Genomic DNA, 228,911 nt, shown 5'->3' with positions numbered 1-228,911 from the left:
TCGACGGGCGCGGCGGCGATCCTCCTCGATCAGCTCTTCGAGGAACTCGGCGGCCGGCTCGAAATGCGTCGGCTCGTTGGCCGCCTGGCGGTTCGGATGCAGCCAGCCGCTGCGTCCGGAGCGTGCGGCGGGCACGGCCACGCCGAGCGGATTGGATGCCGATCCGACGATCGTCGGCGTGCCCGACACGAGGGGATGCTGCCCGCCGACGTCGACGATGACGATGGTGACGTTGTCGGGCGCCCCGCCGTCGAGCGCCTGCTTGAGCAGGTTGTCGGCCGTCCGCCCCGGCGCGATCCCCATGCCGAGGGCTTTGGCCGTGTGGGCGTCGTCCACGACCCCCGACAGGCCGTCGGAGCACAGCATCCATCTGTCGCCGTCCTGCGTCGGCATGATGAAGGTGTCGACCTCGGGGTCGGAGGACATGTCGCCGAGCACGCGCATCAGCACCGAGCGCCGCGGGTGGTACCGCGCCTCCTCCTCGGTGATGCGGCCGGACTCCACGAGTCGCTGGACGAAGGTGTGGTCGGTGGTGATCTGCGTGAGCTGGTCGTCGCGGTAGAGGTAGATGCGCGAGTCGCCGATGTGGGCGATCACGGCGTAGCCGTCGACCATCACGAGCGCGCTGACGGTGGTGCCCATGCCGGCCAGTTCCGGGCGCTCGCGCACCATCTCGATCAGGTCGGCAGCGGCATCCGCTATCGCGTGCTGCAGCTCCCGCTCGGCCTCGGCGGTGGATGAGTACGTCCGGTCCAGGCTCTCCAGCCGCGTGACGGCGAGGCTCGACGCGACATCGCCGCCGGCATGGCCGCCCATGCCGTCGGCCACGACGAACAGGTTCGAGCCGGCGTAGCCCGAATCCTGGTTGTTGGAGCGCACCTTCCCGGTGTGGGAGATGGCGGCGCTGGAGCCCTCGAAGACCATGGCTCCTTTACTTCCGCAGCTCGAACGTCGTCGCGCCGACCTTGATCGGCGCGCCGACCAGGATGGGCGTGGGAGTCGAGACGCGCTGACCGTTGTGCCAGGTGCCGTTCGTGGAGTCGAGGTCCTGGATCATCCACTGGTCGCCCCACAGCACGAGCCGGGCGTGGTGACTGGACGTATAGTCGTCGCGGATGACGAGCCCCGATTCGCTCGAGCGCCCGATCGTCAGCGGCTCGGAGCCGATCGGCAGCTCGAGGCCGGCCTTCGGCCCCGAGGTGATGACGATGCGGGAGACGGCGTCTCGCGTCGCCTTGCCACCCGGGCGGGATGTCTGAGCAACGGGTTTCGCGGCGACGGCCGCCGTGGCGGCCTGGGAGGCGGAGGGCGCCCCCCGAGGAGAAGCGGGAGTGGCGGCGGGGGCCGGGGCGGCCGCCGCCGCCTCGGGAAGCTTGCGCACCTTGACGCCGAACAGGTCGGCTCGTAGGGAGTAGACGACCGCGAAGACGAAGAACCAGAGCAGGAGGAGGAAGCCGATGCGCAGGAGCAGAAGGGTCAGTTCGCTCACGGCGCGAGGCCCCCGTCCCGCACGTCGTAGGCACGCGTCGCATCCGCCGGTGGCATGGGCGGACGAGGCGGCGTGCTCTGCGCGACCACGCGGAACACGATCTCCGTGCGCCCGATGCGCACGGTCGATTCGGGAGTGAGGGCGGCTTCATCGACCTTGCGGCCGTCGAGGAACGAGCCGTTGGTCGACCCGAGGTCGCGCACCATGGCGCGCCGGCCGTCCCAGAGGATCTCGACGTGCTTGCGGCTGGTGCCGGGGTCGGCGATCGTGATGTCGGCGTCGCTGCCGCGGCCGATCACCGTGCGCGACTTCGTGAGCGGATGCCGCTTGCCGTCGATATCGACGACCGCCCGCCAGGACACCTGACCGGCCGCCGTGCCGGAGTCCACGCCGATGGTCCCCGTCGGCACGCTGTCGTCGCGTCGGATCGTGATCGAGACGGGACCGGCGAAGCTGTAGCCCTGCGCCTTGGCGTGCTTCTGCACCAGCGTGTCGAGCTCCTCGACGAGCGTGGCGCCGAGCGAGCTCATCTTCTCGTCGTCGGCGGGCGAGAGCCGCACCGTCAGCGAGTTCGGCGCCAGGATGCGGTCGCGGCTCACGACGGCGGCCTTGGTGTCGAGTTCACGGCGCAGAGCGGACGCTATTTCGACCGGTTGGATGCCACTGCGGAAGGTCTTGGCGAACGCGCTGTTCACGGCACGCTCGAGACCCTTCTCGAAGCTGTCAAGTAGTCCCACACGACTCCTCAGGCAGGCAGGCAGGTATCGACATCGTAGTTGCACAGCCTGTGGGGCCGCAGAACGGTGTGCACCACAGTCGTTCGCCGGCGCACGACGGGCTGGCTCCGTACGGCGTGATATCCTCGGGAGGTTGATGCGGGCGAGAAGCCGCCTGCGTCGCGAACTGCGCGAGTGGCGGAATAGGCAGACGCGCTGGCTTCAGGTGCCAGTGTCCGAAAGGACGTGGGGGTTCAACTCCCCCCTCGCGCACAGTTCTGTGAAGGGGTCCCGAAAGGGGCCCCTTCACTCGTTTCCGGATATGCCGGACGCAGGGCCGGCTTGCAGAGACGGTGAAGCGACGACCGAGGGCGACCGCGACACGATGTTTGCGCTCACAGGACCGTTTGGCGGCTCATTCATAACGAACTCGACTGGGCATTGTGAACGCTAACAGTTAGCGCTAACATTTCGAAGCGGCCAGTGTTGACCGCCCGGCACCAAGAGCAGCACTCAACAGCACGCGGCCCCGCCGGACTTGGACAAGGAGGTTCACGAATGAACAAGAAGCTCATTTCCGTTGCGGCGGTCGGTGCCCTGCTGATCGGGCTGGCCGGGTGCGCGAGCGGCGGGGCAGGCGCCGGTGGCGGCGCCGAGACCGACGGCGGCTCGGGCCCCAAGCCCATCGAAGACCTCGTGGTCGGCTTCGCCCAGGTCGGCGCGGAGAGTGGATGGCGCACAGCCAACACCACCGACATCCAGTCGGCGTTCGAAGAGGCGGGCATCGAGCTGAAGTTCTCGGATGCGCAGCAGAAGCAGGAGAACCAGATCAAGGCGATCCGCTCCTACATCCAGCAGCAGGTCGACTACATCGCCTTCTCGCCGGTCGTGGAGAGCGGCTGGGACGCGGTGCTCAACGAGGCCAAGGCCGCCGGCATCCCCGTCATCCTCACCGACCGCGCCGTCGACAGCGCCGACGACTCGCTCTACGAGTCGTTCCTCGGCTCGGACTTCGTCGTCGAGGGCCAGAAGGCCGGCGACTGGGTGGTCGAGGAGTTCGCCGATGCGGACTCCGTCAAGATCATCCAGCTCGAGGGCACCACCGGCTCCGCACCCGCGATCGACCGGGCCGAGGGGTTCGCAGAAGTGATCGGAGAGGATCCGAAGTTCGTGGTCGTCGCGAGCCAGACAGGTGACTTCACCCGCGCAGGCGGCAAGCAGGTCATGGAAGCGCTGCTCAAGTCGAACCCCGACGTCGATCTCGTGTACGCCCACAACGACGACATGGGCCTGGGCGCCATCGAGGCGATCGAGGCGGCCGGCCTGGTACCGGGGCAGGACATCAAGATCGTCACGATCGACGCGGTCAAGGACGGCATGCAGGCCCTCGCCGACGGCAAGATCAACTTCATCGTGGAGTGCTCGCCGCTGCTCGGTGCGCAGCTCGTCGACATCATCAAGACGCTGAACGAAGGCGGCTCCGTCGACAAGCGGATCATCACGGAAGAGACGACCTTCACCCAGGAGCAGGCCGTCGAGGCCCTCCCCGACCGCCAGTACTGAGTGACAGCCCCATACTGAGCGACAGCGCCGCATCCGCGGGCGCGGTGGGTGCGTGCCCGAGGGCGCGCACCCACCCCTACGCTCTCGACACGCCGGGGATGCCACCACATCCGCGCGAACGCCCTGCCCATACCGACGAAGAGGTCACCATGACTGCGCCATCACCCCTCGTGGAGATGACCGGGATCACCATCTCCTTTCCGGGAGTGAAAGCGCTCGAGGGCGTCGACTTCCGGATGTTCCCCGGCGAGGTCCATTCGCTGATGGGCGAGAACGGCGCCGGCAAGTCCACTCTCATCAAGGCCCTGACCGGCGTGTACTCCTGCGATGAGGGCACCATCACCGTGGACGGCACGCAGGTGTCGTTCCACGGCCCTGCTCAAGCTCAGGACGCCGGCATCAGCACCGTGTATCAGGAGGTCAACCTCCTGCCCAACCTCTCGGTCGCCGAGAACATCATGCTCGGCCGCGAGCCGCGCCGATTCGGCTCGATCGACGGACGGGCCATGCGGCTGCGAGCGACCGAGCTGCTGAGCGGCATGGGCCTGGACATCGACCCCGGATCGCTGCTGGGCGATCACTCGCTGGCCATTCAGCAGCTCGTCGCGATCGCCCGGGCCACCAACATCGACGCGCGCGTGCTGATCCTCGATGAGCCGACCTCCAGCCTCGACGCCGAGGAGGTCGCCGAACTGTTCCGCGTCATCCGCTCCCTCAAGGAGAGCGGCGTCGCCATTCTCTTCGTCTCGCACTTCCTCGACCAGGTGTACGAGATCGCCGACCGGCTGACGGTGCTGCGCAACGGGCGCCTCGTCGGCGAGTACCGCACCGAGCAGCTGCTGCGCATCGACCTGGTGCAGAAGATGATCGGCAAGGAGATCGCCACGCTCGAGGATCTCGAGCAGCGCGTGCGGGAATCCAACGCCGACGAGGACGACGCCTCGGTGTACCTGCGGGCGAAGGATGTCGGCCGCAAGGGTGCTGTCGAGCCTTTCGATCTGGTCATCCACGAGGGCGAGGTCGTCGGATTCGCCGGGCTGCTCGGCTCAGGGCGCACCGAGGTGGCCCGCCTGCTGGGCGGCATAGACCGCGCCGACAGCGGCCAGCTGAGCTTCGCCGGCGAGCGCAAGCGCCTGCGCACACCCCGGCAGGCCCTTGCCCGGCGGGTCGCGTTCTCGTCGGAGAACCGCCGCGCCGAAGGTGTGGTCGATGAGCTCACCGTGCGGGACAACATCGTGCTGGCGCTGCAGGCGGATCGCGGGTGGTTCCGGCCCATCCCGAAGCGACGCCAGGAGGAGCTCGCGCAGAGCTACATCCAGGCACTGAACATCAAGCCGGCCAACCCGAACGCGCTGCTGCGCAACCTCTCCGGCGGCAACCAGCAGAAGGTGCTGCTCGCCCGATGGCTGGCGATCGCACCGCGGCTTCTGATCCTCGACGAGCCGACGCGCGGCATCGACATCGGCGCGAAGGCCGAGATCCAGAAGCTCGTCTTCAGCCTCGCCGAGAACGGGATGTCGGTCGTGTACATCTCGGCCGAACTCGAGGAGGTGCTGCGCGTCAGCCACCGCATCGCCGTGATGCGCGATCGCCGCATGGTCGCCGACCTTCCCAACGAGAACCTCACCGTCGACACGCTCCTCGCGCTCATCGCCGAGGGCTCGGACGAGGATGACCTGACGGGAGACGTGGCATGAGCGCCCTCGCCGCACGCATGGTGGCAAGCCGCCTCTTCTGGCCCGTGGTGATGCTGCTGGTGCTGTTCACGATCAACGTGATCGCCTTTCCGGGCTTCTTCACCGTCTCGATCCGCGACGGCAACCTCTACGGCAGCCTCATCGACATCCTCCGCAACGGTGCTCCGACGCTGATCGTCGCCGTGGGCATGACTCTGGTGATCGCCACCCGCGGCATCGACCTGTCGGTCGGCGCGGTGTGCGCGATCTCGGGGGCGGTGGCCTGCAGCATCCTGCTCGGCTCACCCGATCCGAGCAACCCGGCCACGGTGGCCGTCGCGATCGCGACCGCCCTCGTCATCTCGCTCGTGCTCGGGGTGTGGAACGGCCTGCTGATCGCCGTCGTCGGCATCCAGCCGATCATCGCCACGCTGATCCTGATGACGGCCGGTCGTGGCATCGCCATGCTCATCACGGAAGGCCAGATCCTCACCGTCGACAGCCCGCCGTTCAAGGCGCTCGGCTCCGGCTTCTGGGGCGGGATCCCGATCGCCGTGATCATCGCCGCCGTCATCTTCGCCGTCGCGGCCGTTCTCACCCGCCGCACCGCCCTCGGGATGCTGATCGAGTCGGTCGGCATCAACCCGGAGGCGAGCCGGCAGGCGGGCGTGCGTGCCCGCGGCCTGCTCTTCGCCGTGTACACCTTCTCCGCGTTCTGCGCCGGCATCGCGGGGCTCATCCTCACCGCCAACACGACGGCCGCCGACGCCAACAGCACGGGGCTCTTCATCGAGCTCGACGCGATCCTCGCGGTTGTCATCGGCGGCACCTCCCTCGCGGGCGGCCGATACTCGCTCGCCGGCACGCTCATCGGGGCCCTGGTCATCCAGACGCTGGTGACGACCGTCTACACGGTCGGCATCCCGCCGATCGCGACGATGGTCTTCAAGGCCGCGGTGGTGACGGCCGTGTGCCTGCTGCAGTCGCCCACGACGAACGACGCGCTGGCCTCGTTCCGACGAAGGCTCGCGGCACGAGCAGGAAAGGCTCCGGTGACCTCATGATCACGGCGACCCTCGTGAATTCGGTGACCTCATGACCACGACGACATCATCGCCCCAGGCGCCCGCGCCCGTCCGCCCGGTCGCCTCGCCCACGCGCCGCTGGACCACAGCCGTGCGCCGCACGCTGCTGAGTCCCAAGTACGGACCGGTGACGGTCACCGCCGTCCTCTTCACCGCCGTCTTCGTCGCGGGCGGTCTGCGCTACACGGGCTTCTTCTCGGGCCAGGTGCTGCTCAACCTGTTCGTCGACAACGCCTACCTCATCGTGCTCGCCGTCGGCATGACCTTCGTCATCCTGACGGGCGGCATCGACCTCAGCGTGGGGGCGGTGGTCGCCTTGAGCACGATGATCGTCGCGAGCCTGCTGCAGGCCGGCTGGGCGCCGGCCGTCGTCATCCCGCTCATCCTCGTGCTGACCAGCACGCTCGGTCTTCTCGTCGGGCTGATGATCCACGTCTTCAAGGTGCAGCCGTTCATCGCCACGCTCGCGGCGATGTTCCTCGCGCGCGGGCTCTGCTACGTCATCAGCCAGAGCTCGATCTCGATCACCGACCCCGCGTTCATCGCCCTCGCCACGACGCGCATCCCACTCGGTGGAACACTGTCCATCACGGCGAGCGTGATCATCGCGATCCTCGTGGTGGCCGTCGCGGTGTGGGTGCTGCACAAGACCAGGTTCGGCCGCACCGTGTACGCGATCGGCGGCAGCGAGCAGAGCGGAATGCTGATGGGCCTTCCCGTCTCGCGCACCAAGGTGCTGGTCTATGTGATCAGCGGCTTCTGCTCGGGGCTTGCGGGCGTGCTCTTCACCTTCTACACGCTGTCCGGCTACCCGCTCACCGCGATCGGCACGGAACTCGACGCCATCGCCGCCGTGGTGATCGGCGGCACGCTGCTGACCGGCGGCTACGGCTTCGTGCTGGGCTCGGTGCTGGGCGTGCTCGTGCTGGGCCTCATCCAGACGATCATCACCTTCGAGGGCACGCTGTCGTCGTGGTGGACCAAGATCTTCATCGGAGGGCTGCTGCTGGTCTTCATCATCCTGCAGCGCGCGCTGACCGCCAGGCGCAGGTGAGGGGCATGCCACTCGGGATAATGGGGTGACGGTCGCGCAGGGGCGCGCCCTAGGGGGGCCGGCGGACCAGGTGAGCACAGGCGGAGAGCGGGCGCGCGTCGCGACGATCTTCGACGTGGCACGCCTCGCCGGCGTGTCGCACCAGACCGTCTCCCGCGTGCTCAACGACCTGCCGAACGTGCGGCCGGCGACCCGGCAGCGGGTGGAGCAGGCCATCCGGCAGCTGCGCTACGTGCCTTCGCAGGCCGCTCGCGCACTCGTCACGCGGCGCTCGCGGACCATCGGCCTCGTCTCGACGGGCCTCCCGGACTTCGGGCCGTCGAGCGTCGTGCTGCACCTCGGTGAGGCGGCGAGCGACGCAAAGTACGCGGTGATCACGGTCAGTCCCGCCGACCGCGAGGCCGCCAGCCTGCGCTCGGCCGCCGAGATGCTGATCCGCCAGAACGTCGAGGCGATCGTGCTCGTGGCCGCCGAGCGCTCGACGTTCGACGCCTTCGACGGGTGGGAACTGGGCGTTCCGCTGGTCGTCGTCGCCTCCGAGGAGCGGGGACGCGCCCATCGCGTGACCCTCGACCAGTACGAGGGCGCGCGGATCGCGGTCGGCCACCTGCTCGAGCTGGGGCACCGCGACATCCGCCACATCGCCGGCCCGCCGGGTTCGATGGATGCGGAGGAGCGGATGCGGGGCTGGCGCGACCGGCTGACGGAAGAGGGACTGCACGTGCCGGACCCGCGCTTCGGCGACTGGTCGCCGGAATCCGGCTACCAGATCGGCAAGGCGCTCCTGGCCGCCGGGCGCCCGGAGGCGATCTTCGTCTCGAACGATCAGATGGCCCTCGGCCTCTACCACGCGCTCGACGAGGCATCCCTGCGTGTGCCGGACGACGTCAGCGTCGTAGGATTCGACGACATCCCGGAGGCCGGTCACTTCCGACCGCCGTTGACCACGATGCGCCAGGATTTCGAGGCGCTGGGAAGAGACGCCATGAGCGCAGTGCTCGTGATGCTGCAGGATGAAGAGTCGGATGCGCCCGTTCCCTCGCGCGTCCCCGAGCTGATTGTGCGATCCAGCACCAGAAAGGCATGACACCGTGACGATCCCCCTCTCCGGCACCCAGCACACCATCCGCTCCGGCGACTACTCCGCCGTCATCGCGAGCGTCGGCGCCACGCTGCGCAGCCTGCGCCACCACGAGCGCGACCTCGTGGTGCCCTTCGAGGCCGACGAGGTGCGCCCCGCCTCCCGGGGCCTGACGCTCGCACCCTGGCCGAACCGCATCGCCGACGGCCGCTACTCCTTCGGCGGCACGGACTACCAGCTGCCCCTCAGCGAGCCGGCGCGGCACAACGCCATCCACGGTCTGGCCGGCTGGCTCGACTTCGAGGCGATCGACAAGTCGCCGGATGCCGTGACCCTCTCGGCCGTGATCCAGGCCCAGACGGCGTACCCCTTCCCCGTGCGCGTCGACGTGTCGTTCGCGCTCGACGCCAGGGGCCTCACACAGACGGTGACGGCGACCAACGTCGGGAGTGTCCCGGCACCATACGGCACCGGACCCCACCCCTACCTGGTCGCCGGTCCCGGCAAGGTGGATGACTGGCTGCTCGAGCACCCCGCCGACGAGGTGCTCACCGTCACACCCGACCGGCTGCTGCCGGTGGCGGTCGAGCCCGTCGATTCGCACCCCGACTTCGACTTCCGCACACGCGCGCAGATCGGCTCGGTCGAGATCGACCACGCCTTCACGGGGCTGCGGCGCTCGCCGGATGGCCGCGCCACCGTGCGGGTTCTGGCGGCCGACGGTTCCGGCGTCGAGATGTCGTGGGGCGCGGCGTGCACCTGGGTGCAGATCCACACGGCGGATCGCCCGGGAAACCCCGGCAACCGCATCGGCCTCGCCGTCGAGCCGATGACGTGCCCGCCGGATGCCTTCAACTCGGGCACCGACCTCATCGTGCTCGAGCCCGGTGTCGCGCACGCGGCATCCTGGACCATCTCCGCGGTGACCGCGGCGTAGACTCCGGGCCATGTCGTTCGAGGTGGCGGCGACGGCCTACGACCGGTTCATGGGGCGGTTCTCGAGACCGCTCGGCGGTGCTTTCGTGGAGTGGGCGTTCACGGGTGCGGATGCCGCAGTCTCGGCGCTCGACGTGGGCTGTGGTCCCGGTGCGCTGACCGAGGTGCTCGCCGCGCGCCTGGGCGCGGCATCCGTCACGGCCGTCGATCCGTCCCCGCAGTTCGTCGCGGCGGCTCGAGAGCGGATGCCGGGCGTGCGGGTCCTGGAGGCGTCCGCCGAAGCGCTGCCGTTCGAGGACGGCTCCTTCGAGGCGGCCTTCGCCCAGCTCGTCGTCCACTTCATGTCCGATCCCGCGGCGGGGATCGGCGAGATGCGCCGCGTGACACGGCCGGGCGGCGTGGTGGCGGCGAACGTCTGGGACTTCCAGAATCAACGGGCGCCGCAGTCCCTGTTCTTCCGCGCCCTGCGGGACGTGATGCCGGATGTCGACGACGAGGTGACCCGGGCGGGAGCCCGGCGCGGGGATCTCGCCGCCCTGTTGACCGGGGCCGGATGCGCGGGCGTCGAGCAGTCCGAGCTGTCGGTCTCCGTCGAGTTCGCGTCATTCGCGGACTGGTGGGAGCCGTACACGCTCGGAGTGGGCCCGGCGGGCGCGCAGCTCGCTCGCCTCGACGCCCAGACACGGGAGGCGGTGCGCCGCCGCTGCGCGGAGCTGCTGCCGGACGGCCCGTTCCGCATCGACGCGGTCGCGTGGGCGGCGAAGGGCACGGCCTGACGTCTTCACGTCTTCAGGGCTGCTCGCGGCTCACTGGGCGCGTCTGCGCGCCCGGGCGTGCGGGAGCTCGTGCATGTGCCGGTGGTGCGCGTCGGGATAGTGCTCGTGCGTGTGGGTGAGCCGCTCGTGACCGTGTTCGTGGGTGTGCCATGTTCCTGCGGCGACGGGTTCGTCATGCTCGTGCCGATGATGCTCATCGTGCGTGTGCCAGTGCTCGTGCACCTGGGCGTCGTGCGTGTGCGCGTGCCCGTGCCGCTCGGTGAGATGCAGCCAGACTCCGAGCGCCATGAGAAGTCCCGCGGCCACGAGCTGCCAGGTCACCGGCTCACCGAGAAGGATGGCGAGCAGCGCGCCGAAGAACGGCGCGACCGAGAAGTATGCGCCCGCCCGGGCGGTGCCTACATGTCTCATCCCCACGATGAAGAGGGCGAGGCTGACGCCGTACGCGAAGAACCCGACGATCATCGCGGCCGCGAGGCTTCCCGTTCCTGGCAGCGAGGCGCCGAGGGCGAACGCCAGAACCAGGTTCACCGGACCCGCGACCAGCCCCTTGACCGCGGCGAGCCACGTGGCGTCGTTCAGCGCGATCATGCGGGTGAGGTTGTTGTCCAGTCCCCAGCAGAGGCATGCCCCGAGCACCGCCAGCGCCGGCCAAGGGCTGCCGAGCTCGGCGCCTTCGGGGATGCTGATCAGAACCGCTCCGGCGACGATGGCCAGCATGCCCAGGGCGACGCGGCGATCGACGTTCTCGCGGAAGACGAACCATGCCAGCACTGCGGTGAACACGCCCTCCGCATTCAGCAGGAGCGACGCGCCGGAGGCCGGCATGTTCGAGAGTCCGACCATCAGCAGCACCGGGGCGACGACGCCGCCGGTGAGGACGGCACCGGCGAGCGGCAGCAGCTCCCCTCGACCCAGGCGCACGCGCGGCGCGCGGCGGACCAGTCGGAGAAGCCCCAGGCCGACGCCCGAGCCGCAGTAGAGCAGCCCGGCAAGCAGCCAGGGGCTGATGTCGCCGAGCAGGAGCTTCGCGAACGGGGTTCCGGCACCGAAGAGCAGCGCGGATACGAGCGCGGCCTGGACGCCGCGGTTCTTCAGAGCAGCCCCCAGCATCCACTCATTCTCCCACCGCGATCCGCGACCGCGGGAGACGCGGTCCGCCGACCGGGGGCCCGGGCGGGCTACTCCAGCACGGGCACGAGGGTGAAGACGATCTCCTCGATCTCGCGCCCGAGGCTCGGGGCGTACGCCCAGTCCCGCGAAACCTCGGTGAAGCTCAGCCTGCGAAGCACGGCCTGAGCCGCGAGGTTGTGGGCGGCCACCCGGGCGAACAGCGGCCGCACGGCCTCCCGGGAGACGAGCAGCCGCACGGCGCCGGTCGCGACGCCTCGTCCCCACGCGTGCCGTGCGATCCAGAACGTGACCTCGCGGTCGCCATCGACGGTGAAGGTGGCGGCCGTGCCGGCGAACCCGCCGCGCTCGGTGATGGTGAACATCGACACATCCGGTGAGGTCCTGTGCCGCGTCATCCACTCGTCGAAGGCGCCGCGGTCATCCGGATCGTCCGCCGTGAACGCGGCCAGCTCGACCGCCTCGCGGTCGCGCATCATCTCGAAGATCGCGTCGACGTCATCGTCGTCGACGGCTCTCAGTTCGACGTGGCCCACCATCGCCACGATACGCGGTTCAGCGGATCTCGTGCTGGGCGCGGATCACGCGCTCGGCCTCTGCCCCATCGCGCGCCGCGACCGCGTCGCGCAGCTCACAGTACGACGCGGTGCGATCCCGAGGGTCGATGCGCACCGGCCGCCAGGTGTCGAGATTGCGCTGGAACGCCGGCCCGGCCTCGCGCATGATCTTGAGGAAGACCGAGTTGCCGGTCGTCAGGCTGATCTGCTGATAGAAGGCCTGGCTGGCGGTTGCGAGCGATCTGATGTCGCCGGCGGCGGATGCCTCGATCATGCCGTCGACGAGCGCCACGGCCTCGGCGAGTTCGGCGTCGGTGCACCGGGCGAGCGACATCCGCAGGCCGAACCCCATCGCATAGATGAGGTACTCGTAGGTATCGGCGAGCACCCGCTCATCCGGCACGGACACGCGGGTGTAGCGATTCGCGGACACCTCGACGAGACCGATGCGCGCAAGGCGCTGCAGGGCCTCTCGCACCGGGGTGCGCGAGACGCCGAGCGCGGCCGCCAGTTCGACGTCGCGCACGCGCTGGCCGGGGGTGAGCCGCCCGTCACGGATGGCCTGGCCGAGGATCGTGTAGATCTCATCGCCCAGCATCGCTGTGCGCGGTACGCGCGGGGAGAGGAGGTCGTCGGTGCTCATGGCCGAGGAGAGTCTACGGTGGAAGTCCGTGAGTCCACCTGGCGCCCACTCCGGACGCATTCCTGTCCCGCCGGCACTGATATATCGGTAGAGTAGCCCGGTCACGCCTCGCGTGACCTATCCGGGGGGATACGTCGACGCCCGGGCTTCGCAGTGCTCGCACTCGGCCCGGGCGTCGAACGGATATCGGCGTGCAACATTTGTGTCACCATCTTTCACGCGTCCGTTCCGGTGGACTGCGCGCTCCACTACCGTGGAAATCGTCGATGTACCGCGCGTCGCGAAGCTTCGCGCACCCCCAAAGAAGGCATGGAATGACTCAGGGCACTGTCAAGTGGTTCAACGCGGAGAAGGGCTTCGGCTTCATCTCCCCTGACGAGGGTGGAGCCGACGTCTTCGCCCACTACACGGCGATCCAGTCGAGCGGCTACCGCGCGCTCGAGGAGAACCAGCGCGTCGAGTTCGACACGGCTCAAGGCCCGAAGGGCCTGCAGGCCGAGAACATCCGCCCCCTCTAGGCAGCCGCACCCGGTGCCCTGTGCCCCGGGTCGCACGTCTCAGAACACGGCGCAGCCGCCTCACGGCGCAGCGGCTCAGCCGCCCGTCCGGACGATCTCCATCGACCGGGGCACGGGCGGCTTTCGCGCGCCCGCGGCCGGTCTCAGCGACCGCGAAGCAGATCCACCCCCGCCGCCGCGAACTGCCGCAGGGTGGCATCCGGCAGGAAGGCCCTCGTGAGTCCCGCCGCGATGCGGGAGAGGTCGCCCTCGTCGCGGTAGAGCAGGTAGATCGGCTCGTAGCGCGGGTTGAACTTCGTCTTGAACTGGTGGAGGCTCTTGAAGCCGTAGACCGGCTCGAGGGATGACGACAGCTGCTCCAGCAGGGAAGCGATCGCGCCGGCATCGGGCTCGGTCTGATGGGCCAGCGGGGCTCCCGAGAGCGACATGATCTGTGCGCCCTCGTCGCGGAACGTGCGCGCCGACGTGCCGATCAGGAACTCCATGACCGCCGGGAAGCCGCCATCGCGCCGGCGCATGAGGTCGAGCGTCCAGCCCCGCGGCGAACCGCCCGGGCCGAAGACCGGCAGCCAGCTCAGGAACCCGTCCACATCCCCCTGCGGCGAGATGGCGAGAGCGAGCCGCACATCGGGATCCTCCGCCTCTTCGAGGGTGCCGAGCGTGAAGCGCATCTCGGGGAGTCCTTTGTCGCCGACCCACGATTCCGAGATCGCGCGCAGCTGCTGGCGGATGCCCCACGGCTCGGCGGCCAGCGTTGTGACGCGGAAGATCATTCCCTCCCTCTCGGCGCGGCTGAACGCCTGTCGCACCTTCGACCACGCCTTGCCCTGGAAGGTGAGGCCCGGCAGGTCGACGATCGTGTCGTCGGCGACGACGAGGTCGCGCCATCCGTCCGGCACGGCATCGCGCGTCGCGGCGCTCGCGCTGAAGAAGCAGGGAATCAGCCCCTGAGCCTCGGTCGCGGCGATGAACTCGGCGACGGAGTCCCTGATGCCCTCAGCCGGTCCCAGCGGATCGGCGAGCACGATCGCCACGGTGGCGTGCGTCTGGAAGGGGACGATGCCGGTCGAGGTGCGGAGGTATTGCATGCCCTCCCACGTCGACATCCACGACAGGGTGCCGCCGCCCTCGGTCCTGATCAGTGAGCGCACCTCGTCCGCTGTCGGTGGTGCGCCCGGCGCCAGCGGACGACGACGCCGCGCCCCGAAGGCGCGCCGCGTAGCCAGCAGGTAGACGAAGAAGGCGACACTCAGCGACGTGCTTCCCAGAGTCACGTCGATATCTCCGAGCGCGTCCGCGACCCCTGCCGCGTCGGCGACGAGCAGCACGAGGAGAAGCGTGACCGCGAGCACGCTGAGCGCCATCCATAAGAGCGACGCGAGCCACGCCCAGCGTCGGCCGCGCCGAAGGCCGGTCGCGACGAGCAGGATGATGACGGTGTCGATGGCGACGTCGATCCAGGGCCCCGCGAGCGGCTCGGTGGGTCCGAACGGCCCGTCCGTCGGGATGAGCAGGGTGAGGATCTGGATCGCGCCGAGGGCGAGGATGCCGGCGAAGGCGAGCAGTCGCTGCTCACGGATCGTCGTGCGCTGGATGCGGAACGACCTGTCGACGGCCAGCACGAGTAGGATCGCGATGGCGTGCTCGAGGTCGGCGAGGTCACCGAGGAAGAGCAGGCTGATCGCGCCGTAGACGAAGACGAGCACCCAGCCGCGCTGCCGCCACGGGGCCGCGAGCAGCCCCACCGCGGCGGCGATGCACGCCATCGTGCCGCCGGACGGGCCGACATCCAGTGCCTGCGAGAGCTCGATCGCCCACGGCCACGGCAGGAGCCGCCCGACCATCAGGAAGGCGGCGGCCGCGAAGATCGCGAAGAGCTGTCCGATTCCGAAGTAGAGCAGCGCGACGCGGGAACCCCGGCGATGTTCGAGGTACGCCATTCCGGCGAAGCTGAGCAGCGTGGGAATGAAGACCCACGGCTGCACGACGAAGAACGTGCCGGTGACCGGTGTCCACCAGCGGCCGGCCTCGAGAGCCGGCAGGCCGTAGGCCACTGCGTCGAACGCCGGCTGCGCTTCGAAGGGGCGCCAAAGGCCTTGGCTGACCACCCCGACGACCAGAAGCACGGCCACGACGGAGAGCGTCGCGGGGATGCGCCGGACGACCGTGGCGATCGGGCGACTGCGGCCGGCAGAACTCTCGGTCTGGATCGCTGGCGGTGCCGTCATGGCATCAGGTTAGAGGCCGCGGCGTTCCGGCGTCAGGTCAGCGGGCGCTTCTCTTCGCGAAGTCCGCGAGCGCCTGGGCATCCTCGGCATGCCGGATCGCCAGGCGAGCGGAGTCCAGCGCCTGCACCGGATCCCCGCTCTGCCGTGCGGCGGCCAGGGCGTCCTCGGCGGAGGCGAGGCGAACCCGGGCGTCGGCGCTCGCGGTGGCGTGCGAGATGGATGACTCCGCCCGGGCGATCGCTCCGCGGGCGGCGGCGAGCGTTCCGGGCAGGGCCGTCCGGGCTCCGCGAAGCCGCTGCTGCGCCGTCCGCGCATCACCGAGGGCGAGGTCCAGGCGGTCGCGCATGCGAGCGAGGGCCGAGATTGCGGCGGTGGGACGCCTGGCGGCATCCTTCTCGATCTGCGCGAGGGCATCGTCCGCCGCTCGGATGGCGACACCGAGGCGGTCGGCGGCCGACGGCTCGAGCCCGTCGCGCACCGTGACGGCCTGGTGAACGGCGGCCCGCGCCGACGCGAGCTCTTCCGGCACAGCGGCCGCGGCCTGGGTGACGAGGCGGTGAGCCTCCTCGAGCGCATTCGCCTCGAACTGCGCGGTGCGCAACGCACGCTCCGCGGCGGCCAGTTCGGGGAGCGCCGATCGGGTGGGATCCTGGGAGCGCGCGGCGGCCGAGGCGAGCAGGCGCTGCGCTTCGTCCGCGCCGGCGACGGCCGCGCGTGCGGCATCCGCGGCCGGCCGCCACTCGGACTCCTCGAAGCGCGTGGAAAGCTGCTGCACGAGCGCGGCCGGGTCGCCCATCGTCTCGCGAAGCTCCTCGAGCCGAGCCGTGGCCGACGCCACCTGCGCGGGCGCGGAGACGTGGGCGCTCATCCACTGGTCATGTGCGCCGCGTGCCGCCGCGATCGCGGCGAGGGCCTTCTGCGATCGGGTGCGGATGCGCTCGGCCGTGCGCGTGACGACCGGCGGCGGCACGTCGGGCGCCGAGATGTCGCGGTACTCGTGGAACGCCTGGTCGCGCGCGTGCTGCGCGCTCATGCGGGCGCGGCGAAGGGTCGCGGCATCCTCACCGCCGTAGAGGGCGCCCGAGAGGCCCACCTCCAGGTCGAGCTGCGCCACGGCGTCATCGAGTGCGACGAGCGCAGACCCCGCGGTGGCGCGCTCGGCCTCGGCCGCCGCCCGGGCTCGCGGACCGCGGCGAGAGCGGCGCACCGTCCAGGCCACGAGCGCGACCACGGCGGCCGTCGCCCCGAACACGACGACGGACGGGACGAGGGCGACGAGGGCCTCGTTCATTCGGCATTCCCGACGAGCAGCAGCTGGGCCAGCTCATCGACGTTCTCGACCGCCCGCTGCGCGGCATCCGCCTCATGGGGCCAGCTGAAGCCCCACCGCACGAAGATCGTCGGCAGCCCGTTCGCCGCCGCCCCCTCGATGTCGTGGTGGCGATCGCCGATCAGCACGCTGCGGCTGGTGTCGACATCCGCCGCCCGCAGCTGCCGGAGCGCCTCGGCGACGATGTCGCTCTTCGCGCTGAGCGTCTTCTCATCGAGCGTCGCGCCCACGATGGCCGTGAACGAGGGAGTCAGCTCGAAATGGTCGAGCAGCGCCCGCACCTGCACCTCGGGCTTGGAACTCGCCGTCGCCTGCGGAACACCCGCCGCGTGCAGGCGCGCGATGAGATCGCTCACGCCGGGGTAGAGCTTGGCTCCCGTCGTGTAGCCATCGCCGCGGCCGAGCACCCGGTAGAAGGCGACCGCCTCATTGGCCTCGTCGGGAGTCATGCCGCCCTGCGCCTGGAACGACTCGTACATCGGCGGGCCGATCCAGTGCGCGAGCTCGTCGCGGATCGGCGCCCGGCGGCCGAAGTGCTCGAGCGTGATGGTGAGCCGGCGCAGGATGCCGTCGGAGGCATCCACGATCGTGCCGTCGACGTCCCAGAGGACGGCGGACCAGGGTGAGCGCGGCGACATGCGTCTACCCTACGGGCGCGGCGCGTGCGCGAAACTTCGGTGCGGTGCCGCCGGCGCACGGCGATGCCGGGCGATCGAGCCTGCAGGGATCAGAAGAGCCGGGGCACCCCGGAGTCGATCCCTTTCATCTCGTCGTAGTCGAGCGTGACGCATCGGATGCCGCGATCGGCGGCCAGCACGCGGGCCTGGGGTTTGATCTCTTGGGCCGCGAAGACCCCGCGGACAGGAGCGAGGTGCGGGTCGCGGCCGAGCAGCTCGAGGTAGCGCGTGAGTTGCTCGACGCCGTCGATGTCGCCGCGGCGCTTCACCTCCACCGCGATGGCAGCGCCTTCGGCATCCCGCACGAGCAGGTCGACGGGGCCGATCGCGGTCGGGTACTCGCGCCGCACGAGGGTCACGCCGTCGCCGAGCAGGTCGACCTGCTCGGCGAGCAGGCGCTGCAGATCGGCCTCCACCCCGTCCTTCTGCAGGCCGGGGTCGATGCCGAGCTCGTGGTCGGAATCGTGCAGCACCTCGTACAGCCGAACGGTGAGGGCGTCGCCGGTCTTCTGGTGAACGACCCTCCAGACCTCGACGACGCCGGCGCTGACGAGGTCCTCGTCGGGCTGCTCGACCGTCAGGCGGCAGGGCGGGCTCATCCAGTTCAGGGGCTTGTAGCTGCCACCGTCGGAGTGCACGAGCAGGCTGCCGTCGCCCTTGTGCACCAGCAGCCGGGTCGCCAGTGGCAGGTGCGCGTTCAGGCGCCCGGCGTAGTCGACGGAGCAGCGGGCAATGACGAGGCGCACGGCGACGAGCCTACCCGCGCGGCGCCGGCACGCGGACGAGTCGGCGGCTGTCCCGCGGATCGCCCCTCGGTCCCTACCCGGGTTTGGGGCGGATTTCCTCCCTCGGGGCGCGCGGCCGTGCTTCGGGAGGAGATCCCGCCTCGGGAGGAGGATCACCTAAGAATTCGCCCTCCCCAAGCCGGATCTCCTCCCGTAGGCCACGCCTCGCCGCGTGACCGTTGGGACTCGGCCGTTTCACTGGCGGGTTTGGGGCGCGTGGCTTCCCTCGGGGCGCGCGGGATGCGCCCCGGAACGTGGGTTTGCGCCCCGAACCCGAACGGAGGTCGGGGTCGCCCGGTCAGTGCGAGGACGAGTGCTCGCGGGGGTGGCCGGCGCCGACGTTCGAGCCGGGAAGGGGCTTGGCGGCACCCGATGCGAGCCCGGATGCCACGATCAGCGCGACGAGGATGTACAGGGTGTTCAGCAGCCCGATCTGCTCGCTGATGAACCCGAGGATCGGCGGGCCGCAGAGGAACGAGATGTAGCCGATGGTCGCGGCGGCGCTCACGCGCGCGGCGGCCTTGAGCGGGTCGTCCGCGGCGGCCGACATGCCGAGCGGGAACCCGAGCGAGACTCCGGCTCCCCAGAGCGCCGCGCCGACGAAGACGAGCGGGACCGTCGGAGCGAGGATGAACAGCAGCAGGCCGACGGCGGCGGTCGCGGCGAGCACCCGGAGCGTCGCGACGCGGCCGAACCGGTCGACCAGCGGCCCGCCGAGCACGCGGACGACCGTCATGCTCACCGAGAAGACCGTGAGGCCGAGCGCACCGATGGCCTGATCCGAGCCGTGGCCCTCGACCATGCCGAGCGCGAGCCAGTCGTTCGCGCCGCCCTCCGCGAACGCCATGCCCAGCATGATCACGCCCAGCGCGTAGGTGCGGGGCTCCCGCCACGCGGCCAGAGACGTGTGCAGGCGGTCGCGCCAGTGCGGCTTGTCCGCTTCGGCATCGACATCCATCGCGATGTCCCGCGACGGCACGTTCGCGAAGGTGACGAATCCGATCACGACGATGGCGACCGACATCAGGGACGTGTGCAGGAGCACGTTGATGCCCCACGCCGCAGCGAGCGCTCCGAGCCCCGCACCGATCACGGTGCCGAAGCTGAAGAAGGCGTGGAACAGCGGCAGGATCGTCTTTCCGGTCTGCTTCTCGATCGCGGCGCCCTCGACGTTCATCATGACGTCGACCGCGCCGTTGCCGAGCCCGAACATCACCAGGCCGAGCACCACCACCACGAACGACTGGGCGACATCGGTGCCGACGCCGATGACGGCGACGCCGACCGCGAAGACCAGGATCGCGACGAGCATGCCCCGGCGGGCCCCGAACCGGGCCAGCACGAGCGGAGCGAGCGAGAGGCCGACGATGGATGCGATCCCCGCGCCCAGCAGCATGAGGCCGATCTGGATGTTGTCGACGCCGAGGGTGATCTTGATCGCCGGGACGCGTGATGCCCATGTCGCGATGCTCAGGCCGCTCGCGAGGAAGATGGCGAACACGGCGAGGCGCCAGCGGGTGAGCTGCGCGGGGGTGAGAACGACGTCCATGCGACAAGAGTACTGATTCGGCCGTCCGTTATCGAATCGATTCGATCAAATCCCTCGGACCGCGTACGATTCGTTGGAGGGAGGTGCCGATGGGCAGCAGAAGAGCCACGATCGCCGACGTGGCGCGCAGCGCCAACGTGTCTCCGTCGACCGCGTCCGTCGTCTTCAGCGGCAAGACCGCCGTCTCCGAGGCGACGCGAAAGCGGGTGCTGGATGCCGCGGCGGCCCTCGGCTACTCCGGACCCGACCCCAGAGCCGCGTCGCTGCGCACCGGACGCAGCGGCATCGTGGGCGTCGTCTTCGAAGAGCATCTGCGCGCCGCGTTCCTCGATCCGGTGAAGACGGCGCTGATGGACGGGCTGACCGACGCCGTCGCACCGCTCGGGGCCGGCCTGCTGCTTCTGCGGGACGATCAGGGGGTCGGCGCCGAAGGCGGCGGGGCGAGCCTCGGCAGCGCGCCGCTCGATGCCGTCGTGCTCGTGGGCTGCAGCGGGCGCCTCAGGGAGTCCCTCGACATCGTGCAGTCACGCGGCATCCCGGTCGTGGTCATCGAAGGCGACGCCGGCCCCGGCATCCCGCAGATCCACCTGGACAACCGCGAGGCGCAGCGTCAGGCGGCCAGCCACCTGCGGGCGCTTGGTCACGAGGACGTCGGCATCGTCGCCCTGCCGCTCGACGCGCAGCGCGAACGCGGACCGGTGACGGATGACCGGCTGGCGAACGCAACGGTCGCCGTCACGATCGAGCGCCTGGCGGGAGCGCGGGACGTCTATCCGGATGCCCCCGCGGTGTCGGCCGCGGCGAGCTCCATCGACGAGGGGCTGTCGGCGGCGCGTGCGCTGCTGGCGATGCGCCCGCGTCCCACCGCGATCATCGCGCAGAGCGACCTGCTGGCCGCCGGGGTCATCCGCGCCGCCGAGGAGGCGGGGGTGCGGGTTCCCGAGCATCTCAGCGTGACCGGGTTCGACGGAATACAGGTCGACGGGCTGGCTCCCTACGAACTCACCACCCTCGTGCAGCCCGCCGTGGAGAAGGGCCGGGCGGCCGGCGATGCCGTCTCCCGGATGCTGGCGGGCGCGGATGTCGAGACGATCCTGTTCGAGTGCAGCTTCCGTGAGGGCAACACCAGCGGCCCCGTGCCCTGAGCGCTCCCCGGTAGACTGGAATCACAGCCGCCCGCCTGAGCCGTCCCCGGCCGACGAGCCAGAGGAGAAGCCGATGCTGCTCCTGCTTGGTGCGTTCGCGCTGGCGCCGCTGGGCCTTCCGTGGCTCGTGAGCAGGCTCGGCGCCCGGGCGTTCTACCTCGCGGCCGTGCTGCCGATCGCCGCGTTCATCCACACCGCGGCCCAGACGACGGACATCCTCGCCGGAAACATTCCGTTCGAGTCATACGACTGGATCCCGCCGCTCCGCATCGAGCTGTCCATGCGCATGGACACGCTGAGCTGGCTGCTGGCACTCATCGTCACCGGCGTCGGCGCGCTCGTGATGCTCTACTGCCGGTGGTACTTCCGGGACAAGTACGAGGGACTCGGCCAGTTCTCGGCCGTGCTGCTGGCGTTCGCGGGCGCCATGTACGGATTGGTCCTGACCGACGACCTGGTCGTGCTCGTGATGTTCTGGGAGGTCACGAGCGTCCTCTCCTACCTGCTGATCGGGTACTACCACCGCCGCGCGGGCAGTCGCCGCGCCGCGCTGCAGGCCCTGCTCGTGACGACGCTCGGCGGCCTGGTGATGCTGATCGGTGTCGTGCTGATGGTCGTCGCGGCCGGCACCTCGAGCATCTCGACGATCCTCGCCGACCCGCCGACCGGCACGATCGTCGACGCGGCCCTGGTTCTGCTCCTCGTCGGGGCGCTCAGCAAGTCGGCCATCTTCCCGTTCCACTTCTGGCTGCCGGGCGCGATGGCCGCTCCGACTCCGGTGAGCGCGTACCTGCATGCGGCCGCGATGGTGAAGGCGGGGATCTACCTGCTCGCGCGGCTCGCGCCGGCGTTCGCGGATGCCGGTCCGTGGCGGCCGATCGTGATCGGCCTGGGCGTCTTCACGATGCTGCTCGGGGGCATCCAGGCGCTGCGGGAGACCGACCTGAAGCGGGTGCTGGCCTTCGGCACGGTCAGCCAGCTCGGGTTCCTCACGGTGGTCCTCGGATTCGGGACGCGCGATGCCGCGCTGGCCGGTCTGGCTCTGCTCCTGAGCCACGCGCTGTTCAAGTCGGCGCTGTTCCTCGTGGTCGGCGTGATCGACCGTCAGCTCTCGACCCGGGACATCGACGAGCTCAGCGGTGTGGGCCGGCAGGCGCCCGTGATGGCGACCTTCTCCATCATCGCCGTGGCATCGATGGCCGGCATCCCGCCCACCGTCGGCTTCGTCGCGAAGGAGGGCGTCTTCACCGCGCTGATGTACGAGGCCTTCGGGGGTTCGGCCTGGGGCTGGGTCGCCTTCATCGGATCGGCGATCGGGTCCGCGCTGACGATGGCGTACGGCATCCGCTTCGTCTGGGGAGCCTTCGCGACGAAGACGGATGCCGATCGACGGCCGCTCCCGGTCACCGCGTGGCCGGATCCGCCTCTCGGGTTCCTCGGCGCTCCGGTCGTGCTCGCGGGCCTCACGGTCGTCGCAGGAATCGCCGCGCCGTTCCTCGACACGGTCTTCACCCCGTACGCCGACACGGCGCCGGAGTCGACGCCGGAGGTCGCCCCACCCGCCGAGACCTATCACCTGGCCCTCTGGCACGGTATCGAGCCCGCGCTGCTGGTGTCGCTGATCACGCTCGTGCTCGGCGTGGGCATCTTCTGGCTCACGCGGGCGACGGGCTGGGACACCGGGCCCCGGATGCTGCGCTTCACCGCCGCGGACGCCTACAACCTCGCCCTGAAGGGCGTCGACCGCCTCTCCGTGCTGACGACGACCTTCACCCAGCGCGGTTCGCTGCCGGTGTACGTGGGCACGATCTTCGTCGTGCTGGTCGCGGCCGAGGCGACGGCGCTGGTCGCCGGCGGGAACTGGATCGCGAACCTGGAGCCGTGGCAGACCCCCATGCAGCTGGTGGTGGCGCCCCTCATGATCGCCGCGGGGATCTTCGCGGTGCGCGCCACCAAGCGCTACACGGGCGTCGTGCTGGTCTCGGTGACCGGCATCGGCATGGTCCTTCTGTTCGCGACGAGCGGCGCGCCGGATCTGGCGCTGACCCAGGTGCTCGTCGAGACCGTGACCCTCGTGGCGTTCGCTCTCGTGCTGCGCCGCCTTCCCGCTCGGATGGGCGAGCACAACGCGTCGGTATGGCCTATCGCCCGCGCGGTGCTCGGCATCGGCGTCGGCGTCACCATGGCGCTCGTGGCGATCGTCGCCACCGGAGCGAGGGTGGCCGAACCCATTTCGGACCGCTTCCCCCAACTCGCCTACGAGGTGGGGCACGGGCGGAACGTCGTGAACGTGGCGCTCGTCGACCTGCGCGGCTGGGACACCATGGGCGAGCTGTCGGTGCTGATCCTCGCCGCGACCGGCGTCGCCTCGCTCGTGTTCGTGACCCATCGCTCCGGAAGCCTGCCGGCGGCGACTCAGCCGCTGCCCAAGACCAAGAGCCGCACGACCCGTCGGCGCCCGCTGGTGGAGACCACCGACGGCGTGCGCCTTCAGACCTCCGACAACAGCGACAGCCCCCGCGCGTGGCTGCTCGGCGGGCAGCGGATGCGTCCGGAGAACCGCTCGATCCTGCTCGAGGTCATCGTCCGCGTGCTCTTCCACACGATCATCGTGGTGTCGATCTACCTGCTCTTCGCCGGTCACAACCTGCCGGGCGGCGGCTTCGCCGGCGGACTCGTCGCCGGCATGGCACTCGTGATGCGCTACATCGCCGGCGGCCGCTACGAGCTCGGCGTCGCGGCCCCGAGCGACGCGGGCACCCTGCTGGGCGTCGGCATGACGATCGCGGTGGCGTGCGCGATCGTTCCGCTCTTCTTCGGGTCGGCGCCGCTGACCAGCACCTACTTCGAGGCCGACGTGCCCGTGCTCGGTCATGTCGAGTTCGTCACGTCGACGCTGTTCGACATCGGCGTCTATCTGGTGGTCATCGGGCTCGTGCTCGACGTGCTGCGCAGCCTCGGTGCGGAGGTCGATCGCCAGGCCCAGGAACTGCGCTCGAAGGGGGTGAGCATCTGATGAAGACCGCGTCGGAGCCGGCATGACCGTCTCGCTCACACTCATCGTCATCATGGGGGTGCTCTTCGCATGCGGCGTGTACGCGATGCTCGAGCGCAGCCTCACCCGGGTGCTCATCGGCTTCCTGCTGCTGGGCAACGCGGCCAACCTGCTGCTCCTGATCGTGATGGGCCGTCCGGGGATCGCGCCGTTCTTCGGCTCGGGCGATCCGGACGAGATGAGCGACCCGCTGCCACAGGCACTCACCCTGACCGCGATCGTCATCACCTTCGCCGTCTCCGCCTTCCTGCTCGCCCTGATCTACCGCTCATGGCAGCTCGGCCAGCAGGACACCGTGGAGGACGACCTCGCCGACATCGCCATCCGCGATCGCGGAGCCGAGGCCGAGGACGTCATGGAAGACGACGCGGTCACCCCGGCCGACACGGCGACCACCGACTTCGTCGGGGTCGACACAGCGCCGATCGTGGTGCTGCACGCGCGCGACATCCCCTCCATCCGGGATGATGCCCCCACCGATCGGCCGTCGGCCGGCCGTCGCGGGAACAGGGGCTCGGGCTCCGGCGGTGCGGGCTCCGGCGGCTCGGAGGGAGGGGAACGATGAGCGCGCTCGTTCCCCTGCTCGTCACGCTGCCGCTCCTGGGCGCCGCCCTGACCCTGATCTTCGGTCGCCGCCGTCGCTCGCAGGTGACCGTCTCGATCGTCACGCTCACCGTCGTCTTCGTGATCGCGGCGATCCTCCTGGTCACCGTGGACTCCGGCGAGCCGATCGCCGTGTCGGTCGGCGGGTGGCCCGTCCCCTTCGGCATCGTGCTCTACGTGGACCGGCTGGCGGCCCTGCTGGTGGCCGTCTCGAGCGTCGTGCTGCTGGCCGTCCTGCTCTTCTCCGTCGGCCAGGGCGCGGCGGACGGCGATGACGACACGCCGGTCTCGATCTTCCACCCGTCGTACCTCATCCTGTCGGCCGGCATCTTCACCGCGTTCATCGCCGGCGATCTGTTCAACCTCTACGTCGGCTTCGAGATCCTGCTCGTGGCCTCGTACGTGCTGATAACGCTCGGCAGCACCGAGTCCCGCATCCGCACCGGCGTCGTCTACATCGTGGTCTCGCTCGTTTCGTCGATCCTGTTCCTCGCGGCCATCGCCGCGATCTACGGGGCCCTCGGCACGGTCAACATGGCCCAGATCGCCGAGCGGATGAACGAACTGCCGCAGGAGGTTCAGCTCGTTCTGCACCTGCTGCTGCTCGTGGCATTCAGCATCAAGGCCGCCGTCTTCCCCCTCTCCTTCTGGCTTCCAGACTCCTACCCGACCGCTCCCGCGCCGGTGACGGCCGTGTTCGCCGGCCTGCTGACCAAGGTCGGCGTGTACGCGCTGATCCGCACCGAGACCCAGCTCTTCGCGGACTCGAGCGTCAACGTGCTGCTGCTGATCGTCGCCCTCGCCACGATGGTGATCGGCGTGCTCGGGGCGGTGGCGCAGGCGGAGCTGAAGCGCATCCTGTCGTTCACGCTCGTCAGCCACGTCGGCTACATGATCTTCGGACTGGCGATCGCGACGCCGGCGGCGATCGGGGCGACGATCTACTACATGGTGCACCACATCATCGTGCAGACGACGCTGTTCCTCGCGGTCGGCCTCATCGAGCGCCGGGCGGGCAGCACGTCGATCCTGCGGGTGAAGGGACTGATGCGGGCGGCACCGGTGATCGCGGTGCTCTATTTCATCCCGGCCATCAACCTCGGCGGCCTGCCGCCCTTCTCCGGCTTCATCGGCAAGTTCGCGCTCTTCGACGCGGCGGCCGAGGTCGGCACGCCGATCATGATGGTGCTCATCGTGGCCGGCATCCTGACGTCGCTGCTCACGCTCTACGCCCTCATGCGCGCGTGGAACCTCGCGTTCTGGCGAGAAGAGGACGACTCCGCCGAGACTGCGGCCCGCATCTCCTATCTCGGCGATGCGCCCGCCGCCCGCGTGCAGACCAGGCGCCGGGTGATTCCGCTGATCATGACGGCCGCCACCACGGGAATGGTCGCGGTCACCATCGCTCTCACGGTGTTCGCCGGTCCGCTGTACCAGGTGTGCACCCGCATCGGCGATGCGCTGCTCGAGCCGGTCTACATCTCGCAGCTCGACGCCGCCCACCAGAACGCCGCCGATCAGAACGCCGCCGATCAGAACGCGGGGGTGCGGCCGTGAGCCCCGACACCCGCCGCACCGCCCTCCGTCAGCTCTGGAGGCAGCTGCCCTTCTTCGTGTGGCTCATCGCGCTCTGGATGCTGCTCTGGGGCCAGTTCACCGTGCTGGCGTTCGTCACCGGGCTTTTGGTCGCGGTGGTCGTGACACGCGTCTTCCGGCTGCCGCCGGTCGAGCTCTCGGGCCGCGTGAACGTCTGGTACGGGCTGCTCTTCGTGCTGCAGTTCGTCGGGGCGGTGGTGCGCGGCTCGCTGCTGGTCGCCTGGCAGGTGCTCGACTTCCGCGCCCAGCCGGGGACGGCCATCGTGGCGGTGCCCCTCCGCACCGACGACGACCTGATCATGGCGCACACGGCCGTCACGGCCTCGCTCATCCCGGGTTCGCTGGTCGTGGAGGCCGACCGCGATCGGCGCGTGCTCTTCCTGCACGTGATCGGCGTGAGGTCTCTCGAAGACGTCGAGGCCCAGCGCCGCAGCGTGCTGCTCTGGGAGGCGCGGATCGTGCGAGCCGTCGGCTCCACCGCGCAGCTGGCGACGGTGCGCGAGTCGCAGAAGACCGCGGTGGGGAGGAACGTATGAGCGCCCTGATGGTGGTCATCCTGGTCGTCTTCTCGGCTGCTGCCCTGCTCACCGTCATCCGCATCGTCATCGGGCCGTCGATCTTGGACCGCGCGATCGCCTCGGATGTGCTCCTGACTCTGGTGATGTGCGTGCTCGGCGCCGAGATGGTGATCAACCAGCACACCCGCACGCTGCCGGTGCTGCTGATCATCGCCGCCGTGGGTGTCTTCGGGTCGATCGCGGTGGCGCGCTTCGTCGCGAGAAGGGACAACGTGCCGTGATGGATGTCGACGCTCTCCTGGATGCCGCGGCCCTGGTGCTGGTGCTGATCGGCGCTCTGCTGTGCCTGATCGCCGCGATCGGACTGCTGCGGCTTCGCGACGTGCCGACGCGGCTGCACGCCGCCACGAAGCCGCAGGTGCTGGGACTGATGCTCATCTGCACGGCCATCGCGCTCTCGCTGCGATCGTGGGACGTCGTCGCCTTCCTCGTGCCCGTCGTGCTCATCCAGCTGGCGACGGCACCGCTGTCGGCGCACATGGTGGGCCGGCAGGCCTACCGCAACGGCACGATCGACGAGCGGGCGCTGGTCGCCGACGAGCTCCGCGAATCGCGCGAGACCCCACCGGCCGCGGGCGGCTGATCCTCACCCCGCCGGCGTCAGGGTGAGGGTGTTCGCCGCGCTCGAGTCGACGGCATCCGCCGTGTATGCCCACGCCGCCTGGCGGAAGTGCTGCCAGTCCTCGGTCTGGTCGGCGTAGTTGGGATGGAATGCGTGGCCGCTCGCGCCGGTGAGGTGGTTCCAGGTCGACGCGTCGAAGTCGGACAGGTCGACCACCATGCGCATCGAGGGCACCGTCACGACGTCGTAGCCATCGCCGATGTTCCATCCCGTCGCATTCACCACGGACGAGCCGCCGCCGACCGGGAACGGCCCGCGGTTGAACAGGGCCTCGATGGCCGGGACTCCGGAGGTGCCGAAGGTCTCGCTCGCGAGGGTGAGTGTGTGGAGCGAGCCCCACTCCCACCGGTCGGGGTCCTCTCCCTGCAGCTCGACGAGCCGGTCGTATGCCTCGCCGGCCACGTAGGCGAGCATGTCGTCGCGGCCGTCCACGCCGAGGTCTTCGTTGGTCCACCATCCGGAGTCCGGGTTCTCGAGCAGCGTGTCGACGACCGTGAACAGGCGGCCCTGGCCGCTCACCGGCGCGGGTGCCTCCCGCTCGGCGAACAGCGTGTCGAGCAGGGTGTCCCAATAGACGTTGGCGTAGGCGGCGGCCGGGGAATCCGCCTGGTTCTGGGCGTTCCAGGACCGCAGCAGCTCCACGGCGGCCTTCGGACCCGCACCGCGGATGTCGACATCCATGAGCGCCGTCGCCAGCCGCTTGCCGATCCAGAACTCGTTGTCCGCCTGAATCGCACGCATGTCCTCCGCCGTCAACGGCGCCGCCGCGATCTTCCGCTCGAGCAGGTCGACGATGCGGGCGGCCCGGTAGCCGTAGTCCCAGTCGCGGGAGAGGAAGTACGGGTAGCGCTCGTCGACGATGGCGTTGTTGGCCGTGACGATGTAGCCGGAATCCGGGTTGTACGAGGTCGGCAGCTCGTCGAACGGGATGTAGCCCTTCCAGTCGTACGCGCTGTCCCACCCGGGCTGCGGCATCCACCCATCGCCTGCGCCGCGGACCGGCAGCTTGCCCGGCGCCTGATAGCCGATGTTGCCGTCCACGTCGGCGTAGATCAGGTTCTGCGCCGGCACGTCGAAGCGCTGCGCCGCCGCTCGGAACTGCTCGAAATCCTGCGCCACGTTGAGCGCGAAGATGGCCTGCGCCGTCGTGCCGGGCTCGAGCGCGGTCCAGCGCATGCTCAGGGCGTACTCGCCTTCGAGCGGGTCCTCGGCCGCCGCGACCGTGCCGCCGTCGCCCGACAGGTAGGGGTTGCCCGCGATGGCGGTGAATCCCTCGGTCAGACCGGAGACGATCGGGCCGTGCACCGTCGAGCGGATCTCGAGCTGCACGTCCTCGCCGCCGGCGACCTCGATGGTCTCGGTGCGTGTCTCGAGCGGCACGAGTGCGCCGTCGCGCCAGTACGAGCCGCCCTCGAGCTTCTCGATGTAGAGGTCGGTGACATCCGTCGTGAGATTGGTGAACCCCCACGCGATCCGGTCGTTGTGGCCGATGACGACGCCGGGCACCCCGGAGAATCCGAATCCAGCGACGTCGAACGGGCACTTCGGGGTGCGCACCGCGCAGCGCAGCTGGATCTGATGCCACACGCTGGGCAGCGACGCCCCGAGGTGGGGGTCGTTCGCCAGGAGCGGCATGCCCGTCTCGGTCAGCTCTCCCGAGACGACCCACGAGTTGGACCCGATGCCTTCGCCGGCGCCGCCGAGCAGAACGCTCGCTGCCGACACGACGTCGGAGACCTCACGCCATTCGATACCGGCGGGAACGGCCTCCGCCTCGCCCTCGGCTCCCGCCTCCACGCTCACCGGCTCGACGACTACGACCGCCGGCACGATCACGGGATTCCGGTCGAACGGATAGCCGGGGTAGAGCTCCGTCAGCTGGCTGGGGGTGAAACTCTGGGCGAGCATCGCGCGCGTCGTCTCGTCCTCGACGTTGGTGCGCAGGTCCCAGGCCATCGCCTTCAGCCACGCGACGGAGTCCGCCGGCTCCCACGGCTCGGGCTCGTAGTCGGCGTTCTGCAGGCCGAGCACGGCGTACTCGAGCGAGAGTTCGGCGCCCTCGTGCTCCTCGAGGTAGGCGTTGACCCCGTCGGCGTATGCCTCGTAGTACCCGAGCACGGTGGGATCCATGGCCGCGACCTCCTGCTCGGCCGTCACCCGCCATCCGAGCGTGCGGAGGAAGCTGTCGGTGCCGAGCTGCGACTCGCCGAAGAGCTCGGAGACGCGGCCGCTGGTGACGTGCCGGCGGAAGTCCATCTCCCAGAACCGGTCCTGGGCGTGCACGTATCCCTGCGCCGCGAACAGATCGTGGGTGCTGTCGGCCGAGATCGTCGGGATCCCGAGGGCGTCGCGCTGCACCGCCACGGGGCTCTCGACTGCCGAGATCGTGATGCTCCCGGAGAGCGCCGGGAATGACCGCTGGATGGTCCAGACCACGAAGCTCGCGGCGATCACCGCCATCACGAGCACGCCCGCGACGGCCGCGAACAGTGTGCGTCCGAGGATCCTGCCGGCTCTGCCGCGGCGTGGTTCGGGGGGCAGATCGGAGTCCGCCACGATCGTCGGCGCGATGTCCTGCTTCGTCATCGAGAGCTCTTTCGGTGTGCGGCGCGTGAAACTCAGTCTCGTGCACGGTGAATCTCACGCCCACGATTCGGGTGCATGTGCGCCCAGGCATCGTATCCCGGGTGAACCCGAATGGGATCGCTCTCTCCCATAGGGCGAAGGCGATCGCGTCCTCCTCAGTTGCCGAAGGGACGCGATCTGCGTCTTCAGGCGGCGCGAAACCGCCGTTCGCGTCCTTTCGCGATGGTCGGACAGGTCAGAGGTGCAGCCGCGCGATCGTCATGGTCCAGCCTTCGCGGATGCCGAGATCGAGCCACCGCTGCGCGGCGGCCTCGGAGAGGTGGTCGGGCAGTGTCAGGGAGAAGGTCGCGTCGGTGCCGCCCCCGGCATCCACCAGCTCGACCGTGCCCACGGGACCGGCGCCCAGGTCCTCAGGGTCGAGCTCCGGCCATCCGTCCACCGCGCCCCACGCGAAGACGATGCGGCGGTCGCGCTCGAGTTCGAGGTAGATGCCTCCGGTCGTGTACGCGGTCTGGGCATCGATCACCATCGGCACCCGCCAGGCGCCGCCCACGCGGAGGTCGACCTCGATGGGCTGCTCGGGGCGCGGCTGCTCCGGATTCAGGAACCAGCCGAGGTGATCGGGGTCGGTCCACGCACGGAAGACCGCGCTCGGCGGAGCGTCGAAATGCCTGCGGATGCTGATCTCGCGCTGGATCTGCGTCTCGGTCACGATCGTGTCTCCTTCTGATTCATCGGATCTGCAAGTGGTCGGTCGGATGCCGTGAGCCCGGCGAGCTGACGCCCCAGACGGTCGAAGCGCTCCTCGAAGAACGAGCGGTAGCGGCCGATCCAGTCCTCGGCATCCCGCAGTCTGGCGGGCTCGATGCGGCACGAGCGCTGCTGCGCGTGTCGGTGCTTGATCACGAGCCCCGCCTGCTCGAGCACGGTGATGTGCCGCGAGACCGCGGGCAGGCTGAGGTCGAACGGCTCGGCCAGTTCGCCGATCGTCGCCTCACCCCGCGACAGCCGCTCGAGGATCGCGCGCCTTGTCGGGTCGGCGAGGGCCGCGAACGTCGCGCTGAGGTCGTCTGTCATGTCCTCAACGTACGCGTACTTGAGTCATTACGCAAGTACTCAAGTAGCGCCATTTCGTGCACAACGGCGGGGATTGGCGGCGACGCGCCGGAAACAGGCGGGGGCAGACGGCGTGTCGCGGAGGAAACCCGCCGTTGTGCTCGCGACACGATTCCGCATGTACCGAAGGGCGCGGCCCCGTGCCCCCTATGTACCGGGGGGTGCCCGCGCGGAACACAGGTACCGGAAGCGCGCGTGGCGCGTCGAGCGAACTACACGGGTCAGTCGGTGCCGGCGTCGTACATGGCCGAGTCGGATGCCGCTTCGATGGCGTCCTCGAGGGCCTCGGCATCCGCATCCTGCGGGGCACCGGAGCCCAGGATCTCGAGGGCTTCGCCCTCCGTCACGCTGCCGACCAGTGCCGCGGTGGCACCGCCGATGATGCCCTGCGCGGCATACTGCTCGAGTCGCGCACGGGAGTCCGCGATGTCGAGGTTGCGCATGGTGAGCTGGCCGATGCGGTCGGTGGGACCGAAGGCGGCGTCGCCGACGCGCTCCATGGAGAGCTTCTCGGGCGAGTAGGACAGCGACGGTCCGGAGGTGTCGAGGATCGTGTAGTCGTCGCCGCGGCGCAGCCGCACGGTGACCGACCCCGTCACCGATGACCCGACCCACTTGTCGATCGATTCGCGCAGCATGAGCGCCTGCGGGTCCAGCCATCGGCCCTCGTACATCAGGCGTCCGAGCCGCCGGCCCTCGGCGTGGTAGTTCGCGACGGTGTCTTCGTTGTGGATGCCGTTCAGCAGCCGCTCGTACGCGATGTGCAGCAGCGCCATGCCGGGTGCCTCGTAGATGCCCCGGCTCTTCGCCTCGATGATTCGGTTCTCGATCTGGTCGCTCATGCCGAGGCCGTGGCGGCCGCCGATCTCGTTGGCCTTTCGCACCAGGGCGACCGCATCGCCGAACTCGTCGCCGTCGATCGCCACAGGGCGGCCCTCGAAGAAGGTGACGGTGACGTCCTCGGTCGGCACCTCGACGGAGGAATCCCAGAACCGCACGCCCATGATCGGCTCGACGGTCTCGAGCGAGACGTTCAGGTGCTCGAGCGTCTTCGCCTCGTGGGTGGCGCCCCAGATGTTGGCGTCGGTCGAATAGGCCTTCTCGGCGGAGTCCCGATAGGGGAATCCGTGCTCGACGAGCCACTGGCTCATCTCGCTCCGGCCGCCCAGCTGCGTGACGAAGTCGGCGTCGAGCCATGGCTTGTAGATGCGCAGGCGCGGGTTGGCGAGCAGGCCGTAGCGGTAGAACCGCTCGATGTCGTTGCCCTTGTAGGTGGAGCCGTCGCCCCAGATGTCGACGCCGTCCTCCCTCATGGCACGCACGAGAAGCGTGCCGGTGACGGCACGGCCCAGCGGCGTCGTGTTGAAGTAGGTCTTGCCGCCCGAGCGGATGTGGAAGGCGCCGCACGCGAGGGCGACGAGCCCCTCTTCGACGAGCGCCGCCTTGCAGTCCACCAGGCGTGAGAGTTCGGCGCCGTACTCCAGCGCGCGATCGGGCACGGCATCGATGTCGGGCTCGTCGTACTGCCCGAGATCACCGGTGTATGTGCAGGGGACGGCGCCCTTGTCGCGCATCCACGCGACGGCGACCGAGGTGTCGAGACCCCCAGAGAAGGCGATGCCGACGCGTTCGCCGACGGGCAGGGAAGTAAGGACCTTCGACATGCCCCAAGTCTAGTGAGGGGCGGATGCGGCCCCTCACGGGGCTCCGCCGTGAGCGCCGGGCTCCGCGGCGCGCGTCCTGAGGCCTCTGCCCTCCGTCACATCGTGGCGAATTCGGCCTTGACGCGCTCGTGCCGCCAGCGGCCGGCCCAGATGACGAAGAACCCGAAGACGATGATGCCGACGGCGATCGCGATCACGTAGACGACGACGCTTCGGAAGCCGCCAGGACCGTTCGGGTCGAGGAATGGATACGGGTACCACCACGCGTTGCCGGTCGCCGGGGCGATGATGAGGTTCGCCCGCACGAGCGTGTAGAGGACCCACACGATCGGGTAGGCGACGATGATCCAGACCGCGCGCCACGGCAGCGCCCGGCGCTTGGGCGCGAAGAAGAGATCCACGAGCAGCACGAGCGGGATGACGACGTGCAGCACCTCGTTCGACCAGGGCACCGTGACGCCCTGCGGCAATTCGACGTTGCGCAGCAGCGTGTTGTAGACCACGCCGGTCACGAGCATGTAGGTGGTCGTGCAGGCGAGCAGGATGGCGAACCACCGGGGCTCGGTGTCCTCGTCTCGGCCCTTCGTCCACGCCCAGACGGCGCCGATGGCGAGCGTCACGACGGCGAGCACGTTGGACTGGATCGTGAAGAAGCTCAGGAAGTTGGCGATCACGGTCGGCAGGTGGGAGCCGTAGTCCGTGCTGCTCGCCAGCGCGTTCTGCACGCTCCGCGCGAGCTGGGCGATGATCGCCGCAAGGCCGAGGAGGGCGCCGGCGGCGCGGAAGAAGGCATAACCCATGGCGAGACCCTTCGTGGATTACTCGCCAGACTAGCGACAGGGATCGCGTCGACGGCCGGATGCCGCGCCGACGCTCAAGGATACGATGCGTCGCCGCCGCCCGCCGAGCGGATGCCGCGCCGACGCCCGAGGACGGGATGCCGCGCCGGCTTCACTCGGGAAGCAGCACGTCCACTCCGGCCGCGAGGTCCCGCAGCAAGGCGGACGCGTCCCGCTCGCGGACAAGGCTCGCCGCCTGTCCCGCCCACAGCGACAGCAAGTCCGTGCGACCGAGCTCGGCGGCGCGCGCCCGGAACAGCCCCGTGAGCCAGTTCTGCAGCGGGAAGGGCGCCGGACCTGTGATCTCGCGAGTGGCACGGTTCGGGATGCCGCGCGCCAGCCGGCCGCTCATCGCCCGGGTCAGCACGGTCTCCGCGGCCGCGCTCGAGCGCAGCGCGTCGCGGTGGGCCCCCGAGGTGCCGCTCTGCTCCGTCGCGAGGAAGGCGGTGCCGATCATCGCCCCCGACGCACCGAGCACCAGCGCCGCCGCGACTCCGCGGGCGTCGGCGATGCCTCCCGCGGCGATCACCGGCACATCGATCGCGTCGACGACCTGCGGCACGAGGGCGAAGGTGCCCACCAGCGACTCCTCGGCCGGGCGCAGGAACGACACGCGATGGCCGCCCGCCTCCATGCCGCTCGCGACGACGGCATCCACTCCTCCGCGTGCGAGCGCGACGGCTTCGTCGACCGTCGTCGCCGTGCCGATCACGCGGATGCCGCGGGCGTGGCACGCGTCGACCGTCGCGGCGTCGGGCACGCCGAAGACAACGCTCAGCACGGCAGGGCGCGCTTCGAGCACGGCGTCCAGCTGCTCGTCGAACGCGGGCAGATAGGCGGCGGGAGCCTCGGAAGGCGGTGTCATGCCGACCTCGGCGAACAGGGGGGCCAGTCGCTCCGCGGCGGCACCGAACCGGTCCCAAGAGAACGCGGAGCCCGGTTCCTCCTCGCCGGGCCCGCGGTGCGGCAGCCACAGGTTCAGCGCGAACGGCCGGGTGGTGGCATTCCGCAGCTCCGCCGCCGTGCCGAGAATGCGCTCACGACCGTATCCATAGAGGCCGTAGGACCCGAGTCCGCCCCCGTTGCTCACGGCGGCGGTCAGCGCGATGCTCGACGCTCCGCCGAACGCTCCGAGCACGATCGGCAGGTCGATCCCGAGCATCCGGGTCAAGGCCGTTTCGCGCCATCGGGAGGACATGCGTCCCAGTCAAGCACTCGGCCGGCTGATGGGCATCCCCGGCCGCATCGGGGCCGCCCGATAGGATGGGGTGTACCGTCGGATCCTTCCCGAGGAGTGAATATGCCCGCCATCGTCATCGTCGGAGTGCAATGGGGGGACGAGGGCAAGGGCAAGGCCACCGACCTGCTGGGTGACCGCACCGACTGGGTCGTGAAGTTCAACGGCGGCAACAATGCCGGCCACACCGTCGTCATCGGCGACGAGAAGTACGCCCTGCACCTGCTGCCCTCCGGCATCCTCTCCCCCGGTGTGACGCCGGTGATCGGCAACGGCGTCGTCATCGACCTCGAGGTGCTCTTCGCGGAGCTCGAGGCGCTGCACGCCCGCGGCGTGGACACCTCTCGGCTCAAGGTGAGCGCCAACGCGCATCTGATCACGCAGTACCACCGCGTGCTCGACCGGGTGACCGAGCGCTTCCTCGGCAAGCGGCAGATCGGCACCACCGGGCGCGGCATCGGGCCCTCGTACGCCGACAAGATCAACCGCGTCGGCATCCGCGTGCAGGATCTCTTCGACGAGAACATCCTGCGCCAGAAGGTCGACGGCGCCCTCGACCAGAAGAACCACCTGCTCGTCAAGGTGTTCAACCGCCGCGCGATCACCGTCGACGAGGTCGTCGAAGAACTGCTGGCCTATGCCGAGCGCCTGCGGCCCATGGTCGCCGACACCGGCCTGCTGCTCAACGACGCCCTGGACGCGGGCGACGTGGTGGTGTTCGAGGGCGGTCAGGCGACGATGCTGGATGTCGATCACGGCACGTATCCGTTCGTCACCTCGTCCTCGGCTACGAGCGGCGGCGCGGCGACCGGATCCGGCGTCGCCCCGAACCGACTCGATCGCATCGTCGGCATCGTCAAGGCGTACACGACCCGTGTCGGGGCCGGGCCCTTCCCGACGGAGCTGTTCGACGAGCAGGGCGAGTGGCTGCGCTCGCGCGGCTTCGAGTTCGGGACGACGACCGGCCGCCCCCGCCGCGTCGGCTGGTACGACGCACCGATGACCCGCTACGCCACCCGTGTGAACGGCATCACCGATCTCGTGCTGACCAAGCTCGACATCCTCACGGGCCTCGACGAGATCCCGGTCTGCGTCGCCTACGACGTCGACGGCACGCGCTTCGATGAGGTGCCCGTCAACCAGACGGACTTCCACCACGCACGGCCCATCCTCGAGAGCTTCCCCGGCTGGAAGCAGGACATCTCCGGGGCGCGCACCTTCGAGGACCTGCCGCTCGAGGCCCAGGACTATGTGCTCGCGCTCGAGGAGATGAGCGGAACCCGCATCTCCGTCATCGGTGTCGGTGCCTCTCGTGACGCGGTGATCGTGCGCCACGATCTGATCGACTGATGCCCCTCCCCATCCGGTTGGCGACCTTGTCGAACCACCGAGACCGGACCGTTCGACGAGCTCTGGGACCGACACTGCCGGAGCAGGGACGCTGATGCGGTTCTGGACCGGCGGCTACACCGCCGACATGGGAGGCGGCGCGGACGGTGTGGGCGCGCTGCTCGCGGGATCGATGGACGACGCGTCCGCCGGCGGCCCACTGACCTACGAAGGCGCCGCGGCACCCGCGCCTTCGCCGTCGTGGCTGGCCCGGCATCCATCCGCCGACGTCGTCTACGCCGCGCTGGAGGGGATCGGAAAGGTCGCCGCCTTCACGCGCACCGGCGAGGCGACCCTCGCCAGGCTGGGACCTGCCGTCGAGGTCGGCGAGAACGTGTGCCACATCGCCGTCGCACCCGACGGGGGCTCGCTGATCGCGAGCTGCTACGGCGACGGGCGCGTCGTGCGCGTGTCGCTGGATGCCGCGGGCACGCCGTCGAACCCGGTCGCGGGCGCGCCCGCCGCGGATCCGTACGCCCTGCCCGGCGAGGACATGCCGGCGAACTTCGTCCTCGGTGAGGCGTCGGCGCCCGCGGATGACGGGGCCGGGCTTCTGCGTGACTTCCGCGCGTCGCTCGCGGCGGCCGAGGAGGGCCGCTCGGTGGAGGAACCGGCCGCGCCTGCGGCGGCTCCCCAAGGAGCGGGGCGGGTCTCGCACGCCCACTCCGCCGCCTTCCTTCCCGACGGCCGCGTCGCCACGACGGATCTCGGCTTCGATCTGGTGCGCGTCTGGCGGCCCACGGCATCCGGACTGCGCCCCGATCACGAGATCGTGCTGCCGAGCGGAAGCGGGCCACGGCACATGGTGGTGCATCCGAGCGGTCACCTGCACGTTGTGACGGAGTACTCGTGCGAGGTCTTCACGCTCGGTCGCAACCGCGAGGGCCGCTGGGTTCTGCTGGGCGGCGCGTCGCTCGCGGCGATGGCCGGCGACACCGCCGCGGAGCTCGCGTCCTCGCGCGATGGCGACTTCCTCTACGCGGGGCTGAGGGGCAGCAACACGATCGCCACCGTGCGGGTGCGCGGTGCGGGCGAGACCGTGGAGCCGGTCGCCCTCGTCGAATCGGGCGTGGACTGGCCCCGGCATCACATCATCCAGCGCGACACCCTGCTCGTCGCCGGGCAGCGCTCGAACGACGTGACGTCGCTCACCCTCGACCTCCGCACCGGTGTGCCGGGTCGCGTGCGGTACCGTGCCGAGGCGCCCTCGCCGACGATGCTGCTGCCGGTCGGCTGAGCCGATCCCCGCCTCGCGGCTGAGCCGATCCCCGCCTCGCGGCTGTGCCGGTCCCCGTCTCGCGGCTGGGCCGGTCCCCGTCTCGCGGCTGTGCCGATCCCCGTTTCGCTGCTGGGCCGGTCCCCGCGTCGCGGATATGCGCTCGGGGCTAGATCTTGGCGTCCTGCCGCGGCAGGAACACCTGTTTGATGATCAGGAGTATCGACGCGGTCACCGGGATCGCGATCAGGGCGCCGAGCAGGCCGAGCAGGGTGCCGCCGATGAGCGCGCCGATCACGACCAGCGAGCCCGGGATCTCGATGGCCTTGCTCATCACCTTGGGGGTGAGCACGTAAGCCTCGATCTGGATGTAGATCAGGTAGCAGATCGCGAAGATCAGGGCCGAGAGCGGGCTCGTAAACAGAGCGAGGATCGTCGCGGTGATCCAGTAGAGCACCGGCCCGACGAGCGGGATGATCGTGATGCAGAACGCGAGCACGCCCATCAGCAGCGGGAACGGCAGTTGGAGCACGAGGTGCAGCGTGAAGGCGATCACCGAGTTGCAGAACGCCAGGATCACCATGCCCATCAGGTAGCCGCCGACCGACTCGGTGATCTGATCGATCATCGAGCGCGCCTTCGGGCGGTTGCGGGCCGCCGCGAACTGGACGAACGACGCCTTGATCCCCGAGAGCGACAGCACGAAGTAGAGGGTCAGCACCACGACGATGAGCCCGCCGGATATGGCAGTCGCGATGCCCGCCCCGATCTTCAGGGCACCACCTCCGATGGCGGCGATGTTCGCCGGATCGGTGAGGAACTTCTCGGCGTCGGTCACCAGTGACGACAGGCCCGTGCCGAAGATCCCCTCCAGCCAAGCGAAGAAGTCCGAATCCTGGAAGTTCTTCACCGTCTGGGGGAAGTCATCGATGAATGAGGTGATCTGGTCGACCAGCGTGGGGACGACCAGCCACAGCAGGCCGATGACGATGACGGCGAAGACGAAGAAGATGATCAGCACGGCCAGGCCGCGCTTGACGTTGTGCCGCTCGAGGAATTTGATCACGGGGTCAAGCCCCAGCGCGGCGAACATCGCGAACGCGATGTAGATGAAGATCGTCGACAGGTTGATGAAGGCCGCCCCGATCGCCAGCGCCCCGAGCCCACCGAGTGTCAGAAGGAAGCCGACTCCGAACGGACTGTCGAGCCTCGCCCAGAACCGCGAGATCGGCGGTTCGGGATAGGTGGACACGGCGCCCGGTCCGCCTGTCGTGAGGGGCGCCACGGGAGATGCGGGGGCCAGATCGGTGCCGGCGGCCGGCGAGGCTGCGAGTGGAACGGAAGAGGGGGTGCCATCGCTCATGGTCACACTGTAGGCCCGGCGCTCGATCGCGGTCGCCACCCGATCTCCATGAAAGTGAACGCGCCGCGGGGCGATATCGTCGAACGAGGAGGACCGATGAACGATTCCGAGGACCCCACCGCGACTCTGCAGCGGCTGCGCGGCAGCATCGACAACATCGACGCCACGCTGGTCTACCTGCTGGCCGAGCGCTTCAAGTGCACGAAGGAGGTCGGCGAGCTCAAGGCGAAGCACGGGATGCCGGCATCCGACCCCGCGCGGGAGGAGCAGCAGCTCGCGCGGCTGCGTGCCCTCGCCCTGGATGCCGAACTCGACCCGGAGTTCGCCCAGAAGTGGTTCACTTTCGTCGTCGCCGAAGTCATCCGTCACCACGTGGCCGCCGCGGAGACGACCGAGCCCCTCTAGCATTCGAAGATGGCCAACGAACTGCGCATCGGCACCCTCCTCGAATCGGAAGACGCGGCACCATCGCACGTGCTCGCCGCCAAGCTGAACCGGCATACCTTCTGGTGCGGGCAGAGCGGGTCCGGCAAGACCTACGCCCTGGGGGTGCTGCTCGAGCAGGTGCTGCTGCACACTCAGCTCCCGCTCGTCATCCTCGACCCCAACTCGGACTTCGTGCGGCTCGGCGAGATCAGGAAGGATGCGCCCGCGGCCGAAGCGGTGGAGCTGGCCAAGCGAGACATCCGCGTCTTCCGCCCATCGGGAGCGGGCGGGGAGCCGCTGCACGTCCAGTTCCTGAGGATGCCGGTGCGCTCGCGCGCCGCGATCCTCCAGGTCGATCCGCTGAACGACGCCGAGGACTTCAATGCGATGCTGCGCCTCGAAGCGGAGCTGACCGCCCTGCAGCCGTCGGGGCGACTGCCCGAGTCATTCGGCCACGGGCAGCTCGTCGCGTTCCTCAAGGGCTCGGACGACCCGATTCGCCGTCGGCTCGCGATGCGCCTCGAGAACCTCGGCGTCGCCGATTGGGAGCTCTGGGCGTGGGGTCACCGCAACGTCATCGAAGACATCGAGGAGCGGCCGGACGCGACCGTGATCGACCTCGGCGGCTTCCCGACCCAGGCCGAGTCGCGGTCCGCCGCGCTCGCCGTGCTCGATCACCTCTGGGACAACCGTGAGCAGCGCATCGGGCGGCTCATCGTCATCGACGAGGCGCACAATCTGTGCACCCCGGAACCCAGCACGCCCGTGCAGCGGCTGCTCACCGAACGGATCGTGCAGATCGCCGCCGAGGGTCGGAAGTACGGACTATGGCTCCTGCTTTCGACGCAGCGGCCGTCGAAGGTGCACCCGAACGCGCTGTCGCAGTGCGACAACCTCGCCCTGATGCGGATGAGCTCCCCCCGTGACCTCGACGAGCTCGGCGACGTGTTCGGCTACGCTCCCGAGTCGCTCCTCGGGCGCAGCCCGGGCTTCGCCCAGGGTCAGGCGCTCTTCGCGGGGGGCTTCGTCGACCAGGCGAGCCTGGTGCAGATGGGGTCGAGGCTGACGCACGAGGGCGGCAGCGACGTGAAGGTGCCGCTGCGCTGAGCCGTCCGGCCGCCGCGGCATCCCACCCCTCACGTACTTCGGAGAATGCAGCGAACTTCGGAGGATTCCGAGGGAACCCCCCGAAGTCCGTGACATTCTCCGAAGTTGGGGCACCGATAGGGCGGCGGAGCGAGTGAATCAGGGCGACCGATCGCGCCGGAGCAACGGCGGTCAGGGAGTGGTTCGACGCAGCGTGAGGTAGGAGATACCGGCGAGCGCCGCCGTGAGCAGGAGCGCCCACGCCGACAGGCCGAGGGTGCCCTGCTCGCCGAACCACGCGAACACCTGCGCCCAGGCGTCCAGGTTGCCGATGATCCACATGGCGCCGACGAGGAGGGCGCCGATTCCGATCAGGATCGCCGTCAGAACGAAGGTGCCCCACCGCTTGAAGATCGTGGCCGCCCAGAATCCGATCACGAAGAACAGCATCCCGATGACGAACCACGTGAACCAGGCAGCCCACCACCCGTCCGCCCACATGGCCTCGATGTAGAAGTAGTAGCCGTTGAGGCCCCAGCCGTTCGTGGCCTGCTCGAGGAACCCGCCGACGATGAAGAGGGCCGCCAGGATGCCGGAGGCCAGCGCTGCCGTCGCGAGCGTGCCGAGGTAGAACTCGCGCCTCGTCACGCTCATCGCCTGGGAGAACGGGAAGGTGGCGGACATCGCCAGCACACCGAGCGCGAGGAAGTACCAGTAGGTGGACTGCGCCGCCCCGCCGTACTTCGCGCCTTCGTAGGGAATGAAGGAGAAGATGATCAGCGTCAGGGCGAGGGAGCCGCCCAGTATGAGCAGCGGCACCCAGACGAAGGTCTGGCGGTTGATCAGCTGCATGCGGACGACGTTGAGCGTGCGGGTCATCGCAGCGCCTCCTTCGTGTCGGTGCCATCGGATCCGACGGCGGCCGCCGCGGCCTCGCCGCCGACGTGCTGCGTGGTGCGGACGATGAGCTGCTGGAGGGAGACGGGCGCCACATCGAGCCCCGCCTCGGTCAGCCGGGCGCGGTCGGCGCTCGACAGGGCGCCGAGCACCGTCACTGACGAGACCCGTCCCATGCTCTCGCGATGGATGACCTCGCGGCCGGCCACGAAGGCGTCGACCGCCGCCGTGTCGCCCACGATGTTGGCGGCGCGGTCGCGGATGGCGTCGGTCTGCTCGTCGATGATGATGCGCCCGCGGTCGATGACGAGCACGCGCTCGATGAGGTTGGAGACCTCGTCGATCAGGTGCGACGACAGGATGACCGTGCGCGGGTGCTCCGCGTAGTCCGCGAGCAGGCGGTCGTAGAAGATCTGCCGTGCGACCGCGTCGAGCCCGAGGTACGGCTCGTCGAAGAACGTGATCTCGGCGCGCGAGGCGATGCCGATGATGACACCGACCGCGGAGAGCTGCCCGCGGGACAGCTTCTTGATGCGCCGGTTGAGGGGCAGCTGGAAGTCATCGACGAGCCGGTCCGCCAGTGCCTGATCCCAGTGAGGGAAGAACAGGGATGCGGCGCGGAGCGCATGCGACGGCTTGGCGTCGTCGGGGTACTTCTGACTCTCCCGCACGAAGCACATGCGCGAGAGCACGTGTGCGTTCTCGTACGGATTCTGGCCGAAGACGCGCACCTCGCCGCTCGTTGCGAAGTTCTGTGCGGTGAGGATCGACATGACCGTGGTCTTGCCGGCGCCGTTGCGGCCGAGCAGGCCGTAGATCGTGTCCTTCTCGATGGTGAAGCTCACGTCATCCACAGCCGTGGTCTCGCGATAGCGCTTCGTCAATCCGTTCACCTCGATGACGCTCGTCATGATGAGGTCCCTTCTGTGGCGGGGGATTCCGCGGTCAGGGGTTTCCGCGCGCGGATGAGGGTGGCCAGCTCGTCCGCGTCGAGCGCGAGCTTGCGCGCCTCGAGCAGGAGCGGGTCGATGAAACGGGCGGCGAACGCTTCACGGCGCTCCGCGAGGAGGGAGTCGCGGGCGCCTGGGGCGACGAACATGCCGATGCCACGGCGCTTGTAGAGGATGCCTTTGTCGACCAGCATGCCGATGCCTTTCGCTGCCGTCGCCGGGTTGATGCGGTAGAACGCGGCAAGTTCGTTCGTCGACGGGGCCTGCCCGTCTTCGGGGAGCGCCCCGTCGATGATCGAGTCCTCGACCTGCTCCGCGATCTGGAGGAAGAGCGCTCTGCCTTCTTCGATCACGCGCGGGTCTCCGCTCTGTACTGGTTACTTACTGAACCAACTAACCACAGAACCAACGGGACGTCAACTGCCGGATGCCGAGGTTTCCCGTTCGCACGGAACGCGCTCTTTGGGCGTCCCATGGACGACGGGGAGGACGGGCGAGCGGACGGCCTGGGCGAGCCGAGCGGGACGCTCGAGCGGAGCGGCTAGGGAGACGTCGGGGGCTTCGTGCCCCGGCTGGGGACCGGCCAGGGGTTCGCCGGACCCGAACCGCCGGGTCGCGGCGGGGCGGCCCATGGCTTGGGGGGCGGCGCCGGCGCCGCGCGGGGAGCGGGCGTCTGGTCGGCAGACCCCGCGGGGTTCGCCGGGTCGACGGCGCCCGTCGTCAGCTCGAGCGCGACCTTCTTCTCGAGGACCTCGACCGCCTCATCCGAGAGCGAGATCAGCCCATCGAGCTCCTGACGCACCCGGCGGTACGCGAGCTGCCGTTCGGCCGGAGTCGCCGCTTCGTCGATCGCCACGCTGAGGAGCTGCTTCGCCGTGTCGAGGCGCCGGCGCTCCGCCTCGGTGAACGTCGAGTCACGCAGGCGCCGCGCATCCTTCTCCGCGACGTCGAAGGCCACCTCGTAGTCGTTCACCGCCTCGCGGTACTCGGCGAGGGACGCCGCGTCGATCTTCACGCGGGCGGACACGGGCCGCAGCCGATCGGCCACCTTCTTCGCGCGGAGGAACGCGGCGGTGAGGGGCTGCCGGCCATCGCTCATCGCGGGGAAGGCGATGAGCTTGGCGACATCCAGTTCGTACGTCAGCCACCGCTGCGTGACCTCGTCGTGTGCGTCCATGAGCCGCTGCAGCCGTGTGACCTGCGATTCGACCTCCGGCTTGCCTCGGAGCCCGATCGGTCCGGTCGTTGCCCGTGCGGCGGCCTGCGCCGCCTTGTACTCGCTCTTCGCGTGCAGGATCTCAATACGCCGCTTGTGCCGCCGATCAAGGGCCTTCTGCCAGGCGCGCCCGACACCGCCGGCGACCCCCATCAAGGGAAAGATCAGCCACCAGAACCCGCCGATGAACTGCCAGAACGGCTCCACACCCTCATGCTATCCGCGTGGAACCGACCGACGCGCGTCCTGTTCCGCGACTCCGAAGGCCGCCTCCAGGGCGTGGACCGCATCCCGGTAGGTCGCGAACTCCACCGTGGTCACGCGTGCGCGCGCCGAAGCGGGGCGCAGGCGGGATGCCTCCGCGCGGCGCACGAGGAAGGCCGCGGTGCTCGGATGCCGGGCGTCGGTCATCTGCGGGAAGGCGATGAGCTTCGCGACATCCGTCTCGTAGTCGAGCCAGCGTGCCGTCACGGCGTCGTGCCGGGTCATCAGCGCGGCGAGCGGAGCGGCAGAGGGATCCCGCGTCGCGGCGGCCATGCGCGCACGCGCCGCACTCACGGCCATGCGCTTGGCACGAAGGGTCGTCACCGCGGCTCGCTGCGCGCGCCTGGCGGCCTGCAGCTCGCGGTGCGCCTCGGGCGCGGAGAGGAAGCCGGGCAGCCACGTTCCGGTCTCGGCCTGTGCGGTCAGCATCCGGGCGTGCGCGGCACGAGCTTCTGCGCGCGCCACCACGATCGCCGCATGGGCCGCGGTCACCTCCCGCCGTGCTGCGTCGACTTCGAGGCGGCGCTGGCGGCGACGTCCGGCGGTCAAGGCGCTGTAGGAGGCGACACCGAGCCCGACGGTGGCGGGGGCTGCCCACCACCAGGCCTCGAACAGCGCGAAGACCGGCTCCATACCGACATGGTAACCGCGCGCGTTGCGCCGTGCCGGGGTTCGGGCAAGTGCTCAGGAAGTCGCCGACGCGGCCGTCGTCAGCCGAAGAGCAGGGCGAAGACCGTCGCTCCGCCGCCGACGAGCACGAGTGAAGCGATGACCACCCAGGCCACCACCCGGATGCGCTTCTGGCGGGCGTCGGAGTATACGGATTCGTCTTCGTCCATCACCCGTTCAGTCTAGGGTCGGCGACGGCTCGGACACCGTCGGGCCGAAGGCGGCCGGAAGCGTCGCGGTGGACAGTTCGCGCAGCTCGGAGAGCGGCAGGGTGAAAAGTCCCTGCACCTCGAGCACGCTCTCGCCGGACGGCGGGGTGTCCGTCACACCGATGCGCAGCACCGGGTAGCCGCGACCGTCGCAGAGCCCGCGGAACTTCACGTCGTCCTCGCGCGGCACGGTCACGATCACGCGGCCGGTGGACTCGGAGAAGAGCGCGGATGCGGCATCCACCCCGTCGCGCTCCATGATCTCGCGCAGCCACACGCGTGCGCCGACGCCGAAGCGCAGCACGCCCTCGGCAAGTGCCTGGCCGAGACCGCCGTCAGAGAGGTCGTGTGCGCTGGAGATGAGCGACTGCTCCGCTCCCGCGCGCAGCAGCTCCGCGAGCCGCTTCTCGCCGGCGAGGTCGACCTTCGGCGGCCGCCCTCCGAGGTGCCCGTGCACGGTGCCGGCCCAGGCCGAGCCGCTCAGCTCGGTCGAGGTCACGCCGAGCAGGTAGATGTTCTCGCCGGGGTCCTGCCATCCGCTCGGAACGCGCCGGGCCACGTCATCGATGATGCCGAGCACGCCGACGACGGGAGTCGGGAAGATCGGGGTGTCGCCTGTCTGGTTGTAGAACGAGACGTTGCCGCCGGTGACCGGGATCTCGAGCTCGAGGCATCCGTCCGAGAGGCCCTCGACCGCGCGCTGGAACTGCCACATCACGTCGGGGTTCTCGGGGCTGCCGAAGTTCAGGCAGTCCGTCACGGCCGTCGGGATCGCACCGGTCACCGCGACGTTTCGATACGCCTCCGCGAGGGCGAGCTTGGCGCCCTCGTAGGGGTCGAGCTGGCAGAAGCGCCCGTTGCAGTCGGTCGCGATGGCGAAACCCAGCCCGGACTGCTCGTCGACGCGGATCATGCCGGCATCGTCCGGGAAGGAGAGGGCCGTGTTGCCCATGACGTAGTAGTCGTACTGGTTGGTCACCCACGACGTGTCGGCCAGGTTGGGGCTGGAGAGCAGCTGCGCGAACTGCGCGCGCAGGGTGTCGGCGTCATCCGTGCGGGGCAGCGCGCTCGCCGAGTCCTCGCGCAGGGCGTCGATCCAGTCGGGGTAGGCGACCGGGCGCTCGTATACAGGACCGTCGACCGCGACCGTCGACGGATCGACGTTCACGATCTCCTCGCCGTGCCAGTGGATGACCAGGCGTCCGTCGCCGGTGACCTCGCCGAGCACGCTCGTCTCGACATCCCACTTCGCCGTGACGGCGAGGAACGCGTCGAGTTTCTCGGGCGCCACGATCGCCATCATGCGCTCCTGGGACTCCGACATCAGGATCTCTTCGGGCGTCAGGCTGGGGTCGCGCAGCAGCACCTTCTCGAGGTCGACCTTCATGCCCGATCCGCCGTTGGCGGCGAGCTCCGACGTGGCGCACGAGATGCCGGCCGCACCGAGATCCTGGATCGCCTCGACGAGGTCATCGCGGTACAGCTCGAGGCAGCACTCGATGAGCACCTTCTCGGCGAAGGGGTCGCCCACCTGCACGGCGGGGCGCTTGGTGGGACCGCCGTCGGCGAACGTGTCGGACGCGAGGATGGATGCGCCGCCGATCCCGTCGCCGCCGGTGCGGGCACCGAACAGCACGACCTGGTTGCCGGCGCCGCTCGCGTTGGCGAGCTTGATATCCTCGTGGCGCATCACGCCGACGGCCAGGGCGTTGACGAGCGGGTTGCCCTGGTAGACCGCGTCGAACACCGTCTCGCCGCCGATGTTGGGCAGGCCGAGGCAGTTGCCGTAGAACGAGATGCCGCTGACCACGCCATGGACGACGCGGGCGGTGTCCGGGTCATCGATCGCCCCGAAGCGCAGCTGGTCCATGACCGCAACGGGGCGGGCGCCCATCGAGATGATGTCGCGAACGATGCCGCCGACGCCGGTCGCGGCGCCCTGGAACGGCTCGATGTAGCTCGGGTGGTTGTGCGACTCGACCTTGAAGGTCACAGCCCAGCCCTCACCGACATCCACCACGCCCGCGTTCTGGCCAATGCCGACCATGAGCTTCTCGCGCATCTTGGGGCTGACCTTCTCGCCGAACTGACGGAGATAGATCTTGCTCGACTTGTACGAGCAGTGCTCCGACCACATCACGGAGTACATGGCCAGCTCGCCGCTCGTCGGGCGCCGACCCAGGATCTCGCGGATGCTCGCGTACTCGTCGGGCTTGAGGCCCAGCGCCGCATACGGCTGATCCCGTTCGGGGGTCGCCTCGGCGTTCTCGACGGTATCGGCGAGCTTGCGAGCGGATGCCGCGGCGGCGGCGTCAAGCTTGTGGGCGGATGCCGCGGCGGCGGCGGCGTCAAGCTTGTGGGCGGATGCCGCGGCAGCGGCGTTCGGGGTGGAAAGTGTCACGCGGCTGAACTCCAAGATCGCGGGGGGCCGGACCCTCCCATCCTATCCGGGGCCTCCCGGCCGCTCCCCGTGAGCCCCGAGCCCCTCCCCCTTCCATCGCGAAGGGACGCAATCGGCGGCTCAGCATGCCTGGGAGCAGCAGGTTGCGTCCTTTCGGCTCGGGGGCACGGGGGGGACGACGGGCGCGGGGGCTCAGGGGCTCAGGGGCGGGGGACGGGGGGTCAGCGGGTCGAGAGCATCCGGACGCCGTCGAGCACGGCCAGGTGGGTCGCCCGCGCGGCCAGCACAGCGAAGTGCCCGACGGCGGGCACCTGCACGTTGGTGGCTCCCTCCAGCATGCTGCCGTCGGGGATGTGCGGGTCGTAGCCGCCGAACACCGAGACGATTCGGCCGTTGACGGATGAGTCGCGGCCGAGGGTGACGATGGTCTCGTCGTTGGGCAGCATGGCCCGCACGCTCGGATCGACGAGGTAGCGCGCGAGGCGCGATCCCTTGAACGGCGTGCACACCGCCACGAGCCCGAGCAGGCCCAGCGGCCGCGCGTCGGTGGACGCGGCATCCGGAGCGGGTGCGCTCGCCGCCGCCTCTGCGGGGTCGCCGCCCGTGACCGCCTGCGCCGCCGCCGCCGTGGCGGCTCCGGAGGAGATGAGCAGATGCTTGCCGATCAGTCCGCCCTTGCTATGCGCCACGATCACGCGGCCGGCGGGGGCGGGTCGCTTCTTGGCGAGCGCGCGGCCCAGGCGCTCCGACGTCTCGACGACACCTCGGCGGTTGACGCCCAGTCCGTGCACCACGGTGACGCGGTGTCCTGCCTGACTCAGTGCGTCGCCGAGCGGGCGCATGAACGTCCAGTGCTCGTATACGCCCGGGAGCAGGATGATCTCCGGGAGGTCGGGCGAGCCACGACGCCAGCCGCCGGGTTCCGGGCGAGGACGGCCGATCGTCCATGGCGGCGCGAGGATCGACAGCTGCCGCCGCGCCGCGTAGACGTAGTCGGACGCCCACCACCACGCGCGCGCGAGGCGCGACGGCGGTTCGGCATCCGCCTTGCCGTCCGCCGTGGCTCGAGCGTCGGCTTCCGCGACCTCCGCGTGGTCTGCGGCGGCATCCGCCGTGTCATCTTCTCGCGCGGAAGCTGAGGTGCCCGACATGTGCGGCAGTCTACGAGGCCTTGTCGGCCAGCCATTCGCGGGCAGCCACCACGAGGTTCGCCACGCCATTGTCCAGCGTCGGCTGCAGCACCGGGGCGTAGAACGGCGAATGATTCGTCGGGACGTCGCGGTCGACGGTGCCGGCGGCGGTGGCCTTCGCGAATGCCTCCGAGTCGACGCCTCCCCAGAACCAGAACACGAGCGGAACGCCTGCCTCGGTGGCGAACCACGAGACGTCCTCGCTTCCGGTGAACATGCCCGGATCGAGAACCGTGCCCTCGCCGAAGGCCCCGTCGAACGCCGCGGTCAGCCGCGCGGTGGCGTCGGCGTCGTTGATCGTCGGGGGCAGCGAGTGGTCGGTCGTGATCGTGGGGGGCGTCTCCACGCCGGATGCCGCGGCCTCGGCGTTCACGATGCGCTCCACCTTGGCGAGGATGCGGTCGCGTGCCTCATCGTCGGGGTACCGCAGGCTGAGTTCGAGCTTCGCCTCGGCCGGGATGATGTTGTTCTTCAGCCCGGCGTGCATCGAGCCGACGGTGACCACCGCGACGTCGCGAGGATCGACCTCGCGCGAGACGATCGTCTGCAGCCTCATGACCGTGGCCGCGGCGAGCACGATGGGATCGATCGTCGAGTGCGGACGGGAGCCATGCCCGCCGCGCCCGTAGAGCATGACCGTGAGGCCATCCGAGGCGGCCATCTGGGTGCCGGGCCGTACGCCGATCGTGCCGGTGGGCAACGGGGTCACGTGCTGGCCGAGCACGACGTCGGGGCGGGGGACGCGCTCGAGCAGGGCGTCGGCGATCATCGCCTGCGACCCGGCCCCGTATTCCTCGGCCGGCTGGAAGAGCGCGACGACCGTGCCCGTCCACTGGTCCCGGGTCTCCACCAGCCGCTCGATCGCGCCGACCAGGGCGCTCACGTGCATGTCGTGCCCGCACGCGTGCATGACGGGGACCTCGTTGCCGGCCGGATCGCGCCCATGCGCGATGCTCGCGTAGTCCAGACCCGTGCGCTCGGCCACCGGCAGGGCATCCATGTCGGCGCGCAGCCACACGACGGGGCCTTCGCCGTTTGGAAGCACGGCGGCGACTCCGGTGACCCCGAGGCCCTCGATCACTTCGAGCCCGAGGTCGCGCATGTGCTGCGCGGCGATGCCGGCGGTGCGCGTCTCCTGGAAGGAGAGTTCCGGATGCCGGTGCAGGTCGATGTACAGGGCCTCGAGGTCGATGGTCATGCGTCCGAGCCTAATCGCGCTCCCGGTCCGGCCGGCTGGGGGCCCCCGCCACGACCCCTTCGCGCGGTTTGGGGCGTACGAGTCTCTTTGGGGCGCAGCAGTTGCGCCCCAAAGATCGTGAGGCGCCCCGAACCAGGGATGCAAGGGCCCCCGGAGCCCGGGCGCCGAGAGAAGGGAGGCGCCCGCGAAACCCGGGCCCCTGAACCCGGGGTCGGAAGGCCGGGTCAGCCGTCGTGGCGGGCCGTGGTGCCGCGCACCACGAGCTCGTACGGCAGCTCACCCGGGGCGTGCTCCACGGGGGCGGCGTCGCCGCGCTCGAGTTCGTCGAGGATCGCGTCGGCCGCTCGTTCGCCCTGCCCGAGGGGGAACTGGTCCACGGTCGTGAGGCGGAAGAACTCCCCGAGCTCGTGGCCGTCGATGCCGATGATGGAGAGGTCCTCCGGCACCCGGTATCCCAGCTCGCGGGCGGCGAGCAGCGCGCCGATCGCCATCTCGTCCGAAGCCGCGAAGATCGCCGTCGGCCGCGGGCCCGGTCGGCCGAGCAGCTGCTTCGCGGCACGGAATCCGCCCTCGATCGTGAAGTCGGCCGGCTCGTACAGCGCGGGGCGAGCCGGGATGCCGGCATCCGCCATCGCCTGCTCGAAGCCCTGACGGCGGTGGGTCGGGATGTGGAAGTCCAGGTCGAACTGCGGGTTGGCGCCGATGTGCGCGATGTCGCGGTGTCCGAGCGCGAGCAGGTGCTCGGTGGCGAGCCGCGCGACGGCCACGTCGTCGACCGTGAGGGTCGAGAGGCGCGGGTTGGGGCCCCCGATCGCGATCACGGGCAGGTCGAGTTCGCTCAGGCGGGCGGTCTCTTCGGGACCGAGTTCGATCGAGACGGCGATGACGCCGTCGACGCGCTGGCGGCGCAGGAAGGTCTCGAAGATGCTGCGCCGCACGTCGGCATCGGCCGTGAGGTTGTAGAGCGTGATGTCGTACCCCCGGCGCATCAGCGCCGACGCGACGCCGTTCAGCACCGTGCTGAAGAACCACCGGTCGAGGAACGGCACGAGCACGCCGATGTTGCGCGTGCGGCCGGACGCGAGGCTCGACGCCGAGGCCGAGACGACGTAGCCGAGGCTCTCCGTCGCGGCTTCGACGCGCGCGCGGGTGGCCGCGGAGACGTGTCCCCGACCGCTCAGGGCGCGCGAGACCGTGGCGGTGGAGACCCCCGCGAGGCGGGCCACTTCATCGATGCTCACCACGGTGTCGCTGCTTCCTGTCGGGCTCCCCTGCGGGGCCGCGCCGGATCGGGATCAGACCCGCTCGAACCAGACGGTCGTGTCGGTCGGCACGACCGTTCCGGCGAACGGCTCGCTCTGCGCGAGGACCTGCACGTCCTCGCCACCCACGTCGACCGGGTTGTCGCCGAGGTTCGCCACAACATACAGCCCTCCGCGGCGGAAGGCGATGACATCCGGGCCGTAGCCGTCGAGCCATTCCAGTTCGCCGTGCCCGAGGGAGAAGCGCGCGCGCAGTTCGAGCAGACGGGTGTAGAGGTTGAGCGTCGAGTCCGGGTCGGCCTGCTGCACGTCGCGGGCGAAGGCCGCCCACTCGGCGGGCTGCGGCAGCCAGGAGGCGCCGGTGTCACTGAAGCCGTGCCCGACGCCGTCGGCGGTCCAGGGGAGCGGCACCCGGCATCCGTCGCGCCCGTACCGCTCGCCCTGCGTGCGGAACCACGTCGGATCCTGGCGCGCGTCGTCCGGGAGGTCGATGACCTCGGGCAGGCCGAGCTCCTCACCCTGGTAGAGGTAGGCGGAACCCGGCAGCGCGAGCATCAGGCTCGTGGCCGCGCGAGCGCGGCGAAGGCCGACGTCGGCGATCGGCTTGCCCGGAGAGTCGGGGCCGATGCCGTGGCCCTGCGGGTTCTCGGCCGTCAGAGCGAGCCGAGAGGCGTGCCGGACGACATCGTGGTTCGAGAGCACCCAGGTGCTCGGCGCTCCGACCGCCGCGAAGCCGCGGATCGAATCGTCGATCACGGCGCGGAGGGCGTCGGGATCCCACGGCGTCTCGAGGTACGTGAAGTTGAAGGCCTGGTGCATCTCGTCGGGGCGCACCCACCGGGCCGTCTTCTCGATCGTCGGAAGCCACGCCTCGGCGCAGAGCGCCCGGTCGCCGTCGTATTCGGCCATCACCTTGTGCCAGTCGCGGTACACCTCGTGCACGCTGTCCTGACCCCAGTACGGCACGTCCGCCTCGTCGCCGCCCATGGACGCGGCATCCGCCGGCGGGGTGTAGTCGGGGAGTCCATCGGCCTTCATCAGGCCGTGCGCCACGTCGACGCGGAAGCCGTCGACGCCCCGGTCGAGCCAGAAGCGCAGGATGCGGCGGAACTCCTCCCAGACGACCGGATTCGACCAGTCGAAGTCGGGCTGCGTCGTGTCGAAGATGTGCAGGTACCACTGGCCCGGCGTGCCGTCGGGGTTGGTCGTGCGGGTCCACTGGGGTCCGCCGAAGACCGACTCCCAGTTGTTCGGGGGCAGCTCGCCGTTCTCCCCCTTCCCGTCGCGGAAGATGTAGCGGGCGCGCTCCGGACTGCCGGGGCCGGCGGCGAGGGCCTCCTGGAACCAGACGTGCTGGTCGCTCGAGTGGTTGGGAACGAGGTCGACGATGACCCGGATGCCGCGGGCGTGGGCGGCCGCGAGCAGGTCGTCGAAGTCCTCCAGCGTGCCGAAGAGCGGATCCACATCGCAGTAGTCGGCGACGTCGTAGCCGGCATCCTTCTGGGGCGAGGTCATGAACGGGCTCAGCCAGATGGCGTCGACACCGAGACGCTGGAGCGAGTCGAGACGGCTCGTCACTCCGGGAAGGTCGCCGATCCCGTCGCCGTTCGCGTCCGCGAAGGAGCGGGGGTAGATCTGGTAGATGACGGCGGAGCGCCACCACTCCGCGCCGGGGAACGACCCGGTCGTGGAGAGCGCGCGCTCGATCATCGCCTCGTGCATCAAAGTCATGCGACCAGGGTACTGCAAACGCTTGCACTCCCCTTCCACGGTGCCGCGGTGACGCTCCCGGAACCCGCACGCCCTGCGGTGTCTCGCTAGGGTGACCGGCATGGACGAACCCTCCGCGCTGTCCCGAGCGCAGACCCTGATCGCCTCGATCCCGGACTATCCTGAGCCCGGCATCGTGTTCCGCGACCTGACGCCTCTCTTCGCGGATGCCGCGGCTTTCCGCGCCGTCATCGATGCGCTCCTGGCGCCGTTCCACGGGCGGTTCGACGCCGTCGCCGGCATCGAGGCCCGCGGGTTCGTGCTCGCCGGGGCGGCGTCGAGGGCGGCGGATGTCGGGCTGGTGCCGATCCGCAAGGCCGGCAAACTGCCCCGTGAGAGGGTGTCGGCCGAGTACGCCCTCGAGTACGGCACGGCGACCATCGAGGCCCACCGCGGTGACCTGCCCGCCGGTTCGCGGGTGCTGATCCTCGACGACGTGCTGGCGACCGGCGGAACCATCCGGGCCGCCCACGAGATCGGCTCCGCGCTGGGGTGGGAGGTCGTCGGCACGGCCGTGGTGCTCGAGATCGCCGCGCTGGACGGGCGGGCGGCGGTCGGCGCGCCGGTGCGCGCCGTGTTCACGGCCTGACGACGGACGGTCGCTCAGCCCTCACACGGTCGCTGAGCCTGTCGAAGCGTCGACCCCTCGACAGGCTCGGGGACCGATCCTCTCTCGGGGTCGGATCCTCACTCACCTGCCCGTCGCGTCAGGCGACGACCCGGGAGCCGCGGACGAACACCTGGGCCACCGCCTGCTCGCGCATGCCCATCAGCAGGGTGAACAGGTGCGACGCCGGGCCGCGCTCCGCCGCGGCGGCGAGCGCCTCGGAGAGGCCGGGCTGCGCCCCCGCATCCACGACCAGGAAGTCCGCCTCCTTGCCGGCGTCGAGATTGCCGATGGATGATTCCTGATCGAGCGCGCGGGCACCGGCGAGGGTGCCGAGGAACAGCAGCTGCGCGGGATGCAGCGCCTCGGCATCCGTCCCCGTCTCGCTCATGTGCACCTTGTAGCAGTCGTTCAGCACCCGCGGGATCAGCCACTCGTCCCCCGCACCGATGTCGGTGCCGATCGAGATGTTGGTCCCCGACGCGACGGTGCGCCGCCAGGGCATCGTGCCGCTGCCCAGGAAGAGCTGCGATGTCGGGCAGTGCGCGATGGATGAGCCCGTCTCGGCGAGTCGCTCCAGTTCGCGGTCGTGGCAGTGCACGGCATGGGCGAGGATGCTGCGCCGGCCGAGCAGGCTCTCGCCGCCCCGACGTGAGCCGGCCAGGAAGCGCCCGTCGTAGGTGTCGAGGTAGCACTCGACGCCGTAGAGGTCGCGCACCGCCTGGATCTCGCCGTCCCCGCGCCGGTCGTTCTCGTTCAGATGCGAGTGGAAGTAGACGCCGTCGCCGCGCACGTCGGCGTACAGGTCTCCGAGGGCGGACAGGGTCTCGGTCGTGACGGCGAGGCTGAAGCGCGGGACGACGGCGACCTGAGCGAGCGCCGCGCGAGGGTCGGCCGCGAGGCCGGTCGGATCCTGGCCGTGCCAGCGGGCGATCTCGTCGCGGGCGAGCCCGATCGCGGCATCCTCGCTCGTGAGCAGCGGAGCGGCGCTCGCCGGACCCACCGTCTGGATGCCCCGGCCGCTCACCGTGCGGAGGCCGGCCGCGAGGCCGCGGCGGAAGAGGGCGTCCTGCGCGGCGGGGAACGCCGAGCCGAAGACGAGGGCGGATGTCGTGCCGACAGCGATCCGTCGGCGCACGAACTCGGCGGCGACCAGGTCGGCGAAGACCGGATCGGACAGCCGCGACTCGGCGGGGAACACGCAGCGCTCGAGCCACTCGAGCAGCTCCCCGCCCCCGAAGGCATCCGTGGTGAACGTCTGGGGGAAGTGCAGGTGCGTGTCGACGAACCCCGGCAGGAGGCAGCCGCCCGTCAGCACGACATCATCGAGAGCCAGTTCAGCCGGGATCGCGTCCCACGCGCCGGAGTACCGGATGCGCCCCGTCCCGTCGACGGCGAGCGCGCCGTCCGGGATCGAGACGAGGGTCTCGGGAGCCCGGGCGAGGGTCGGGCTGCCGGCCACGTGGATCAGGTGGCCGCGGTAGATCGTCACGGCATCTCCTCGGTGGCGTGGTCACCCGCATCCGGAGCAGCCCGGACTCGAGTCTTCGGCCCGGGCGTTGCGGGCGCGTAACGCGGTCGTAAACAGTGCTGGCATCCCCTGGTCTCACCGCTCGCCGCGAGCTTAGCCTGCAGGCCAGGCAATGGGACGGACGCGGACGGCCGGACCTCGACGGCGGGAGTGGGCGGATGGCGGCATCGGATGTGACGGAGAAGACGGGCGCCGAGCGCAAGGCCGCGAAGGCCGAGCGGCGCAACGGGAACACGGTCGACGGGATCCCTCCGCTTGCTCGTCTCTTCCCCCTCGGTCTTCAGCACGTGCTCGCGATGTACGCCGGCGCGGTGGCGGTACCGCTCATCGTCGGCGGGGCCCTGGGATACTCCTCGGCCGACCTCGCCTTCCTGATCAGCGCCGACCTCTTCGTCGCCGGGATCGCCACGATCATCCAGTCCGTCGGGTTCTGGCGCTTCGGCGTGCGGCTGCCGCTGATGCAGGGTGTCACGTTTGCCGCGGTGGGTCCGATGATCGCGATCGGCCAGAGCGAGGGCATCCAGGCGGTCTTCGGGGCCACGATCGCGTGCGGCCTCTTCATGATCCTCATCGCCCCGTTCTTCTCGCAGCTGCTGCGCTTCTTCCCGCCGATCGTCACGGGCACCGTTATCCTGATCATCGGCCTCACGCTGATGCGCGTTGCGGCCGGCTGGATCGTCGACGGAGCGGAGGAGGGCGCCCCGCCGATCAACGTCGCCTTCGCGTTCGGGACTTTGCTGCTCATCGTGCTCATCGAGCGCTTCGCGCCCCCGGCCCTGAAGCGGGTGTCGGTGCTGCTCGGACTCGTGCTCGGCACGGTGCTCGCTCTGCTGGTGCCGGGGATGGTCGACTGGTCCGGCGTCGCGGAGGCAGAGTGGTTCGCCCTGATCACCCCGTTCCACTTCGGCCTGCCGACGTTCCAGGTGGCGTCGATCGTGTCGATGCTGATCGTCGGAATCGTGATCATGACCGAGACGACCGGCGACATGATCGCGGTCGGCGAGATCGTCGAGAAGCCCGTCGGGCGGCGACAGCTCGCCGACGGCCTCCGGGCCGACGGCCTGGGCACCGTCATCGGAGGGATCTTCAACACCTTCCCGTACACGGCGTTCGCGCAGAACGTCGGACTGGTGTCGCTCACCGGCGTGAAGTCCCGCTGGGTCGCCACGGCGGCCGGCGTCATCCTGGTCGTGCTCGGTCTCATTCCGAAGATCTCGGCGCTGGTGGAGGGCGTGCCCCGGGCGGTGCTCGGCGGCGCCGGCATCGCGCTCTTCGGGATGGTCGCGGCATCCGGCATCCGCACGCTCTCGAAGGTCCGGTTCAACAACAGCAACGTGCTCATCGTCGCGATCTCGGTGGGCGTCGCCCTGCTGCCCACAGTGGCGCCGACGATCTACGACCAGTTCCCGCAGTGGTTCACGCTCATCTTCGACTCGGGGATCAGCGCGGGCGCGATCGCCGCCATCCTGCTGAACCTGCTGCTGAACTCCGAGGAGATGAGGCGCGCTCACGCCGACGATCCGAAGATCGGGGCGCACGACGCGGTGCGGGGACCGGCCGCGGCGGCTCTCGTGCATCCGGATGCCGAGGGCACCGGTCTCATCCCGGCGCAGGTGCTCGGCGAGGAGCTGGCCGCCGAACAGGTCGGCGACGGCGTGCCCGTCGACGTGTCGAGGGTCGATCCCGAGCATCCGGGAGGTGGCAAGTCCTGAGCGCCGGCCACGCTCCCTTCAGGTTCGGTTCATCCGGGTCTCTTAGGATCGGGCGCGATGACAACGACAGGGACTGACCTCATGAGTGCCACGACTGCCACTGCCACCGACGCCTCCACTGCCTTCTCCGCCTCCACTTCTTCCACCGCCTCCGCTTCCACCTCCGCGCACGGCTTCACCGGACTGACCGGGTTCGCCGCCGACGTCCTCACCGCCCTCGGCGACTTCGGCGTCGGCGTGCTCGTCTTCATCGAGGTGCTGATCCCCCCGCTCCCCAGCGAAGTGATCCTCCCGTTCGCGGGGTACCTCAGCCAGAGCGGCGACCTCAACCTCGGGTGGCTCGTGTTCTGGGCCACACTGGCATCCTGGATCGGCGCGCTGCTCATGTACTGGCTGGGCTCGGCGATAGGCATGCAGCGTGCCGTGCAGTGGCTGGCCGCGACGCGCCTCGTCAGTCGATCGGACCTCGAACGAGGAGCCGAGTGGTTCGGCCGCAGCGGCAGCTGGACCGTGCTGGTCGGCAGGCTCGTACCCGGGGTGCGGAGCCTGATCTCGCTGCCGGCCGGGGCCTCGCGGATGAACCTGTTCCGGTTCAGCCTCTACACGATCATCGGCAGCGGCGCGTGGAACGCGCTGCTGATCGGCGTGGGCGCCGCGCTCGGCACCCAGCACGAGCGGCTCGAGGGGTACCTGTCCTACCTCGACTACGTCGTGTACGGGGCCCTCGCGCTGGGAGTCGCGGTGCTCATCATCCGCCGTGTCCGAGAAGCCGCGCCGTCGCGCCGCGGGCGTGGACGCGGAGACACCCCGGCGATCGACGACCTGGCGAACTGACACGCATCTACGCCACTACCGCGCCGGCTGCTCCGCCTGCGGCGACCGGGGTCAGATCGACGTCGGGATGTCGAGCCACGCACGGGCTGCCGGCGCAGCGCCGTCGCGCACCACGGTCCCCTCGATCAGGCCGTACGGGCGGTCCGCAGCGTAGAACACCTCGCCGGGGTTCTCGAGGCCGAACGGCGCGAGGTCGTACACGAAGTGGTGCTTGTTCGGCATCGCGAAGCGCACCTCCGCGAGTTCGGGGCGTGCCTGGATCGCCGCCTTGCCCATCTCCCACAGCGTCTGCTGCAGCGCGAGGGAGTGCACGGTGGCGAACGTCTCGAGCAGCACCTGCTGCACCTCGGCGTACAGCCCGTTGTAATCGATCCGCGCCTCGACCGCCTCCGGCAGGTACCGCCAGCGCGCCGTGACCGAGGTCGCCATCACCCGGTCGTCCGTCTCGACCAGGGTCGTGTAGCGGTCGCGGGGGAAGCCGGCGAATTCGCTGCCGGTGGTCTTCAGCACCACGAGGTCCTTCACGCCGCCCGTGACGTGGGTCGCGGCATCCACCACCTGCACCGTCGCCAGGCGCGTGCCCTGGCCCTTGCGCACGAACGAATGGTCGTGGGGCGAACCGTCGACGACGATCCGCTCCCACTCGTACTGCTCGGCCTGCCAGAGGCCGCCCTCGATCCACTCGAACTCGCGCACGAAGTGCTCCGAGAGCCGCAGCAGGAACTGCTCCGGCGAGGGGATGCCGTGTTCCTTGGCGAACGCGTAGATGGTGTTCTTCTGCGTGTCCGTGGCGACCACCAGCGCATTGTCGCCCTGCAGGTAGGAGTCGGTGAGCGCCGCTCCCCGCAGCTGCGACGTGACGTTCAGATCGGCGATCTCGTGCCGGGCGGTGTCGCGCAGGACCCGTACGACCCTGTTCTCTGCCTTGCCGTACTTGTTGGCGCCGAGGCTGACGGACACATCACTCATGGCTAACTCCCCCTGTAGGTCGAGTAGGCGAACGGGCTGAGCAGCAACGGAACGTGGTAGTGGCGGCTGGAACCGTCGTCCGCGACCTCGACGATGAAGGTCACGGTGATGTAGGGGTAGAACGTCGGCACCTTTCGCGCCGCGAAGTACTCGCCGGTGAGGAACGTCAGCATGTAGTCCCCCGCCGGCAGCCGCTCCGGCCCGAGCGCGAGGCGCCCGTCGGCGTCGGTGCGGCCGTGGGCGAGCACCGAACCGCGCGCTTCGGCGAGCACGGCGGCTGCGGATGCCGCGGCGAGAACGACGTCGATGCCCTCGGCGGGGGCGCCCGTGGCGGCGTCGAGCACGTGGGTGGTGAGGTGGGAGGTCATGAGGCCGCCTTCGTGATCGGGATGTCATCGAGGCTCGAGCGCAGCCGCAGCACCGCGATCTCCGCCAGCTGCCCGAGCGCCTCGCGCTGCTCGGTCGACGGGTCGTTGCGGAGCCGTCGCTCCAGCTCGCCCAGCATCTGCTCGGGCGAACGCCCGGCGGCCCGGATGAGGAACACCCGGCCGAACCGGCGCTCGTAGGCCTCGTTGCCGGCGGCGATGCGGGCCGCGACATCGGAGGCAGCGGCATCCATCGACGACTGCTCACGACGGGATGCTGCGGCTTGGGCGCCGACTCCGCTCGGGCGCTCGCCGATGCGCGGGTGGTGTGCGAGCGCCGTCTCCAGGTCGGCGGCGTTCCAGCGCGCAGCCAGCGCCGCGGCGCGGGCTGCGAGCGTGTCCACGTCGGCATACGGCCGGCCCGACAGGATGGCTCCGATCCACCAGGGGATATCGGCCCAGAGCCGCACCACGACGGCCGCGTCCGCGGCATCCGCTGCGTTGAACTGCTCGAGGTGCATGCCGACCGCCTTCCGTGATGCGACCGTACCCCTCCGGCGTTTCGCCCGTGTGAAAACGCAGTACCGCCGCGGGCTCGAGAGGTCACAAACCCGTTACACGGCCGAAATCGGGGGCCTCCGCACCGGGAATAGCGTGGCCGCAGGACGCCACCGTCGCCGTTCCCCGCTTGATCCAGTCCCATCCCCCGCTGGAGGCATCGCATGGCCACAACCCTTCCCGCCGGGCACGCATTCGACACAGAAGTCGGTGCCGCCCCCCACCCGGGCCTCTACAACGAGGACCTGGCTCCGCTGGTGGAGTCCAAGCGCCGCTGGGGCGCGTTCGAGTTCTTCAACGTGTGGACGAACGACGTGCAGAGCCTCGCCGGCTACACGCTGGCCGCGAGCCTGTTCATCACCGCCGGCATCAACGGGTGGTGGGTGTTCGCGGCGATCATCCTCGCCGGATTCTTCGTCAACTTCCTCGTGAATCTGACGGGCAAGCCGAGCGTCAAGTACGGCATCCCCTACGCCGTCATGGCCCGCTCCAGCATGGGCGTGAAGGGCGCGCAGTTCCCCGCTCTCATCCGAGGAATCGTCGCGATCTTCTGGTACGGCGCGCAGACCTACTTCGCCTCCACCGCCGTCGCCCTCGCCCTCAACGCGATCTTCCTCAGCCCGGAGCTGCCCGAGTTCCTCGGGATGGACGTCATCGACTGGGTGTCCTACGTCTTCGTCGCCGCCCTGCAGGTCGTGCTGTTCCTCAAAGGCATCGCGTGGATCGAGAAGTTCCTCAACTTCGCCGGCCCGGCCGTCTACGTCGTCATGATCGCGCTGCTGGTCGCCATCTGGGTGCAGGCGGGCGACCGGCTGCTGCCGGCGGTGGGGTCCATCTTCAACAACTCGTCGGTCGAGGGCTGGGCCGCCGTCGCCGCGTTCTTCGGGGTCATCGGCACGATGATCGCCTACTTCTCCGCCGTGATCATCAACTTCGGCGACTTCGCGCGGTTCTCCCGCAGCGAGAAGGCGATGCGCCGCGGCAACTTCTACGGCCTTCCGGTCAGCCTGACGTTCTTCACGTTCCTCAGCCTCTTCACCACCGCCGGCGCGTACATCGTGCTGCAGGGCGGCGAGGGCGAGCCGCTGACGAACCCCGCCGACATCGTCGGGCTCGTCGGCAACGTGTTCCTCACGATCATCGCGGCGATCACCTTCGTCGTCGCGACGATCGGCATCAACCTCGTCGCCAACTTCATCCCTCCGGCCTACGACCTGTCGAACCTCTCGCCGCAGCGGATCAGCTTCAAGACCGGCGGCTACCTGACGGCGGCGCTGGGCTTCGTGGTCGGAGCGCTGTGGGTTGCGACGATCAGCCAGATCGGGCTGCCGATGTTCGTCGACACCCTGGGCGCGATCCTCGCACCGCTCTACGGTGTACTCGTGGCCGACTACTACATCGTTCAGCGGCGCTCGGTGAAGGTCGCCGACCTGTTCTCGATGGACGAGGCCGGTCGCTACTTCTACCAGCGCGGCTGGAACGTGCGCGCGCTCCTTGCGATCGGCGTCGCGGCGATCTTCTCGATCGCAGCCGTGTGGGTGCCTGCGCTCAAGGACCTGAGCGGCTTCGCCTGGGTGATCGGGGCGGCGCTCGGTGCACTGCTGTACATCGCGGTGATGTGGTCGTACCGGGCGAAGACGGATGCCGCCGCTACGGCCACTGAGGGCGCCGACGTGTCGATCGGAGCCTGAGTGGGGGACCGCCGCCTCGTCATCCGCGCAGGAAGGACCTTCCTCGACGGCACCCTGCGCCCCGCCGCCGTCGTCGTCGAGGACAGACGCATCGCCGACGTCGTGGGCGGGCGGGATAAGGTCGCCGGCGCACGCCAGGTGCTCGTGCCCGATGACGCCGTGCTGCTGCCCGGGCTCGTCGACTCGCACGTGCACGTCAACGAGCCGGGCCGCACCGAGTGGGAGGGGTTCCGCTCCGCCACCCTCGCCGCCGCGGCGGGCGGGGTGACGACGATCGTCGACATGCCGCTCAACTCCCTGCCGCCGACGACGACGGCGGAGGCGCTCGGCGTCAAGAAGGCCGCCGCCGCCCCTTCCGCCTACATCGACGTCGGGTTCTGGGGTGGAGCGGTGCCCGAGAACCTGGGCAGGCTTGCCCCGCTGCACGTGGCGGGGGTGTACGGGTTCAAGTGCTTCCTCTCACCCTCCGGCGTGGACGAGTTCCCGCACCTCGACCGAGCCCAGCTGCTCGCCGCCATGGAGGAGGTCGCCGCGCTCGGATCGCGGCTGATCGTGCACGCCGAAGACCCGGCGCTGCTCGCCGCGGACGGGGCTCTCGGCCGCGAGTACTCGGCGTTCCTCGCCTCGCGCCCGGCCGAGAGCGAGGCATCCGCCATCGATGCGGTCATCGATGCGGCACGGCGCACGGGCGCCCGCGCCCACATCCTGCACCTGAGCGACGCGCACTCCCTCCCCGCCATCCGTGCGGCCAAGGCCGCGGGCGTGGCGCTGACGGTCGAGACCTGCCCGCACTACCTGACGATCGTGGCGGAGGAGATCCCCGACGGCGCCAGCGAGTTCAAGTGCTGCCCCCCGATCCGGGGATCGGCGAACCGCGACCTGCTGTGGGACGGGATCGTCGACGGCACCATCGACGCGATCGTCAGCGACCACTCGCCCTCCACGGTCGACCTCAAGCGGTCCGGCGAGGGCGACTTCGGGTTGGCGTGGGGCGGCATCGCCGGCCTGCAGGTGGGCCTGTCGGCCGTGTGGACCGAGGCGCGCGACCGCGGCATCCCGCTCGAGCGCATCCTGCCGCTCTTCACGACGGGCCCCGCGGGCGTCGCCGGGCTCGAGGGCGCGGGGGTGATCGCGCCCGGAGCGCCGGCCCACCTCACCGTCTTCGGGGTCGATGACCCCCTCGTGATCGATGCGCGGCGGCTGCTGCACAAGAACCCGATCACCGCCTACGACCACCGCGTGCTGAGCGGCCGCATCCGCCGCACCTGGCTGCACGGCAAGGCGATCTACAACGTCACCGAGGGCGGGCCGGGAGAGGCCCCGGAGTTCCGCGGCAAGCCCCGCGGTCGGCTGCTCTCGGCGCGGGCGACCGCGTCGGCGTGATGGGTCGAGCCCGCGCGCCCGGCACGCGGATGCAGTTGGATGGGGGGATGGTCGGCGTCATGGAGATCCTGCAGCCCGGCGTGGGCGAGATCCCCGCGGCGCACTACCTGCGCGCGACGCCGCACACCGTGCTGTGGGGCAGGCTGCCGTGCGAGACGGATGCCACGGTGCTGAGCATCGCGTCGGGCGAGAGCGTCACGATCGACACCGTCAGCCACGAGGGCGTGCTCGAGGACCAGGGCAAGGACCCCATCGCCTACTTCGGCGGGCACGGCGTGCCCGCGGCATCCGTCCTGGAGGATGCCATCGCGATCGCAGGGAGCCTCGCCCGCGACCCGGAGTCCGACGGCCCGCACGTCGTCACCGGCCCCATCCACGTCGAGGGCGCGCAGCCGGGCGATCTGCTGAAGATCACGGTCGAGCGCCTGCAGCCGCGCGTGCCATACGGGGTCATCTCGAACCGGCACGGCAAGGGCGCGCTCGCCGGGCTGCTGCCCCGTGCCCTGACCACGATGTCGGTGTTCACGCCCGTCGAGCGGCGGCCTGAGGGGCTCGTCGGCGTGCTTCCGGTGACCGATGGAGGCCCGCGGATCGTGGAGTTCCCGCTCGCCCCCTTCCTCGGCACGATGGGCGTGGCGGTGGCCGGCAACGAGCGCCCCCACTCGGTGCCGCCGGGGTCGCACGGCGGAAACATCGACATCAATCTGCTGGTCGAAGGCGCCGTCCTGTACCTGCCGGTGCAGGTGGCCGGCGCGCTCGCCTACGTCGGCGACCCGCACTTCGCGCAGGGCGACGGCGAGGTGGCGCTCACCGCACTCGAGGCATCGCTGCGGGCCACGCTGCGCTTCGACGTCGTGCCGCGCGCCGAGGCGCTGAGCGAGTTCGGCGAGATCACCGGGCCGCTCGTGCGGACGCCCGAGTACCTCGTGCCGACCGGCCTCGATCCGGATCTCAACGAGGCGATGCGCCGCTGCGTGCGGGCCGCGCTCTCGCTTCTGCAGGCGCGGTGGAGCCTCGAGGAGCACCTGGCCTACGCGTATCTCAGCGCCGCCACCGACTTCGACATCTCGCAGGTCGTCGACATCGTCTGCGGGGTGCACGCGCGCATCCGCGAGGCGGACTTCCGGCGTGTCGACCGCGGCCGGGACGGCGGGGGGGGCCGGGACCGGATGACTGAGACGTCCCCTGGTGCCCCCGGCGGCGGCATCCCGGCCGACCTGCGTGACGCCTTCGACGCCTACGAGCGGGCCATCATGGCGAACGACCTCGACGCGCTCGACGCCTCGTTCGCCCCGGGTGACGGCACGCTGCGGGGCGACTCGGCCGGCCTACTCGTGGGCCACGACGCCATCCAGGCCTTCCGCGGCATGCGCGGGGGCGTGCCGTCGCGGGTGATCGAGCGCATCGAGTACCGGCCTCTCGCGCCGGATGTCGCGCTTCTCGTCTCGGTCTCCCGGTTCTCCGGTGGCGGCACCGGGCTGCAGACGCAGGTGTGGCAGCGGATCGACGACAGGTGGCTGATCACGGCCGCACACGTCACACCCCGCGCCCAGCCGTTCGACCGCTCGGTGTGGCGGACCGTCGGCGATCCGCTCTGGCAGGGTGCATGGGACGGGCCGCTCGCGGGGCTCAGCGTCGCGGTGAAGGACCTGTTCGCCATCAAGGGGTACCGGATCGGTGCCGGCAACCCCGCGTTCCTCGACGACGCCCGGCCCGAGACCACGACAGCACCGGCGGTCAGCGACCTGCTCAGGGGCGGTGCGTCGCTGAGGGGCATCGCGCGCACCGACGAGTTCGCGTACAGCATCGCCGGCGACAACGCGCATTACGGGACACCGCCCAACGGTGCGCTCCCCGGCGCCCTGCCGGGTGGGTCATCGAGCGGACCGGCATCCGCGGTCGCCACTGGGCAGGCCGACGTCGGCCTCGCGACCGACACGGCGGGCTCCGTGCGGGTGCCCGCGTCGTACCAGGGGCTGTGGGGACTCCGCACCACGCACGGCCTCGTCCCCCGCCAGGGACTGCTGCCCCTTGCGCAGTCCTTCGACACCGTCGGGTGGCTGACCCGCGACGGTGAGACGCTGCAGCGCGTGGCCGATTGGTGTCTGAGCTACGACGGCTCGCCCTCCACCGACCGCGCCTACGGCGCCTCGGAGTCGGACCTGCCGTGGCGCTTCGCGGTGCCCGCAGAGGTGCGGGCATCGATCGAACCGGAGACGCTCGCGGAGTTCGACCGGGTGCTCGATCGGCTGCGCAATGAGGATGCCGAGGCCGTGGCATCCGTCTCGCTCGGCGATCTCGACGACTACCTCGCGCCCTTCCGCACGGTGCAGGGTGCGGAGGCGTGGCGCAACAACGGCGACTGGCTGCGCGCACATCCCGATGCGGTCGGTGCCGCGGTGGCCGAGCGCTTCCGTGCGGCGTCGGAGGTGACGGCCGAGGACGAGGCATCCGCACGGGCGGCCCTTGCCCCACTGCGCGAGCGGATGCGTTCCCTCGTCGCCGAGACCGTGCTGATCCTGCCGACCGTGCCGGGACCGGCGCCGATGCGCACGTCGGAGAGCGGGCGCATCGACGTCGTGCGTCGCGAAACCCTGCGGATGACGACCCCGGCGGCGATCGCCAGGCTCCCGAGCATCTCCATCCCGCTGCTCACCGTGCCCTCCGCGCTCGGCCCCGCGCCCGTCGGCGTCTGCCTCATCGCGCCGGCGGGCACAGACATCGCCCTCGTGCGTCTCGCGCGCCGGCTTGCCGACACCCTGGAGACCCCGTGAGCGTTGCGTGCGCTGTGCCCGGTGAACGGCATCTCGTCGAGTGCACGAGCTGGTCGCGCGACCACGCCGTACGCTCGGCGCGAGGTCGTGTCCTCGGCGACGTTTTCAGCAAGGAGAACGCATGACCGAGTTGGCGATCCCCGGCCCGATCGACCCGCCGCCCCGGCTGCTGATGGGACCCGGTCCCATCAGCGCCTACCCCAGCGTGCTGCGCGCGATGTCGGCGCCGCTCGTCGGGCAGTACGACCCGTTCATGACGGCCACGATGAACGAGACGCAGGAGCTCTACCGCCGGGTGTGGGGCACTCGGAACGAGGCGACGCTGCTGGTGGACGGCACCTCCCGCGCCGGCATCGAGGCGGCGATGGTGTCGCTCATCCGTCCGGGCGATCGCGTGCTCGTTCCCGTCTTCGGACGCTTCGGGCACCTCCTCGCAGAGATCGCCGAACGCGCGATGGCCGAGGTGCACACGATCGAGGTGCCCTGGGGGCAGGTGTTCCCGGCATCCGTCCTCGACGAGGCGCTCGCCAGGGTGAAGCCGCACCTGCTCGCCCTCGTACAGGGCGACACCTCCACGACGATGAACCAGCCGCTCGACGAGGTCGGCGCCCTGTGCCGAAAGCACGGGGCGCTGTTCTACACCGACGCCACCGCGTCGCTCGGAGGCAACCCGTTCGAGCTCGACGAGTGGGGTGTGGATGCCGCGACCGCCGGCCTGCAGAAGTGCCTCGGCGGGCCATCCGGATCGGCGCCGATCAGCCTGTCCGCGCGCGCGGTCGAGGTGATCCGTTCACGCGCCAAGGTGGAAGCGGGCATCCGGGAGCCGGGCGACGCCGACGCGCCGGACTTCATCCGTTCGAACTACTTCGACCTCGGCATGATCCTCGAGTACTGGGGACCGCGGCGCCTGAACCACCACACCGAGGCCACGTCGATGCTCTACGCCGCCCGCGAGTGCGCCCGGGTGCTGCTGGTCGAGGGGCGCGACACGGTCATCGAGCGGCATCGGCTGCACGGCGCCGCGATGCTCGCCGGCGTCGGCGGGCTGGGCCTCGCGGTGTTCGGTGACGTCGGACACAAGATGAACAACGTCGTCGCCGTGCACATCCCCGACGGTGTGCCGGGCGATGCCGCGCGCGCAGCGATGCTCGAGGACTTCGGCATCGAGATCGGCACGTCCTTCGGCCCGCTGCACGGCAGGGTCTGGCGCATCGGGACGATGGGCTACAACGCGCGCAACGACGCCGTGCTGCAGACGTTGGCGGCGCTGGAGGTCGTGCTGAGCCGGTTCGGGGTCTCACTCCCGACGGGCGGCGGCGTCGAGGCGGCGATGGACGTGTATCGCGACACCGGCGGCGACTGAACCGTGCTCACCCGCCTGCCTTCGCTCGCCCCCGATGTGTTCGAGGGCGCAGCGCGGCGCGTGATGGCGCGGTGCGACGAGCTGGCGCGGGTGTCGGCGACCTCGGGGGCGATCGAGCGCGTGTACCTCTCGCCCGAGCACGCGCGGGTGAACCGGCTGGCGGCCGAGTGGATGCGCGAGCTCGGGATGACGACATGGCAGGATGCCGCCGGCAACCAGGTGGGGCGGCTCGACCCTTCGACAAGCTCAGGGACCGGATGGCCCGCGCTGCTGCTCGGCTCCCACCTCGACACGGTGCCCGACGCGGGGCGGTTCGACGGGATCATCGGCGTGCTGATGGCGCTCGAGGTCGTGCGGCTCCTGAGGGGAGCCGCGGCCTCGTGGCCCTTCGCCCTCGAGGTGATCGCGTTCTCGGACGAAGAGGGCACCCGCTTCGGGAAGGCGCTGCTCGGCTCGTCGGCCGTCGCCGGGCAGTGGGACGACGCCTGGTGGGCGCACACGGATGCCGATGGCACTACGCTCCGCGAGGCCTTCCTCGAGTTCGGGCTCGACCCAGGAAGAATCGGCGAGGCCGCGCGGCGGCCCGACGAGCTCGTCGGATACCTCGAGGCGCACATCGAGCAGGGCCCGGAGCTCGATCGCCGCGGCGAGTCGCTGGCCGTCGTGTCGTCGATCGCGAGCGCGCGGCGCTTCCAGCTCGTGGTCGAGGGCGAGGCGCGCCACGCCGGCGGGACCCCCTACGACATGCGCCGCGATGCGCTCCTCGGTGCGAGCGAGGCGGCGCTCGCCGTCGAGCGCATCTGCCTCGGGGAGCACCACGTGATCGGCACCGTGGGGCAGCTCGAGGCCTTCCCCGGCGCCGTCAACATCGTCCCCGGCGAGGCGCACTTCAGCCTCGACCTGCGGGGAGAGTTCGACGGCTCCCGCGACCGGGTCTGGGATGCCATCTCGCTGGAGCTCGACGGGATCATGCGCCGCCGGGGCCTGCGGTGGCAGGCGCGCGAGATCCACAACGCGGCCGCGGTGATGTGCGCCCCGCTGCTGCGTGACATCGTGCGCGAGGGCATCCTCTCGACCCTGCCGGACGGCGCGGCGGAGCCCGCCACCATCTTCAGCCGGGCCGGCCACGACGCGATGGCCATCGGGGCGATCACCGATGTCGGGATGCTGTTCCTGCGCAACCCCGACGGCATCAGCCATCACCCGGACGAGTCGGTCAGCGCCCCTGATGTCGCCCTGGGCATCCGGGCCCTCGCCGAATCGGTTCTGCATCTCGCCGCTGAACCGCGCTGAGAGCCCCCGCGGGAGACCGCGCTGACGCGTCCCTGCGCGGACCGCGGGAACACACGGGAGGAGATCCGGGCTGCGGAGGACCGATCGCGGGGCTTCTCTCCCTCCGCAACCCGGATCTCCTCCCGTAACGCCGCCCCGTCGACCGACCCGCCGTCGGATTCGCCGATCGGCCCACCGACCGACCCGCCGGCCGGCCCACCGACGGACCCGCGGACCGAATCGCCGGCCCGCGCCGCGCCTCAGCGCTGGGCGGTGGACATTCCCATCCGCGCGAGCACCGCGGTCTCGGCCACCTGTACGAGGTTGTAGAGCACGAGCGTGATGAGGGTGATGAGCGCCACCGATGCCCAGAGATCGTCGAACCGGGCCGACGCGCTGAACTTCTGGATCATCCCGCCGATGCCCTGACCGGTCGAGAGCCACTCGGCGAGCAGGGCGCCCGTCACCGCACCAGGGACGGAGACGCGGGCGGCCGCGAAGAGCGACGGCGTCGCCCCGGGGATGCTGACCTTGCGCAGCCCCGTCAACCGGCCGCCGCCGTAGACGTGCACGAGGTCGAGGCTCTCCTGGCTCGCGCGGCTCAGGCCGAACAGGATCGCCGCGAGGGCGGGGAACAGCACCACGATGCTGACGATCACGGCGACGGAGGCCGTCGTTCCGCGACCGGTGATCAGGATGATGACGGGTGCGATCGCGACGAGCGGCACGCTGCGCAGCAGCAGGGCGAGTGGCATCACCCCGGCCTCGATGGCCCGGGACAGGGAGAAGAGCACGGCCATCACGATGGCCAGCAGCATCCCGACGACGAAACCCAGCGCGGCATCCTGCAGCGTCTGCACCACGAGCGGCGACAGCTCGGCGCGGTTCGCGGCCGCAGTGCCCGGCTCGTCGCCGTCGACGAAGAGGAACTGCCAGACCTCCAGCGGACCCTTGGCCACGTAGGGCGAAACGCTCGTGAAGCTGATCACCGCCTGCCAGAGTGCGACGACGATCACGAGGGTCAGCACGGCATTGAGCACGGCGCGGCCGACGGCCTTTCCTGTGGCGTTCACGACTGAGTCTTTCCCGAGACCCACGGCGTGACGAGCCGCGAGAGCAGCCCGAACGCTCCGTAGCCGATCAGGGCGACGACCGCGCAGAGCAGGAACACCGCCCACACCCGTGCGGAGTCCAGGTCGCCCTGCAGCTTGATCAGCGTGATGCCGACCCCGCGGTCGATGGCGCCCATGTACTCGCCGAGCACGGCGCCGAGGAACGCGCTGGGCACGGCGATCTGCAGGGCGTTGAGGATCGACGGCAGCGCCGCGATCAGGCGAACCTTGCGCAGCTGCGTGAACCGTGTGCCCCCGTAGACCCGCACGACGTCGAGGCTCGCCTTGTCGGCGGCCCGGAAGCCGAGCAGCGCTCCGACGACCGTGGTGAAGAACACCGCGAGGGCCGCGAGGAAGATCGCGGTAGAGCTGGGATCGCCCGGCCGCTTCGCGCCACCCAGGATGACGATGGCGAGGCCGCCCACGGCCACCACCGGCAGGCAGTAGCTGACCACGGCGACCTGCGTCACCACGGTCTCGATGCGGGGAAAGAGAAGAACGGTGGATGCCAGCAGCAGGGCGAGCGCGTTGCCCCAGACGAACCCGATCGCCGCCTCGGTGATGGTCACCTGGAACACCGTCCAGTACGGCGCGAGGCCGTCCTGGACGAGCGTCTGCAGCACCGTCCACGGGGTCGGCACCGGCGTGAAGGTCGTCCCCTCCGGCGGCACGAACACCGTCACGGCGAACAGCCACCACGCGGCGATGAGCGCTACGGCCCCGATCACGCCGGCGAGCCATCCCGGCATGCCTTTCGCGGCCTTCATCAGGCCTCCGCGGCGGCTTTGCCCGACGAGCCGAAAAGCAGTTCGGATGCCTCGTCCACGAGCGCGTGGAACTCCGGCGTGCGCTGCATCTCGGGCGTGCGGGGCCTCGGCAGATCGACGTCGATGATCTCCTTGATCCGCCCCGGACGGGGCGACATGACCGCCACCTGGTCGGAGAGGAAGATCGCCTCGGAGATGCCGTGCGTCACGAGCAGGGTGGTTGCGGGCTTCTCGGTCCAGATGCGCAGCAGCTCGAGGTTCAGGTTCTGCCGGGTCATGTCATCGAGGGCGCCGAACGGCTCGTCGAGCAGCAGCACGGATGGCTTCAGCGCCAGCGCGCGCGCGATCGAGACGCGCTGCCGCATCCCGCCGCTCAGCGTCGCCGGCTTCGCCTTCTCGAAGCCGGTCAGCCCGACGAGGGCGATCAGCTCGTCGATGTAGCCCTGATCGGGCCTGCGCCCGGCCACCTCGAACGGCAGTCGGATGTTCGCTGCGACGCTGCGCCACGGCAGCAGGGCGTGGTCCTGGAACGCGATGCCCAGTTCGCTGGCGGCGCGCAGCTCGTGCGGCGTCTTTCCGTCGACCCTTATCTCGCCGGATGTCGGCGCCTCGAGGTCGGCGAGGATGCGGAGGATCGTCGACTTGCCGCAGCCCGAAGGGCCGAGCAGGGCGAGGAAGGAACCCTTGTCGGTGTGCAGGTGCGTGTCCTGCAGGGCGGTGACGCTCTTGCCGCGGCCGGTGGCGAACGTCTTGCTGAGACCGTCGATCCGGATGCCGGTGCCCGCGAGGGCCCCGGCATCCGGAACGGCAGAGGTGGTGATGTCGACCATGAGACCTATCGCGGGTCGGGACCCCTGCTCAGGGCAGGTAGTCCTTGAGCTCGGGCGACTCGGCGTAGATCTCGTCGATGATGCTCGTGTCGAACAGGTCGTCGACCGAGACCTCCCACCCGGCGGCGGCGAGGGAGTCGACGGTCTGCTGCTTGAGGTCGTCCGAGATGGTGAAGAGTCCGTTCGCCTCGGTCTCGTCGGTGGAGATCAGCAGCTTCTCCGCCTCGAGTCCGAGTGCGGTCTTCTCGGGGTCGAGAGCACCGAAGACCGACTCGAGTCCCTCTTCGGACTCATCGGCCGCCTGGTTGTAGTACTTCTCGATCAGCGCGACCACGTCGTCGGTCGACCCGGTGAACACGTCGGTCCAGCCCTTGATCTCGGCGGTCAGGAAGGCCTTCAGCAGGTCTTCGTTCTCGGCGAGGTACTGGTCGGTGACGGTGAACGTCTCGGCCACGTACGGCACCCCGTTCTCGGCGTAGGAGAGGTTCGCCACCTCGTACCCGGCCAGCTCGACCGTCAGCGCCTCGTTGGTGAGGTAGGCCATGAAGCCGTCGACATCGCCGTTCATCAGCGGGGTCGGGTCGAAGTCGACCGGCACGACATTGACGTCGGCCGGGTCGATGCCGTTGGCGTTCAGCAGCGCGGCGAACACGCTCGCGTTGGAGTCCTGAACGCCGATCGTCTTGCCGACGAGGTCCTCGGGAGTGAGGATGTTGCCCCCGTCCGCGAGCGACAGGATCGTGAAGGGGTTCTTCTGGAAGGTCGCGCCGATGATCTTCAGCGGGGCGTCCTGCTCGGCGATCGCCGCGCCGACGGATGCCGCGTCGCTGAGCGCCACCTGCACCGTGCCGGAGAGCAGCTTCGCGACACCGGTGTCGGGGCCGGAGATGCCGATGACCTCGTCGAAGCCTGCCTCCTCGTAGTAGCCGTTCTCGTACGCGTGGAACTCACCGGCGAACTCCTCGTTCTTGATCCACGAGTACTGCACGCTGATCTCGCCGTAGCCCGCTTCCGCGTCCGAGGACGACTCGCCCGCTGCGGCGCCGTTGCCCGCGCAGCCGGCGAGCAGAAGCGCGGTCGCCGAGGCCGCTGCGACGAATGCGGCGAGGCGGGCGCGCCTCGAGAAGGTGCGGTGTGATGACATTCGGGTGTCCTCCAAGAAGTGTGGTCGCCCTGAACGTAGACCGGCGAGGTTTCGGTTGCACCGCCGCCGTGTTTCCGCGGTGTGAAGGCCGTGCTCCGACGGCGGCGGATGCTGGACGCGGCGGGCAAGCGTGCCCAGAATGGGCAGGGTGGCCGACGTAGACGACAAGCTGCGCGCGGAGCTGAAAGAACAGCTCCGCCACAGACTGCGGCCCTTGGGGGGGCATGGCCCGTCAGAGCGCGACCGCGCGACCACACCGCTCGAACTCCTCTACGACCTCACCTACGTCGTCGCGTTCGCCGCGGCCGCCGACCAGCTCGCTCACGGCGTCGTGGCCGGCGAAGTGGTCCCTGCTCTGGGGGCGTACATCTTCGCCGTGTTCGCGGTCAGCTGGGCATGGATGAACTTCACGTGGTTCTCCTCTGCCTACGGCAATGACGATGCGCTGTTCCGCGTCGCGACCATCGTTCAGATGGTCGGTGTCATCGTGCTCACCTTCGGATTGCCGGTGAGCTTCTCCGCCGCCGCGCACGGTGAGAGCCCGAACAATGCGCTCATGGTCATCGGCTACGTCATCATGCGCGTTCCGCTCATCGGACTCTGGCTCCGCGCCGCCCGCGAGGATGAGGCGCACCGAAGAATCGACGTGGCATATGCGATCATGATTGCCGTCGCACAGGTCGGCTGGATACTCACCGCGGTACTTCCTCTTCCCGTCGACGCCACCATCGTCGCGCTCGTCGTGCTCGCCGTTGCAGAGATGGCCGCGCCCGTGATTGCGGAACGACAGCTGGGGTTCGCGCCGTGGAATGCCGGACACGTCGCCGAGCGCTTCGCCCTCCTCACGATCATCACGATCGGTGAGATGATCGCCGCCACGACCGCGGCCGTGGGTGCGCTGACCGCGAAAGAAGGCTGGTCGGTGGGAGCCGTCACTGTCATCACGGCCGGACTCGTCCTTGCCGCCGCGCTCTGGTGGGCATACTTCTTGATTCCCTCCCGTACCATCCTCGAGCGCTGGCCGGAGCGGATCTTCGCATGGCGATACGCGCACCTGCCGATGTTCGGTTCGATGGCGGCGGTCGGAGCTGGCCTGCACATCGCAGCCGAAGCGGTGGAAGACGACGAGACGACGGTCCTGGTGGTCGCGCTCGCGCTCGCGATCCCGGTGGCCGCGGTCATCGTCACGGTCTTCCTGACGTGGAGCGTCCTCATGAAGACGTACGACCTCACCCACGTTCCTCTCTTCGTCGCCGCGCTGGTGCCGCTGGTCGCCGCCGTCGTCGTCGCCGCGTCCACCGCGGGGTCCGTCGAGCAAGCGACGGTCTCATCGAACATCAGCACCCTCGTCGTGGTGATCGCCCTCATCGCCGCCAGCGCGGTCATCGAAGTGGTCGGGCACGAGCTCGTCGGGTACCGGCACACCATTCGAGCCCTACGCGTGAGCAGCGATCGCGTGGACTGAGGGCGGCGGCGACCTCTCCCGTCAGAGTCCCTGCGCGAGGCGCCAGACGCGGTCTCGGGAGAACGGCTGCTCGAACGGCCTGGCGCCGAGCGCCCGGGCGATCGCGTTGCCGATCGCGGGCGCGACCGGGTTGTAGGGGGATTCGCTCATCGACTTCGCGCCGAAGGGACCCAGGTCATCGCTCGTGTCGGCGAAGTAGACCTCCGTGACGGGGATGTCGGCCATCTGCGGCACCCGGTACAGGCGGAACACCGGGTTCAGCACCGATCCCTCGTCGTCGATCATGACCTCTTCGTAGAGCGCACTGCCGATGCCCTGCGCCGCCCCGCCCTCGACCTGGCCGCGGCACTGCTGCGGGTTCATCACGAAGCCCGCATCCGCCGCCTGCAGCGACTGCAGGATGCGCACGGTTCCGGTCTCCACATCGACCGCCACCCGCACGGCGTGCACGTTGAACGCCAGCGACCGGTGCTCGCCGTACTCGCTGCCGTCGGCGACCAGCCCCTCCGGCGAGAGCCACTCCGCGGGTGCGGCGGCGATCAGCTCGGCGAAGGGCAGCAGCCGGCTTCCGACGCGCACGCCGTCCACCTCGAGCGAGCCGCCTGGGCCGGCGAGTCGTGCGGCGATGCCGAGCAGGCGGTCGCGCAGGGCGAGGGATGCCGCGTGCAGCGCCTTGCCGGCGACCGTGATGCCGGCGGATGCGAAGGCGCCGGTGTCATAGCGGGCGTTCTCCGTATCCGAATTGCGCAGCACCACCCGGTCCGATGTCGTCGAAAGATCCGTCGAGACGATCTGCGTGTGCACGGTCGTCGTGCCGTTGCCGAACTCGACGGTTCCCACCGCGGCCAGGTACCGACCGTCGGGCGTGACTGTGACCGATGTCTCCGAGATGTGCCCGAACGGGGCCATGGTGGCGATCATCGCGACGGCCATCCCCTCGCCCACTCGCCACTGCGGTCCTTCGGGTGGCTGCACGCCGTTGCCGCGGGCGAGCGCCTGCTGGGCGAGGTCCAGGCACTGATCGAGGCCGTACGAACCCCAGATCACATCGCTCTCGGCCTCTTCGTGGGTGCCCAGCGGGTCGCCCTCGCGGACGGCGTTGATACGGCGCAGCTCGAACGGGTCGATGCCGAGCCGAAGGGCGAGCTCGTCCATCGCCGACTCGACCCCGAGGATGACCTGTCCCAGGCCGTACCCGCGGAACGCCCCCGATGGCACGTTGTTCGTATAGACGGCCTCCGCGTCGATGCGTTTGACGGGCGCGCGATAGACGCTCACGGACTCGGCGCATCCGTGGAACAGCACGCCGCGGGAATGGTTGCCGTAGGCGCCGGCGTCGCTCAGCACATCGAGCTTCATCGCCGTCAGCACGCCCTCGGCCGAGGCGCCGAGCTCGAGGCGCACGCGCATCGGATGCCGCACGGCGGTGCGCCAGTATTCGTCGGTGCGGCTCATCTCGTACGCGACCGGACGGCCTGTTCGCAGCACGGCCAGGGCCACAAGGTCCTCGGTGAACATCTCCTGCTTGCCGCCGAAGCCACCCCCGACGCGCGCGGTGAAGACGCGGACGCGGTCCTGGGGCAGGTCGAACAGCGCGCAGAGCGCGTCGCGGGTCAGGAAGGGCACCTGCGTGCTGGTGCGCACGACGAGTCTCCCCTGTTCGTCGAGCCAGCCGATCGAGCCGTGGGTCTCGAGCTGCGCGTGGCTGACGCGAGAGGTGCGCCACTCACCGCTCACGGTCACCGCGCTGGCCGCCAGCGCGGCATCCGCGTCGCCGTAGTCCTCGTGGATCGCCGCGACGACGTTGCGGGCGGCGTCATCGACGCGGTCTCCCGGGGTGCGGTCGGGGTGCAGAACCGGGGATCCGGGCGCGCGCGCCGTCTCGGGATCGAAGACCGCCGGCAGCACCTCGTACGAAACGCGGATGCGACGGCACGCCTCCTCCGCCGCGGCGGCGGTCTCGGCGACCACGGCCGCGACCCGCTGGCCGCGGTGCCGCACGACGTCATCGAGCAGGCGGGTGTCCGCCGGATCGTCTCCCGGATGCTCGTGCCGCGCGCTCGAGTACAGCTTCGGCGGTGCATCGCGGTGGGTGAAGACTGCCACAACCCCCTCGACTGCCTCGGCGTCGGCGGTGTCGATCGCCGTGATGCGCGCGTGCGCGTGCGGGCTCGACAGCACCCGCAGAGTGAGGGCGCCGGGCACGACGGTGTCGAAGGTGAACGGCTCGAGGCCCTGCACCACCCGGCGGGCGGCAGGCGGGTGGGCGCTCTGCCCGACGCGGGATCCTCCGCCGGTCGCCGGCGAGCGGGTGGTGGCCGTCGCCGAGCCCGTCGAGGCGTGGCTGGTCCCGGTCGCCGAGCCCGTCGAGTCGTGGCTGGTCGCGGTCGCCGAGCCCGTCGAGGCGTGGCTGGTCGCGGTCGCCGAGCCGGTCGAGGCGTCGTCCCGTCGGTACGCGGACCCGGTCCCGCGCACCGCGCCCTCGATCGATTCCCGCACGGCTCGGTAGCCAGTGCATCGGCAGAGGTTGCCCTTCATCAGCCGGTCCAGATCCGGCAGGTCCTGCTCGGTGAGCACCGAGGCGCTGACCGTCATCCCGGGTGTGCAGAACCCGCACTGGAAGCCGAAGTGCTCGATGAAGGACTCCTGCACGGGATGCAGCTCGTCCCCCGGCCCGAGGCCGGAGGCGGTCGTGACCCGCCGGCCGTCGGCACGGGGCGCGGGAAAGATGCAGGAGTGCACGGGGGTTCCATCCACGAGCACCGAGCACGCGCCGCAGTCACCGGCGTCGCAGCCCTTCTTGACGTCGTGGCCGCCGTGCTCACGCACGAGCGTGCGCAGGCACTGACCGGGTCGAGGCTCCGCTTCGATCGGTTCGCCGTTCAGCGTGAACCTCATGCGCCGGCACCTCCGGCTTTCCGAGCCGCGCCGCCGGCCAGCTCCGCGCGCACCTGCTCGAGGAACACCAAAGAGACCCCGCGCCGCCACCGGGCCTCGCCGAGCGGGTCGGTGTACCAGCCGCCGCCTCCGAAGGGCACGTCCGCGAACGCGTCGGCGATGCCCGCGGCATCCGGGATCTCCGCGAACCGGCGCACCGTCGGCACCTCCGTCGCCGCCGTCACGACGAAGGTCGCGGCGCCGTCGTCGTCCACCCGGGCGGTGACCACAGCACCGGATCGGCCGAGCTCCGCGAGCGCGATCTTGCGATAGGCGGTGCGGGCGCGCAACGCATATTCCGGGAGGAGTATGGAGCGCAGCAGATCACCGCGGGCCAGGCGGTTCGTGCCGTTGCCGGTCATCAGCTCGGCGACGGGGGCCACGGAGGTCGTGCCGTCCGCGGCCCAGATCTCGGCGGTTCCGTCGAGCGTCGCGGCGAGCGAGACCATCGCGCCCGCCGAGAACGACCGGCAGACGTTGCCACCCACCGTCGCCGCGTTCCACACCTTGTGCGACGCGAGCAGCGCGGTGGCGCAGTGGAAGAAGAGGCGCTGAGCCGTCCAGCCGGGCTGCGGGGGAAGCGCGACGAGTTCCGCGATGGTGCAGGTCGCGGCGATGCGCAGGCCGCCGGCCTCGATGGTCAACGAGGGCCACCCCAGTGCGGTGACGTCGACGAAGCCGGTCACCCCCGGTTGCGGCTCGGAGTACAGCCAGGTTCCGCCGGCCAGGTAGGTCTCACCCGGCCGCAGAACGGCCTCCTCCCGCGAGCCGGGACGACGGAATTCCGCGATCGTGTTGATGTCCACGGATCAGCGCCGCCCGGCGAGCTCGCGCGACGCGGCGGCGACCTCTTCGGCGAGCACCGCCTCTTCGGCGGTGGTGAGCCGACCGTCCTCGACCACCGTGCGGCCGCCGACGAAGAGCCGCGAGATCGGGGGCAGTGCGCCAAGACCGAGCGCGGCTACCGGATCGAGGATTCCGGCGTGCTCGACGCCGTCGATGCGCCACACGGCGACATCCGCCAGCTTCCCGATGTCCAGCGACCCGAGTTCCGCCTCCCGGCCGAGCACGCGTGCGCCGCCCACCGTCGCGATGCGCAGCGCGGCCCGCACGCTCATCGAGTCGGCGCCGGTGCGCAGCCGATTCATCAGCACGGCCTCGCGGATCTCCGTGCCGAGCTGGCCGGACTCGTTCGACGCCGCCCCGTCCACGCCGAGGCCGACGGGCACCCCGGCGGCCAGGAGATCGCGCACCGGGGCGATGCCGGCGGCCAGCCGGGCGTTCGAGGAGGGGCAGTGCGCCACACCCGTTCCGGTTTCGGCATATCTCGCGATCGCCGATTCGTCCAGGTGCACACCGTGCGCCATCCACACGTCTGACCCGAGCCAGCCGAGCGAATCGAGATAGTCCGTCGGAGACATCCCGAGGCGTTCGAGGCAGTAGGCGTCCTCCTCGACCGTCTCGGAGGCGTGCGTGTGCAGCCGCACGTTCAGCGAGCGCGCGAGCACCGCCGATTCGCGCAGCAGATCGGCCGTCACCGAGAACGGCGAGCACGGCGCGATCGCCACGCGCACCATCGAGGCGAACGACGGGTCGTGGTAGCGCTCGACCGCCTGGGCGGATGCCGCCAGCGCGGCGTCGGTCGTCTCCACCGCGAAGTCCGGGGGCAGGCCACCATCCGACGCGCCGAGATCCATCGACCCGCGGGTCGCATGCAGCCGCACGCCGATCCGGCCGGCCGCTTCGACGATCGCACCCACGATGTCGCCCGACCCCCGCGGAAAGATGTAGTGGTGATCGCCCACGGTCGTGCACCCCGAGCGGGCGAGCACCGCCATCGCGCCTGCGGCGCCGACCCCCGTCAGACGGGCGTCGATCCTCGACCACAGCGGGTAGAGCGACGTCAGCCAGTCGAAGAGTATGTCGTCCTGGGCATATCCCCGGGTCAGCCATTGGTAGAGGTGGTGATGCGTGTTGATGAGCCCCGGCGTGACCAGGCACCCGGAGGCGTCGAGAACGTCCGCGTCCTCGCGCCACTCGGCCGGTGCGGGCCCGGCGCCGACCGCCGCGATCAGCCCCCGCTCGAACACGATGTGGCCCGCGAGATGCTCGGTGCCCGCCGCGTCGACGGTCGCGATGTGCGCACCCTCGATCACGGTGCGGCGGGAGCCGTCAGCGTCCTGGGCGCTCATCGAGCGGGCTCCGCGATGCCGCATGCCGACCCGGCGGCGGTTCCGGATGCCGCGCCGCGGCGCTCGCTCCGCTGCTCGTCGCGGAGCTTGTCCGGGTGGTTGCCGCGGCGCTCGTTCCGGTGGATCGGCGTCGGGCTGTCGCGCAGCGGCGTTCCCGGCCCGCCGCGGCGGGCGGCGACCACCTCGGCCAGGATGGAGATCGCGGTCTCCTCCGGAGTGGTCGCCCCGAGGTCCAGCCCGAGCGGGGAGTGCAGGCGCTCGAGTTCGAGGTGGTTGAGGCCCCGTCGGAGCAGCAGATCGGCGCGGCGGGCGACGGTGCGGCGGGCTCCCAGAGCCCCGACGAAGGCGACGGGGAGCCGGAGCGCCACCTCCAGCGCCGGCACGTCGAGTCGCTCGTCGTGCGTCAGCACGCACACGACCGAGCGGGAGTCGAGCCTCCCGGCAGCGGCCTCCGCCACGAGGTAGTCCGCAGGGATCGCTGCGACCAGGTCCGCTGCATCCGGAAATCGCGCGCGCGTGACGAGCAGCTCCCACGCGTCGCAGACCGTCACGGCGTAGCCGGCGGTGGAGGCCGTCCGGCAGAGGGCGGCGGCGTAGTCGCCCGCTCCCAGCACGAGCAGGCGAGGTCGCGGGGCGTGCGAGAGCGTCAGCAGCGCGTCGTCGCGGGGGTCGGCATCCGACGCCGCCCGGAATGTTCCCGCATCAGGCCCGCGCACGACGAGCGACACCGTGACCTGCTCATCGTTCAGCGCACCGTCGAGTGCGGCCATGGCGATCGCATCGCCGGAGTCCAGGGGATAGGCGACGACCTCGATCTCGCCGCCGCACGCCAATCCGGCGGCGTGGGCGGTGGCATCGGAGAAGCCGAACCGGGCGGTGCGTCCGGCTCCGGAGAGGCGCGCCTCGTGTGCCAGGGCCACGGCATCCGTCTCGACGCACCCGCCGGAGATCGAGCCGATCACGTCGCCGGCGCCGGTCACCGCCATCGAGGCGCCGGTCCCTCGAGGAGCGCTGCGCGCCACGGCGGTCACCGTGACGACGGCCAGCCGCTCCCCCGCGCGGAGGCGCGGCACCAGGTCGGCGGCCAGCTCGAGCATGAACCCACGCTACCCGCCGTGTGTTACCGCGGGGCTACGCTGTCGTGACCATGGATGCCCGCATCTGCGGCCTCGTGCTGGCGGCCGGGGCAGGCACCCGCTACGGCGGCCCGAAGGCGCTCGCACGCACGGCCGCGGGTGATCTTTGGGTGACGAGGGCCGTGCGGATGCTGGTCGCGGGAGGATGCGCCGACGTGCTCGTCGCGGTGGGAGCGGACGCGGATGCCGCCCGGATGCTGGTGCCGGTGGGCGCCCGTGTCGTCGTGGTCGAGGAGTGGGCCGATGGCGTCTCGGCCACCCTTCGGGCCGCCCTCGCCGCGGCATCCGGCTTCGATGCCGTGCTGATCACGCCGGTCGACACCCCTGACGCCCCGGCAGAAGCAGCTCGGCGGGTCCTGGAGGTGGGCCTCGCCGCGGCATCCGCCCCGGACGCGCTCGCCCGTGCGGTGTACCGAGGCCACCCCGGGCACCCGGTGCTGGTGGGCAGCGCCCACTGGAGCGCACTGGCCGGCGATCTGAGCGGCGATCGGGGAGCCGCAGGCTACCTCGAGACCCACGGTGCGGTGGCCGTCGAGTGCGGCGATCTGTGGTCGGGCGCCGACATCGACGTCCGCGAACCGGGCTGACTCAGCCCCCGAACACCACGTTCAGCGGTTCCTCGCCGCGCTGCATCCGGAGGATCTGACGCGCGATCAGCCGGGCCATGCGCGGCCGCATCGCGCTCGTCGCCCCACCGACGTGGGGCGCGATCAGCACCCCGGGCATGCTCCAGAGCGGGTGGTCCTCGGGGAGCGGCTCGGGGTCGGTGACATCGAGGGCGGCCCGGATGCGTCCGCCTTCGGCGACGAAGGCGTCGGTGTCGATCAGCGGGCCGCGGCCGACGTTGACCAGCAGGGCGCCATCGGGAAGCGCACGCAGCGCCTCGGCATCGAGAACGTGCCGGGTGTCATCGCCGCCGGGCAGCGAGAGCATCACGATCTCGGCGTGGGGCAGCAGGTCGTGCAGCTCGTCGATGCCGTGCACGGGGATGCCGTCCTCGGTGCGGGCGCGGCGTGCAACCGCCGTGATGTCCACCTCGAACGGGGCGAGCCGGGCCGCGATCGCCTTGCCGATGCCGCCGTAGCCCAGCAGCAGCACCCGCCGGTCGGCGAGACTGTTGGCGAAGACCGGCGCCCAGCGACCGGCATCCTGGGCGCGCACGAAGTCGGCGAAGTGCCGCTGCGCGGCGATCGCGAGCCCCACGGCCAGCTCCGCCGTGGACGTCTCGTGCACCGACGACGCGTTGGCGAACGTCGTGCCCGGCGGCAGCTTCTCGTCGATGCCCTCATAGCCGATGGACTGACCCTGCACGAGCCGCGTCTCGACGTCGGCGAGCAGCGCGAGCCCGCGTCCCTGACTCATGTACGGCGGCACGACGATGTCGATCGTCGCCCTCGGCGCGGGCCCGTCCATCTCCCAGACGATCAGCTCGACCCCCTCCGGGCGACCGATGGCACGGGCGACGTCGTCGGCGAGCTCCTGGCTCGGCACGGATGCGGTCACGTTTCGGATGTCGGTGGTCACGGTTCCACGCTACCCACCTCGTGCGGGGCTCTGCCCGTTGTTGCCAGCACGCGGTCACACGGCCCCGCTTCCGGCGCGCTTCGCACGCGAGGCCGGCGGACGGCGATAACCTCGGCGCGAGCCGGCAGGCTCATCCGAAGGAGGCTGTCATGGTTCCCGAGATCAACTACTGGGCGGTGCTGATCGCGACCGCATCGAGCATGGTCGTCGGCACGATCTGGTACACGCCGAAAGTGTTCGGAACTCGCTGGGCGAAGCTCGCGAACGTCGACATGGATCGGCCGGGCGCATCCGCCGTGCTGCCCATCGTGGTCACCGTGTTCGTCAGCTTCGTGACGGCGTGGGTGCTCGCCGGCGCGACGGCGATCGCATGGCACTTCTACGGCGGCGGATACCTGTGGACCGCCATCGCCACGGCGGTGGCGCTGTGGGCGGGATTCACTGCGGCCCGCTTCATCACCCACGACGCGTTCGAGGGCCGCCCGTCATCGCTGACGGTCCTCAACATCGCCCACGAGCTCGTCACGGTGCTTCTCATGGCGGTGATCATCGGCGTCTGGCCGCCGGCCGGAACGGTCTAGCGCCGCACCCGGCGGTTCTGCGGGTCAGGCCGCGGCGCCGACGACCGCGGCGACGGCCGACGTGAAGAAACCGATGCCGTCGGTTCCCGAGCGCATCGCCTCGCGGGTGTTCGGGCCGAAGCCCTCCTCCACGGCGTGCTCAGGGTGGGGCATGAGCCCCACGACGTTGCCCCGTTCGTTGGAGAGGCCGGCGATGTCGCGCAGCGATCCGTTCGGGTTGACTCCGAGGTAGCGGAAGGCGACGAGCCCCTCGCCCTCGAGGCGGTCGAGCTCCGACTCCGCGGCGATATACCCGCCATCGGCGTTCTTCAACGGGATGACGATCTCCTGGCCGTCCGCGAAGTCCGATGTCCACGCGGTCGAGGAGTTCTCGACGCGCAGGCGCTGGTCACGTCGGATGAACTGCTGGTGCGCGTTGCGGATGAGACCGCCCGGCAGCAGGTGCGCCTCGACGAGCATCTGGAAGCCGTTGCAGATCCCGAGGATCGGCATGCCCTTCGCCGCGGCATCCGACACCTCGCTCATGATCGGCGCGTGCGCGGCGATCGCACCCGCCCGCAGGTAGTCGCCGTAGCTGAAGCCACCGGGCAGCACGAGCGCGTCGACGCCCTCGAGGTCGTGCGAGCCGTGCCACAGCGCGACCGGCTCGGCCCCGGCGACGCGGATCGCGCGCCGCGCGTCGCGGTCATCGAGCGACCCGGGAAAGGTGATGACGCCGATGCGCGCGCTCACTCGACCACCTCGATGTTCACCACGTCCTCGATCACGGAGTTCGACAAGATGTCATCGGCGATCCGGCGTGCTTGCGCGAGCACTTCTTCTCCGACCTCCCCCTCGACGGTGAGTTCGAAGCGCTTGCCGATGCGCACCCCCGAGAAGGTGTCGACTCCGAGCCGGGTCAGCGCGCCGGAGACGGCTTTCCCCTGGGGGTCGAGCAGTTCGGCCTTGGGCATGACGTCGACGACGATGGTGGGCATGGAGGGCTCCGGATGTCGCGGGCGGGCGTTCCTCCCAGTCTATCCGCCGCACTCCGGGCGCCGCGGCGCCCCGGTCATCTCCCTCGCTCCGGCAGCAGGTCAACCGCTGTGACATAACCGTGACGATGCGGATGGGAGCGCTCCCTTGACTTTCGTGGGAGCGGTCCCATAGAGTCCCCACAAGGTCGTGAGAGCGCTCCCACGGAAGAAGTTCGGGGAGTGGATCGCGCCGGGCAGTCCGTCGTCATCGGCAGCACCGCCACATGCACCACTGCGCAAAAAACACCCTGACACCACAAAGGAGTGACAGTGAATTCACCCGCACTGCGGAGGGCCGGCATCGTTCTGGCCGCCGCATCCACCACCGCCCTCGTCCTCGCCGGCTGCGCCGGCGGAAGCGGCGGCGGGGGCCAGGCATCCGCCGATCCCGACGAGGAGATCACCCTCACGATCGCGACGTTCAACAACTTCGGCTACACCGAAGAGTTCCTCCAGAAGTACATGGACGAGCACCCGAACGTGACCATCGTCCACAACAAGGCGGCCGAATCCAGCGACGCCCGCAAGAACTTCTTCCAGAAGCTCGGCAAGGAGGGCCTCGCCGACATCGAGGCCGTCGAGGTCGACTGGCTCGCCGAGGCTATGCAGTACTCCGACCTGCTGGCTCCCGTGCCCGACGAGCTGAAGGGCCGCTGGCTGGACTGGAAGGAGGCCGCGGCGACCGACCCCGACGGCAACCTGATCGGCTACGGCACCGACATCGGTCCTCAGGCGATCTGCTACCGCGCGGATCTGTTCGAGGCCGCCGGTCTGCCGAGCGCCCCCGCAGACGTGGAGGCGCTGTTCACCGGCGACTGGAACAACTACTTCGACGTCGCCGACCAGTACAAGGCCGCAACCGGCAAGGCGATGATCGACGCGGCGAACTCCGTGCTGCAGGGCATCGTCAACCAGATGGAGTACACCTACGACGAGCCCGACGGCAAGGTCATCGCGACGACCAACCCGGAGATCGAGGAGGCGTACAACACCGTCATCGAACGCGCCGTGCCGAACTCGAAGTACTCGAAGCAGTGGGGCGACGACTGGAACGCTTCCATGGCCAACGGCGAGTTCGCCACGCTCCTCTGCCCCGCGTGGATGCAGGGGATCATCTCCGGCACCGCCCCCGAGGTGGAGGGCTGGAACATCGCCAACGTCTTCCCCAACGGCGGTGGCAACTGGGGTGGGTCGTACCTGACCGTCCCGGCCAACGGAAAGAACGTGGCCGCTGCGCAGGAGCTCGCTGACTGGCTCTCCGCTCCGGAGACGCAGGTCGAGGCCTTCCTGAACGTCGGAACCTTCCCGAGCCAGGTCGACGCGTACGAGAACCCGAAGCTCACGGACTACACCAACCCGTACTTCCAGGACGCGCCCACCGGTGCCATCGGTGCCGACCGCGCCGAGGCCGTGACGGTTCTGCCGTACAAGAGCGCGAACTACTACAAGTACCACGACGCTCTCCAGAACGCGGTGAACCGGGTGTTCGACGGCACCGAGGACCAGCAGACCTCGTGGGACACCTACGTCGCCGAGGTCGAGGCCTTCTAGCGATCCGAACCTTGCGGGCCGCGCCACGCGGCGCGGCCCGCATCGTTCTCACCCGCCCATCCCCGATGCTTTCGCCCCAGAGACCCGACGATACGGAGACTCACGTGACCGCGACCGAAACCCGCGCGAGGACGACACCGAAGCCGCGCACCCTTCCGGACAAGCAGCCGAAGAGCGGCCTGTCGTTCGGAAACAAGCTGAGCAGGTGGGACTTCAAGTACTCCCCCTACGTCTACATCGCCCCCTTCTTTGTCCTCTTCGCGATCATCGGGCTCTTCCCGATCGTGTTCACCGCCGTCATCTCGTTCCAGGAATGGGACCTCGTGCGCAATTCGGGCACGTTCGTCGGCTTCGAGCAGTACATCTGGATCCTGAACGACCCCAAGTTCTGGACCGCCCTGCGCAACACCTTCAGCATCTTCCTGCTCTCGACCATCCCGCAGCTGGTGCTCGCGGTCTTCATCGCCGCGATGCTCGATCGCAACATCCGCGCCAAGACGTTCTGGCGCATGAGCGTTCTCCTGCCGTACGTGATGGCCCCGGTCGCCGTCTCCCTCATCTTCAGCAACATGTTCGGCGACAACCACGGTCTCGTGAACAACGTCCTGACCGACATCGGGTTGTCCCCCATCCCCTGGCACACGGACCCGTTCTGGAGCCACATCGCGATCGCGACGATGGTCAACTTCCGCTGGACGGGGTACAACGCCCTCATCCTCCTCGCCGCGATGCAGGCCGTGCCGCGCGAGTACTACGAGGCGGCGACGGTGGATGGCGCGAACGCCTTCCGCCAGTTCGTGAGCATCACGCTCCCCTCGCTGCGCCCCACCTTGATCTTCGTGGTCATCACCGCGACGATCGGCGGCCTGCAGATCTTCGACGAGCCCCGCATGTTCGACAACACCGGTGAAGGGGGGGCCGCCCAGCAGTGGCTCACGATCACGCTGTACCTCTACAACATCGGCTGGGGCCAGTTCAACTTCGGCCGAGCAGCCGCGCTCGCGTGGATCCTGTTCATCATCATCCTGGTCATCGGCTTGATCAATCTGCTCATCACTCGGCGCATGGTGCGTGATGACGGCGGCCGCGGCGTCGTCCGCAACCGCCGCCGTCGGAAGGGAGTCCAGTCATGAGTGCCGTCAGCACGCCCCCTCTCGCGATCATCGAAGAGAACCTGCCGAACGACGGTCGTCGCCGTCGCGCGGAGCGCACGACCAGGATCCGCGGCATCCGCGCGGGCACCTGGGTCTACATCGGCCTCGGCGTCGTCGCGGTATCCGCCATCTTCCCCTACTACTGGTCGTTCCTGATCGGCTCGGGCACCGCCTCGACGATCAACGATCCGAACATGTCCTGGATCCCCGGCGGCAACTTCATCGCCAACGCCCTGTCGGTCGTCAACGATTCGGCGGTCAACTTCTGGGTCGCCCTGTGGAACTCCATCTTCAGCTCGACGCTCATCGCAGCATCCGTCGTCGTCTTCTCCACACTCGCCGGATGGGCCTTCGCGAAGCTGCACTTCAAGGGCGGCAAGTGGCTGCTCGCGTTCGTGGTGGCGACCATGGCCGTGCCCATGCAGCTCGGCGTCGTGCCCCTCTACATCCTGTTCTCCGACCTCGGCTGGACGGGTCAGATCGGTGCCATCATCGTGCCCGCCCTCACCAGCGCGTTCGGAGTGTTCTGGATGACGCAGTACCTCAGCCAGACCGTCCCGGACGAGCTCATCGAGGCCGCACGCGTCGACGGCGCCTCGATGCTCCGCACGTTCTGGACGGTCGGCGTGGTCGCCGCCCGCCCGGCAGCGGCCATGCTGTTCCTGTTCACCTTCGTCGGGGCGTGGAACCAGTTCTTCTGGCCCTTCATCGTGCTCGACCGTCAGAGCCCCACGCTTCCGGTGGCTCTGTCGCTGCTGCAGGGCAACTACTTCATCGACTACTCCATCGTGCTCGCCGGAGTGCTGCTCGCAACGATCCCGCTCCTCATCCTGTTCGCCTTCGCCGGCAAGCAGCTCGTGAGCGGCATCATGGCCGGCGCGGTGAAGGGCTGACGCATGACGATCCTGACGAGAGAGGACCTCGCGCGCATGCCCGAGACCCCCACCCGCCCATTCCCCGAGAACTTCCTGTTCGGAGCCGCCACGGCGGCGTACCAGATCGAAGGCGCCGCGTTCGAGGACGGCCGCACCGCATCGATCTGGGACGCCTTCTCCCGGGTTCCCGGTGCGGTCATCAACGCCGACAACGGCGATGTGGCCTGCGACCACTACCACCGGTACCGCGACGATGTCGCCCTGATGAAGAGCATGGGACTGCAGACGTACCGCTTCTCGACTTCCTGGTCGCGCGTGCGTCCCGACGCCGGAGCCGTCAACCCGAAGGGTGTGGACTTCTACAAGCGCCTGGTCGACGAGCTGCTCGACGCCGACATCATGCCGTGGCTCACGCTGTATCACTGGGACATGCCGCAGGCGCTCGAGGAGCGAGGCGGCTGGGCCGTGCGCGAGTCGGCCGAGCTGTTCACGGAGTACGCGCTCACGATGCACGACGCGCTCGGCGATCGCGTCAACGTCTGGACGACGCTCAATGAGCCGTGGTGCTCGTCGTTCCTGAGCTACACCGCCGGGCTGCATGCGCCGGGACGGTACAGCGTCAGCGACGGGCTCCGGGCATCGCATCACCTGCTGCTCGGGCACGGGATGACGGTGAGCGAGCTGCGCAAGCGCGACGCGTCGCTCGACCTCGGCATCACGCTGAACCTCACGGTGGCCGAGCCGGCGGACCCGGCCGACCCGGCGGATGTGAACGCCGCGCGCCTGATCGACGGTCAGTTCAACCGCTGGTTCCTCGACCCGATCTTCCGGGGCGCCTATCCCGCCGACATCTACGACGAGGTGGCGGATGACGCGCTCCGCGCCGCCATCCGTCCTGGCGACCTCGACACCATCTCGACGCCCATCGACAGCCTCGGCGTGAACTACTACCACGGCGACTTCGTCAGCGGGCACGCGCCGCAGAACCCGCCGGTGCGCGGGGACGCGCCCACTGACCGGCCGGGTGCGTCGCCGTACCCGATCGTGGCTGACATCCACCCGCACGAGCGAGGACTCGCACGCACCAGCATGGGCTGGGAGGTGCAGCCCGCGGGCCTCACCCAACTGCTCCTGCGCGTGCAGGAAGAGTACTCGGGCCCTGCCGGGGTGAAGCTCTTCGTCACCGAGAACGGCGCGGCCTACGACGACGAGCTCGTCCGGGAGGGCGGCGAGCTCCGCGTGCACGATCGCGAGCGCACCGAGTTCGTGCGGGTGCACGTGGCAGCCATCCTCGACGCCATCGAACAGGGCGTCGACGTGCGCGGCTACTTCTACTGGTCGCTCCTCGACAATTTCGAGTGGGCGTGGGGCTACGAGAAGCGGTTCGGCATCGTGCGCGTCGACTACGCGACGCAGGAGCGCACCCTCAAGGACAGCGGCCTGGAGTATCGTCGCATCATCGCGGAGCGGGCGATCGACATCCAGAGCGCTGTATCGTCGCCGTCTCCCGCGAACGTCTGACGCGCGGGGGGACCGTATGAAAACCGAGGCACGACATGGGCCGGCGACGATCGAAGAGGTCGCCGCCGCCGCCGGTGTGTCGCGTTCGACGGTCTCCCGCGTCGTCAACGGCTCCACGGCCGTCAGCCCCTCTGCGGTGGCGGCGGTGAAGGCCGCGATCGGCGCGCTGAATTACGTGCCGAACCGCGCCGCGCGCTCGCTCGCAAGCAGGCAGACGCACACGATCGCGCTGGTGGTGCCCGAGGACACCACGCGGTTCTTCGGCGACCCGTTCTTCGCGTCGATCGTCACCGGCATCAGCTCGCGCCTCAGCCGGTCCGACTACATCCTCAGCCTGTTCATCGCCTCGGACGACCCGGGCGACAAGACGACGAGCTACCTGCTCGGGGGGAACGCCGACGGTGCGGTGGTCGTCTCCCACCACACGAGCGACACGTTCATCGAGCGCATCGCAGCGGCCGTGCCGGTGGTCTACGGCGGCCGCCCCGTGCACGAGCGGCCAGGCGACTACTACGTCGATGTCGACAATGTGAGGGGCGGCCGCGACGCGACCGACTACCTCATCCGCAAGGGCCACCGCCGCATCGCGACCATCACCGGTCCGCACGACATGCCGGCGGGCATCGACCGTCACCAGGGGTGGCGCGACGCGCTCGCCGCGGCGGGGCTCGAAGAGGGGCAGGCGGTCGACGGCAACTTCACCGCCGACGGAGGCGCAGAAGCCATGCGCCGCATCCTGCAGCAGGGCGAGCTTCCGGATGCGATCTTCGTGGCGAGCGACCTGATGGCACGCGGTGCCATCGCGGCGCTCGCGGCCGAGGGGATGCATGTGCCCGACGACGTGGCGATCATCGGGTTCGACGATTCCCCTGTCGCCACCACTCTGACGCCGCGGCTCACGACGATGCGCCAGCCGTCCCTGTCGCAGGGAGCGGTCATGACCGACGTGCTGCTGAGCCTGCTCGGCGGCGGCAACCCGCCGCACGTCACGATCATGGACACGGAGCTGGTCGTCCGCGACAGCGCCTGAGCATCGGCGCTGGCTAGAGTGGGCCCCTGATCCACTGACCTGTGGATCCGTCCCCTGAGGAGAGCCGATGCCGAACATCACCGTCGAACTGCTGACCGGCCGCACCCTCGACCAGCGTCGCGCCTTCGCCCAAGAGGTGACGCGCAACGCCGTCGACCTGCTGGGCGCCCGGGCTCAGGACGTGCGGATCGTGTTCACAGAGATCGAGGCAGACCATGTCGCGAACGGGGGCGTGTTCTCCAGCGAGGACCCGTCGCGCGCCGAGGTCGTGGGCAGGTTCGGGCGCATCTGAGACCAGCAGCGCGCGAGAAAGGACGGCAGCCTGGAGTATGGTCGCAGCATCGCGCAACGCTCCATCGATGTGCCGTTGCCTTCGGTGATGTCGATATGAGCGCGCTCGATCTCGCACACGGGGGGTGACGATGAAGACCGAGGCGGTCCACGCCGCCGCGACGATCGAGGACGTCGCCGTCGCCGCCGGTGTGTCGCGCTCCACGGTATCGCGTGTCGTGAACGGCTCGACCGCCGTGAGCCCGTCCGCGGCTGCCGCCGTGAAGGCGGCGATCCGCGAACTCGGCTTCGTCCCCAACCGGGCCGCGCGCTCGCTGGCCGGCAGGCAGACCTACACGATCGCGCTGGTTGTAGCCGAGGACACCACACGCTTCTTCAGCGATCCGTACTTCGCGTCGATCGTGGCCGGGGTCAGCTCGCGGCTCGAGGAGTCCGACTACATCTTCACCCTCTTCATCGCGTCGGATGACCCGGGCGCCAAGATGACCGGCTATCTGCTGGGCGGCAACGTCGACGGGGCCATCGTGGTGTCGCACCACACGAGCGACACGTTCATCGACAGCATCGCGACGGCCATGCCGGTCGTCTACGGCGGACGGCCCCTGCGAGAGCACGCGGGGGACTACTACGTGGACATCGACAACGTGCAGGGCGCTCGGGACGCAACGGAGTATCTCATCGGCAAGGGGCATCGGCGCATCGCGACGATCACCGGACCCCTCGACATGCCCCCGGGAATCGACCGGCTCCGCGGCTGGCGGGAGGCGCTCCGGGCCGTCGGCGTAGCCGAGGGCCCCGTCGAGGACGGCGACTTCACCGCCGAAGGGGGTCTGGCCGCGATGAGGCGCATCCTCGCCACCGGCCGCGTGCCCGACGCGATCTTCGTGGCGAGCGACCTGATGGCTCGCGGTGCCATGAGCGCCCTCGCCGTCGAGGGACTGCGCGTGCCGGACGACGTGGCGATCATCGGCTTCGATGACTCCCCCGTCGCGACGACCGTGGCGCCGCGGCTCACGACGATGCGCCAGCCGACGCTGTCGCAGGGCGCCAGAATGACGGACGTGCTGCTGTCTCTGCTCGGCGGCGGCGACCCGCCTCGGGTCACGATGATGGGCGCCGAACTGGTCGTTCGCGACAGCGCCTGACTCCGGTCCCCGAGCTCCGGTCCCCGAGCTTGTCGAAGGGTCGCGTCCGCCGCGATCGACGCTTCGACGGGCTCAGCGACCTTCCCTCATCCTGCTGCGGCGACCTTCCCTCATCCTGCTGCGGAGGGTCTCAAGCGACCGTTGCGTGCAGCGCGTTGTTCCAGGGGTCGTCGAAGCTGAGGGTGTGGCCGTCGTCGCGAATGGGTGTGCCGTAGTGTGCGAGGCGCTCTCCGAGTGCGCCCAGGGAATCGGCATCCGGAAGCACCAGGTCGACCCGCCCGAGGCCGAGGGCCGGCATCCGTGGACCGGCGCCGCGGGAGTTCCAGACGTTCATCGCCATGTGGTGGTGGTATCCGCCCGCGCTGACGAACAGCGCCTGCCCGCCGTAGTCCAGCGTCTTGTCGAATCCCAGCCGGTCGACGTAGAACTCGTATGCCGTCTTCACGTCGCCGACCGAGAGGTGCACGTGACCGATGGATGCCGCATCCGCCGCCGTCGAGCCGTTCGCCGCCGCCTCGCCGAGGTGCTCACCGAGGAAGATGCTCGGGTCGAGGTAGAGGGTCGCCATCTCGACCTGCCCGTGCGTCCACGACCAGGCGGTGCGTTCGCGATCCCAGTACAGCTCGATGCCGTTGCCCTCGGGGTCGGTGAAATAGAACGCCTGGCTGACGAGATGGTCGGCGCTGCCGGTGAAAGTCTGCGGCGCGTGCCGCGCGACGGAGTACAGGGCCGCGGCCAGCGCCTGTTGCGTCTGGAAGAGGATCGCCGTGTGGAAGAGCCCGGCGCTCCCCGCGGGCGCGTGCCGGAGCGAGGGCTCGTGCCGGAGGATGACGAGCGGGCGACCTGCACGGCCGAGGGTTACGGCGTCCGGTCCCTCATCGAGCACCCGCAGCGTCACGACGTCGCGGTAAAAGCGCGTCATGCCGTCGAGGTCGGCGACGAGCAGCGTCACCGCACCCATGGCGGTGGCGTCGGCAAGACGCTCAGCATGCGCGTCGGAGTTCTCATGCATATGCATAGGTAACGTCGGGGATGCTGAGCGAATTCCTCCGGTCGCCTAGTGCGACCCGCCGGTCAGGCGCTCGAGCAGCTCGCGATAGCGGTCCGCTGTGCGCTCGATGATCTCCGCAGGCAGGTCGGGCGGGGTCCCGTGCTTGTCCCAGTGGGCGACCAGCCAATCGCGCACGATCTGCTTGTCGAAGCTCGCCATGCGGGCCTTGGGTGTCTCGCCTCCCGCCCAGGCGGCGGCATCCCAATACCGGGAGGAGTCGCTCGTGAGCACCTCGTCGGCGAGGGTCAGCGTGCCGTCGGCATCCGTCCCGAACTCGAACTTCGTGTCGGCGAGGATCAGGCCGTGCGCCTCGGCGGTCGTGGCCGCCCGTGCGTAGATCTCGAGGGACCGATCGCGCAGGGCGGCGGCGGCATCTTCGCCGACCAGCTCGACGGTGCGCTCATACGAGATGTTCTCGTCGTGCTCACCCATCGGCGCTTTGAACGCCGGGGTGTAGAGGGGCTCGGGAAGCCGATCGCCGTCCTCGAGCCCGCCGGGCAGCGGGATGCCGCAGACCGTGCCGCTCTCGCGGTACTCGGCCCACCCGCTGCCGGTCAGGTAGCCGCGCACGACGCACTCGATCGGGAGCATGTCGAGGCTGCGCACCACCATCGCCCGCCCCGATACCTCGTCCGGGATCAGGCTGTGCGGCTCGTCGTCGGCGCCCAGGGTGTGGTCGGCGACGAGGTGGTTCGGGATGCGGCGACCGCCGTCCCCGCCGGCCAGACGGTCGAACCACCACAGGCTCAGGGTCGTGAGCAGCTCGCCCTTGCCCCGGATGCCGGGCGAGAGCACGTGGTCGAACGCGCTGACGCGATCGCTCGCCACGACGAGCATCCGGTCCTCGGGAATCTGCGTGCCGCCGGCGGCACCGGTTCCTGAGCCCGTCGAAAGGTCGACCGGCCTGTAGAGATCGCGGACCTTGCCGGAGTAGACGTGCCGCCAGCCGGACAGATTCAGGGGGGAGCTCACCCCACCATTATCCCGGCGCGTCCGGGCGCCTCACGGCGTGATGGAGTCGAGGTAGGCGAACGCCTCGCCCATGAGCGCTGCCCATCGCTCTTCCCCGGCGTCCGGAGACAGGCTGACCCACTCCCGCATCTCCCGTTCGCGCATGACCATGCGGACGGCTGCGCCGTCGGTCACTAGCTCCGACGCCCGCGCCTCGGGCACCTTGACGGTGAGCCCCCCGTCCGAGTTGACGAACGCGAAGATCTTGCCCCGCACCCGCAGGCCGTCGGTGCCGAACATGCGGCCGATGTCGACGCCGGGCTCTGCGAGGAACGACTCGGCGAGCGGATCGAAGACCTCGCGCCCGCGGGCCCTTTCATCGGCGGTCATGTCCTCACGGTAGGGCGGTGGCGGGGTGCGGGTCCAGTGACGGATCCCGCCCGGCTCCGACACCCGCGTGGTATATTCCATCTGGACTAATCCAGCGGGACTGGCCGGCGAGCATCCGAAGAACGAGAGGGCGTGAAGCATGTCGAAGAGAGCGCGATCCCTCACGCCGCTCGCGGTGACCGCGCTGGCGCTCCTCGAGGAGCGGCCGATGCATCCGTACGAGATGCTTCAGCTGCTGCGACTCCGCGGCAAGGACGCCGTGCTCACGATCAAGCCGGGCTCGTTCTATCACACGGTCGCGAGGCTCGCGGAGCTCGGGCTCGCGGAAGTCCACTCCACGGGGCGGGACGGCAACCGCCCGGAGCGAACGCTCTACGCACTGACCCAGGAGGGCCACGAGGCGATCGTCCGCTGGGTTCGGACGCATCTCGCGGCGCCCTCCACGCCGCAGGAGTTCGCGATCGCCCTCGCCGAGGCGCACAACCTCGCCTTCGATGAGGCCGTCGACATCCTGCGGGCCCGACTGGCGCGGCTCCGCGCCGATGAGAGCGAGCTGCGCGCCCTGCTCGACCGCGCCCATGCCAAGGGGATCCCCTTCGCATTCCACCTCGAGGTCGATCGCCGCGCCGACCTCACCCGCGCCGACGCCTCCTGGACGGCGTCCGCCCTCGAACACCTCACCGCCGATTCGGCGGCCTGGCCAGACATCCATCCCGACCCCTCAGCGGTCGGCATCCACAGCTCCTGGGAGCACACCAAGTGACCGAACAGAATTCAGCACCGGCGGCATCCGCCACCTCCGCCCGCAGCCCGTGGCCCGCTCTCTGGGCCCTCGTCATCGGGTTCTTCATGATCCTCGTCGACACGACGATCGTCTCGGTGGCGAACCCGGCCATCAAGGCGGCCCTCGACCCGGAGACGAACAATCTCGACAACGTCGTGTGGGTGACGAGCGCGTATCTGCTCGCCTACGCCGTGCCGCTGCTCATCACGGGTCGCCTCGGCGACCGCTTCGGGCCCAAGCGGATCTACCTGATCGGCCTGACGGTCTTCACGCTCGCGTCGCTGTGGTGCGGACTCTCCGGCTCGCTCGAGATGCTGATCGCCGCCCGCGCGGTGCAGGGCCTCGGCGCCGCCCTGATGACCCCGCAGACCATGGCGGTCATCACGCGCACCTTCCCCCCGAACCGCCGCGGTGCGGCCATGGGCCTCTGGGGAGCCACCGCCGGCGTCGCGACGCTGGTAGGCCCGCTCGCAGGTGGCCTGCTGGTCGACGGCTTCGGATGGGCGTGGATCTTCTTCATCAACATCCCGGTCGGCGTGATCGCCTTCGTTCTGGCATGGATGCTGGTGCCCGACCTTCCCACCAGCCCGCATCGGTTCGACATCGTGGGCGTCTTCCTCAGCGCGATCGGCCTGTTCCTCATCGTCTTCGGTCTGCAGGAGGGCGAGCACTACGACTGGGGAGTGATCTGGGGACCGATCACGGTCTGGGGAGTGATCATCGCCGGGGTCATCGTGATGGGCATCTTCATCTGGACGCAGGCGCGCACCAAGAACGAGCCGCTCGTCCCGCTCCCGCTCTTCAAGGACCGCAACTTCGGGGTGGCCAACATCGCGATCGCCGCCGTCGGCTTCACGGTCACCAGCATGTCGCTGCCGCTCATGTTCTACATCCAGCTCGCGCGGGGGCTGACGCCGACCCAGTCGGCTCTGCTGCTGATCCCCATGGCCCTGCTCTCAGGAGTGCTCGCGCCCTTCGCGGGGAAGCTGCTCGACCGCACCGATCCGCGGTTCCTGCTGGTGCCTGGTCTGCTGTTCGTCGCGGGTTCGCTCTTCTGGTACTCGAGCCTGATGGCCACCGACGCACCGATCTGGATGTTCCTTCTGCCCTCCGCGATGATGGGCATCGGCAACGCGGGCATGTGGGGTCCGCTCGCCACGACCGCGACGCGCAACCTTCCGATGCACCAGGCCGGTGCGGGTGCGGGCATCTACAACACGACGCGCACGGTCGGCTCGGTGATCGGCTCGGCGGCGATCGCGGCGTTCATGCAGAGCCGCCTCGAGGCGAACCTGCCTGGTGCGGGATCCTCGGGCGGGGACTTCGGGACGGGGGGACAGCTGCCGGCGTTCGTGGTCGAGGGGTTCTCGACCGCGATGGCGCAGGCGATCCTGCTTCCGGCATCCGCGCTGCTCGTCGGCCTGGTGGCCGTGCTGTTCATTCAGCGGCCGAACACCTCGACCGCGACGGCCGATTGGCATGCCGCCGAGGCGGAGGCCGAAGCGGCGAGGTAGCCCGCGCTATTCCGCGACGCCCGCGGCGATGTCGGTGCGGTAGTGCGAACCCTCGAGCTCGACCTGCGCGATCGCGCGGTAGGCGCGCGCGCGGGACTCGGCGAACGTGGTGCCGAGGCCGACGACGCTCAGCACGCGTCCGCCGGTGGCGATCAGCTCGTCGCCGGATGCTGCGGTCGCGGCGTGTGCGATGTGCACACCCTCGACCGCGGCCGCGGCGTCCAGTCCGCGGATCGGGCGCCCGGTGACAGGCGCCTCAGGGTAGCCCTCGCTCGCGAGCACCACGGTCACGGCGGTGGCCTCGGCGAAGCCGGGCTGGGGGACGTCTTCGAGGTGGCCGGATGCCGCGGCTGCCAGCAGCTCCGAGAGCGGCGAGACGAGCCGCGGGAGCACGACCTGGGTCTCTGGATCGCCGAAGCGCGCATTGAACTCGATGACCTTGATACCGGCGTCGGTCAGGATGAGTCCTGCGTAGAGCAGGCCGATGAACGGCGTTCCCTCGGCATCCATCTGCCGCACGACCGGCAGGGCGACCTCGTTCGTGACGAGCTCGACGAAGGCGTCCTCGCCCCCGAACCGCTCGGTCAGCCACGGGAGTGGTGAGTACGCGCCCATGCCGCCCGTGTTGGGGCCCTGGTCGCCGTCGAGCGCCCGCTTGAAGTCCTGCGCGGGGGAGAGCGCGCGCACGGTGTCGCCGTCGCTGACGAAGAAGAGGGAGACCTCCGGCCCCTCGAGGAACTCCTCGATCAGCACCGGACCGGTGGACAGGTAGCCCTCGGCGTGTGCCAGGGCCGCGGCGCGCTCGCTCGTGACGATCACGCCCTTGCCGGCCGCGAGGCCGTCGGCCTTCACGACGTGCGGGGCCCCGAGGTCATCGAGCGCGGCCTCCACCTGCTGGCGGGTGTACGCGTGTGCGGCGCGGCCGGTGGGGACGCGGGCGGCATCCATGATCCGCTTCGCGAAGGCCTTCGAGCCCTCCAGCTGGGCGGCCGCCCGGCCCGGACCGAAGACCGGGATGCCTCGCTCTCGCAGCGCGTCGGCGACGCCGGCGACGAGCGGGGCCTCCGGTCCGATCACGACGAGGTCGATGCTGGCGTCATTGGCGTAGTTCGTGACGGCGACGGGGTCGAGCGGATCGAGGGCGACGATCTCGGCGTCGCCCGCGATGCCCGCGTTGCCTGGTGCCGCGTAGATCTCGTGCGGCGCGTCCTCGCCGCGAAGGGCCAGGATGATGGCGTGCTCGCGGGCACCGGAACCGAGGACCAGGATTCTCACCCCGCCAGCCTACCGGCGGCGCTCCTGGCGCCCTGGGGTGCGCACCCGTGGTCCGCACGGCGGCGACACCGTGCGCGTAGCGTGGAGGAGTGCCGAAGAAGATCGACGTCGACGAGGGGCGCGCCGCGCTCGCCGCCGTCGAGGCCGCCATCGCCGCGGACGCGAAGCCGGGCCGCACCGAGCTGGCGACGGCGGTGCGCTACCTGCTGCAGCTGCTCGTGGAGAAGGCGCCTGGCAACAGCGTCGAGGTGCGCGTGCCGCCCTTCGGCGCGGTGCAGGTCGTGCAGGGTCCCCGGCACACGCGGGGCACCCCGCCGAACGTCGTCGAGACCGACGCTGCGACGTGGATCGCCCTCGCGACGGGGCGGGAGAGGTGGGTGGATGCCGCGGCTGCCGGCCGCATCGTGGCATCCGGTGTGCGAGCCGACGTGTCGGAGCTCCTGCCGCTGCGCCCCTGAACGCAGCGGCCCGCGCCCCCGGAAACCCGCTGTCCACGACGCAGAACCCGCCGGTCCGGTGGCCCCGGGCGGTGGGAGAATGGAGCCATGTCCAACCCAGACCAGCGCCCGACCACAAGCGATGAGATCATCGGCGGTCGCGTGCGCCGAAGCCCGCGCTACGGGGCGTTCCTGGTGCTCGGAGCGCTCGTGGGGGTGCTGGTCGCGCTGATCCTCACGTTCGCGTACGACGGCACGTCCTCGCCGAGCGACCTCACTAACGTCGTCTTCTCCGAGGGCCAGGTGTTCGGCTTCCTCGCCCTCATCCTGGGCAGCATCGGCGCGCTGCTCGGCGGGATCGTCGCTCTGGTGCTCGACCGCAGCCTGCGCCGGCGCACCCGCTCCGTGGTGGTCGACCACGAGACCGTGCAGTACGAGGACCAGCCCGAACCGGAGCCGATGGTGCTCAACCAGGTCGACCAGCCCGCGCCGCTGGGCGGGCGCGACGACGGCGCGCCCAGCGCGGCGCCGTCCACGACGCCCCCGGACGCGCCGGGTCGCTGAAACCCCCGGACGCGCCGGGTCGCTGAATCCCCGAGCTACGCCCAGCGCGAGAGCCGCACGGCCGCCAAGAACCCTTCGGCGTCAGCTACCGGTCGTCGGCGCCCGCTACGCGAGCTCGGCGATGATCGGATGGATCGCGGCGTCGAACGCGACCACATCCCCCCGCAGTCCGTCTGTGACGGCGATCGTGAGCGATCCGATCCACCACACTCCCCGCTGAGTGAGCGGAAGCACCTGCACGTTCAGCTCGAACGAGTGCGCCCGCCGGCCGACCTGTCGCTCGTGCACGGCGATCGCGCTGGCGTAGGCGCGGTACGAGACACCCGGCTTGGCCGCGGCATCCTTCGTGTAACGTGCGTTCACCGACTGGGCGTATGCCAGCCCCTCCGGCGCGTGCGGGATGATGGCCTCGCGCAGCACCTCGGAGCCGGTCTGGGGAAGGGCGATGAGCGTGTCGAAGCCCTCCACCAGCTCCAGCGGCACGGATGACGGATGCGCCTGCGGCTCGACCGTCATGGCCCAGTACTCCCGCCATTGGCGCTCGAGCAGGGCCTGTGCCTCATCGGTCCGGTCGTTGACGCGCGAGGGGATGCCGCGCAGGTGCGGGAGCTCGTCGGGCGAGCGGATGCCGAGCACCTGCCGCAGGTAGAGGGCCAGCAGAACGGGCTGGCTCGCGTCCTCGCGAATCAGCCACTCCGGCGCGCCGCCCGTCATGCCTCGATTCTACGACTGCGCGCCCCCATCCAGCGCGGGTCGGTGCCCACGAGCGACGGGTAGGCTGGGCGCGTGGCACCTGACTCCCACGCATCCTCCTTCTCCACGCCGGCCGAATCTTCGGTCGCCCTCTCGTCGACGGCGGCGAACCCGCACCGTTCCACGTATTCCGAGGCCGGAGTCGACACCGCGGCGGGGGATCTCGCCGTCGAGCTGATGAAGTCGGCGGTCCGTTCGACGCACGGTCCCGAGGTGCAGGGCGGGGTCGGCGGATTCGCGGGCATGTTCGACGCCAGTGCGCTGCGCGCCTACCGTCGCCCGTTGCTGGCGACCTCCACCGACGGGGTCGGCACCAAGGTCGCGATCGCCCAGGCGATCGACAAGCACGACACCGTGGGTCAGGACCTGGTCGGCATGGTGGTCGATGACATCGTGGTGGTGGGCGCCCGGCCCCTGTTCATGACCGACTACATCGCATGCGGCAAGGTGGTGCCCGAGCGGATCGCCGACATCGTGCGCGGCATCGCCGACGCCTGCCGCGAGACCGGCACGGCGCTGATCGGCGGCGAGACGGCGGAGCACCCGGGTCTGCTCGGCCCGAACGACTACGACATGGCCGGCGCCGCGACGGGCGTCGTGGAGGCCGACGCCCTGCTCGGCTCGCATCGTGTCGAGTCCGGCGACGCAATCCTCGCCCTCGCATCGAGCGGCCTGCACTCGAACGGCTACTCGCTCGTGCGGCACATCGTGACCCGCGCACGCATCCAGTACGGCGACTTCGCCGCGGACTTCGGCACGACGTGGGGCGAGGCGCTCCTCGAGCCGACCAGGCTCTACACCGCGCCGCTGCTGCGTCTCCTCTCCGATCCCGGCGCGGGCGACGGCGTGCACGCGCTCAGTCATGTCACGGGCGGCGGCATCGCCGCCAACCTCGCCCGCGTGCTGCCCAAGGACACCTGGGCCGAGGTCGATCGGTCCACCTGGTCGCCGAGCCCCGTCTTCCGTGTGCTGTCGGATGTCGGCGGCACCTCGCTCGAGTCGAGCGAGGGCACCTGGAATCTGGGCATCGGATTCCTCGCGGTCGTCGCCGCCGACCGCGCAGAGGCCGCGGCATCCGCGCTCGCGCAGGAGGGCATCGCGGCCTGGCAGGTCGGCATCGTGCGCAGCGGCCCCCGTCCGCAGGGAGAGTTCGAGCAGGGCGCCAAGGGTGTCGACGGCGGCGCGGTGCGCCTGGTGGGCACGTATCGAGACGACACAGATCACAACGGAGCGAACTAGACACCCATGTGCGGCATCGTCGGAATGGTCGGACACGGCCCGGTCAACCAGGAGATCTACGACTCCCTCCTACTCCTTCAGCACCGCGGGCAGGACTCGACCGGCATCGCCACGGCCGAGCGGCACGGCATCTTCCACCTGGCTAAGGCCCGGGGCATGGTGCGCGAGGCATTCCGCACCCGCGACATGCGGGCGCTGCTCGGCAACATCGGGCTCGGTCACGTGCGATACGCGACGCAGGGCACGGCAGGCAACGAGGAAGAGGCGCAGCCCTTCTATGTGAACGCCCCGTACGGCATTGTGCTGGTGCACAACGGCAACCTCACGAACACGCGGGAGCTCACCGACGAGCTCTTCCACAAGGACCGCCGGCACCTCAACACCAGCTCCGACACCGAGCTGCTCGTGAACGTCCTGGCCAATGAGCTGCAGGCCTCGATCTCCGGCCTCGACCTCGAACCCGAGACGGTGTTCGAGGCGGTCACCCGCGTGCACGAGCGCGTCGAAGGCTCTTATGCCGCCATCGCCCTGATCTCGGGCTACGGCCTGCTCGCCTTCCGCGACCCCTTCGGCATCCGCCCCCTGATCCTGGGCACCCGCAAGAACGAGGCCGGCGGCTACGACTGGATGGTGGCCTCCGAGTCGCTCGTGCTCGAGAACGGCGATTACGACGTCGTCCGCGACGTGATGCCCGGGGAGGCCGTCTTCATCACGGTCGACGGCGCCCTGCACACGCGCCAGTGCGCCGCGAACCCGCAGCTGTCGCCGTGCTCCTTCGAGTACGTTTACCTGGCCCGGCCGGACTCGGAGATGAACGGCATCTCGGTCTACGAGGCGCGGCTGCGCCTGGGGGAGCGCCTCGCCGACACGATCGAGAAGTACACCCCTCCCGGTGCGATCGATGTCGTCATGCCGATCCCCGACTCATCCCGCCCCGCCGCCATGCAGGTCGCCCGCAAGCTGGGGCTCGAGTACCGGGAGGGCTTCTACAAGAACCGCTACGTCGGACGCACCTTCATCATGCCGGGGCAGGCGGTGCGCAAGGCGAGCGTTCGGCAGAAGCTGAACGCGATGTCGAGCGAGTTCAAGGGCAAGAACGTCCTGCTGATCGACGACTCGATCGTGCGCGGCACCACGAGCCAGCAGATCATCCAGATGGCGAGGGATGCCGGGGCCAAGAGCGTCACGTTCGCCTCGGCCGCGCCGCCGGTGCGCTTTCCGCACGTCTACGGCATCAACATGCCCTCCCGGCACGAGCTGGTCGCACACAACCGCACGATCCCCGAGATCGCCGAGGCGCTCGGAGCCGACTACCTGGTGTACCAGGAGGTCGACGACCTCCGCGACGCGATCCTCGAGGGCTCCGACATCACCGACCTCGACATGAGCTGTTTCGACGGCCGCTATGTCACGGGCACCGTGTCGGAGGAGTACCTCGCCTGGGTCGAGGGCAACCAGCAGTCGTGACGGCGGCACTGTGACTCCGGTGCCGCGGTGACGGTTCCCGATACGCGGCGCCCGCTCTGGCGCGGCCGCGCCCTGGCGCTCACCGGCATCCTGCTCGTCGCGCTCAACCTGCGGAGCGCGGTCGCCTCGCTGTCGCCTCTCGTCGAGCGCATCCAGGTCGACATCCCCATCTCCCCGGTGGCGCTCGGCCTGCTCGGCAGCGCGCCTCCGGTGTGCTTCGCGATCTTCGGCGTGCTGACGCCGCTGCTGGCGCGACGGGTCGGGCTCGAGCGGCTGCTCGTGATCGCGATCATCGTGCTCTCGCTCTCTCTGTGCCTGCGGGGAACGGCGACGACGGCCGGTCTGCTGCTCACTGCCACGGTCGCGATCTTCGCCGGCGTGGCCGTGGGCAATGTGGTGCTTCCTCCGCTGGTGAAGAAGTACTTCCCGGATCGCATCGGGCTCGTCACCACGATGTACATGACCGCGATGGCCTTCAGCACCTTCATCCCCCCGCTGGTGGCGGTGCCCGTGGCCGACGCCGTGGGCTGGCGCTGGGCCCTCGCCCAGTGGGGCGTCGTGGCGGCCGTGGCCGTCGTGCCATGGGTGGCCCTGCTGCTGCGGGCGCGTGCCGGCCGCGCGGACGAGGTTCACACCGCAGCGGCCGGGCCGGCGGTGCGGCGACTGTGGGCCTCGCCGATGGCGTGGGCGATCGCCGTGCTCTTCACCACGTCGAGCATCACGGCGTACACGATGTTCGCCTGGGCCCCGACGATGCTGGTGCAGGTGGCGGGCGTGCCGGCGCGCGAGGCGGGGGCGCGGCTGTCGCTGTTCGCGATCGTCGGGCTTCCGCTGTCGCTCTTCGTGCCGCTGCTGACCGCCCGCCTCGGCATCGTCAAGACGATCGTCGGCGTCGCCACGGGAGGCCTCGCCGCCGGCTACCTCGGACTCATCTTCGTGCCGGATGCCGCCCCATGGCTCTGGATCCTGCTCATCGCCCTGAGCCAGGCTCTGTTCCCGCTGGCGCTGGTGCTCGTCAATCTGCGCACGCGCTCGCACGAGGCATCCGTCGCCCTCAGCGGTTTCGTGCAGAGCGTGGGGTATGCCATCGCCGCCGCGTTCCCGATCGGCATCGGTGCGGTGGTGCAGGCGACAGGCGGCTGGACGGCGCCCCTGTGGATGCTGCTGTGCACGGCACCGATCGCCGCGCTGGCCGGCCTGGTCGCCGCCCGTCCGCGCGCGATCGAGCAGGACCTGCGCCGGTGAACCATTCGGCGGACTCCCAGTCCAATCGCGATATATCGTGTTAGCGTGTCGCCATGACGAACGACGACCGGATCGCCTTGCTCGAGCGCACCATCCGCGAGGAGATCGTGCAGGGGGAGCGCCGCGACCAGCCGATCCGGCGTGGCCTGCGCTCCCTGCGGGTCTGGATGTCGAGGCACCCGTTCCTCGAGAAGACCTATCGCGTCGCGGTCGGCGTGCTGGGAGGGGGCCTTTCCATCATCGGCCTGCTGCTCGTTCCGCTGCCGGGCCCGGGGTGGCTCGTCGTGTTCCTCGGCCTCGCGATCCTCGGCACGGAGTTCCACTGGGCCAAGCGGGTCGCCGCGTGGCTGAAGCGCACACTCGACCGGTTCTGGACCTGGTTCACGGCGCGCAGGGCCCAGCGTCGGGCGCAGGCCGAGTGGGAGCGCGCCGCGAACGCGCACGCCCGTCAGGCGGAGACGCCGTAAGCGCGACGAGACGACCCCTCCAGGAGGGGCGTCGTCGGAGCGATCGAGGCGCTACGCCTTCTCGTCCTCGTACTCTCCGGAGTAGTCGTCGGCCCACTTGTCGACGTACAGGTCCTCACCCTCCGGGTGCAGCTCCTTCTCGAGCGCCGAGTAGTTCACGCTCGGGCTGTACGACTTGAGCTCACGCGCGATCTTGGTGTGCTTCGCCTTCTGACGGCCACGCCCCATGCGAGACCCCCCTCACGAGTTGAGCTGCGGGCATTTGGCGAGCCCGACGCATTCACGAAACCGGCTCGGGGCCGGAAAGAGTAGCATTCAGAATAGCACGCGGGGTATGCGGCTCAGCGCTCTGCGCGCCCGTGCGGAGTGGTTTCGCGCGCCGCGAAAGGGGTCTTCTGGCATGTCGAACGTTTCTCCGGGATCGCCGTCGAATGACGAGGCACAGCCCACCCCGACGGCCGGTGAAGAGGTCGATGACGCCGCGCTGCGGGGCGCCGTCATCGCCGGCGTCGTCCCCGGACAGTCCCTCCGGGTGCTGAAGGAGGGGGCGCGCTACGCGCGGCTGCACGGGACCTACCTCATCGTCACGTATGTCGACGTGACGCGCTTCGTCACGTACGAGGATCCCGACGGGTATGTGCACTCGGCGCCCATCGACATGAACATCGACCCCGGCGTGGGCGACTTCACGGCCGTCACGAAGATGGCGACCGAGACACTGACCGGCACCGACGTGCGGTGGACGGCTCGGCAGCTCGTCGGCGACCCCGCTCTGGCCATCAAGCAGCTCGCCGACCGGGTGGAGGCGCGCCTGATCGTGGTGGGCACGCGCAAGCGCGGCATCGGGGAATCGATCCGCGAGTTCTTCACCGGGTCGGTGGCCGCTCGGCTGGCCCACCGGCAGCGCCACAACATCCTCGTGGTGCCACTCGGTGAGCCGGTGCCGGACGATCAGGAGCTCATCTGGGAGGAGTAGTCCCCGTCTGAGCGCCCTGCAGGCTGCCGCGGAGCGCGGCGGCGGCCGACTCCAGAGCGGTGGCCAGGGTGTCGACGAGGGATGCCTCGAGCGATCCGCCGCGTGCAATGTGCGAGCGAAGGTCGCTGCGCACACCGGCGCGGAACTCGTTGATGGCAGCATCCGCCCGGTGCAGCTGCTCGCGGCTGAACACCCGCGGGTCATCCTGTGACGTACCCGTCGGAGCCGAGTAGGGAGCCTCTGCTCGCTCCTCCCTGCTGGCGGCGGCCAGGTCCGCTCGCAGACTCTTCATCGCCTCACGCACGCTGCCGCGCACCTCGTCGGCGATCAGTCGCACAGAGTCGGCGAGGCCGGCTTCGATGCCCTCGAGGTCGCCGGCCCGGGACGCGACCTCGGCGCGCCCCGCATCCGTGATCTCATAGACCGTCTTGCGTCCATCGACCGTCTTGGTCACCAGGCCCTCCTCCTCGAGCTTGGCGAGGCGGGGGTAGATCGTGCCGGCACTGGCGGTATAGGTGCCGCCGGTGCGATCGGACAGCGCCTGCATGATGTCATAGCCGTGGCGCGGGCCCTCATCGAGCAGGCTGAGCAGGTAGAGGCGCAGGTCGCCGTGTGAGAAGACCGGGGTCATGACTGCGATTCCCTTCCGAGATCCTGGCCGAAGCCGTCGCCGAAGCCGGTGCCGATTCTGCCGCTCTGGTCGCCGCTCAGGGCATCCTGTGCCGTATCGGTCGACGAGGTCAGGGCGGCGCGGCGAAGCACGGTCAGGTCGCCGGAGACGGCGTTGGCCCGCACATCGACGAACGACCCGCTCAGCTCGCCGACGGAACCCTGGTAGTTGGTGGGCCGACCGCTCGAGCGGACGACGCCATCGACCTGCACCCGACCGCTCACCGTGCGCACGGCGAAGTTCGCCGGGTGTCCGTCATCCAGACGGATCGTGCCGTTGCCGCTCACCGAGTTGATGCTGATGGCGCTGATCCCGCCTACGGAGTCGACGACGATGTTCCCCGAGACGGTGTCGACGGTCGCCTTGCGCACGGTGCCCGTCACGGCGACGTCGCCGGAGACGCTGTTGGCGCTCAGCGCGCCCTCCAGCTGCCGCACCTGCACGTCGCCGGACACGGCGTTGACGGTGAGGTCGCCCTTGAGTCCGTCGACGATGATGTCGCCGGAGACGGTGTTCAGGCGGGCGTCCTGCTCGAGGCCGGCGACGAGGGCGCTCGCGCTGACCACGCCGAGGGTGAGGGCGACGCTGCGCGGGACAGCCACGCTGATCTCGGCCTTGGGACCGCTGCTGCCGAAGTTGCGGAACACCTCGAGGAAGTTGTCCCAGCGCAGCTGCGGGTGGTCGATCTCGACGACGTCGCCGGTGACCTCGATGCGAAGGTCCTTGATCGTGACGCCGTGCACCTCGATGCGCGCGCCGGGTTCGTCGTGCGCGATGACGTCGATCTGGCCGCCGATGAGGCCGACCTTGAGCTTGCGGACGGCCTCGATGTCGATGACGCGCGTCTCGCCCGGGTGGATGATCCACTTCTCGAGTGACATTGTTGCTCCTGATTTGTTGGGATCGCGATATATCGCGTTGAAGCAGACTAACACGATATATCGCGAGTTGCGAGGCTGGATGCTGGGAGTGCGCCCAACGGCGTTTGACATTGACGCAGCGTCAACCCATAGCGTGTTGATCGGTGCGCTGACCAAGAGCCGAGGCACTCACGCAGAAGGGAACAGTCATGGAGTGGTCGATCCAGCAGATCGCCAAGCTCGCCGGAACGACCAGTCGCACGTTGCGCCACTACGGCGATATCGGCTTGCTGCCGGCGTCGTCGGTCGGGCCGAACGGCTACCGGCACTACGACGAAGCGGCGCTCGTGCGGCTGCAGCGGATCCTGCTGCTGCGGGAGCTCGGGCTCGGCCTGCCGCAGATCGGGGAGGTGCTCGATCGCGAGTACACCCAGGAAGACGCCCTGACCGGCCACCTCGCGTGGCTGCGTCAGGAACAGGACCGGCTGACGCGCCAGATCGCGTCGGTCGAATCGACCATCCACGCATTGAGAGGGGGTGAACAACTGATGGCAGAGAACGTGTTCGACGGCTTCGATCACACGCAGTACAAGGACGAAGTCGAACAGCGATGGGGCGCGCAGGCCTACGCCGACAGCGACCGATGGTGGCGAGGCATGACCGCCGAAGAGAAGGCGGGCTGGAAGCAGCGCGCCGCCGACCTGGGCACCGACTGGATCGCCGCCGCCGCAAGCGGCATCGCGCCCGAGAGCGCCGAGGCCCAGGCGCTGGCCGGGCGTCACGTCGAATGGCTGACCGGCATCCCCGGAACCCCTGCGACCGACCCGGACAACGTCAAGGCGTATGTGATCGGGCTCGGGGAGATGTATGTCGCCGACCCGCGCTTCGGCGCCAACTACGGCGGCGAAGAGGGAGCGACGTTCGTGCGCGACGCGCTCCGCGTCTACGCGGAGGCGAACCTCTAGGGCGAACCCTCGAGGGAAAGAGAACGACGGATGCCGCGGGCCCCCCGGACCGTGGCATCCGTCGGCATCCCCGTGAAGGAGAGACCCGCGCTCAGGCGGCGCCTCTCAGGGGGATCTGCCTATACCCGGTTGCGCCCGCTGAGGGCTCGAACGAGGAATAGGACGACTGCGATCGCCGCCAGGATCAACCCGATCCACAGCAGGAATTGAAGGGACTGGACGAAGCCTCCGGTGATGAGGAGGACGACCGCGACGACGATGATGACAAGGGCGAGGATGTTCATGAAGGGGTTCTCCTTCTGCAATGCTGTCTCGCTCGGGCGTCGCGAGGCGGTGCCGGTGGGCACAACCCCAACGCTAGGCGCGTCGAAGTGGATCGCTCAGGGGGTTGACGACACCCCGGCGCGGTGATAGCTCTCTCGCCTGCGAGGGCACCAGGGCCTTGTCAAGCCCCCTGACCGCGCCTGTGGCGTCTCATAGCGTCAGAGGACCGCAGCGAGCGGCGAAGGCCTTCGCCAAGCATCCATGAAGGAGAAAGCGTGTCCCACGACGCCCTCACCGACCCGACGACCAAGTACCCCCAGCCCCAGCCCCCCGCCCAGGACCAGGGCCAGCCGGGCACCACGGGTGACACCATGCCCACGCCCGACCACGGCGAGCAGACGTACCGCGGCTCGTCTCGGCTGAGCGGGCGCCGCGCACTGATCACGGGCGGCGACTCCGGGATCGGCAGGGCCGTCGCCATCGCCTTCGCCCGCGAGGGGGCGGATGTCGCGATCAGCTACCTCCCGGAGGAGCAGGAGGATGCCGAGGATACGGCCAAGCGGATCGCCGAGGCCGGTGTCAAGGCGCTGAATCTGCCGGGCGACCTCCGCGAGGAGGCCTACTGCGCGGAGATCGTCGAGAAGACCGTGCAGGAGTTCGGCGGACTCGACCTGCTCGTCCTGAACGCGGCCTATCAGCGGGATCGCAAGGGCATCGAGAACCTCGAGACGGAGGAGTTCGACCGGGTCTTCCGGACGAACCTGTACGCGCAGATCTTCACGGCGCGAGCGGCGGTTCCCCACCTCGCTCCCGGCGCCTCCATCATCGTCACGTCTTCGATCCAGGCCTCGGACCCATCGAATTCCCTGATCGACTACGCGATGACCAAGGCCGCGCAGGTCGCGTTCGTCAAGGCGCTGGCCGAGGAACTGGGACCCCGCGGCATCCGCGTCAATGCCGTTGCGCCCGGTCCGATCTGGACGCCGCTCATCCCCGCGACGGGGTGGGAGGACGAGAAGCTCGCGTCGTTCGGATCCGACACGCCGCTCGGCCGCCCCGGCCAGCCGGCCGAGCTGGCGGGCGCCTACGTATACCTTGCGAGTGAGGCGGCTTCGTACGTATCGGGCGCCGTGCTGCCGGTTACGGGCGGCAAGGGTCTCTGACCAGCCGCCGACCCGGCGGATCCCGCAGCGGAAGGAAGGGCGCGATGCCCCAAGGACGAGGATCGAACAGCGTGAAGGACAGGGAGCTCTATGCGGAGCTTCGCGACGAGGGCGCCTCGAAGGAGAAGGCCGCGCGCATCGCGAACGCCGCTTCGCGGGACGGTCGCTCGGCGGTCGGCAACCGCGGCGGCAGGTCGGACGACTATGACGACTGGACGGTGGACCGGCTGCGCAAGCGCGCGAAGGAGCTCGGCATCTCGGGCTACTCCGGCAAGCGCAAGGGCGAACTGATCTCCATGCTGCGCAGCCACTGACGTGGCGAAGCTCGTCAGGGTCACGCCGTTCGAGGATCCAGGGTTCCGCCGGGTGCGCTCCGGCGCCGGCTTCCGGTACATCACCGCGAAAGGCAAGCCGGTCAAGAGGCAGGATGTCGCGCGCGCCCGTGCGCTGGTCATCCCGCCTGCGTGGGAGCAGGTCTGGATCTCCGAGCGTCCCGATGGTCACATCCAGGCGATCGGCACCGACCAGAAGGGCCGCAAGCAGTACATCTACCATCCGGACTGGGCGGCGCGGCGCGATAAGGGCAAGTACGCGCGGGTGCTGCTGCTCGCTGACGCCCTGCCCCGCGCCCGAGCCCGGGTGACGGCCGACTTGAGAAGCGAGGGCCTCACACGCAGCCGCGTGCTGGCCGCGGCCTTCCGGCTGCTCGACCAGGCGGCTCCTCGTGTCGGGTCTCCCCGCTACCTGCAGGCGAACGGCAGCCGGGGCCTCACCACGCTCCGCCGAGGCGACGCCACCGTCGAGGACTCGGTGGTGACCCTCACCTTTCCGGCGAAGAGCGGCAAGCGCGCGCTGCTCACCGTCGATGATGCGGACCTGGCGGCGGCGATCGCAGAACTGGCTGTCGGCAAGCCCCGTGCGCCCCTGCTGTCGTACCGCCGCGGACGGCGCCGCGTCCCTGTGAGCACCGGCGAGGTGAACGACCACGTGCGTGCCCTCACGGGCGGCCTCTTCACCGCGAAGGACTTCCGCACCCTGCGCGGCACTGTATTGGCGGCCGAGGCGCTCGCGAAGATCGGTCCGGTGTCGAGCGGGCGAGAGCGGGCGGAGGCGGAGCGACTGGCCGTGCAGGCGACCGCCGACGCGCTCGGCAACACGGTGGCGGTCGCGCGGCGCAGCTACATCCACCCGGGGGTCTTCGCGAAGTACGAGCGGGGCGAGACGATGGACCTGAAGGGGTCGCCGGAGGCCGCGCTCAGGCGTCTGCTCTCCTGACGTGCGCGCGAACCCCGCGCGTCACTCGAGCAGACTGGCGGCGCCCGATCCGGCGGATTTCGGGTCGGGCAGCCGGCGCATCCGGAGCGCATTGATGGCTCCGAGCATCGCCACGACGATGGGGATCAAGAGGGCGATCTGAAGGGCGAGCGGGCGCGCCTCGGTGTTGATCCGGATGATCTCCGCCTGGATGTCCTCCGGCTGATCGACGAGGAGTTCGGCCAGCGCCGCGTTGCTCATGAACTCGGCATCCTCCTCCAGCACCGTCGCGACCTGCTGCTTCTCGTCGTCGGGAAGGACCGTGCTGGATGCCGCCATCGTGGTGAAGATCAGCGCGAGGGATGCCAGCATGATGGCACCGGCGAAGGCGAGACCGAACGACAGTCCGAACGATCCGGCCGCCGAGTTGACCCCGGCCGCCTCGCTTACCCGCTCGTCCGTGATCGGCGAGAGGGTGTAGTTGTTCAGCTGGGATACCAGGAGCCCCAGACCGCTGCCGGCGATCAGCAGCGGACCCAGCAGCAGCCATCCCGATTCCGCGCGCGGAACGATGGGGATCAGGATGAGCAGCCCGGCCATCAGAAGCAGGAAGCCCCACAGGATGAGTGTGGCCGGCCGAGGGCCGGCCTTCATTTTTCCGACGAACATCGCGACGGCGAACATGCTGAGCGACAGCGGCGCGATGGACAGGCCCGCCTGCAGCGCGTTGTAGCCGAGCACCATCTGCAGGTAGATCGGCAGCACGATCATCGTGCCGCCGAGGGCGATCTGCTGGAACATCTGCTGTGTCACCCCGAGGCGGAAGGGCTTGGAGCGGAAGAGGTCCGGGTCGAGCAGCGTCGCCTTCTCGCGGCGCTTGCGGCGCAGCAGCCAGAAGGCGAGGCTGACCAGGCCGATCAGGCCGACCGAGATGATGAGCAGGACGGGACCCTCCCCCTCCTGCCAGACGAGGATCCCGATGACTACGCCGCCCATTCCGACGACGGAGAGGATGGAGCCCACGGCGTCGATCTCACGGCTGCCGGTGTAGGGCACATCGTGCACGAGCTTGATGCCCAGCAGCACGATGCCGATCACCACCGCCTCCAGCAGGAAGGCGATCCTCCAGGAGAGGAACGTGGTGATGAATCCACCGATCAAGGGCCCCACCGCGGCGGCGATGGCGGCCGAGCCGCCCACCAGCGCGTAGACACGCTTCTGGTTCGCGCCCTCGAAGTTGCCGTGGATGAGGGACTGCATGGAGGGAAGAAGCAGTGAAGCGCCCAGCCCCCCGATCACCGCCCAGAAGATGATGATGGGCACGATGGACTGCGTCAGCGTCATCGCGATGGCACCGACCGCATAGCAGAGCAGGCCGATGACATAGGCGCGCTTGCGACCGATCAGATCGCCGACCTTGCTGCCGATCAGGATGAATGCGGCCGAGACCAGGGCCTCGAGTGCGATCGCCGACTGGATGTCGCTGACACTTGCGCCGATGTCGTGCACAACGGCGGAGATCGACACGTTCATGATCGATGTGTCGACGACGAGCACGAACATCGCCATCGCCAGCAGCAGAGCAAGCCTGCCGTTGAACGTCTCGGTCGGTGTCTGCGCCGTCATGGGTGCGCCCTCTCTCGGCCGACGGTGTTCCGCGGCGACCCCTCCCATCTTCGTGAGCGCGCCGCCGGCATGCATCACCCCGTCCGGGTGATGTGCAACGGGCGGACGGCTTCCCGTCGGGCGGCCGCTTGGACCGCCGCGCTACCGTGGAGAGATGAACCGGGCGACTCCGCTCCGCTGGCGCCATGTGGGACTGGTAGCGGTCGGTGGCGCTGTCGGAACCGCGGCACGCGAGGGTGCCATCCTCTTGTGGCCCGCGGCCGATGGGGTCCCCTATGCGGTGTTCTCTGTCAATGCGCTCGGCGCGCTGCTGCTCGGAGTGCTCTACGCCGTGCTGGCTCGGAGGCCGGACAGTGACGACCTCCGCGCCGTGCGGGCTGTGCTCGGGGCCGGCGTGCTGGGTGGATTCACGACGTACAGTGCGCTCGCCGGCGACACCGCCGTGCTGTGGCAGAGCCAGCCGGTGCTCGCAGCGGTCTACGCCGGCGGGAGCGTCGTCGCCGGGATCGCGGCGGCCGCCGTCGGGCTGCGCCTGGGAGCACGCGGCGCGGCCAGGCGGGCCGGCTCTTGAGCCCCCTGCTCTTCATCGGCGTCGCGGTCGCCGGCGGGTTCGGCGCCGCGCTCCGCTTCCTGCTCGATCGGGCGGTTCTCGCCCGCACGAGCGGCTCCTACCCGTGGGGAATCACCACCGTGAACCTCACGGGCTCATTCCTTCTCGGCGCGCTCACCGGGGCGACGCAGTCTCTGACCGTCTCCCCGCCGTGGGTCGCGATTCTCGGCGTCGGGCTGCTCGGGGGGTACACGACATTCAGCGCCGTCGCCGTCGAGGCGGCTCTCGCCCTCGAGCGCCGGGACTATCGCGGCGCGGCGCTTCGCGGCGGCGCGCAACTGGTCGTCGCCGTCATCCTGGCAGCGCTCGGCCTGGCCGTCGGCGCGGTTCTCACCACGGCGTTCTGACGGAGGCCGGCGGCATCCGCACAGCTTGGGCCATGCCAGCCGTGGAATACTGAGAACGACTGGATACAGCACCGTATCGACGGTGCGCCTCGCTGCCGTCGCCTCACATCTTCATCGAGAGTCCCCCGTGTCGAAACTTGCCGTTCTGAGCCTGAGGAACAGGGCGCTCATCGCCCTCATCACGATCGCCGCGGCGGTGTTCGGGGGGCTGGCGCTCACCAGCCTCAAGCAGGAGCTCATTCCCTCCATCGAATTCCCACAGCTCGCGATCGTGTCGGCGTACCCCGGCGCTTCGCCGGAGGTCGTCAACAACGACGTGTCCACGCCGATCGAGTCGGCCATCCAAGGCGTGCCTGGGCTGGAGTCGACCACCGCGACCAGCACGACCAACGCCTCGATCATCCAGGTGTCCTTCACCTACGGCACGGACCTCGCGACCGCCGAGCAGAAGCTCAACCAGGCCATCAACCGCATCTCCGGCGAGCTTCCCGAGAGTGTGGATCCGCAAGTGTTCTCGGCCTCCATCGACGACTTCCCGGTCATCCAGCTCGCCGTCACCGGCTACGACGACCAGCAGACGATCCAGGCGCAGCTCGAGCGCTCCGTCATCCCCGAGCTCGAGGACGTCGAGGGGGTCAACGCCGCCGCGATCGTCGGCGGCATCGGGCAGCGCGTCACGATCACCCCCGACCAGGCGGCGCTCGCCGCCGCGGGCTTCACGCAGCAGGCGATCCGCGACGCGCTCGACCAGAACGGCGTGCTGTTCCCCGGCGGCGAGATCACCGAGGACGGCAGCACGCTCACCGTGCAGACGGGCGAGAAGATCGAGTCGGTCGAGGCCATCGCGGCGCTGCCGCTCGTGCCGTCCGATGCGGAGCAGGCCGAATCGGGACTCGTCACCATCGCCGACGTCGCGGCGGTCGCTGAGGAAGCCGACCCGATCACCACCATCTCTCGGGTGAACGGCGAGCCGGCGGTCACCGTAGCGGTCACCAAGCTGCCATCGGCCAACACCGTCGAGGTCTCCACCGGGGTGCTGGCCGTGCTGCCGGAGCTCGAGGACTCTCTCGACGGCGCGGCGTTCACGATCGTCTTCGATCAGGCGCCCTACATCCAGGAGTCGATCAACGCCCTGGCGGTCGAGGGCATGCTCGGCCTGGTCTTCGCCGTGCTGGTCATCCTGATCTTCCTCATGTCGGTGCGCGCGACGCTCGTCACGGCGATCTCGATCCCGACCAGCGTGCTGATCACCTTCATCGGCATCCAGGCCTTCGGCTACTCGCTCAACATCCTCACCCTCGGCGCGCTCACGATCGCCATCGGACGCGTCGTCGATGACTCGATCGTCGTCATCGAGAACATCAAGCGGCACTACGTCGGCGAGGCCGACAAGCTGCAGTCGATCCTGCTCTCGGTCAAAGAGGTGGCCACCGCCGTTTCGGCCTCCACGGTCACGACCGTCGCCGTCTTCCTGCCCATCGCGTTCGTGGGCGACGTGACCGGCGAGCTGTTCCGACCCTTCGCCCTGACCGTCACGATCGCCATGGTGGCATCCCTGTTCGTCTCGCTCACGATCGTTCCGGTGCTCGCGTACTGGTTCCTCCGCCCCGGGAAGCCGGTTCTGGATGCCGCCGGCGCGGCGATCGATCCGCAGGATCCGGCAGCCCCGCCCTCGCGCCTGCAGAGGTCGTACCTGCCGATCCTCCGCTGGACGCTCAGGCACTCCGTGGTGACTCTCGTGCTCGCCGGCCTCGTCCTCGTGGCGACGTTCGCCCTCGCGCCGCTCATGAAGACGAACTTCCTCGGCGACTCGGGGCAGAACACCTTCACCATGACTCAGAACCTTGACCCCGGGGCGAGCCTGGAGGCCGAGGAGGCCGCCGCGACCGAGGTGGAGGCGGTGCTTCAGGACGTCGAGGGCATCCAGACCGTGCAGCTCTCCATCGGATCCAGCGGCTCGGCGCTGCGCGACGCCTTCACCGGCGGCGGCAGCGGGATCACCTATTCCATCTCCACCTCCGAAGACGCCGACCAGGTCGCACTGCGCGCAGAGGTGCAGGAGGCGGTCTCCGAACTGGAGGACGCCGGGACCTTCACGGTCGCCGGCGGCGGCGGCTTCGCCGGCTCATCGGATGTCGAGATCAACGTGTCGGCGACGGACCGGGAAAGCCTCGAAGTCGCCACGCAGGACGTCGTGGACTCGCTCGACGGGGGGGACGGTGTGGGCCAGGTGTCCAGCAACCTGAGCGACGCCCTGCCGTACATCGCGGTCACCGTCGACAGCGACGCCGCTTCGCAGCTCGGCCTGAGTGAGGTTGCGGTCGGCGCGATCGTCTCCAGTTCGATGCAGCCCCAGTCGATCGGAACCGTCGAGATCGACGAGACGTCCCTCACCGTGTACCTGGCGGCATCTCAGGTTCCCGCGTCGCTCGACGAGCTGCGCCGGCTGCCGATCCCCTCGCCCACGGGACCGATCCCGCTCGAGCAGGTCGCCTCGGTCGAAGAGACCGTGGGTCCGACATCCGTCACCACCCAGCGCGGTCAGCGGGTGTCGACGGTCACCGTCACGCCCTCGACCGACAACCTGACAGCGGCGTCGGCGACGGTGACGGCGGCGCTCGAGTCCGTCGATCTGCCGACCGGAGCGAGCGCCGAGGTGGGGGGTGTGCTGACAGAGCAGCAGGATGCGTTCACGCAGCTCGGGCTGGCGCTGCTCGCCGCCATCCTGATCGTGTACATCGTCATGGTCGCGACGTTCAAGTCGCTTCGTCAGCCGCTGCTGCTGCTGATCTCGGTGCCGTTCGCGGCGACGGGCGCCATCCTGCTGCAGATCATCACCGGAGTGCCGCTCGGCGTGTCGTCGCTGATCGGTGTGCTGCTGCTGATCGGCATCGTCGTCACGAACGCCATCGTGCTCGTGGACCTCGTCAATCAGTACCGCGAGAACGGGCTGCTCGTGCGCGAGGCGGTGGAGGCCGGCTCGGCCCGGCGCCTGCGTCCGATCCTGATGACGGCGCTGGCGACGATCCTGGCGCTCACCCCCATGGCGATCGGGATCACAGGCAGTGGCGGCTTCATCTCTCAGCCGCTCGCGATCGTGGTGATCGGCGGACTGATCTCATCGACCGTGTTGACCCTCGTGGTGCTGCCGACCCTCTACAACCTGGTGGAGGGAGCACGCCAGCGTCGTGATGGGCGGCGCGCCGCCGACGGTCCGGACGCGCAGCCGGCCGCCACGACGGGTGAAGGCGTGAGCGCCCTTCCGTCGGCAGCGCCCGTGCAGCAGACACGACGTGCGCGTCGGTCCAGTTCGGAGTGATCTCCGCGCGCGTCGGAGCCTCGTCCTGCCCTGGCGGTCCGATGGTCGGATCGGGCGCATCGGAGGGCACCCCCAGCTGGCGGGTGAGGACGACGAGCCACGCGAACATGAGGCTGAAGACGATGAACTCGAAAGCGGCCAGATTGATGACGCCGAAGCCGAAGAAGACGCCCCAGAACACAAGCGAGACACCGACCCGTCGCGTGGCGATGGCCACCCGCCGGTGCATGCCGCGCAGCATCCATCGGCTGGAGACGAGCAGGCTCGCGAAGGACAGGACGGCACCGCTGGAGCCGCGCTCGTGAATGAAGAGGTTGACGTTGAGGGGGGCGAAACCGACCAGCGAGAGGTGGATGCCGATCAGTGCCACGAGGGCGGGCACCACATGCGCGGCGCGCCGGCTGGTCAGCAACGGGGAGCCGGCGTGCCGCTGCATCTCGATGCGGAGTCGCACGGCGAACAGCACGAGCATCGCGCTGGCCGCGACGATCGTCGCGTTGAAGGAGTAGCCGGAGAACTCCCGGAAGGTGCCGAGCCGGCTGAAGTGCAAGTGCCACCAGTGCTCGTCGGGGGTGGTGAAGATGGCCAGCAGAGTGCCGGCGACCAGTACGCCGGCGGCGGCGAGGACGGCTTGTGTGGGAGTCGTCAGGCGGACGACGGTCGCGAGCGGGGCGTCTCGGGAGGGGGCAAAGGGCGGCGCTACGGCGATTAGTGCCACAATCAGGAGTCTTTCGTGAGTCGGTTGATCATCGCTCTCGCCCCTGAAGTCCCCAGGCTACGGCCGCCCACCCCCAGATGGAGAGCGCTGATCCGGTCCGTGTTCCCCAACAGCAGCGCGCATCTCTGCCTCGAATGTACCGTCGATTCCTGACAAACGGGAATCAGGCCGGGTCTTCTTGCCCGGTCACGCCCAGGAAACGGATGAAGACGGCGATCCAGCCGAAGATCAACGCGAACACGATGATCTCGAAGGCCGTCAGGCCGAAGTAGCCGACGACGAAGAGGATGACGGACGCCACGGTGGCGCCGAGGAACGCCCACGAGGAGACGAAGTAGGTGCGCGGCATCCCGGCGAGCAGTTTCGGTCCCCCGATCAGCAGCGTCAGGAACATGATCGCCATCCCCGTCGCGGCGAGGTTGTGGATGAGCAGGTTGACATCGACCGGCACGATGCCGACGAACGCGAGCATGATGCCCATTACGACGAAGAGGCTCGACACGATGCGCGACGAGCGCGGATTGGTCAGTCGCCCGGACGCCATGAGCGCATCCATATCCACCGCGATGTAGACGGCGAAGGAGGTGACCAGCAGCCCGCCCGCGATGAGGGTGCCGTTGAACACCCAGCTCGAGAGGTCGTCGAACGTGCCGAGCTGGCTGAAGTGGACAGCCCACCACTCCTTGTCGGGCGTTGTCACCATCGCCGTCAGCGTGCCGAGCACCACGAACGTCATGAGCAGCGTCGACATGCGCTGCGTCGTCATGCGCGACGCGGAGAGGAAGACCAGGTACGCCGTCATCCCGAGCGTCACGGCCATGAGCACGACCGCCCAGAATGTGATGACGGGCAGCCCGATGAAGCCGAGGCTCAGCACGCGGTAGGTCGCGTATGTCGCCAGGAAGGCCAGCGCCGTATGGGCGATGACGACCGAGATGGTGTTGACCGTGTACTTCCAGGCCGGCAGCGACAGGCGCCACTCCTGACCGGGACGCAGCCGTGCGCGCCAGTATCCGACCGCTGAGACTGCGGCGGCCACGACTGCGGCCCCGATCGCGGCAAGCATGCCGAACGACCACACGCCGTCGAAGAGAGGCTCACCGGCGGCGACGAGCGCGACGATCAGGCCGTACACCGCCCCGACCGCGCCGCTGAGGAACGCGATGTAGATGGCGGCCGACTCCACCCGCAGTGTCGGCACGCGCCCCTCGTCGGGGATCAGGGGGGAGGTGTCGCGGCGCGGGCGATCGTCGGTCATGGCGCCAGTGTAGGCGCATGGCGGCGCCCGGCGATCGCGGCGCTCATGGACGCTTCTGCAGCCATGGCCGCAGCCGCCGGGTGACCCACGGGAGCACCACATAGGTCATGACGGGTGTCAGCAGGATCGTCGTGGACAGCACGCGGACGACGAGCGGCAGCTCGGCGAAACCGGGGATGAAGCCGAGCAGCCACAGTGCCAGCAGGTTGGTCGGGAAGAAGCCGAGCCAGATGGTGACGGCCTGCTTCCACCGAGGCGGTGCCGCAGGAATCGGGCGCCGGATGGGCCCGGTCGCCGGCAAGGGGGCGAGTGCGCTCTCCGGTGTCGCCTCTCGCGGCGCGTCCCCCGCGGCTTCGGTCGACGCATCCTCGCCCGTTCCGCCCGGGGCATCCGCATCCGTTCCGGCCGGGGCATCCGCATCCGTTCCGGCCGGGGCATGCTCGCCCGTTCCGGCCGAGGCGTCCTCGTCTGCGCGTTCCGCGTCCTCTGCCCCCGGCATCCGCGTCTCGATGTGCGTCGCGAGCGGTGCGTCGAACCATCCCTCGATCCCGGTGCGGCGCTCGACCCGGCCCTCCTTCGCGAAACCCCTGCCCGACTCGAGCCACCACGTGCGCTCGCCGGAGTCCTCCCACGCCTCGAGGGTCGGGATGTCGCGGAAGCGGTAGAGCATGAACCACAGGTCGCTCTTCTCTCCCGCGCGCACCCAGCCCGACCCGAGGAACCCCTCGAAGGTCGTGGCGAGATCCGTGCCGGCCTGCATCCACGCCGTCGCCTCTGCGGTGCGCGCCGGGTCGATCCGCCGTTCGATCGCCACGGTGATGGGGTGTGCCTCGCTTTCTGCCATTCAGCCATCATCGCGTTCAGCGACCCTTCGGGTACACACTCGCTCACGCGATGTTGCCGCCGGGCGGTGGGACATCTCGCGGACGACGCCGACGGTGCCACCTTCTCGACCGGGATAGCGCGCATCCCGCGGAACCCTGAGCACCATGGTGGCCGAACGCGCAGCGGGTGGGTTGCGGGCAGTCCACTCGCCGGGCGTCCTCACAGGGTCAGCTGCGGGGCATCCGCTAGAATGAAGGGTCGGCTCTGGACACCGCACACGCTGTGCGGATGGGTTTGTGAGTCCAAGGGGCCGATGGTGGGGGCGAATCCGCCCCGGCGACCATCACGTTGAATGGCCCCCGGCCGACGATAGTCCGGGCAACTCCGTGCCGCATGTGCGGCGTCGGCGCAGCAGTGCTGCGCGCGATCAGTGGAGTGCTGTTCTCAGTTGAGACAACCCAGAAGGACACTCCCATGCCCAAGAACAAGAAGCCCGCCGGCGGACGTCCGGCAAAGAACTTCGAGCCGCGCTACGGCGAGAACAAGACCTCGTTCCACGACCGCAACCGGGGTGCCGGTGCACCCGCAGCGACCAAGCCGGGCAGCCGCAGTGCCGGTCACCGCGGCTTCCGCGCCGCCACCGAGGAGTCCTCCGCCTCCGGTGCACCGAAGGCCCGGTGGACCTCGGCGCAGCGCGCTGGTCGCGACGAGTCGCGCTCGATCCGCACGCACGCCCACGGCGACCGCCCCGCGCGCTCCTACGACGAGCGTCCCGCTCGTTCCTACGACAACCGCCCGCCGCGCTCGAACGACGACCGCCCCGCGCGCTCGTACGACGATCGACCGAAGCGCGACTACGGCTCGGACCGTCCGGCTCGCTCGTTCGACAACAACCGTCCGGCGCGTTCGAACGATGACCGTCCGGCTCGTCGCGAGTACAGCAACGACCGTCCGGCCCGTTCGTACGACGACAACCGGCCGGCGCGCTCGAACGATGACCGTCCGGCTCGTCGCCAGTACAGCAGCGAACGTCCCGCTCGCTCCTACGACGACCGCCCGAAGCGCGAGTACACCTCCGATCGGCCCGCACGGTCTTACGACGACAACCGCCCGGCCCGTTCTAACGATGACCGCCCTGCCCGTCGTGAGTACACGAACGACCGCCCGGCCCGCCGTGAATACGGCAACGACCGCCCGGCTCGCCGTGAGTACACCAACGACCGCCCGGCTCGTCGTGAGTACACCAACGACCGCCCGGCCCGTGCGTACGATGACCGCCCCAAGCGGGAATACAGCGACCGTCCCCGTCGCGACGCCCGTCCGGCGACGGCCGGCCGCTCCGACTGGAACGCCACACCTGCTCGCAGCCACGCCCACGAGCAGCACGTCGATGTCGTGCACGAGCGCCTCCAGGGCGAGGCGGTTCAGGCAACGGACGTCGAAGGCGTGAGCTTCGGCGACCTCGGCCTCGGGGACAACATCGTTCGCACGCTGGCGGACCTCGGCGCTGCGGCGCCGTTCGCGATCCAGGCCGCGACGATCCCCGAGATCATCGCCGGTCGCGATGTGCTGGCCCGCGGCCGCACCGGCTCCGGCAAGACCATCGCCTTCGGCGCGCCGCTCGTCGAGAATGTGCTGCGCGGACAGGCAGGCGTGCGCCGTGAGTTCGGCCGCAACCCGAAGGCGCTCATCCTCGCGCCGACGCGTGAGCTGGCGCTGCAGATCGACCGCACCATCCAGCCGATCGCGCGGAGCGTCGGCCTCTTCACCACGCAGATCTACGGTGGCGTGCCGCAGGCCCGCCAGGTCGGGGCGCTGAAGAAGGGCGTCGACATCATCATCGGCACTCCCGGACGCATCGAGGACCTCATCAACCAGGGCAAGCTCGACCTGTCCGACATCAGCGTCGTCGTCATCGACGAGGCAGACCACATGTGCGAGCTCGGCTTCCTCGAGCCTGTGCAGCGGATCCTGCGCGAGACCGCTGAGGGCTCCCAGAAGCTGCTCTTCTCGGCGACGCTCGACCGCGAGGTCTCTGCGCTCGTCGACGAGTTCCTGGTCGAACCCGCCGTGCACGAGGTCGCCGGCGAAGACCAGGCCTCCAGCACCATCGAGCATCGCGTGCTCGTGATCGAGCACCGCGACAAGGCCGAGATCCTGGACCAGCTCGTGGACCGCGAGGGGAAGACCCTCGTGTTCGCCCGCACGCGCGCCTATGCCGAGATGCTTGCGGAGCAGTTCGACGACGCGGGCATCGCCGCGGTCGCCCTGCACGGCGACCTCAACCAGCAGAAGCGCACGCGCAACCTCGAGCGCCTCACCTCGGGCCGCGTCAACGTGCTCGTCGCCACCGATGTCGCCGCCCGCGGCATCCACGTCGATGACATCGATCTGGTCATCCAGGCTGATGCTCCCGACGAGTACAAGACCTACCTGCACCGCTCCGGCCGCACGGGCCGCGCGGGCAAGGCGGGTCGTGTGGTCACGCTGATCACGCGCCAGCGTCGCCGTCGCATGGACGAGATGCTCGATCGCGCCGAGATCGAGGCTCCGTTCACCGACGTGCGCCCCGGTGATGACACGATCAGTGAGCTCGCCGGTCGTTTGATGACGAACGCGGACCTCACGGCGTAGGTCCCGCGCGCGACGATCAGAAGCACCGCGAAAGACCCGGAAACGTGTTGCTCGCGGTGTTTCTGCGTGGGCGGATCAGGGTAGCAGCGTCTCGATCAGTTCGACCGCGCGCGGTGCGCCACCGGCCGCCGCGAGCTCGGCCGCGACGCGCCGCGCCGAGGCTCGGAAGGACGCATCCGTCCTCACTCGGTCGAACGCCGCCGCGATGGCCTTGGGCTTCGGTGTGCCGGTGCGCAGATTGATGCCGGCGCCGGCGCCGGCGACCCGGGCCGCCACCTCCGGTTTGTCGAGGTCGCCGCCCCCGATGACCAGCGGAATGCCGCGTGCGAGCACGGCCAGAACTCCGCCCCAGCCCCCGTTGGAGATCACGGTGTCCACCCGCGGGAGAAGCTCGGCGTAGGGAAGGAAGCCCGCCACACGGGTGTTCGCCGGCACCGGAAAGGGAAGCCTGTCGCGGCCGTGTACTCCGGTCGTGACGACGACCAGCACGTCGTCTCGGTCGGCGAGCGCTTCGGTCGTGGGGCGGATCAGGTCCTCTGGATCGATGTTCTGCGTGCCTTGGGTCACGTGGACGATCACCCGGCCGTGGAGCTCGGCCCACCATGGCGGGAGTTCGGCGAGGGGCTGCACCTTGGCAGCCGATGTCAGCTCGCCGACGTAGTGCACCCATGCCGGACGGTCGGTCCGGTGGTGATCGAGCGCCGGGATGCCGCTGGCGATGATGAGCTGGCGTGAGAAGACGGCCTCGTCGTACGCGGGTGTCGCCTTCGGCAGATCCAACGCCACCCGTGCGCGCTCGGTGGGTGCTCGCAGAGGACGGGAACCCAGCGGAACCGCGGCGCGCAGGAGGGCATCCCGCGCTTTCGTGAGCGGATTGCGTCCCGGCTGCAGCCCAATCCCGGTGGGCGGTCCCTGCGCGCTGCGCAGGTTCAGGGGGAGCACCGCGACGTTCGCCCATGGGCATCCGGTGCGCTCCGCGAAGAGGGCCGGGGCGATCGACGCTTCATCGGAGACCATCACGTCCCACGGCTGACGCGCCCACTCCACATCGAGATCCTCATTCTGCTTCGGGGCGGTGTTGATGAAGAGGTCCTCCATGTTGATGAGCAGCTGGGAGAGGCCCTTCTTTCCGACGAGCCGGGGAAAGGTCGCGGACACATTGTTCTCGTCGAATTCCGGCGCCGCGCGCCAGGGCACCAGGGTCCCGCCCACTGCTTCGATCCGCCCGCGGAACGCCGACCCCGTATAGACGCGCACGTCGTGACCGCGTCTCACCAGCTCGGCCGCGACGGCGCTGAGCGGCGCGACGTGGCCCGTGAACGGCATCACCGAGATCAGGAACCGTGCCATCGGAGCCTCCCGGGACAACCTTGGCACTGGATGCGGCGGCGGTGCACCCCTCGACCCGTCCGCGCCGTCAGAACAGCGTCGCCGGCTCCTGTGTCACAGCGGCGGCGGCCGCGCCCCGACTGGTCGTGATCACTCGAGATCGGGCGGCGAGCCCGGAGACCGGCACCCCCCGCGGCGTCTCCTCCTCGGTGCGCCCGTCGAGCCCGTGCACCCGCAGCAGCGGACGCACCCGTTTCGTCAGCCAGGAGCGGTAGGCCTTGGGAGCCTCGACCGCGGCGCCCGGGTAGAGGCCAAGGTAGGAGGACACCAGGTCCGGGTGCTCGCGACGGAGCCACTGCATGAACCACGGTTTCACTCCCGGGCGCAAGTGCAGCGCGCCGAAGACCACCCGCGTGGCGCCGGCCGCCTTGATGCGCCGGAGCGCGTCGTCGAGAGCGGCTATCGAGTCGGAGAGGTGCGGGAGGATCGGCATGAGGAACACCGTCACCCGGAACCCCGCCTCGGTGGCGGCGCGAACCGTGTCGAGCCGCGCTTGGGTCGACGGTGTTCCCGGCTCGATGGCCTTCTGCAGCTGCTCGTCGAAGACCGCGATCGACATCGCGAGCGTCACGTGCACCTCACGCGCGGCATCCGTGAGCTGAGGAAGGTCGCGGCGCAGCAGCGTGCCCTTGGTGAGGATCGAGAACGGCGTGCCGGAGTCCGTCAACGCGGTGATGATGTCGGGCATCAGCTTGTAGCGCCCCTCGGCGCGCTGGTAGGGGTCCGTGTTCGTCCCGAGCATCACGGGCTGCTTCGTCCAGGAACCGCGGTGCAGTTCCCGCGTCAGCACCTCGGCGACGTTGACCTTCACGATCACCTGCGTGTCGAAGTCCCGCCCGCCGTCGAGGTCGAGGTACTCATGGGTGCCGCGAGCGAAGCAGTAGACACAGGCATGACTGCAGCCTCTGTAAGGGTTGACCGTCCAGTCGAACGGCATCTTCGAGGCGCCGGGCACGTGGTTCAGGGCCGACTTGGCCATCACCTCGTGGAAGGTGACGCCGGCGAACTCGGGCGTGGTGACTGAGCGCACCAGGCCGTCGATGTGCTCGAGCCCCGGCAGGGCGGCGGCATCCGCCACACCCAGCTGCTGCCCCTGCCAACGCATGCTTCATTGGAACATAGATACGAATCTGGGTCAAGCGATGGGGCGCACACAATTCCGAATCGTCGATCAGCCCTGCGCGGGGGAGAATGGGCCAGTGACGGTCCCGGGTTCACAGCACGCTGCGCGAGCGCGCCCGACGGCGCTGCTCTGGGTCGCCGCCGCGCTCGGGGGCGTGCTCATCGGCGGCTCGGCGACCGCCGCGAGCCTCGCCATGACGACGCCGGAGCGCCCCGAGGCGACCCAGGTGGTTCAACCCCCGCCGCCGGCCACGGTGGGCTCGCTGCCGCGCCCGATGGTGTCGGCGGTACCTGCCGCGGAGTCGCTCTGCGCCCTGCCGGCGGTGCAGGCGGCGCTGGCGGCCGGGGATGACGCCGCGGTGATCGCCGCCAGCGGGGGCGCCATGCGCTACCGGTCGGCGATCGCGGGCGGCGCCGCGCCGTGCATCTCGCTCGCCGACCCCGGCCGCATCTGGGTGGTGATCAACAAGCAGCGCCCGTGCGATCCGATCGACTTCCAGCCGTCCGGGATAGCGGTGCCCGCGTCGACGCGCACCCTTGGCGATACCGCGCTGCGCGGGGATGCCGCTGCCGCGCTGGCCGCGATGATCTCCGCCGCGGCGGCTGCGGGCGCCGGTGAGGTCGCCCTCGACAGCGGGTTCCGCTCGTTCGCCACGCAGCGCACGACCTACGCGACGCAGGTGGGTGCGCGCGGCAGGGCCGGCGCCGAGCTCATCAGCGCGCGCCCCGGATTCAGCGAGCACCAGACGGGCCTCGCCGCAGACGTCGTGGCGTGCGCGAACGGGGGCTGCGGATCGATCGAGCAGTTCGCAGCGACTCCGCAGGGCGCCTGGGTCGCCGAGCACGCGTGGGAGCACGGCTGGGTCGTGCGCTACCACGACGGCCAGACGCCCATCACCGGCTACCAGCCCGAGCCGTGGCACCTGCGCTACCTCGGCCCGGACCTCGCCCGGGCCTACCACGACGGCGGGTTCCGCACCCTCGAGGAGTTCTTCGCCCTGCCGGCGGCGCCGGACTACGCCGGTTAGCGGCATCCGACAACGGCGGTACTGAGTTTCACGATCGCGGGATGCGATCCCACAGCGCTCCGCTGGGAGCCGGCCGCTCGCGGGTAGGATCTATGCGGCGACGGCGCCTCGACAGGCCCGTCCGAGATCCCCCAGGGGCACACAGGAGGCACCGGCATGGACCGCGACATCTACGACGAAGACCACGAGGCATTCCGCGACATGGTCAAGGACTTCGTGAAGCGCTACGTCACGAATGAGGCCCGTGAGAGGTGGGATGCCGCCGGCGAGGTCGACCGTGACACCCTGCTCGCAGCGGGGCAGGCCGGCATCCTCGGTCTCGCGGTGCCCGAGGAGTTCGGCGGCGCCGGCATGCTGCAGGACTACCGCTTCCGCGCGATCGTGAACGAAGAGGTCATCCGCGCCGGTGCCGGCTCGCTGGCCGGAGCCCTCGGCATCCAGGATGACCTGGCCATCCCCTACCTGGTCCACATGGGAACGCAGGAGCAGAAGGAGAAATGGCTTCCCGGCATGGCGACCGGTGAGATCATCGGCGCCCTCGCCATGAGCGAACCTGGCGCGGGGAGCGACCTGCGCGGCGCCAAGACCACCGCCAAGAGGGTCGAGGGCGGGTACGTCGTCAACGGCGCGAAGACGTTCATCTCCAGCGGCAAGACCGCGGACGTCATCGTCACCTTCGTCAAGACGGGCGAGGGGAACAAGGCCGACGCCTTCAGCCTCATCCTGATCGAGAACGGGATGGACGGCTTCGACCACGGCAAGAAGCTCCACAAGATGGGCTTTCAGGGACACGACACCGCAGAGCTGTCGTTCAGCGACGTCTTCGTGCCCGAGGAGAACCTCATCGGCGGCGAGGCCGGCCACGGCTTCGTGCAGCTCATGAAGAACCTGCCGCTCGAGCGCCTGTCGATCGGCGTCGCTGCCGCCGCCGCCGCACAGGCCGGATTCGAGTGGACGCTCGCCTACACCAAGGACCGCGAGAGCTTCGGCCAGCGGATCGTCGACTTCCAGAACACCCGGTTCCGCCTCGCCGAGGTCGCCGCCACCGTCGACGCCCTGTGGGCGTACATCGACCGGGCGATGCTGCTCTACAAGGACGGCGATCTGACGCCGGAAGAGGCGGCCAAGGTCAAGTTCTGGACGACCGAGCGCGAGTGGGAGGTGCTCGACACCTGCGTGCAGCTGCACGGGGGCTACGGTTACATCACCGAGTACCCGATCGCCCGCGCGTTCCTCGACGCCCGCGTGCATCGCATCTACGGCGGCACGAACGAGATCATGCGCGAGATCGTCGGCCGCCAGCTCGCCGGCAAGCGCTAGGTCGCTCGAGGCGGGCGGCCGCCTCACGCCGCCGGCTGCACCCCCGGTCGTGCGGCCCGCTCCATCACCCTCGGCCGCGCCCGCCGCGAGCGGGTAGATGCCGGGACGTCAGCCGGGCTGCCAGGGGAACAGGTACCAGAGCACGGCGCCCGAGGCCGCCCAGAAGAGCACGATGAACACGGCGTCGCGGGGACGGAACGGCACGAGGTACCGCTCGGTGCGGGTCGGATGGGCGCCGAAGGCGCGGGCATCCATCGCCAGGGCCACGCGCTCGGCGTGCCGGATCGCCCCCGCCAGCAGTGGCACGACGTAGCCCCACGCCCGCGCGACACGCGATAGCGGTCCGCGGCCGCCGTGGTGCCCCCGTACGCGGTGCGCGGCGCGGATCACCTCGAGTTCGTGCCCGAACCGGGGCACGAACCGATACGCGGCAAGGGCGGTGTAGCCGATGCGATAGGGCAGCCGCAGCTGCTGCACGCTGGCCCGGACGAGGTCAGGACCTGTGGTGGTCAGCCCTCCGACGAGCGCGAGCGACACGATCGCGGACAGCCGCAGCGCCGTCGCGAATCCGACCTCGAGTGCCCCCGCGTAGAGCACCCAGTCGCCGATGCGCAGCACTTCGGCCGTTTGTTCGACCTGGGTCGCATCGACCCACACGGCGAACCCGCAGCCGACCAGCACGACGCCGGCGGGGATCACCAGGAAGAGCAGCGCGGCGAGGCGACCCGAGAACCGGGCGCCGATCAGCAGCAGAGCGTACGACAGTGCGAGGAAGGCCAGAGGCGTCGCGAGGTCACGAACGAAAAGGAGGGCGAGCATCGCGGGCGCCGGACCGGCGAGCTTCGAGAGGGGGTTGAGGCCGTACAGGAAGCGGGATGTCGGTGCCACTGGCGCGTACGGGTCGAACACCGCCGCGGTCACGCCGTCACCCCCGCGGGCAGATCGGAGAGGCGGATGGTGCCATCCAGCCCCGGGAGCCCGCGAAGCGCCCGAGCGAGCGGCGGGGGCCGGAGGCCCGCGCCCTCGATGTCCGAGTGGCGGGCGAAGACATCCGCCGTCGTTCCGGCGGCACGCACCCGCCCGTCCGCGAGCAGCACCGTGTGGGTGGCGTACTCGGCGACGAGCTGCATGTCGTGCGTCACGACGAGCACGGTCGTCCCCTGCGCATTGAGGGAGCGGAGAAGGCCGAGCAGCTCGTCCGCCCGGGCTCGGTCCTGCCCGAACGTCGGCTCGTCGAGGGCGAGGAGCGGCGCACCGGCGATGAGCGCGGTGCCGACCGAGAGCCGGCGCTTCTGGCCGCCCGAGAGCAGGAAGGGATGCGTTTCCGCCTTGTCGGCGAGCCCGAAGCGGTCGAGCATGTCGCCGACCCGCGCGGTCACCTCGTCGTCCGGCGTGTGCAGGAGCCGCAGCCCGTGCGCGAGTTCGTCGAACACCGTGTGGGCGAGGAACTGGTGCTCCGGATTCTGGAACACGAAGCCGATGCGCGACGAGAGCTCCCGGGCGGACGCGGAGCCGGGGTCGAGGTCCGCGACGCGGATGCGACCCCGCGGCGGTGGAACGACCCCGGCGATGGCCTGGACGAGGGTGGTCTTGCCCGCGCCGTTGGACCCGATGACGGCGACGAAGGAGCCTTCCGCGATGTCGAGATCGATGTCGTGGAGGAGTGCCCTCCGGCGCCGCATGACGGTGAGGCGGCGGACCGAGATCAGGGGGGTGGGGACGGATGCCCGCGGCGCGGGTGCCGGATCAGGAGATGTGCGCGAACTCAGGACGGATGCCGCCGGAGCGGCCTGACCTGGGGCACTTCCCGTGATCTCCCGCACGCCGCCCGCGCCGGTGCGCCGGCCCGTGCCGGGGGGCGCGGCCGCACCGGCCGGCTGCGCCTCGCCGAAGGGCGAAGCCTCCAGTGCCGCCCGCAGTTCGGCCGGAGTCAGGGGCAGGGGCTCGAGCGGATGGCCGGCATCCCTCAGCCGCAGAGCCGCCAGCGTCGCCGTGGGGAGCCACACGCCCATGGCGACGAGCGCGTCGGCGTTCTCGCGCAGCACGTCGTGGGCCGGCCCGTCGAATACCAGGCGGCCCGACTGATCGAGCGCGACGACCCTGTCGACGAGCCCGATGGCCGCATCCAGGTTGTGCTCGATGAGCACGATGGCCCGGTCGCCCTGCGCGACGACGTGGGCCAGGGCGGCGTACACCTCGTCGATCCCCACCGGATCGAGGTTCGCCGTCGGCTCGTCGAGCACGAGCAGCGGCGAGCCCATGGCCAGCGCACACGCGATCGCGAGCCGTTGGCGCCCACCGCCCGAAAGGCGGTCCGGGTTCTCTGCACGCCGGTCCCAGAGACCGACGCGGCGGAGCGCCGCCTCGGAGCGCGCCATCACCTCGGCCACCGGCATCCGCAGATTCTCCGGCCCGAAGGCGACCTCGTCGAGCACGGATCCCGTGAACAGCTGGGCATCGGGGTCCTGGAAGACCATCGCGACGCGCGTGCTCAGCACGGCGACGGGCGTCTCGGATGCCGGCATCCCGGCCACCACGATCGTGCCCCGGACCTCGGCGGGCAGCGCATGGGGGATGAGGCCGTTCAGGCTCAGCGCGAGTGTTGACTTGCCCGAGCCGCTCGGACCCAGCACGAGCACGACCTCGCCGGCGCGAACCTCGAACGAGACATCGGACGGCGTCGTGGCCGGGGCGTCCTCGTGGCGGATGGCGACCCCTCGCAGCCGGAGAAGCGGGTCGCCCTCCGGGGAGCCCGCCACGGGCAGGTCGGCGCGGTCGGGCGGGGTCACGGCGGTTCTTCCGGAGTCAGCGGTCGGTTCGACCAACTTAGCCGAGCCTTACCTCACTTCTCCACTGGGCTTGAGCCACCGCGCAGACGCGGCCCCACTCTCTGCTTCCCGCGCGTAGGGCGGGCGGCTCAGCTCAGAGGCAGCGGGAGGATCAGCGCGGTGTGCGCGTCCGGGCCACACCCGCCCGTCGCAGCGCGGCCCCGATGGCGAGTCCCACGAGCGTCCACGCGACGGGGGACACCAGGAAGAATCCGACGTAGACGAGCTGCGCCCACGGCTCGAACCGGCCGACGTCTGCGGCGAGCCCGATGGTCGCCGCCAGCACCGCCCCGATGAGGAGCGCCGAGACGACGAAGCGCCATGGTTCCCATCGGCGATAGCGGGTGATGGCGGCGACGCCCTCCTGGATGCCCCCGATGAGGATGGCGGCGCCGAGGAAGCGCCCGGTCCACTGGGGTGCGAGGGCACTCGACACCAGCGCGCCCATCAGGTGCGTCATCAGGGCGACCCACGGCAGGCGCAGCAGTGCCTGCGCGATCACGCCCGGAAGCACCTGCGCTCCGAGGATGAGTCCGTAGAGAACCGGAATCGCGGCCGAGATGGGCACGCTCAGATATCCGGCGGTTGCGGAGAGGATGCCCGTGGCCACGCCGATCGCCGCGCACGTGAGCAGGACGCGCGTCGAGAGAGCGGAGGACGTTGGCACCAGCACAGCGTACTTGCCGTCGACGACGGGCCGGCCGCCCGTCAGGCCCGGCGGCGGCGAGGCGTCAGGCGCACTGCGGGCAGCGGCGGCGCCGGGATGCGCTCGTCGCCGTGGTCGATCACCTGTCCGAAGCGCTCCGACGAGCCTTCCCACTCTTCGCGCGCCTCGACGATCTCGTCGTGGTCGCGGCCCACGAAGTTCCACCACATGACGATCTCGTCGGGGAACGGCTCGCCGCCGAGCACGAAGACCGTTGCGCCGGATGCGCTCGTGACGTCGATGTGGTCCCGGGAGATGCCGAGGTAGAGCAGGTCGCCGATCTGCCACGAGAGAGCGGATGCCGCGGCATCCGCATCGGCCGAGATGTCGCCGTCCACGGCCAGCAGCGCGTACTCCCACTCCGGCTTCAGCGGCAGGCGCACCCGGGTGCCCGGCGACACGCGCACCTCCGCCCCGACGATCGGGGTGTACGCGCTGGCGGGGGAGACGACACCGGCGAACTCGCCCATCACCACGACCGCGTGCGCGGCGAAGTCCTCACTCGAGCCACGGTCCTCGCTCGCACCGATCACCTCGGCCGTCCTGGTCGCCGCGATGTGCAGTTGAGGCAGCTGCGCGTGCTGCTCGAACGCAGGTCCGCCGTGGCGGCGGCTCTCCGGGAGCGCGACCCACAGCTGCAGGGCATCGAGCTTCACCTCGTCCTCGCCGATGGAGTACTCCGAGTGCGAGATCCCGCGACCGCTCGTCATCAGATTCAACGCGCCACGCCGCACGAAGACGTCGCTGCCGACGCTGTCGCGGTGACGCACATCCCCGGTGAACGGCCAGGTCACGGTCTGCAGCCCGATGTGCGGGTGCGGCTCCACCCGCATGCGGGCCCGCTGCGGTCCGAAGCGGTCGAGGAAGCACCAGGCTCCCACCATCGGCAGGTCGCGCTGCGGAAGCGCCCGGTGCACCGCCATCCCGCGGACGCCGCCGAGCGGCACCTCGCGCGACTCGAGCACGAGCGCGCGCGGGCCGTCGCAGAGCGCCGGCGCATCCTCGAACGCCCCTGTGCTGAGCCCCGTCGAAGCATCCGGACCCGAGTCGAGCCTGGTCACTCCGGCGGCTCTCCGGGGCTGGCCGAGTTCTGGGCGTCCCCGCGGCGCGGCCAGTCGATGACGGCGCCCGGCACGTCGTTCTCGCGCAGGTACTTGCGCACGAACGAGCACAGCGGAACGATCGTCTCGCCCCGGCGGGCGGCATCCGACAGCGCTTCCCGCACCAGGATTGCCCCGAGCCCCAGCCCCTTGTACGCCGGGTCGATCTCGGTGTGCGGGAAGACGACGCGTCCGCTGCCGTCGGGCTCGATCTCGGCGAAACCGGCGATCGCGCCCTCGACGCGGATCTCGTAGCGGCCGGACTCCTCGTTGCGCGTCACCGTCTTCTGCGCGTCGGCGGTGGCGGGCGCATCGGTGTCTGGAGTCGCTGTCTGGTCGGTCATGAACGTCCCTTCGTCTCCCTCTATCAACGTACGTGGGGCGCTCGCATTCCGCCAGGTCGCTCCGCACGCCGACCCTCTGGTGAGGGACCCGCGGCAGGTCTAGCATCAGCCTCAATCCGAGGTGCCCGAAACGCCTCGTACTGATTCAAGGGGGAATCATGAAGCGACGTTTGTCGTCCATTCTCGCGACCTTGGCTCTGAGCGTCAGCGCGCTCGCCATCGCCGCTCCGTCCGCCGCGATCGCCGACGAGCCGCCCGGCGTGGCGTATGTGGCGCTCGGCGATTCCGTCGCGTCAGGGAATGGAAACCTCCCGTACCTCGATGAAGCGTGCCTCCGGTCTGATCGGTCCTATCCCCTGCTGCTGGCGCGGGAACTCGGGCTGGCCGTCGTCTCGACGGCATGCACCGAGGCGTCCACCGCCGACGTGCTCGAACAGCTGGGGGATCTCGTGGTGGCGGGGGCCATCGGGCCCGAGACTGAGCTGGTGACCCTCACGGTCGGCGTGAACGACGTCCAGCTGGACGCGGATCCTGCTCCGGACTGGGGCGACGTTCTGGGCGCGTGCAGCAACAAGAGCCCCCTTCCGCCCGAGATGTGCGGGGTCCTGCTCACTGCCTCACTGCAGTTGCTGGCCACACTGCCCCAGAAGATCGAGGCGCTGATCGACGCCATCCGCGCCGAGGCGCCATCCGCGCAGATCATCGTCACGGGATATCCGCTTCTCTTCGGTGACTTCACCGGCACGTGCAGTGTCGGAGGTGGCGTCACATTCGGCGAAGAAGAGGCGCGACTCATCAACGCCGCCGTGTTGCAGGCGAACGATCTGATCGCGCAGGGCGTGGCTGCCGCAGGAGACGCGAACGTCATGTACGTCGATGTCGTCGCGGGCTTCGATGGGCACGGGCTCTGCGACACCGGGGACCGCTGGATCAGCGGCCTCATCGCTCCTCAGGCAAGGACGACGGATCGCGGCTTCCACCCGAACGCGGCGGGGCAACGGGCGCTCGCCGACATTCTGGAGGCGGCGATCGCGGGCTAGGACCTTCTCTGCCAGGCCGGCCAGCGTCGCCCGGCCTGGCAGACTCGACACGTGTCGACATCCCTTCTCGAGCACGTTCCGCGCGGCGCCGACGCCGACGCGATCTACGAGGGATTCCTCGCATGGGCGACCGACCAGGGTCTCAGCCTCTATACGGCGCAGGATGAAGCGGCGATCGAGCTGGTCTCGGGTGCGAACGTCATCCTTTCGACGCCGACCGGAACAGGCAAGTCGCTCGTCGCCGTCGCCGCCCACGCTGCCTGCCTGGCGCGCGGCGGCCGCACGTACTACACCGCTCCGATCAAGGCGCTCGTGAGTGAGAAGTTCTTCTCGTTGGTCGACATCTTCGGCGCGGCGAATGTGGGGATGGTGACCGGCGACTCATCCGTGAATCCGGATGCGCCGATCATCTGCTGCACCGCGGAGATCCTGGCGAACCTCGCACTGCGGCAGGGAGCGGACCTCCGGGTCGACCAGGTGGTCATGGACGAGTTCCACTACTACGGCGATCCGGACCGCGGATGGGCGTGGCAGGTGCCGCTGCTGCTGCTGTCCCGCGCGCAGTTCGTGCTCATGTCCGCCACGCTCGGGGATGTCACGGCCATCGCGGATGACCTGTCCCGCCGCACCGGGCGGCCGACAGCGCGCATCACCGGCGTCGAGCGGCCCGTTCCCCTGCACTTCTCATACGCCCGCACGCCGGTGCACGAGACCGTCGAGGAGCTGCTCGAGACAGGGCAGGCTCCCGTGTACATCGTGCACTTCTCGCAGGCAGCGGCGATGGAGCGCGCTCAGGCGCTGTCGAGTGTGCGCATCGTCTCACGCGAGCAGCGCGATGCGATCGCCGAGGCCATCGGAGGATTCCGGTTCACCACCGCCTTCGGGCGCACGCTCTCACGGTACGTGCGGGCCGGCATCGGGGTGCACCACGCAGGGATGCTGCCGCGTTACAGGCGCCTCGTCGAGACGCTCGCGCAGCGGGGGCTGCTGCGCGTCATCTGCGGAACGGACACGCTCGGCGTCGGCATCAACGTCCCGATCCGGACGGTGATGATCACGGCGCTCGCGAAGTTCGACGGGCAGCGGATGCGGCAGCTCAGCGCCCGCGAGTTCCACCAGGTCGCGGGGCGCGCGGGGCGCGCCGGTTTCGACACGGCGGGGACCGTCGTGGTGATGGCCCCCGAGCACGAGATCGAGAACGCGAGTGCGGTCGCCAAGGCAGGCGATGACCCGAAGAAGCAGCGCAAGATCGTGCGCAAGAAGGCCCCGCAGGGTTTCGTCAACTGGGGCGAGGCGAGCTTCGAGAGGCTGGTGGATGCCGAGCCCGAGCCGCTGGAGGCCCACCTGCAGCTGACCGCGGCGATGCTCATCAACGTCATCGCGCGAGGTGGCGACGTGTTCGCCAACGTGCGTTCGCTGGTGTTCGACAACCACGAACCACGGCCGCGCAGGTTCGAGCTCGCTCGCCGGGCGCTCGGGATCTTCCGCACGCTCGTGGCGGCGGGTGTCGTCGTGGTGGACCGGTCCATCACCGCGGCCCCCGTCATCCGCCTCACCGTCGATCTGCAGCCGAACTTCGCGCTCAACCAGCCGCTCTCGCCCTTCGCGCTCGCCGCGATCGAGCTGCTCGACCCGGATGACGCCCCGGACGCCGCCGGCACCGGGCACTACGCCCTCGATGTCGTCAGTGTGATCGAGTCGACCCTCGATGATCCGCGCCCCGTGCTCTCGCAGCAGCAGTTCCTCGCACGAGGTGATGCCGTGGCGGCCATGAAACGGGAGGGCCTGGACTACGACCAGCGCATGGATGCCCTCGAGGAGGTGACGTACCCCAAGCCGCTCGAGGAGCTGCTGCTGCAGTCGTACGAGGTCTTCGCGACCAGCCAGCCGTGGGTGCGCGACTTCGAGCTGTCGCCGAAGTCGGTCGTGCGCGACATGTTCGAGCGGGCACTGTCGTTCGCCGAGCACATCTCGTACTACCAGCTCGCGCGCAGCGAGGGGCTCGTGCTGCGCTACCTGAGCGACGCCTACCGGGCGATCCGTCAGACGGTGCCATCGGAGGCGCAGACCTCCGAGCTGCTGGATCTCATCGCATGGCTCGGCGAGCTCGTCCGGCAGGTCGACTCCTCGCTGGTCGATGAGTGGGAGAGCCTTGTGAACCCGGTCAGCGACCCGAACGCGCCGGTCGTGCCCCCAGCGCCCCCGTCGGTGCTGACGAACCGGCGCGCGTTCCTCGTGCTGGTGCGCAACGAGCTGTTCCGTCGGGTGCAGCTCGCGGCTCTGCAGAAGGACGACGACCTGGCGGCGCTCGATCCGGATGTCGACTGGTCCGCCGCCCTGGACGCCTACTTCGACGAGCACGACGAGATGCTGACCGGCGGCCCCGCGCGGTCGCCCCGGCTCGTGACGGTCGACGAATCGGATGCCGCGGCATCCGGTGTGTGGAGCGTCGAGCAGACGATCGACGACCCGGCGGGGGACCACGACTGGCGGATCCGCGGCGAGGTAGACCTGGCCGCGTCGGAGGAGGCGGGCGCCGCCATCGTCCGGATCACCGAGGTGCTGCGGCTGTAGTGCGGTCCACGGTTCCGATCGAGGGCGATGGTGCGGTTGGACGGACTTCGGAAAATGTCGCGGAGTTCGGAGGATTTCCGGGTCAGTTTCCGATTGAGGCGCCATTCTCCGAAGTCCGTGACGGTGGATGCCGCCGTCCGGCGCGTCGCTTCGCTGCGCTCGCCCAGCGACCGGCTGGCGGTCGTTGGGCGCTTCTCCACAGTCGGCGCCGGCAGCGGTGCGCTTGCACGCATCAAGGGCACGGCACCAGGCCGTGTCGCCGCCGCTGGTTACACTCGACGGGTGACATTCCTCCCGGCAGATGACGCTCCGCCGCTCGAGGACTACGCCCCGTGGGATCCCGACGAGTTGCCCCCGCCCGACGACGATTGGGCGCCGCCCGCCGACGGAGACTGGGCACCGCCGCCCGAGAACGACTGGGCGACGCTCGGCCCCACCGCATCCGCCCGCACCGCACCCCGCGCAGCCGCGGAGCCGCGCGCCACACCCTCCCGCTACGCGACGCCGCTGGAGGCGCTGCACACGGTCTTCGGGTACGAGTCGTTCCGAGGCAATCAGGCCGAGGCGATCGACCAGTTGGTCGCCGGAGGTGACGCCGTCGTGCTCATGCCCACGGGTGGCGGCAAGAGCCTGGTCTACCAGATCCCGGCGCTCGTGCGTCCCGGCACCGGGCTCGTCGTGAGTCCGCTGATCGCCCTGATGCACGACCAGGTCGACGCCCTGGTCGCCAACGGCGTGCGCGCCGCGTACCTGAACTCGACCCAGGCGCCGCAGCAGCGTGCGGCCGTCGAGCGGGCCTACCTCTCGGGCGAGCTCGACCTGATCTACGTCGCCCCTGAGCGCCTCTCGAACGCGGCGACGCGTGCACTGCTGCAGCGCGGCAGCCTGTCGGTCATCGCGATCGACGAGGCGCACTGCGTGTCGCAGTGGGGCCACGACTTCCGCCCCGACTACCTGACGCTCGGCGAGCTCGGCCAGCAGTTCCCCGGGGTCCCTCGCGTGGCTCTCACGGCGACCGCGACCGAGGCCACGCACAAGGAGATCACCGAGCGCCTGCGCCTTCCCGACGCCCGGCACTTCGTCGCGAGCTTCGACCGGCCGAACATCCAGTACCGCATCGTGCCCAAGGCCGAGGCGCGCCAGCAGCTGATCGCGTTCATCAATTCCCTTCGACAGGCTCAGGGACCGGGCGGACAAGCTCGGGGACCGGGCGGACAGGCTCAGGGACCGGGGGGACAGGCTCAGGGACCGGGGGGACAGGCTCAGGGACCGGGCGGACAGGCTCAGGGACCGGGGGGACCGACGCCGGGACACGGTGAGCCGGCACCCGCGGGCATCGTCTACTGCCTCAGCCGCAAGACCGTGGAGCAGACGGCGGAGTTCCTGCGGACGAAGGGCATCGACGCACTCCCCTACCACGCGGGGCTCGATGCCGCGACGCGCAGCGCGAACCAGTCGAGGTTCCTCCGCGAGGACGGTGTCGTGATGGTCGCGACCATCGCGTTCGGTATGGGCATCGACAAGCCGGATGTGCGCTTCGTCGCCCACGTCGATCTGCCGAAGTCGGTGGAGGGGTACTACCAGGAGACCGGGCGCGCGGGCCGCGACGGCGAGCCGTCGATCGCGTGGATGGCGTACGGCCTGGGCGACGTGGTGCAGCAGCGGCGGCTCATCGACCAGGGCGCAGGCGATGCGGCCCACCGGCGCAGGATGGGGCAGCACCTCGACGCCATGCTGGCACTCTGCGAGACGACCGGATGCCGGCGCATCGACCTGCTCGGATACTTCGGCGAGCAGTCGGGCCCGTGCGGCAACTGCGACACGTGCCTGGAGCCTCCGGAGGCATGGGACGGGACGATCGCTGCGCAGAAGCTTCTGTCGACGATCGTGCGCCTGCAGCGCGAGCGCGGTCAGGCGTTCGGCGCCGGCCACCTGGTCGACATCCTGCGCGGCGCGCGCACCGACCGGGTCGCCCAGCAGGGGCACGACAAGCTCGCGACCTTCGGCATCGGCTCAGACATCTCCGACCAGGACTGGCGCAGCGTCGTCCGCCAGCTTCTCGCGCAGCGCCTCCTCGTGGCCAAGGGCGAGTACGGCACGCTCGCCCTCGGCGACGCGGCCGCAGAGGTGCTGGGCGGTCGCCGAACCGTGTCGCTCCGGCGCGATGTGATCGGACGAACGGGAGCCGGCTCCCGCCGAACCCGCGCGGGCGCGGGCGCCGAACTGACCGATGCCGGCGACCGGAGCCTCTTCGAGGCGCTTCGCGCGTGGCGGGCCGGCGCCGCGAAGGAACAGGGCGTTCCCGCCTACATCGTGTTCGGTGACGCCACGCTCCGGGCGCTTGCGGAGGCGCGGCCGTCGTCCGTCCGGGACCTCGACGGCATCTCGGGCATCGGCGCCAAGAAGCGCGAAGCGTACGGCGAGGCCGTGATCGCGGTGATCGCGGCGGCCTGAGCGACCCCCGCCGGTCGGTCCGGTTCCGGATGCCGGTCGCTGAGCGCGTCAAATCGTCCAAGCCGCTGCCCGTGACCCCTCGACGGGCTGGGTGACGAGCGCCGCGTCAGGCCTTGACCAGGCTCCGCGCGTACTCGTCCAGCAGACGCGGCAGGTCGACCGCGTCCGGCTCGTAGAGCCACTGATATTGCAGCCCGTCCCACAGGGCGACGAGCCATGTCCCGTCCCGTTCGGGGTCGACCCCTTCGGCGAGCTGTCCTTCGGCGCCGAGGCGCTCGAGCAGATTGGTGAAGAACGCCCGCGTCCGGACGAAGCGTTGCGCGAAATAGCCGTGCGCGGGGTGGTCGGCGCTCGCCGCCTCGCACGAGAGCACGGCATAGACCTCGATCAGGCCGGGTGCCTCCCGGGCGCTGCGGGCTGCCCCCTCGGCGATTCCGGTCAGCTCGTCCCCCGGGCTGAGCGGCGGGCGGTCGGCGCGCACGAGCAGGCGATCGCGGCGGACGAGCACTGCCGTGAGCAGGTCCTCCTTGGTGCCGAAGTGGTGCATGAGCGTGGCCTTCGGGATGCCGACGGCTGCGGCGATCTCTTTGAGGCTGGTGCGGTGGTAGCCGTCCCGCGCGAACAGCAGCGAGGCGTCCGCGACGATCCGCGCCCGCCGCTCGCGACCCTTCGCATACCCGGTCGCCTCCGGCTCGAGCGCCGTGTACACCGGGATCGGATCCGGCGCCGGGGGAAGGAGGACCTTCGACCTCTCCCCGCGCATCCACGCGAGCCGCTCCTCGAGGTGTCGCGGGATGTCGATGCCGTCGTTCGCGTACAGCGACATCAGCTGCAGCCCGTCCCACCCCGCTGCCACGGCCGTGGCGTCGTCGAGCGGATTCCCGGTTGCGCCCATGGCGACAAGATCGCGGCGCGTGTACTCCCGCACTTCGCGGTACCGCTCCCGCATGCGCTCATGGGCGGGATGGCGGATGCTGGTCGCCTCGCCGGCGAGCATCGCGAAGAGCTGCACGTACCCGGGCGCCTCCGCGTTGCGGCGAGCCAGCCCCGGGATGGAGAGCGGGCTGTCGGACCCCTGTGTGTGCATCCACTCGCGATTGCGCCGTTCGAGCCGCTCCACGACGGCGGCCAGGATCTCGTCCTTGCCCGTGAAGTGCCGCAGCAGACCCGGATGCGAGATGCCGGCTCGTGCGGCGATGTCGCGCAGCGATGTGGCGCCGAAGCCCGGCGAGACGAACAGGTCGGCCGCGGCATCCACGATCTGCTCGCGTCTGCGCACGCCGTTGACGTACTGGCGTCGCGTCGTCGTCGTGCTCATCTGGTCTCCTCCACTCCGAGGCTGCTCACGGCTAAAGGTTACCAAGCGGTCGGCATCAATGTGTACGATCGTCCCTGCGCCGCGGCGCACTCCCGGGAGAGGAACCCGACATGACAGATCTGACCGCAACACGCACCGACGCACCAGCCGCCGACCGTCCATGGCTCGATGCCGGCCTGCCCGTCGACGAGCGGGTGGAGCTGCTTCTCGCCGAGATGACGCTCGAAGAGAAGGCCGGACTCTTCTTCCACACCATGATCGCGGTCGGGGACCTGGCCGAGTCGAACCCCGCCTTCGGCACGCCGTCGGCGGTCGACTTCGTGGAGTCGCGGCACATGACGCACTTCAACCTGCTGGGAACTGCGCCGAGCGCCGGCGAGATCGCCGAGTGGCACAACGCGCTGCAGCGCCTCGCCGCATCCACTCGTCTCGGCATTCCGGTCTCGCTCTCGAGCGATCCCCGGCACTCCTTCAGCGACAACCCGGGCGCCGCGATCATGGCGGGTCCGTTCTCGCAGTGGCCGGAGACGATGGGTCTCGCTGCGATCGGCGACGAAGAGCTCGTCGAGCGCTTCGCCGACATCGCCCGGCAGGAGTACACGGCGGTCGGGCTGCGCGTCGCGCTGCACCCCCAGGTCGACCTGGCCACCGAGCCCCGCTGGTCTCGTGCGGTGGCCACGTTCGGCGAAGACGCCGATCTGTCGGCGCGACTCGGCGCCGCCTACATCCGCGGATTCCAGGGCGCGTCCTTCGGCGCCGGCTCGGTGTCCACGATGACCAAGCACTTTCCGGGTGGCGGTCCCCAGAAGGACGGCGAGGACCCGCACTTCGCCTACGGCCGCGAGCAGGTCTACCCCGGCGAGTCGTTCGAGCTGCACCTCACGCCTTTCGAGGCCGCGTTCGACGCCGGCACCCGCCAGGTGATGCCGTACTACGGGATGCCCGTCGGCACGCAGTACGAGGAGGTGGGCTTCGGCTTCAACAAGTCCGTGATCACGGGCCTTCTGCGCGAGCGCTACGGCTTCGACGGCGTCGTCTGCACCGACTGGGGCCTTCTCACCGACGCCGAGATCTTCGGCGACCGGCACCCCGCTCGCGCGTGGGGCGCGGAGCACCTCTCGCCGCGCGAACGCATGAAGAAGGTGCTGGATGCCGGTGCCGACCAGTTCGGCGGCGAGGCCTGCCCCGAGCTGCTGGTCGAGTTGGTGGTCGACGGCGACATCGCCGAAGAGCGGATGGATGCCTCCGCGAGGCGCCTGCTGCGCGAGAAGTTCGTCCTCGGCCTCTTCGACGCCCCGTACGTCGACGCCGAGGCGGCAGGGGCCATCGTGGGATCGCCTGAGTTCCGCGCCGCGGGCGCCGAGGCACAGCGCGCCTCGATCACCGTCCTCACGAACGAGCTGATCGGGAGCGTGCAGCCGACTCTCCCGCTGGCTCGCGGTCTGCGCATCTACGCCGAGGGCATCCCGGCCGAGATCGTCGCCGAGTACGGGGTCCTCGCGCAGGGACCGAAGGACGCCGACGTCGCGATCCTGCGCCTGAAGGCCCCGTTCGAGACCCGAGCGACGACGTTCGAGAACTTCTTCCACGCCGGTTCGCTCGACTTCGATGCGGAGACGATCGCGCATGTCCTCGAGGTCGCCCGTGCGGTGCCGACCGTCGTCGACGTGTTCCTCGATCGGCCGGCGATCCTGACCCCTCTCGTGGGAGCGGCATCCGCCGTCGTGGCGAACTGGGGTGTCAGCGCGCACGCTCTGCTGGACGTGCTGACCGGTGCGGCGCATCCGAAGGGCCGTCTCCCGTTCGACCTTCCGCGCAGCACGGCAGCCGTCGAGGCGAACCGGCCGGACGTGCCGTTCGACACGGAGGACCCGCTGTTCCGCTTCGGGCACGGCCTTCCGCTCTAGCGTCGCTACTTTCTCTCGACGACGACTCCGCTGGGGACGGGGGGGACGGGCGCGCCCTTGAACGCGCGGTCGAACCAGGCGCCGAGCAGCCCGCGGGTGATCGAAAGCTGCGCCGACCGCGATATCGAGCCCCGGTCGCAGCCGACGCCGAGGAAGGCGGTCGACTCGATGAAACCGCAGTGGTAGCCGCCGGTGATCGTCGCGAACGTCGCAGGAGAGGGCTTGGCGTTGTAGATGCCGCGCGTCGTGGCCGGCGCCACCACCGTGTCGGCCGAACCGACGACGAAGAGGGCACCCACCGCGATGCCGGCCGCCGCGGCCGTGGCCGACGGCGTGGTCTGGGCGGCCGCCAGAGTTGCGATGCTGTCGATGTCCGGGTATCGATCGGCGGCGACCACCGCGGCGCCGCCGCCCATGGAGTGACCCGCCACAGCGTCGAGGGTCAGGCTCGCGTTGGGCTGAGTGGACCGCACCCACCGCAGCGACCGCCAGAGGTCGTCGGCGAAGCGCGCGTGGTCGGGTGCGAAGCCGCCTTCGCTGTTCGGAGCGATCACCACGTAGCCGCGGGAGGCGATCGAGTTGAGCGTGCCTGCGTATTGTGCGGTGGACTGCAGGAAGCCGTGTCCGAAGGCGATCACGGGGTACGTCCTGGGAGCGCTTCCGCTCGGCTGGACGAGCCGGGCCGAGAAGGAGCGACCGTCGATCTTCACCGTCACGGTGGTGGTTGTGACCGGGAGAGCCGCCGCGGCCGCGACCAGAGCCGTGGGGGCCGCGGTCGCCGCAGCGACGGGGGCCGCGGAAGGTCCGAGAGTCGACCCGAGGGCCACGGCGAGGGCGGCCACGATGCCGGCGAGGGTGCGTTTCATGCGTTGACCATAGTCCCGCGGAGCGCTCCGGCCACCATGGTCACGTCCGGCGATCCGCTCCGCCTGACCGCTGAAGGGGCCCTCTAGGCTGGGCGAGCGGTCAGCGGCGACCGCGGGAGGATTCACGATGAGCCCGAGCAATATCGAGATCGCCCAGGCGGCGACTCTGCGTCCGATCGGCCAGATCGCCGAGAGCCTCGGCATCCCGGATCATGCCCTGGAACCGTACGGGCGCTACAAGGCGAAGGTCTCACTGCCCTTTCTGCAGGGCATCGAGGGTCGCCCGCAGGGCAAACTCGTGCTGGTGACCGCGCTCTCGCCGACACCGGCGGGTGAAGGCAAGACCACCACGACGGTCGGGCTCGGCGACGCGCTCACGCGCATCGGCGAACGGGCGATGATCTGCCTGCGCGAACCCGCGCTCGGGCCGGTGTTCGGCATGAAGGGCGGGGCGGCCGGCGGGGGCCGCGCCCAGGTCGTGCCGATGGAGGACATCAACCTGCACTTCACCGGAGACTTCTCGGCCATCGCTCTGGCCACGAACCTGCTCGCGTCGCTCATCGACAATCACGTGCACCACGGCAACGCGCTGGGCATCGACGTGCGGCGCATCACCTGGCGTCGGGTGCTCGATGTGAACGACCGTGCCCTGCGGGATGTGGTCGTGGGGCTCGGTGGGGCGGGCAACGGCTACCCTCGGGAGTCCGGCTTCGACATCGTCGTGGCGTCCGAGGTCATGGCGATCTTCTGCCTGGCCACGAGCCTCGCCGACCTGAGGCACCGCCTGGGCCGCATCGTCGTGGCGTACACCCGCGACAGGACACCCGTGCTCGCGAGCGACCTCGCCGCGCACGGCGCGATGACGGCGATCTTGCGCGATGCGCTGGCGCCCAATCTCGTGCAGACGCTGGAGCACACCCCGGCCTTCATCCACGGCGGGCCGTTCGCCAACATCGCCCACGGCTGCAACTCCGCGATCGCCACCGGCGCGGCCCTGCGTCTCGCCGACTACGTCGTCACCGAGGCCGGCTTCGGCGCCGATCTCGGGGCCGAGAAGTTCGTCGACATCCTCTGCCGCACCTCCGGTCTGCGCCCTTCCGCCGCCGTGATCGTCGCCACGGTGCGGGCGCTGAAGTACCACGGCGGAGTCGAGGTAGCGGGTCTGCCTGCCGAGAACGTCGGGGCCCTGGAGCACGGTCTGGTGAACCTCGAGCGTCACATCGCCACCGTGCGGGAGGTGTTCGGCCTGCCGTGCGTCGTCGCCATCAATTCCCGGGCCGAGGACACGGATGCCGAGGTGGCGGCGCTGATCGCCGGTGTCGAACGCCTCGGCGCGAAAGCGGTCCTCGCCACGCACTTCGCCGAGGGCGGCGCCGGGGCCGAAGACCTCGCGCGCGAGGTCGTGCGACTGTGCGACGAGCCGAGCGAGCTGCGGTTCGTCTATCCCGCCGAGGCGACGCTGTGGGAGAAGATGCGCACCATCGCCCGGCGCATCTACGGGGCCCACGACATCACGGCCTCGACGGCGGTCCGCACCCAGATCCGCCGCCTGCAGGACGCCGGCTACGGGCACTACCCCGTCTGCGTCGCCAAGACCCAGTACTCGTTCTCCACCGATTCGAAGCTGCGCGGAGCACCGACCGGGCACTCGGTCGACATCCGGGAGGTGCGCCTGGCCGCCGGTGCCGAGTTCGTGGTCATGGTGTGCGGCGATGTCATGACGATGCCCGGCCTGCCGGAGCACCCTGCCGCGATGGAGATCGATGTGACCGAGGACGGCCGCATCGTCGGCCTGTTCTGACCCGCGACGGCGCCCGTGTGTGGGGGCTGTACAACGCCCGTGGGTGACGTCGGTCGATTCCCTTGTCGGATAACTCCATGCGTGTTGGGAAAGGGTTGTCGAACTTCTACCATCGAGGCAGATCCCCTTTCCCCCCTGCGATGTGAGGACCCCCATGACCGACACCGTTGTGCGACCCGAGAAGCCATCCAGAAGCAAGCGAACCCCCGCGGGAGGCGCACCGGCCGCCCCGGCGACGCCGGAGGAGGCATCCGACGCCCGCATCGACGTCGACCGCGTGAACGAGCTGCTGCTCGGCACCTGGGCCGACACCCGCCGCGAGGCCCGCGAGATGCTGAAGGACCCGGCCTTCCACCGGGTGGACGGGCTCAGCATGGACGAGCACCGCGAACGCGTGCTGACTCAGCTGCACCTGCTCGTCGAGCACGGCGGCGTCCTCCGCGCCTTCCCGAAGGAGTACGGCGGCGAGGGGAACAACGGCGCCAACATCGCCGGCTTCCAGGAGCTCGTCGTCGCCGACCCGAGCCTGCAGATCAAATCCGGCGTGCAGTGGGGCCTCTTCGGCTCGGCGGTGCTTCAGCTCGGCACCAAGGAGCACCACGACAAGTGGCTCCCCGGCATCATGAACCTCGAGATCCCCGGCGCGTTCGCGATGACCGAGACGGGCCACGGCTCGGATGTCGCGGCGATCGGCACGACGGCCACCTACGACCCTGACACCGAGGAGTTCGTGCTCCACACGCCCTTCCGCGGCGCCTGGAAGGACTACCTCGGCAACGCCGCCCTGCACGGCATCGCCGCGACCGTGTTCGCGCAGCTCATCACCAACGGCGTCAACCACGGCGTGCACTGCTTCTACGTGCCTCTCCGCGACGAGAACGGCGCATTCCTGCCGGGCATCGGCGGGGAGGACGACGGCCTCAAGGGCGGACTGAACGGCATCGACAACGGCCGCCTGCACTTCGACCACGTGCGCGTTCCCCGCACGAACCTGCTCAATCGCTACGGCGACGTGGCCCCGGACGGCACCTACTCGAGCGAGATCAAGAGCGCCGGCCGACGGTTCTTCACGATGCTCGGCACCCTGGTGCAGGGCAGGGTGTCGCTCGACGGCGCCGCGTCGTGGGCGTCGGCGCTCGCCCTCTACATCGCCATCACGTACGCCACCCAGCGCCGGCAGTTCGACTCCGGAGCAGGCACCAGCGAGGTCGTGCTGCTCGACTACGGCAAGCACCAGCGCCGCCTGCTGACGCGGCTCGCGAGCACCTACGCGCACATCTTCTCGCACGACGTGTTCCTGCAGAAGTTCGACTCGGTCTTCAGCGGGGACGCAGCCTCGGATGCCGACCGTGAGGACCTCGAGACCCTGGCTGCGGCCCTCAAGCCGCTGTCGACGTGGCACGCGCTCGACACCCTGCAGGAGGCGCGCGAGGCCTGCGGCGGCGCGGGTTTCCTCTTCGAGAACCGGCTCGTCGGGCTGCGGGCCGACCTCGACATCTACGCCACGTTCGAGGGCGACAACAACGTGCTGCTGCAGCTCGTCGGCAAGCGCCTGCTGAGCGACTACGCGAAGCAGTTCAAGGGCGTGGATGCCAAGAAGCTCGTGGCCTACGCGGCCGGCCAGACCGCGGGGCACGTGTTCCACGGCTCCGGACTGCGCCAGCTTGGCCAGGCCGTCAGCGACTTCGGCTCGACCGCTCGGTCGGTCGAGCGGGGTCTCCGCGCCGAGCAGCAGCACGAGCTGCTGACCGAACGCGTGCAGCAGATGGTCGCCGACATCGCGGCCCGCCTGCGCCCGGCCGCCAGGCTCTCGAAGGAAGAGGCGGCGGCGATCTTCAACGCCAGTCAGTCCGAACTCATCGAGGCGGCCCGTGCGCACGGCGAGCTGCTGCAGTGGGAGGCGTTCACGGATGCCGTCGACGCGATCGAGGATGCCGGCACCAAGCAGGTGCTCACCTGGATGCGTGACCTGTTCGGCCTCGGGCTGATCGAGAAGCACCTCGCGTGGCACCTGATCAACGGGCGCCTCTCGACCCAGCGCGCCGCGGCGGTGTCGAGCTACATCGACCGCCTGTGCCTGCGACTTCGTCCCCACGCCCTCGACCTCGTCGACGCCTTCGGCTACGCGCCGGAGCACGTCCGGGCCCCGATCGCATCGGGTGCCGAGCAGGAGCGCCAGGACGAGGCGCGCGCCCACTACGACGCGCTGCGCGAGGCGGGCGTGCTGCCGACGCCGGAGAAGCACATCAAGAACTAACCGGGACACCGCCTCGCGGGCTGACCCATGCCGAAGGGACCCGATCTGCTGCTCGAACACGCCAGAAGCAGCAGATCGGGTCCCTTCGCGCTCCGGAGGATGCGGACACCATCTGTCCGTGATGCACGGCAGTGTGTTCACTAGTCTGAACAGTCGGAGGAACACGATGTCCGTTGCCACGCAGAACGCCGCCACCAGCCCTCACGTCGCCGATTCCCATGAACTGATCCGGGTCGTCGGGGCGCGCGAGAACAACCTCAAGAACATCAGCGTCGAGATCCCGAAGCGCCGGCTGACGGTGTTCACCGGGGTGAGTGGGTCGGGCAAGTCGTCGCTGGTGTTCGGGACGATCGCCGCCGAGTCGCAGCGCCTCATCAACGAGACCTACTCCACGTTCGTGCAGCAGTTCATGGGCACCCTCGGCCGTCCCGAGGTCGACGCGCTCGAGAACCTCAGTCCGGCGATCCTGGTCGACCAGGAGCGCATGGGGGCGAATGCCCGCTCGACGGTCGGCACGGCGACCGACGTGCACGCCATGCTGCGCATCCTCTTCAGCCGGCTCGGGCAGCCGCACGTCGGCTCGCCGCAGGCGTTCTCGTTCAACATCCCTTCCGTGAGCGGCAGCGGGGCGATCACCGTGCAGCGCGGCGAGGGCAAGCCGCAGCGCGAGCACCGCACCTTCGAGCTCACGGGTGGCATGTGCCCCCGCTGCGAGGGTCTCGGCGAGGTCAGCGACGTCGACCTCGACGAGCTGTTCGACAGCAGCAAGTCGCTCGCCGACGGCGCCATCACGATCCCCGGCTACAACGTCGACGGCTGGATGGTGAAGGGCTTCACGGAATCGGGCTTCCTCGATCCCAACAAGCCGATCAGGGAGTTCACGGAGAGGGAGCGCCAGGACTTCCTCTACAAGGAGCCGACAAAGGTCAAGCTGCGCGACTTCAACATGACGTACGAGGGGCTCATCCCGAAGATCACCAAGAGCTTCCTGCAGAAGGACCGCGACGGCCTCCAGCCGCACATCCGCGCGTTCGTCGAGCGGGCCGTCAAGTTCACGGCGTGCCCCGCCTGCGGCGGCACGCGTCTCAACGACGGAGCGCGGTCGTCGAAGATCCAGGGTGTCAACATCGCGGATGCCGCGGCGATGCAGATCACCGATCTGGCGGCGTGGCTGCGCACTGTCGAGGACCCGGAGGTCGCACCGCTCATGGCCGGGCTGCGCGACACCGTCGACTCCTTCGTCGACATCGGCCTCGGCTACCTCTCCCTCGATCGCGCGTCGGGCACGCTCTCGGGCGGCGAGGCGCAGCGCACGAAGATGATCCGCCACCTCGGGTCGAGCCTCACCGACATCACCTACGTCTTCGACGAGCCGACCGCGGGCCTGCACCCTCATGACATCCAGCGCATGAACGAGCTGCTCCGGCTCCTCCGCGACAAGGGCAACACGGTGCTCGTCGTCGAGCACAAGCCCGAGGTCATCGCGATCGCCGACCACGTCGTGGACCTCGGCCCGGGGGCGGGGCGGAACGGCGGCGAGATCATGTTCACGGGGGATGTCGAAGGGCTCCGCGCCTCGGGCACCCTGACGGGCCGGCACTTCGATCACCGAGCGCAGCTCAAATCGTCGCTGCGCGCGCCGAAGGGACACCTCGAGATCCGCGGCGCGACCCAGCACAACCTGAAGAGCGTCGACGTCGACATCCCGCTGGGCATCCTGACCGTCGTCACCGGCGTCGCCGGCTCGGGCAAGTCGTCGCTGATCCACGGCAACGTCCCCGCGTTCGATGATGTCGTCGTCGTCGACCAGTCGGCGATCAAGGGGTCTCGGCGCAGCAGCCCGGCGACCTACACGGGCCTTCTCGATGGCATCCGGGCCGCGTTCGCCAAGGAGAACGGTGTGAAGCCCGCGTTCTTCAGCGCCAACTCGGACGGCGCCTGCCCCGCGTGCAGGGGGCTCGGGGTCATCATCACGGAGCTGGGGTTCGCCTCCACCGTCGAGACCCTCTGCGAGGTGTGCGGCGGCACGGGCTTCTCCGACGAGGCGCTCGGCTACCTGCTGGACGGCAAGAACATCGCCGAAGTGCTCGGGATGTCGGTGGCCGAGGCGACCGAGTTCTTCGCGGCATCCTCGGCGAAGGGCCCCGCGCAGACGATGCTCGCGCGCCTGAGCGACGTGGGCCTCGGCTACATCACGCTCGGGCAGGCGCTGAACACGCTGTCCGGCGGTGAGCGCCAGCGACTGAAGCTCGCCATCAGCATGGCCAAGAAGGGCGCGATCTACGTGCTCGACGAGCCCACGACCGGCCTGCATCTGGCCGACGTCGACAACCTGCTCGCGATGCTCGACAGGCTGGTCGACGCCGGCAACAGTGTCATCGTGATCGAGCACCACCAGGCCGTGATGGCCCACGCCGACTGGATCATCGACCTCGGACCCGGTGCGGGCCATGACGGCGGCACGGTCGTGTTCGAGGGATCGCCGGCCGACCTCGTGGCGAAGGGCGAGACCCTCACCGCCACGCACCTGCGGCACTACGTCGGGGCATAGGGCAGGGGGTCCGGGCCCTTTTCCTCTAGCGCCCGGTGTCGTAGAGGTGCGGGCCGCCGTGGCCGAGCACCTTCACCACGATGCCGCGGCGGTGCAGTTCGGCGACGGTGCGCGTCTCCTCGTCGATGTCGCGTCCCAGCGCGTGCACGCTCGTGACGACGAGAACGTCCCCGGAGCGGACCGTGCCGAAGAAGCGGCTCAGTCGGTCCTCCCACGTCTCCAGGATGTCGGGCGCCGGATGCCGGAACCCCTCGATCGGGACGCCGAAGCGCGTGAGGTCGTCGCGCTGCTCCACGACCGGCGGCATGCCGTCCCGAGCCACGACGAGGCCCACGAGACGGGACCCGGCGGGACGGGCCTGCCACCAGTCGCGGTCGCGCTGCAGCTCGACGAAGCACTTGGGGCAGTCGGCCGCCGTGTGCGGCAGGTGCAGCGGGCTCGTCTGCAGCCCGGGTTCGGAGGAGTGATCGTGCGGGGCGTGCCGCGTGGCGGCATCCGTCACGCCTGCTGTCTCGCTCATCCGCGCTCCTTCGTCCCCTCTATTGTGCCTGGCGTGGCGACACTCTGTAACCGAGCCGGGGCGGGGAGACCGCTGCGAGCGGGACGACCACTCAGAGGACGCCGAGTTCGCGCACCGCGTCGCGCTCGGCCGCGAGTTCTGCCACCGATGCGTCGATGAGCCGTCGCGCCCGGTCGTCGATCTCGAGCCCCTCGACGATCTGCCAGCCGGTTCCGTCGCTGCGGACGGGGAACGACGAGACGAGGCCCTCCGGCACGTCGTACTCGCCGCGGGAAATCAGACCGGCGGATGTCCATCCCTCGCCCGTGCCGTGCACCCAGTCCCGCACGTGGTCAATCGTCGCGTTCGCGGCCGAGGCGACGGACGAGGAGCCACGAACCTCGATGATCTCGGCACCTCGTTTCGCCACGCGCGGCAGGAAGGTGTCGTCGAGCCAGGCGGCGACATCCACGTCGAGCCGCTCCGCGAGCGCGTCCGTCACCGCTCTGCCGCCGACCGTGGCGTGCGCGACGTCGGCGAACTGCGTGGCGGAGTGGTTGCCCCAGATGGTGACGTTCCGGATGTCGCCGACCGGCGCGCCGAGCGCTTGGGCGAGCTGGCCCTTGGCGCGGTTCTCGTCCAGCCGAATCAGGGCCGTGAACCTGCTCGGATCGATGTCGGGGGCAGAGGCAGCGGCGATCAGTGCGTTCGTGTTCGCCGGGTTGCCCACCACGACCACGCGCACATCGTCCGCCGCGTGCGCGCCGAGCGCGGCACCCTGCGGCCCGAAGATCCCGGCGTTCGCGGCCAGCAGGTCGGCACGCTCCATGCCCGGACCACGCGGCCGCGCGCCGACGAGGAGCGCGAGGTTGCACCCGTCGAAGGCAACGGCGGGGTCGTCGGTGATCTCGACGTCGGCGAGCAGCGAAAAGGCGCAGTCCTGCAGCTCGAGCGCCGCACCCTCTGCCGAGCGGAGTCCCTGCGGGACCTCGAGCAGGCGCAGCCGCACCGGCACGTCAGGCCCGAGCATGTCTCCCGCGGCTATGCGGAACAGCAGGGCGTAGCCGATCTGCCCGCCGGCTCCGGTGATGGTCACGGTGGTCGGTATCGACCGTGTGGTCGGGGTGGTCCCCGCGGTCGGAGGAGTCGCTGCCATGCCCCGAGCCTAGGCGCGTGTGCAGAGTATAGACATCCGCGGCCCGTCGCGGAGCCGCCTGACGATCACAGCCGGCGTCAACTACCGTGGGGCCATGACGTTCAATGAGAACGCCAATGTCGGGGGAAACAAAGCGCGGCGCCGTGGGCGCGGTGCTGCGGTCGCCGGCGGCGGCGTGGGAATCGTGGGGATCGCCGTCCTGCTGATCAGCATGTTCACGGGTGTGGACCTCACAGGCTTGGTCGGTGGTGGCGGAGCACCCCAGCAGGAGCAGACCGGCGGTTCCGAGATCGCGAACTGCGAGACGGGCGCCGACGCCAACGCCAACGACGCTTGCCGGCTGGCGGCGGCATCCCTCGCCATCGACCAGTTCTGGGCCGAGAACGTCGAGGGATATCGCGAGCCGGAGCTGATCATCGTCGACGTCGAGACGGGCACCCAGTGCGGCACGGCATCCAACGCCACCGGCCCGTTCTACTGCCCCCCGGAGGAGAACGTCTACGTCGACCCGACGTTCTTCGCCCTCCTGCGCGATCGCTTCGACGCCACCGCCGGCCCGCTCGCCCAGCTGTATGTGCTCGCCCACGAGTACGGGCACCACGTGCAGAACATCACCGGCATCATGCAGCAGCACCCGGACAACGGCACGGGGCCGGACAGCAACGGCGTGCGCACCGAGCTGCAGGCCGACTGCTTCGCCGGCGCCTGGGTCGGGGCGATGACCGAGCAGGAGGACGAGGCCGGCGTGCGCTTCCTCGAGCCGCCGACCCGTCAGCAGATCGCCGATGCGCTCAACGCCGCCGCGAGCGTCGGCGACGACCACATACAGGCGGAGACCAGCGGCGCCGTCAACCCGGAGGGCTGGACGCACGGGTCGAGCGAAATGCGTCAGCGCTGGTTCGACGAGGGCTACGACAACGGCATCCAGGCGTGCGACACCTTCGCCGTTCAGGGAAGCAGCCTATGACCGAGGCGGATGCGCTGTACCCCCCGATCGAGCCCTACGACAGCGGCATGCTGCTGGTCGGCGACGGTCACCGGGTCTACTGGGAGTGCAGCGGGAATCCGCACGGCAAGCCCGTCGTGTTCCTGCACGGGGGACCCGGTGCGGCGACCTCGCCCTCGCACCGCCGGCTGTTCGACCCGGCGAAGTACCGCATCGTCCTGTTCGACCAGCGCGGATGCGGACGCAGCACGCCGCATGCGGCGGGGCCGGATGCCGACCTCCGGTACAACACGACGTGGCACCTGGTGGCCGACATCGAGCTGCTCCGCAAGAACCTCGGCATCGCGCGCTGGCAGGTCTTCGGCGGCTCGTGGGGCAGCGCACTGGCACTCGCCTACGCGCAGGCGCACCCCGAGAACGTGACCGAGCTCGTGCTGCGGGGCATCTTCACCCTGCGGCGCCACGAGCTGGAGTGGTTCTACGAGGGCGGCGCCGAGGCGATCTTCCCGGACCTCTGGCAGGACTTCGTCGCTCCGATCCCGGTATTGGAGCGGTCCCGCCTGATCGAGGCGTACCACCGGCGGCTGAGCGATCCCGACCCGGCGGTGCACGTGCCGGCGGCCGTCGCCTGGAGCACGTGGGAAGCCTCCACATTGACCCTGCGGCCGGATCCCGACCTGGTGTCGAAGATGGCCCAGCCGCACGCCGCGACGGCGTTCGCGCGCATCGAGAACCACTACTTCATGCACGGCGGCTGGTTCCGCGAGGGCCAGCTGATCGCGGATGCAGGGAGGCTGAGGCACATCCCGGCCGTGATCGTGCAGGGACGTTACGACATCTGCACGCCGATCATGACCGCGTGGGACCTGCATCGTGCCTGGCCGGAAGCGGAACTGGTCGTGGTGGATGACGCGGGCCACTCCGTCACGGAACCGGGCATCGCCGCTGCGCTGGTGGCGGCCACGGACCGCTTCGCCTCCGCCTGACCCGCCGCGCGCTTTTGGCTCGGCGGCTCGGTGTTAGCTGCCCGGTGCTCGGAGTGAGGTAGGAGGTGGTGCTATTCGTGCACGCCCCGGATCAGGTCGGCGGCGGCCTCTCCGATGACGATTGCGGGCGCGTTCGTGTGGCCCCGGATGACGGTCGGCATGACCGACGCGTCCGCCACGCGCAGTCCTTCCACGCCGCGAACGCGCAGCTCGGGGTCCACCACGGAGGCGTCGTCCAAGCCCATTCGCGCCGTGCCGACGGGGTGGTAGAGAGTGTGCGAGTACCGCCGGATCGAGAGTTCGGCCCGCTGCTCGGGCGTGAGCTCGTGTCCGTCGGTGGGCAGCACCCAGCGGCCCGTGGTGAGAGCGCCCAGCGCGTCAGTGGCGATGATGCGCTCGCAGATCGCGAGGCCGGCGAGCAGCGTTTCGGCGTCGACGCCGTCGGGATCGCTGAGGTAGCGCGGGTCGATGAGCGGCTTCGCCACCGGATCCTTCGAAGCCAGCCGGATGGTGCCCCGGCTGCGGGGTTGCAGCAGGATCGCCGCCACCGTCAGCCCGTGCTCGGGTGCGGGCACGAGGCCTTCTCCGACGTAGGGGACGGGGGCGAAGAGGATCTCGATGTCGGGGAGGTCCGCCGGCATCCCCGTGCGGTCCGCCATCTCGGTGCGCACGAAGCCGATCGCCTCCGCCACGTTGGATGTCAGCATCCCGCGACGGGACGCGAGGTACCGCGCGAGTTCGGTCGGGCGGCCGGCGTCGAAGAGCGTGCCGCCCTTCGCCTGCGGCGCGAGTCCTGCGACGAGGTGGTCCTGCAGGTTCTCGCCGACCTCGGGGCTGTCGACGATGACCGGGATGCCGTGTTCGGCGAGGTGCTGGGCCGGTCCGATGCCGCTCAACATCAGCAGCTGCGGGGTGTTGATGGTTCCACCGCACAGGATCACCTCGCGCCGTGCGACGGCGTGCCTGCGGACCCCGCCGACCTCGACGTAGACGCCGGTGGCGCGGGGGCTGTGCGTATCGGGCGAGGCGCCCTTCGTCTCGGTCGCTTCGCTCCCTCGCTCAGGGACCGCTCCACGGGACGACGTGCCTGCACGCCCCTCGAACGTCACGCGTCGCACGTGCGCGCCGGTGAGCACGCGCAGGTTCGGCCGGCGGCGCGCCGGACGAAGGTACGCATCGGCGGTGGATGCCCGGCCGCCACGCCTTTGCGACACCATCGTCTGCGAGAAGCCCTGACCCTCGGGCAGGTTCGCGGGCGTGACGGGAAAGCCCGCCTCCCGCGCCGCGTCGAGGAAGGTCGCCGTGGCCGGCCGTGGGTCGCGTTGGTGCTCCACCGACTGAGGACCGTCTGTGCCCTGTGTCGGATCCGTCGGGCCCTGGGTGCGCTCGACTCGCTGGAAATACGGGATCAGCGACTTCCATGACCACCGCTCTCCCGCGGTGTGCGCCCATCCGTCGTAATCGGCCGCGAATCCGCGCACCCACATCATGGCGTTCAGCGACGACGAGCCCCCGAGTGTCTTGCCCCGCGGCCAGTAGACGGTGCGGCCTTCGAGCTGCGACTGGGGGACGGTGTCGTACCCCCAGTCGTAGATGCCTCGGAAGAGCTTCGAGAACGCGGCCGGCACGTGCAGCTCGAGCTTCGTGTCCGGACCTCCGGCCTCCAACAGCAGCACGGAGACGGTCGGATCCTCGGTGAGGCGCGCGGCCACGGCGGCGCCCGCAGACCCTGCGCCGACGACGATGTAGTCGGCGGTCAGCCCGTCGCGTCCGAACGGCCGGGCAGCGGCATCCCGTCTCGTCGTGCGGGCCGCGAGCGGATTGGTGAGCCGCCGCGAGCGGCTCACGCGCGGAACGCCTTGGCGAGTGTCCCCGCAAGCCGCACGAGGCTGCCGTCCATGCGGTAGCGCGCGAAGCCCTCACTGACCTCGGAGCCGGTGCGCGAGGTCACGAACCACGGTGGCTTGGGCAGCAGGCCGCCCTTCGACACGCTCCGCGTCCGGATCATCGTCGGCAGGGAACGCGGGAACGGACGGAAGGGACCGCGAGCCACCGACCGCTCCACTCCGGCGAGGAGGAGAGCGTTGTGCACGACTCCGATGCCGCTGCCGACATCGTGCAGGGTGCCGCCGGGGAATCCACCCCATGTCAGCACCGGAGTCAGGTAGTTGAAGGCGGTCCAGGTGTTGATCGCGATACCGCCGTACCGAAGGTCGGCGATGGCGCGCTCGAACCCGTCACCCAGCGCCTTCTGCGTCGCGGGGTCGATGAGGACGTTGGCGCCGAGGCTGCCGGTGAGCTTATCGTTGGCGTGCGCCACCGCCGCGTCGACGAACTCCTGTCCGAGTCCCGGCAGTTCCATCACTCCGAGCACAGGGGAGAAGTACTCCGTCCCCTCGAGTGCCGAGGCGTCGGCGCCGCCCTCGAGGTGGACGAGCGCACGGGTGCGATCCGAGAACCATTCGGCGTCCGGGTAGGCGGATGCCGCGGCCTGGAGCTTCTCGTCGGCCCGGGGATACCAGACCGGGCGTGCCGGCGCAGCCGCGTACGCCTCACGGAGCGCCCCCAGGAAGGCCTCGCGCTGCGGCCACTCCGACGAGAGGAGGACGACCTGGGCGGCGACGCAGTTGTGGCCGCTGTTCTGCAGCCGCATCGTCACCACGTGCTCCGCCTGGAAGCGCAGGTCGGCGTCCGTCCAGACGCCGGGAACCACGATGATCGGCGACACCCCGCCGAGCTCGCTGGTGATCGGGGTGCTCAGCTGGGGGCTGTCCTCGGCGCGGCGCCTCTCCGCCTCCTCACCCGTGCCCCACACGATGGCATCGAAGGTCGTCGCCGAGCCGGTGATGTGCACGTGATCGATGCCGGGGTGGGCGGTGAGGTACTCGCCGACGTCCGGCCCGCCGGAGACGATGCGCACGAGACCGGGCTCGATCAGCGGAGCGAGGGCACGCTCGAACACCGGGATCAGGGGGTCCATCGTGGGGTTGAGCTTGAGGAGCGCGACGCGGTTGTTCGCGAGCAGCTCGTAGAGCACGTCGAGCACGGGGATGGAGGTGACGTTGCCGGCGCCGAGTACGAGGCCGACGCCGCCCGACGCTGTGGGGTGGCGCTGTCCGAGCCCCGCCGTCGCGCGGACCTCGTCGAGCGTGAGGCCTGGCGCCATCCAGATCTCGCCGGAGAAGCCGGACAGCAGAAGCGAGTCCATCGGCTTCGCGGGGAAGACATGCGCTCGGATGCCACCGGTCGGCGCTTCATCCACGCGCAGGCCGTCGAGCGGATTCCCGCCCTTCTGCAGAGTCTTCAGCGTCTGCTCATAGGCGCGCAGCGAAACGAGGACCGCGTACGGTCCGCCGAGCCACTCCTCGCCGCGCAGGGGGTGACCGGCCGGCACGCCCTTGAGGTCGGATGCGGCATCCGCCCATTCTTCTGCGACAGCCGACACCGTCGCGTGCAGTCGCTCGAGGAGCCGCCCCCGCTGCCCGAGGGTCAGGTGGCTCCAGATGCGCGCGCCCTCGCCGAGGGCGGCGAGGGCGGCATCGACCTCGGGGTGGGCGCCGGACGGGTTCCCGCCGGATGCGACGACCCCCGGGTCGGATGCTTCGGATGCGTGCGGGGCGGACGCGGAAGCGTGCGGGGCGGAGGCCTTCGCGGCGGGGGTCATGGGCGCTCTCCTTCGGGCGGTTGCACCAGCATACGTCCGGCTCGGGAGCGTCTCGTTCGCCCTGGATGCGGCTCCGGCGCTCCGTCGGATCCCTCATCGCGGCGGGTGGGCGTACGCCGGATCAGGTGACGGGGGCGGCCTCAGGACGTTCGGCGAGGAATGGGCCTGATCTCGAGCACATCGCCTGAACCGGCGTACGCGCGGGGCCCGGCTCCCTATTCCAACGCGCCGCGGACGGCCCGCATGCCCTCCAACGTCTCGGTGAAGCTCGTGGAGAGTGGCGAGAGGCCGATGCGCAGACCGCCGGGGTCGCGGTAGTCGGGGATCACGTCCTGCTCCCACAGCCGCGCCGTCACCTCCCGCATCCGCGGGTGGGACAGGGTGATGTGGCCTCCGCGCTCGCCCGCACCCCGCGGAGACGCGAGCGTCACTCCGAGCGGCGCGAGGAGCGCATCGGCGAGGCGCACCGCGAACTCTGTGAGCGCCACCGACTTCTTCCGGAGTGCCTCGATCCCGACCGTCTCGATCAGCCGAAGCGTGTCCTGCAGGGCGAGCATCCCGACGATGGGCGGCGTGCCGGAGAGGAACCGGCGCATGCCTTCGCCCGGTGCATACGAGGGTCCCATCGCGAAGACGTCCGCCGCACCCATCCACCCGTGGATCGGCTGGGCGAGCGCCGACTGGTGCCGCTGCGCGACATACGCGAACGCGGGCGAGCCGGGGCCGCCGTTGAGGTACTTGTAGGTGCAGCCGACGGCGAGGTCGAAGCCCCACGCGTCTGCCTCGATGGGCACCGAGCCGGCCGAGTGGCAGAGGTCCCAGAGCACGAGTGCCCCTGCGTCGTGGGCGATCCGGGTCAACGCGGCCGCGTCCGCGAGGAACCCCGACCGGTAGGCGACGTGGCTCAGCAGCACCACGGCGGTCTGGGGACCGACGGCCTCCCGCAGGAGTTCGGGGGACACCCCGGCTGCGCGATCGACCTCGACCCACCGCACGCGTCCGCCCCGTTCCGCGGCGATGCCCTCGGCGAGGAACCGATCCGTGGGGAAGTTGTCCCGGTCGATGACGATCTCGACCCGCCGGGGATCCTCCGCGGCGCAGGAGTCGAAGGCCGCCCGCAGCAGCTTGTAGAGCAGCACGGTGGTCGAGTCGCCGATCACGGTCTGCCCGGGGGCCGCGCCGAGCGCGGTCCTCCCGATCGCGTCGCCGATCAGGAACGGCAGCTGCATCCACGACTCGTCCCAGCCGCGGATCAGGCGGCCGCCCCACTCTTCGCGCACGAACGTCTCCAGTCGCGCGGCGGCGCTGCGCGGCGGACGGCCCAGCGAGTTGCCGTCGAAGTAGACGAGTGACGTCTCGGAGCCCACGAATTCGTCGCGGAGGGAGCGGAGGGGGTCGGCCGCATCGAGCGCCGATGCCTCGGCCGCGAGCTCGGAGGCGGATGGGATCTGGCCCGCTGTGGTCAGGTCATCTGTGGTCAGGTCATCTGCAGTCAGGTCGCCGGTGGTCAGGTCGTCAGTGGTCATCGTGCACCAGCTCCTCGGCGGGAAGGACCGTCGCACCGGCGAGCCAGCCGGGGACGGAGTCGAGATCGGTGGGCGGATGGCCCGGAACGAAGGTGGCGACGGCGTTCGAGCGCTCGGGAAAGGGCCAAGGGTCGCTCAGCGCGGCGATCAGGGCGGCGCCGCGCACGCCCGCCGCGTGCAGCCCGTCGAGCTCTCGCACGTTGACACCCACCGGCTGCGCGCCGTTGCCGAGGTCGGTGCCGTAGAGCAGCCGGCCGCCGTCGGAGACGAATCGGGCGACGTTGTCGACGGCATCGGCCGCGGCATCCCCGTCATGGATGCTCAGCGTCGAGATCCAGCGCTGCGACGACGCGGCGCGGCGCACGAGCGACTCGTCGAGCCGCTCGCTGAAGGGAGCGTGCGCCAGCACGTCGACGCCGGCCTCGACGGCGCGCTCCGTCATCCCTTCGCCTTCGACGTGCGCGACGACGGGAAGCCCGTGGCTGCGCGCGGCGGCGACGATCGCCCGCAGCAGGGCCGGTTCCGGCACCGGACCGGTCGAGGCGTTCAGCGTGACCTTGACGACCGATGCCCCGAACGAGGCCTGCTCGTCGACCGCCGTTCCCGCCCCTCCGGCGACACCGGGAACAAGCGACGGGTCGGACACCTCGCGCACGATGGCATCCGGCGCCCACGAGCGTCCGACGGGGTATCCGCCCACGGCGGTGAGGAACGCGCCCGCGTACGCCGCGCGGGGCATGTGGTTCTTGGGGCGACGTGCGAGCTCCACGGGGTCTCCGCCGAGGTCGAGCACCGCGGCGATCCCGTGCGAGAGCAGCGTGCGCTCGTCGATCAGATGCAGGTGGACATGGTGGTCGACGAACGGCGGAAGCACCACGCCGTGGTCTCCGCTGATCGCCCGACGGCAGAGGTCGGCGTGGGGTCCGAGAAGCTCGCGAAGGGCGAACGCATCGAGCCGCCGCATGGGTCAACCGGGAATCTCGGTGCGGACGGCGAACAGCTCGGGGAAGAAGGTGAGTTCGAGCGCTTTCTGCAGGAACGGCACCCCGCTCGATCCGCCGGTCCCCGTCTTGAACCCGATGATCCGCTCGACGGTCTTCAGGTGCCTGAACCGCCAGAGCTGGAAGTTGTCCTCCAGGTCGACGAGCTCCTCGCACGTCTCGTACGCGGCCCAGTGCTTTTGGGGATCTGCGTAGATGCCGGCGAAGACCGACACGAGCTCCGGCACATATGTCCAGGCGAGGGTGACATCCCTCTCCAGCACTTCGTCGGGGATGGCGTAGCCCTCGCGCGCCAGCAGGCGCAGGAACTCGTCGTACAGGCTCGGCGCCTCGAGGCTCGACCGCACGAGCTCGCGGGCGGCGGGTTCGGCGGAGAACACCCTCAGCATGCCGACGTTCTTGTTGCCCAGCGTGAACTCCACCGCACGGTACTGCGCCGACTGGAATCCGCTCGCGTTGCCCAGCACTCCGCGGAATTGGCCGTACTCGGCAGGCGTCAGCGTCGCGAGCACCGACCACTGCTCGGTGAGCGTTCGCTGGATGTGCTTGACCCGGGCGATGCACTTCAGCGCCGGTGCGAGCTGATCCTCGCGCAGGTAGCGGCACGCGCCCGACAGCTCGTGCAGCACGAGCTTGAGCCACAGCTCGGTCGTCTGATGCTGGATGATGAACAGCAGCTCATCGTGGTGCTCGGGCGAGCTCAGGGGATGCTGGGAGGCCAGCAGCGTCTCGAGATCGAGATAGCCGCTGTAGCTCATGCGGTCGGAGAACTCGGTGACGACCGATTCCTCGATCGTCCGCGTATTGCGTTCGACGCCCTCGCTCACCACGTCAGCCTAGTGAGTGCGGCGAGGCGTTACAGCACGGCCAGCTCGCGCAGCTTCGACTCCACGTCGGCGTTGCTCGGCTCCACGTGGTGCGAAGCGTCGGGGTAGACGACGACGGGGATGCGGGTGCGCCCGGAGATCTCGCGGGCCACGTCGGCCGCCGCGGGGTCCGTCTCGAGGTCGATGTAGGTGTAGTCGACACCGAGTCCATCGAGCTGCTTCTTGGTCCGGCGGCAGTCGCCGCACCACTCGGCGCCGAACATCGTGATCGTCTCGGGGGTGGGAGAAGTCATCCCTCAAGCCTAGGCGCGTGTTGCTGAGCGGTCGCCGAGTCCTCCGCAAGTCGGTACTCGATCGGCACCTCTTCGTCCGTGTCGACGTGCTTACTGGGGGCGTAGACCACGAGCGCATGGAACACGAATCGCACCGCGAACGCGAGAACGAGGGTCACCGCCGCCGCCAGCACGCTGGGAACGTGCGCGGCCTCGACCAGCACGTAGATGAACGGGATGCGGATGAGTGCCTCGGCGTTGTTGAACGCGAAGGACTTGAGGAACCTATGCCGCATGCGACCGCTCGATGAGCGGAGGTCGTGGAAGACGAGGTACTCGAGCAGCAGGAAGTTGCCGATGATGGTGAACTCGCTCGCGACGACCGCAGCCCAGATGTACTCGACGCCCAGCTGAACGAGGAACCACATGATCGCCAGGTTCGCCACGGCGCCGAACCCGCCGACGAGCGCGAAGGCCGACATCCGCCCGAAGCGCAGCACCGTGAGCTGTGTCAGGAACCGCAGTCCCTGCGCCACGGAGGCCTTGGACGCTCCCGCGTACCGCGCCCCGAAGTCGAACGGCACCTCGGCGATGCGCAGCTGGCGACGGGCGAGGATCTCGAGCAGGATCTTGAACCCGCGCGGTTCGAGTTCCTCGACGTCGACCGCATCGCGGTCGAGGAGGAAGAATCCGGTCATCGGGTCGCTGCAGTCATGCAGCTTGCGGGGGAACATGGCCCGCGTGACCATCCTGGTGAGGCGCGAGACGGCCGTGCGCAGCCAGCCGGCCAGCCCGAGCGATGTGCCTCCGCTGGCATACCGCGAGGCCACGACGATGTCGACGTCGCCCTGGCCGGCGCGCGCGGCGAGTTCGCCGATCTTCTCCGGTGGATGCTGCAGGTCGCCGTCCATGACGAGGCACCAGCGGTAGCGCGCGACCAGCACGCCGTCGATGACGGCGCCGCCGAGCCCGCCGGTGGGCACGTCGCGATGAATGAGCCGCACGGGCAGAGTGGATGCCGCTGCCGCCGTCGCGATGATGTCCGGGGTGTCGTCGGTGGAGTCGTCGACGAAGATCACGTCGAGCGTGTGGTTCCCGGTACTCGCCTCGAGCCTGCGCAGCAACTCCGTGACGTTCGGACCCTCGTTAAGGGTCGGGATGATGACGGAGATTTCCAGGACCGTGCTCCGGATGTCGGCGGTGGCGGTGTGGCGCTGAAGCCGGAGCGCGCGCCACATTGCCGGGCTCTCAGCGTATCGTGCGGCCTCGGGCGCCAGCCGAGCGCCGGCTATGAGATGCCCAGGAGACCGCCGTGGTCTCCGGTGTGAGACGGCCCCACCCCGACCGGGGTGATGACACCCGCCTGCACCGGGGGAGTGCAGAGGGCGATCGCGGGGTGGGGCCGTTGAAGCGGAAGCTCGTCGCCCCAGACGGCGAGCTTCCGCCGGCTTCCGCCGGAGGCGGAAGATCAGTGCCGAACGGCGAGGGCGCCGTCGGCGAGGTCCTTGCTGCGGTCGAGGTTCGACATGACATCGAGCGCCCGCCGCAGCGCGGTGCTCGAGGTGTGCACCGTGTACGGGAAGTAGACGATCTCGACCCCGACGGCGGAGAACTCCCGTTCCAGGCGGTCGCCCTTCGCGGTCCCACGCCAGTCGTCACCCTTGAAGAAGTGGGTGAAGCCGACCTCTTTCCAGACGTCGAGCTTGTCGGGGACCGTCTCGATGTGGACGTCGTCGACGTAGCGGATATGCCGCACGATCTCGGCCCGCTCCGCTGTGGGGATCACGGGCTCGACGCCCTTCACCGCCCGCAGCATCTCATCGCTGACGACACCCGCGATCAGGAAGTCGCAGTTCTCCTTCGCGTGACGAAGGATGTTGAGGTGCCCGACGTGGAAAAGGTCGAAAGCACCCGCGGCATAGCCAATGCGCTGAGCCATTGTTTGTGAGCCCCCAGAACTCGTGAAGCGATCCCCATCGCTGATTCCCCAGTGGCGCCCCGTGACAGATCAACGGGACGCATTCCGCACTATACCGCCTCAACCCTGGCGCAGCATCCCAGATTCGGAACCGACGCAATCCCGGTTTCAGGGCACCGCGTTGACCACGATGTCCTCGACGCTCACCGTCACCGGGCCGTTGGTCGTGGACGAGCTGACATACGCCCCCAGTCCGAGTGCACCGGTCCCCTGCAGGGCGCTCGTGCTGTCCGTCGCGACAGCCTGCCAGGCGGCAGGCTCCGGCGATCCGTCGAGCCACACCTTCGCCCGCAGTGTCGTCGGCGAAGTGGCCGTCGCCTGCGTCCTGATGTGGAGTTTCGCCTGTTGCGCCGGAACCGTGAGCCCTGCGAGGGCGCCACCCGCCAGAGCCGTTCCGTCTCTCATGAGCTGCAGCACGGCGGAGCCGTTGGCGTTCAGGCGCACCCTGGCGCCGTAGACAGCAGAGCCGATGACTCGTGTGTTGACCAGGAAGTTCAGGTACTGGTTGGGGAGCTTGTCGAACGACACCACGGCCTGCACGTCGACGTCGGATGACGCGACCTGCGCGAGGGTGGCGGTCAGCGTGGATCCCGCCGTCGCAGAGAATCTCCCGGCTCCGGAGGACACGGAAGTCTTCGCAGCGGAATTCACCGTCCACGGACCCCCCGCATCCGCCGTGCCCCAGCCGGTCGCGACGGTGCGCGAGAAGGCATCGGCGGCGATCGCGGATGTCGGCGGCGCGGACACCGTGACGGTCTGCGTCGACGATGCCGACGCCCCGTCGTCGTCCGTCACCGTGAGCGTGACCGGATACTGTCCCGCTGTGCCGAAGGTGTGAGAAGCGGTCTGCCCGGCCTTCACCACGCCGCCGAAGCTCCAGGAGCGGGACACGATCACGCCGTCGGAATCGGTCGAGCCCCCGGAGTCCGTCGACACGGTCAGTCCGGATGTCGTCGCGGTGAAGGCTGCGACGGGCGGTACGTTCGCCGGCGGCGGAGTGGAGCCCACCCCGACCGCCGAGAGGTTGTCGTACCCGACATTCACCGGGCCGTTCGTGGCCGTTGCCCAGAGATACGTGCTGAGCCGCACCGACCCGGCGGACTGGAGGGCGGGTGTCGCGTCGGTCACGGTGTAGTTCCACGACGTCGGCTCCGGGGCGCCCGCGGGCCACACGCGCACGCGGAGAGTGGTCGGAGAGGTGCCGAGGGTGTCGACGCGGACGGAGATCGGCGATGACGGACCGATGGAGCCCGCGACGGAGCCTCCGCCGAGCACGGTGGCGTCGCGCATGAGCTGAACGGCGACGGTCCCGTTCGAGTTCAGCCGGAGCCGGGCTCCGTACGAAGCGGTGCCGACCACTCGCCCCATGACGGTGCTCGTGAGCACCTGGTCGGCGAGCTTGTCCACCGACACGGTCGCGGCGACCGACGTGTCCGTCGACGAGATCGCGCCCAGCGTGGCGTTGAGCGTGGAGCCGGCGGTCGCCATGACGCGGCCCATCCCTCCCGAGACCGAGAACTTCGTGGTCGAGTTCACGGTCCACGCCCCGCCCATCTCGGCGGTCCCCCAGCCCGACGCCGTCGTGCGCGTGAACGTGTCCTGGGCAAGCACCGGCGGGGCACTCGAGCCGGCGGTGAACGACCAGGTCGGTCCGCGCGTCACGGATGTGCCGTCGTCCACGGTCGCGTACCAGTCGAACACGGTACCCGCGGAGAGCGTTGGGGCGGCGAGCCGCGCGGTGCCACCGCTCGGGACGGTCACGGTGCCCAGAAGCGGCGATTCGACCGGCGGTGCGGTCATGTCATAGCTCCAGGCGAACGCGCTGTCGGCATCCGTCTCGCGCGTACCCAGCCACGGCGAGTAGGTCGTCGCGGTGACCTCGTCGCGTGCGGGGCTGAAGGTGTAGTAACGGAGCCAGCCGTCTCCGCCGTTGGGGCGGCCCTGATAGTCCGACAACGCGGACTGCACCTGGCGGCCGCAGGCGTTCGCGTCGCTCCGGTTCGCCTCGCCGTCCAAGCCGTCGGTGAAGTGACCGTTCACGACGAGGAAGATCTGGCAGTTCGGGTACACCAGCTTCTGCCAGAGCGCCGCGCCGCTATTGCCAGGAACGTCCGTCCGCACGACCTGCGTGCTGAACGCACCCGCCACATTCACGAAGCTGTGGGTGGCCAGGATCGCCCGGCGATCGGGGTGGGCCGAGAGGACGCGCTGGGCCCACGCCACCACATCGTCGGGCGCGTTCAGTTCGAGGCTGAGCAGCAGGAAGTCCATCCCGCCCGCGGTGAAGAGTGAGTAGCTGTTCATGTTCCGCCGGTCGACCGGGTCGGGCCCGAACTGGCTCTGCCCGTAGTACCCGCCGTATCTGGCGGTCGGCGAGTTCCATGAGGCCGCGCTGTAGCGCGAGACCGGGAAGTTCGCGTCGTATCCCGCGAAGGCGCCCGTTGCCAGGTCGAAGTCGTGGTTGCCGGGGACGACGGCACTGGGAACCCCGCCGTCGTCGAGGATCTTGTACGCGTTGTTCGCCCGCGACCACTGAGCGGCCGACGTCTGGTTGTCGACGATGTCGCCGACGCCTGCGACGTACGCCAACGACAGACGGTCGCGCTCCGCCACGATCCACTGCAGCTGACTGTTCAGCACGGGCATGTTCGCCGTGGTCAGGATGTAGTTCTGCGTGTCCGGCAGCACCATGAGGGTGAAGTCGGAGCCTGAGGGGCTGCCCGGGCCACGTGGCGCGCCGTGGAACGAGACCTCGACCTGCGCGTCATCCGGGTCGGTGGCGGTCACCGATAACGACGTGCCGGGCGCCGCCGTACTCCCGTTCGCGGGTCCCACCAACGTCGGCGGAGGAGGTGGCGCCCCCGCCGCGCTCGCCGGAGCGGGAACGGACATCGCAAGCGCGACGATGAGAAAAAGGCCGAGATATCGAGCACGCGACGTCGGGTGCGAGCGCATCGATCCACCTCCCCAGGAGATCGAATGAATGCCTCAACGTAACACCGCGAGGGCCGGTGGCATAGGGAAACCCGCGTCCGCCGTTTGTGTCGACGGTGTGTCAGGGGGATGAGATTGCTCTCAGGCAATAGATTCCGGGTCACGATTTGGTTACTCTTACCACATCCCCCTCGCCCGTGCGCGGCCTGCAACCAGGCACCCCCCTTTACGCGTACCGATCCCCCAATGGTGGCTTGTGCATACTCGATCGTCCCTACCCAGAACCAACACAAAACCGATTCGCCGAAAGCGGATCTCGGCAGCAGTCGCGATCCTCTCCCTGGCGCTCGCGGGCGCGGTCGCGGCTCCGACCGCGGCGACCGCCGCGGAGTCCCAGACCCTCTCGCTGAAGCCCGGATCGACCAGTGTGGTCGCCATCGGTGGAAGCGGCACGGTCGGCTCAGCGACGCTGAGCTTCAACGTTCCGCAGCTGCCGAAATCCGGTGGCGGCCTCTACACCAGCGTTCGCGTTCGCTCGAACAGCGCCGGCGCGTACGTGCTGCAGTCCCGAGTGTTCCCGGACGGCACCGTCAATCTCTCTATCAAGAAGTCCACGCGCAGCGGTGGCGCCGAAACGCTCACCCCGATCGGCAACGCACAGGTCCTGCGGAAGAAGGCGACGCCCGGCGCGACGATCGACCTCCGTCTGATCGCGGACGGCAGCGCGACGACTGTTCTCACGGGCTACGCCAGGCTTGCAGGAAAGATCGTCAAGGTGAGCGCGATCGATTCGAAGGCTCCTCTCACCGCAGCCGGCCGTGCCGACTCGACCTTCTACGTCTCCTCGTCGACGCCCGCCATGTCGGCAGTGGTCAGCTACAAGGCCCAAACACTGTCCAACCCGGCGGCACCGGCGCCCGCTCCGGCACCGGCCCCCGCTCCTGCACCGGCTCCCGCTCCTGCACCGGCCCCCGCTCCTGCACCGGCCCCCGCTCCTGCACCGGCCCCCTCTCCTGCGCCGGCACCGGCGCCGCCCTCTCAGCGGCCGAACGGCTCGACCACGGGCGTACCGCGCGGCGTGGGCCTGCAGGTGTACAACGGCGATATCACGATCAACGAGCCGAACACGGTGATCGAGGGGCTCGAGGTGCGAGGGATCATCACCGTCAACGCGCCCGGCGCCGTGATCAAGAATTCGAAGATCGTCGGCACCTCCACCCCGCGCTCAGTGGGGCTTGTGAACAACATCGTCTCGGGCGCGTCGTTCACGGTCATCGATTCCGAGATCGCCGCCGCCGTTGAAGACCCGCTCTGGAACGGCATCTATGGCAGCAACTTCACCGCGATCCGGGTGAACGTTCACCGTGTCGTGGATCCGATCCGCATCTATGGCAGCAACGTCACCGTGAAGGACTCCTGGCTCCACGACTCCACCTACACCGAGAAAGACCCGTACCGTGACGGGACCCCGACTCACGACGACTCGGTTCAGATCCAGGCGGGTGACAGCATCCTCCTCGAGGGCAACCGCATGGAGGACGCCCACAACGCGGCGATCATGATCGGTCAGGACAGGAATCGCACTCGGATGAGCAACATCGTGATCCGCGACAATTACCTGCAGGGTGGCGCGTGCACGGTCAACATCGACCAGACGCCGGCCGTGGTCAAGCCGTCGTTGGTGGACAACGTGTTCGGTCCCAAGCGCAAGAGCGCGCCGTGTGCGGTGATCGCCCCGCACGCGAACGCCCCGGTCTTCTCCGGAAACATCTGGGAGGCGACGGGAAAGCCGATGAACACGTACATCGTCGCGCCGTAACGCTCCGAGCAGAGAACGACGGGCCGGATCCTCCTCTGAGGGATCCGGCCCGTCGTCATGTGAGCGAGCGCCATCATGACCGCGGATGAGGGCGGCGAGGTCTCCCGAAAAGACTGATCGATCGGTCGATTATGAGCCGAGCCCTGGTCGAAAATTAGACTTCTATCAGCAATTTTGTTGACGATCACGATTTGATTACGCTTGCAACAATCCCCCTCGTCCCTGCGCGGCTTGCCAACGCAAACACCCGCCCGCGCACCGAAACCCCCATTGGTGGCTTGTGCATACTCGATCGTCCATTCCCGAAATCAAACAGAAACCCCTCGGCAGAAAGCGGTTCGCCGCGATGATCGCGGCTCTCTCGCTCGCGGTGGCCGGCGCAGTCGGCGTCCCCTCAACCGCCACTGCGGCCGAGCTCCAGGTGCTCTCGCTCGAGCCCGGCTCCACCGACTCGGTGGCGATCGGCGGAAGCGGCATTGTCGGCTCCGCGACTCTCACGTTCAACGTGCCACAGCTGCCGGCGTCGGGCAGCGGGCTCTACACGAGCGTTCGCCTGCGATCGAACAGCGCCGGCGCATACCTTCTCCAGTCGCGTATCAGTCCTGATGGCACCGTGAAAGTGGCTCTCAAGAAGTCGACGCGCAACGGCGGTGTGGAGACGCTCCAGACGATCAGCGATGACCAGTTCCTTCCCTCCAAGGCCACTGCCGGTGCGGCGATCGACCTCCGTCTGGTCGCCGAAGGCACCACGACGACAACCCTCACCGGCTACGCGCGGGTGGCGGGACAGGTCGCAGAAGTGAAGGCGACCGATTCGAGCGCGCCCCTCACCGCTGCCGGCACCGCCGACTCGACGTTCTACGTCTCGACCTCGACTCCGGCGATGTCAGCGGTGGTCAGCTACACGGCTCAGACGCTGTCTTCGACCGCCGCCCCCGCGCCTGCACCGGCGCCGGCTCCAGCGCCTGCGCCCGCTCCACCGTCGGATTCCCTGGCCGGCCCTTCGAACACAGGCGTGCCCACCGGCGTCACCCTCACTGTTCACCAGGGCGACATCGTGGTGAAGCAGGCGAACGCGGTGATCGAGGGCCTCGAGGTCCGCGGTGTCATCGTGATCGAGGCCCCGGGCGTCGTGATCCGCAACACCCGTGTCGTCGGCGGTGCTGTTCCGGGCCGAGCAGGCCTCGTGAACAACGTCGCGTCGGGTCAGCCCTTCACGATCGTGGACTCCGAACTCGTCCCGACCGTCACGTCGCCCTATTGGAACGGCATCATGGGCAGCAACTTCACCGCGGCGCGCGTCGACATCCACCGCGTCGTCGACCCTGTCCGAGTGCTGGGCAGCAACGTCACGGTGCGCGATTCCTGGCTGCACGACAACTCCCACTATGTCAACGACCCGCTCTGGAATGGTGGTCCTTCCCACACCGACTCGATCCAGATCCAGGCCGGCACCAACATCGTGATCGAGGGCAACCGCATCGAGGGCGCGCACAACGCGGCCGTCCAGATCACCCAGGACACCTCGCGGACCCGATTGGGCACGATCAGGATCGCTGACAACTACCTGCAGGGCGGAGCGTGCACGGTGAACATCGCGCGCACACCCGCTTTCGTGCAGACATCCATCCTCAGCAACGTGTTCGGGCCCGAGCGAGAGTACGGGCACTGCGCGGTGATCGCGCCGACCTCCAACGCCCCGTCGCTGTCGGGCAACGTCTGGGAGGCGACCGGCCAGCCGATGAACGCCTACACGGTGCTCCCGTAGCCTTTTCTCGAAGAACGGCCCCTTCCTCGCATGAGGAGGGGGCCGTTCTCATTCCGGCCGGCGTCGCCGGCGGCCGTACTCGTCGTGCGCGTAACCGATGGATGCGGCGATCATCCCCGCCCCGCGATAGGCGGTGCGGAGGCCCCGCGCGCGGTGCTGCAGCGATCGCGTGAGGACGCCCCACACGCAACGGCCCGATCCGCCCACTACCCGGGCCGCTCCTCGGACGCTCGTCTTGACTCGTTCTCCGGCGCGGGCGCCAACCGACCCCGCGAGCGCGAGATCGACGCGGGCGGCGGTGTTTCCGAACCGGAACGCGCGCATGAGTACCCACGCACGGGTGAAACGCGCCGCTTCCTCCTGCTCGAGGACGACCGCATCCTCCGCCCACCGGATCGTCCCGCCCCGCGCGGTCAGGGCGCGGGTGAACATGCTGTCGCTCCCTCCCGTGAGGCCGAAGCGCTCGTCGAACCGGAGCGCGAGCGGGCGGATGCGGGTGAGATCGAGGAGCAGGTTGTTCGTGGCGGCCTCGCGCATCGACTGACCGTGTTCGCGCACCGGCCGGATGAACGCGCCGCTTGCCGCCACCCAGGGTTCGACGTCGTCCGGGAAGCGGGTGATCACGCGCCCGGCGACCGCGTGCGCGTTCGTCGCTCTGTGCATTTCGACGAGGTTGCGCAGCCAGTCGGGCTCCGGCAGCTCATCGTCATCCAGAAACACGACCGCGTCCGCGTCAGTGGAATCGTCCAGCGCACGGTTGCGGACCGCGGCTATCCCGGGCGTGCGCTCGATCACGTACGACACCCCGAAGCGGGCCGCCGCCTCCCGCCCGGACCCCGCCGCATCGTTGTCCACCACCAGCACCCTGTACCGGTCATCGCCCGCGGCGTTCAACTGGTCGACCTGCTGCGACACGATGGCCAGCGCGCCCTCGAGGGCCGCAGGACGTTTGAAGGTCGGGACGGCGACGACGATCACGATGCCGGTCGCCGATCGGCGGTGCGGCCGCGGCCGCGGGCGGCGAGGGCAGCCCGGTAGGCGGCGGCATGAGCGGCACCCGCGTCATCCCAATCGCGTCGCGACAGATCCGGGCGCCCCTGGCGAGGTTCCGCGGTTCGCGCGGCGGCCTCGAGCAGCACCTCCGCGGTGATTTCGCCGTCGAAGAAGTGCACCCAGCCCTCACCGACCTCTTTCGCGAGCGACCGCGTCGTGTCATTGTCGGGCACGAGGACCGGCCGGTCCAGCGACAGCGCCGCCAGCGCCGCACTGGAGTTGTGCATGTGCCGGTAGGGCAGCACGACGAGAGACGACGAGGTCACCGTTTCGACCAGCTCCTCCTCGGAGATGTAACGCAGTTCCACGCGCAGGGCCGGCACCCGCTGGGCCGCGCTTCGGGCCAGGCGCGCGATGGCGGGATCACTCGGCTTGCCGGCGACCGTGAGTCGCAGTTCCGGAGCGGTCGCCGCGCACTCCTCGAACGCAGCGATCAGCTCCTCCACTCCCTTGTACGGCTTGATGAGGCCGACATACGCGAGGTGGTGCGGCTCGACATCGGCCTTGGGTATGAGCGCGAACCAATCCCGGTAATGCCCGAGCGGGACGAGCGCGGACGGGATGCCGGACACCTCGGGCGTCGTCTCCGACAGCCGCACCCGCAGCGTGGTGCGGCGGTCGAGCGCCCGGAGGAGAAGTGCGTCAGCGCCTCGGTCTTCCCGCGGCGACACGTTGTGCACGGTCTGTACGACGGCGGTGCGCGCGAGTTTGAGCCGCACGACGAGCGCGAGCAGCGCGACGCGCTTGCCTCCGCGCGTGTACCATCGGCGACCCGCCAGGAGCGTGTCTCCCCAGTGCACATGGAACACGTCGTATGACCCCAGGAGCGCGGTGCGCCATGAGAAGGGCACGTGCTCCAGCTCGGGGGTGCGCTGCAGCGCGTTCTTCAGCATCACGATGTAGGGGTTGGTCGTGGCACGGGGGGCGCCGAAAGACTGCATCACCCTGATCCGACGCATCCCGCACCCCCCCAACAAACTGTAATGGTGCGCCGGACCGTCGGTGGACCGGCATACTTGCACGAAAGCACCGGTCATCTTGGGAGGGTCCGGGTGGAAACCATCTCGGAGACGTACGGGCGGCTGCGCGCGGCGCAGAAGGGTCGCGCGCGCGGCGCGCCGGCATATTCGGTCTTCGTGAACCGTCCCGTCGGGAGACTGCTCGCCGCGATCGCCTACCGTGTGGGGCTGACACCCAATCAAGTGACGGTGATCAGCGCGGCATTCACATTCGCGGGCATCGGCCTGCTCGCCGTCCTTCCCCCGACGCCTGCGCTCGGGATCATCGTGTGGTTACTCCTCGCACTCGGCTACGCGTGCGATTCCGCGGACGGACAGGTCGCCCGCCTTCGGGGCGGTGGGTCCCTCGCGGGCGAGTGGCTCGATCACTTCGTCGACGCGATGAAGATCTCCTCGCTGCACCTGGCGGTGCTCATCGGGCTCAGTCGCGTCGTCGGCGTCGGATCGGCGTGGCTGCTCGTGCCGATCGCCTTCACGGTCGTGGCCAGCACCACCTTCTTCGCGATGATCCTGAACGACCTGCTCAAGGGGAAGCGGGGGCTCGCATCGGCTCACACCGAGGGGGGCGCGAGCACGCTCCGCTCGCTCCTGCTGCTGCCCACCGACTATGGGGTCGTCATGCTCGCCTTCCTCGCCTGGGGATGGCCGCCCGCGTTCCTGGTGCTTTACACGCTGCTCCTGACCGCTGCTACGCTCTTCCTTCTGCTGGCAGCCGTCAAGTGGTTCCGCGAGATGGTCCGCATCGACCGCGAGACCGCAGTGAGATGACGGCCGGTGTGCCGGCGGTCCTCGTCGTGAGCTACGGCTCGCACCAGCTGGTCGCCGAGAACCTCGCGCGCACCGTCCTTCCGGGCGGCGCGCTGATCGCGGTCGTCGACAACTACACGACCGACCAAGAGCGCGCGGCGATGGTCGAGCTGGCGGATCGGGAGGGCTGGCACCTCGTCGGCCCCGACCGCAATCTCGGCTTCGGGTCCGGGATGAACGCCGCGGCTGCGCGCGCGGCCGAGCTCGGTGCAACCTCCTACATCCTGCTCAATCCCGACGCGTACGTCGTCGGAGACGGCGTCGCGACGCTGGCGGATCGGGTCGCCGCCGACCCGTCGGCCGTCATCTCGCCCCTGGTCGTGCGTCCCGACGGCACCCATTTCGCCTCCGCGATGGAATTGGATCTCGACACCGGGGCGGTCCGGCGCGTGCGCAAGGGGCGCCGGTTCGACCGCTCGGCGCTCTGGCTCAGCGGTGCGTGCCTGGCGGTCAGCCGGGAGATGTGGGAGCGGATCGGCGGATTCGACGAGGACTACTTCCTCTACTGGGAGGACATCGACCTCTCGGTGCGTGCGGTTGCCGCAGGGGCCCGGCTGGAGGTCGCGACCGACGTGAAAGCGGTGCACAGCGCGGGCGGCACCCAATCGGTCGCGGAAGGCGGGAAGTCCTCGGTGTACTACTTCTACAACGTGCGCAATCGGCTGGTCTTCGCCGCCCAGCACCTGGAGCCCGACGCACAGCGACGGTGGCGGCGCGGCTCCATCCCCGCGGCCTGGGCGATCCTCCTGCGAGGTGGACGCCGCCAGCTGCTGCACCCCCGGCGCACGATCGTGCCGGCGTGGCGGGGCACGGCATCCGGACTCGCGTACATGCGACGGCGCGCTCGGTCGGCGAGCGGGGTGATCTCGTGAGCAACGGCCGCGTGATCGCGTTCACCGGCAAGTACCACGGCCTCGGCAACCGGCTGCGGGTGACCCTCGGGGCCCGCTCGCTCGCCCGGTGGGCGGGCCGCGACTTCGCCTACACGTGGCCGACCGGCCGAAGGTTCGGCGCGCGGTTCGACGAGCTGTGGAAGTTCGGCGAGCGCCGCATCTCGCCGACATGGTCCCGGATGCTCTCACTGCGGCACCCTTATCGAAAGGCCGACCTCGATTGGCTCGACGACGCGGGATCCGATCGCACGTGGCAGATCCGCACCGCGCACGCCCTTCACCTGCCCGACGGCGCAACGCCGTGGGGCGAGGAGCTGCAGTCCCTCGAGCCGGTGGACGTCATCGCGGACCGCGTGCGCGCGTTCCGCGACCGGCACCTGGCGGGGGAGCCGTACATCGGGGTGATGGTGCGGGCTCACCCCGTGTCGAACGTGCAGACGCTCGAGCACTCACCGCTGCACTGGTACATCGACCGGATGCGCGAGCTGCGGGCCGAACGACCGGGTGTCCGCTTCTTCCTGTCGGCCGACGCCGAGCCTGCGCAGGCCGAGGTGATCGCCGCGATCCCGGGGACGGTGGCGCTCGATGACAAAGGCGGGTACAACACCAAGGCAGCGCTGGTGTCGTCGGTGGTCGACCTCTACCTCCTGGCGGGGGCGGGGCACCTGATCGCCCCCCACTATTCGAGCTTCCCGCACGTCGCCCAGAAGCTCGCAGGTCCCGGCCTTCTCCTCGAGACGTCGATGACCGGGCCGGAGACGCGACTCGAGGGCCGCGAGACTCTCCCCATCGCCGCGGATCCCCTGCGGCCATGGAGTCGGACTCCCGACTGAGCGGGCCCCGTCCTCGGGAGATCCTGAGTTTCGCGTCTCAACCCCCTGCTATAGTCGGTCCCGGGGAATGGCGGACGCCAGCGGGAACTGGCGTCTGCATCACATCGGGGAACAGCCGATCGCGCATGGATGCGCGGCGACTGAACATCATCTGGGGGATGAGCAGTGGGGAAGCGATCGACGCTGAGGCGTCTGGCTATTCGATTCAGCGCGGTGGCGGCCGGAGCCGCCCTGTGCGCAACGGCGTTCACGGCGTGCTCGGCAGAGCCGCAGGCGCAGCCCGGAACGCAGAACGACGATCCGGTGCCGACCGCCACCGTCCCCGCGCCGAACGGCGGCTCCGTCGAGGAGACCGTCGCACCGGTCGATCCCGGTCCGACGCAGGACGCGGAGCTCGGTGAGAGCGCCGACCTCGACGACGGCGTCTCCATCACGGTGAGCGAGGTCGAGCCCCTCGAGGTCGAGGCGAACACGCCGGGCGAGATCGCGGGCCCGGCGGTGGCGTTGACCATCAACGTCGACAACGCCTCCGACGAGACCATCGACCTGAGCACGGCCATGGTGTCCGTGACCGGGTCGGGCGGCTCCTACGGTCAGGCCACCACCTCGGAGCCCTTCAGCCCGTTCATGGGCTCGGTCGAGCCGGGTGCCGCCGCATCCGGCGTGTATGTGTTCAGGCTTCCCGCCCAAGAGCGGGATGCACTTCAGGTAAGCGTCGAGTACGTCGCGGGTGCACCGATCGCCCTCTTCGTCGGCTCTGTCGAGTAGTCGGTCGAAGGAGACAGAGTGAACGCTGGGGCGTTGAATCTGCGCAAGGTTGTCGTCGGGATGACGGTCGCCGCGCTGGCGGCCGCGGGACTGGTGGTGGGAGTCGGCGCGCCGGCGTCCGCCGTCTCGACGACGGGTCCCGCACCGATCGAGCAGCGCAATGCGGCGACGGTCACGAACGACCCGCTGCCGACGGTGCAGATCGACTCGGGCGTCGTGTGGGCGCAGGTCATCGCGGGCGACACGGTATACGCGGGCGGGAGCTTCTCCAATGCGCGTCCCGCCGGCGCAGGACAGGGCACCAGCCTGATGCCTCGCAGCAACATCCTCGCGTACAACATCAACACGGGGGTCGCGACTTCCTTCGCCCCCGTGATCAACGGCACGGTCAAGGCCATGGCGGTCTCGCCCGACGGTGGCACGCTCTACGTCGGTGGATCGTTCACGCAGGTCGACGGTCAGTCGCGCTTCAACGTCGCCGCGTTCAGCACTGTCACCGGCGCGCTTCTCACCACCTTCAAACCGGCGATCGGCGGTTCGTACGTCAACGGAATCGTCGCGACGGACTCCACCGTCTACTTCGGCGGCCTCATCTCTGCGGCCGGTGGCGTCACCCGTAAGAACTTCGCGGCGGCGGCCGCGTCCGACGGGGCTGTCCTGACCTGGGCACCGACAACGGACCTGCAGGTGGACACCATGGTGCTCGCACCGGCCGGCGACAAGATCATCGCCGGTGGCCGATTCGAGAAGGTCAACGACATCACGTCGCGCGGTCTCGCGGCTCTGGATCTCACCAACGGGTCGCTGCTGCCCTGGGCCGTCACCGCGACGGTGAAGAACGGCCTGGCGACAGGCACCACCGCCGGCAAGGCGGGAATCTCGCAGCTGAACACCGACAGCACAGGCGCCGTCTACGGCACCGGCTGGGTGTTCGCCAACGCAGCGACCGGAAACCTCGAGGGCATCTTCGCCGCGGAGGGCGACACCGGCGCGGTCCGCTGGATCGCCGACTGCCACGGCGACCACTACGGGGTCTACTCCGACGGCACCAACGTCTACAGCACCGGCCACGAGCACGACTGTCAGACCGCCGGAGGTCTTCCGCAGGGCTCGGGCAACCCCGGCAACATGAAGAATGCGACGGTGTACACCGCGGCGGTCAAGGGGACGCTGTCGCGCTCCCCGTCGGTGAACGCCACCTACGCCGACTGGAGCGGCTACCCGGCTCCCGCGGCCGTGAACTGGTACGCGGACTGGTTGGTCGGTACCGCGACCGGCCAGGGTCAGGCGGGATGGACCGCGACCGGCAACGGACAGTACCTCCTCATCGGGGGGGAGTTCCCGCTGGTCAACAACATCCGCAGTCAGGGCATCGCGCGATTCGCCGTGAACCCGGTCGGCGGAGCGAAGCAGGGTCCACGCCTCGCGGCCGCTGACTGGACACCGACGGCGAAGTCGGTGGAGTCCGGCTCGGCCCGCGTGCAGATCCCCGCCAACTGGGACCGCGACGACCTCGACATCACGTATCAGCTGTGGGCGCAGGGCGGCACCCAGCCGCTTGCGACCCGTACCGCGTCCTCCACGTTCTGGAACCGACCGACGCAGGTTCTTTCCGCCTCCGGCTTCGAGCCCGGTTCGTCGCAGACCTTCTATGTGATGGCCAAGGACGGGGACGGCAACTCGGCGAAGAGCGCCGACGTCACCGTCACGATCAGCGGCGCGGTGGGTTCCACCTACGCAACCAGCGTGCTCGATGACAGCGCGAGCCTGTACTGGCGCTTCGGCACCAGCAACGCGGTCGGCGGCGCCGACGTCGCCGGCGCGAACAACGCCGTCACGGGCACCGGAGTCGGCACCACGTCCGATGACGCGCTCGTGAACGAGGCCAACGGCTCGGCGACTTTCGGCGGCACCTCCAGCGGGCTTGCGCGCACGACACAGCCGGCGGCTGTCGGATTGTCCTTCGCGACGGAATTGTGGTTCAAGACGTCCACCCTGTCCGGCGGCAAGCTGGTGGGCTATGGCAGCGCGACCTCAGGAAGCTCGTCCAACCCGGACCGTCACCTCTACATGCGCAACAACGGCGCACTGGTGTTCGGAATCTGGCAGGGCATGAACAAGACGATCGAGTCACCGGGCACCTATCGTGACAACCTGTGGCACCACGCGGTGGCGCAGCTGAGCCCGACGGCCGGCATGCAGCTCTACGTCGACGGCGCCCTCGTCGCATCCGATGCCACCGCGACCGCGTCCGCACGGCCCATCACGGGATACTGGCGGGTCGGCGGCGACACGGTCAGCGGATGGCCCGGCGCGCCGAGCTCGAGCTATTTCAACGGTCGGATCGACGAATTCGCCGTGTACCCGGCGACCCTCACGGCGGCGCAGGTTTCCAAGCACTACGCGCTCGGCGCGGGCCTCGCCCTGCCGGCCCCGTCGTTCGCGGTGACCGGACCGGAACTCGCCAAGTCGTTCGACGGCAGCGCGACGACGGCTCCTGCCGGACGCACCATCGTCTCCTACCAGTGGGCCTTCGGCGACGGGGCCACAGCGACAGGGGCGACGGCGGGCCACGTCTACGCCGAACCGGGCACCTACTCGGTGACACTGACGGTCAAGGACAGCGCGAACTTCACGGCCTCGTCTACCCAGACCGTCACCGCCACGCCACCGCATCAGGCGCCCATTGCGGCCTTCACCCCGACCGTGGCCGGCCTGACCGCCGCGTTCGACGCCTCGGCATCCACGGCTTCGGGTGCGGCGTCCATCACCGGCCACTCGTGGGACTTCGGCGACGGCGGGACTTCCGCGGAGGCCGCTCCGTCCCACACGTATGCCGCTGCGGGCACGTACACGACGACGCTGACGGTGACCGACAACCTCGGCTTCTCCAGCACGGTGGCGACGTCCGAAGTCACCGTCAGCCACGCGAATCCGGTGGCTGCGTTCACCTCCTCCACGGTGGGTCTCGACGCATCCGTCGATGCCTCCACCTCCAGCGCGTCCGACAGCGCGACCATGTCGTACTCGTGGAACTGGGGAGACGGATCGCCGGCGGGTTCCGGCGTGACCGCGTCGCACACCTACGCGACGTCGGGGGTCTACCCCGTGACCCTCACGGTCACCGACAGCCTCGGCGCATCGGCGACCAAGAACGCGAACGTGTCGGTGGCCGCACAGGTCTTCGCGGCTCGTGACGACTTCCAGCGCACTCTCGCGACCGGCTGGGGCTCGGCAGTGACCGGTGGCGCCTGGTCGGGCACGGCGGCGTTCTCGGTCTCCGATGGTGTCGGCAGGGTGTCGTTGAATGCGGGCCAGACACGCACGACGACGCTCACCGCCGTCTCGGCGCAGGATGTCGACGCGACGGCCGTCCTTTCGGCGGACAAGCTCGCGAACGGCGGCGGTCTGCACGTGAACCTCGCTGTGCACAAGAGCACCGCCGGGGAGTACCGCCTGAAGGTGCGCACGCTGGCGACGGGAGCGGTTTCGGCGAGTCTGACCAAGCTGGTCGGCACGACGGAGTCCACGCTGGCCACGAAGACGATCACCGGCTACACCTACGCGGCCGACGCGAAGCTCCGGGTGCACCTGCTGACCTCGACCGCCAGCGGCTCGACGGTCCTGAAGGCCAATGTGTGGGCCGACGGCACCGCGGAGCAGACCGGCTGGCTGCTGTCCGCCACGGATGGCCAGTCCGAGCTGCAGGGGGCGGGTCAGGTGGGCGTGATCACCTTCCTGTCCGGCTCGGCCACCAACACTCCGGTGAGCGTATCCGTGGACGATCTCAAGGTGCTGGACACCGCCGCGTCTGCACCGCCCGTCCACGCCGACCCGGCAGCGTCCTTCACCACCTCCGCGTCCGATCTCGTCCTATCGGTGGACGGCTCCGGTTCGACGGCTTCGAACGGCGCGACACTCGCCTACGCCTGGAACTGGGGCGACGGCACCCCGGCGGGCTCCGGTGCAACGGCGTCGCACACGTATGCGGCGGCGGGCACTTATCCGGTGACGCTGACGCTGACCGACAGCCTGGGCGGGTCGGCGACCACGACGCAGAACGCGACCGTCACCGCGCACGTACACCCCGATCCCGTCGCGGCGTTCACGGCGGCCGTGACAGACCTCGGCCTGTCGGTGGACGCGGCCGGTTCGACCTCCTCCGACGGCGCGACCCTCTCCTATGCGTGGAACTGGGGGGACGGCACACCGGCCGGCGCCGGCGCAACGGCGTCGCACAACTACGCGGCTCCCGGCACATACACCGTCACGCTGACGCTCACAGACAACATGGGCGGCTCCGCGGCGACGTCTCAGCCGGTGACGGTGACCGCGCCTCCGGTCGTCTTCGTGGCAAGAGACGACTTCGAGCGCTCGGTCCCCACTGGCTGGGGCAGCGCCATCACCGGCGGCGCGTGGGGCACGTCCACCGGGTTCTCGGTCTCGGACGGAGTCGGGAAGGCCACGCTCAGCCCGGCTCAGACACGTACGAACCTGCTCACCTCCGTATCGGCGCAGAACGTCGACGCGCGCCTCCAGTTCAGCTCGGATGTCCTAGCCAACGGCGGCGGTCTCCACATGAACTACCTCGTACACAAGAGTGCCGCCGGCGACTACCGCCTGAAGCTGCGGATCTCGGCGACGGGAGTCGTCATCGTTTCGCTGGCGAAGGTCGTCGGCACCACCGAGACGCTCATCGTGAGCCGGACCTTGACCGGCTATACCCATACCTCGGGCGGCAAGCTGCAACTGCGGCTGCAGGCGGTCACCGCGGGGGGATCGACGGCCCTGACCGGCAAGGTGTGGGCCGACGGCGCGGTGGAGCCGACCGACTGGTTCGTGTCGACGACCGACGCGACGCCTGAGCTGCAGAGTGCGGGCCAGGTGGGCGTGCAGACGTATCTGTCCGGATCGGCGACCAACGCGCCGGTGACTGTCAGCATCGACAACGTCGATGTGAGGTAGCCGCCTGAGTGGCAGCGCCCGAGGGGTCGGGCGCTGCCACTCTGCCGCCGAGCGAGAGCCCGGTGACCGTGAAGCCGGATACAACTGCACGAATTCTGGGGAAGGACGGCCGTCGCCGATGACGGCCCGAAATTGGGGAGCAATACATGAGTGTCAGGACCTTCACATCGGCCTGGCGGCCGCGGCTGCGCACGGCCATCGTCGGGATCACCGTGTCCGCGGTGGTTGCGACGGGAATCGTCGTGGGGGTTGCCGCGCCGGCATCCGCTGCGGAGCCGATTCCGGGCATCGCGCCGATCGAGCAGCGGGATCCGGCGACGACGGTCACCGCCGACGCCCTGCCGACGGTGCAAATCGACTCGGGGATCGTGTGGGCGCAGGCGATCGCCGGCGACACCGTCTTCGCCGGCGGCAGCTTCTCCAATGCCCGGCCGGCGGGCGCGAACCCCGGGCAGAGCCTGATGCCGCGCAGCAATATCCTGGCCTATAACATCAACACCGGTGTGGCGACCTCCTTCGCCCCGGTGATCGAGGGCACGGTCAAGTCGCTCGCCGTCTCGCCAGACGGCAAAATCCTCTACGTCGGGGGAACGTTCCAGAAGGTGAACGGACAGACCCGCTTCAACGTCGCGGCGTTCGACGTCGCCACAGGTGCGCTCTCGACCACGTTCAGGCCCGCCATCGGCGGCTCGTACGTGAACGCGATCGTCGCGACGAACTCGACCGTCTACTTCGGTGGTCTCATCGGGGCGGCGGGCGGCGTCGCCCGCAAGAACCTCGCCGCGGTCTCGGCCTCGAACGGCGCCACCCTCGGCTGGGCACCGACCACAGACCTGCAGGTCGACACCATGGTGCTGGAGCCGGGCGGCGGGAAGCTCATCGTCGGCGGCCGCTTCGGCACCGTCAACAACGCTCCCCAGCGTGGTCTCGTCGCCCTCGATCTGTCCGACGGCAGCATCCTGCCGTGGTCGGCGCCCGCGACCGTGAAGAACGGCGTTGCCGCGACAGACGGGAGCGCTGGCAAGGCCGGCATCTGGGCCCTCACCGCCGACGCGAACGCCGTCTACGGCACGGGTTGGGTGTTCGCGAACAAGTACGTCGGAAACCTGGAGGGCATGTTCGCCGCCGAGGCAGGCTCAGGAGCGATCCGCTGGATCGCGGACTGCCACGGCGACCACTACGGCATCTTCTCCGACGGCAACACCGTCTACACGACCAACCACGAGCACGACTGCCAGACCGCCGGCGGCATGCCGCAGGCGTACCCGGCTCCGGGCAACGTGCGTCACGCAACGGCCTACACCGCCGCGGCGAAGGGGACGCTCACGACCAGCCCGTCTGTGAACGACATCTACGCGGACTGGGGCGGCTATCCCGCGCCCGCCGCGGTGAACTGGTTCCCGGACTGGGTGACGGGCACGGCGTCCGGCCAGGGCCAGGCCGGCTGGACGGCCACCGGCAACAGCCAGTACCTGCTCGTCGGCGGGGAGTTCCCCTACGTGAACGGGCAGCGCAGCCAGGGCCTCGCTCGCTTCGCCAAGACCCCCTCGACGGGCGCAAAGCAGGGCCCGCGTCTTTCCGGGGTGAACTGGACGCCGACCGCGCGCTCGGTGAGCGCCGGCACGGCCCGCGTGGCGATCCCCGCCAACTGGGATCGCGATGACCTGAACCTCACGTACGAGCTGTACGAGCAGGGCAAGACAGCGCCCGTCGCGACGACGACGAAGAAGTCGACGTACTGGGACACGCCCAGCGTCATCCTCACCGCGACGGGTCTGCCCGCCGGAGCGACCAGGACCTACCGGGTCGTCGCCCGTGACGGCGACGGCAACACCGCGAACAGCGCCTCCGTGGCCGTCACGGTCAGCTCGGCCGACGCATCCCCGTACGCCAACGCCGTCCTCGATGACGGCGCATCGCTCTTGTGGCGCCTCGGCGGCACGGACGGCGGCGCGGACTGGGCCGGGACCAACGACGCCGTGTTCAACAACGGCGTCGCGACGACCGCCGACGACGCTCTGGCCGGTGAGGAGAACGGGTCCGCTACGACGCCCGGGAACAACGGCTTCGCCAGCACGACGAGCGCGGCGCCCGTCGGTTCTTCGTTCGCGACCGAGCTGTGGTTCAAGACCGACACCACGACGGGCGGCAAGCTCGTCGGCTACGGCAACGCGAACACCGGCGACTCGGGCAGCTACGACCGCCACGTCTACATGAGGAACAACGGGCAGCTGATGTTCGGCGTGTACCCCGGCTGGACTGCCACCGTGCAGAGCCCGAAGGCGTACAACGACAGCAAATGGCACCACGTCGTCGCGCAGCAGAGCCCTACGACCGGCATGCAGCTCTACGTGGATGGGCAGCTGGTCGCGTCCGACGCGGGCGTCACCGGTGCCCAGGCGTACAGCGGCTACTGGCGCGTGGGCGGCGACAACCTCGGCTCATGGCCGAATCAGCCCTCGACGTCGTACTTCCGCGGCGCGATCGACGAGTTCGCCGTGTACGGCGCGGCGCTCAGTGCGGGACAGGTCGCGAACCACTATGAGATCGGCAAGGGTCCGCATCAGCCGCCCGTCGCGGTGATCGACCAGCAGTCCGCCGGCCAGACCGTCACCTTCTCCGGCAAGGGGTCGACCACCTTCGGCGATGCCGAGTTGGCGAGCTTCGCATGGAACTTCGGTGACGGTGCGACCTCCAGCGAGGCCACGCCGACTCACAGGTACTCCACGGCGGGGGACTACACCGTGACCCTCTCGGTGACCGACTCGGTCGGCTCGACGAGCCAGACCGTCGCGAAGCCGCACACGGTCGGTGCGCCGTCCACTCCCCCCGCGACGTACACGCAGCGTGTGCTCGATGACGGTGCGCAGGTCTACTGGGGTCTCGGGGGCACGATGGGCGACATCGACTGGGTGAGCGACCGCGATGCGGTGCTCACGGCAGGTGTCGGCTCGTCGGCGGATGACGTCTACACGGGCGCCACCAACGGCTCGGCGACCTTCGACGGCGACGCGGCGTTCGGTCGCACCTCCCGCACGATCCCGGCGAGCGATCCCTTCGCCGCCGAGGTGTGGTTCAAGACGACGACGAGCTCGGGCGGCAAGATCTTCGGCTACGGCTCATCGTCCGAGGGCAATTCGAACAACTACGACCGGCACCTGTACATGGCGAACGACGGACGCCTCGTCTTCGGTGTGTGGCTGGGCTGGGCGGCGGTGGTGCAGAGCAGCGAGTCGTACAACGACGGACAGTGGCACCACGTCATCGCCCAGGTCGGCGCCGGCGGCGAGCAGCTGATCGTCGACGGCGAGGTCGTGGCATCCGACAACGGCATCAGGGGCGCTCAGGAGTACGACGGGTATTGGCGCATCGGCGGGGACAACATCGGCGGGTGGCCCTCGCAGCCCTCGTCGAACTACTTCGCCGGCCAGCTCGACGACTTCGCGGCCTACAGCCGCACGCTGTCGGTGACCGAAGCGGAAGACCACTACCTCATCGCCAAGGGATTCGCGACGACGCAGGCGAAGATGTCGGTGAGCGGAACGGGCTCGTCCCGCACGTTCGACGGCACGGCGTCCACGCCGACTCCGGGTCGCACGATCACGGATTACGCCTGGAGCTTCGGCGACGGTGGCACCGCCTCGACGGCGACGGCTTCACACACCTACGACGAGCCCGGCACCTACACGGCGACGCTCACGGTCACCGATTCCGCAGGGCGCACAGGGGTCGCGACGTCCAGCGTCGTGATCGCCGCCGCCCATGCGGCGCCGGTCGCCAAGATCGGGTCCGCCAAGAACGGGCTCTCCGTTTCGTTCGACTCGGATGACTCGACGACCTCGGGTGGCGCGACGATCACGGGCTACGCGTGGAGCTTCGGCGACGGAGAGACCTCGACGCAGGCCGATCCGACCCACAAGTACGCCGCGTCCGGCACCTACACGGTGACGCTGACGGTGACCGATTCGCTCGGCGCGGTGAGCTCGGCGGCAACCGCCGACGTGACGGTGGCGCACGCGAACCCGACGGCGTCGTTCACGCATGACGCCGCAGGGCTCACCGTGTCGGTCGACGCTTCCGGCTCGGCAGCCTCGGACGGGGCCACCCTGTCGTACTCGTGGAACTGGGGCGACGGCACGCCCGCCGGCACCGGCAAGACGGCGAGCCACCGCTATGGCGCCGCCGGCGACTACACGGTGACCCTCACGGTCACCGACAGCCTCGGTGCGACCAAGACGACCACGGCGACCGTCGCGGTCACGCACGCCGACCCGACGGCATCGTTCTCGGCGCAGTCGAACATGCTCACGGTGACGGCGGATGCGTCCACATCGGCCGCCTCCGACGAGGCGACTCTGTCGTACGCGTGGAACTGGGGAGACGGGACACCGGCCGGATCCGGTGCGACAGCGACCCACACCTACGGTGCGAGCGGCTCGTACGTCATCACACTGACGGTCACCGACAGCCTCGGGGCGTCCGCCGTGACGACGAAGAACGTCACCGTCGCTTCGCAGACTGTCGTGGCGAGCGATGACTTCTCGCGGACCGTCGCGTCCGGGTGGGGCAGCGCGGCCGTCGGCGGCAACTGGACGTCGCTGAGCTCGATGTCGGTCGCGGGTGGCGTCGGCAGGATCAGCCTCGCCGCCGGTCAGACCCGTGCGCCCGCGCTGTCCTCGACCGCGGTCGACGACCTGGCGGCGAGCCTGGTCTTCTCCGCCGACAAGGTGGCCAATGGTGGGGGACTGCACTTCAGTTACGTGGTGCACAAGTCCTCGGCCGGCGAGTACCGCCTGAAGGTGCGGACGCTCGCGACCGGCGCTGTGCAGGTCAGCATGACGAAGCTGGTCGGCACGACCGAGACGACCTTCGCCTCGCAGACGCTCACCGGGTACACCTACACGGCGGGTGCCAAGCTGCAGGTGCGGCTCGAGACGCAGGGTGCTGGTACTTCCACCACACTGCGCGGCAAGGTCTGGCCCGACGGCACGACCGAGCCGGCCGCCTGGACGGTCACCGGGTCCGACTCCGTCAGCTCGCTGCAGGGCGCGGGCCAGATCGGTGTGGTCGCCTACGCGACCGGCACGGTGACAAACGTCCCCGTGACGGTGTCGGTCGACGACATCCGCGTCACGTCCCTCGGTGCCGGCCAGCCTCACCAGGCTCCGGTCGCGGTGATCGGGGCCAACGCGTCCGGTCTCACCGCTGCCTTCGACGGCACCGGCTCGACGGCTTCCGGCGGCGCCACCGTCACGGGATACGCGTGGGACTTCGGTGACGGAGCGACCTCGACCGAGGCCGCCCCGACGCACAAGTACGCCACCGGCGGCACCTACACCGTGAAGCTCGCGGTCACCGACAGCACGGGCGCGACGTCGACCCAGAAGACCACCACGGTCTCTGTGTCGCACGCGAACCCGGTCGCTGCCTTCGGTGCCTCGGCCACCGGTCTGGCGCTCGCGGTCAACGGGGCCGCCTCCCAGGCTTCGGATGGCGCGACGCTGACCCACGCCTGGAACTGGGGGGACGGCACGCCGGCGGGGTCTGGGACGACCGCGTCGCACACCTACGGTGCTGCCGGAAACTACACCGTGACTCTCACGGTCACCGACAGCATGGGTGCGACGGCCACCACGTCGCAGCCGGTCTCGATGAGTGCGGAGGCGTTCGTCGCCAAGGACGACTTCGAGCGCGTGCTCGCCACCGGCTGGGGATCCGCGGTCACCGGCGGCGCGTGGGGGACAGCGGCAGGGTTCTCGGTCGCGGATGGCGTCGGCAAGGCGTCGCTCGCGGCTGGTCAGACGCGCACCAACCTCCTGACCGGCGTCTCGGCGCAGAACGTCGACGCGCGCCTTCTGTTCAGCTCGGACAAGGTCGCGAACGGGGGCGGCCAGCACTTCAGCTACCTCGTGCACAAGAGCACCGGCGGTGACTACCGTATGAAGCTGCGGATCTCGTCTGCCGGAGCGGTCCAGGTGTCGATCGCGAAGGTCGTCGGCGCCACCGAGACCATCCTGGTGAATCGCACACTGACCGGGTACACCCATACCGCGGGGGCGAAGCTGCAGCTCCGCTTGCAGGCCGCGACGGCCGGCGGGTCCACCGCGCTCAACGCCAAGGCATGGGCGGACGGTACTCCCGAGCCCGCGGACTGGTTCGTGTCGACGACGGATGCTCAAGCCGAACTGCAGGCGGCGGGCCAGGTCGGCGTCGTCGCCTACCTGTCCGGCTCATCGACGAACGGCCCGGTGACCGTGAGCGTCGACAACCTGGCGGTGCGCTGATCGGACCTCTCGCTCGCAGAGAGCGCCACGACACCCGCCCCCGGTCCGCCGGGGGCGGGTGTCTCACATGAGCCGGCAGTACCCTCTCGGACGCATCCCTAGCCTCCCCGGAACCGGGGTGCTACCCTCGGGCTTGAGTCGCCGCTTGGGGTTCGATACGCGGGGGCTCTGCTGGGGAGCATCTGGGGTGAGCCGCTCTGTGCGGCGCCGGAACCGGGGGGGTTCTGATGCAGGACGTACTTGTGGGATCGACTCGTCGTCGCGGCCGTGCGGCGGGCATGCTGGCCATCGCCGCTCTTCTCGCGGCGGGGCTCGTGGTCTCGAGCGCCGAGCCTGCGGCCGCAGCGCCGGGGCCTGCGCCGATCGAGCAGCGCAATGCCCAGACCGTGACGGCGGATCCGCTTCCGACGGTGCAGATCGACTCCGGAGTCGTGTGGGCGCAGGTGATCAACGGCACCACCGTGTACGCGGGCGGCAGCTTCTCCAACGCGCGTCCGGCCGGAGCGGCCCCCGGGACGAACCTGTTCGCGCGGAACAACATCCTGGCCTACAACATCACCACCGGTGTCGCGACGTCCTTCGCCCCGAACATCAACGGCACCGTGAAATCGCTCGCCCTCTCGCCTGACGGCAGCAGACTTTACGTGGGTGGCCAATTCACCCAGGTGAACGGCCAGAGCCGATTCAACGTGGCGGCGTTCAGCACGTCGACCGGTGCCCTGCTGGACACCTTCCGGCCGGCGATCGGCGGCTCCTTCGTCAACGCCATCGTCGCCACCAACTCGGCCGTCTACTTCGGCGGTTCCATCGGAGCGGCGGGAGGAGCAACCCGCAGGAACCTCGCGGCCGCATCCCCGACGAACGGCGCGATCCTCGGTTGGGCTCCGGTCGCCGACCACCACGTCGATGCGATGGTGCTGGCGCCGGCAGGCGACAAGGTCATCATCGGCGGTCGCTTCGGCTCGGTGAACGGCGCCTCCGCGCGCGGCCTCGCCGCGCTGAGCCTCACCGACGGCGCTCTCCTCCCGTGGGCCGTCACCTCCGTGGTGAAGAACACCTCCATCGGCGCGTCCGCGGGTCGTGGCGCCGGCATCTGGGCACTCACGACCGACAGCAACGGCGCGGTCTACGGCACCGGCTGGGTCTACGGCGGCGTTTCTCTCGGCAATCTGGAGGGCATCTTCTCCGCCGACGGTGGTTCGGGGGCTGTGCGTTGGATCGCGGACTGCCACGGAGACCACTACGGGGTGTACTCCGACGGCACGAACGTCTACAGCACGGGCCACGAGCACGACTGCCAGACCGCGGGCGGCATGCCCCAGCTCTCCGGCAAACCGGGCAACATGAAGAACGCGACGGTCTACACCGCCGCGACGAAGGGCACGCTCACGCGGAGTCCGTACGTCGGCGGAACTTACACGAATTGGAGCGGCTACCCCGCTCCCGCCGCGGTCAACTGGTATCCGGACTGGTCGACGGGCAGCTTCACAGGCCAGGGGCAGGCGGGCTGGACGGTGACCGGCAACGGAGCCTATGTCGTCGTCGGCGGCGAATTCCCCGCCGTCAACAACCAGCGCTTCCAAGGTCTCGTGCGCTTCGCTCGCAGCCCTTCCACGGGCAAGAGACAGGGTCCGCGCCTGTCGGGCGCGACCTGGACCCCCACGGCGCGCTCCGCGACCGCCGGCACCGCCCGCGTGCAGATCCCGGCCAACTGGGACCGCGACGACCTCAATCTGACGTACGAGCTGTGGGCTCAGGGGGGCGCCGCTCCTCTCGCGACGAAGTCGGTGAAGTCCACCTACTGGTACACGCCGACGATCACGTTCGCCGCCGACGGCATCCCGGCCGGCTCGAGTCGCACATATCGCGTGGTCGCACGGGACGGCGACGGGAATGCCGCGACGAGCGCGGACGTGACGGTGTCGGTCAACGGCACTTCGACGTCCTCCTATGCGGATGTCGTGCTGGATGACGGGGCCACCACGTACTGGCGACTCGGTGGGGCGAGCGGCCTCACCGACCAGGCCGGCGGCGTCAATGCGACGCCTTTCGGCGGCGTCGGCACCACCAGCGATGACGCGCTCGCGAGCGAGGCGAACGGTTCGGCAACCTTCAACGGCACCTCGACGGGACTTGCTCGCTCGAGCGCCGGCCAGCCGCTCGAGGAGTCGTTCGCCGTCGAACTGTGGTTCAAGACGTCGACCTCGTCCGGCGGCAAGCTGGTCGGATACGGCAACGCCGGGTCGGGCGCATCGACCAACTACGACCGTCACCTGTACATGCGCAACGACGGGACGCTCGTGTTCGGCGTCAACCCGCAGGTGCAGCGGACGATCTCGACTCCGGCCGCGTATCGCGACAACCAGTGGCATCACGCCGTCGCACAGCTCGATCCGTGGGCCGGCATCCAGCTCTACGTGGACGGCACGCTCGTTGCTTCGGAACCGTCCGCGACGGCCGCCCAGCTCTACACCGGGATGTGGCGGCTCGGAGGTGACAACCTCGCCAGCTGGCCGAACCGGCCGTCGTCGGACTACTTCAACGGTCAGCTCGACGAGTTCGCGGTGTACCCGAAGGCGCTGACGGCTTCGCAGATCGCGGCGCACTATGCGATCGGGCGAGGCCAGAGCGCGCCGACGGCGTCGTTCACGACATCCGGATCGAACCTCGCGTGGTCGTTCAACGGCAGCGGCTCCAGCGCACCGAGCGGTCGCACGATCACCTCGTACTCCTGGAACTTCGGTGACGGCTCCACGGGCAGTGGAGTGAACGCGAGCCGCACGTACGCCAACCCCGGAACCTATACGGTCACGCTCACGGTGACCGACAGTGCCGGGATGACTGCGTCGACCACCCGTACGGTGAACGCCACGGCGACCCATCAGGCACCCGTGGCCGTCATCAATGCGACCGTCTCGGGTCTCACCGCCAGCTTCTCCGGCACCGGCTCCACGGCCTCCGGCGGCGCGACGATCACCGGCTACTCCTGGAACTTCGGCGACGGGACGACATCGACCCAGGCGTCCCCCACCAAGACGTACGCCGCGGCGGGCACCTACACGGTCACCCTGACCGTGACCGACAGCATGGGAGCCACCAGCGCGCCCGCGACGCGATCGGTGACCGTCACAGCGCAGGCGTTCGTGGCGCGCGATGACTTCGAGCGGTCCGTGGCCAGCGGCTGGGGAACCGCGACGGTCGGCGGTGCGTGGACGACGAACAACAACGCGCTCTTCTCGGTGTCGGGCGGTGTCGGACGTATGTCGATGAGTGCGGGGCAGACGCGGTCGGCCGCACTGTCGGGCCTCTCGGTGCAGAACCAGGATGCCCGCCTGCTGCTCTCGACCGACAAGGTCGCGGACGGAGGAGGGCTCCACTTCAACTATCAGGTGCACAAGACCACGGCCGGTGAGTACCGGCTCAAGCTGCGGATCAGCGCGACCGGCGTCGTGACCGTATCGATCGCGAAGCTGGTCGGCACCACCGAGACGCTCGTCGCCAACAAGGTGCTGACCGGGTACACGTACACCGCGGGAGGGAAGCTCCAGCTGCGCCTGCAGAGCACGACGGCGGGCGGCTCGACCACGCTGAACGCGAACGTCTGGGCGGACGGTTCTCAGGAACCCGCCAGCTGGTTCCTGACGGCGACGGATGCCCAGGCTGAACTGCAGGGTGCCGGCCAGATCGGGGTGCTGTCCTACCTGTCCGGAACGGCGACGAACGCCCCGGTGGGCGTCACGGTCGACAACCTCGAGGTGCGCTGACGGACGGGGCTCAGGGACGCGGCTGGCGCTTCAGCATCAGGCGCAGGAAGCCGGTGAGGTTGCGGGCATCCCGCCGGTAGATCGGCAGGATCAGCGGTGCCGCGGCGGCGACGAGTCCAGCGAATATGCCGGCGAGGATCATGAGCACGGATCCGGCCGGACTGACGAGTTGGGCGGCACCCCACGCCGCCGACCCGGTCAGCGCGGCCACGATGAGAATCCGGGCGGCGCCGGCGTACAGCCGTGCGGTGGGCATGGGGGTCACCCGGGACAGCCAGAACAGCGACAGCGGCCACGATATCGCCGGCGCGACAGCGAAGCCGACGGCAACCCCCAGCACGCCGAAGGACGAGCCGACGACGATGCAGATGATCTTGATGATCGTCGTGACGATCGTGTATCGGAAGAGCTGCTTGCCGAGGCCCCGCGAGAGGTAGACCCAGTATCCGACGAAGGAGAGGGTCGTCAGCAGACCCGCGACGGCGAAGAGGGCCACGATCGGGATCGCCCCGAGCCACTGCGGACCGAGCATGACGCGCACGATCGGGTCGGCGAGTGCTGTCACCAGGATGAGCGGGATGCCGAGGCCGTAGCCGAGGAGCAGTTGCGCCGCCGTCACGTAGTTGTCGAAGCGCGGCGCATCCTCCTGTACCCGCGACAGCACCGGCAGCGCCACATTCTTCGTGGGGGAGCGCACCTGGCTCAGCGGAGTCATGACGAGCTGGAACGCTCGGTTGTAGAGACCGAGGGGGCTGGTGCCGAACTTCAGCCCGACGATGATCGTGTCGATCTGCGAACCGGTGTACACGAGCAGGTTGGTGGCGACGATGTTCCACCCGAAACTGATGAGGTCGCGGACCGAGTCCTGTCGGGAGTACCACCGAGGCAGCCACCGTCCCGCGATCACGGACCCCGCCAGCACCACGACGCCGCTCGTCAGCTGCTGGGCCACGAGCGCCCAGTACTCCGCGCCGAGCAGAGCCGAGACCACCGCGACGGTGAGGGCGATCGCGGCGGCGGACACTTCGATCACCGCCATCGCCTTGAACTTGAGGTCACGTGCCAGGTTCGCGCGGTGCTGGGTGGCGAGGCCGTTCAGGAGGAAGAGCACCGCAAGCCAGTGCACCATGCCGACGATCTCGGGCTCACCTGTCACAGCCTCGATGGGCCACGCCAGGAAGAACATCGCGATCGTGAGTACGACGCCGATGGCCGTGTTGATCCAGAACAGGTTGTCGCGCTGGCCGCGGGTGAGCACGGGCGCCTGAATGGATGCCGTGGTGAGGCCGAAGTCCCGGAAGATCTCACCGACTCCGACGACGACCAGCACGATCGCGAGCAGGCCGTAGTCGTGGGGCGAGAGCAGCCGCGCGAGGACGATCACCGAGAGGAACTGCAGCACGATCTTCGCGACCTGCGCGGCGAGAGTGAAGAACGCCCCTCGGGCCGCGGAGTGCGCCAGGGCCGAGCTCATGTGCGTGTCCCGCGCGCCGTGCGAACGCGCCGGTATGTCCCCCTCAGCACCCTCACGAACTGCCGAGGATGCGGCAGCCCGAGCCGCGCCAGCTCGAAGCCGGTGTACCGCGGCGGAACGCGGCCGGCGAAACGCGATCCCCACAGCCGAGCAAGCAGGTAGCGCCGGCGCGCCGTCTGCAGCGGCTGCGCATCCGCCAGGTGCGGCATCGCGAGGGGGCGCACCTCGAGAACCCCTTCGGCGATGGCCTCCTCGATCACGGCGAGACCGCGCGTGGTGCGGGCGATCAGCGCGCTCACCCCCGCCCCTTCAACGAAGACCGGATAGCCGCGTTCGTCGGTGGCCCACGAATCCGCCGAGACGATGTCGGCGGACTCGCCGACGCCGTCCGGGCACACCTTGCAGCGCCACTGGGTGGTCGGTCCGAGCGTCGAGCCCCACGATTCCTCGTAGTCGGCGTCCACCTCGGTCTCGCCGGCGCGTGCCGCGAAGCGGCCCGGCCAGCCGTTCCCGCGATAGCGCATCGCATCCACCTTCTCGTCAGGACCGATCCCGAGCCGGTCCAGCAGCCGGTCGGTGGCGCCCTGGCTCGGCGTGCCCGCGCAGAAGAACGACAGCAGCAGCGGCGGCTCGCCACCCAGCGCGCCGACCGCGGCGCGCATCGCCGAGATCTCGCACGGCTTGCCGCTTACCGCCGAACCGGGGGCCAGCACGTCGGGATTCGACAGTGCGGCGACCGGGGCGTACCGGGACCCCGCGGCCTCGAGCGCCTCCGCGCGGGTGGTGATCGTGACCGGAACGCTTCTGCGCGGATTGAGCGGGTCGGCGGCAGCGCCGGTGACCCGAGCGGCGCGGCCGCTCGTCACGAGCCACGCGTGCAGCGCTGTCAGCGCGCCGCCGCTGCTGCCGGCGTAGCGGATCTCCGAGTCGGTCGCCCATGCCTCCCAGACGCCGAAGGCGGAACCGAGCAGCGGATGCCGCTCCGCTCCGCGGGGCTTCTGCGCCGAGACGCGGACGCCGGGGCAGGATGCGTCGAAGGCGGCCTCGGCGCCCGGCGACTCGGAGGCGGGTCGAGCCTCGACAGGGCGCAGGTGGCCACCGGCATCCAGCCGCATCTCCAGCCCGCTGTCGAGCCGCGTGCACATTCCACAGCCGGAGCAGGCGTCCCGGGCGACGACGTCGCGCACCTTCTCGCGCAGAGCACTCATACGATCGCCCGGAGACTCTCCGACACCGGCGCGAGCAGCCGCTGCCCGCGCGACATGGCGGAGCGGGCACGCTCGTCGAGTCCAGGCGTCTCGAGCGCTCGCAGCACCTCCGCGGCGGGGTCGGCCGATTCGGCCAGCGGAACCACGTGCGGCCAGTCGAGCTCCGCCATGAGGGGCTTGAACTTGCGGGAGTACGCCATCGCGATCGCAGGCGTGCCGGTCGACAGCGCGTTCAAGCACGCGTGCATCCGTGCCCCGATCACCAGCTGGGCGCCCGCGATGGCCGAGCGGGCATCCTCCAGGTCTGCGGGTACGTGCAGTTGAACGCGTCCGTCGAACTCGTCCTGGAGAAGCTTCGACACGGGAACGTCGTTGTCGGGGTCGTGGGAGTCGAGCACGTGGGGGAGCAGAGTGATGGTGCGTCCGTCATCGAGCATGCGGGTGATGAGGCTTCGAACGGCGCGTCGATAGGAGTCGTGGTCGACGTGGTCGCTCGCGTTCCAGAGCAGCCCGGAGACATTCAGCAGCACATCGCGCTCACCCGAGGGAACCGGCTGCGCGATGCCGAAGACGAGGTCGGTTGTGCTCGCGTCGACGGGACGGCCGAGGCGGTCAGCCGCGGCGGCGCTGACCGGATCGCGTGCGAACGCCAGCTTCGAGCGGCGCAGGTTGCGCCGCGCGAGTCCGCGGCCGATGGTTGAGCCGAACGGTCCGACGGTCTGCGGGGCGAGCACAGCCGGCACCCCGGCCTGGACGGCGAACTCGTGGATGAGCGACATCTTCGCGTGCCGGCTGGAGCCGTAGATGTCGGCGAAGCTGTCGCCGGAGCGCGTGTCCCACAGGAGGTCGAAGCCGCGGAGCCACTCGATCATCCCGGCCTTGCCGGTGACCCGCTCCCGCAGGAGAGAACGCGGCGTGCCCCACGGGATAGCAGCCGGCCGATTGCCGAAGTCCATGAACTCGATCCGCGCATCCGGCCACACGCCGTGCAGCAGATCGGACGACCCGCGACCGAGGGCGCGGACGCCGAGGTTGGGCGAGACATCCCCCGCCCACGCAACGAGTATCCGCACGCGCCGTCCCCCTTACCGCCAGGACCTCGACAAGGCCCCGATTTTCCCCTGTCACATCCTACGGCGGTGATGACGCGCGGACGTTCGGCGGGGACACGGGAACGGCACGTAGAATCGGGCAACGGAACACAGGGGGCCGGGCGTGGGATCTGATCCGATACAGCTCGTCGCTGTCGGCGCTGCCGGGCTGTGCGCCGTTCTGGGCCTGTTCCTGCTCATTCGCAGGCAGCCGAAGTGGGCGATGGCCCTGTGGGCCACCACCCTTTTCTTCACTCCGATCTGGCTCGGCGTGAACGCCCCGGGGATGTTCATCTCCGCGCTCACCGGGATGACCGTCCTCTGCATCGCGAGCGGGTACACGGACCGGTTGACCTGGTCCTCCGTCGACACCGTCATGCTCGTCCTTCTTGCGGTCGTGCTTCTCGCGCAGATCATGGGCGGAGCGGTCGCCGGCCACGTGCAGAATTCGCTGCTGACCTGGTTCCTCCCATACCTCTGGGGGCGCCTCGTGCTCGGCCGCGTATCCGAGCACTGGGTGGCGGCGTGCATCGCCGTCGCAGCACTGATCGCGTCGGTGCTGGCGATAGCGGAGTTCGTGACAGGCCAGAGCTTCTTCCTCGCCGTCCCCGGTGATGCCGGGGTGTGGGGCGTACAGCAGATCCGTGGCGGCCAGCTTCGCGTTGAGGGCGCCTTCGGGCACTCGATCGCTCTGGGCGGCAGCCTCGCCATGTCGGCGGCGTTCGTCCTGTCCGTGCGCTGGCCGACCTGGGTCCGCGGGGCGATCCTGGTCGTCGTCGGTGTCGCGGCCGTGCTCACCTTCAGCAGGCTCGGACTCATCGGGTTCGCCCTGACGGTGCTGCTCGCCGTGGCGTTCCTCGGCCGGTACATGGACAGGGCCTTCCGGATCGGTCTGCTCGTGATCCTCGGTGTCGGTTCTGCGGTGGCGCTGCCCATTCTCCTGGAGGTGTTCGGCGAGGCCGGCGCCGAGGCCGAGGGAAGCGCGGCGTACCGGTTCGACCTCATCCCGTTGATCAATTCCATGGTCGTGGTGGGGGTTTCGCCGTCGCGCGAGGTGCTGGCGACCGGACAGGACTACTGGGGCGGGTTCCGCTCGATCGACAGTGCCCTGATTCTCATCGGCCTGCGTTTCGGGCTGCTGTGTCTGGTGATCGTGGTGCTGCTGCTCGCGATTCTCCTGGTCGGCGTCCTTCGGCGCGCGTCTCCCGCGAGCGTTGCGCTCGTCGCGCAGATCCCCGCGTTCGCGACGGTGGCCCTCATCACGCAGTACGCGGTGTTCGTCTGGTTCACAGCGGGCCTTGCGGTTGCCTCGTATACCCTTAGCAGGGGCAGTGCGGCGGGGGGTCGCATCGAGGAGCGCGTCGATTCGGCGCGAGATGTGGTGGGTGCGACGTGACGGACGCCAAGCCGCAGCAGACGCCTGGCAGAGTGCTGGCGGTGCTGGTGCGCAAATGGTGGATCATCCTGCTGGCCGCCATCATCGGCGGCATTGCGGCCTTCGGATATTCCAGCACGCTCACGCCGATCTACTTGTCGTCGTCCTCGATCTACTTCTCGATGCGGTCGGCGACCAGCGGCTCCGACATCAACCAGGGTTCCGCCTACACCCAGAACCAGATGCTCTCCTTCGCCCAGCTCGCTACGTCATCGATCGTGCTGGACGAGGTTCGAGCTGGTCTCAGTCAAGACGTCACGAACGCCGAGCTCCGCAACATGACATCGGTGTCCATACCGCAGAACACGGTCATCCTCGAGATCACCGCTGGTTCGAGCGATCCGGCGTTCGCGGCGGAGGTCGCCAACGCGATGGCGACCGAGCTGTCGGAGGCCGTGGCGGAGCTCGCCCCCGTGGAGGAGGGCGGCAACGCCACCATCGTCGCGCGGGTCATCGAGCCTGCGGTGCCCGCGACGGTGCAGGCCTCGCCGAACAAGCAACGGGATGCGGTGCTCGGCGCCTTCGCGGGGGCGCTGCTCGCCGGGCTCGGCATCGCCTTGTGGGCGCTCCTGGACACACGGGTGCGGTCGACCGACGTCCTCCGGCGGTTGACCGACCTGCCTCTCCTGGGCGCGGTTCCCGAGCGAAAGGGCGCGCCTCGCGCACCGGTTCTCATCCAGGAACCCAACGGGCCCAGCGCAGAGGCCTACCGTGGGGTCCGGGCAAGCCTGCGGTTCGCGGCGGTGGAGCATTCCATCAACTCCCTGGCGGTCACCTCTTCGATCCCGGGCGAGGGCAAGACGACGACCGCCGTGAACCTCGCGCTCAGCTATGCCGAGGCGGGCCTGCGCGTCATTCTGGTGGATGCCGATCTTCGCCGGCCGCAGATCGCGGCGACGCTGGGGCTGGAGAACGCCATCGGACTCACGACGATGCTGGTCGGCTCGGTCACGTTCGACGAGGCGAAGCTGCGGTGGGGAGACACGTCTCTGACCGTGCTGCCCGCGGGTGAGATCCCGCCCAACCCTGCCGAGCTCCTGGCATCGGCGCGGATGGCGGAGATCCTGACGGAGATACGAGGGCGATTCGACATGATGGTGGTCGATACCGCGCCCCTTCTGTCGGTGGTGGATGCCGCGGTCATCGCTCAGCATGTCGATTCCACCGTTGTCGTGGTCGACGTGAGCAAGACGCGCCTCGCTCAGCTGTCGAGAGCGTTGACGGCTCTGCGCAGCGCGGGAGTCGAGGTCGCCGGCATCATCTTCACGCATGCCCGGCGTCGTCGCTCCGACTCGTACTACGACTACTCGTCGGAAGCGCGGGTGACCGCCTCTTTGCGCGGGCGGGGACGCGGCAAGACCCTGACTCCTGCAGGAGAACTCGCTCCGCGTTGATCCCCTCGGGCCCGCCTGCCTCACGCGGCGCGCTCTGCGACCCGCCGCGCATGCTCAGCTACGCCGGCGCACCACATCGCGCGCCGCCTCAGCGATCCGCTCTCGGTAGACCGAAGGCGCGTGCCGCTCTTGCGCCAACGACCGGGAGTCATCCAGTCGGACGATCACCTCGGGCCATGCCGCGGCGATCTCGCGCAGAGCTCGGGCGATCGCCGCAGCATCACCGGGTGTGATCCGGTACGCAGTCGATATGCCTCGCGTGGCTTCGATCAGGCCGGACGTCTCGCTCACGACGACCGGACGACCGGCCAGTATGCCCTCGACGGCAGTGTTGCCGAATGGCTCGTCGAAGCGCGAAGGCACCACCAGGACGTCGGAGTGCGAGAGGAAGCTCCAGATCTCCGGCTGGAACCCGTGGAACCGCACATGGTCGGGCGCGACATCCTGTGCCGCGGCGCGAAGCCGCTCTTCGAACCACTCGTATCCGGAGAACGCCGAGCCGACGATGTCCAGCGACACCTGTTCGCCGGCCTCGCGCAGTTTTCCCACCGCATCCACCACAAGATCGACACCCTTGCGTGGAGAGAGCCTCCCCACGTAGAGCACCCGCAGACCGCCGACGAGGTCCGGGCGCGCGGGCGGCGGCGCGAGGGCGGCCGGCACGGAGTTGGGGACGATCTCCGTCCGACTCGAGAGGCGGGGATATACGGAGGTCATCACATCCAGGCTGAACTGGCTGTTGATCAGGATCCTGTGAGCGAAGAGCGCTGGAAGGTACAGCACACGCTTCACCAGGGACCTCGCCCCCGACTCGCCCTCGTGGATGTGGAGGAGGACCGGCACCCCCTTCGCGCGAGCCAGCATGGGCCACATCGGCAAGGTGATGGTGTTGACGAACACCATGTCCGGACGGGTACTCCTGAGCGTCCGAAGGGTCGCCCGCATCCCCCTGAAGGCGGTCGACGCCAGTTCCATCCAACCCGAGGGCCGGAGAAGGCGCTTACGCAGCACGAAGAGATCGCTTGTGAAGACGGAGGCGCCAGCGGTTCTCAACTCATCTGCGAGCGGGCCCTCCTCCGGGAGCATCACGCGCACGGAGAAACCCGAGTCCACCAGGCCGAGCACCGAATCCAGGAGGACCCTGTCGGACCCGTACAGTTCGGCCCCAGGATGAACAACTAGGATCGTTCGCGGAGTCGGTGGCATCCATGCAAGTCTGACATGGTGTGCATCGAGATCGGCTGTCATATCTTGAGTTCCTCGGGGGCGGCGTGACAAGTGATCTTCTGTTCGTCTGCGTGGCGAACGTGTGTCGATCGCCCCTGATGGAGATCGTCCTCTCCACCCAGGTCGATGCCGATCGGAGCGACGTCGCGGTGACGAGCGCCGGCACGGAGGTGGGGCGCGCGAGCCATATGTGCGACATTGCTGCACGGCTGATTCCCAATAATCCAGCCGCTCGTGAAGCTGCGGAATTGCATACACCGCGCGCCGTGACCGGAGAGGTCATCGCATCCCAGGACCTCATCATCACCGCCGCAAGGCTGGAGCGCTCCCAGATCGCCAAGATCGACCCTTCTGCCCGTGCGAAGACCTTCACGCTGAGGGAAGCCATCGCGCTCGGAGAAGCCGATATGACCGCGCCGGAACGCAAGCAGTTCGAGAGGGCCGCAGCCGCCGGGGTCTCCGTCGCTGCGGTCTACGCGGATCTGCTCAACGGGAGGCGGGGCCGCGTGCTTCCACCCAGAGAAACCGGGATGAGGCTGCCGTGGCACCCGCCGGCCAATCCAATGGATATTCCCGACGTGCACGGTGCCGGCTGGCACAGGCATCAATCCCAACTGAGGGCCCTGCGCGCCCACACGAATCACTTCGGTCGGCAGTGGGGGGAGATCGCGGCACAGTTCGGGTCTGTGCCGCGACGGACGTTCTGAGCGAGCGATCCCCATCCTCGCCCAGACGCCCCGTCAACCGGCGGTGATCGCCGGAAGTCCCCCGAAATCCCACTCGTGCGCCGCGCGGACGGCGCGGCGTCCGACGTCGTGCATCGACTCGCCGTCTGCGAGGCGAAGGGCCAGATCCTCGTATGCGTCCGCGACGTCGTCCCAGCGGAACTCTTCGCGGGCGCGTTCCCTGGCCTCGAAGCCGAGCTGCACCGCAAGCTCGGCGTCTGCTTCGACCGAAGCGAAATGCATGGCGAGGTCGCGCGCCGTCTGGAAGAACCAGGCGTTGTCGGCGAGCACCTCACGGTTGAAGGGCACGTCGTATCCGATCACCGCGGTGCCGGCGCCCATCGCTCGCAGAAGCGAGGGGTTGGTGCCACCGACGGAGTGCCCGTGGACGTAGGTGTGGGCGTGCGAGTACAGCGCGTCGAGCAGGTTCTGGTCATAGACGCCGCCGAGGAACCGGATGCGCGGGTCCTCTCCGGCCGCCGCCTCGATCGCGCGCGTGTAATCCGCGCTGTAGGGCGCTGAGCCGACCACCACCAGAGGCAGCTGCGCGTCGCTGCGGCGGTAGCCGTCGACGATCTCCAGCACGTGGTTCTCCGGCTCGAACCGGGCGACGACGAGGTGGAAGCCACCCGGCTCGAGTCCGAGCTCCTGGAGGCCGTCCGTGGGCGCCGCCTCGATGATCGGCGCGCCGTAGCGGATGAGCTCGGTCGGGACGCCGAACTGGTCGGCGTAGTAATCGGAAATGCCGGGAGCATCGGCGATGAGGGCGTCGGCCGACCGCACACCGAACTGCTCGGCCCACCGGTAGTACGCCTTGCCGCGTGCACCCCACTTGGAGCGTCGCCACTCGAGCCCGTCCATGTGCAGCGCGGTGGGGATGCCCCTCGCCCGCAGCAGCGGCAGGAACGGGGCATTCGCGGCGTTGAACACGAAGGCGGCATCGGGGCGACGGTTCGCGACGGCGTGCAGCGTGGAGAGTCCCGTGTGCGACAGGGTCTCGAGCTGCTTCTGCGCGAGCGCGGGGAGGTGCACGACCTGCATGCCGAGGTACTCCGTCTCACGGCTCTCGGAGCCTCGGGTGTAGACGACCACCCGATGGCCGTGTTCGACCAGGCGCCGTCCCACCTCTTCGACCGCGGTTTCGAAGCCGCCGTACGCCGCGGGGACGCCACGGGTGCCGATCATCGCGATCGAGAGCTGCCTCGTGCTTGTCCGTGAGGGCGCTGCCCGCTCGATACGCTCGATTACCATCGGTCAGTACGCTCCCTTCGGACGAACCATCGCCTGTGCGGTTCGCCACATGATCATCAGGTCGCTCATCACGGACCAGTTCTCGACATATCGGAGGTCCAGGCGCACGCTCTCGTCCCACGAGAGATCGCTGCGCCCGCTCACCTGCCACAGGCCAGTGATGCCCGGCTTGATGTACAGCCGCCGGTAGACGGTGCCGTCGTACGCGGTGATCTCGCTGGGCAGGGGCGGCCGAGGGCCGACCACGCTCATCTCTCCGCGCAGCACGTTCCAGAACTGCGGCAGCTCGTCGAGCGAGAACTTGCGCAGCACAGCGCCGACCCGGGTGATGCGGGGATCCCTCTTCAGCTTGAAGAGCGGCCCCGATCCCTCGTTCGCGTCTCGCAGCGCCGCCAGCTCCTGCTCGGCCGTCGTGCGCATCGTGCGGAACTTGAGGATGCGGAACTCGCGGCCATCGCGGCCGATGCGCACCTGGTGGAAGAACGTGGGTCCGCCGTCATCCAGCTTGATGAGCAGCGCGATCAGGGGCGTCACCATCGCCACGGGGATCAGCGCGAGGACGGCGACGAACACGTCCATGGCGCGCTTGAGCATGTGGATGCCGCCCTCGAAGGTCGGGATCCGCACATGGATGAGCGGCAGTCCGTCGATGGGTCGCAGCGAGATGCGGGGACCCGCGACGTCGGTCAGCGGGCTGGAGAGGATGAGCTCGGCGGCGGTGCCCTCCAGATCCCAGCTCAGGCGCCGGATGAAGTCGGGATCGTCGTCGGGGCGGCTGGCGACGACGATGCTGTCGGCTCCGAGCTCGCGCGCGTGGACCGCGACCGTGTCCATCGTGCCGACGACCCGGTAGGCCCGTCCGTCGACCGTCAGCTCATCCGGTGTCGGCTGGGTGGTCGCCGCACCGAGCACGGTGTACCCGAGGTTGCCGTCCCGCGTGAGACTGCGGATGACGTACTCCACGTCCTTCGGCTTGCCCGCGATCAGTGTGCGCGTGGCGTAGTGGCCGAATCGGCGCTGGCGGATGAGCCACTTGCGCCACGACCAGCGCCCGACGAGAAGGCCCACGAGGCCGATCGGAAGGGCCACGATCAGCTGTTCCCGCACGCCCTGCCACTGGAAGACGATGAAGAGGATTGCGAGGATGCCGAAGGCGAATCCCGTGGCGTGCGCGACGCGCTTGTACTCCGTCGACCCGGATCCGACGATCTGCGTGCTGCGTGTGTGGAAAGCCGCGAGCATCACGAGCCACACCGGTGTGGTGAGAGCCGTCACGCGCGCCACGTTCAGGACGTCGCCCGCGACGACCGGCGTGAGCAGCAGATCGAGGGCGCCCGGCAGAGCGCTCACGAGCAGAACGATCACGGAGTCGGTCAGCGCGAGCAGCCGGCTGTAGCGCCGTTCCCAGAGCCGGCGGCGCTCCAGCGCGGGCAGGACGCGCGGCGCGACGGTGGTGCCGACGTTCTCCCAGACGGCGCGCGGAGCGGCCACCGGGCCGAAGATGCTGATCGGGTCAGCACCCACCCCCGCTGTCGTCGCGTCGACCGCCGTCACCGCATATCAGCGGCGAAAAGCGCGCACGAAGAATCGTCCCCAAGCATGTGTACCCCAACACAATGACGAAACGCACCCCAGGTACGTCTCTATCCCCATCGCGCAATCGGAGAGCCCCAGCCGCCCGAACATCAATGCATCCCACATGCATAGATGACGCGGAACCGACTCTACATGCCGGGACCAGTTTCCGGAAGTTTCACTTTCCCGACTTCTAGGCGAACCGAAATGTACACCGTCCCGCGCGCCATCTCCCCGGGCTTAGGGCGACCGCTCCGACGTGTCAAGGGGATCCCCCGCGAGATCCCACAGCCCTACGGTGAGGGGATAGGAGGTTCATCCACCATGGCCAAGACGGACACGCAGACCAAGACGACCCCCTCATCCACCGGCGCCAAGCGCACCGCCCCGGGCGGCAAGGGAGTCAAAAGCACCCGCCGGCAGAACGCGGAGAAGGGATTCGTCGCGTCCAGGGAACTCGACGAGGCTCTCCAGGCGTGTCTGGTCGATCTGCTGGAGCTGCAGATGCAGGGCAAGCAGGCGCATTGGAATGTCGTGGGCCGCAACTTCCGCGACACCCACCGCATCCTCGACGAGATCATCGAGGCCGCCCGCGAGTTCAGCGACACCGTCGCCGAGCGGATGCGGGCGCTGCACGCCGTGCCGGACGGCCGCAGCGACACGGTCGCCGAGACCACCACGCTCCCGGAGTATCCGCAGGGCGAGGTCGACACCAGCGAGACCGTAGACCTGATCACCGCGCGCCTCGACGCGACGGTCTCGACCATGCGCGGCGTTCACGATCAGGTGGACGAAGAGGATCCGACCAGCGCAGACATCCTGCACGCGATCATCGAGAAGCTCGAACAGTTCGCGTGGATGGTGAGCGCCGAGAACCGCTCCCCGGCAGCCAACCGAACGTAGGCCTGAACGAACGTGGGCCCGACCGAACGTGGGCCTCAGCCGACGAGGTCGATGAAGGCGTCGAGCCCCATCCCGTAGTTGATGCGGACGGTCGGCATCGCCAGCTTGTCGGTGCCCGCCCGTACGTACCCCGGCTCGATCGTGCGCGCCATCTCGAAGCCCGCCTTCGCGACGCCCTGCTTCGCGGTGTCGTTGTAGTGGCCGAAGGGGTAGGCGAGGACCTGTCCGACACCCAGTACGGCGGCGGATGCCTGCAGATCTGCGGCGATCTCATCCGCGCTCCAGTTCACCATCCGTCCGTCGCCGTTGTCGCCGGCCTGGTGCATGTCGTGGGTGTGCGAGCGCCTCAGCACGTACGGGGAGGGCGCCGGGTCCTGGCGATAGGCGGTGATCATGAAGGACGTCGCGAGCACCTTGTGCTTGTCGATCACCGGCACGGCCAGGTCGAACCATGTCTGGTCGGCGTCGTCATCCGTGACGATGGCCGACCGGTGGGGCAGGGAGAGCCGGCCGTCGATGAAGGCGCTCAGCTCATCCCACGTCGGAAGGTAGAACTGCCGCTCGGCGAGGTACGCCATGTGCGTGTCGAAGTCGCCGATATATGCGTAGTTGCCCCGCAGCCAGCCATCCTCCCCCTCGGGGCGGGCCGTGAACTGGTGGTACATGAGGATGGGGACGCCGACATCCTCGGCCGCGACCTGCTCGGGGGTCTTCCACGATCCATGCAGCGTGATCTGCTGATCTGTGCACGCGACCATGTCGGCGCCGTTGATGCGGGCGGCATCCGTGTACGCGGCGGCGTCCTCCGGTGTGGGATACCACCCGGCGAAGACGGCTCCGTCTCGCTGAGGGATGGGGAGGTGGGCGTACAGGATGCCGAGGTGCTCGAGCACCGGCGGATCAGCGATTCCTTCCCCGGCGAATGTCACCGCGCACGCGGCGGGGTCGGCCGCATCGGCCAGCAGCTGCTGCCCGGGCGTCAGCGGCTCGGGCGTCGGGGTCGGCTTCGAGCCGGTGGGCGTCGAGCTGGCCGGAGCGGGAGTGCCGGCCCCTGCGGAGTCGGCGCCCGCGGGCCGTTGGACGAGCAGCACGATGGCGATCGCCAGCGCGATGGTCTGCGCGACCAGCACGATGTAGAGCACGCGCAGGAACGCGCGAGAGGGCCGGGAGCGTTCGCTCTCCTGTACAGCGGATGCGCGTGTGCGCGGCATGACACGGTCCTCGGCGACGGGGCCGCACCGGGGGGAGGTGCGAACTCTTGTGCCGAATTCTATTGCGGACGCCGCGAATCCCGCAGCAGCCGCCCCGCCGTCCCCTGCGGCGTGTTCTCCGCCCGGCGTTTCCGGCAAGGGTCCGAATCCCCAGTCGGACCCTTGCCGGACTTGCGTGCCCTTCTCGACCGGTCGCGCAGCGAAGGTCGATGGGCGCCACCGTACCGAGGCCACGGTATGTCCACCGCGGGCCATGGCTGCAGGGGCTTGACGAGCCACGGGGACAACGTGCAAAATGCTCGCCCCACTGGCCGCTCCCGGTGGCATCTGGCGGCGGCGAGTGGTAGCTTTCGAGAAGCCCTGGACCCCGGCTCCGCATAGAGCAGAGCGAGGTCCGGATCATGAAAGTGCTCACCACCGTTCAGGGGTCCTACGTGACGGGCTCAGAGCTCGCTGACGCGGTTCTGCGCTGCCACGACGCTGTGACGGCCACCCGCGAGATCGACTGCATCAGCGTTCCCTTCGTGAACGATGGCGGGGGGCTGCGCTGGGTGAAGATCCTCGTGGGCCCGCCGTACCGCATCGAGGTCGGGGCCATCGAATCCGCGAAGCCGGAGCTGATCGATCCGGCGGCGCTGGCTCGCGTCGAGGATCGCATCCGCGACCTTCATCCGTTCTCGAGCACGCCTTTCACACGGGACGACATGGACTGGGCGGAAGGCGTTCACCACCATCCCGCGTGAGCCCCGGAGTTAACCCCCCCGGAGCCCATGTCAACCCGGGCCCAGAATGCGGGCGATCGGGCAGAATGGTGGTGCGCACGTTCGCATGCCTCGTGTCGGACCGAGTAGATCCGGCACGGGAATCGAATCCAGCGCCCCGCGTCAGCGCGTCGCTCTCCGCCGTCGCACGATCAGTACCCTTGGGGGCGTGTCCGAACACTCTCGGCATACGGAGGCGCCATGGGCAAGTTCATCTACGACGCGATCGTCAAGGTCGATTTCGAGGATCGGCTGCTCGCCCATCTGCAGCTGGTCATCGGCGCGAAGATGCGCCGAGGCGAATCCTTCCACTTCACGTGGAAGGACGATCCGAGCATCGGCGACGGCCGGACCACCGTGTGGATCCACCCGCGGTGCTCGGTCGTGTACAAGTTCTACGGGAGCAAGCGGCCCGCCATCAATCGAGCGTGGGTGGATGCTCTCGTCTATACCGCCAACTCGCCGACGGGATTGTATGCAGTGCCGGAGCCTGCGGAATACGACGCGGACGGGAGAGAGCGAGATGAAGCGGATCGACATTCGATACGGGGGTGACACCTACAGCGTCGGCGGGCGCGACCTGGAGGAGCTTCGGCAGGAGATCCTGACCGGACTCGACAGTGGCAAGTACTGGCTCATCGTCAACGACGGCGAGGGAATGCGACGGGACGCCCAGCTGCTGATCACGCCCGGAGTCCCCATCTCCCTCATCCCCATCCCCAGCCCCGAGGAGGAGGCCGCGGGGGACGTCGGTCGCTGACACATAACGCCGACGGCGGTAGCGTTTTCTCCAGAGGAGGCGGTGCGGTATGAGCGATTCGTTCACTGATGCGATGGACACGCTGGAGCGCACTCCGGATGATCCGGAGACCTACTGCGACGTGCTCCTCGAGGTCTTTCCGATCACCGGCGCCTCGGTGTCGACGATCGGCGAGGTGCTGGGGTCGGAGACGCTCGCGGCCAGCAACGGTCAGGCCGCGCGCCTCGACGAGCTGCAGTTCGACCTCGGAGAAGGACCGTGCTGGGACGCGATGCGCTCGGCGCAGGCGGTGCTCGCCCCGGACATCCGCGAATCGGGCCGCGGTCGCTGGCCGGCGTTGTCGAAGTCGTTGGAGTCCGAGGACATCAGTTCGGTGTTCGCATTTCCTCTCGCCGTCGGCCCGCTGCGGTTCGGGGCAATCGACCTGTATACGGCCGCGCCGTTCCGGCTGAGCGGGACGCAGACGCAGCAGGCCGGTGCGATGGCGACCGTCGTCGGACGCCATGTGCTCCGCCGGGCGCTCGCATCGATCGGCGACGGCTACGACGACGTGGGGAACGCCTTCTCGCGCCGGCTCATCCACCAGGCGTCGGGCATGGTCCTCGCCCAGCTCGATGTGTCGGCCGACGACGCTCGCCTCGTCATCCAGGGCCAGGCCTTCTCGGCCGGCCGGTCGATGATGGACGTCGCACAGGACATCCTCGACGGCCGACTGCGATTCACGCGAAACGGCACCCGGATCGAGGTCGCCGAATGACCCTCACGCGCGAGCGACAGCTGCTGCAGACGTTCGCCAAACTCGCAGACACCCTGGTCGACGATTACGACGTCGTGGAGCTGCTGCAGCTCCTCGTCGACACGTGCAGGGATGTGCTCGAAATGACGGCGGCCGCCATCCTCCTCGCCGACGGACGGGGCGAGCTGGAGGTCATCGCATCGACGAGCGAGTCCAGTCGCCTCGTCGAGATGATGCAGCTGAGCGCCGAGGCCGGCCCCTGCATCGAGAGTTTTCGCACCGGGCGCGCGGTGTCGCTTTCCGAGATCGAGGATGCGCCCGACGCATGGGCCGCATTCCGGCGGAGCGCCCTCGAGCAGGGATACCACTCCGTGGAGGCCCTCCCGCTGCGGCTCCGCGACGCGACCATCGGAACGCTCAATCTGCTGCGGTCCGAGCCTGGTCGCCCGCCGGATGACGACCTCAGCGCCGCCCAGGCTTTCGCCGACGTGGCGACCATCGGCATCCTGCACGAACGATCGATCCGCGAGAGCGCGGTACTCACGGAGCAGCTGCAGACGGCGCTGAACAGCCGCATCGTCATCGAGCAGGCGAAGGGCGTCGTCTCGCACACGCGAGGCGTGCCCATCGACGAGGCGTTCACCCTGATCCGCGAATACGCCCGGTCGCACCGTCTCGGGCTGAGTCAGGTGGCGGCACGCCTCGTGGACCGCAGCCTCGACATCTGAATTGCGCGGGCGGCCTCCGGTGCCCGCGCTCTACCGGTCGGGCAGCGTCTTCGAATCCTGCAACGGGATCACGACGTGCTTGATGATCAGCAGGATGGCGGCGGTGATCGGAATCGCCACGAGCGCGCCGAGGAAACCCATCAGCGCTCCGCCGATGAGGGCACCGAGGATCACCAGCACGCCGGGAATCTCCGCCGCGCGCGACATGACCCTCGGCGTGACGACGTATGCCTCTACCTGGATGTAGATCAGGTAGAGCACCGCGAAGAGCAGCGCGTCAGTCGGATTCGCAAAGAGCGCCACGACGGTGCCGATGACGAGGAAGGCCACCGATCCGATCACGGGCACCAGAGTGACGACGAAGGCGACCGCCCCCATGAGCGCCACATAGGGCAGTCCCAGCACGAGGTACAGCACGACCACGACCGCCGCGTTGCACGCCGCAAGGATGACCTCGCCCAGCACGTACGCCCCGACGGAGTCGGTGGTCCGCTCGGTGAGTGTCTCCACGGTGGTGCGCGAGTGCGACGCCGTCAGCCGATACAGCGTGCTCTTCATGGCATCCAGCGAACCCAGAAAGTACAGGGTCAGTACGACCACGATGATGCTGGATGAGATCGCCTCGACGACCCCGACCCCGAAGGCCAGCAGACCGCCGAACATGACGATGATGTTCCCCGGATCCGCGAAGAACGCCGCCACCTGAGTGAGCCCGTCGGTCACGACGGCGGCAGCCGCAGGATCGAGGGAGACGAACCATGCCGTCTGCGTGAGCTCGTCGAGGCTGGAGGGCAGGTTCTCCGCGAACGCGGCGAACTGGCTGATCACCGCCGGCAGGAGGAAGACGACGCCGACGACGACCAGGATCAGGAAGGCGGCGAACACGATTCCGATGCCCGTTCCGCGCTTCAGCCCGGCGCGCTGCAGCGCGAGCACCACCGGATTCAGGCCCAGGGCCAGAAACATCGCGAGAACGATCGACACGACGATCGTCGCCAGCGAGCCGACGGCCAGGCCCAGCACGATGGCCGCCATGACCGCGAGGGTCGCCACGAACGGGGTGCGGATCGGGTGATCCAGCGCAGCCCTGATCCTCGGCGGCGCGTGGAACGGCGCTCGCGCCGACCCCGCCTCCGGGGGAGGTGCAGGGGTCGACGCGAGCGCCGTTGCGTCAGCCGGTTCGAAGGCCGGGGTGGGGTCCACGTCAGTCTCGCGATCTCGCGGCCCGTGACGTTCGCCACTCCGGGCCGCGGGCCGAGTGCTGCGTGTCCTTGCGTTGGATCAGGTGGCGGCGAGGGCCTTCGTCTTCAGCGCGTCATACTCGGCTTGCGTGATGGCACCGGAGTCCAGCAGCTTCTTGGCCGACTCGATCTCGGCCGAGGGCGATGAAGCGGAGGACGAGCCCGCGACCTGGCGGATGTACTCGTTCTGCTTCGACTGGGCTGCCGCCGCCTCCGCCATCTGACGCTCGGTCATGCTGCGCCCGCGAGCGATGAGGTACACCAGTGCGCCGAGGAAGGGCACGAAGACCAGGAAGATGATCCACAGCGCCTTGGCGAAGCCGCCCAGCGTGCGATCGCGAAAGATGTCGATGAAGATCGAGATGAAGATCCAGATGCACGCGATCAGGATGTAGAACCAGAAGATCCAGACGAGGAAATCCCAAAAACTGTTAAGCATCGATCAGCCCTTTGTTCAGCGGAAGCACGTCGACACCCGACGAGTCGGAGAAAATCTATCCAACGCCCCAGAGGGCGGCATCATGCGGATCGGATGATGTGCGTGCCGCGGTAGCAAACAGCGAAACCGTTGACAATGGCTTGACGAACGACTCATTCGTTGTTCCGTTCACTGGGCGGCTCTATCATTCAGATGTGACCGGGCTCTCCGAAGTCTCGACCCCCACGTCGCCGCAGCTCGACGCGCTGCTTCTCGACGCCAAGCTCGCCGTGCCCGCGTTCAGGCCCGGCTTCGTCAGCCGGAGCCCACTCGTGGCGGCCGGGCGGAACAGCGCACAGCGGGTGGTCGCGATCACGGCGCCTGCGGGATACGGCAAGACCAGCCTGCTCGCCGAGTGGGCCGAGGGCGAACAACGGGCCGTCGGCTGGGCGTCGCTCGACCGTTTCGATGACGATCCCGTCGCGTTGCTGAAAACCCTCGCTTCCGCCTTCGCATCCGCGACCAACGCCGACGATGGGCTCGTCGACGACATGCAGGTGCACTCCGTGGCGGCCCTCTCTCGCGCGGCCCCTCGGCTCGCTTCGGCGCTTCGCCGCAGCGCTCGGCCGTTCGTTCTGATCGTGGACGACCTGCACGTGCTGACGTCCGCCGCCTGCCACGACGTGCTGAGCGTCGTGGTCGGGGGCATCCCTGCGGGCTCCCAGCTGGTCGCCGCCTCTCGCTCGACGCAGCCCCACGTGGCGCGCAGCCGCGCATCCGGCGACGTCTTCGAGATCGGGGCGGCAGACCTGGCACTCGACGCGGAGGGTGCGCGACAGATCTTCCGCCAGGCCCGTGTACCCGTCACCGCGGAGCTGCTGGATACGGTGACCGTGCGGACGGAGGGCTGGCCGGCGGGCCTGCACCTTGCGGCCCTCATCGTTCGTGAGAGTCCGAATGCCGCCGATGTCATCGTCGGCGAAGACCGTTTCGTCGCGGACTACCTGTACCGAGAGTCGTTCTCCGCCCTGCCGGCCGATACTCAGACGTTTCTCCGGCGAACCGCGGTGCTCGAGCACCTCACCGACGACCTGTGCCGCGTGGTGGCGGGCAGCGCGGTGGCCGGCGGGCTTCGCGCCCTGGAGAGCTCGAACGTCTTCCTCATCCCCACCGACCGCACCGGGGAGTGGTACCGCTACCACCCGCTGTACCGCGAGTTCCTCCTCGCCGAACTTCGTCGTGACGAGCTCGAGATGGTCCCGGAGCTGCACGTTCGCGCGGCGGACTGGTACGAGAATCGCCAGCTGCCGGCGATGGCGATCGATCACCTGCTGCAGACCCCGGACCGCTCGCGAGCGGTGGGGCTGATCGGGGCGGTGGGCCTCACGACGTATCAGGCGGGCGGGATGGCGACGGTGCAGCGATGGCTGGGCGCGCTCGGCGACGCGGTGATCGTCTCCACCCCGTCGATGCAGGTGCTGACCGGGTGGCTCGCCGTGCTCTCGGGCGACGTGGTGGCGGCGGAGAAGTGGTCGGCCATGCTCGATACCGCGAGCTTCACCGGCGAGCCCGGCGATGGGAGCGCATCGTTCCAGTCCGCACGGGCGATGCTGCAAGCGGTCATGTGCGCCGGCGGGCCCGATCGGATGCTCGCGGATGCCGAGCTCGCCGTCGCCGCGGAGCCCTCGTGGAGCCCGTGGCGGGATGTCGCCGTCTACCTCGCCGGGGACGCGCAGCTCACGCTGGGTCGCCGCGAAAAGGCAGCCGAGCACTTCAGGGAGGTCGCGAACCGGCTCGATGACAGCGGAAACAACGGAGTCCGCGTGCTCAGCCACACCCAGCTGGCCATGATCCACATGGCCGCGGGGCGATGGGACGAGGTCGGAGAGCTGCTGGACAGGGCACGGTCGATCATCGAGCACAAGCGAGTGCAGGACTACAGCACCTCTGTACTCACGTTCGTTGCTCTGGCGCGATGGGAGCTGCACCGGGGAGATCTCAAGGCTGCCGAGCGCGAGCTGACCGAAGCCATGCGCACGCGCCCGGTCTGCACGTCGTCGCTGCCCACCGTGTCCGTGCCCGTTCGCATCCATCTCGCGACGGCATACTGGGCGCTCGGCGACTATGCCACCGCTCGCCATCTGGTGCGCGAGATCGATGACATCCTGCTCCGCCGTCCCCACCTCGGGGTGCTCGTCGAGCAGTTCGAGGTGCTGAAGAGTCTTGTCACCACGACGATGGCGGGGGCGCAGGGCGGACCGCCGCTCACGCCCGCCGAGCTGCGCCTGCTGCCATACCTGCAGACCCACCTGACCCTCCCCGAGATCGGGGCGAGGCTCTTCGTGTCGCGCAACACCGTGAGCACCGAGGTCGGGTCGATCTACCGAAAGCTCGGGGTCTCGTCCCGCAGCGAGGCCGTTGATCGCGCTACAGCCATCGGCCTGCTGGGCGGATAGCGGACCGCCTGCCTCAGTCCAGGATTGCGTCGACGTCGAGACCGAGGGCCAGAGCCAGCAGGGGCGCCGCCGAGACGACGCGTGGCTCGCCGACGATCGAACTGACGCCGATCAGCACGTCCACGATCTCATCCGTCGTGGCGCCGGCGCTGAGCGCGGCATCCGTCTGCTCGCCGAACGACGGCTCCGAGCCACCCACCGCTATGAGCGACGCGAGCCGCGCGATCGCGAGCGTCTTCGGGTCGAGCGCCGAGCCGGCGCCCGCGGCACCGTCATCGAGCACGCGCGGGTCGTTGAGGGAGATCCGCCGCAGGCGCTCCTGGTAGTTCGGCATCGTCTTCCTCCCACTGGCGCGCTGCGCACGGCCGCCGCCCTGGGGGCCCAGGATCGAAGCTATTCCGCGTGGCGGTGCGACGCATCATGCCGATGGGGTGAGCGCTTCCGCCTTCTCAGGAACGTGCTTCCAGGACGACGTGCGCCGGAGCGAGCCCTTCGGCCGCAACGGTCACCGTGATCGTGCCGCTCCCCGTCGGTCGTACGACGGCCAAGGCTCGGCCGTCGTACGTCGTGACCGCTTCGCCGCCGAACGGCTCCTCGGTGCGGGCGCGGCCCGTTCCGATGCCCGCGAGAACCCCAGGGCCGTCGACCGTCGCCGTGACGGAGCGGTCGGCGTCGATCACCGTCGTGCCGTCGGCGTCCTGCAGCCCGATGTCGATGAAGGCCGCGTCGTCGGGCGTGACGGCCAGTGCCGCGCGCGCGGTGGCGGCGACCAGCCTCGGCTCGCCCGTGGCGGAGCGCAGCGCGTGGCGGCCCGTCTCCGCCCCGTTCCGGCGTGACACCGCGATCAGCTCGCCCGGGTGGAACTCCGTCTCGAAGCGTGCGAGGAACGCCTTCGCGTCCCCCACGCGGGCGGTCGCGATGGATTCCCCGTCGAGCAGCAGCTCGACCTCTTCCGCGTCGCTGTAGACGTCGACGGTCACCGGCGAGCCCGGCGCCACCGCCCACGACCAGGTCGAGACGGCGTCGTCCCATGACCATGGCGTCCGCGCCGAGGGCCGCCCGTGGTGCTGCGGGCGGTGCACCGCGATGTACGGGTCGGTGCGCAGGCCGTAGACGATCTCGCGGTAGTAGGAGATCGTCCGCCGGTACCCGGTGACGTCGATGTCGCCGGACTCCGCCAGCAGGTAGGGGTACGGGCCCGACGTCCCCGTCGCCTCGTAGCCATCGACATCTGTGTAGTCGACCCGCCCGATGCCGGCCTCGCCCAGATAGTCCCAGCCCGTCCACGTGAAGTCGCCGATCACGTGCGGCAGGCGCTCGACGAGTCCCCACATCACATCGATCCGCTCGGGGAACGTCTCGGAACCGACGATCACGCGATGCGGGAAGGCGCCGAGATCGAGTTCGTACCGCGAGTCGGCGTAGTTGAAGCCGACGACGTCGAGCACCGACGCAGACTCCTCGGTCGACTCGGTCACGAGCTCGGAGGCGTTCATCAGCGCCATCCGCTCGCCCATGTTCGCCATCATCGTGTTCGGGTCGGACGCGGGAGCATGCTCTCCATCGGGAGCATCACCTGCCATCGCGGCGGCCATCTTGTCGATGTTCGCGATGATCCCGTTGATGCCGTTCGTCACGAATCGGGTGCCATCCAGCGCGCGCACCTCCTCAGCGAGCCGGCGGCTCCACGACGATCCGATGGGCGACGCCAGCTCGAGGATCTCGTTGCCGATCGAGTACATGAGGACGCTCGGGTGGTTGAAGTCCTTCCGCACCAAAGCCGCGATGTCGGCCCGCCACCGCTCCGGAAAGACCAGCGAGGAGTCGAACGCCGTCTTCGAGCGCGTCCACACGTCGGTGAGCTCATCCATGACCAGCACGCCGTGTCGGTCGCACGCGTCGAGCATCGCGCGGCTCATGGGGTTGTGGGCGCTGCGCAGCGCATTGAACCCGGCGGCCTTGAGCAGCCGCACCCTGCGGTCCTCTGCGGCGCCGAGCGTCGCTGCGCCGAGGGGACCGTTGTCGTGGTGCACGCAGGCTCCCCGCAGCTTGACCGTCCGGCCGTTGATGCGCAGTCCGCGTTTCGGGTCGAGCTGAAGACGACGGATGCCGAAACGCGTGGTGTCCTCGTCGAGCAGGCTCCCGTCGGTCGCGGCGAGTTCCGTCCTGACCTCGTAGAGCGCGGGGCTGTCGGGGTGCCAGAGGCGCGGATCGTCGACGGCCAGCCGCGCACGCGCCGTGGCGCGTTCGCCGGGGAGCACGGTCACCGGCGCCGAGTTGGTCGCGACCTCGGCCCCGGAGTCGTCGATGATCGACCAGCTCAGTCGCGTCGTGCGCGTGTGGCGGGTGCCGTTCTCGACGGCGGTCTCGACCTCGATGACCGCGCGGTCCTCGTCGATGTCGGGGGTGGTCGCGCGCACCCCGTCGAGAGCGATGTGCACGGGGTCGACGATCGAGAGGTGCACGGGCCGGTAGATTCCCGCCCCCGTGTACCAGCGGCTGTCCTTGTGCGCCCGGGCCTCGACCGTGAGCCTGTTCTCCTGCCCGAAGACCAGGAAGGCGTCGAGCGTCACGGCGAACGCGGCGTAGCCGTTGGGCTCATGCGCGATGAAGTCGCCGTTGAGGAAGACCGTGGCGTCGCGGTACACGCCCTCGAACTCGACGATCACCGTCTTGTGCCGCCACTCCTCGGGAGCCTCGAAGACCTTCACATACTCGAACACTCCGCCGGGGTGGTAGCCGGCGTGCACGCCCTGGTCGCTGTCGGCCGAGCGAGGGAGGTCACGGATCGCGTCGTGCGGCAGCGCCACGGGCCGCGGGGGCGACGCTCCGTCCAGCCCCTCGAACGCGCCGAGCTTCGGTCCGACGGCCCAGCCGTCCATGAAAGGAGTGCGGATCATGGTGCCATTCCCTCACGGGCGGCGCCTGACGGCAAATCACCGCTCGCCACCGTCATCGCGCCGATGCGACGCCGTAGGCGACCGCGTTCAGAGCTCCTCGAGGTACGACAGGGCCTCGCCGTCCACGCTGCCGTCGCCGTCGCTGCTGACCGCGCTCGGCGGCGAGGTCAGCAGGCGCGTCTGTTCGCGCATGTACTCGACGGCCTCTGAATCATCGGGCTCGGGGATCGAGGACTTCGTCGTCTCCGCCATGACGATGGTTCCCGCATCCAGCACGAATGTCGCCTCGACATCCGCGCCGTCCACGCCGAACGCCTTGAGGGTGACGGTGTCCGCGGACGCGTTCTTGGCGAGGGCGACCGCATACTCCACGAGGGCGTCGGCCGCGGCATCACCGACGAGCAAGCTCTTCTGCGCATACGTGATGTGCTTCATGCCGCCCACGCTAGACATGCTCGCCGGCCGCAAGAACAGGGTTGACGGGGGATCTGCACACAGCTAGCCGCTGTCAGGGCCACCTCCAGCGCAGGCGTCTTGAGTACGGACGGTTCGCGTTGCGCAACCCCCTCGCCGGATACGCCGCTCTGTCGGAGCCTGGGAAACCGACACAGAAGGAGGTGTCATGAAAGCCATGACATATCGCGGGCCCTACAAAGTCCGCGTGGAGGAGAAGCCCGATCCGAAGATCGAGCACCCGAACGACGCGATCGTGCGCGTCACGCTGGCTGCGATCTGCGGATCGGACCTGCATCTGTATCACGGCATGATGCCGGACACGCGCATCGGCCACACCTTCGGCCACGAGTTCATCGGCGTGGTCGAGCAGATCGGGTCGTCCGTCCAGAACCTCAAGGTCGGCGACAAGGTGATGGTTCCGTTCAACATCTACTGCGGCTCGTGCTTCTTCTGCGCCCGCGGCCTGTATTCGAACTGCCACAACGTCAACCCCAACGCCTCCGCGGTCGGCGGCATCTACGGGTACTCCCACACGACCGGCGGCTATGACGGCGGACAGGCGGAGCGTGTTCGCGTGCCGTTCGCGGACGTCGGACCCTCCGTCATCCCGGATTGGCTTCCCGACGAAGACGCCCTGCTGCTGACGGATGCCTTCTCGACGGGCTACTTCGGCGCACAGCTCGGCGACATCGTGGAAGGCGATACGGTCGTCGTGTTCGGCGCCGGCCCGGTGGGGCTGGCCGCCGCCCGCTCGTCGTGGCTGATGGGCGCCGGCCGGGTCATCGTGATCGACCACCTCGACTACCGCCTGCAGAAGGCCCGCGACTTCGCGTTCGCCGAGACGTATAACATCTCGGAGTACGACGACATCGTGCTGCACATGAAGAAGATCACCGACTACCTGGGGGCCGACGTCGCCATCGACGCCGTCGGAGCAGAGGCCGACGGCAACCTCACCCAGCACATCACCTCCGCCAAGTTCAAGCTGCAGGGCGGCTCACCCGTGGCGCTGAACTGGGCGATCGACTCGGTGCGCAAGGGCGGCAACATCTCGGTGATGGGTGCGTACGGCCCGCTGTTCAGCGCCGTCAAGTTCGGCGACGCGATGAACAAGGGTCTGACCATCCGTACCAACCAGGCACCGGTCAAGCGCCAGTGGCCGCGCCTGCTCGAGCACATCCAGGCCGGACACATCCGTCCGAGCGACCTGGTGACGCACCGCATCCCCCTCGATGACATCGCCGAGGGATACCACATGTTCTCCGCCAAGCTCGATGACTGCGTGAAGACGGTCGTCGTGCCCGCCACCGCCTAGGAGCGACGATGACCTACACCGCAGACAAGCCCGCCCTCGCCCCGAGCTCCGAGGAGCTGCGCGCGCGCATCCCCGGATGGGGCGCCGACCTCGACCACGCCGACCGCCCGGCGTACCCCCAGGAGAGGACGGACCTCGTGTCGGGCGCGCACTGGGACTTCCCAGAGCGGCAGCCCGAGACAAACGACCGCGAGCGCTCGATCGAGCACAAGTTCCTGACGCCCGTGTACGGCACCGCGCAGCCGCTGAAAGGCGTGTCGGGCGTCATCCGGCGTCTGGCGTACGACAGGTTCAGCGAGGGCCAGACCGCCCACTGGCTGCTGCTCATCGTCGGAGACCGCGTCGAGGCCATCGGGTCGCACGTCGTGTCGTTCGCCAGCCTGCGACCGGACAACCCGATCACGCAGACCGGCGTGCTGTCGGAAATCCGCCGCCGCCCGGTGAGCTCGCGAATTGGGCGGGGACGCGTCGACATGAAGCACGCATGGATGGACCCCATCATCGTCGGAGGGCCGTGGATCGCGGCCGGTGCCGCGCTGGCGCTCGGAACGACCCTCGTCGTGCGTTTCGCTCGCAGTCTCCGTTAAGGTTCTCCCGTGGGGAGATTCATCTACGACACCCTCGGCAACGCCGTGGACATCGACGACCGGACTCTCGCCCATCTGCGCATCGTGATCATGAACAAGCTCCGCCGGTCGGAGTCGTTCATGTTCGATGTGGAGATGGGTGACGGAAGCGGTCGCCGCAGCTTCTGGATGCACGCATCCGTGCCGCTGCAGTTCCACTTCTTCGGAGGCAGGAACCCGCAGATCAACCGCACGTGGGTCGAGGAGCTGATGCTGTCGGCCAGCGGGCCGAACGGGCTCACCGTCACTCCGGAGCCGACGGAAGTGCAGCGGCCCGAGGTGACCTCGAGCTGAGGGCCGGACGCTATTCCGCGGAGGCTGCCGACGGGAACTGGTCTGCCGGGGACTGGTCGGCGGCTTCTGCGGAGGCGGACCCGTCGGCGACCGCGGGGAGGGATCCGGTGTCGAAGTGCTCGGCGACCAGCATGATGCCGCCGGAGGAGTTGGCGGAGTTCGCCAGCTCCTCCACCCATTCGCGACTCAGGATCGCGGGCTCAGGATCGTCGAAGACGAACCGCAGCGGAATGGAGGGGTGCAGCCAGATCGTGCTGCGGCCCCTCGGCTGGTCTTCCGGATGCTGCCACGAGACGGTGAAGCTCTCGCCACGGCGCAGCTTCGTCGCGATCACGACCTTCAGGTGCGCCAGAGCTCGGTCTTCGATGTGAATGGGGGTCGCCGACCCCCCGTAGTACACAGTTCCCACGCAACCACAGTAGCCGCCGCGTCGGGCGACTACGTGCCGGCGCACGACCTGTCAAGGGGATGATGTGGGCGGCTGAAGGTAGGGCATCCTTTGTTGCACAGGAGGTGCTACCGGCCTGCGGCGGGATCGTCGGCCTTGCGGGCGTTGCGCATGACATGAAGACGATAGTCACCACGTACGGGTCCTTCCTCACCGGGACTGAGATCGCCGACGCCGTCACGGGGTATGGTCTCGCACTCGCCAGGGTGCACGGTGTCGACGTGGTCGACATCCCGTTCGTCGCGTCCGATGGATCTGTCAGCCGCGTGGATCTGCGGATCGGGTGGCTGAGCGACATGGCCGCGGTGCTCAGCGACGGGGCCGACGACGAGCTCGTCGAGGTGGACACGATCCTGATGATCCTCTCGAAGATCAATTACCTCGAGGGTCGTCGTGGCCTGGCGTTCGCGGACGACGACGTCGAACAGCTGCGCTCCGCCGACCTGAACTGGGACGACATCATCTAGCGCTCGCCGCGGATCAGAAGCGGCTCGCGCGGATCAGACCGTCTGGCGCACCTGCAGGAGCGGGCACTCGAAGGGGTCCCGCTCCCCGAGGCCGACGCGATTGATGTAGCGGACCACGATTCCGTACGACTCGAACAGTCCCGTCTGCGTGTACGTCACGCCTCGCTCCCGGCAGTAATCGGCGATGATGCCGGATGCCGCCCGCAGGTGCGGGCGGGGCATCGAGGGGAACAGGTGGTGCTCGATCTGGTAGTTGAGTCCGCCCATCACCGTGTCGAGCACCCGGGTGCCCCGTATGTTGCGGCTCATCAGCACCTGGCGACGAAGGAAGTCGATCTTGGCGTCGGCGGGCACCAGCGGCATCCCCTTGTGATTCGGCGCGAACGCCATGCCCATGTAGACACCGAAGAGGCCGAGCTGCACCCCGAGGAACGCGAAGGCGATCCCGGGAGAGAGCACCAGGAACACCAGGGTGAGAAAGCCGATGATCCGCACGGCGATGAACGTGATTTCGACCGGCCTCCGGTGCAGCGGCTCGCGCGAGAACACGCGACGAACGCTGGACGCGTGGAGCGAGAGCCCTTCGAGCAGGAGGATCGGGAAGAAGAAGAGCCCCTGGTGCGCCATGAGCCACCCGAGGGGCCAGACCTTGGTGGATCGGCGACTGGCCTGATCGGGCGTGAAGGAGATCACCGGCAGTTCGATGTCGGGGTCGGTGCCGATCTTGTTCGGATTCGCGTGGTGGCGCGTGTGCTTGTGCTGCCACCATCCATAGCTCATCCCCACGAACAGGTTGCCGATCACCAGCGTGGTCCAGTCGTTCCACCGCCCTGATCGGAAGATCTGGCGGTGGGCCGCATCGTGTCCGAGCATCGCGATCTGCGTGAAGATGACCGCCATGGCTGCGGCAGTGAAGAGCTGCCACCACGTGTCTCCCACCAGGATGAAGGCTGCGATGGAGGCGCCGAAGACCACCGGGACCGCGAGGAGCTTCGTCCAGTAGTAGCCGTAGCGCCGCCGCATCAGACCGCTCTCCGCGATCACATGGGCGAGTGCCGTGAAGTCGTTCGCCTTGGGCACGCGAGCACTCTGCCGGCGTACCGGCTCGGATGCCTCAGCAGTGGGCGAGGTGCGGATGTCGGTCATGTCGAACCCCTGACGATGAAGACGGCCTCATGCCGCATGTCGGGGTCTCGGACATCCGTTGTGTTCAATGTACGCCGCGCGGCGCCAATGGGGGAGGATCGTCCGCGAATTCTCTGATCGAGGGGCGCGTAGCACGCATCCGGGCCGTCGGCCAGGGCCTCCTGGGCGTCGGAACACGGCGATAGCTTCATTGCATGGACGACACGACATCGGGCTCCGTGAACGACATGACCGACGAGGAGAAGCGGCGCGATCAGCTGCTGCGGGCGCCGGAGGCGGTAGAGGCGGATGCCGCTCCGCGCATCCAGGTCACCAAGCACGGCGACGTGACCCGCGTCGACATCGCCCCCGACGCGCCCGTGCGCCCCGGGCTTCCGCACGACCACGAAGAGGAGACGAACGCATGAGCACCGAAAGCGAATCCCGCGACGGCGGCGGGATCGAAGAGGGAACGGCCGCGGAATCGCCCACCGCCGATCTGGGGACCGGGAACCCCGACCGGGAACGCCCCGACGTCGCCCCGGCGCAGTTGTCGGACGATGCGATCAGGGAGAACGCCGCGCGGCTCGAGGCCGAAGAAGACGGCGCGTACGCGGAGGAGTGACCGCGCGCGCTCTGTGACGGCTCCCTACGTCACTTGGACGAGGGTGCGCTGCCATCCGGATGAGCCGTCGGGTGCTATCGGGGCTCGCTCCTGGATCTGCAGGTCGCCGTTCTTGTTGACCGCCCGCACCGTGATGAAGTGACTCCCGGGGGTGGCATCCCAGTCGACGAACCACTGCACCCACGTGTCGTCGTTGACGGGTGTCGACAGCGTGGCAGGCCGCCACTCGCCGTCGTCGATGCTCACCTCGACGCGCTCGATCCCGACGGTCTGCGCCCACGCGACCCCGGCGACCGGGGTGGGCCCCGCGGCGACGGCGGTGCCCGTGCGCGGGGTGTCCAGGCGGGACGAGAACTTGATCGGCGCCTCGGCGCTGTACCCGCGCGGGGTCCAATACGCCTCATCGGCGTCGAAGGTCGTGACCTTCAGCTCGGTGAGCCACTTGGTCGCCGAGACGTAGCCATAGAGCCCGGGAACGACCATGCGCACCGGGAAGCCGTGCTCGAGGGGCAGCGGCTCGCCGTTCATGGCGACCGCAAGGATCGCGTCGGTCGCGTCGTCGGTCAGCGAGGTGAGCGGGGTGCTGGCCGTGAACCCGTCGACGCTGCGTGAGAGCACCATGTCGGCGCCGGACTGCACGCCCGCCATCTTCAGCACCTCACGCACGGGAACGCCGAGCCACTTGGCGTTGCCGAGCAGCTTGCCGCCCACCTCGTTCGACACGCATGTGAGGGTGATCGAGTACTCGTCGAGCCCCATGCCGACGAGGTCGTCGAACGTCAGCTCGACGCGCTGGTCGACCATCCCGTCGACGACGAGCCGCCAGGTCTCCGGGTTGATGGACGGGACCGTCAACGCGGTGTCGACCCGGTAGAAGTCGCTGTTCGGCGTGAACAGCGGGGAGATCCCCTCGATGTCGAGCTCGGCGCCCTCTGGTACCGCGACGCTCGAACGGGGAGCCGGCAGCTTGAGCGCTCTGCGAACGCCTGCGATCGAGGATGTGGTGGTGTTCAGCACGCGCGCACCGATGCCGACAAGCACCGCGGATGCTCCGGCGATGCTCGTGACGCGGATGAACATGCGGCGATCGACCCGGGTCGAGCCGCCTGCTGCCGCTGAATCGCGCGACGCCTGGTCGGTGGCCTGCCCGGTGGCGTCGGTGGCCTCCCCGCTCACCTCGGTCGCCGGCAGTGCCGCCCACCGGCGCAGCCGAGAGACGAGGAAGGTCAGCAGAATGCAGCCGGCGAGCGTACCGGCGATCGGGGGCAGCGCGGCGAGCGGCGTCGCACCCGCCCGCGTCACGATGGCGGCGACCGAGAGCGCGCCGGCGATGAGGAGTGCGATCACACCCAGCGGAGGCCTGAGGAACTGGGCGATGCCCGTGACGACGGCCGCGACCAGCACTCCAAGTCCCAGGCCGGCGAGCAGCGCGATCTTGTCGTACTCGCCGAAGGTCGCGATCGCGAACTCCTTGAACGGCTGGGGCACGATGTCGATGATGAACGAACCGATCGCGAGGATCGGGCTGCCTTCCCTCGCGACGAGCAGGGCGACGAGCTCGGCGACCGCGAGGAACACGGCGGCGCTCACGATGCCGGCCAGTGCGGCGAGGGAGAGGAACTTCACACGTGCCCTGCGGCTGCTCTTCGCCATGGTCCGGCCTCCTGACGCGCAGGTTCGGCCCCGACGTCACAGGGTTGTTCGCGGCGGAGCGGCTTTCGGATTGGCCAGGAGTGCCTCCAGCGCCGCCCAGAGACGGGTGCCCGCCACGGGGTCGGCCACGTTCCGGAACGGTCGCTGCGCCTTCGGAGGTCCGCCGAGGTGGAAAGGCCCCGAGGGGGCGACGAACCCTCCGCCCGCGGCATCCGCTGACGTGACGGCATGCAACGCGGGCAGCGCGGCCTCCGCGGCGCTCTGGCCGAACGGCCCGCGGCCGAGCACGGCGAGACTCGCACGGGTCCGCAGATTCCGGCCGGCACGCATCTCGGCTGGTGCGATGTTCGTCAGTGCGACGCCCGGATGGCAGAGCACGACGCGGATGCCACCTCCGCGGACCCCTTCGCCGCATGCCTCGGGGCCGTATCGCCGGTGCAGCTCCATGCCGAGCAGGCCCAGGGCGATCTTCGACGACGCGTAGGCGCGCATCGCGGTGTAGCGGCGCTGAACCTCCAGGTCGTCCCAGGCGATGCCGTAGTGGTCGGCGGCGAGACTGCACTGCAACGCAATGCGCGCGCGGCTCGCCCGGAGGAGGGGCAGGATGCCGAGCAGGAGCGATGCGTGACCGAGGAAGTTGGTCTGGAAGTGCAGCTCGTGCCCGTCGGCGCTGACGTGCCTCACCGGGTCGCGCAGCAGCATGATCCCGGCGTTCGCCACCAGGATGTCGATGGGCCGCCCTTCGTCCGTGAACTGTCGCACAAGGTTCCCGGCCGAGGACCGGGAGGCGAGATCGAGGTCGCGGAGGGTCAGCACGGCTCGGGGGTGGTCCCGCCGTATCCGGGCCGCCGCCGATTCGCCCTTCTCGCGGTTCCGCACGGGAAGCACCAATTCGGCGCCGATGCCGGCGAGCGCGCGGGCGATCTCAAAGCCGACGCCGTCACTGGCGCCGGTGACGACGGCGAGGCTTCCCGTGAGGTCGGGGAGCGGGATCCTCCAGCGAAGGCGCGCCGGCGCGGGCGGTGTCACGGCCGCTCCACGTCTCCGCACGGGAGCATTGCGAGAACCTGCACATCGGACGCGGCGTCATCCATTCCGCCACGCTAGCCCTCGGAACGGTGTACAAGGGAGAGGTCGGGAACGGGGTTCGCGTGAGGATAGCCATCGTCGGCGGAGGCGCGGCCGGTCTCGCGAGCGCATGGCTGCTCGAGGGGCAGCACGACATCACGCTGTTCGAGAAGGACGACCGGCCCGGCGGGCACGCGCACACCGTCGAGGTCGAGGTGGATGCGCAGCGGGTGGCGGTGGATGCCGGATTCCAGTTCTTCGGCCGGGGGCCGGCGTACGCGACGTTCAACCGGCTGCTCGACCTCCTCGGGGTGCAGCGCGAGTCGTACCCCGCGACGATCACCCTCTTCGGCCGCGATCCCCGCCGTCCGGGCCGCCGGCGGGCGCTCCCGATGCCGCCCTTTCGCGGGGGCCGGCCCGTCTGGGCCTCGTTCACGCCGCGGGCGCTGTGCGACCTGATCCGGTTCCGGATCTTCCTCGCTCGGGTGCCCGCGTTTCTCGAGCGGCACGACACCACGGTCACGATCGAGCAGTACCTCGAGGACCACCGAGTGTCGCGCCGGTTCGCCGAGGAAGTCGTCAACCCGCTGCTGCTCGCGTTCTGGTGCGTGGAGCCGGCCGAGTTCCGCCGGTTCGCCGCGTACAACGCGCTGTACTATCTGGGGGCGAACGCGCCCAAGGGACTCTCCCCGCCGCGGCAGAGCCAGATCCGAGGAGGGCTCGCGGTCTACGTCGATGCGCTCGTGCGCGACCTGCGTGCGACGGAGCTTCACCTCGGCACGGCCGTGCGACGGGTCGAGCGCGAGGGCGGCGGTTACGCGGTAGAGGATGCCCGCGGCATCCGTCATCGCTTCGACCAGGTGATCGTGGCGACGAATGCACAGCAGGCTCTTCCCCTGCTCGAGGCGGTCCCCGGACTCGAGCCGATGCGCCGGCAGCTGGGCCGATTCGAGTACTTCGACACCGCGATCGCCGTCCACGGCGATAGACGGCTGATGCCGCCGGACGAGTCGGACTGGTCGGTCGTGAACGCGAGGTGGGACGGAGAGCACAGCGCGCTGACCATCTGGGATCCTGCGCGGGGACTGCCGGTCTTCAAGAGCTGGGTGACGTTCGACGAGCGGATGCCGCAGCCGATTTATGCGCTCGCGCGCTATGAGCACGGAAAGGTCACCCCCGACTACTTCGACGCGCAGCGCCGGCTGTGCGAGCTGCAGGGCCGGGAGGGGGTCTGGCTGGCGGGGCTGTACACTCACGACGCGGATTCGCACGAGAGCGCGATCCGCTCCGCGGTCACGGTCGCGCAGCGTCTGGCCCCGGATTCCGTGCGCCTGCGGCGGCTGCTCGCCTGACCGCCCCTGCCTTCGGGCGGGACCGATGGCTACGCTGTGGGTCATGACAACGCTCGTGCTCACCGTCGTCGGAGACGACCGCCAAGGCCTGGTCGCGGCCGTCGCCGACGTGGTCGATGCCCACGGGGGCAACTGGCAGAACAGCCAGCTCGCCGAACTCTCCGGCGCGTTCGCGGGGATCATCGAGGTCTCGGTCGCCGCCGACCGCGTCGACGAACTGAGGGCCGCGCTCGCCGGCCTCGACGGGCTGCTCACGGTGACGACGCATCCCGGCGATCCCTCGGTCACCGCCGAGAAGGCCGGCGCCGATCGCCGGTTCGCCTTCCGCGTGCTCGGCAATGACCATCCGGGAATCGTGCGCGAGGTCTCCGCGACGCTCAGTGCGCACGGCCTCAGCATCGAGCGGATGACGACCGAGACGCGGGATGCGGCGATGGCGGGAGGGCGGCTCTTCGAGGCGACGATCACGGCCAAGGTGCCGGCATCCGTCGATGTGGATGCCGTGCAGTCCGCGATCGAGCGACTCGCGGCGGAGATCCAGGTGGACGTCACGCTGGGGGAGTGAGTCCGCGGCGCGGGGCTCGCGCTGCATCTGTTCGCGCGCGCTGCGCGTATTGGCGCCGCGGCTGCAGGAAACAGCAGCGCCAAGCGGGTGGCCGGGCAAAGTAAAGGCCCTCCCCCGAGTAGAAGCCTCGAGAAAGGGCCAGTGGCTCCGACGGGCGTCGATCCCGTGACCTCACGATTTTCAGTCGTGCGCTCTACCAACTGAGCTACAGAGCCTCGCGGCATCCATGAACGCCGCGACCTAAACGAAAGGCCCTCTTCGAAAAAAGGGCCCGTCGCTCAGAGCGACCCTGACGGGACTTGAACCCGCGACCTCCGCCGTGACAGGGCGGCACGCTAACCAACTGCGCTACAGGGCCATGCATATTGAATTGTATACGGGTGACCCCAACGGGATTCGAACCCGTGCTACCGCCGTGAAAGGGCGGCGTCCTAGGCCGCTAAACGATGGGGCCGAGCAGAACCCGGGGGCTCACGCTTACCGACGGTCAAGCATACGTGCCAACCGATGTTTTCGCCAATCCGAGCCCCGTTCCTCTTCCCAAGCGCGCCGGAAAGGGGGACGATGGCAAGACGCGGACTGGGGAAGTACGTTGCGTGGGGGCGTCCCATCCGTTGCGGATGTGACGCATGTTGCTACTGTGGTCACTGTGACTCACGCACCGCTGAGGGGAGCCGAGTGAAGGGCGAACTCGCCGGCACTGTCGAAGACTGCGGATGCGCGCCCACGGAGAGCGAGCGCCGCTCCTTCCTCGTGCCCGTCTCTCGTCGCACCGCGCTCGGTCTCGCTGCCTTCGGCGCCGTCGCACTGGGCACGATCGGCGGCCCCATGATCCCTGCCGCGTTCGCCGCGACCTACCCGTCGTGGGACGACGTGCAGAACGCCCTCGCCAACGAGGCGGTCAAGGCCGGCGAGGTCGCCCGCATCGAAGGGCTCATCGCCTCGCTGACCGAGGAGGTCGAGCGCACGCGGACCGAGGCCGAGGCCCGCGCCGACGAGTATTACGTCGCCCAGCAGGAGTTCTACGACGCCGCTTACCGCGCGGACGAACTGCAGAGCCAGGCCGACGAGCAGGCCGCCCTCGCCCTCGAATCCGCGCAGAAGGCCGGCCGCGTCGCCGCCCAGCTCTACCGCAACGGGGGCGATGACACCTCGCTCGAGCTGTTCTTCGCGGGCTCCGCGGCGAACGCCGACGATCTGCTGGCCCGCCTCGGCACGATGGACAAGATGGTCGAGCGCAACCAGGCGGTGTACTCCGACGCCATCAAGGCACGCGACTCCGCCCAGTCGCTGAGCGACCAGGCCATCGTCGCCCGCACCGAGCGCGATCGCCTGCAGCAGGTCGCCGAGCAGAAGATGATCGAGTCGCAGGCGGCGGCGGACGCCGCGCAGGCCGCCCTCGAGGAGCAGGAGCAGCACCTCGCCGATCTGGAGGCCCAGCTCGAGGCGCTGATGAACACGTCGGCGAAGACCGTCGCCGAGTACGAGGCGGGCGTCGAGGCGGAACGCCTCGCCGCCATCGAGCGCCAGCGGCAGGCCGACCTTCGGGCCCAGCAGCTCGCCATCGGCGGTGGCGGCGGGGGAGTCGGCGGCGTCATCGTCGGCGGAGGCTGGGCGCGCCCGTCCTCGGGCGTCCGCACCTCCGGCTACGGGCCACGCACCAGGCAGTGCGGTACGGGCTACTGCTCGAGCGGATTCCACCGCGGGGTGGACCTCGCCACGGGCTGCGGGGCGGCGATCTACGCGGCGAACGCCGGCGTCGTGGACTACGCCGGGTACAACGGCGGGTACGGCAACTACATCCGCATCGACCACGGCGCTGGGACCGGCACCGGCTACGCGCACATCATCCAGGGCGGCATCCGGGTCTCACGCGGCCAGTGGGTCGCCGCCGGCCAGCTGATCGCACTCGAAGGCAACACGGGCAACTCGTTCGGATGCCACCTGCACTTCGAGACGTACCAGAACGGCTACCCGGTGAACCCGATCGACTTCATGGCCGCGCGGGGCATCTCGGTCTGAGTCCGCGCCACCGCGGGACAAGGCCGGGGCACGCGAAAGGCCGGGTCCCGAAGGACCCGGCCCCTGCTGTCCGCGTCTCAGAGGGTCTTGGGCGCTTCGCCCTCGCCCTGCGTCTTGGTCTGGCCCTCGTGCTCCTCGAAGCGGAGGATCGCCTCGGCGAGAATGCGGTCGGCCTCATCCTTGCCGCCCCACGTGTCGACCTTCACCCACTTGTTGGGCTCGAGGTCCTTGTAGTGCTCGAAGAAGTGCTCGATCTCCTTCTTCGTGAACTCTGGGACGTCGTCGAGGTCCTGGATGTGGCTCCACCGAGGGTCCTTGGTCAGCACGGCCACGAGCTTGTCGTCGCCGCCGGCCTCGTCGAGCATCTTGAGCACGCCGACCGGGCGCACGTTGACCATCACTCCGGGGAAGAGGGTGACATCGAGCAGCACGAGCACGTCGAGCGGGTCGCCGTCCTCGCCGAGCGTGTTCTCGAAGAAGCCGTAGTCGGCCGGGTACCCCATCGGCGTGAACAGCACGCGGTCGAGGAAGACGCGGCCGGTGCCGTGGTCGACCTCGTACTTCACGCGGCTGCCGCGGGGGATCTCGATGACGGCGTCGTGTGCGGCCATGGGTGTGCTCCTTGGGAAGGGGACGGATGCCGCGGATAAGCCTACTGCGCGGGCCCCGCCGTTCCGGATTCCGGTTCGGGGGCGGTCGATGATCGGGGCGTCGGCCGGGGGCGTGCCGGATTCAGGCTGCGGTGGCCGACGGCCGTCCGTCGGCGGTGCTGGAGACGTCATCCGCACCAACCAGCCTGACTGCGGTACGGGTGACGCGGCTAACGTGGGGGCGGTGAGCCCCGATCGCCCGCTGTCGCCCGCCGTCGCCGAGGTGCGACTCGCGGTTCGGCGCGCGCTCGCGCCCCTCGTGGAGCCCGGTGCGGCCACCGTCGTCGTGGCGCTGAGCGGCGGCGCCGACTCCCTTGCACTCGCGGCAGCGACCGCGTTCGAGGCGGCCAAGCTCGGCATCCGCGCCGTCGCCGGCGTCGTCGATCACGGCCTCCAGTCTGGGTCTGCGGAGGCCGCGGCCCGCGCGGTCGCGGCCGCCGAGCGACTCGGGCTCGAGGCACGGGTACTGCGGGTCGACGTCGAGCGCGACCACTCGGATGGCCCCGAGGCCGCCGCGCGCGAAACGCGCTACGCCGCGCTGGAGAAGCTCGCGGACGAGCTCGGCGCCCCGTGCATCCTGCTGGGCCACACCCTCGACGACCAGGCCGAGACAGTGCTGTTGGGGCTCGCCCGGGGCTCCGGCGCCGCCAGCCTGCAGGGCATGGCCGGCGTGTCAGGCCGCCGCATCCGTCCCCTGCTCGGCATTCGCCGCGCCACCACGCGCGCCTTCTGCGCCGACAGCGGGCTCGACCCATGGGAGGACCCGCACAACGCCGACCCGCGATTCGCGCGCGTGCGCGTCCGCACGTCCGTGCTTCCCGTGCTCGAGGCGGAGCTCGGCCCCGGCGTCGCCGAGGCGCTGGCGCGCACGGCCGAACAGCTGAGGGAGGACGCCGAAGCCTTCGCGGAGATGATCGATGAGACGATCGAGGACATCGTCGAGCACGCCGAGGCCGGCATCTCGGTGTCGGCGGCCGCGCTGGCGGCGAACCCCGCGGCGCTGCGCAACCGGATCATCCGGCACGTGGTCGCCAGCGAGTTCGGCACCAGCCTGACCCGTGCCCAGACGCTTCAGGTCGCGCGGCTCGTCACGGACTGGTCGGGCCAGGGGCCGATCGATCTGCCGGGATGCCGCGCGCGCCGCGCGGGCGGGCGAATAGTCTTCGAGGCCGCCTGACCCGCGCCGGTCGGCGCCGGTTCAACGAAGGGTCGGCGCCTCGACAAGCTCGGCGACCGGGAAGGGTCCGCTCGGCGACCGGAACCGGACCCCTCAATCAGCCCGGCGAATTACCCGGTCCCTGAGCCTGTCGAAGGGTCGGCGCCTCGACAAGCTCGGCGACCGGGAAGGGTCCGCTCGGCGACCGGTCCACCGCGAACGGGTCGTCTACTTCTTGCCCCCGAGCAGTCCGCCGAGAAGTCCGCCGATATCGATGCCGCCCGGCGACCCGCCGCTGCCCGCACCGCCCGACGCTCCGCCGAGCAGTCCGCCGATGATGTCGCCGATGCCGCCGTCCCCGCCCGCAGAGCCGGCACCGCCCTTGCCCGCCCCGCCCTGCTTCTTCGCGAGCAGCCCGAGCACGATCGGCCCCAGGATCGGGAGCAGCTTGGCGAAGTCGATGCCCGCGGTCTTCGGCTCGGACGTCAGCTTCTGCGCGACCGCCTGCTGCTGGTCGCCGAAGATGTGCCCCAGGATCTTCTGTCCGTCGGCGGTGTCGACTCTGTCGACATCCACCTTTCCCTCGCCCAGCGTGTTCGAGTGCTTGCCGACCGCCTTGAGGATGGCCTTCGAGCCTTCCGGCGTCCCCGCATTGCGCTGCAACCCCGCGAGGATCGTGGCGCCGCCCTCCTCGATCGCCTGCCGTGCCACGCTCGGCTCGACCCCGAGCTTCGCGGCGATCTGATCCACCGGCAGTGATTTCAGGATGTCGTCGGTTCCGGCCATGATGCCCTCCATGCTGCGGGCGCGTTCGCCCCGCTCGGTGGCCACGCTATGCCCGCCGGGGCATGCGCGGCCAGGCCTTGCGAGCGCCCTGGTGCCTGGTGCATGGCGCTCCTCTGTGGGCTCCGCCCCACGCCCCCGGCTCGCTGACGCCCGCCCTAGACTCGTGCCATGCGCGCAGCGGACATTCCGGACGATCTGACCACCGTCCTCGTCACCGAGGAGGAGATTCAGGACAAGCTCCGGGAGTTGGCGGCTCGGGTCGCGACCGACTACGAGGGCAAGGACATGCTGCTCGTGGGGGTGCTGAAGGGCGCCGTCATGGTGATGGCGGACTTCGCCCGAGCGTTGCCGATGGTGGTTCCGATGGACTGGATGGCCGTCTCCTCGTACGGGACGGGAACCACCTCGAGCGGCGTCGTTCAGATCCGCAAGGACCTCGACACCGACCTGCACAACCGGCACGTGCTGATCGTGGAGGACATCATCGACTCGGGCCTGACGCTCAGCTGGCTGCTGAAGAACTTCGCCTCGCGGGGAGCGGCATCCGTCGAGGTGCTGGCGCTTCTTCGCAAGCCGGATGCCGCGAAGGTCCAGGTCGACGTGCGCTACGTCGGCTTCGACATCCCGACGGAGTTCGTCGTCGGCTACGGCCTCGACTACGCCGAGCGGTACCGGAACCTCCGCGACGTGGCGATCCTCGCGCCGCACATCTACTCCTAGCCGGGAGGCCGGCGACCGGCGTCGAGAGGGGACAAGGGGTACGCCGAGGGCGAATCCCCAGGCGGGGCACAACTTCGCCGCGCTAACCTGATTTCACGCCGGTACGCCGGTATGCCGAAAGAAGGGCTCGGGGGCTCGGCCCCACATCATGGACCTGAAGAAGATCACTCGCAACCCACTGATCTACGTGCTGCTGATCGGCGTGTTCCTCATCGTCGGTTTCTCGCTCATCTCCAGCCTCGGCGGAGCGAAGCAGATCTCCACGCAGGAGGGTCTCGAGCTGCTCGACGGCAGCACCGTCACCGAGGTGCTGAACACCGACGGCGACCAGCGCGTCGACATGAAGCTCTCCGAGCCGTACGAGGGCGCCACCGACGTGCAGTTCTACTACGTCACGGCGCGTGCGCCCGAGGTCGTGAACGCGATCAACGCGGCCGACCCGTCCGACGGCTTCAACGACGCGGTGCCGCAGCCGAACTGGTTCGACGGCCTGCTCTCGCTGATGCTTCCGCTGCTGCTGCTCGGCGTGCTCTTCTGGTTCCTGCTCTCCTCGGCCCAGGGCGGCGGCAGCAAGGTGATGCAGTTCGGCAAGTCGCGCGCGAAGCTCGTCAGCAAAGAGACTCCCACCGTGACGTTCCAGGATGTCGCCGGCGCCGACGAGGCGATCGAGGAGATGCAGGAGATCAAGGACTTCCTCAAGGACCCGACCAAGTTCCAGGCGGTCGGGGCCCGCATCCCGAAGGGCGTGCTGCTGTACGGCCCTCCCGGGACCGGCAAGACGCTCCTCGCCCGCGCGGTCGCCGGTGAGGCCGGTGTCCCGTTCTACTCGATCTCCGGCTCGGACTTCGTGGAGATGTTCGTCGGCGTCGGCGCGAGCCGCGTGCGCGACCTCTTCAACCAGGCCAAGGAATCCAGCCCGGCCATCATCTTCATCGACGAGATCGACGCCGTCGGCCGCCACCGCGGCGCCGGCATGGGCGGCGGTCATGACGAGCGCGAGCAGACGCTCAATCAGATGCTCGTCGAGATGGACGGCTTCGACCCCAAGGTCAACGTCATCGTCATCGCGGCGACCAACCGCCCCGACATCCTCGACCCGGCTCTGCTGCGTCCCGGCCGTTTCGACCGCCAGATCGGGGTGGACGCTCCCGACCTCAAGGGCCGCAAGCGCATCCTTGAGGTGCACGGACGCGGCAAGCCCCTCGCGGACGGCGTCGACCTCGAGGTGGTCGCCCGCAAGACGCCGGGCTTCACGGGTGCCGACCTGGCGAACGTGCTCAACGAGGCCGCGCTTCTGACGGCCCGCTCCAACGCCCAGCTCATCGACAACCGCGCCCTCGACGAGGCCATCGACCGCGTCATCGGCGGTCCCCAGCGCCGAACGCGTGTCATGAAGGACAAGGAGAAGCTCATCACCGCCTACCACGAGGGTGGGCACGCGCTCACGGCGGCGGCGATGAATCACACCGATCCCGTGACGAAGATCACGATCCTCCCTCGCGGCAAGGCGCTGGGCTACACCATGGTGCTGCCGCTGGATGACAAGTACTCCGTCACGCGCAACGAGCTGCAGGACCAGCTCGCCTACGCGATGGGCGGGCGCGTCGCCGAGGAGATCGTGTTCCACGACCCCACCACCGGTGCCTCCAACGACATCGAGAAGGCCACGGGCATCGCCCGCAAGATGGTCACCGAGTACGGGATGACGAACGACGTCGGTCCCGTGAAGCTCGGCTCGGCCAGCGGCGAGGTCTTCATGGGCCGCGACATGGGCCACGGTCGCGAGTTCTCCGAGGCGGTCGCCGAGCGCATCGACACCCAGGTGCGCGGGCTCATCGAGCTCGCGCACAACGAGGCGTACCAGGTGCTCAACGAGAACCGCGACCTGCTTGATCGGCTGGCCCTTGAGCTGCTCGAGAAGGAGACGCTCGACCACCTCGAGCTCGCCGAGCTGTTCAAGGACGTGCGCAAGCTGCCGCCGCGCCCGCAGTGGCTCTCGAGCAACGAGCGCCCCGTGTCGCTGCTGCCCCCCGTCGACGTGCCGCGCCGTGCCGAGCCCGCGGGTATCGCGGCGGACGTCGAGGCGGAGTCCGGGGTGACCGAGAAGGCGACGCGTCGCCGGCCCACCGGGCAGGCGCGCCCCGCGACCGCCTGAGACCCCGTGGCCTCCGATACCCCGTGACAGTCGACAAGCAGCGCGTCGCCGCGCTCGTGCGCGAGCTGCTCGTGGCCATCGGCGAGGACCCGGACAGGCCCGGGCTGAAGGTCACTCCCCAGCGCGTCGCAGACGCGTACGAGGAGTTCTTCGCCGGCATCGGGCAGGATGCCGCGGCGCCGCTGGCCCGCACGATCAGCGTCTCGCGCGGCCCGGCCCCCGATACGCTGCCGTCGGGTGCGGTGATGCTGCGTGATATCGCGTTCCGATCGGTCTGCGAGCACCACCTGCTGCCGTTCCTCGGCAAGGCGCACATCGCGTACCTCCCCGGCGAGCAGGTGGTGGGCCTCGGCGCCTTGCCCCGCGTCGTCGACGTGCTGGCCGCCCGTCCGCAGGTGCAGGAGCGCCTCGGCGAGCAGATCGCCGACGCGATCGCCGACTCGCTCGACACCCGCGGTGTGCTCGTGGTGCTGGAGGCCACCCACGAGTGCGTGACGATGCGCGGCAACCGGCAGCCGGAGGCATCAACCGTCACGATCGCGGCGCGCGGAGAGCTGGCGGATGCCGCGGCACGCGCCGAGCTGATCGCCCTGATGGGGGCGCACCGGTGATGACGGTGCGCGTCGGTCTCTGAGAAATGACGGCACTCATCATGGGAATCGTCAACGCGACGCCCGACTCCTTCAGTGACGGCGGTTCCTTCGACGGTCCCGCCGATGCGATCGCCCACGGGCGGCTGCTGCGGTCACAGGGCGCGTCGATCATCGACATCGGCGGCGAGTCGACCCGCCCGGGGGCGGAGCGCGTTCCCGTCGAGGTCGAGCTGCAGCGTGTGTTGCCGATCGTCGCGGCGCTCGCCGCCGACGAAGTGACCGTGAGCATCGACACGATGAACGCCCGCACGGCGCTCGCGGCGGTGGAAGCCGGCGCTTCGATCGTCAACGACGTCTCAGGGGGACTCGCGGATCCGGAACTGCTGGGCGCGGTCGCCGAAACCGGCGCCGACATCGTGCTGGGGCACTGGCGCGGCCCGTCCGCCGACATGTACGCGCGGGCAGAGTACGTTCAGATCGGCCGGGAGGTCGCCGGCGAGCTGCTCGAACGCGTGCAGGCGGCCCAGGCCGCCGGCATCCCACCGTCGCGCATCGTCGTCGATCCCGGAATCGGCTTCGCGAAGAACGCGGAACAGAACTGGGCCCTGCTCGAGAGCATCGGGGACATCGTCGCACTCGGACACCGCGTGCTGCTCGGCACGTCGCGCAAGCGCTTCCTTGGCGATGTGCTCGGGCCTGAGGCATCCATCGAGCGCCGGGACTTCGCCACCGCGGTGACGAGCGTGCTCGCCGACGCGGCGGGAGTGTGGGTGGTGCGGGTGCACGACGTGGCCTCGACGAGGGATGCGCTCGGCGTCGCGGGCGCATGGAAGAGTGGGGCCCGTGGACTTCCTTGACGAGATCACCGTGACCGGGCTGCGCGCCTTCGGCCGGCACGGCGTGTTCGATTTCGAGCGGCAGCAGGGGCAGGACTTTCTCGTCGACGTCACGATGCACGTGTCGACCCGGCGGGCGGCCGAGACGGATGACGTGGCCGACACGATCCACTACGGCGAGGTCTCGGAGCGTGTCGCGGCCATCGTGGGCGGCGAGCCCGTGAACCTCGTCGAGACGCTGGCGGAGCGGATCGCCGCCGACCTCCTGACGGACGAGCGCGTATTGCTGGCCGTCGTCACCGTGCACAAGCCGTCGGCGCCCATCGCGGTGCCCTTCACCGATGTCGCGGTCACCATCCGGCGGGGGAGGACATGAGCCGCGGCCTGACGCAGCCCGTCAGCGGAGGCCCCGAGCGCCGCCCGCACCCGGCGTCCGTCGCCGTCGTGGCCCTCGGCGCCAACCTCGGCGACCGTGAGCGCACGCTGGAGGAGGCCGTCCGCGACATCGCACGCCTGCCCCTCGTCGACGCCATCACGGTGTCGAAGAGCATCGAGTCGGTCGCCCTCACGCCGGAGGGCCCGGATGACCAGGCCCCGCCGTACCTCAACGCCGTCGCCCTGGTCACGACCCGCCTGGCGCCGACCGTGCTGCTGGCCCTGCTGCACCGCATCGAGGCCGCGCACGGTCGAGAGCGCCCCGCGCCTCGACGGGGGCAGCAGCCCACGTGGGCCGATCGCACCCTCGACCTCGACCTCATCGCCTACGGCGACGTGATCGCCGACACCCCGGAGCTCACGCTGCCTCACCCACGGGCCGCGGAGCGGGACTTCGTGCTCGGAC

General features: G+C 69.5%; 196 protein-coding genes, 4 tRNA genes and 2 pseudogenes (2 of these 202 only partly in view). 102 read left to right on the top strand and 100 right to left on the bottom strand.

What is annotated here, in order from left to right; genetic code table 11:
• The 3 genes in view from ACLQ2Q_RS17450 to ACLQ2Q_RS17440 are tightly spaced (at most 7 nt apart) and all read right to left on the bottom strand, a layout consistent with a single transcriptional unit that may run on beyond the window.
• Positions 1-924, bottom strand: partial view of a Stp1/IreP family PP2C-type Ser/Thr phosphatase gene (locus ACLQ2Q_RS17450; protein ID WP_425822197.1) — the 5' portion only. Its footprint begins 315 nt before the window's first position; the window shows 924 of its 1,239 coding nt (coding positions 1-924); it begins with the start codon at positions 922-924; its stop codon lies off the left edge, out of view.
• Positions 925-931: 7 nt separating this feature from the next.
• Positions 932-1,489 (bottom strand): FHA domain-containing protein FhaB/FipA, encoded by a 558-nt coding sequence (locus ACLQ2Q_RS17445; RefSeq protein WP_425822195.1) that lies wholly within the window; start codon positions 1,487-1,489, stop codon positions 932-934.
• Positions 1,486-2,226 (bottom strand): FhaA domain-containing protein, encoded by a 741-nt coding sequence (locus ACLQ2Q_RS17440; protein WP_425822193.1) that lies wholly within the window; start codon positions 2,224-2,226, stop codon positions 1,486-1,488. Before ACLQ2Q_RS17440 ends, ACLQ2Q_RS17445 begins: the two co-directional genes overlap by 4 nt.
• 168 nt (positions 2,227-2,394) lie before the next feature.
• Here ACLQ2Q_RS17440 and ACLQ2Q_RS17435 point away from each other — a divergent pair.
• From ACLQ2Q_RS17435 to ACLQ2Q_RS17400, 8 genes are all read left to right on the top strand, one after another.
• Positions 2,395-2,478 (top strand) — tRNA-Leu (locus ACLQ2Q_RS17435).
• 285 nt (positions 2,479-2,763) lie between these two features.
• Entirely contained in the window at positions 2,764-3,768 is a 1,005-nt protein-coding gene (locus ACLQ2Q_RS17430) for an ABC transporter substrate-binding protein (RefSeq protein ID WP_425822191.1), read from the top strand.
• 149 nt (positions 3,769-3,917) lie between these two features.
• Positions 3,918-5,465, top strand: a complete 1,548-nt coding sequence (locus ACLQ2Q_RS17425) for a sugar ABC transporter ATP-binding protein (protein ID WP_425822189.1) — start codon at positions 3,918-3,920, stop codon at positions 5,463-5,465.
• The gene (locus ACLQ2Q_RS17420; RefSeq protein ID WP_425822187.1) at positions 5,462-6,508 is read left to right on the top strand and encodes an ABC transporter permease; all 1,047 of its coding nucleotides are present in this window, start codon (positions 5,462-5,464) and stop codon (positions 6,506-6,508) included. Before ACLQ2Q_RS17425 ends, ACLQ2Q_RS17420 begins: the two co-directional genes overlap by 4 nt.
• A 31-nt stretch (positions 6,509-6,539) precedes the next feature.
• Positions 6,540-7,583: a galactofuranose ABC transporter, permease protein YjfF gene (gene yjfF / locus ACLQ2Q_RS17415; RefSeq protein WP_425822185.1), complete on the top strand. Its 1,044-nt coding sequence runs from the start codon at positions 6,540-6,542 to the stop codon at positions 7,581-7,583.
• Positions 7,584-7,653: 70 nt separating this feature from the next.
• Positions 7,654-8,670 carry a LacI family DNA-binding transcriptional regulator gene (locus ACLQ2Q_RS17410; RefSeq protein ID WP_425822183.1) on the top strand — a complete coding sequence of 339 codons (1,017 nt, stop codon included), beginning with the start codon at positions 7,654-7,656 and terminating at the stop codon, positions 8,668-8,670.
• 4 nt (positions 8,671-8,674) lie between these two features.
• On the top strand, positions 8,675-9,601 hold the full coding sequence (locus tag ACLQ2Q_RS17405) for an aldose 1-epimerase family protein (RefSeq protein ID WP_425822181.1): 927 nt from the start codon (positions 8,675-8,677) through the stop codon (positions 9,599-9,601).
• Positions 9,602-9,611: 10 nt separating this feature from the next.
• Positions 9,612-10,376, top strand: a complete 765-nt coding sequence (locus ACLQ2Q_RS17400; protein WP_425822179.1) for a class I SAM-dependent methyltransferase — start codon at positions 9,612-9,614, stop codon at positions 10,374-10,376.
• A gap of 30 nt (positions 10,377-10,406) precedes the next feature.
• On the opposite strand, the gene ACLQ2Q_RS17395 is transcribed toward ACLQ2Q_RS17400, so the two are convergent.
• From ACLQ2Q_RS17395 to ACLQ2Q_RS17385, 3 genes are all read right to left on the bottom strand, one after another.
• Complete coding sequence (locus ACLQ2Q_RS17395) at positions 10,407-11,489, bottom strand: DMT family transporter (protein WP_425822177.1); 1,083 nt, start codon at positions 11,487-11,489, stop codon at positions 10,407-10,409.
• 68 nt (positions 11,490-11,557) lie between these two features.
• Complete coding sequence (locus ACLQ2Q_RS17390; protein WP_425822175.1) at positions 11,558-12,046, bottom strand: GNAT family N-acetyltransferase; 489 nt, start codon at positions 12,044-12,046, stop codon at positions 11,558-11,560.
• Between the two features lie 16 nt (positions 12,047-12,062).
• The gene (locus ACLQ2Q_RS17385) at positions 12,063-12,707 is read right to left on the bottom strand and encodes a GntR family transcriptional regulator (RefSeq protein WP_425822173.1); all 645 of its coding nucleotides are present in this window, start codon (positions 12,705-12,707) and stop codon (positions 12,063-12,065) included.
• Between the two features lie 314 nt (positions 12,708-13,021).
• Between ACLQ2Q_RS17385 and ACLQ2Q_RS17380 the strand changes: the two genes are divergently transcribed.
• Positions 13,022-13,225, top strand: a complete 204-nt coding sequence (locus ACLQ2Q_RS17380; protein WP_425822171.1) for a cold-shock protein — start codon at positions 13,022-13,024, stop codon at positions 13,223-13,225.
• A 143-nt stretch (positions 13,226-13,368) separates the two neighbouring features.
• Here the strand turns inward: ACLQ2Q_RS17380 and ACLQ2Q_RS17375 are convergent, their stop codons facing one another.
• The 5 genes from ACLQ2Q_RS17375 to ACLQ2Q_RS17355 all read right to left on the bottom strand — a co-directional run bounded on the left by ACLQ2Q_RS17375 (position 13,369) and on the right by ACLQ2Q_RS17355 (position 19,794).
• Positions 13,369-15,453 carry a bifunctional lysylphosphatidylglycerol flippase/synthetase MprF gene (locus ACLQ2Q_RS17375; RefSeq protein WP_425822169.1) on the bottom strand — a complete coding sequence of 695 codons (2,085 nt, stop codon included), beginning with the start codon at positions 15,451-15,453 and terminating at the stop codon, positions 13,369-13,371.
• A 37-nt stretch (positions 15,454-15,490) separates the two neighbouring features.
• Positions 15,491-16,744: a hypothetical protein gene (locus ACLQ2Q_RS17370; RefSeq protein WP_425822167.1), complete on the bottom strand. Its 1,254-nt coding sequence runs from the start codon at positions 16,742-16,744 to the stop codon at positions 15,491-15,493.
• Positions 16,741-17,421: an HAD hydrolase-like protein gene (locus ACLQ2Q_RS17365; RefSeq protein WP_425822165.1), complete on the bottom strand. Its 681-nt coding sequence runs from the start codon at positions 17,419-17,421 to the stop codon at positions 16,741-16,743. Before ACLQ2Q_RS17365 ends, ACLQ2Q_RS17370 begins: the two co-directional genes overlap by 4 nt.
• A gap of 89 nt (positions 17,422-17,510) precedes the next feature.
• Positions 17,511-18,206, bottom strand: coding sequence for an endonuclease NucS (gene nucS / locus ACLQ2Q_RS17360; RefSeq protein WP_425822163.1), 696 nt, complete (start codon positions 18,204-18,206; stop codon positions 17,511-17,513).
• 337 nt (positions 18,207-18,543) lie between these two features.
• Positions 18,544-19,794 (bottom strand): MFS transporter, encoded by a 1,251-nt coding sequence (locus tag ACLQ2Q_RS17355; RefSeq protein WP_425822161.1) that lies wholly within the window; start codon positions 19,792-19,794, stop codon positions 18,544-18,546.
• Between the two features lie 89 nt (positions 19,795-19,883).
• Between ACLQ2Q_RS17355 and ACLQ2Q_RS17350 the strand changes: the two genes are divergently transcribed.
• The 7 genes from ACLQ2Q_RS17350 to mnhG all read left to right on the top strand — a co-directional run bounded on the left by ACLQ2Q_RS17350 (position 19,884) and on the right by mnhG (position 27,354).
• Positions 19,884-20,939, top strand: coding sequence for a LacI family DNA-binding transcriptional regulator (locus tag ACLQ2Q_RS17350; protein ID WP_425822159.1), 1,056 nt, complete (start codon positions 19,884-19,886; stop codon positions 20,937-20,939).
• A gap of 73 nt (positions 20,940-21,012) precedes the next feature.
• Positions 21,013-23,955, top strand: coding sequence for a Na+/H+ antiporter subunit A (locus tag ACLQ2Q_RS17345; protein ID WP_425822157.1), 2,943 nt, complete (start codon positions 21,013-21,015; stop codon positions 23,953-23,955).
• A gap of 22 nt (positions 23,956-23,977) precedes the next feature.
• The gene (locus ACLQ2Q_RS17340) at positions 23,978-24,559 is read left to right on the top strand and encodes a Na(+)/H(+) antiporter subunit C (RefSeq protein ID WP_425822155.1); all 582 of its coding nucleotides are present in this window, start codon (positions 23,978-23,980) and stop codon (positions 24,557-24,559) included.
• Positions 24,556-26,154 carry a Na+/H+ antiporter subunit D gene (locus ACLQ2Q_RS17335; protein ID WP_425822153.1) on the top strand — a complete coding sequence of 533 codons (1,599 nt, stop codon included), beginning with the start codon at positions 24,556-24,558 and terminating at the stop codon, positions 26,152-26,154. The genes ACLQ2Q_RS17340 and ACLQ2Q_RS17335 overlap by 4 nt, the downstream gene beginning before the upstream one ends.
• Positions 26,151-26,729: a Na+/H+ antiporter subunit E gene (locus tag ACLQ2Q_RS17330; protein ID WP_425822151.1), complete on the top strand. Its 579-nt coding sequence runs from the start codon at positions 26,151-26,153 to the stop codon at positions 26,727-26,729. Before ACLQ2Q_RS17335 ends, ACLQ2Q_RS17330 begins: the two co-directional genes overlap by 4 nt.
• Positions 26,726-26,992, top strand: a complete 267-nt coding sequence (locus ACLQ2Q_RS17325) for a monovalent cation/H+ antiporter complex subunit F (protein WP_425822149.1) — start codon at positions 26,726-26,728, stop codon at positions 26,990-26,992. The genes ACLQ2Q_RS17330 and ACLQ2Q_RS17325 overlap by 4 nt, the downstream gene beginning before the upstream one ends.
• Positions 26,992-27,354, top strand: a complete 363-nt coding sequence (mnhG, locus tag ACLQ2Q_RS17320; protein WP_425822147.1) for a monovalent cation/H(+) antiporter subunit G — start codon at positions 26,992-26,994, stop codon at positions 27,352-27,354. Before ACLQ2Q_RS17325 ends, mnhG begins: the two co-directional genes overlap by 1 nt.
• A 3-nt stretch (positions 27,355-27,357) precedes the next feature.
• On the opposite strand, the gene ACLQ2Q_RS17315 is transcribed toward mnhG, so the two are convergent.
• The 6 genes from ACLQ2Q_RS17315 to ACLQ2Q_RS17290 all read right to left on the bottom strand — a co-directional run bounded on the left by ACLQ2Q_RS17315 (position 27,358) and on the right by ACLQ2Q_RS17290 (position 34,796).
• Positions 27,358-29,979: a penicillin acylase family protein gene (locus tag ACLQ2Q_RS17315; RefSeq protein WP_425822145.1), complete on the bottom strand. Its 2,622-nt coding sequence runs from the start codon at positions 29,977-29,979 to the stop codon at positions 27,358-27,360.
• 235 nt (positions 29,980-30,214) lie between these two features.
• Entirely contained in the window at positions 30,215-30,691 is a 477-nt protein-coding gene (locus ACLQ2Q_RS17310) for an SRPBCC family protein (protein WP_425822143.1), read from the bottom strand.
• A complete protein-coding gene (locus ACLQ2Q_RS17305) occupies positions 30,688-31,056 on the bottom strand; it encodes an ArsR/SmtB family transcription factor (protein WP_425822141.1) in 369 nt (122 codons plus the stop codon). Before ACLQ2Q_RS17305 ends, ACLQ2Q_RS17310 begins: the two co-directional genes overlap by 4 nt.
• 260 nt (positions 31,057-31,316) lie before the next feature.
• Entirely contained in the window at positions 31,317-32,759 is a 1,443-nt protein-coding gene (argG, locus tag ACLQ2Q_RS17300) for an argininosuccinate synthase (protein ID WP_425822139.1), read from the bottom strand.
• A 95-nt stretch (positions 32,760-32,854) separates the two neighbouring features.
• Positions 32,855-33,559: a Pr6Pr family membrane protein gene (locus tag ACLQ2Q_RS17295; RefSeq protein ID WP_425822137.1), complete on the bottom strand. Its 705-nt coding sequence runs from the start codon at positions 33,557-33,559 to the stop codon at positions 32,855-32,857.
• Positions 33,560-33,710: 151 nt separating this feature from the next.
• Positions 33,711-34,796: an NAD(P)H-dependent flavin oxidoreductase gene (locus ACLQ2Q_RS17290; RefSeq protein WP_425822135.1), complete on the bottom strand. Its 1,086-nt coding sequence runs from the start codon at positions 34,794-34,796 to the stop codon at positions 33,711-33,713.
• Positions 34,797-34,898: 102 nt separating this feature from the next.
• Between ACLQ2Q_RS17290 and ACLQ2Q_RS17285 the strand changes: the two genes are divergently transcribed.
• Together ACLQ2Q_RS17285 and ACLQ2Q_RS17280 are read left to right on the top strand one after the other, a co-directional pair.
• Complete coding sequence (locus ACLQ2Q_RS17285; RefSeq protein ID WP_425822133.1) at positions 34,899-36,185, top strand: adenylosuccinate synthase; 1,287 nt, start codon at positions 34,899-34,901, stop codon at positions 36,183-36,185.
• 94 nt (positions 36,186-36,279) lie between these two features.
• Positions 36,280-37,461: a lactonase family protein gene (locus ACLQ2Q_RS17280; RefSeq protein WP_425822131.1), complete on the top strand. Its 1,182-nt coding sequence runs from the start codon at positions 36,280-36,282 to the stop codon at positions 37,459-37,461.
• Positions 37,462-37,609: 148 nt separating this feature from the next.
• Here the strand turns inward: ACLQ2Q_RS17280 and ACLQ2Q_RS17275 are convergent, their stop codons facing one another.
• Positions 37,610-38,803, bottom strand: coding sequence for an AI-2E family transporter (locus ACLQ2Q_RS17275; protein WP_425822129.1), 1,194 nt, complete (start codon positions 38,801-38,803; stop codon positions 37,610-37,612).
• Between the two features lie 96 nt (positions 38,804-38,899).
• Between ACLQ2Q_RS17275 and ACLQ2Q_RS17270 the strand changes: the two genes are divergently transcribed.
• A complete protein-coding gene (locus ACLQ2Q_RS17270) occupies positions 38,900-39,208 on the top strand; it encodes a chorismate mutase (RefSeq protein ID WP_425822127.1) in 309 nt (102 codons plus the stop codon).
• Positions 39,209-39,217: 9 nt separating this feature from the next.
• Complete coding sequence (locus tag ACLQ2Q_RS17265) at positions 39,218-40,336, top strand: ATP-binding protein (protein WP_425822125.1); 1,119 nt, start codon at positions 39,218-39,220, stop codon at positions 40,334-40,336.
• 171 nt (positions 40,337-40,507) lie between these two features.
• Here ACLQ2Q_RS17265 and ACLQ2Q_RS17260 read toward each other — a convergent pair whose 3' ends face one another.
• The 11 genes from ACLQ2Q_RS17260 to ACLQ2Q_RS17210 all read right to left on the bottom strand — a co-directional run bounded on the left by ACLQ2Q_RS17260 (position 40,508) and on the right by ACLQ2Q_RS17210 (position 52,293).
• Complete coding sequence (locus ACLQ2Q_RS17260) at positions 40,508-41,194, bottom strand: hypothetical protein (RefSeq protein ID WP_425822123.1); 687 nt, start codon at positions 41,192-41,194, stop codon at positions 40,508-40,510.
• A complete protein-coding gene (locus ACLQ2Q_RS17255; protein ID WP_425822121.1) occupies positions 41,191-42,123 on the bottom strand; it encodes an ABC transporter ATP-binding protein in 933 nt (310 codons plus the stop codon). Before ACLQ2Q_RS17255 ends, ACLQ2Q_RS17260 begins: the two co-directional genes overlap by 4 nt.
• On the bottom strand, positions 42,120-42,515 hold the full coding sequence (locus tag ACLQ2Q_RS17250) for a GntR family transcriptional regulator (RefSeq protein ID WP_425822119.1): 396 nt from the start codon (positions 42,513-42,515) through the stop codon (positions 42,120-42,122). The genes ACLQ2Q_RS17255 and ACLQ2Q_RS17250 overlap by 4 nt, the downstream gene beginning before the upstream one ends.
• 188 nt (positions 42,516-42,703) lie before the next feature.
• Positions 42,704-43,585, bottom strand: coding sequence for a hypothetical protein (locus tag ACLQ2Q_RS17245; protein WP_425822117.1), 882 nt, complete (start codon positions 43,583-43,585; stop codon positions 42,704-42,706).
• A 9-nt stretch (positions 43,586-43,594) separates the two neighbouring features.
• Positions 43,595-44,275: a hypothetical protein gene (locus ACLQ2Q_RS17240; RefSeq protein WP_425822115.1), complete on the bottom strand. Its 681-nt coding sequence runs from the start codon at positions 44,273-44,275 to the stop codon at positions 43,595-43,597.
• 77 nt (positions 44,276-44,352) lie between these two features.
• On the bottom strand, positions 44,353-44,484 hold the full coding sequence (locus ACLQ2Q_RS17235) for a hypothetical protein (protein ID WP_425822338.1): 132 nt from the start codon (positions 44,482-44,484) through the stop codon (positions 44,353-44,355).
• A 4-nt stretch (positions 44,485-44,488) separates the two neighbouring features.
• Positions 44,489-46,921, bottom strand: coding sequence for a phosphoribosylformylglycinamidine synthase subunit PurL (gene purL, locus ACLQ2Q_RS17230; RefSeq protein ID WP_425822113.1), 2,433 nt, complete (start codon positions 46,919-46,921; stop codon positions 44,489-44,491).
• 221 nt (positions 46,922-47,142) lie between these two features.
• Entirely contained in the window at positions 47,143-48,072 is a 930-nt protein-coding gene (locus ACLQ2Q_RS17225) for an esterase/lipase family protein (protein WP_425822111.1), read from the bottom strand.
• Positions 48,073-48,082: 10 nt separating this feature from the next.
• A complete protein-coding gene (locus ACLQ2Q_RS17220; protein ID WP_425822109.1) occupies positions 48,083-49,309 on the bottom strand; it encodes an amidohydrolase in 1,227 nt (408 codons plus the stop codon).
• A gap of 224 nt (positions 49,310-49,533) precedes the next feature.
• The gene (locus ACLQ2Q_RS17215) at positions 49,534-50,553 is read right to left on the bottom strand and encodes a LacI family DNA-binding transcriptional regulator (RefSeq protein ID WP_425822107.1); all 1,020 of its coding nucleotides are present in this window, start codon (positions 50,551-50,553) and stop codon (positions 49,534-49,536) included.
• Between the two features lie 51 nt (positions 50,554-50,604).
• The gene (locus ACLQ2Q_RS17210; RefSeq protein ID WP_425822332.1) at positions 50,605-52,293 is read right to left on the bottom strand and encodes a glycoside hydrolase family 13 protein; all 1,689 of its coding nucleotides are present in this window, start codon (positions 52,291-52,293) and stop codon (positions 50,605-50,607) included.
• Between the two features lie 109 nt (positions 52,294-52,402).
• On the opposite strand from ACLQ2Q_RS17210, the gene ACLQ2Q_RS17205 reads away from it, so the two are divergent.
• The gene (locus tag ACLQ2Q_RS17205) at positions 52,403-52,930 is read left to right on the top strand and encodes an adenine phosphoribosyltransferase (protein ID WP_425822105.1); all 528 of its coding nucleotides are present in this window, start codon (positions 52,403-52,405) and stop codon (positions 52,928-52,930) included.
• A gap of 118 nt (positions 52,931-53,048) precedes the next feature.
• On the opposite strand, the gene ACLQ2Q_RS17200 is transcribed toward ACLQ2Q_RS17205, so the two are convergent.
• A complete protein-coding gene (locus tag ACLQ2Q_RS17200; protein WP_425822103.1) occupies positions 53,049-54,440 on the bottom strand; it encodes an amidohydrolase family protein in 1,392 nt (463 codons plus the stop codon).
• A 197-nt stretch (positions 54,441-54,637) separates the two neighbouring features.
• Between ACLQ2Q_RS17200 and ACLQ2Q_RS17195 the strand changes: the two genes are divergently transcribed.
• Positions 54,638-56,191 carry a nucleobase:cation symporter-2 family protein gene (locus tag ACLQ2Q_RS17195; RefSeq protein ID WP_425822101.1) on the top strand — a complete coding sequence of 518 codons (1,554 nt, stop codon included), beginning with the start codon at positions 54,638-54,640 and terminating at the stop codon, positions 56,189-56,191.
• A gap of 81 nt (positions 56,192-56,272) precedes the next feature.
• Complete coding sequence (locus tag ACLQ2Q_RS17190; RefSeq protein WP_425822099.1) at positions 56,273-57,025, top strand: DedA family protein; 753 nt, start codon at positions 56,273-56,275, stop codon at positions 57,023-57,025.
• A gap of 51 nt (positions 57,026-57,076) precedes the next feature.
• Here the strand turns inward: ACLQ2Q_RS17190 and pucL are convergent, their stop codons facing one another.
• The 3 genes from pucL to uraD are packed head-to-tail and all read right to left on the bottom strand — an operon-like array spanning position 57,077 to position 58,880.
• Positions 57,077-57,994: a factor-independent urate hydroxylase gene (gene pucL / locus ACLQ2Q_RS17185; RefSeq protein WP_425822097.1), complete on the bottom strand. Its 918-nt coding sequence runs from the start codon at positions 57,992-57,994 to the stop codon at positions 57,077-57,079.
• Positions 57,995-57,996: 2 nt separating this feature from the next.
• Positions 57,997-58,362 (bottom strand): hydroxyisourate hydrolase, encoded by a 366-nt coding sequence (gene uraH, locus ACLQ2Q_RS17180; RefSeq protein ID WP_425822095.1) that lies wholly within the window; start codon positions 58,360-58,362, stop codon positions 57,997-57,999.
• Entirely contained in the window at positions 58,359-58,880 is a 522-nt protein-coding gene (uraD, locus tag ACLQ2Q_RS17175; protein ID WP_425822093.1) for a 2-oxo-4-hydroxy-4-carboxy-5-ureidoimidazoline decarboxylase, read from the bottom strand. Before uraD ends, uraH begins: the two co-directional genes overlap by 4 nt.
• Before the next feature lie 201 nt (positions 58,881-59,081).
• On the opposite strand from uraD, the gene ACLQ2Q_RS17170 reads away from it, so the two are divergent.
• The 6 genes and pseudogenes from ACLQ2Q_RS17170 to ACLQ2Q_RS17145 all read left to right on the top strand — a co-directional run bounded on the left by ACLQ2Q_RS17170 (position 59,082) and on the right by ACLQ2Q_RS17145 (position 67,421).
• Positions 59,082-60,608 (top strand): NCS1 family nucleobase:cation symporter-1, encoded by a 1,527-nt coding sequence (locus ACLQ2Q_RS17170; protein WP_425822091.1) that lies wholly within the window; start codon positions 59,082-59,084, stop codon positions 60,606-60,608.
• Positions 60,609-61,991 carry an allantoinase AllB gene (allB, locus tag ACLQ2Q_RS17165; protein ID WP_425822089.1) on the top strand — a complete coding sequence of 461 codons (1,383 nt, stop codon included), beginning with the start codon at positions 60,609-60,611 and terminating at the stop codon, positions 61,989-61,991. It begins immediately after the preceding gene.
• Positions 61,992-62,038: 47 nt separating this feature from the next.
• Positions 62,039-63,124, top strand: a pseudogene (locus ACLQ2Q_RS17160) (acetamidase/formamidase family protein); the annotation flags it as partial.
• Positions 63,125-63,160: 36 nt separating this feature from the next.
• Positions 63,161-64,765 carry an AtzH-like domain-containing protein gene (locus ACLQ2Q_RS17155; RefSeq protein WP_425822330.1) on the top strand — a complete coding sequence of 535 codons (1,605 nt, stop codon included), beginning with the start codon at positions 63,161-63,163 and terminating at the stop codon, positions 64,763-64,765.
• A gap of 121 nt (positions 64,766-64,886) precedes the next feature.
• Positions 64,887-66,128 (top strand): pyridoxal-phosphate-dependent aminotransferase family protein, encoded by a 1,242-nt coding sequence (locus tag ACLQ2Q_RS17150; protein WP_425822087.1) that lies wholly within the window; start codon positions 64,887-64,889, stop codon positions 66,126-66,128.
• 3 nt (positions 66,129-66,131) lie between these two features.
• Positions 66,132-67,421: an allantoate amidohydrolase gene (locus ACLQ2Q_RS17145; protein WP_425822085.1), complete on the top strand. Its 1,290-nt coding sequence runs from the start codon at positions 66,132-66,134 to the stop codon at positions 67,419-67,421.
• A 239-nt stretch (positions 67,422-67,660) separates the two neighbouring features.
• Here the strand turns inward: ACLQ2Q_RS17145 and ACLQ2Q_RS17140 are convergent, their stop codons facing one another.
• Genes ACLQ2Q_RS17140 through ACLQ2Q_RS17125 form a run of 4 tightly spaced genes read right to left on the bottom strand, consistent with a single transcriptional unit; the run spans position 67,661 to position 71,253 of the window.
• Positions 67,661-68,473 (bottom strand): ABC transporter permease, encoded by an 813-nt coding sequence (locus ACLQ2Q_RS17140; protein ID WP_425822083.1) that lies wholly within the window; start codon positions 68,471-68,473, stop codon positions 67,661-67,663.
• Entirely contained in the window at positions 68,470-69,279 is an 810-nt protein-coding gene (locus tag ACLQ2Q_RS17135; RefSeq protein WP_425822081.1) for an ABC transporter permease, read from the bottom strand. The genes ACLQ2Q_RS17140 and ACLQ2Q_RS17135 overlap by 4 nt, the downstream gene beginning before the upstream one ends.
• Complete coding sequence (locus ACLQ2Q_RS17130) at positions 69,279-70,109, bottom strand: ABC transporter ATP-binding protein (protein ID WP_425822079.1); 831 nt, start codon at positions 70,107-70,109, stop codon at positions 69,279-69,281. Before ACLQ2Q_RS17130 ends, ACLQ2Q_RS17135 begins: the two co-directional genes overlap by 1 nt.
• Before the next feature lie 28 nt (positions 70,110-70,137).
• Positions 70,138-71,253, bottom strand: a complete 1,116-nt coding sequence (locus ACLQ2Q_RS17125) for an ABC transporter substrate-binding protein (RefSeq protein WP_425822077.1) — start codon at positions 71,251-71,253, stop codon at positions 70,138-70,140.
• A gap of 148 nt (positions 71,254-71,401) precedes the next feature.
• Between ACLQ2Q_RS17125 and ACLQ2Q_RS17120 the strand changes: the two genes are divergently transcribed.
• On the top strand, positions 71,402-72,718 hold the full coding sequence (locus tag ACLQ2Q_RS17120) for a low temperature requirement protein A (RefSeq protein ID WP_425822075.1): 1,317 nt from the start codon (positions 71,402-71,404) through the stop codon (positions 72,716-72,718).
• Positions 72,719-72,739: 21 nt separating this feature from the next.
• On the opposite strand, the gene ACLQ2Q_RS17115 is transcribed toward ACLQ2Q_RS17120, so the two are convergent.
• The 4 genes from ACLQ2Q_RS17115 to ACLQ2Q_RS17100 are packed head-to-tail and all read right to left on the bottom strand — an operon-like array spanning position 72,740 to position 78,944.
• On the bottom strand, positions 72,740-75,616 hold the full coding sequence (locus ACLQ2Q_RS17115; RefSeq protein ID WP_425822073.1) for a molybdopterin cofactor-binding domain-containing protein: 2,877 nt from the start codon (positions 75,614-75,616) through the stop codon (positions 72,740-72,742).
• Positions 75,613-76,461 carry an FAD binding domain-containing protein gene (locus ACLQ2Q_RS17110; RefSeq protein WP_425822071.1) on the bottom strand — a complete coding sequence of 283 codons (849 nt, stop codon included), beginning with the start codon at positions 76,459-76,461 and terminating at the stop codon, positions 75,613-75,615. Before ACLQ2Q_RS17110 ends, ACLQ2Q_RS17115 begins: the two co-directional genes overlap by 4 nt.
• Positions 76,462-76,464: 3 nt before the next feature.
• Positions 76,465-77,847 carry an 8-oxoguanine deaminase gene (locus ACLQ2Q_RS17105; RefSeq protein WP_425822069.1) on the bottom strand — a complete coding sequence of 461 codons (1,383 nt, stop codon included), beginning with the start codon at positions 77,845-77,847 and terminating at the stop codon, positions 76,465-76,467.
• Entirely contained in the window at positions 77,844-78,944 is a 1,101-nt protein-coding gene (locus ACLQ2Q_RS17100; RefSeq protein ID WP_425822067.1) for an XdhC family protein, read from the bottom strand. Before ACLQ2Q_RS17100 ends, ACLQ2Q_RS17105 begins: the two co-directional genes overlap by 4 nt.
• A 50-nt stretch (positions 78,945-78,994) precedes the next feature.
• On the opposite strand from ACLQ2Q_RS17100, the gene ACLQ2Q_RS17095 reads away from it, so the two are divergent.
• A complete protein-coding gene (locus ACLQ2Q_RS17095; RefSeq protein ID WP_425822065.1) occupies positions 78,995-79,570 on the top strand; it encodes a nucleotidyltransferase family protein in 576 nt (191 codons plus the stop codon).
• Between the two features lies 1 nt (position 79,571).
• Here the strand turns inward: ACLQ2Q_RS17095 and ACLQ2Q_RS17090 are convergent, their stop codons facing one another.
• The gene (locus ACLQ2Q_RS17090) at positions 79,572-80,507 is read right to left on the bottom strand and encodes a 2-hydroxyacid dehydrogenase (protein WP_425822064.1); all 936 of its coding nucleotides are present in this window, start codon (positions 80,505-80,507) and stop codon (positions 79,572-79,574) included.
• A gap of 149 nt (positions 80,508-80,656) precedes the next feature.
• On the opposite strand from ACLQ2Q_RS17090, the gene ACLQ2Q_RS17085 reads away from it, so the two are divergent.
• On the top strand, positions 80,657-81,088 hold the full coding sequence (locus tag ACLQ2Q_RS17085) for a DUF1761 domain-containing protein (protein WP_425822063.1): 432 nt from the start codon (positions 80,657-80,659) through the stop codon (positions 81,086-81,088).
• A gap of 24 nt (positions 81,089-81,112) precedes the next feature.
• Here ACLQ2Q_RS17085 and purQ read toward each other — a convergent pair whose 3' ends face one another.
• Complete coding sequence (purQ, locus tag ACLQ2Q_RS17080) at positions 81,113-81,820, bottom strand: phosphoribosylformylglycinamidine synthase subunit PurQ (protein WP_425822061.1); 708 nt, start codon at positions 81,818-81,820, stop codon at positions 81,113-81,115.
• Positions 81,817-82,065: a phosphoribosylformylglycinamidine synthase subunit PurS gene (purS, locus tag ACLQ2Q_RS17075; RefSeq protein WP_425822059.1), complete on the bottom strand. Its 249-nt coding sequence runs from the start codon at positions 82,063-82,065 to the stop codon at positions 81,817-81,819. Before purS ends, purQ begins: the two co-directional genes overlap by 4 nt.
• 309 nt (positions 82,066-82,374) lie before the next feature.
• Here purS and ACLQ2Q_RS17070 point away from each other — a divergent pair, with 309 nt between their 5' ends.
• The 7 genes from ACLQ2Q_RS17070 (at position 82,375) to ACLQ2Q_RS17040 (ending at position 89,671) form a co-directional block, all read left to right on the top strand.
• Entirely contained in the window at positions 82,375-83,655 is a 1,281-nt protein-coding gene (locus tag ACLQ2Q_RS17070) for an extracellular solute-binding protein (protein ID WP_425822057.1), read from the top strand.
• Between the two features lie 104 nt (positions 83,656-83,759).
• Positions 83,760-84,788 (top strand): carbohydrate ABC transporter permease, encoded by a 1,029-nt coding sequence (locus tag ACLQ2Q_RS17065; protein ID WP_425822055.1) that lies wholly within the window; start codon positions 83,760-83,762, stop codon positions 84,786-84,788.
• On the top strand, positions 84,785-85,702 hold the full coding sequence (locus ACLQ2Q_RS17060) for a carbohydrate ABC transporter permease (RefSeq protein WP_425822053.1): 918 nt from the start codon (positions 84,785-84,787) through the stop codon (positions 85,700-85,702). Before ACLQ2Q_RS17065 ends, ACLQ2Q_RS17060 begins: the two co-directional genes overlap by 4 nt.
• 3 nt (positions 85,703-85,705) lie before the next feature.
• Positions 85,706-87,205 (top strand): GH1 family beta-glucosidase, encoded by a 1,500-nt coding sequence (locus tag ACLQ2Q_RS17055; protein ID WP_425822051.1) that lies wholly within the window; start codon positions 85,706-85,708, stop codon positions 87,203-87,205.
• A gap of 16 nt (positions 87,206-87,221) precedes the next feature.
• Positions 87,222-88,235, top strand: a complete 1,014-nt coding sequence (locus ACLQ2Q_RS17050; protein ID WP_425822049.1) for a LacI family DNA-binding transcriptional regulator — start codon at positions 87,222-87,224, stop codon at positions 88,233-88,235.
• 67 nt (positions 88,236-88,302) lie between these two features.
• The gene (locus tag ACLQ2Q_RS17045; RefSeq protein ID WP_425822047.1) at positions 88,303-88,527 is read left to right on the top strand and encodes a tautomerase family protein; all 225 of its coding nucleotides are present in this window, start codon (positions 88,303-88,305) and stop codon (positions 88,525-88,527) included.
• 130 nt (positions 88,528-88,657) lie between these two features.
• Entirely contained in the window at positions 88,658-89,671 is a 1,014-nt protein-coding gene (locus ACLQ2Q_RS17040) for a LacI family DNA-binding transcriptional regulator (RefSeq protein ID WP_425822328.1), read from the top strand.
• Positions 89,672-89,801: 130 nt separating this feature from the next.
• On the opposite strand, the gene ACLQ2Q_RS17035 is transcribed toward ACLQ2Q_RS17040, so the two are convergent.
• Genes ACLQ2Q_RS17035 through ACLQ2Q_RS17025 form a run of 3 tightly spaced genes read right to left on the bottom strand, consistent with a single transcriptional unit; the run spans position 89,802 to position 92,063 of the window.
• Complete coding sequence (locus tag ACLQ2Q_RS17035; RefSeq protein WP_425822045.1) at positions 89,802-90,683, bottom strand: VOC family protein; 882 nt, start codon at positions 90,681-90,683, stop codon at positions 89,802-89,804.
• 45 nt (positions 90,684-90,728) lie between these two features.
• Complete coding sequence (locus ACLQ2Q_RS17030) at positions 90,729-91,694, bottom strand: phosphoribosylaminoimidazolesuccinocarboxamide synthase (RefSeq protein WP_425822043.1); 966 nt, start codon at positions 91,692-91,694, stop codon at positions 90,729-90,731.
• A 30-nt stretch (positions 91,695-91,724) separates the two neighbouring features.
• A complete protein-coding gene (locus ACLQ2Q_RS17025) occupies positions 91,725-92,063 on the bottom strand; it encodes a TfoX/Sxy family protein (protein WP_425822041.1) in 339 nt (112 codons plus the stop codon).
• A 139-nt stretch (positions 92,064-92,202) separates the two neighbouring features.
• Here ACLQ2Q_RS17025 and ACLQ2Q_RS17020 point away from each other — a divergent pair, with 139 nt between their 5' ends.
• Both ACLQ2Q_RS17020 and ACLQ2Q_RS17015 read left to right on the top strand, forming a co-directional pair.
• Positions 92,203-92,826, top strand: a complete 624-nt coding sequence (locus ACLQ2Q_RS17020) for a PadR family transcriptional regulator (protein ID WP_425822039.1) — start codon at positions 92,203-92,205, stop codon at positions 92,824-92,826.
• Entirely contained in the window at positions 92,823-94,361 is a 1,539-nt protein-coding gene (locus ACLQ2Q_RS17015; RefSeq protein WP_425822037.1) for a DHA2 family efflux MFS transporter permease subunit, read from the top strand. The genes ACLQ2Q_RS17020 and ACLQ2Q_RS17015 overlap by 4 nt, the downstream gene beginning before the upstream one ends.
• Positions 94,362-94,367: 6 nt before the next feature.
• On the opposite strand, the gene purD is transcribed toward ACLQ2Q_RS17015, so the two are convergent.
• Positions 94,368-95,636: a phosphoribosylamine--glycine ligase gene (purD, locus tag ACLQ2Q_RS17010; RefSeq protein ID WP_425822035.1), complete on the bottom strand. Its 1,269-nt coding sequence runs from the start codon at positions 95,634-95,636 to the stop codon at positions 94,368-94,370.
• Between the two features lie 89 nt (positions 95,637-95,725).
• Between purD and ACLQ2Q_RS17005 the strand changes: the two genes are divergently transcribed.
• Both ACLQ2Q_RS17005 and ACLQ2Q_RS17000 read left to right on the top strand, forming a co-directional pair.
• Entirely contained in the window at positions 95,726-96,094 is a 369-nt protein-coding gene (locus tag ACLQ2Q_RS17005; RefSeq protein WP_425822033.1) for a sterol carrier family protein, read from the top strand.
• An 87-nt stretch (positions 96,095-96,181) separates the two neighbouring features.
• Positions 96,182-96,637, top strand: coding sequence for a potassium transporter Trk (locus ACLQ2Q_RS17000; protein WP_425822031.1), 456 nt, complete (start codon positions 96,182-96,184; stop codon positions 96,635-96,637).
• A gap of 105 nt (positions 96,638-96,742) precedes the next feature.
• Here the strand turns inward: ACLQ2Q_RS17000 and ACLQ2Q_RS16995 are convergent, their stop codons facing one another.
• Positions 96,743-97,351 (bottom strand): zinc-binding alcohol dehydrogenase, encoded by a 609-nt coding sequence (locus ACLQ2Q_RS16995; RefSeq protein WP_425822029.1) that lies wholly within the window; start codon positions 97,349-97,351, stop codon positions 96,743-96,745.
• Between the two features lie 72 nt (positions 97,352-97,423).
• Here ACLQ2Q_RS16995 and purM point away from each other — a divergent pair, with 72 nt between their 5' ends.
• Genes purM through ACLQ2Q_RS16975 form a run of 4 tightly spaced genes read left to right on the top strand, consistent with a single transcriptional unit; the run spans position 97,424 to position 101,808 of the window.
• Positions 97,424-98,629, top strand: a complete 1,206-nt coding sequence (gene purM, locus ACLQ2Q_RS16990) for a phosphoribosylformylglycinamidine cyclo-ligase (protein ID WP_425822027.1) — start codon at positions 97,424-97,426, stop codon at positions 98,627-98,629.
• A 6-nt stretch (positions 98,630-98,635) separates the two neighbouring features.
• Complete coding sequence (purF, locus tag ACLQ2Q_RS16985; protein ID WP_425822025.1) at positions 98,636-100,096, top strand: amidophosphoribosyltransferase; 1,461 nt, start codon at positions 98,636-98,638, stop codon at positions 100,094-100,096.
• 27 nt (positions 100,097-100,123) lie between these two features.
• Positions 100,124-101,341, top strand: a complete 1,218-nt coding sequence (locus ACLQ2Q_RS16980; RefSeq protein WP_425822023.1) for an MFS transporter — start codon at positions 100,124-100,126, stop codon at positions 101,339-101,341.
• 53 nt (positions 101,342-101,394) lie between these two features.
• Positions 101,395-101,808, top strand: a complete 414-nt coding sequence (locus ACLQ2Q_RS16975) for a TIGR02611 family protein (protein WP_425822021.1) — start codon at positions 101,395-101,397, stop codon at positions 101,806-101,808.
• Positions 101,809-101,859: 51 nt separating this feature from the next.
• On the opposite strand, the gene ACLQ2Q_RS16970 is transcribed toward ACLQ2Q_RS16975, so the two are convergent.
• On the bottom strand, positions 101,860-102,036 hold the full coding sequence (locus ACLQ2Q_RS16970) for a DUF3073 domain-containing protein (protein ID WP_425822019.1): 177 nt from the start codon (positions 102,034-102,036) through the stop codon (positions 101,860-101,862).
• A gap of 172 nt (positions 102,037-102,208) precedes the next feature.
• Here ACLQ2Q_RS16970 and ACLQ2Q_RS16965 point away from each other — a divergent pair, with 172 nt between their 5' ends.
• Positions 102,209-102,784, top strand: a complete 576-nt coding sequence (locus ACLQ2Q_RS16965) for a universal stress protein (protein ID WP_425822017.1) — start codon at positions 102,209-102,211, stop codon at positions 102,782-102,784.
• Here ACLQ2Q_RS16965 and ACLQ2Q_RS16960 read toward each other — a convergent pair.
• Both ACLQ2Q_RS16960 and ACLQ2Q_RS16955 read right to left on the bottom strand, forming a co-directional pair.
• On the bottom strand, positions 102,768-103,415 hold the full coding sequence (locus ACLQ2Q_RS16960; protein WP_425822015.1) for a PadR family transcriptional regulator: 648 nt from the start codon (positions 103,413-103,415) through the stop codon (positions 102,768-102,770). The two genes, ACLQ2Q_RS16965 and ACLQ2Q_RS16960, sit on opposite strands and share 17 nt — an antisense overlap.
• On the bottom strand, positions 103,412-104,335 hold the full coding sequence (locus ACLQ2Q_RS16955) for a DUF4097 family beta strand repeat-containing protein (RefSeq protein WP_425822013.1): 924 nt from the start codon (positions 104,333-104,335) through the stop codon (positions 103,412-103,414). Before ACLQ2Q_RS16955 ends, ACLQ2Q_RS16960 begins: the two co-directional genes overlap by 4 nt.
• 188 nt (positions 104,336-104,523) lie before the next feature.
• Between ACLQ2Q_RS16955 and ACLQ2Q_RS16950 the strand changes: the two genes are divergently transcribed.
• Positions 104,524-105,279 carry a MerR family transcriptional regulator gene (locus ACLQ2Q_RS16950; protein ID WP_425822011.1) on the top strand — a complete coding sequence of 252 codons (756 nt, stop codon included), beginning with the start codon at positions 104,524-104,526 and terminating at the stop codon, positions 105,277-105,279.
• A 119-nt stretch (positions 105,280-105,398) separates the two neighbouring features.
• Here the strand turns inward: ACLQ2Q_RS16950 and ACLQ2Q_RS16945 are convergent, their stop codons facing one another.
• A complete protein-coding gene (locus tag ACLQ2Q_RS16945) occupies positions 105,399-105,626 on the bottom strand; it encodes a hypothetical protein (RefSeq protein ID WP_425822009.1) in 228 nt (75 codons plus the stop codon).
• 192 nt (positions 105,627-105,818) lie between these two features.
• Between ACLQ2Q_RS16945 and ACLQ2Q_RS16940 the strand changes: the two genes are divergently transcribed.
• From ACLQ2Q_RS16940 to ACLQ2Q_RS16930, 3 genes are read left to right on the top strand one after another with little or no spacing between them, the layout of a single operon-like run.
• Entirely contained in the window at positions 105,819-106,706 is an 888-nt protein-coding gene (locus ACLQ2Q_RS16940) for an SDR family oxidoreductase (RefSeq protein ID WP_425822007.1), read from the top strand.
• Positions 106,707-106,750: 44 nt separating this feature from the next.
• Positions 106,751-107,020, top strand: a complete 270-nt coding sequence (locus ACLQ2Q_RS16935) for a DUF7218 family protein (protein ID WP_425822005.1) — start codon at positions 106,751-106,753, stop codon at positions 107,018-107,020.
• A 1-nt stretch (position 107,021) separates the two neighbouring features.
• The gene (locus tag ACLQ2Q_RS16930) at positions 107,022-107,981 is read left to right on the top strand and encodes a DNA topoisomerase IB (protein ID WP_425822003.1); all 960 of its coding nucleotides are present in this window, start codon (positions 107,022-107,024) and stop codon (positions 107,979-107,981) included.
• Positions 107,982-108,002: 21 nt separating this feature from the next.
• Here ACLQ2Q_RS16930 and ACLQ2Q_RS16925 read toward each other — a convergent pair whose 3' ends face one another.
• A complete protein-coding gene (locus ACLQ2Q_RS16925) occupies positions 108,003-109,586 on the bottom strand; it encodes an MFS transporter (protein ID WP_425822001.1) in 1,584 nt (527 codons plus the stop codon).
• 154 nt (positions 109,587-109,740) lie between these two features.
• On the opposite strand from ACLQ2Q_RS16925, the gene ACLQ2Q_RS16920 reads away from it, so the two are divergent.
• The 3 genes from ACLQ2Q_RS16920 to ACLQ2Q_RS16910 all read left to right on the top strand — a co-directional run bounded on the left by ACLQ2Q_RS16920 (position 109,741) and on the right by ACLQ2Q_RS16910 (position 113,862).
• Entirely contained in the window at positions 109,741-110,157 is a 417-nt protein-coding gene (locus tag ACLQ2Q_RS16920; protein ID WP_425821999.1) for a fluoride efflux transporter FluC, read from the top strand.
• A complete protein-coding gene (locus ACLQ2Q_RS16915; RefSeq protein WP_425821997.1) occupies positions 110,154-110,543 on the top strand; it encodes a fluoride efflux transporter FluC in 390 nt (129 codons plus the stop codon). The genes ACLQ2Q_RS16920 and ACLQ2Q_RS16915 overlap by 4 nt, the downstream gene beginning before the upstream one ends.
• Positions 110,544-110,670: 127 nt before the next feature.
• On the top strand, positions 110,671-113,862 hold the full coding sequence (locus ACLQ2Q_RS16910; protein WP_425821994.1) for an efflux RND transporter permease subunit: 3,192 nt from the start codon (positions 110,671-110,673) through the stop codon (positions 113,860-113,862).
• Positions 113,863-113,956: 94 nt separating this feature from the next.
• Here the strand turns inward: ACLQ2Q_RS16910 and ACLQ2Q_RS16905 are convergent.
• The 3 genes and pseudogenes from ACLQ2Q_RS16905 to ACLQ2Q_RS16895 all read right to left on the bottom strand — a co-directional run.
• Positions 113,957-114,580, bottom strand: a pseudogene (locus tag ACLQ2Q_RS16905) (hypothetical protein); the annotation flags it as partial.
• Between the two features lie 163 nt (positions 114,581-114,743).
• Complete coding sequence (locus ACLQ2Q_RS16900) at positions 114,744-115,838, bottom strand: DUF998 domain-containing protein (RefSeq protein ID WP_425821992.1); 1,095 nt, start codon at positions 115,836-115,838, stop codon at positions 114,744-114,746.
• A gap of 43 nt (positions 115,839-115,881) precedes the next feature.
• Entirely contained in the window at positions 115,882-116,682 is an 801-nt protein-coding gene (locus ACLQ2Q_RS16895) for an antibiotic biosynthesis monooxygenase (protein WP_425821990.1), read from the bottom strand.
• 455 nt (positions 116,683-117,137) lie between these two features.
• On the opposite strand from ACLQ2Q_RS16895, the gene ACLQ2Q_RS16890 reads away from it, so the two are divergent.
• The gene (locus tag ACLQ2Q_RS16890) at positions 117,138-119,297 is read left to right on the top strand and encodes a DEAD/DEAH box helicase (protein ID WP_425821988.1); all 2,160 of its coding nucleotides are present in this window, start codon (positions 117,138-117,140) and stop codon (positions 119,295-119,297) included.
• 75 nt (positions 119,298-119,372) lie between these two features.
• On the opposite strand, the gene ACLQ2Q_RS16885 is transcribed toward ACLQ2Q_RS16890, so the two are convergent.
• Together ACLQ2Q_RS16885 and ACLQ2Q_RS16880 are read right to left on the bottom strand one after the other, a co-directional pair.
• Positions 119,373-120,647, bottom strand: coding sequence for a glycosyltransferase (locus ACLQ2Q_RS16885; RefSeq protein ID WP_425821986.1), 1,275 nt, complete (start codon positions 120,645-120,647; stop codon positions 119,373-119,375).
• Between the two features lie 67 nt (positions 120,648-120,714).
• Positions 120,715-121,791, bottom strand: coding sequence for an Rv2578c family radical SAM protein (locus ACLQ2Q_RS16880; protein ID WP_425821984.1), 1,077 nt, complete (start codon positions 121,789-121,791; stop codon positions 120,715-120,717).
• A 94-nt stretch (positions 121,792-121,885) separates the two neighbouring features.
• Between ACLQ2Q_RS16880 and ACLQ2Q_RS16875 the strand changes: the two genes are divergently transcribed.
• Both ACLQ2Q_RS16875 and ACLQ2Q_RS16870 read left to right on the top strand, forming a co-directional pair.
• Positions 121,886-122,836, top strand: coding sequence for a M15 family metallopeptidase (locus ACLQ2Q_RS16875; protein ID WP_425821982.1), 951 nt, complete (start codon positions 121,886-121,888; stop codon positions 122,834-122,836).
• A 156-nt stretch (positions 122,837-122,992) separates the two neighbouring features.
• Complete coding sequence (locus ACLQ2Q_RS16870) at positions 122,993-124,156, top strand: acyl-CoA dehydrogenase family protein (protein WP_425821980.1); 1,164 nt, start codon at positions 122,993-122,995, stop codon at positions 124,154-124,156.
• Between the two features lie 108 nt (positions 124,157-124,264).
• Here the strand turns inward: ACLQ2Q_RS16870 and ACLQ2Q_RS16865 are convergent, their stop codons facing one another.
• The 5 genes from ACLQ2Q_RS16865 to ACLQ2Q_RS16845 all read right to left on the bottom strand — a co-directional run bounded on the left by ACLQ2Q_RS16865 (position 124,265) and on the right by ACLQ2Q_RS16845 (position 129,134).
• Positions 124,265-125,077 (bottom strand): energy-coupling factor transporter transmembrane component T, encoded by an 813-nt coding sequence (locus tag ACLQ2Q_RS16865; protein ID WP_425821978.1) that lies wholly within the window; start codon positions 125,075-125,077, stop codon positions 124,265-124,267.
• The gene (locus tag ACLQ2Q_RS16860; RefSeq protein WP_425821975.1) at positions 125,074-126,945 is read right to left on the bottom strand and encodes an ABC transporter ATP-binding protein; all 1,872 of its coding nucleotides are present in this window, start codon (positions 126,943-126,945) and stop codon (positions 125,074-125,076) included. Before ACLQ2Q_RS16860 ends, ACLQ2Q_RS16865 begins: the two co-directional genes overlap by 4 nt.
• 151 nt (positions 126,946-127,096) lie before the next feature.
• The gene (locus ACLQ2Q_RS16855; protein WP_425821973.1) at positions 127,097-127,651 is read right to left on the bottom strand and encodes an ECF transporter S component; all 555 of its coding nucleotides are present in this window, start codon (positions 127,649-127,651) and stop codon (positions 127,097-127,099) included.
• A gap of 41 nt (positions 127,652-127,692) precedes the next feature.
• Positions 127,693-128,751 (bottom strand): pirin family protein, encoded by a 1,059-nt coding sequence (locus ACLQ2Q_RS16850; protein WP_425821971.1) that lies wholly within the window; start codon positions 128,749-128,751, stop codon positions 127,693-127,695.
• Positions 128,748-129,134 carry a GNAT family N-acetyltransferase gene (locus ACLQ2Q_RS16845; RefSeq protein WP_425821969.1) on the bottom strand — a complete coding sequence of 129 codons (387 nt, stop codon included), beginning with the start codon at positions 129,132-129,134 and terminating at the stop codon, positions 128,748-128,750. The genes ACLQ2Q_RS16850 and ACLQ2Q_RS16845 overlap by 4 nt, the downstream gene beginning before the upstream one ends.
• A 158-nt stretch (positions 129,135-129,292) precedes the next feature.
• On the opposite strand from ACLQ2Q_RS16845, the gene ACLQ2Q_RS16840 reads away from it, so the two are divergent.
• From ACLQ2Q_RS16840 to ACLQ2Q_RS16830, 3 genes are all read left to right on the top strand, one after another.
• Positions 129,293-130,174, top strand: a complete 882-nt coding sequence (locus ACLQ2Q_RS16840) for an SGNH/GDSL hydrolase family protein (RefSeq protein ID WP_425821967.1) — start codon at positions 129,293-129,295, stop codon at positions 130,172-130,174.
• A 51-nt stretch (positions 130,175-130,225) separates the two neighbouring features.
• Positions 130,226-132,748, top strand: coding sequence for a DEAD/DEAH box helicase (locus ACLQ2Q_RS16835; RefSeq protein WP_425821965.1), 2,523 nt, complete (start codon positions 130,226-130,228; stop codon positions 132,746-132,748).
• A 282-nt stretch (positions 132,749-133,030) separates the two neighbouring features.
• Positions 133,031-135,202 carry a RecQ family ATP-dependent DNA helicase gene (locus ACLQ2Q_RS16830; RefSeq protein ID WP_425821963.1) on the top strand — a complete coding sequence of 724 codons (2,172 nt, stop codon included), beginning with the start codon at positions 133,031-133,033 and terminating at the stop codon, positions 135,200-135,202.
• Between the two features lie 106 nt (positions 135,203-135,308).
• Here ACLQ2Q_RS16830 and ACLQ2Q_RS16825 read toward each other — a convergent pair whose 3' ends face one another.
• Positions 135,309-136,520 (bottom strand): TetR/AcrR family transcriptional regulator, encoded by a 1,212-nt coding sequence (locus tag ACLQ2Q_RS16825; protein WP_425821961.1) that lies wholly within the window; start codon positions 136,518-136,520, stop codon positions 135,309-135,311.
• Between the two features lie 110 nt (positions 136,521-136,630).
• Here ACLQ2Q_RS16825 and ACLQ2Q_RS16820 point away from each other — a divergent pair, with 110 nt between their 5' ends.
• Complete coding sequence (locus ACLQ2Q_RS16820; RefSeq protein WP_425821959.1) at positions 136,631-138,427, top strand: glycoside hydrolase family 3 protein; 1,797 nt, start codon at positions 136,631-136,633, stop codon at positions 138,425-138,427.
• 5 nt (positions 138,428-138,432) lie between these two features.
• Here ACLQ2Q_RS16820 and ACLQ2Q_RS16815 read toward each other — a convergent pair whose 3' ends face one another.
• On the bottom strand, positions 138,433-139,293 hold the full coding sequence (locus ACLQ2Q_RS16815) for a dienelactone hydrolase family protein (protein WP_425821957.1): 861 nt from the start codon (positions 139,291-139,293) through the stop codon (positions 138,433-138,435).
• A gap of 127 nt (positions 139,294-139,420) precedes the next feature.
• Here ACLQ2Q_RS16815 and ACLQ2Q_RS16810 point away from each other — a divergent pair, with 127 nt between their 5' ends.
• From ACLQ2Q_RS16810 to ACLQ2Q_RS16800, 3 genes are all read left to right on the top strand, one after another.
• Entirely contained in the window at positions 139,421-141,094 is a 1,674-nt protein-coding gene (locus ACLQ2Q_RS16810) for a formate--tetrahydrofolate ligase (protein WP_425821955.1), read from the top strand.
• A 154-nt stretch (positions 141,095-141,248) separates the two neighbouring features.
• Positions 141,249-143,351, top strand: coding sequence for an acyl-CoA dehydrogenase (locus ACLQ2Q_RS16805; RefSeq protein WP_425821953.1), 2,103 nt, complete (start codon positions 141,249-141,251; stop codon positions 143,349-143,351).
• Between the two features lie 166 nt (positions 143,352-143,517).
• Entirely contained in the window at positions 143,518-145,902 is a 2,385-nt protein-coding gene (locus tag ACLQ2Q_RS16800; protein ID WP_425821951.1) for an ATP-binding cassette domain-containing protein, read from the top strand.
• Between the two features lie 25 nt (positions 145,903-145,927).
• On the opposite strand, the gene ACLQ2Q_RS16795 is transcribed toward ACLQ2Q_RS16800, so the two are convergent.
• Positions 145,928-146,422 (bottom strand): recombinase family protein, encoded by a 495-nt coding sequence (locus tag ACLQ2Q_RS16795; RefSeq protein ID WP_425821949.1) that lies wholly within the window; start codon positions 146,420-146,422, stop codon positions 145,928-145,930.
• 91 nt (positions 146,423-146,513) lie between these two features.
• Entirely contained in the window at positions 146,514-147,557 is a 1,044-nt protein-coding gene (locus ACLQ2Q_RS16790; protein WP_425821947.1) for a malate dehydrogenase, read from the bottom strand.
• Positions 147,558-147,651: 94 nt separating this feature from the next.
• On the opposite strand from ACLQ2Q_RS16790, the gene ypfJ reads away from it, so the two are divergent.
• Together ypfJ and pip are read left to right on the top strand one after the other, a co-directional pair.
• Positions 147,652-148,524 carry a KPN_02809 family neutral zinc metallopeptidase gene (ypfJ, locus tag ACLQ2Q_RS16785; RefSeq protein ID WP_425821945.1) on the top strand — a complete coding sequence of 291 codons (873 nt, stop codon included), beginning with the start codon at positions 147,652-147,654 and terminating at the stop codon, positions 148,522-148,524.
• A complete protein-coding gene (pip, locus tag ACLQ2Q_RS16780) occupies positions 148,521-149,489 on the top strand; it encodes a prolyl aminopeptidase (protein WP_425821943.1) in 969 nt (322 codons plus the stop codon). The genes ypfJ and pip overlap by 4 nt, the downstream gene beginning before the upstream one ends.
• Before the next feature lie 71 nt (positions 149,490-149,560).
• Here pip and ACLQ2Q_RS16775 read toward each other — a convergent pair whose 3' ends face one another.
• The 9 genes from ACLQ2Q_RS16775 to ACLQ2Q_RS16735 all read right to left on the bottom strand — a co-directional run bounded on the left by ACLQ2Q_RS16775 (position 149,561) and on the right by ACLQ2Q_RS16735 (position 161,544).
• A complete protein-coding gene (locus ACLQ2Q_RS16775) occupies positions 149,561-151,249 on the bottom strand; it encodes a GMC family oxidoreductase (protein WP_425822326.1) in 1,689 nt (562 codons plus the stop codon).
• A gap of 83 nt (positions 151,250-151,332) precedes the next feature.
• Positions 151,333-153,153, bottom strand: a complete 1,821-nt coding sequence (locus ACLQ2Q_RS16770; RefSeq protein ID WP_425821941.1) for an aldehyde dehydrogenase family protein — start codon at positions 153,151-153,153, stop codon at positions 151,333-151,335.
• A 215-nt stretch (positions 153,154-153,368) separates the two neighbouring features.
• Positions 153,369-154,679 (bottom strand): kynureninase, encoded by a 1,311-nt coding sequence (locus ACLQ2Q_RS16765; protein ID WP_425821939.1) that lies wholly within the window; start codon positions 154,677-154,679, stop codon positions 153,369-153,371.
• The gene (locus tag ACLQ2Q_RS16760; RefSeq protein ID WP_425821937.1) at positions 154,669-155,643 is read right to left on the bottom strand and encodes a hypothetical protein; all 975 of its coding nucleotides are present in this window, start codon (positions 155,641-155,643) and stop codon (positions 154,669-154,671) included. The genes ACLQ2Q_RS16765 and ACLQ2Q_RS16760 overlap by 11 nt, the downstream gene beginning before the upstream one ends.
• Before the next feature lie 3 nt (positions 155,644-155,646).
• Positions 155,647-156,507: a tryptophan 2,3-dioxygenase gene (gene kynA / locus ACLQ2Q_RS16755; RefSeq protein WP_425821935.1), complete on the bottom strand. Its 861-nt coding sequence runs from the start codon at positions 156,505-156,507 to the stop codon at positions 155,647-155,649.
• Positions 156,508-156,536: 29 nt separating this feature from the next.
• The gene (locus ACLQ2Q_RS16750) at positions 156,537-156,800 is read right to left on the bottom strand and encodes a glutaredoxin family protein (protein ID WP_425821933.1); all 264 of its coding nucleotides are present in this window, start codon (positions 156,798-156,800) and stop codon (positions 156,537-156,539) included.
• Positions 156,797-158,017, bottom strand: a complete 1,221-nt coding sequence (locus tag ACLQ2Q_RS16745; RefSeq protein ID WP_425821931.1) for a glycosyltransferase — start codon at positions 158,015-158,017, stop codon at positions 156,797-156,799. Before ACLQ2Q_RS16745 ends, ACLQ2Q_RS16750 begins: the two co-directional genes overlap by 4 nt.
• Before the next feature lie 230 nt (positions 158,018-158,247).
• Entirely contained in the window at positions 158,248-158,718 is a 471-nt protein-coding gene (locus tag ACLQ2Q_RS16740) for an adenylyltransferase/cytidyltransferase family protein (RefSeq protein WP_425821929.1), read from the bottom strand.
• Positions 158,719-158,865: 147 nt separating this feature from the next.
• Complete coding sequence (locus ACLQ2Q_RS16735; RefSeq protein WP_425821927.1) at positions 158,866-161,544, bottom strand: PKD domain-containing protein; 2,679 nt, start codon at positions 161,542-161,544, stop codon at positions 158,866-158,868.
• A gap of 403 nt (positions 161,545-161,947) precedes the next feature.
• On the opposite strand from ACLQ2Q_RS16735, the gene ACLQ2Q_RS16730 reads away from it, so the two are divergent.
• Positions 161,948-163,510, top strand: a complete 1,563-nt coding sequence (locus ACLQ2Q_RS16730) for a hypothetical protein (protein ID WP_425821925.1) — start codon at positions 161,948-161,950, stop codon at positions 163,508-163,510.
• A gap of 346 nt (positions 163,511-163,856) precedes the next feature.
• Positions 163,857-165,278, top strand: a complete 1,422-nt coding sequence (locus ACLQ2Q_RS16725; RefSeq protein ID WP_425821923.1) for a hypothetical protein — start codon at positions 163,857-163,859, stop codon at positions 165,276-165,278.
• A 48-nt stretch (positions 165,279-165,326) separates the two neighbouring features.
• Here ACLQ2Q_RS16725 and ACLQ2Q_RS16720 read toward each other — a convergent pair whose 3' ends face one another.
• Positions 165,327-166,256, bottom strand: a complete 930-nt coding sequence (locus tag ACLQ2Q_RS16720; protein WP_425821921.1) for a glycosyltransferase family 2 protein — start codon at positions 166,254-166,256, stop codon at positions 165,327-165,329.
• Entirely contained in the window at positions 166,253-167,272 is a 1,020-nt protein-coding gene (locus ACLQ2Q_RS16715; RefSeq protein ID WP_425821919.1) for a glycosyltransferase, read from the bottom strand. The genes ACLQ2Q_RS16720 and ACLQ2Q_RS16715 overlap by 4 nt, the downstream gene beginning before the upstream one ends.
• A 111-nt stretch (positions 167,273-167,383) precedes the next feature.
• Here ACLQ2Q_RS16715 and ACLQ2Q_RS16710 point away from each other — a divergent pair, with 111 nt between their 5' ends.
• The 7 genes from ACLQ2Q_RS16710 (at position 167,384) to ACLQ2Q_RS16680 (ending at position 185,664) form a co-directional block, all read left to right on the top strand.
• A complete protein-coding gene (locus ACLQ2Q_RS16710) occupies positions 167,384-168,118 on the top strand; it encodes a CDP-alcohol phosphatidyltransferase family protein (RefSeq protein WP_425821917.1) in 735 nt (244 codons plus the stop codon).
• Entirely contained in the window at positions 168,115-169,029 is a 915-nt protein-coding gene (locus tag ACLQ2Q_RS16705) for a glycosyltransferase (RefSeq protein WP_425821915.1), read from the top strand. The genes ACLQ2Q_RS16710 and ACLQ2Q_RS16705 overlap by 4 nt, the downstream gene beginning before the upstream one ends.
• On the top strand, positions 169,026-169,883 hold the full coding sequence (locus ACLQ2Q_RS16700) for a hypothetical protein (RefSeq protein ID WP_425821913.1): 858 nt from the start codon (positions 169,026-169,028) through the stop codon (positions 169,881-169,883). Before ACLQ2Q_RS16705 ends, ACLQ2Q_RS16700 begins: the two co-directional genes overlap by 4 nt.
• Positions 169,884-170,048: 165 nt before the next feature.
• Positions 170,049-170,651, top strand: a complete 603-nt coding sequence (locus ACLQ2Q_RS16695) for a DUF4352 domain-containing protein (RefSeq protein WP_425821911.1) — start codon at positions 170,049-170,051, stop codon at positions 170,649-170,651.
• A gap of 18 nt (positions 170,652-170,669) precedes the next feature.
• A complete protein-coding gene (locus ACLQ2Q_RS16690) occupies positions 170,670-175,616 on the top strand; it encodes a PKD domain-containing protein (protein ID WP_425821909.1) in 4,947 nt (1,648 codons plus the stop codon).
• A gap of 146 nt (positions 175,617-175,762) precedes the next feature.
• Positions 175,763-181,900, top strand: coding sequence for a PKD domain-containing protein (locus tag ACLQ2Q_RS16685; protein ID WP_425821907.1), 6,138 nt, complete (start codon positions 175,763-175,765; stop codon positions 181,898-181,900).
• A 227-nt stretch (positions 181,901-182,127) separates the two neighbouring features.
• Entirely contained in the window at positions 182,128-185,664 is a 3,537-nt protein-coding gene (locus ACLQ2Q_RS16680; protein WP_425821905.1) for a PKD domain-containing protein, read from the top strand.
• Positions 185,665-185,674: 10 nt separating this feature from the next.
• Here ACLQ2Q_RS16680 and ACLQ2Q_RS16675 read toward each other — a convergent pair whose 3' ends face one another.
• From ACLQ2Q_RS16675 to ACLQ2Q_RS16665, 3 genes are read right to left on the bottom strand one after another with little or no spacing between them, the layout of a single operon-like run.
• Positions 185,675-187,138, bottom strand: coding sequence for a lipopolysaccharide biosynthesis protein (locus tag ACLQ2Q_RS16675; protein ID WP_425821903.1), 1,464 nt, complete (start codon positions 187,136-187,138; stop codon positions 185,675-185,677).
• Positions 187,135-188,346 carry a Coenzyme F420 hydrogenase/dehydrogenase, beta subunit C-terminal domain gene (locus tag ACLQ2Q_RS16670; RefSeq protein ID WP_425821901.1) on the bottom strand — a complete coding sequence of 404 codons (1,212 nt, stop codon included), beginning with the start codon at positions 188,344-188,346 and terminating at the stop codon, positions 187,135-187,137. Before ACLQ2Q_RS16670 ends, ACLQ2Q_RS16675 begins: the two co-directional genes overlap by 4 nt.
• Entirely contained in the window at positions 188,343-189,419 is a 1,077-nt protein-coding gene (locus tag ACLQ2Q_RS16665; protein ID WP_425821899.1) for a polysaccharide pyruvyl transferase family protein, read from the bottom strand. The genes ACLQ2Q_RS16670 and ACLQ2Q_RS16665 overlap by 4 nt, the downstream gene beginning before the upstream one ends.
• Before the next feature lie 142 nt (positions 189,420-189,561).
• Here ACLQ2Q_RS16665 and ACLQ2Q_RS16660 point away from each other — a divergent pair, with 142 nt between their 5' ends.
• Both ACLQ2Q_RS16660 and ACLQ2Q_RS16655 read left to right on the top strand, forming a co-directional pair.
• Positions 189,562-190,833, top strand: a complete 1,272-nt coding sequence (locus ACLQ2Q_RS16660) for a hypothetical protein (RefSeq protein ID WP_425821897.1) — start codon at positions 189,562-189,564, stop codon at positions 190,831-190,833.
• Entirely contained in the window at positions 190,830-192,266 is a 1,437-nt protein-coding gene (locus ACLQ2Q_RS16655) for a polysaccharide biosynthesis tyrosine autokinase (protein ID WP_425821895.1), read from the top strand. Before ACLQ2Q_RS16660 ends, ACLQ2Q_RS16655 begins: the two co-directional genes overlap by 4 nt.
• Before the next feature lie 54 nt (positions 192,267-192,320).
• Here ACLQ2Q_RS16655 and ACLQ2Q_RS16650 read toward each other — a convergent pair whose 3' ends face one another.
• Entirely contained in the window at positions 192,321-193,472 is a 1,152-nt protein-coding gene (locus ACLQ2Q_RS16650; RefSeq protein WP_425821893.1) for a glycosyltransferase, read from the bottom strand.
• Between the two features lie 20 nt (positions 193,473-193,492).
• Between ACLQ2Q_RS16650 and ACLQ2Q_RS16645 the strand changes: the two genes are divergently transcribed.
• Entirely contained in the window at positions 193,493-194,200 is a 708-nt protein-coding gene (locus ACLQ2Q_RS16645; RefSeq protein ID WP_425821892.1) for a hypothetical protein, read from the top strand.
• A gap of 33 nt (positions 194,201-194,233) precedes the next feature.
• Here ACLQ2Q_RS16645 and ACLQ2Q_RS16640 read toward each other — a convergent pair whose 3' ends face one another.
• Together ACLQ2Q_RS16640 and ACLQ2Q_RS16635 are read right to left on the bottom strand one after the other, a co-directional pair.
• Positions 194,234-195,469 carry a DUF1972 domain-containing protein gene (locus ACLQ2Q_RS16640; protein WP_425821890.1) on the bottom strand — a complete coding sequence of 412 codons (1,236 nt, stop codon included), beginning with the start codon at positions 195,467-195,469 and terminating at the stop codon, positions 194,234-194,236.
• A gap of 3 nt (positions 195,470-195,472) precedes the next feature.
• Positions 195,473-197,023, bottom strand: a complete 1,551-nt coding sequence (locus tag ACLQ2Q_RS16635) for a sugar transferase (protein ID WP_425821888.1) — start codon at positions 197,021-197,023, stop codon at positions 195,473-195,475.
• Between the two features lie 345 nt (positions 197,024-197,368).
• Between ACLQ2Q_RS16635 and ACLQ2Q_RS16630 the strand changes: the two genes are divergently transcribed.
• A complete protein-coding gene (locus tag ACLQ2Q_RS16630) occupies positions 197,369-197,947 on the top strand; it encodes a Dps family protein (protein WP_425821886.1) in 579 nt (192 codons plus the stop codon).
• 35 nt (positions 197,948-197,982) lie between these two features.
• Here ACLQ2Q_RS16630 and ACLQ2Q_RS16625 read toward each other — a convergent pair whose 3' ends face one another.
• The gene (locus ACLQ2Q_RS16625; RefSeq protein WP_425821884.1) at positions 197,983-199,158 is read right to left on the bottom strand and encodes a polysaccharide deacetylase family protein; all 1,176 of its coding nucleotides are present in this window, start codon (positions 199,156-199,158) and stop codon (positions 197,983-197,985) included.
• A 401-nt stretch (positions 199,159-199,559) separates the two neighbouring features.
• Between ACLQ2Q_RS16625 and ACLQ2Q_RS16620 the strand changes: the two genes are divergently transcribed.
• The 5 genes from ACLQ2Q_RS16620 (at position 199,560) to ACLQ2Q_RS16600 (ending at position 202,143) form a co-directional block, all read left to right on the top strand.
• The gene (locus tag ACLQ2Q_RS16620) at positions 199,560-199,901 is read left to right on the top strand and encodes a hypothetical protein (RefSeq protein ID WP_425821882.1); all 342 of its coding nucleotides are present in this window, start codon (positions 199,560-199,562) and stop codon (positions 199,899-199,901) included.
• Between the two features lie 219 nt (positions 199,902-200,120).
• Entirely contained in the window at positions 200,121-200,474 is a 354-nt protein-coding gene (locus tag ACLQ2Q_RS16615; RefSeq protein ID WP_425821880.1) for an ATP-dependent DNA ligase, read from the top strand.
• Positions 200,443-200,679, top strand: coding sequence for a hypothetical protein (locus ACLQ2Q_RS16610; protein WP_425821878.1), 237 nt, complete (start codon positions 200,443-200,445; stop codon positions 200,677-200,679). Before ACLQ2Q_RS16615 ends, ACLQ2Q_RS16610 begins: the two co-directional genes overlap by 32 nt.
• A gap of 49 nt (positions 200,680-200,728) precedes the next feature.
• Complete coding sequence (locus ACLQ2Q_RS16605; RefSeq protein ID WP_425821876.1) at positions 200,729-201,436, top strand: GAF and ANTAR domain-containing protein; 708 nt, start codon at positions 200,729-200,731, stop codon at positions 201,434-201,436.
• A complete protein-coding gene (locus ACLQ2Q_RS16600; RefSeq protein WP_425821874.1) occupies positions 201,433-202,143 on the top strand; it encodes an ANTAR domain-containing protein in 711 nt (236 codons plus the stop codon). The genes ACLQ2Q_RS16605 and ACLQ2Q_RS16600 overlap by 4 nt, the downstream gene beginning before the upstream one ends.
• Before the next feature lie 30 nt (positions 202,144-202,173).
• Here ACLQ2Q_RS16600 and ACLQ2Q_RS16595 read toward each other — a convergent pair whose 3' ends face one another.
• The gene (locus ACLQ2Q_RS16595; RefSeq protein WP_425821872.1) at positions 202,174-203,346 is read right to left on the bottom strand and encodes an AI-2E family transporter; all 1,173 of its coding nucleotides are present in this window, start codon (positions 203,344-203,346) and stop codon (positions 202,174-202,176) included.
• A gap of 78 nt (positions 203,347-203,424) precedes the next feature.
• Positions 203,425-203,823, bottom strand: a complete 399-nt coding sequence (locus ACLQ2Q_RS16590) for an SHOCT domain-containing protein (RefSeq protein ID WP_425821870.1) — start codon at positions 203,821-203,823, stop codon at positions 203,425-203,427.
• A gap of 194 nt (positions 203,824-204,017) precedes the next feature.
• Between ACLQ2Q_RS16590 and ACLQ2Q_RS16585 the strand changes: the two genes are divergently transcribed.
• Positions 204,018-206,258 (top strand): LuxR C-terminal-related transcriptional regulator, encoded by a 2,241-nt coding sequence (locus ACLQ2Q_RS16585; protein ID WP_425821868.1) that lies wholly within the window; start codon positions 204,018-204,020, stop codon positions 206,256-206,258.
• 13 nt (positions 206,259-206,271) lie between these two features.
• On the opposite strand, the gene ACLQ2Q_RS16580 is transcribed toward ACLQ2Q_RS16585, so the two are convergent.
• From ACLQ2Q_RS16580 to ACLQ2Q_RS16570, 3 genes are all read right to left on the bottom strand, one after another.
• Positions 206,272-206,592 (bottom strand): carboxymuconolactone decarboxylase family protein, encoded by a 321-nt coding sequence (locus tag ACLQ2Q_RS16580; RefSeq protein WP_425821866.1) that lies wholly within the window; start codon positions 206,590-206,592, stop codon positions 206,272-206,274.
• Positions 206,593-206,707: 115 nt separating this feature from the next.
• Positions 206,708-209,158 carry a glycoside hydrolase family 2 TIM barrel-domain containing protein gene (locus ACLQ2Q_RS16575; protein WP_425821864.1) on the bottom strand — a complete coding sequence of 817 codons (2,451 nt, stop codon included), beginning with the start codon at positions 209,156-209,158 and terminating at the stop codon, positions 206,708-206,710.
• Between the two features lie 87 nt (positions 209,159-209,245).
• Positions 209,246-209,593 carry a hypothetical protein gene (locus ACLQ2Q_RS16570; RefSeq protein WP_425821862.1) on the bottom strand — a complete coding sequence of 116 codons (348 nt, stop codon included), beginning with the start codon at positions 209,591-209,593 and terminating at the stop codon, positions 209,246-209,248.
• 187 nt (positions 209,594-209,780) lie between these two features.
• On the opposite strand from ACLQ2Q_RS16570, the gene ACLQ2Q_RS16565 reads away from it, so the two are divergent.
• The 3 genes from ACLQ2Q_RS16565 to ACLQ2Q_RS16555 are packed head-to-tail and all read left to right on the top strand — an operon-like array spanning position 209,781 to position 211,849.
• Positions 209,781-210,929: a zinc-dependent alcohol dehydrogenase gene (locus tag ACLQ2Q_RS16565; protein ID WP_425821860.1), complete on the top strand. Its 1,149-nt coding sequence runs from the start codon at positions 209,781-209,783 to the stop codon at positions 210,927-210,929.
• Positions 210,930-210,937: 8 nt separating this feature from the next.
• Positions 210,938-211,516 (top strand): hypothetical protein, encoded by a 579-nt coding sequence (locus ACLQ2Q_RS16560; protein ID WP_425821858.1) that lies wholly within the window; start codon positions 210,938-210,940, stop codon positions 211,514-211,516.
• 9 nt (positions 211,517-211,525) lie between these two features.
• The gene (locus ACLQ2Q_RS16555; protein ID WP_425821856.1) at positions 211,526-211,849 is read left to right on the top strand and encodes an ATP-dependent DNA ligase; all 324 of its coding nucleotides are present in this window, start codon (positions 211,526-211,528) and stop codon (positions 211,847-211,849) included.
• A 10-nt stretch (positions 211,850-211,859) separates the two neighbouring features.
• On the opposite strand, the gene ACLQ2Q_RS16550 is transcribed toward ACLQ2Q_RS16555, so the two are convergent.
• The gene (locus ACLQ2Q_RS16550) at positions 211,860-212,258 is read right to left on the bottom strand and encodes a hypothetical protein (protein WP_425821854.1); all 399 of its coding nucleotides are present in this window, start codon (positions 212,256-212,258) and stop codon (positions 211,860-211,862) included.
• A 155-nt stretch (positions 212,259-212,413) separates the two neighbouring features.
• Here ACLQ2Q_RS16550 and ACLQ2Q_RS16545 point away from each other — a divergent pair, with 155 nt between their 5' ends.
• Positions 212,414-212,764 carry a hypothetical protein gene (locus ACLQ2Q_RS16545; RefSeq protein WP_425821852.1) on the top strand — a complete coding sequence of 117 codons (351 nt, stop codon included), beginning with the start codon at positions 212,414-212,416 and terminating at the stop codon, positions 212,762-212,764.
• Between the two features lie 33 nt (positions 212,765-212,797).
• On the opposite strand, the gene ACLQ2Q_RS16540 is transcribed toward ACLQ2Q_RS16545, so the two are convergent.
• Positions 212,798-213,910, bottom strand: coding sequence for a fatty acid desaturase family protein (locus tag ACLQ2Q_RS16540; RefSeq protein ID WP_425821850.1), 1,113 nt, complete (start codon positions 213,908-213,910; stop codon positions 212,798-212,800).
• Positions 213,911-214,104: 194 nt separating this feature from the next.
• Between ACLQ2Q_RS16540 and ACLQ2Q_RS16535 the strand changes: the two genes are divergently transcribed.
• Entirely contained in the window at positions 214,105-214,317 is a 213-nt protein-coding gene (locus tag ACLQ2Q_RS16535) for a multidrug transporter (protein WP_425821848.1), read from the top strand.
• A complete protein-coding gene (locus tag ACLQ2Q_RS16530; protein ID WP_425821846.1) occupies positions 214,314-214,514 on the top strand; it encodes a hypothetical protein in 201 nt (66 codons plus the stop codon). The genes ACLQ2Q_RS16535 and ACLQ2Q_RS16530 overlap by 4 nt, the downstream gene beginning before the upstream one ends.
• A 24-nt stretch (positions 214,515-214,538) precedes the next feature.
• On the opposite strand, the gene ACLQ2Q_RS16525 is transcribed toward ACLQ2Q_RS16530, so the two are convergent.
• Together ACLQ2Q_RS16525 and ACLQ2Q_RS16520 are read right to left on the bottom strand one after the other, a co-directional pair.
• The gene (locus ACLQ2Q_RS16525) at positions 214,539-216,167 is read right to left on the bottom strand and encodes a molybdopterin-dependent oxidoreductase (protein ID WP_425821844.1); all 1,629 of its coding nucleotides are present in this window, start codon (positions 216,165-216,167) and stop codon (positions 214,539-214,541) included.
• Between the two features lie 36 nt (positions 216,168-216,203).
• A complete protein-coding gene (locus tag ACLQ2Q_RS16520) occupies positions 216,204-217,196 on the bottom strand; it encodes an SDR family oxidoreductase (RefSeq protein ID WP_425821842.1) in 993 nt (330 codons plus the stop codon).
• On the opposite strand from ACLQ2Q_RS16520, the gene ACLQ2Q_RS16515 reads away from it, so the two are divergent.
• Both ACLQ2Q_RS16515 and ACLQ2Q_RS16510 read left to right on the top strand, forming a co-directional pair.
• Positions 217,190-218,587 carry an FAD-dependent oxidoreductase gene (locus ACLQ2Q_RS16515; RefSeq protein ID WP_425821840.1) on the top strand — a complete coding sequence of 466 codons (1,398 nt, stop codon included), beginning with the start codon at positions 217,190-217,192 and terminating at the stop codon, positions 218,585-218,587. The two genes, ACLQ2Q_RS16520 and ACLQ2Q_RS16515, sit on opposite strands and share 7 nt — an antisense overlap.
• Before the next feature lie 43 nt (positions 218,588-218,630).
• Positions 218,631-219,152 carry a glycine cleavage system protein R gene (locus ACLQ2Q_RS16510; protein ID WP_425821838.1) on the top strand — a complete coding sequence of 174 codons (522 nt, stop codon included), beginning with the start codon at positions 218,631-218,633 and terminating at the stop codon, positions 219,150-219,152.
• A gap of 142 nt (positions 219,153-219,294) precedes the next feature.
• Here the strand turns inward: ACLQ2Q_RS16510 and ACLQ2Q_RS16505 are convergent.
• From ACLQ2Q_RS16505 to ACLQ2Q_RS16495, 3 genes are all read right to left on the bottom strand, one after another.
• Positions 219,295-219,367, bottom strand: a tRNA-Phe gene (locus ACLQ2Q_RS16505).
• A gap of 69 nt (positions 219,368-219,436) precedes the next feature.
• A tRNA-Asp gene (locus ACLQ2Q_RS16500) sits at positions 219,437-219,510 on the bottom strand.
• Between the two features lie 23 nt (positions 219,511-219,533).
• Positions 219,534-219,606 (bottom strand) — tRNA-Glu (locus ACLQ2Q_RS16495).
• 224 nt (positions 219,607-219,830) lie between these two features.
• Here ACLQ2Q_RS16495 and ACLQ2Q_RS16490 point away from each other — a divergent pair.
• Positions 219,831-221,174, top strand: a complete 1,344-nt coding sequence (locus ACLQ2Q_RS16490; protein ID WP_425821836.1) for a peptidoglycan DD-metalloendopeptidase family protein — start codon at positions 219,831-219,833, stop codon at positions 221,172-221,174.
• A gap of 77 nt (positions 221,175-221,251) precedes the next feature.
• Here the strand turns inward: ACLQ2Q_RS16490 and ppa are convergent, their stop codons facing one another.
• Positions 221,252-221,785 carry an inorganic diphosphatase gene (gene ppa, locus ACLQ2Q_RS16485; RefSeq protein WP_425821834.1) on the bottom strand — a complete coding sequence of 178 codons (534 nt, stop codon included), beginning with the start codon at positions 221,783-221,785 and terminating at the stop codon, positions 221,252-221,254.
• Between the two features lie 214 nt (positions 221,786-221,999).
• On the opposite strand from ppa, the gene tilS reads away from it, so the two are divergent.
• Positions 222,000-223,001 (top strand): tRNA lysidine(34) synthetase TilS, encoded by a 1,002-nt coding sequence (gene tilS, locus ACLQ2Q_RS16480; RefSeq protein ID WP_425821832.1) that lies wholly within the window; start codon positions 222,000-222,002, stop codon positions 222,999-223,001.
• 207 nt (positions 223,002-223,208) lie between these two features.
• On the opposite strand, the gene ACLQ2Q_RS16475 is transcribed toward tilS, so the two are convergent.
• Positions 223,209-223,766 carry a DUF937 domain-containing protein gene (locus ACLQ2Q_RS16475; protein WP_425821830.1) on the bottom strand — a complete coding sequence of 186 codons (558 nt, stop codon included), beginning with the start codon at positions 223,764-223,766 and terminating at the stop codon, positions 223,209-223,211.
• 168 nt (positions 223,767-223,934) lie between these two features.
• On the opposite strand from ACLQ2Q_RS16475, the gene hpt reads away from it, so the two are divergent.
• From hpt to folK, 6 genes are all read left to right on the top strand, one after another.
• The gene (gene hpt / locus ACLQ2Q_RS16470) at positions 223,935-224,486 is read left to right on the top strand and encodes a hypoxanthine phosphoribosyltransferase (RefSeq protein ID WP_425821828.1); all 552 of its coding nucleotides are present in this window, start codon (positions 223,935-223,937) and stop codon (positions 224,484-224,486) included.
• A gap of 148 nt (positions 224,487-224,634) precedes the next feature.
• Positions 224,635-226,641 (top strand): ATP-dependent zinc metalloprotease FtsH, encoded by a 2,007-nt coding sequence (gene ftsH / locus ACLQ2Q_RS16465; protein ID WP_425821826.1) that lies wholly within the window; start codon positions 224,635-224,637, stop codon positions 226,639-226,641.
• Between the two features lie 23 nt (positions 226,642-226,664).
• Positions 226,665-227,252 (top strand): GTP cyclohydrolase I, encoded by a 588-nt coding sequence (folE, locus tag ACLQ2Q_RS16460; protein ID WP_425821824.1) that lies wholly within the window; start codon positions 226,665-226,667, stop codon positions 227,250-227,252.
• Between the two features lie 26 nt (positions 227,253-227,278).
• Positions 227,279-228,091: a dihydropteroate synthase gene (folP, locus tag ACLQ2Q_RS16455; protein ID WP_425821822.1), complete on the top strand. Its 813-nt coding sequence runs from the start codon at positions 227,279-227,281 to the stop codon at positions 228,089-228,091.
• Positions 228,078-228,446: a dihydroneopterin aldolase gene (gene folB, locus ACLQ2Q_RS16450; RefSeq protein ID WP_425821820.1), complete on the top strand. Its 369-nt coding sequence runs from the start codon at positions 228,078-228,080 to the stop codon at positions 228,444-228,446. The genes folP and folB overlap by 14 nt, the downstream gene beginning before the upstream one ends.
• Positions 228,443-228,911, top strand: the 5' portion of a protein-coding gene (gene folK / locus ACLQ2Q_RS16445) for a 2-amino-4-hydroxy-6-hydroxymethyldihydropteridine diphosphokinase (protein ID WP_425821818.1). Its footprint extends 92 nt past the window's final position; the window shows 469 of its 561 coding nt (coding positions 1-469); its start codon is at positions 228,443-228,445; the stop codon falls past the right edge of the window. The genes folB and folK overlap by 4 nt, the downstream gene beginning before the upstream one ends.

Origin of the sequence: Microbacterium sp. DT81.1, from assembly GCF_049844955.1 — a bacterium.
In the GTDB taxonomy this organism is placed as follows: domain Bacteria; phylum Actinomycetota; class Actinomycetes; order Actinomycetales; family Microbacteriaceae; genus Microbacterium.
The sequence above is the reverse complement of the archived record's forward strand: the minus strand, read 5'-3'. Positions and strand labels throughout refer to the sequence as shown.

Bases quoted from the DNA above. Each gene is read 5' to 3' on its own strand.
- ACLQ2Q_RS17085 (WP_425822063.1), top strand. From the start codon at position 80,657: ATGGTTCCCGAGATCAACTACTGGGCGGTGCTGATCGCGACCGCATCG.
- ACLQ2Q_RS16950 (WP_425822011.1), top strand. From the start codon at position 104,524: ATGGAGTGGTCGATCCAGCAGATCGCCAAGCTCGCCGGAACGACCAGT.
- ACLQ2Q_RS16750 (WP_425821933.1), bottom strand. From the start codon at position 156,800: ATGACTTCTCCCACCCCCGAGACGATCACGATGTTCGGCGCCGAGTGG.
- ACLQ2Q_RS17290 (WP_425822135.1), bottom strand. From the start codon at position 34,796: ATGTCCTCCCGATGGCGCGAAACGGCCTTGACCCGGATGCTCGGGATC.
- ACLQ2Q_RS16600 (WP_425821874.1), top strand. From the start codon at position 201,433: ATGACCCTCACGCGCGAGCGACAGCTGCTGCAGACGTTCGCCAAACTC.
- ACLQ2Q_RS16630 (WP_425821886.1), top strand. From the start codon at position 197,369: ATGGCCAAGACGGACACGCAGACCAAGACGACCCCCTCATCCACCGGC.
- ACLQ2Q_RS17025 (WP_425822041.1), bottom strand. From the start codon at position 92,063: ATGACCGCCGATGAAAGGGCCCGCGGGCGCGAGGTCTTCGATCCGCTC.
- ACLQ2Q_RS17115 (WP_425822073.1), bottom strand. From the start codon at position 75,616: ATGAGGTTCACGCTGAACGGCGAACCGATCGAAGCGGAGCCTCGACCC.
- ACLQ2Q_RS16590 (WP_425821870.1), bottom strand. From the start codon at position 203,823: ATGCTTAACAGTTTTTGGGATTTCCTCGTCTGGATCTTCTGGTTCTAC.
- ACLQ2Q_RS16570 (WP_425821862.1), bottom strand. From the start codon at position 209,593: ATGAAGCACATCACGTATGCGCAGAAGAGCTTGCTCGTCGGTGATGCC.
- ACLQ2Q_RS17425 (WP_425822189.1), top strand. From the start codon at position 3,918: ATGACTGCGCCATCACCCCTCGTGGAGATGACCGGGATCACCATCTCC.
- ACLQ2Q_RS17345 (WP_425822157.1), top strand. From the start codon at position 21,013: ATGCTGCTCCTGCTTGGTGCGTTCGCGCTGGCGCCGCTGGGCCTTCCG.
- ACLQ2Q_RS16995 (WP_425822029.1), bottom strand. From the start codon at position 97,351: ATGACGGGCGGCGCGCCGGAGTGGCTGATTCGCGAGGACGCGAGCCAG.
- ACLQ2Q_RS16760 (WP_425821937.1), bottom strand. From the start codon at position 155,643: ATGCGGCGGCTCGATGCGTTCGCCCTTCGCGAGCTTCTCGGACCCCAC.
- ACLQ2Q_RS17390 (WP_425822175.1), bottom strand. From the start codon at position 12,046: ATGGTGGGCCACGTCGAACTGAGAGCCGTCGACGACGATGACGTCGAC.
- ACLQ2Q_RS17105 (WP_425822069.1), bottom strand. From the start codon at position 77,847: ATGAGCGCCCAGGACGCTGACGGCTCCCGCCGCACCGTGATCGAGGGT.
- pucL (WP_425822097.1), bottom strand. From the start codon at position 57,994: ATGAGTGATGTGTCCGTCAGCCTCGGCGCCAACAAGTACGGCAAGGCA.
- ACLQ2Q_RS16580 (WP_425821866.1), bottom strand. From the start codon at position 206,592: ATGCCGAACTACCAGGAGCGCCTGCGGCGGATCTCCCTCAACGACCCG.
- ACLQ2Q_RS17155 (WP_425822330.1), top strand. From the start codon at position 63,161: ATGACTGAGACGTCCCCTGGTGCCCCCGGCGGCGGCATCCCGGCCGAC.
- ACLQ2Q_RS16765 (WP_425821939.1), bottom strand. From the start codon at position 154,679: ATGACCACTGACGACCTGACCACCGGCGACCTGACTGCAGATGACCTG.
- ACLQ2Q_RS16565 (WP_425821860.1), top strand. From the start codon at position 209,781: ATGAAAGCCATGACATATCGCGGGCCCTACAAAGTCCGCGTGGAGGAG.
- ACLQ2Q_RS17365 (WP_425822165.1), bottom strand. From the start codon at position 17,421: ATGTCGCCGCGCTCACCCTGGTCCGCCGTCCTCTGGGACGTCGACGGC.
- ACLQ2Q_RS16880 (WP_425821984.1), bottom strand. From the start codon at position 121,791: ATGCGTTGGCAGGGGCAGCAGCTGGGTGTGGCGGATGCCGCCGCCCTG.
- ACLQ2Q_RS17420 (WP_425822187.1), top strand. From the start codon at position 5,462: ATGAGCGCCCTCGCCGCACGCATGGTGGCAAGCCGCCTCTTCTGGCCC.
- ACLQ2Q_RS17125 (WP_425822077.1), bottom strand. From the start codon at position 71,253: ATGTCATCACACCGCACCTTCTCGAGGCGCGCCCGCCTCGCCGCATTC.
- ACLQ2Q_RS17190 (WP_425822099.1), top strand. From the start codon at position 56,273: ATGAGTGCCACGACTGCCACTGCCACCGACGCCTCCACTGCCTTCTCC.
- ACLQ2Q_RS16790 (WP_425821947.1), bottom strand. From the start codon at position 147,557: ATGGCAGCGACTCCTCCGACCGCGGGGACCACCCCGACCACACGGTCG.
- ppa (WP_425821834.1), bottom strand. From the start codon at position 221,785: ATGGCCGCACACGACGCCGTCATCGAGATCCCCCGCGGCAGCCGCGTG.
- ACLQ2Q_RS16925 (WP_425822001.1), bottom strand. From the start codon at position 109,586: ATGACGGCGCAGACACCGACCGAGACGTTCAACGGCAGGCTTGCTCTG.
- ACLQ2Q_RS17295 (WP_425822137.1), bottom strand. From the start codon at position 33,559: ATGGGTTATGCCTTCTTCCGCGCCGCCGGCGCCCTCCTCGGCCTTGCG.
- ACLQ2Q_RS17370 (WP_425822167.1), bottom strand. From the start codon at position 16,744: ATGAACGAGGCCCTCGTCGCCCTCGTCCCGTCCGTCGTCGTGTTCGGG.
- ACLQ2Q_RS17350 (WP_425822159.1), top strand. From the start codon at position 19,884: ATGGGCAGCAGAAGAGCCACGATCGCCGACGTGGCGCGCAGCGCCAAC.
- ACLQ2Q_RS16795 (WP_425821949.1), bottom strand. From the start codon at position 146,422: ATGAGCGAGACAGCAGGCGTGACGGATGCCGCCACGCGGCACGCCCCG.
- ACLQ2Q_RS16475 (WP_425821830.1), bottom strand. From the start codon at position 223,766: ATGGCCGGAACCGACGACATCCTGAAATCACTGCCGGTGGATCAGATC.
- ACLQ2Q_RS17260 (WP_425822123.1), bottom strand. From the start codon at position 41,194: ATGACCCGCACGCTCAACGTCGTCCGCATGCAGCTGATCAACCGCCAG.
- ACLQ2Q_RS17100 (WP_425822067.1), bottom strand. From the start codon at position 78,944: ATGCTCGAGCTGGCCGCCGACCTGGTGCCGCGCCTCCGCGCGGGGGAG.
- purF (WP_425822025.1), top strand. From the start codon at position 98,636: ATGTGCGGCATCGTCGGAATGGTCGGACACGGCCCGGTCAACCAGGAG.
- ACLQ2Q_RS16715 (WP_425821919.1), bottom strand. From the start codon at position 167,272: ATGCAGTCTTTCGGCGCCCCCCGTGCCACGACCAACCCCTACATCGTG.
- ACLQ2Q_RS16740 (WP_425821929.1), bottom strand. From the start codon at position 158,718: ATGGCTCAGCGCATTGGCTATGCCGCGGGTGCTTTCGACCTTTTCCAC.
- ACLQ2Q_RS16530 (WP_425821846.1), top strand. From the start codon at position 214,314: ATGAGCACCGAAAGCGAATCCCGCGACGGCGGCGGGATCGAAGAGGGA.
- uraD (WP_425822093.1), bottom strand. From the start codon at position 58,880: ATGCACCTCGAGCAGTTCAACGCAGCGGATGCCGCGGACGCGGCCGTC.
- ACLQ2Q_RS16885 (WP_425821986.1), bottom strand. From the start codon at position 120,647: ATGGCACGGTTCCTGATCTCGGTGATGCCGTTCACGGGCCACGTCGCG.
- ACLQ2Q_RS16675 (WP_425821903.1), bottom strand. From the start codon at position 187,138: ATGAGCTCGGCCCTGGCGCACTCCGCGGCCCGAGGGGCGTTCTTCACT.
- ACLQ2Q_RS17335 (WP_425822153.1), top strand. From the start codon at position 24,556: ATGAGCGCGCTCGTTCCCCTGCTCGTCACGCTGCCGCTCCTGGGCGCC.
- ACLQ2Q_RS16560 (WP_425821858.1), top strand. From the start codon at position 210,938: ATGACCTACACCGCAGACAAGCCCGCCCTCGCCCCGAGCTCCGAGGAG.
- folP (WP_425821822.1), top strand. From the start codon at position 227,279: ATGACGGCACTCATCATGGGAATCGTCAACGCGACGCCCGACTCCTTC.
- ACLQ2Q_RS16605 (WP_425821876.1), top strand. From the start codon at position 200,729: ATGAGCGATTCGTTCACTGATGCGATGGACACGCTGGAGCGCACTCCG.
- ACLQ2Q_RS16810 (WP_425821955.1), top strand. From the start codon at position 139,421: ATGAGCCCGAGCAATATCGAGATCGCCCAGGCGGCGACTCTGCGTCCG.
- yjfF (WP_425822185.1), top strand. From the start codon at position 6,540: ATGACCACGACGACATCATCGCCCCAGGCGCCCGCGCCCGTCCGCCCG.
- ACLQ2Q_RS16745 (WP_425821931.1), bottom strand. From the start codon at position 158,017: ATGTGGCGCGCGCTCCGGCTTCAGCGCCACACCGCCACCGCCGACATC.
- ACLQ2Q_RS17275 (WP_425822129.1), bottom strand. From the start codon at position 38,803: ATGAGCGATGGCACCCCCTCTTCCGTTCCACTCGCAGCCTCGCCGGCC.
- ACLQ2Q_RS17020 (WP_425822039.1), top strand. From the start codon at position 92,203: ATGTCGAAGAGAGCGCGATCCCTCACGCCGCTCGCGGTGACCGCGCTG.
- ACLQ2Q_RS16820 (WP_425821959.1), top strand. From the start codon at position 136,631: ATGACAGATCTGACCGCAACACGCACCGACGCACCAGCCGCCGACCGT.
- ACLQ2Q_RS16615 (WP_425821880.1), top strand. From the start codon at position 200,121: ATGGGCAAGTTCATCTACGACGCGATCGTCAAGGTCGATTTCGAGGAT.
- ACLQ2Q_RS16610 (WP_425821878.1), top strand. From the start codon at position 200,443: ATGAAGCGGATCGACATTCGATACGGGGGTGACACCTACAGCGTCGGC.
- ACLQ2Q_RS16640 (WP_425821890.1), bottom strand. From the start codon at position 195,469: ATGGTAATCGAGCGTATCGAGCGGGCAGCGCCCTCACGGACAAGCACG.
- ACLQ2Q_RS17400 (WP_425822179.1), top strand. From the start codon at position 9,612: ATGTCGTTCGAGGTGGCGGCGACGGCCTACGACCGGTTCATGGGGCGG.
- ACLQ2Q_RS16670 (WP_425821901.1), bottom strand. From the start codon at position 188,346: ATGAGTGCTCTGCGCGAGAAGGTGCGCGACGTCGTCGCCCGGGACGCC.
- ACLQ2Q_RS16845 (WP_425821969.1), bottom strand. From the start codon at position 129,134: ATGACCGACCAGACAGCGACTCCAGACACCGATGCGCCCGCCACCGCC.
- ftsH (WP_425821826.1), top strand. From the start codon at position 224,635: ATGGACCTGAAGAAGATCACTCGCAACCCACTGATCTACGTGCTGCTG.
- ACLQ2Q_RS16840 (WP_425821967.1), top strand. From the start codon at position 129,293: ATGAAGCGACGTTTGTCGTCCATTCTCGCGACCTTGGCTCTGAGCGTC.
- ACLQ2Q_RS17315 (WP_425822145.1), bottom strand. From the start codon at position 29,979: ATGACGAAGCAGGACATCGCGCCGACGATCGTGGCGGACTCCGATCTG.
- ACLQ2Q_RS17305 (WP_425822141.1), bottom strand. From the start codon at position 31,056: ATGACAGACGACCTCAGCGCGACGTTCGCGGCCCTCGCCGACCCGACA.
- ACLQ2Q_RS17060 (WP_425822053.1), top strand. From the start codon at position 84,785: ATGAGTGCCGTCAGCACGCCCCCTCTCGCGATCATCGAAGAGAACCTG.
- ACLQ2Q_RS16525 (WP_425821844.1), bottom strand. From the start codon at position 216,167: ATGGCGAAGAGCAGCCGCAGGGCACGTGTGAAGTTCCTCTCCCTCGCC.
- ACLQ2Q_RS17395 (WP_425822177.1), bottom strand. From the start codon at position 11,489: ATGCTGGGGGCTGCTCTGAAGAACCGCGGCGTCCAGGCCGCGCTCGTA.
- ACLQ2Q_RS17000 (WP_425822031.1), top strand. From the start codon at position 96,182: ATGTCCAACCCAGACCAGCGCCCGACCACAAGCGATGAGATCATCGGC.
- argG (WP_425822139.1), bottom strand. From the start codon at position 32,759: ATGTCGAAGGTCCTTACTTCCCTGCCCGTCGGCGAACGCGTCGGCATC.
- ACLQ2Q_RS17380 (WP_425822171.1), top strand. From the start codon at position 13,022: ATGACTCAGGGCACTGTCAAGTGGTTCAACGCGGAGAAGGGCTTCGGC.
- ACLQ2Q_RS16800 (WP_425821951.1), top strand. From the start codon at position 143,518: ATGTCCGTTGCCACGCAGAACGCCGCCACCAGCCCTCACGTCGCCGAT.
- ACLQ2Q_RS16960 (WP_425822015.1), bottom strand. From the start codon at position 103,415: ATGACCCCGGTCTTCTCACACGGCGACCTGCGCCTCTACCTGCTCAGC.
- ACLQ2Q_RS17270 (WP_425822127.1), top strand. From the start codon at position 38,900: ATGAACGATTCCGAGGACCCCACCGCGACTCTGCAGCGGCTGCGCGGC.
- ACLQ2Q_RS16955 (WP_425822013.1), bottom strand. From the start codon at position 104,335: ATGTCACTCGAGAAGTGGATCATCCACCCGGGCGAGACGCGCGTCATC.
- ACLQ2Q_RS17035 (WP_425822045.1), bottom strand. From the start codon at position 90,683: ATGCATGAGAACTCCGACGCGCATGCTGAGCGTCTTGCCGACGCCACC.
- ACLQ2Q_RS17325 (WP_425822149.1), top strand. From the start codon at position 26,726: ATGAGCGCCCTGATGGTGGTCATCCTGGTCGTCTTCTCGGCTGCTGCC.
- ACLQ2Q_RS17375 (WP_425822169.1), bottom strand. From the start codon at position 15,453: ATGACGGCACCGCCAGCGATCCAGACCGAGAGTTCTGCCGGCCGCAGT.
- hpt (WP_425821828.1), top strand. From the start codon at position 223,935: ATGCGCGCAGCGGACATTCCGGACGATCTGACCACCGTCCTCGTCACC.
- ACLQ2Q_RS17430 (WP_425822191.1), top strand. From the start codon at position 2,764: ATGAACAAGAAGCTCATTTCCGTTGCGGCGGTCGGTGCCCTGCTGATC.
- ACLQ2Q_RS16895 (WP_425821990.1), bottom strand. From the start codon at position 116,682: ATGGCAGAAAGCGAGGCACACCCCATCACCGTGGCGATCGAACGGCGG.
- ACLQ2Q_RS17340 (WP_425822155.1), top strand. From the start codon at position 23,978: ATGACCGTCTCGCTCACACTCATCGTCATCATGGGGGTGCTCTTCGCA.
- ACLQ2Q_RS16545 (WP_425821852.1), top strand. From the start codon at position 212,414: ATGAAGACGATAGTCACCACGTACGGGTCCTTCCTCACCGGGACTGAG.
- ACLQ2Q_RS16650 (WP_425821893.1), bottom strand. From the start codon at position 193,472: ATGCCACCGACTCCGCGAACGATCCTAGTTGTTCATCCTGGGGCCGAA.
- pip (WP_425821943.1), top strand. From the start codon at position 148,521: ATGACCGAGGCGGATGCGCTGTACCCCCCGATCGAGCCCTACGACAGC.
- ACLQ2Q_RS17170 (WP_425822091.1), top strand. From the start codon at position 59,082: ATGGCCACAACCCTTCCCGCCGGGCACGCATTCGACACAGAAGTCGGT.
- ACLQ2Q_RS16535 (WP_425821848.1), top strand. From the start codon at position 214,105: ATGGACGACACGACATCGGGCTCCGTGAACGACATGACCGACGAGGAG.
- ACLQ2Q_RS17225 (WP_425822111.1), bottom strand. From the start codon at position 48,072: ATGTCGGGCACCTCAGCTTCCGCGCGAGAAGATGACACGGCGGATGCC.
- ACLQ2Q_RS16575 (WP_425821864.1), bottom strand. From the start codon at position 209,158: ATGATCCGCACTCCTTTCATGGACGGCTGGGCCGTCGGACCGAAGCTC.
- mnhG (WP_425822147.1), top strand. From the start codon at position 26,992: ATGGATGTCGACGCTCTCCTGGATGCCGCGGCCCTGGTGCTGGTGCTG.
- ACLQ2Q_RS17195 (WP_425822101.1), top strand. From the start codon at position 54,638: ATGGCGGCATCGGATGTGACGGAGAAGACGGGCGCCGAGCGCAAGGCC.
- ACLQ2Q_RS16620 (WP_425821882.1), top strand. From the start codon at position 199,560: ATGAAAGTGCTCACCACCGTTCAGGGGTCCTACGTGACGGGCTCAGAG.
- ACLQ2Q_RS16770 (WP_425821941.1), bottom strand. From the start codon at position 153,153: ATGACCCCCGCCGCGAAGGCCTCCGCCCCGCACGCTTCCGCGTCCGCC.
- ACLQ2Q_RS16965 (WP_425822017.1), top strand. From the start codon at position 102,209: ATGTCGAACGTTTCTCCGGGATCGCCGTCGAATGACGAGGCACAGCCC.
- ACLQ2Q_RS17285 (WP_425822133.1), top strand. From the start codon at position 34,899: ATGCCCGCCATCGTCATCGTCGGAGTGCAATGGGGGGACGAGGGCAAG.
- ACLQ2Q_RS16890 (WP_425821988.1), top strand. From the start codon at position 117,138: ATGCCCAAGAACAAGAAGCCCGCCGGCGGACGTCCGGCAAAGAACTTC.
- ACLQ2Q_RS17240 (WP_425822115.1), bottom strand. From the start codon at position 44,275: ATGGAGCCGGTCTTCGCGCTGTTCGAGGCCTGGTGGTGGGCAGCCCCC.
- ACLQ2Q_RS17205 (WP_425822105.1), top strand. From the start codon at position 52,403: ATGGACGAACCCTCCGCGCTGTCCCGAGCGCAGACCCTGATCGCCTCG.
- ACLQ2Q_RS17265 (WP_425822125.1), top strand. From the start codon at position 39,218: ATGGCCAACGAACTGCGCATCGGCACCCTCCTCGAATCGGAAGACGCG.
- ACLQ2Q_RS17255 (WP_425822121.1), bottom strand. From the start codon at position 42,123: ATGACGAGCGTCATCGAGGTGAACGGATTGACGAAGCGCTATCGCGAG.
- ACLQ2Q_RS16805 (WP_425821953.1), top strand. From the start codon at position 141,249: ATGACCGACACCGTTGTGCGACCCGAGAAGCCATCCAGAAGCAAGCGA.
- ACLQ2Q_RS17055 (WP_425822051.1), top strand. From the start codon at position 85,706: ATGACGATCCTGACGAGAGAGGACCTCGCGCGCATGCCCGAGACCCCC.
- ACLQ2Q_RS17135 (WP_425822081.1), bottom strand. From the start codon at position 69,279: ATGAAGGCCGCGAAAGGCATGCCGGGATGGCTCGCCGGCGTGATCGGG.
- ACLQ2Q_RS16900 (WP_425821992.1), bottom strand. From the start codon at position 115,838: ATGACCGACGATCGCCCGCGCCGCGACACCTCCCCCCTGATCCCCGAC.
- ACLQ2Q_RS17095 (WP_425822065.1), top strand. From the start codon at position 78,995: ATGGATGCCCGCATCTGCGGCCTCGTGCTGGCGGCCGGGGCAGGCACC.
- ACLQ2Q_RS17220 (WP_425822109.1), bottom strand. From the start codon at position 49,309: ATGACCATCGACCTCGAGGCCCTGTACATCGACCTGCACCGGCATCCG.
- ACLQ2Q_RS16625 (WP_425821884.1), bottom strand. From the start codon at position 199,158: ATGCCGCGCACACGCGCATCCGCTGTACAGGAGAGCGAACGCTCCCGG.
- ypfJ (WP_425821945.1), top strand. From the start codon at position 147,652: ATGACGTTCAATGAGAACGCCAATGTCGGGGGAAACAAAGCGCGGCGC.
- ACLQ2Q_RS16870 (WP_425821980.1), top strand. From the start codon at position 122,993: ATGGACCGCGACATCTACGACGAAGACCACGAGGCATTCCGCGACATG.
- purS (WP_425822059.1), bottom strand. From the start codon at position 82,065: ATGCCCACCATCGTCGTCGACGTCATGCCCAAGGCCGAACTGCTCGAC.
- ACLQ2Q_RS17280 (WP_425822131.1), top strand. From the start codon at position 36,280: ATGCGGTTCTGGACCGGCGGCTACACCGCCGACATGGGAGGCGGCGCG.
- ACLQ2Q_RS17355 (WP_425822161.1), bottom strand. From the start codon at position 19,794: ATGGACGTCGTTCTCACCCCCGCGCAGCTCACCCGCTGGCGCCTCGCC.
- ACLQ2Q_RS17385 (WP_425822173.1), bottom strand. From the start codon at position 12,707: ATGAGCACCGACGACCTCCTCTCCCCGCGCGTACCGCGCACAGCGATG.
- uraH (WP_425822095.1), bottom strand. From the start codon at position 58,362: ATGACCTCCCACCTCACCACCCACGTGCTCGACGCCGCCACGGGCGCC.
- ACLQ2Q_RS16540 (WP_425821850.1), bottom strand. From the start codon at position 213,910: ATGACCGACATCCGCACCTCGCCCACTGCTGAGGCATCCGAGCCGGTA.
- ACLQ2Q_RS16705 (WP_425821915.1), top strand. From the start codon at position 168,115: ATGACGGCCGGTGTGCCGGCGGTCCTCGTCGTGAGCTACGGCTCGCAC.
- ACLQ2Q_RS17150 (WP_425822087.1), top strand. From the start codon at position 64,887: ATGACCGAGTTGGCGATCCCCGGCCCGATCGACCCGCCGCCCCGGCTG.
- ACLQ2Q_RS17130 (WP_425822079.1), bottom strand. From the start codon at position 70,109: ATGGTCGACATCACCACCTCTGCCGTTCCGGATGCCGGGGCCCTCGCG.
- ACLQ2Q_RS16685 (WP_425821907.1), top strand. From the start codon at position 175,763: ATGAGTGTCAGGACCTTCACATCGGCCTGGCGGCCGCGGCTGCGCACG.
- ACLQ2Q_RS16725 (WP_425821923.1), top strand. From the start codon at position 163,857: ATGATCGCGGCTCTCTCGCTCGCGGTGGCCGGCGCAGTCGGCGTCCCC.
- ACLQ2Q_RS16975 (WP_425822021.1), top strand. From the start codon at position 101,395: ATGACGAACGACGACCGGATCGCCTTGCTCGAGCGCACCATCCGCGAG.
- ACLQ2Q_RS16815 (WP_425821957.1), bottom strand. From the start codon at position 139,293: ATGAAACGCACCCTCGCCGGCATCGTGGCCGCCCTCGCCGTGGCCCTC.
- ACLQ2Q_RS17040 (WP_425822328.1), top strand. From the start codon at position 88,658: ATGAAGACCGAGGCGGTCCACGCCGCCGCGACGATCGAGGACGTCGCC.
- ACLQ2Q_RS16825 (WP_425821961.1), bottom strand. From the start codon at position 136,520: ATGAGCACGACGACGACGCGACGCCAGTACGTCAACGGCGTGCGCAGA.
- ACLQ2Q_RS16970 (WP_425822019.1), bottom strand. From the start codon at position 102,036: ATGGGGCGTGGCCGTCAGAAGGCGAAGCACACCAAGATCGCGCGTGAG.
- ACLQ2Q_RS16510 (WP_425821838.1), top strand. From the start codon at position 218,631: ATGACAACGCTCGTGCTCACCGTCGTCGGAGACGACCGCCAAGGCCTG.
- ACLQ2Q_RS16935 (WP_425822005.1), top strand. From the start codon at position 106,751: ATGCCCCAAGGACGAGGATCGAACAGCGTGAAGGACAGGGAGCTCTAT.
- ACLQ2Q_RS17045 (WP_425822047.1), top strand. From the start codon at position 88,303: ATGCCGAACATCACCGTCGAACTGCTGACCGGCCGCACCCTCGACCAG.
- ACLQ2Q_RS17050 (WP_425822049.1), top strand. From the start codon at position 87,222: ATGAAAACCGAGGCACGACATGGGCCGGCGACGATCGAAGAGGTCGCC.
- ACLQ2Q_RS16920 (WP_425821999.1), top strand. From the start codon at position 109,741: ATGAACCGGGCGACTCCGCTCCGCTGGCGCCATGTGGGACTGGTAGCG.
- ACLQ2Q_RS16680 (WP_425821905.1), top strand. From the start codon at position 182,128: ATGCAGGACGTACTTGTGGGATCGACTCGTCGTCGCGGCCGTGCGGCG.
- ACLQ2Q_RS17210 (WP_425822332.1), bottom strand. From the start codon at position 52,293: ATGCACGAGGCGATGATCGAGCGCGCGCTCTCCACGACCGGGTCGTTC.